A 229657-nucleotide genomic window follows, 5' to 3' on the forward strand; every position below is an offset into this window, starting at 1 on the left:
CCAGGAGCGCACGGGCCTGGACATCCCGGTGCATGTGGACGGCGCCTCGGGCGCGATGGTCGCGCCGTTCCTCGACCCGGACCTGCTGTGGGACTTCCGGCTGCCGCGGGTCGCCTCCATCAACACCTCGGGCCACAAGTACGGCCTGGTCTACCCCGGAGTGGGGTGGGCGCTGTGGCGTACGGCGGACGCGCTGCCCGAGGAGCTGGTCTTCCGCGTCGACTACCTCGGCGGCGACATGCCCACGTTCTCGCTCAACTTCTCCCGCCCGGGCTCCCAGGTGGCCGCCCAGTACTACACCTTCGTACGGCTGGGCCGGGAGGGCTACCGCGCCGTCCAGCAGCAGACCCGCGATGTGGCGCGCTCGCTCGCCGAGCGGATCGAGGCGTTCGGGGACTTCACCATGCTCAGCCGCGGCGATCAGCTCCCGGTGTTCACGTTCACCACGGCGGAGGGGATCCGCAACTTCGACGTCTACGACATCTCCCGGCGGCTGCGCGAACGCGGCTGGCTGGTGCCCGCGTACACCTTCCCGCCCAACCGGGAGGACCTGTCCGTACTGCGGGTGGTCTGCCGCAACGGCTTCTCGGAGGACCTCGCCGATCTCTTCCTGGGCGACCTGGAGTCGCTGCTGCCGGACCTGCGGTCACAGCCCGCGCCCATGGGGAAGGTCGTCAAGGCGTTCCACCACTGAGCCCGGTGTCTCCGGTCCCGGGGGCGAGGGCGAGGGCGGTCAGCGCGTACGGGGCGGAGCGAGGGCGGTCAGCGCGTACGGGCCGGGACGGCGGCAGTCAGCGCGTACGGGCCGGAGCGACGGCAGTCAGCGCGTACGGGCCGGGGCACGGAGCAGCTCGGCCCGGCGCCGGACCGCTTCCAGCGCCCCTGGTCTGCGGCCGGGCACCCGGCCCCGCAGCTCGATCAGCAGCGGGGCGAGGGCGCCCGCCCTGGCCCGGTCCGCCACGAACTGCCACTGGTGGTGCGCCCGGTCCACGGCCCCCTCGACCTCGGGGTGCTCGGCCGGTTCCCCGTTGCCCAGCCGCGCGTCGGCCACCGCGAGCCACAGCTCGCAGGCGCGGGCCGGGTCCCCGGCGATACGGGAGAGATCAGCGCGGACCTCCAGCCAGTGGATCGCCTCGTCGGACTGGGGACCGGCCGTCCGGAGCGCCTCCTGCTCCCAGGCGGCCGCCATCGAGGCCGCCTCGCTGTGCCGCCCCGAGTTGGCCGCCTCGAATATCGCCGCGTGCGTCGAGGCGAGCGGATCGGCCACGGGCGCCCATCCGGGCGGCGGAGGCGCGGGGGCGTGTGTCGGCTGCGGCGGGCGCAGTGACGGGGGCGTCGGCACGGGGTCTTTGGCGGGGCGGAACGATTCGGGAGGGCCGGGCGGCATGGGCGGCGGGGACGCCGAGACCGGCCCGGCCGACCGGATGGCCCCGGTGACCCCGGTCTGCCCGGTCGCCCCGGTCTGCCCAGCCGTCCCGGTCTGCCCGGTCGCCCCGTTCTGCCCGGTCCTCCCGGTCTGACCAGCCGCCCCGGTCTGGCCGGTGGCCCCGGTCTGGCCGGTGGCCCCGGTCTGGCCGGTCGGCCGGAGCTCTCCGGCCTGCCCAGCCGATATCGCGTGCCCGCTCGGTCCGGCTGCCCCGGCCGGTCCGGCTTGCCCAGCCGATACGGTCCGCCCCGTAGCCCCGGCCTGCCCGGCCTGCTCGGTCGGCCCGCTCGGTCCGGCTGCCCCGGCCGGCCCGATTGCCCCGGCCCGCCCGATTGCCCCGGTCGGTCCAGTTGCCCCGGTCGGCCCCGTCTGCCCGGTCGCCCCGAGCGGCGCGCTCTGCCCCGTCTGCCCGGTCGCCTCGAGCGGCGCGCTCTGCCCCGTCTGCCCGGTCGCCTCGAGCGGTGCGCTCTGCCCCGTCTGCCCGGTCGCCTCGAGCGGTGCGCTCTGCCCCGTCTGCCCGGTCGCCCCGAGCGGTGCGCTCTGCCCCGTCTGCCCGGTCGCCCCGAGCGGCGCGCTCTGCCCCGTCTGCCCGGTCGCCCCGAGCGGTGCGCTCTGCCCCGTCTGCCCGGTCGCCCCGAGCGGTGCGCTCTGTCCCGTCTGCCCGGCCCATGGGGCCGCGTCCGGGGGTGGGTACGCCTCGCCCGGCCCAGGGCCGTCCAGGAGCAGTTCGGGGCCGGGGCCCAGCCCGGCCTCCAGGGCGGCGCGCTGGTGGAGTAGCGCGAGTGGTGGGCGTTCGGCGGCGGCCCGCAGCAGCCCGGCGAACGCCCGGCTGTAGTCCGGCGTGGCCAGCTGCCGCTTGGGCGGGGCGGGTGCCACCGTGCCGTAGAGGGCCAGCCCGGCCGCGAGGGCGGACGGACCGGCGGTGCTCAGCGGTGGCCAGGCCGTCTCGTCGGCCACCAGGTCGGCGACCACGACGGTGCTGCCCGGCGGCCGCCGGGCGAGCTCGGCGGCCAGCCAGTGCCAGGGCAGCGCCGTGTAGCGGGCGGTCCTCGGCGTCGTACGGGCCAACGCCAGGTGCGGCAGCCGCTGTTTGGCGTCGAGGGTGAGCTGGCCCGCGAGATGGACCAGCACCGGGCCCGGGTGCGCGGCGGCGGTCCGCAGATGCGTCAGTACGGTCTGCGGGTCGACCGGGTCCACGAGTTGGACGACGCTGGCGCCGCCGGGCGTGCCCAGCAGCGCCGCCGGTGGCACGGCGGCGAGCTGGGGCAGCGCGGCGGCCGCGTCCATCAGTCGCTGTTTGCCGGCCGGGCCGGCGGCGAGCAACAGGGCGTATCCGGGCCCGCTCACCGTCTCCGCCCCCGTGCCCGACCTGTCGTTCCCCATACCTGCACCGTATCCGCAACCGGCGACGACCGGTGGAGGTGTGACCGGCACGGCATCCGGATCCAGGGGACCGCCGTCAGCGGCTGAGCCGCCCGTAACGCCGCACCGCGACCGGGAGGAAGACCGCGATCAGCGCCAGCGGCCAGCAGACGGCCAGGAGTTGGGCGTGGTCCGCGGCCCAGGAGCCGCCACCGCCCCCGGGGCTGCCGAACAGCTCGCGGATCGCGGTGGCCGTGGCCGACATCGGGTTCCAGACGGCGAGGGCGCCGAGCCAGTCGGGCATGGTCTCGGGCGAGGCGAAGACGTTGGAGAGGAAGCCCACCGGCCAGACCAGGATCTGTACGGCCTGCACCATCTCCGGGCGCCCGGCGGCCATGCCCAGGAAGATGCCGAGCCACAGCATCGCGAAGCGCAGCCACAGCAGCAGCCCGAGGGCGAGCAGCGCGTCGCCGAGCCCGCCGTGCCAGCGCCAGCCCATCGCGAGCCCCACCCCGAGGAGGACGAGCAGCCCGAGCGCCGACTGGAGCATGTCCAGCACGCTGCGCCCGACCAGGACCGCCGAGCGGGCCATCGGCATCGAGCGGAAGCGGTCGATGACGCCCTTGTTGAGGTCCTGGGTGATGGCGAGCATCGTCCCCTCGAGGCCGAACACCATGGTGAGCGCGAACGTGCCCGGCACCAGGTACTCCTTGTAGTCGCCGCCGCCCGGGACGGTCATCCCGCCGCCGAGGAAGTAGGCGAACATCACCAGCATCATCACCGGGAAGACCAGCTGGACGGCCACCTGGACGGGCTGCCGGGCCCAGTGGGCGAGTCCGCGGCGGGTCATGGTCCAGGAGTCGATGAGGGTCGCGGTCGTCATACGAGGGTCTCCTCCTCGGCAGTTTCCGTCGTGGCCGGCTCCCCGGTGAGGTGCAGAAAGACCTCGTCGAGCGTGGGACGGCGCAGCACGATGTCCTCCGCCTCGATCCCGGCCGCCGCCAGCGCCCTTACGGTCTCCGTCAGCGCGGCCACCCGGTCGGTGACCCGCGCGCCGAGCCGCCGCCGGTCGGGGTCGCTCTCGACCTCGGCGCCGCCGGTCGCCGCGGTCACCACCGAGGCGGCGGCGGGCAGTTGACCCGCGTCGCGCAGCACCACCTCGATCCGGTCGCCGCCGAGCCGGGCCTTGAGCTCGTCGGCGGTCCCGTCGGCGATGGCCCGTCCGCCGTCGATCACGCAGACGCGGTCGGCGAGTTGGTCCGCCTCCTCCAGGTACTGCGTGGTGAGCAGCACGGTCGTACCGCCGTCCACCAGCGAGCGGACCGCGTTCCACACCTCCGTACGGCCCCGGGGGTCGAGCCCGGTGGTCGGCTCGTCCAGGAAGAGGATCCGCGGCCGCATGATGAGGCTCGCCGCGAGGTCCAGCCTGCGGCGCATCCCGCCGCTGTACCGGCCGACCGCCTTGGTGCCGGTGCCGGCGAGGCCGAACCGCTCCAGCAGTTCGTCCGCGCGGGCCGCCGCCCGGCGGCCGCCCAGGTGGTAGAGGCGGCCGAACATCTCCAGGTTCTGCCGTCCGCTCAGCTCCTCGTCCACCGCGGCGTGCTGGCCGACGAGTCCGATGCGGTAGCGGACCTCGTCGGGGTCGCGCAGCACGTCGTACCCGGCGACTTCGGCCCGGCCGCCGTCGTGCCGCAACAGGGTGGCCAGGATCCGTACGCACGTGGTCTTGCCCGCGCCGTTGGGGCCGAGCACGGCGTGCACGGTGCCCTGCGGGACGGTCAGGTCGAGTCCGGCGAGGGCCTGTTTGTCCCGGTAGGTCTTCCGCAGCCCCTCGACGACGATCGCGGGATCGCTGTCGGCCAAGGTCTTCCCCTCTCCCTCATGACTCTTCTCCGCGCCACGTAGTCAAGTTTGACTACACATGCCGGAAGGTACTGCCCGAGCCCTAGCTAGTCAAACTTGATTAACGCTGGGGGCGACCGTCAGTCCGCGCCGGGCGCTTCGGCGTACGGGTTGGTGACGCCCTCCGGCAGCACCTCCACCGAGCGCTCCCCCTCGCCCGCCATCACATACGCCCCGCCCTCGAGCCGCTCGATCAGCCCGCGGGTCCACTCCGCCCCGCTGTCCGCGGAGTGCACCCAGAACTTCATGATCTCGCCGATATGGCCCCACTGCTCGGGGGTGCCGTCCGGTGGCGTCCAGTGCCGGGTCACCTCGGCCCGCCACTCCTCCAGCGCCGCCACCCGCCGCTTGAGCAGGGCGATCGCCTCGTCCCGGGGCAGGTCCACGATGAAACCCACCCCGGCCGTCAGCTCGTCGATCTTCTGGTCATGGCGCAGCAGGGCCTCCCGCAGCAGCCGGAAGTACTCCTCCTCGCCCGCCTCGGTCAGCTCGTACTCGGTCCGCGGCGGCCCGCCGACCGTGCTCGGCGCGACGTCGTGCGCGCGCATCAGCCCCTGCTTCGCCATCTGCTTGAGCGCGTGGTAGATGGACCCGGGTTTGGCGTTGGACCACTCGTGCGCGCCCCAGAACTCCAGGTCGTTACGGACCTGATAGCCGTGCGCCCGCCCGTGCTGGCGCACGGCCCCCAGCACCAGCAACCGGATCGCTGACATCGCCCGCTCGTCTCCATCCTGGTCCCGACCCCCGCGATGACCAGGCTAGGGGGTCGGCGGGCCGGGCGGATCACCGCTCCAGGACCGACCAGTCGGGCTCAGGCATCGCCCCCGTCTCGAAGACGAGGTCGAAGGCGCCCTTGCCGTCGATCGTCTCGCGGATGAGGTCGGCGTGACCTGCGTGCCGGGCCACCTCCTCGATCAGGTGGAGGACCGCCCAGCGCCAGGTGCGGGTGCCGCCCTCGGGACGCTGCGGGCCTGCTCCTCGGTCAGGCCGTGCACCGAGCGCCGGATGCCGCCGCGCTGTGCGTCCAGGTACGCCAGCAGCGCGCCGCACTCGCTCTGACAGGCCTCGGGGTTCACGATCACGGGCATGGCCGCCGCCTCTCATCTGGAGGGCGCCCGGGTCCGGCGCCCGTCGATGAACCCCACGTTATGGAGGCTTGCGGTCAGCTTCTGTCCGCGAACCCGTGAACCGACTCCGACTCCCACCGCCTCAGAACGGGAACTGGCTCCGGCCGTGCTGGATGGAGATCCACTTGGTGGTGGTGAAGTCCTCGATCATCGAATCCCCGTTGAGCCGCCCGAGGCCGGAGTGCTTCTCCCCGCCGAACGGCACGATCGGCTCGTCGTGCACCGTGCTGTCGTTCACATGGATCATGCCGGTGTGGATCCGCTGGGCGAACCGCACCCCGCGCTCGACATCGGCGGTGTGCACGGCCCCGCTGAGCCCGTAGTCGGTGTCATTGGCGATCTGTACGGCCTCGTCGTCGCCGTCGAACGGGATCAGCGTCACCACCGGGCCGAAGATCTCCTGGCCGAGGATCGCCGAGCCCTCCGGGACCCCGCTGAGCACGGTCGGCCCCATCAGGGTGCCCTCGGTCCGCCCGCGCACCAGCGCGGTGGCGCCCTCGGCGATCGTCTGGTCGACGAGCTGGGTGATCGCCTCGACCTGGCCCTCGTTGATCAGCGGGCCGATATGGGTGGTGGGGTCGACCGGATCGCCCACCTTCAGGGTCTCCACCTTGGCCACGAACTTCTCGGTGAACTCCCGCTCGACCGCCCGGTCCACCAGCACCCGGTTGGCCGCCATGCAGACCTGCCCCTGGTGGACGAAGCGGCTGAAGACGGCCGCGTCCACCGCGTAGTCCAGGTCGGCGTCGGCCAGCACGACCAGCGCGCTGTTGCCGCCCAGCTCCAGGACCGTGCGCTTGAAGTGGGAGGCGGCCACGGTCGCGACGTGCCGGCCGACCTTGTCGGAGCCGGTGAAGGAGATCACCTTCGGTATGGGGTGCTCGATCAGGGCGTCGCCGATCTCCGCGATGTCGGTGACCACGACATTGAGCAGCCCGGCGGGCAGCCCCGCCTCCTCGAAGATCTTGGCGACCAGACCGCCGCCGCAGACCGGGGTGTTCTGGTGCGGTTTGAGGACGACGGCGTTGCCGAGGGCCAGCGCGGGGGCCACCGACTTCAGCGACAGCAGGAAGGGGAAGTTGAACGGGCTGATGACACCGACCACGCCCACCGGCAGCCGGTAGAGGCGGTTCTCCTTGCCGTCCACCGGCGACGGCAGGATGCGGCCCTCGGGCCGCAGCGCCAGATGGATCGCCTCGCGCAGGAACTCCTTGGCGAGGTGCAGCTCGAAGCCCGCCTTCACATGGGTGCCGCCGCACTCCGCGATGATCGTCTCGGTGAGCTCCTTCTCCCGGTCCTCGATGATCCGCAGCGCGCGCTCGAACACCGCCCGCCGGGTGTAGGGGTTGGTGGCGCCCCACTCCGGCTGCGCCCGCTCGGCCGCCCGGTAGGCCAGGTCCACCTCCTCGACGGTCGCCACGGTGATGGAGGCCAGCTTCTCCCCGTTGTAGGGGTTGAAGTCGACGATGTCCCAGGAACCGCTTCCGCCGCGCCACTCGCCATCGATGAACTGAAGGGCCAACTCGGAGAAGTAGGACATGCCATCCCTATCTTCAGGACGCGGTGCCGGTCCCCGACAGCCGCGCACGTGTGGGGGGTATTCCTGACCGGACGTCATCCTACTGACGGGTCAGGCTTCGCGAAGGAGTCCCCGGAGCAGATCCCGGCTCTCCTCAGGGGAGAGGCTGTCCGCGCTGAGCCGCTCCAACACCCGCTCGTACTGGGCGACTTCGTCGCGCTTGTCCAGGTAGAGCGCGCTGGTGAGCTGCTCCAGATAGACGATGTCGGGGAGGTCGGACTCGGGGAAGCGCAGCCGGGTGAACGCCCCGCTCTCCCCCGCGTGCCCGCCGAAGGCGAACGGCATCACCTGGAGCGTCACGTTCTGCTGCTCGGAGACCGTGACCAGATGGCGCAGCTGGGCGGACATCACGTCGCGCCCGCCGTACGGGCGGTGCAGCGCGGCCTCGTCCAGGACCACATGGAACGCCGGGGCGCGCTCGGAGACCAGCAGCTTCTGCCGCTCCAGCCGCAGCGCCACCCGCCGGTCCACCTCGTCGGAGCACGCCTGCGGCTGACCGCGGGTGACCACGGCGTGGGCGTAGCCCTCGGTCTGGAGCAGGCCGTGGATGAACTGGACCTCGTAGCAGGCGATGTCGGAGGCGGCGCCCTCCAGGCCGACATAGGTCTGGAACCAGCCGGGGAGCACATCGCCGTAGCTGTGCCACCATCCGGCGACATTGGCCTCGCGGGCGAGCCCGAGCAGTGCCCCGCGCTCCGCGTCGTCGGTGACTCCGTACAGCGTCAGCAGATCCTCGATGTCCCGCGCCTTGAAGCTCACCCGGCCCAACTCCATCCGGCTGATCTTGGATTCGGAAGCCCGGATCGAATAGCCCGCCGCCTCGCGGGTGATGCCGCGGTCCTCGCGCAACCGCCTGAGTTGAGAGCCCAGGAGGATGCGGCGCACCACCGATCCACTCGACTCGCCTGCGGCCATTTCCGCGATCCTCCCTGTACGGAAAGCATCCTTGCGAACGGCGCCCCCCGCAGCCCCTGAGGGCGAAGTCTGCCACTGATCGGGCTTCACGCCGTAGGCGCGTCGTTACTCAACCCGATGACGCACGCCAGTGTACGGAGTCAGAAATCCGAGCAAAACCCGGCGGATCGGACCAACCGGCCCGTGTGCACGTGCATTTGCCCTTGCATCTGACGTGCGCATTCGGAACCATAGGGTGTGCGCACGTGCTAGCTGGTACGAAATCTGGCCAGAGTTCGTCACGGCCACGGATGCAGGAGTGCTCGCATGGGGAGCGAAGGTTCGACCCTGCTGGAACCCTTGTGGCAAGGGCTTGCCGCGATCGATCCCGCCGCCGTCTCCGGAGCCGTCTCCTGCGCCCTGCCCGCCCGCTATGAAGCGGTCAAGGGGGCCCGGCAGTTCACCGGCTCCACCCTGCGGCAGTGGAACATCCCCGAACTCCTCGACGAAGTGGCGCTCGTCGTCTCCGAACTGGTCACCAACGCCCTCCGGCACGCCCTGTCCGGCACCGCGGCGATCGGCGAGCCGGAGCGGCCGGTGCGGCTCCATCTGATGCGCGGCCCCTCACGGCTGGTGTGCGCCGTACGCGACCCCAGCGAGGTGGGACCGGTGGCCGGTGAGGCGGGCTGCGGCGAGGAGTCCGGGCGCGGGCTCCATCTGGTGGAGTCGTTCACGGACGGCTGGGGCTGGCAGCCGCTGACGGGCACCCCGCGCGGCAAGATCGTCTGGGCCGTCTTCCGGCTCCCCGACGCGTAGCGCGGAGGAGACGCACGCCGCCCCCGTCTCTCACGCCGCCCCCGTCTCTCACGCCGCCCGTCTCGAACGCCACCCCCGTCTCTCACGCCGCGCCCATCCCGAACACCACCACCCCTCACGGGCGGGTGGACTCCGGCGGGGCCGTGGTGATGCCCAGGCCGTGCAGCTGGAAGAGCCGGTTCACATCGTGCATCGTGACGATGCCCTCGAGCTGTCCGTGGTCCACCACCAGCACCGGCAGCGCGCCGCCACCCGGACGCGCCCGCTCCAGCACCTCGCTCAGCAGCTCACCGGGCTCGGCCACGGTGCACCGCGCCAGCGGTGTCGCCACATCGCGCACCCGCCGCTCCTCCCGGGCCTCGACCGGCACCGCCGCGAGCGCGCGCAGCTGGACGAGCCCGCTGGGCCGTCCCTCGAAGTCCAGCAGCGGCATCGCCGAATGCCGGGCGTGGGCCGCCACCTCGTCGATGAACCGCCCCACGGTCAGCCAGTCGGCCCCGGCGGCCACCGGCGCCGACATCGCGTCCGCCACCCGCACCCCGCGCAGCGCCGTGTTGACCCCGGCCCGCTGCCGCTCCGCGTTGGCGATGATCACCATGAAGAGGCCGATGAGCGAGAGCCACAGCCCGCCGTTGTTCCCGCGCAGGAAGGAGATCCAGCCGGCGGCGATGAGCAGCACGCCGAGGATCTGGCCGCTGCGCCCCGCCGCCCGCTCGGCGCGCTCCCGGTCCCCGGTGCGCCACCAGATCACGGCCTGCACCACCCGTCCGCCGTCCAGCGGCGCGGCGGGCAGCAGATTGAAGACGCCCAGCAGCAGATTGGCCCAGCCCAGCCAGATCAGCACGGCCGTGGGCACACCCCATCCGGTGAGCGCGTGCACCCCGATCCCCGCGCCGACCGCGACACCGCCGATGACCAGGCTGGTGAGCGGCCCGATGACGGCCACCCAGAACGCGACCCCGGCGGTGCGGGGCCGTCCCATCTTGGTCATGCCGCCAAGCGCCCAGAGCGTCACGTCCTCCACCGAGACGCCCCTTCTGCGGGCGGCGACCGCGTGCGCGGTCTCGTGCACCAGCAGGCTGCCCATCAGCAGTACGGCGCCGATGACGCTGGCGACGGCGTAGACGGCGCCGGTCCGGCCGGGGATCCAGGCCGGCAGCGTCTCGTGGCCGAGCCCGTAGGCGAGCAGCACGATCAGCACCGGGACGCTCCAGTGCATCCGCAGTGGTACCCCGAGTACACGTCCGACGCGGACCGAGCCGTTCATCGCCGTCTCACATGGGTCGGGTCCCCCCGATCGCCACTACCAGTGTCGCGCGTCCGCGGCGATCAGCCCAGACCTGCCGGATCGTGCGCCAGATGGTCGAACTCGCCGTCCTTGACCCCGAGCAGCATCGCCTCGACCTCGGCCGGGGTGTAGATCAGCGCCGGTCCGTCCGGAAACCGGGAGTTGCGGACGGCCACGTCCCCACCGGGCAGCTTGGCGAACTCGACACACGACCCCTGGGAGTTGCTGTGTCTGCTCTTCTGCCAGACGACTCCCCGGAGGTCCGCGGCCGCCATGCCGTTGTAGGGGTGGTCGCGCACAGGGCTTCTCCACGTTCGTGCATGCGTGCAGCTGTCAACTGTCCGGGATCATAGCTCCGTTCCTTTGCGAATGCATGGGCAAATGCATCTGCGTATGCGCAGGTAGATGCACAAGCAAATGCACGTGCACCATGTGCAACGGCATGATCACCCGACACCCGGGATCTTCTGCCCGGAGTGAAGAAGAGCAGTCGTCATGAATGACGTCCGGGTCCCCCTCCGGGTTGAGCCGGCCTCGTCCTCGGAGCGTTGTCACACCCCCCTGCCAGAATCCCGGGCATGAGATGGGCGGCGGCGGAGACGGACCACGGGGGTGTTCGTCTCTGCCCGCTCGACCCCCAGGGCAAGGCCGCCGGACCGGTCGTCGAGGTCACGGCGGAGCAGGGCGGGATCGCCGAGGCCGTGCGGTCCCGCCCCGAGGCCGACCGGTGGGTGTGGCGGTCCACCGCCGAGGTCTATCCACGGCTGCTGGCCGCCGGGGTCCGGGTCGAGCGGGCCTATGACATCGAGGCGGCCGAGGCGCTGCTCCTCGGCCATGAGGGGCGCTCGGGCGCACCGCGTTCGCTCGCCGCCGCCCGGGCTCGGCTGCGCGGGCTGCCCGTCCCCGAGGATCCGCCGCCCCGGGCGGCCGGGGGCCAGCCGTCGCTGTTCGAGCCCGGTCCGCCGCCGCTGCCGCCGGGCACCGATCCGCTGGACGCGCTGCTCGAGGTGTACGCGGACCAGCTGGTCCGTACGGACGCGGCCGAGCACCCGGACCGGATGCGGCTGCTGACCACCGCCGAGTCGGCCGGGATGCTGATCGCCGCCGAGATGCGGCGCGCCGGGGTGCCCTGGCGCGCCGACCGCCACCGGGAGCTGCTGGACGAGCTGCTCGGCGAGCGCTATCCGGGCGGCCTTGAGCCGCGGCGCCTGGCCGAGCTGGCCGACGAGGTCTCGCGCGCCTTCGGCACCCGGGTGCGGCCCGATCTGCCCGCCGAGGTCGTCAAGGCGTTCGCCCGCGCGGGCATCGCCCTCGGCTCGACCCGCGCCTGGGAGCTGGAGCGGATCGACCACCCCGCCGTGGAGCCGCTGCTGCGCTACAAGAAGCTCTACCGGCTGCACACCGCCCATGGCTGGGCCTGGCTCCAATCCTGGGTGCGCGAGGGCCGCTTCCGCCCCGAGTACCTGCCCGGCGGCACCGTCTCCGGCCGCTGGACCACCAACGGCGGCGGGGCGCTCCAGATCCCCAAGGTGGTGCGGCGCGCGGTGGTGGCCGACCCGGGATGGCGGCTGGTGGTGGCCGACGCCGACCAGATGGAGCCCCGGGTGCTCGCCGCGATCTCCCGAGACCCCGGGCTGATGGAGGTCGCGGGCAGCGGCCGGGACCTGTACGCGACGCTGTCCGACCGCGCCTTCTCGGGTCAGCGCGACCAGGCCAAGCTGGCACTGCTGGGCGCGGTCTACGGCCAGACCTCGGGCGACGGCCTGAAGCATCTCGCGGCTCTGCGGCGGCGCTTCCCGGCGGCGGTGGCGTATGTGGACGAGGCGGCCCGCGCGGGCGAGGAGGGCCGGCTGGTGCGCACCTGGCTGGGCCGCACCTGCCCGCCCGCGGGCGGCGCCGCCGAGGAGACGGCCGACGAGGCGGGGCTGCCGCGGGACCAGGAGGAGCCGTCGTACGGCAGCACGGCGAGCGCCCGCGCCCGGGGCCGCTTCACCCGGAACTTCGTGGTGCAGGGCAGCGCCGCCGACTGGGCCCTGCTGATGCTCGCCGCGCTGCGGCGGTCGCTGACCGGGGCGGGGCTGCGCGCGGAGATCGTCTTCTTCCAGCACGACGAGGTGATCGTGCACTGCCCGGAGGACGAGGCCGACGCGGTCCGGGAGGCGATCGCCGAGGCGGGCGGGACGGCCGGCCGGATCGCCTTCGGACCGACCCCGGTGCGGTTCCCCTTCACCATGGCGGCGGTGGAGTGCTACGCGGACGCGAAGTAGGCGGCCCGGAAGTGGTGGCCGCCTCCCCCGACCGGCGCAGCCCCACGGGCAGCGGGCCTGATCGTCCCCACACGATGAGAGCGGAGGGCCGCCGGGCGGCGGCCCGCCACACCGCCCACAGGGGAGAGCTGCCATGACCATCAGCCTCGAGGCACTGCGCCGCTGCTCCATCGCCGTCGACCTCGGCGCGGCCAGGACGCGCGTCTACCTCAGGCGCACCGGGCTCGTCGTCGACGAGCCGACCGTGGCCGCCGTGAACACCCACACCGGCGGGCTGATCGCGGTCGGCACGCTGGCGCAGCGGATGACCGGGCGGACGCCCGCGCACATCCGGGTGGTCCGGCCGGTCTCCAACGGCACCGTCGTGGACATCGAGATGGCCCAGCGGATGCTGCGGCTGCTGCTGGGCAACAAGCTGCGGCGCGCCTGGCGGCGCCGCCCGCTGGTGAGCGCCGCCGTCTGCGTGCAGCACGACGCCGACCCGCTCGCCCAGCGCGCCGCCGTGGAGACGCTCACCGGGATCGGCGCCAAGCGGGTCGAGCTGGTGGACACCCTGATCGCCGCCGCCGTGGGCTGCGGTCTTCCGGTGGAACGGCCCGAGGCGACGATGATCGTGGTGTGCGGCGCGGCCACCACCCAGGTCGCGGTCCTGTCGCTGGGCTCGATCGTGGCCGCCGAGCGGGTGCCGGTGGGCGGCGAGACCGTGGACCACGCCGTCGTCCAGCATCTGCGCAACGAGCACGCGCTGATGCTGCCCAGCCAGGCCGTCCGCCCGCTGCATCTGATCGTCAAGGACAGCGCGGGCGGCGCGGACGGCGCCCCGGCCGTGGAGAGCACCGAGGTGCACGGCCGGGACGTGGCCACCGGGCTCGCCCGGACCGTACGGATCGATGTCGAGGGCGTGCGGACCGCCATCCTCACCCCGCTCACCGGGGTGCTGGACGCCATCGGCACGGTGCTGCGCCGCTGTCCGCCCGATCTGGTGGCCGACCTCGCCGACCGCGGCATCATGCTGGCGGGCGGCAGCGCGGTGCTGCCCGGGTTCGACACGATGCTGCGCGAGGCCACCGGCATGCCGCTGAACATCGCCGACCACCCCGACGTCTGCGCGGTCGAGGGGCTCGGCGCGATGCTCGACGGCAAGGTGCAGCCCCTGCTGCTGGACGCGATGGTCTCCTGACCGCCCCTGGCCGCCGGCCCCTGACCCCTGACACCCGCCCCTGACCCCTGCCCCCTGACCCCTGATCGGAAATTCTTCGTGACGCGTTGAGCGGCTGCCTCCCCCCATGCGTAGTGAAGGGGGAAGAGGCCGACATGGCCGCCGATCCCCCCCGGGGCTCAGACCGGGAGTCGTCCGTTGATGTTGTCCAACTCAGGTCAGGTCCTGGAGGTTCAGGTGCACGACGACGCCGCCGTGGCCGATGAGCGTCCGTCAAGATCCAGGCGTGGTACGCCGGACGAGCAACTCATGCGCGCGCTCTACCAGGAGCACGCCGGGCCGTTGCTCGCGTTCGTACTGCGACTGGTCGCGGGCGACCGGCACCGCGCGGAGGACGTCGTCCAGGAGACCCTGGTGCGCGCCTGGCGGAACGCCGACCAGCTGTCCCGGGCCACCGGCTCCATCCGGCCCTGGCTGGTCACCGTCGCCCGGCGGATCGTGATCGACGGACACCGCAGCCGGCAGGCCCGGCCGCAGGAGGTCGACCCCTCCCCGTTGGAACTCATGCCCGCGGAGGACGAGATCGACCGTGCACTGCGGCTCATGACCCTGACCGACGCCATGCAGGACCTCAGCGACGCCCACCGCGAGGTGCTGGTCGAGACCTACTTCAAGGGGCGGACCGTCAACGAGGCGGCCCAGACCCTCGGCATACCCAGCGGGACGGTACGGTCCCGGGTTTTCTACGCGCTGCGCTCGATGAAGCTCGCGCTCGAGGAGAGAGGAGTAACGGCATGACAGCGCAGACGCACCATCCGGGACATGACGCCGTTGGCGCGTATGTGCTCGGCGTGCTCGACGAGGCGGACGCCACCTATTTCGAGGAGCATCTGGCCGGCTGCGACCAGTGCGGACGGCAACTGGACGAGCTGACCGGACTGGAACCCCTGCTGGCCGATCTGGCCACCGACGTCCCCGGGATCCACGGCAGCCCCGGGCGGACCCAGCTCACGGGCCACACTCCGCATGCCTTCAGCGCCACTCCCAACGCCATCGAGACCCTCACCGCGCGCCCCGGTCCGGCCCTGTTCAACCGGATGGTCGGCGAGGTCGCCGCGTCCCGCGCCAAGCGGCGGCGGCGCGGTCTGTACCTGGTCGCGGCGGCGGCCGTACTGATCGTCGGCGGCCCGGTGGGCACCATCGCGGTCACCTCCGGCGGCTCGGACAGCTCCGTCACGGCCGCCCCCAGCGAGAGCGACCTCTTCGCCGGAATGCCCGACAAGGTGCAGGGCACCGACCCGGACAGCAAGGTGAACGCGGCGGTCGCGCTGGAGGACAAGATGTGGGGCACCGACGCCGTCCTCCGGCTGAAGAACCTCAAGGGCCCCCTGGACTGTAGCCTCATCGCGGTCTCCAAGGACGGCCATGAGCAGACGATGATGACCTGGTCCGTGCCCGCGTGGGGCTACGGGATCGAGGACAGCCCCAGGGCGGAGGCGAGAGGTCCGCTGTGGGCGCACGGCGGCGCGGGCATGAAGCGCTCCGACATCGAACGCTTCGAGGTCCGTACGACCGACGGCAAGCGCCTGGTCTCCCTGAACGTCTGACCTGCCACCGAGACGTCCGGCCTGCCACTCGGATCGCCGATCAACCCATGCGGCGTGGTGAGCGAGATGTTACACAGAGTGTGATATGTCGTGCTTCGCGTCCCCGGGGGGTCCGGATCCGAGGAGGCACCCCGTGGCTGACCCGGACGCCCATCAGCAGCGCATGTTTGCTCAGTATGTGCTGCCCGAGGTCGAGGTGTTGCTGCGCGTGGCCATGTCACTGACCACCCAGCGAGCCGACGCCGAGGATCTCGTGCAGGACACGTTACTACGGGCGTACCGGGCAGTCGGCCGTTTTGACGGGAGACATCCACGGGCCTGGCTGCTGACGATCATGCGGCATGCGGAGGTCAGCCGGCGCCGCCAGCGCCGGCCCCGACTGCTCGACGATCCGGACACGGAGCTGGAGCGGCTGGTCCCGGCCCGGGACGCGACGCCGGAGGAGCTGGTGGTGGACACGACGTTCGACGAGGCCGTGGACGCCGCGTTCACGGCGCTTCCGCTGCGGGACCAGCAGGTGGTGCGGCTGGTGCATGTGGACGGACTGTCGTACGCGGAGGCCGCACAGGTGCTGGACGTCCCCAAGGGGACGGTGATGAGCAGGCTGCACCGGGCGCGCAAGCGGATCCGGAACCAGCTGCTGGCCGCGGGAGTGGAATCGGAGCGAGGTGGCGCATGAGCAGATGGACATGGTGGCGGACGCGCACCACGGGGACCACGCAGACCACCGGACGGCTCCGGACCACACGATGTCCCCTGGGCGCGCCGATGCTCCAGTCGTATCTGGACGGGGAGCTGGACGCCCCGGCCGCGGCCCGGGTGCGCGCCCATGTGGCCGAGTGCCACCGCTGCGCCCGGGAGCTCGCCGTCTACCAGCGGATCAGCGAGGCGCTGGCCGCCCGCGCGACGATCGACGAGGCGGTGCTGGACCGGCTCAGGGACTTCGCGGAGTCCCTCGCGGAGCGGGAGAGCCGGGAGCCGGGGACGGAGGAGGCGCCGCAGGAGCCGATCCCGGGGACGGAGACGGTGCCGCCGGAGGCGATGCCGAACGAGACGCGCCCGAACGAGGCGAGGCCGGCCGAGGCGATGGAGACGGAGACGGTTCCCGGAACGGCGCCGGGGGCGGATCTGGACGCCGATCAGGGCGCGGTGCACAAGGCGGGAGGCTGACGGCCAGCGGATCAAGCCCCGCGCCCGGGCCGCTCGTGCCCGGGCGGGCGGTCCGTTCGCGCTCGCGCGAGGGTCTGCGCAGCAGCAGGGCCGCGGTGAGCAGGGTTCCGCTGATCAGTGCCACATCGGCGAGGTTGAAGACCGGCCCGCGGGCGTCCAGCGTGATCCAGTCGATGACGGCGCCGCGCAGCGGGCCCGGCGACCGGATCATCCGGTCGGCGCCGTTGCCCAGCGCTCCCCCGGCGATCAGCCCCAGGCCCAGTGCCGCGCCCCGGCCGCGGACCCGCAGCCCGGCACCGGCCGCGCCCAGCGTGGCCACCGCGCCCGTGAGCGTGATCACCACGATCAGCGCGGGCCGGCTCTGGCCCAGGCCGAAGGCCACCCCGGTGTTGCGCACCAGCAGCGCGCAGAACGGCCCGAACCGGGCCTGCGGCCCCGCGGTGCCGCTCCAGGCGGCCAGCGCCATCGCCTTGCTCAGCTGATCGGCCAGGATCACGGCGAGCGCGACCAGGGGGAAGAGCAGCCGGCCGGTCGCCGGGTGGGGCTTCATCATCGGCCTCCCTGGGGGTGGGGGGCCGGTCCGCGGGCGCGGTCCGCGGCCCGGGAAGGAAACCCGCCGGGCGGCCGCCCCGCTTCCCTTCCGGCGGAACGAATCCGGAGCAAACGAGCACCAGGGGAGAAAAGACGAGGGCCCGCAGGCTGCACTGCCTGCGGGCCCTCGCTGCTTGCCAACGCCGTGATCAGCTATGTGGTCATCGGCGGTGTACCGAAGGGGTTACTCCGACTTACTTCCCCTTCTTCGCCTCCAGGAGCGGCGTCTGGTACTTGGCCAGCATCTTCATCTTGTTCTTGTCGATCGTCTTCCAGTCGTTCTTCAGCACACCGCCGGTGTCACCCGAGTCCGGGTTCCAGGTCCAGTAGGTGTAGCTGATCTGGTGCTTCTTGAGGTAGTCCATCAGGGCGTTCTGCCAGACGGCCTCGGAGCTCTTACCGGCGGTCTTCTTACCACCGAACTCACCGAGCAGCAGCGGGGCGATGTTCTGCTTCTTGATGTACGCCCAGTGCTTCTCCCAGATGGCCGGCATGTTCTTCGGGAAGTCCTTCGCCATGAACCAGTTCTGGTTGTAGACGCCCGGACCGTAGTCGTGGGCCGAGTAGACGACCTTGTTCGGCTCATTGAGCTTCACCGGGTGCTTCTTCACACCCTGGAGGTCACCGCCCCACCAGAACTGCTCGTTCTTGTGGCGGTCCGTACCCTCGACGAAGATCAGCCAGTTCTTGTTGACCTTGTGGATCGCGTTACCGGCCTTGGTGGCCGCCAGCTGCCAGTCGGTCTTCGGGTTGCCGTCGCCCCACGTGGCCTGGCCACGCGGCTCATTGTGCAGGTCGGCGCCGATCACCCGGTCGTTGTTCTTGTAGCGCTTGGCCAGCTTGACCCAGTCGTCCATCCACTGCTTCTCGGAGAGGCTCTGGGAGTGCCACAGCTCGCTCTGGCCGTACTGGTCCGGACGGTGCTGGTCCAGGATCACCCGGATACCACGGTCGGTGGCACCCTTGACGATCTTGTCCATGATCTGCTGGGGGGTGAGGCCCTTCAGATCGGGGTTCTTGTGGTAGTCGATGCCGTCGGGCTTGGCGGACGACTTGAACATGTCGTTCGCGTACGGCAGACGCATCGTATTGAAGCCCTGCTTGGCCATCTGGTCCAGCATGGACTCCCAGCTACGGGTCCACAGGCCGTGCGGCGCGTAGGTGCCGGTCTCGAAGCCGAACCAGTTCACACCGGTCAGGACGACCTTCTTACCGTCGGAGTCGACGATGTCGCCCTTCTTGGTGGACAGGGGACCCTCAGCACCCGCACCGGAAGCCTTGGCGGCGGAGGTGGTAGTGGTGGTGGTGGCCGACTGGCCATCGGAGTTGTTGTTCACCGCGAAAGCGGTGACTGTGCCACCCACGGCAGCAGCAGCGACGACGGCCGCGGCGATACCGAAGCGGAGACGCTGCGAGCGCGGCGCACGCTTGGTCTCGGTGGTCGGGGCGTTGTTCTGGTCCATGGGGGAATTCATTCGGAGATGCTCCTGAGCAAATCGGGTACTGCGGTTTTCAGGACGCTGGGGTTGTTCGTCGGAGATTCCAGACATTCCATCTGCGGGTCGGAGACTGCGGTCAGCCGGACAATCCGCGCGGACGGTAGGAGTTCGCCGATCAGGCGGACCAACCGCTGCGCTTGCCAGCTGGGCTCATCCACGTCGATCAGCACCACATCCGGCTGCATGTGGTTGGCCAGAGAAATTGCCTCCCGAGCCGAACCTGCAATTCCGGATAGCTCCAGTCCGGGCTCCTCGACAACGAGATCGGCGAGAGCACTCAACACCAATGGGTGGTGCTCCACGACGAGAACTCTGTGCATCGATTGGAGCTCCTTCGGGCTTGTCCTTTCGCTTCTCGACATTAGGGAGTGACCGCGGTCGGAATCGCCGTACGCCTGGCTGAAATCTGCGTACCTCAATTGCGGGAATTCCGGGCACGCCAAACGGCCGAATTCCGCCTACCTCAGTTGAGGTAGAGGAATTCGGCCGATTTATGTGGGTTATGTCCGCTTTGGTGGGTGGTTCGGGGTGCTCAGAGGCTGATCTGGAGGGCTCAGGCAGCGCTCCGGGACCGCCCCGGGACCGCGCAGGAAGCCCTCAGGGCATGCAAAAGGCGCCGGTCACGGAGTGACCGGCGCCTACGGGGTGTCCGGCGGATCTGTCCCCTTCCCGTTACCAGGGGCTCCGCCCCTGGACCCCGGAGTCCAGGGCCGAACCCCCGGTCGGGGGCCTGAGGGCGCAGCCCCAGCGTCCGAGGCCAGGGGCACAGCCCCAGCTTCGGGGCCAAGGGCGCAGCCCCCGTCCGGGGCCAGGGGCGCACCCCCAGCTTCGGGGCCAAGGGCGCAGCCCCAGCCTCCGGGACCAGGGGCACTGCCCCAGCTTCGGGACCAGGAGTGCAGCCCCCCGGTCGGGGCCAGGGGCGGAGCCCCCGGTCGGGGCCAGGGGCGGAGCCCCAGTTCGGGGGCTGGGGCGGAGCCCCAATTTTGGGGAGGGGCGGGGAGGGGAACAGCCCGCCGCAGGCGTCAAGAGCCTCAGCGCGTCAACCGGTATGCGTAGCCGGGGACGAACATCCCCGCACCGGCGGCGCAGCCGTCCGCCTGACCCGGCTGCTTGACCCACAGGAAGGCATCGACCCCGGGGATGCCCGTTGCCGCGGTGGGGGGCCTGCCCAGCTTGCGGCCCGGCGGATCGCAGAAGCTGTGCTTACGCGTGGGCCCCGCCCCGTTACGGCTGGTGTCCACCACAACCCCCAGCCGGGGCCGGCGCAGCTCCCGGATCACCGACAGCCCGTAGCGCACCTCGTCCGCGGTGGCGTTGAAGTTGGAGACGTTGACCGCTATCCCGTCCCCGTACCGCTCTATACCGGCGCGCCGCAGCCGCTCGGCCATGGTCCGCGCGGGCTGCCATCCGGAGTTCCCGGCGTCGTAGTACACCCGGGCGCGGGGCGCGCCCCGCTGGAGCGCCCGCGCCGCGTACGCCAGCGCCGCGAACCGATCCGCCTGCTGCCTCCGCTTGAGACAGCTCATATGGGCCAGCGCGTCCGGTTCGAGGATGACGATCGCGCGCCCGTCCCCTATCCCCCGGGTGAGGGCGTCGCTCCAGCGCCGGTAGGCGGCCGTGTCCCCGGCGCCGCCGGAGCTCAGCTGCTGGCAGTCGCGCTGGGGGATGGTGTAGGGGACCAGCACCGGCAGCCGTCGCTGGGCGGCGGCGGTGCGGACCAGGTCGCGGGCCCGCTCCTCGATCAGGGACTCATTGGTCTCGGTGAGCCAGGCGGCCTGGGGCTCGGCGGCGATCCGCCGGGCGATGGTCGTCGCCCGCCGGTCGTGCGGATGGCCCCGCACCCAGGTCGCGGCCGGGTTGTGGGGGTCGACGTAGAAGCGGGTCGTGGCCGGGAAGAACGGCTTGGCCACGGGGAGCGACGGCTTGGTGGCGGGCGGTCGCACCGGGCCCACGAACAGGGCCTGCACAGTGGTCGCCGCCATCACCACCTCGACCACCAGCACCATCACGATCAGCTGGGCGACGACGCCCCGCCCCGCCCACCGGGAGGTGCGGGCACGCGCCGGAGGGCGGGGGCGGCGGTCGCGGCAGCACAGTTTCGTGATCATGGCGAGTCCTGCCCGGCCTCAGCCGTGGTGGGAGTTGTCGGGCGGCCTGCGGCGGCTGATGAGCACCACCGCCAGGATCGCGAGCACCACCAGGACTCCGGCCACCACACCTATCGTGACCAGGGCGGATTCATCCCCCTCGGTTTTGGGGCCGGCGGAGTCCGGGGTGGCCGACGGATGGCGGCGGGGCGCGGAGAGCTCGGCGGAGGCGGGGGGCGCGGCCCGGTCCGCCAGCGCCTTGGCCGGGGCGATCACCCCGTACCCATAGCGCGGGTCGTGGCCCGAGGAGCCCTTGCGGTCGGCGGTGTCGATCAGCTTCTGGACCACCTGGTTGGCGTTCCAGCGGGGGTGCTCCGAGCGCAGCAGCGCGGCGCCCGCCGCGACCCAGGGCGCCGCGAAGCCGGTGCCGTCGCCGGTCCAGTAGTCGTTGTTGCCGGAGGTGGTGAGGATGGCGACGCCGGGGGCGGCCAGGAGGGTCTTCCCGCCGTGGTGGGAGGAGGTCCAGACGGCGCCCTTCTTGTCGGTGGCCACCACGGCGATCACTCCGGGGAGGGCGGCCGGGTAGGTGGGCCGGTTGCCGATCTTGCCGTTGTCGCCCGCGCCGGCCACGATCACGGCGTCCTTGTCGACGGCGTACTTCACCGCGGACCGCAGTGCGGGGGTCGGCCGCTTGAAGCTGACGGCCAGGTCGATGACGCGCACGCCATGGTCCACCGCGTGCCGGATGGCCTTCGCGGTGGGGTCGGCGAGGGGTTTTCCGTCGCGGTAGACGCCGAGCGGCATCACCTTGGCCTTGGGCGCGAGCCCGTACACCCCGTCGCCGCGGTAATTGCGGCCGGTCCCGGCGATGATTCCGGCGGCATGGGTGGACTGCTCGGCCGTCTTGCCGCCGTCCCGGGTGCCGTAGCCGCCGCTGCCGCCCGCGAAATCCTTTCCGCGGACCACGCGGCCGCGCAGATCCGGATGGGAGGCGTCGACCCCGGTGCCGATGACCGCCACGGTCACTCCGGCGCCTTTGCTGAATTTCCAGGCGCGCTCCGCCTTGAGCGCGGCCAGCGCCCATTCGGAATCATGTAGCCCACCGGAATCGTGCAGTCTGCGGGAATCGTGCAGTCTGCGGGAATCGGAATGACTTGCCGCAGCCGGCGTGGCCAGTGCGAGTGTCATCACGGCGATGACCGCTCCGGCCCGGCCGGCGAATGGATGGCGTGACATCACGTGACCTGACATTACGTCACCTACTCTCCTCGCACGGGGCGCAAGGCCGTCCGGCCCATTTCATCTTTGGGCATCCCCCGCAGGTACTGGCACCCGCGAGAGGGTGAGCGTGCCGTCCCTTCTTTGGGGGACCGGTCCGGATACCCCGGACCCGGCTCTCCCCAATACGGGGGAGAGGAGTGGTCCACCGAAGGTGTACCACCCGCTCCCCCGGGCGCGGGTACTACCTCTTTTTCGGGTGACGCACTCTTGGGTCAACGGCGATAAGAGCCTCCTGTCGAGGGAGTCGCGATGCAGCGTTTCCGAACGTTCAGCGAGCGCACCGGAGAGCCGGGCGATGAGGCGGACAGCACCGACCGTCATGCCCGCAGGCGGGCCGGAATACTGTTCCGAGTCCGCCAGGTCCGGAACCCGATGGCGGGCATGCCCGGTCTGGCCCTGCGTTTCGCGGTGGTCGGCGGGGGCGGTGTGGTCGTGAACTCGGTGGTCCTCTTCGTCCTCTACCACTGGGCCGGACTGCCGCTGCTGGTGGCGTCGTCGATAGCGGTGGAAATCGCCGTCGTTCACAACTACCTGCTGAACGACCGGTGGACCTTCGCGGTGGCCACTCCGTCCCTCGGCCGATTCATCAAGTTCAATGTCTCGGTCCTGGGCGGACTCGGGGTCAATGTGCTCATCGTCTGGTCACTGGTGCGCACCGGAATGCATCTGCTGTTGGCGAATTGCCTCGGCATCGCGGCGGCATTCGCGGTCAACTTCGCGTCGAGTACCGGCTGGGTCTGGGGGAGGCGGAGCCGATGATTGTCGCCATCATCTACCTGCTGCTGATCGTGGTCTCGATCCTGCTCACCGTGCAGTCGGCCCATGTCCTCTATCTCATGCTCTACACCTGGGACCGGGCGGATGCCGAACGGAAGGCCCGGGCGCCGGATGAATTCCTGCCGCCCCAGATCTCCTTCAGTGTCCTGCTGCCCGCCCGGCATGAGGAAGACGTCATCCAGAGCACCATCGAGCGCGTGGTGCGGGCCAACTATCCGGCCGAACTGCTGGAGGTCTTCGTGATCTGCTCACAGGACGACGACGGCACGATCAAAAAGGCCGAGGAGAAGATCGACGACCTGAAGCGGAAAGGGCTGCACAATGTGCGGGTCGTGGTGTTCGACGACAAGCCGATCAACAAGCCGCACGGCCTCAACACCGCCCTTCCGCACACCGCCAACCAAGTGGTGACGATCTTCGACGCGGAGGACGACATCCACCCCGAGATCTTCTCCCTGGTGAACACCGTGATGGTGCAGGAGAAGGTCAAGGTGGTCCAGGCCGGTGTGCAGCTGATGAACTACGAGTCCAACTGGTACTCGACGCTCAACGTCCTGGAGTACTTCTTCTGGTTCAAGAGCCGGCTGCACTACCACGCCCACTACGGCTCGATCCCGCTCGGCGGCAACACCGTCTTCTTCGCCCGTGAGCTGCTGCTGCGGCTCGGTGGCTGGGACGACCGCAACCTCACCGAGGACGCCGACATGGGGCTGCGGATATCCGCCATGGGCGAGCGGGTGCGCGTCGTCTACGACGACCGGTATGTGACCAAGGAGGAGACCCCGCCGACCCTCGGCCACTTCATCCGCCAGCGCACCCGCTGGAGCCAGGGCTTCATGCAGACCCTGAAGAAGGGCACCTGGAAGAAGATGCCGACGCGCAAACAGCGCTGGCTCGCCTTCTACGTCCTGGTGTTCCCGCGCGGGCAGGCGCTGTTGGGCATCTATCTGCCGATCTCGCTCGGCATGATCCTGATCCTCAAGGTGCCGGTGCTGATCGCGCTCTGCTCCTATCTGCCCGTTCTGCTGCTGGCCGCGCACTTTCTGGTCCAGGCGGTCGGCCTGTACGAGTTCACCGGCGCCCACGGCCTCGAGGCCTCGCCGAAGGCCCTCGTGCGCATGGCCATCGCCTGGTTCCCGTTCCAGATGGTGCTGGCGTACGCCGCGCTGCGGGCGATGCGGCGGGAGATGCTCGGCCGCCACGACTGGGAGAAGACACAGCACGTAGGCGCCCACCGGACCACCACCGAGGAGGCGGAGTCGCGTGTCGGATAACCCCACGCCCTCGCGGCCGGCGGCCGTCGACGCGAAAGGCCGGAACACCGCGACGGACAAGAACACCGCCGCGGACAAGAACACCGAGGCCCCCGCGCGGCGTCCGCGCCGCCGCCCGCGGTTCTCCGTGGAGCGCGGCTGGTTCCCGCCGCTGGGCCCCAAGGGCAGGATCGCCCTGGTCGCCTCCCTGCTGACCGGGCTGCTCACCCACGGCTACCACCTGTTCCGCTACCCCCTCTACCTCACCGACGAGGGCATCTACATGCAGCGGGCCTGGTCGCTGGTGCGGGAGACCAGTCTGTCCCCGTACACCTACGACTACGACCACGCCCCGCTGGGCTGGATCACCCTGGCCGGGTGGGTCTTCCCGCTGCCGAAGCAGTTCGAGACCTTCGGGAACGCGATCAACACCGGACGGTTCCTGATGCTGCTGGTGCATGTCGCGGCCGTCTATCTGCTGTTCGAGATCGCCCGGCGGCTGTCCGGCAGTGTGCTGGCCGCCACCGTCACCTCGTTCCTCTTCAACGTCTCGCCGATCGCGGTCTACTTCCAGCGGCAGGTCCTGCTGGACAACCTGATGATGCTCTGGCTGCTGCTGAGCCTCTTCATGCTGCTCAGGCGGGAAGTCACGATCAGATCGGTGTTCGGCGGCGGACTGGCCCTGGGGATCGCGCTGATCACCAAGGAGAACGCGATCTTCTTCGTGCCCAGCTTCATGTACCTGCTCTACCGAAGGGTCAAGGGGTCCGCCAGCAGCCGGTTCACCAGCACCCTCTGGCCGTTCGCCGCGGCCACCCCGATCGGCGCCTATGTGACCTACGCGCTGCTCAAGAACGAGCTGCTGCCGAGCGGTTTCGACTTCGACCTGAACAATCCGCCCGCGGACCATGTCTCGCTGCTCTACACCCTGTGGTGGCAGCTCAACCGCAGCCAGGGCACCCTCTTCAGCCACACCGGTCTGCTGCAGACCAGCTGGCTGGTCCGGGACAAGTACCTGCTGATCGCCGGGGTGTGCGCGATGGTGATGTGCCTGTGGATCGGCACCCGGGACCGCAGGCGCAACCTGGGCTTTCTGATCGCCGGGACGCTGGCCTTCGGATACGCCTTCTACCTGGTGCGCGGCAGCGTGGTGCTGGACTTCTACGTCACCCCGCTGATCCCGATGTTCGCGCTCAACATCGGCATGATCACCGACCGGCTGCTCAAGGGCTCGTTCGCCAATCGATTCATGCGCGGCGCGCATTCCCTGACCCGGGTCGCCGTACCGTCGTTCGTCGCCGTTCTGCTGCTGGTCTCACCGGCCTCCGGATATCTCGTGCACACCAATACCGAGGGCCGTACGCAGATCGCCGACCAATACCAGTCCAAGATCAACCTGACCGGAATGCAGCATGCCCAGATCGCCTGGGTGCGCAAGCACGTACCGCCGAATTCACGCATCATCATGGACGACGACCTATGGGGTGAGCTGCACGATGTGCGCCCGTTCTACCCGTACGCACATTCCCACTGGAACGCCTCGTCCGACCCGGATGTGCGCGACAAGCTCTTCAGGAAGAAATGGCAGAACGTCGACTACATCATCATGTCGAACAAGATGCGCAAATCGATGATGACCAACAATGCCGACGGTCGGGAGAACTGGATTCTCCAGGCGCTGCGTAATTCCACCCGCGTCTGGTCGGAAACCGAGGGCAATATCAAGCTGGAAATCTACCGTGTGCAGTAGCCATGGGAAGAGGAGGTGAAGGCCATGCCTGAGTACGACGACGACTGGGATGTTCCGGAGGACAGGGATGATCCCGAGAACGAGGAGCACACCCCCGACGGTGAGAAGAAGAAAAAGCTCACCTGGAAGACCGTCCTGCTCGCACTCGTGGTCTTCGCGATCGTCGGATCGCTCGTCCAGGTGGTCGCGCGCGGCGGCTTCGGAGGCGCCCTGAACACCACCGGCAGCGGAGGCGGCGGCGCCCCGAAGAAGGAGCAGCACTCCCGGCACGAGCAGGAGATACGCCCGCCCAAGCAGCCCAAGACCATCAAGCTGGGCAATCAGCGGGTCCCCCAGGCGTCCGGCCCGATCATCGTGATCAACCCGGGCCTGGTCACCCCCGGCGGCAGCGCCGCGGTCGAGGGCGGCGGCTTCGACAAGAAGGCCACCGTGGACATCCTGCTCAAGGCCCGGAAGTCGGACACCAAGGGCCGCGCCATCGGCAGCGTCCGCTCGGACCGGTTCGGGTCGATCTACGCCCGGTTCACCATGCCCGACACCGCGGGCAACCGGCCCGCGACCCTGGTCGCCCAGCAGCGCGGCAGCACCAAGACGGCGGAGGCCAAGGTGATCACCGGCGGCGCCGTCGGGACCGCCAAGATCAACAAGCTGGTGGGCCGCCCCGGCGACGTGGTGACGGTCTCGGCCCGCGGCTTCCGCCCGGGTGAGCCGATCGACGTCTTCTGGGGACGGACCACCGGCATCCCCGTCACCACGCTGCACACCGACGGCAGCGGCGGCGTCGCGCACGCGGCGATCAAGGTGGGCGTGGCCCCGACCGGCTCCAGCACCCTGGTCCTGGTGGGCAAGCGCAGCAAGACCACGGCCACCGCGCCCTTCCAGATGCTGGCCATGTACCCGTCGATGAAGTCCAAGCCGTACGCGCTCAAGGCCGGTCAGCGGATCACGCTGTCCGCCAACAAGTTCGCGCCCGGCGAGCGGGTGCTGGTCTACATCAACTCCACCGGCGGTCTGCCGGCCTTCACCGCCCAGGCGAACGGCATGGGCCAGATCCGCGACGTGGCGTTCAACGTGCCGTTCGGCCTCAAGGGGCGGCAGACGCTGATGGCGATCGGCGACCAGAGCCGGGCCGTGGTCCGCTCGGGCTTCACCGTGCTGCCGTACACCCCGTCCGCCGAGCCCAGCGCCTTCGGCGGCAGGGCGGGCACCACGCTCAGCTTCTATGTCGCGGGGTTCGCCCCGGGCGAGACGGTGACCGCCTACGCCGGTTCGGGCTCGAAGGCCCAGCGCAAGATCGGGACCTTCCAGGTGGACAGCCGGGGCAAGGCAGCGGCCGTGGGCTCGTACAAGATCACTCCGGCGGATGAGAGCGGTGTGTCCTTCCAGCTCATCGGCCAGAAGAGCGGTGGCGTCGCCAGGGCGAGCATCAACATGTCCCAGGGCCGCGGGGATTAGGGACCGCGAGTGGCGCCGAGGGAGAACGTGGGCCGGGCCGTGCCGTCCGCCGGAGAGCGGCGGAAAGCGGCGGGAAGCTGCCGGACACGGCCGGACACGGCCGGGAAACAGGCCCACGTTCCAGGGAGCGACCGGCCGCCGACGGCCGTGGGGCGGCTCACCCGGGCGGCTCACCAGTTCCGTAGATGTACCATGCGTCCTGGAGTGTCCTATGAGTGTAATTTTCGGCCCTAACTCACGAAGAGTCCTACAATTCCTGACCCACATCGAGGACCTCTCCCCGGAGGAGATCGATCGGGTGGCCGATCTGTGGAAGCAGACGTCCAGCCAGACCCGCGCCGAGGGCTGGGCGGTGGTCCACCGCACCACCACCCCCGAGGAGCGGTACCGGATCCTGGTCGCCGCCTCGGTGGCGCGCCGGGCCGCCCTGGACGCCGCGCGGAACCACAAGAAACACGACTGGGCCTTCTGGGCCGCGGTCTGGGACGCCGCGACCGCGGTCGCCGTCTGCGACCGCATCGGAAGCCACTACAACGTGCTGGTCGCGCCGCTGGCCGCGGTCATGCCCTCGCTGGCGCACTGCCGGCGCGATGAATTCGAGCCCCGCGAGTTGCAGGGCGCCGTCCTCAAGGGAGGTGGGTAGCGATGGGCGACAACCGGATCGCCGTTGTGGTGGCCGATGACGACCCGGCCGTCCGCGAGGCGCTCGCCGACCTCATCGACTCCCACCCGGACCTGGAGCTGGTGGGCCTGGCCATCAACCATGAGCAGGCCGTGCGCGCGGCGGTGGACCACCGCCCACAGGTCGTGATCATGGATGTGCACATGCCCAGGGGCGACGCTCCCGACAGCGTCCGGGCCATCCGCGACCAGGTCCCCGAGGCCCGGGTGGTGGCCCTGTCCGCCCACGGCGAACGCGAGACCGTGCTGAACATGCTCGCCGTCGGGGCCAGCGGCTATCTGGTCAAGGGCACCCCCGCCGAGGAGATCCTCGAGGCGATCGTCCGGGCCGCCCGCGATCAGTTCAGCATGTCCGTCGAGCTGCTCGCCGACTGCGCCGAACCGCTGCGCCGCGCCGAGCGCGCCTCCTGGCGGTTCGAGGACCTGGTCGGCAACCGCCTGGAGGACTCGTACCTGGAGCTGCTCGGCCACGCGCCCTGCGGAGTGCTCGTGGTCGGCCCCCGTGGCCGGATCGAGTACGCCAACGCCCACATCCGGCACATGTTCGGCTACGGCTCGGCCGAGCTGCGCGACAAGCGGCTGCGGGACCTCGTCCCCGAGCGCTACCGCACCGCCTCCGAGCAGCTGATCGGCCGGGTCTTCACCGCACCGTCCGCGATGAGCGGCCGCCGCCGCGACGGCAGCGAGTTCCCCGCCCAGTTCAGCGGCGGCCATCTACAGGGCCGGCAGCCCCGCGGAGTGGTCTTCGTCGCCGACCTCAGCCAGCTGCGGGCGGCCGAGAGCCGGTTCCGCCAGCTCATCGAGTCCTCCCCGGACGCGATGCTGATCGTGGACACCAGCGGCCGGATCCAGGCGGCCAACCACCGCACCGAGGCGCTCTTCGGCTACGACCGCGACCATCTGATCGGCCGGGCCGTGGAGGCGCTGCTGCCCGACCAGCCGCTCACCGTCTCGCTGCGCGAATGGGACGACAGCCTGGAGGAGCCGGTCGGCCACAGCATGGAGCTGGTCGGGCGGCGCAGCGACACCAAGCAGTTCCCCGCCGACGTCAGCATCAGCCCGCTGCGTACGGAGGAGGGCCTGCTCACCGTCCTGACCGTCCGCGACATCACCGAGGTGCAGCGCGCCCAGTTCGTCCTGGAGCGCAGCCTGGAGCTGCTGGAGGTCACCGACCGCGACCGCCAGGCGCTGCTCAGCCATCTGGTCCACGCCCAGGAGGCCGAGCGCGGCCGGATCGCCGCCGACATCCACGACGACACCATCCAGGTGATCACCGCCGCCAGTCTCCGCCTCCAGCAGCTGCGCCGGCGGCTGCGGGACCCGGACGAGCAGCGGGTGATGGACAAGCTGGACGAGACCCTGAAGCTCTCGCTCAGCCGGCTGCGCCAGCTGATCTTCGACCTGCGGCCGTCCAGCCTGGAGCACGGCTGTCTGGCCGGGGCGCTGCGCGGCCTGCTGGAGCAGATACGCACCGAGACCGGCATCACCTACCGGCTGGAGGACCGGCTCACCGCCCATCCCCCGGCCGAGACGATGGCGCTGATCTACCGGACCGCCCAGGAGGCGCTGGTGAACGTGCGCAAGCACGCCCACGCCAAGACGGTCCATGTGCAGCTGCTCGGGCTCGACGACGGCTGCCTGGTGCGGATCGTCGACGACGGCGAGGGCTACAACCCGCTCGAGGTGGAGTCCCGCCCCGGCCACCTCGGGCTCTCCCTGATCCAGGAACGGGCCCAGATCGCGGGCGGCTGGTGCCGGATCGAGAGCGAGCCCGGCTCCGGCACCACCGTGGAGTTCTGGGTGCCGCTCGGCACTCCCGCGGACGCGCCGCTCGCCGCTCCCGACTCGCCCGAGTCCCCCGACTCCCCCGAAGGGGACCCGCAACCGTGACCGCACCTCCCGAGTTGACGAAGGTGCTGATCGTCGAGGACCACCGGGTGGTGGCCGAGGGGCTGTGGGCCCTGCTGGCCGAGTACTCGGATCTGACGGTGGTCGGCTGGGCCGACTCGGTCGCCGAGACCGTGCCCATGGCCAAGGAGCTGAAGCCCGATGTGGCACTGGTCGACTTCCGGCTGCCCGACGGCACCGGGGCCGACGCGGCCGGCGGCATCCGGGCCCATGACCCGTCCGTCGCCATCGTGATCCTGAGCGCCGACGCCAGCGACTCGGCGCTGCTGGCCGCCGTGGAGGCGGGCGCCTGCGGCTATCTGCTGAAGTCGGCGAGCGGCGACGAGATCGCGTCCGCCATCCGCTCGGCCGCCGAGGGCGAGACCCTCATCCCGGCCAGCACGCTGGTGGAGGTGCTGGCACGGCACCGCGAGAACGCGCGGTCCACCGCCGAGCAGACCGAGCGCCTGGAGAGCCTGACCCCGCGCGAGCAGGAGATCCTCACGCTGATGAGCCACGGCCTGGACAACCGCGCCGTCGCGGAGCGGCTGAGCATCAGCTACGCCACCGTGCGCACCCATGTGCGCAGGATCCTGGAGAAGCTGGAGGCACGATCGCAGCTGGAGGCGGTCGCGAAGGCCGCCGAATTCGGCTTCAAGCCCGCACAGCCGGAGGGGCCGGAGGAGTGAGGAGGAGTGAGTGACGGGCTGATCTGACCCGTGTCCGCCTTCGGTACGGCGGTGGCCCCCTCTGGTAGGGGGCCGTTTGCGTTTCGCCGTACGGGTTCCCCTGGACGGGCCCGTACGGATGGGGGCGGGGGCAGCCGGGGCCTGGGGCGGGGCGGCCGGAGGGTGGGGAGCCGGGGCGGGGGCAGCCGGGGGACGGGCCAGCCGGGGCAGGACAGCCGGGGCCAAATGGGACGACAAATCCCCCTTCGGATGGAATCGCGGAGCTACCGAGACGGGTTCCCTCCTCATGCGAGTCCCTGGACGGATCCGATGCCCGCTCAGCCGCGGGCACACGATCGCCTTCCTGGTGACCGCCGCCTGTTACGCGGCGGTCCTCACGGCCGTCCTCACCGGCTCGCAGCTCGTCCGGTTCGACTGGCAGGTGGCCCTGTTCAAGCCGTACGCACAGTGGCCGCGGGTCCGGCCGGTGCTGGACGCCTTCGTCATCACGGGCCAGCGCGGCCCCACCGCCCTGGCCGCCCTGGCCTGGGCCGTCTGGCGCGGCGGCCGGACCCGGAGCCTCCGTCCGCCGCTGGTCCTGGGCGTGGCGCTGCTGCTGCTCAACGTGAGCGTCGGCGCCGTCAAGATCCTCACCGGGCGGCTGGGCCCGTACGACGCCCGGACCCCCGGGTCCGCCGAGCTCTTCCACGGCGGCATGGTCTTCCCCTCCGGCCACGCCGCGAGCGCCGTCGTCGTCTGGGGCACGCTCGCCTATCTCGCCGGTCACCACCGGCGGACGGGCGCGCTGGTCGCCTGCGTGATGGCCGTCGGCGTCGGTCTGACCACCATCTATCTGGGCACCCACTGGGTCAGTGACGTCCTGGGCGGATGGGCGGCGGGCGTCCTCGTCCTGCTGGCCCTCCCCCTCTTCGAACCGCTGATCGCGACCGTTTCCGCGTATGTCTCCGCCCGTGCGGCGGGGTACTCCATGGGCAGGTGAACCAAGTGGCGCTTCGCGTGCTGATCGCAGACGACCATGCGGTGGTCCGGCAGGGCCTGCGCATGATCCTTGGCCTCGACAACGACATCAAGGTGGTCGGCGAGACGACCAACGGCCGGGAAGCCGTGCGGCTGGCCCGGGAGCTGTGCCCCGACGTCGTCCTGATGGATCTGCTGATGCCGGTGATGGACGGCGTGTCCGCCACGGCGGAGATCCGCCAGGACCTCCCCGAGGTCGAGGTGGTGGCGCTGACCAGCTCCCTCGACGACGCCATGGTCATGGGCGCGGTCCGGGCGGGCGCCATCGGCTTCCTGCTGAAGAACGCCGAGGCCGACGACCTCCGCAACGCGGTGAAGGCCGCGGCCGCGGGCCAGATCCATGTCTCCCCCGCCGCGATCTCCCGGCTGATGGGCCAGGTCAGGGAGCCCAGCGGCCCGGAGCAGCTCACCGAGCGGGAGACCGAGGTGCTGACCATGCTCGCGCGCGGCAAGGCCAACAAGGAGATCGCCCACGATCTGCGGATCGGCCAGCAGACGGTGAAGACGTATGTGAGCCACATCCTGACCAAGCTCGGGGTGCACAGCCGGACCCAGGCGGCGGTCTACGCGGTGCAGTCCGGCCTGGTGCCCGCGGGTGAGCTCACCCCTCCGGAAGCAGTGAAGTCGACGACGAGGGAGCAGTGGTGGTCGGCGTGATCAGTACACGATGGACCCCGACCCGGCGGAGACGGAGCGCCACCGCGCTCGCCGAGGTCACCCAACACATCCTGGCGGGCGAGACCGCCGACGCCACGCTCCGGCTGATCGCCCGCCGGGTGCGGGAGCTCCTGGGCGCCGATATGGCCCGGGTGATGGTGCTGGAGCCGGGCGACGTCCTGACGATACGGGCCACCGACGGCGCCCCGTGGACCGCGCCGAGCGGACCGCTGACGCCCGGCGGCTCCTCCCCCGCCCGCCAGGCGATCCGGGCCGGACGGCCCACGGTCTCCGGCGCCGAACGGCGGCCGCGCCGCCGCGGCCGGGACCCCCGGCACGCGGTCCCGGCCGCGGTGCTGGACGTGCCGCTGCTGGTACGCGGCCACCCCGTGGGGGTGATCGAGGTGGCGAACCGCGGCGGGGGGCGCCGGCTCAGCCATGCCGATGTGAGCACCGTGGGACTCTTCGCGGCGGCCGCGGGCCATGCGGTCGCCCAGATCCGGCACCGGGAGCATCTGCGGCGGCTGGCGTCGGCGGCGGCCGGACCGGGCACCAACGGTTCCGGGGGCTCTTCCCTGGGGTCTTCGGAGCTCCCGGATCCTTCGGGGCCGTCGGTGGCGCCGGGGGCCGTGGGGCCTTCGGGGTTCGCCGGGGCCGCCGGGGCTTCGGGGTCCGCCGGGACTTCGGGGTCCGCCGGGACTTCGGGGTCCGCCGGGCCCTCCGGTTCTCCGTGGGGCTCGTCCGGTTCTCCGTGGGGCTCGTCCGGCCCCTCGGTGTTCCCCCGTCCCTCCGGCCCCTGCGTACGGCGGACCCTGGACTCCCTGGCCGCGGGCGCGGTGGCCCGTACCGGCGCCGCGAGCTGCACGGTCTATCTGCTGGAGCCCGGCCCGTCGGCGAATCTGCGCCTGGTCGGCGGCGGCCACGGCCACACCCCGCCGTCGCGGAAACCGGCGCTGGAGGCGATCGGCGGGGCCGCGCCCGTCATCCACGGCGGCGGCCGTACCGGCGCGGACGGCGAGGGCCCCGCGCGCGGCGCGGTGGCCGCGTGGCCGCTGCTGCGCGAATCCACCGCGATCGGCGCGATGTGCTGCCACTTCCCGCCCGGCCGCGACCCCGGCGAGGCGGACATCACCCTCCTGGAAGTGATCGCGGGGCATGCGTCCTGCGCGGTGGAGAACGACCGGCTGCGGGCGGCCACCCAGGACAAGGCCGTCCACGAGGAGCGGCATCGCATCTCGCGCGAGCTCCACGACTCGGTCTCACAGGCGCTCTACGGCATCGCGCTGGGCGCCCGTACCGCCCGCGAGATGCTGGAGCGCGACATCGACAGCGCGGAGCCGGTGGAAGGCCGGACCGGGACGTCGAGTCCTGCGCGGGCGCCGGGCCGGGTCGATCCGGTGGCGGGCCACGAGACCGCCGGAGAGGTCGTGGACCTCGCCGAGCTGACCGAACTCGCCGAGCCCATCGAGTACATACGGCGGCTCGCGGACGCCGCGATCGCCGAGACCCGGACCCTGCTGTGCCGGCTGCGGCCCGAATCGCTGGAGGCCGAGGGCCTGGTGGCCGCGCTCACCCAGCATGTCGAGGCGCTCCGGGCCCGGTACGGGATCGCCACCGAGGCGAAGCTGGACGCCGAACCGGAGACCACACCGGAGGCCAAGCATGCCCTGTACCGGATCGCCCAGGAGTCGCTGCACAACGTCGCCAAGCATGCGCAGGCCCGGAACGTACGGCTCCATCTGCTGAACGAACCGGGCGCCATCACCTTGACGGTCGCCGACGACGGCGTGGGCTTCGACTGCAAGGGCTCCTTCCCCGGCCATCTCGGACTGCTCTCCATGCGGGAGCGGGCCCGTGAGGTGGGCGGCACGCTGAACGTGGACAGCCGCCCCGGACAGGGAAGTCGCATCCGGGCCAGGATCCCGGCCGCGCCGGACTCCTGATCCGGCGCCCTGGGACCACTTGTTGACGACGTCCTGAAACCAGCCGCCGATGACACGCCCTCAAGCCCACTACTGACGACATATGAGACATTTCTGTCCATGCAGCCGACCGTGCGGGACCACGCGCTGGCGGACGGCCTCCGGGTCGGCCAAGCGGCGGTGGAAGAGGGCCTGTTGCGGGCCACCAAGAGCGATGTGCCGTTCATCACCGAGGCCGCGCGGGAGCTCACGCGCACGGCCGGGCGGCGGCTCCGGCCGCTGCTGGTGCTGCTGGCGGCGCGGTTCGGCGACCCCGGCGCACCGGGCGTGGTGCCCGCCGCCGTGGTCGTCGAGCTGACCCATCTGGCCACCCACTACCACGACGACGTCCGGGACGAGGCGGCCGTACGACGCGACGCCCCGCGCCCGGACGCCAACTGGGACAACACGGTGGCGGTGCTCACCGGCGACTTCCTCTTCGCCCGCGCCTCGCACATCCTGGCCGACCTGGGGCCGGAGGCCGTACGGATCCAGGCCCAGGCGTTCCGGCGGCAGGTCACCGGCCAGATCCTGGAGACGGCCGGACCGTGCGAGGGCCGCGACCCCGTCGAGCACCATCTGGACGTGCTGGCGAGCCGGACCGGCTCACTGACCGCCGTCTCCGGACGGCTGGGCGCGCTGGCCTCGGGTGCGGATCCGAGCGTCGCGGACGCGCTCGCGCGGTACGGCGAACGGCTGGGCGTGGCGAGCCATCTCGCCGACGAGGTGGCGGCCCCCACCGCCCGCCGCCCCACCCTGCCCGTCCTGCTGCTGGCGGGGGCCGCCGACCCCGCGGACCGGGAGCTGCACGAGCTGCTCACCGGGCCCGCCGAGCGGGCGGGGCACGCGGAGGCGGTGGGGCACGCGGAGGCGGTGGGGCACGCCGAGTGGGCGGGGCACGCGGAGGCGGTGGCGCGGCTGCGCACCCATCCGGTCCTGGACCGGGCCCGCGAGGAGACCGCCCGCCAAGCCGACGCGGCCCGCGCGGCCCTGTCGACGCTGCCCGGCTGCCCGGCGCGGGACGTCCTGGAGTCGCTGTGCGAGACGGTCGTCGCCCCTACGGCACCCAGTAGTTGTGGCTGACCACCAGCATCGACTGGAGCTGCACCCCCGCCGCGTAGGCGCGGGCCGGATCGGGCGGGGCGGCGCACATCCGCGCCCACAGCGCGTCCAGCCAGCCCTGCGCCGCCCCGGCCTCTTCGTGGTCCGCGCCCTCGTCCGCGCCCTCGCCCTCGTCCCCGCCCTCGTCCGCGCCCTCCGTCAGCGCGGCGACCGCGAAGGGCGCGAAGAAGGCGGGCGAGCCCGGGTCCCCATAGGCCGTGCCGTCGAGCCGGTATCCACTCCGGATCCGCCCGGGATCACCGCCCGTCGCCGCCCTCGCCCAGCGGCTGAGTCCCCGCGCGGCCGCCCGGGTGCGTGCGTCGCCGCTGGTCACCGCGTCGGCGCCGAGCCGCCAGGGGGCGCGGCAGGCGTTCCAGTGGTAGTCGCCGTCATGCGGGCTCTCCAGGACCTGACCGGGCGCGGGCCTCGGCTCGCCGGACGTGGTGTCCACGACGAAGTCGGGGAGCAGCCCGGTGGCCGGGGCATGGCGGGCGTGCAGCTCCCCGGTCAGCGACAGATGGGCGTCCAGCACCTCGTCCCACCGCGGATCGCCGGTGGCCGCCCGGAACGCCCGGAAGTGGTCCGGCATCCAGTCCGACGTACGGGAGACCTCGTCATAGCGGCCCGAGGACCAGTCGCCGAGCCTGGTCAGCCGGGTGGTGGGGTGCACCTCGCACTCCATGACGGCGTCGATCCGCCGTACCGCGAGCGCCTCGTAGTCGTAGCCGTAGTCGTGGTCGTGGTCGTAGTCGTCGTGGTCATACCCGCCGTAGTCGTCGTGGCCGCCGCACCCGCCATGGCCGCTCCCCCACTGCCGGTCCGCGAGCAGCAGCCCGTACGCGATGTCGAGGTCGCCGTCGGTCGCCGAGTCCCGTCCCCCGACGTCCCGGCCCCCGGCGTCCTGCTGGGCGGCGTGCAGATCGGGGTGGTGCACGGAGGGGTGGGCCAGGACATACCGGAGGATGCCGTCGAAGAGGGCGTGGGCGTCGGGGTCGGCGCCCGCCATCAGCGCGGTGATCACCAGTCCGTAGCCCTGGGCCTCGGACACGAAGGGGTACGCCGCGTCGGGGGTGAACACCGCGCGCCGGCCCCGGCCGCCCACCTCGTCGCCCGACCGCAGGAAGTACGCCTTCCACAGCTCGTAGTGGCCCAGGACCCGCCGGTCGGCCGCCGCCGGGTCGCCGTCGCGGGAGGGCCGGAGCGTGCCGGGGGCGTACGGGATGGCATGCGCCCCGAAGGGGACGCGGGCCTCGGCGCGTCCCGTCATCGGAGCCGACGCCGCCGGCCCCGCCGTGCCAGCCGCACCAGCCCGAAGACGATGTCGACCACCAGCACCACCACACCGATGACCAGCAGATAGCCCAGACCGTGCACCACCCAGCCGATGAGGCCGAGCACGATGGCCACGATCACCAGGAACAGGAAGAGCGCCACCGCCGACCCCTCTCCTCGATCGTCACGAGTCCTCGGCCATCAGCGGCGCGCGAGCTGCCGCCCGCCGCCCGGACCCGACTGGTACGTCTTCCCGTAGTGCTGGAAGATCGCGCCCTCCTGCTCCGCGGGCAGCACATCGTCCATGCCGAGCGAGGGTGCCTTCTTCACCAGCGACCGCGTGTAGGAGACCTTCACATAGCCCGGCCCGACCACCGCGTCGTCCACGGGGACGAACACCAGACGGTGGCGGGTGGGCAGTCCGGTGCGGACGGTGGCCATGGCGGGCTCGTCGGTGGACGTGGCCACGTAGATCGCCTCGAGCACCCCGATCTTGCGGCCCTGCTCATCGACGACATCCTGGTCGCGCCACTCACGGATATCGGCTGGCTGGATCATGACGTATCACCCTCTGACCTCTGCCCTTCCAGCCTGCCTCCGCTCACCGCGGGACGCCACGCCATCCGGCCACCAGGAGTAACCGAGTGTTCGAAAGAGCATGAATTGATCAGGTGTGCCGGATTCCCGAAGGGGTACTCGGCGCGGCGAGGAGGTTGGTAATCATGGTCCCCCTAATTGTCGTTCTACTTCTCGCCCTGCTGCTCTTCGGCGCCGGATTCGCTCTGAAGGCTCTGTGGTGGATCGCGGTCATCGTGCTCGCCGTCTGGCTGATCGGCTTCATCGTCCGTCCAACGGTCGGCGGCCGGCGAGGGCGGTGGTATCGCTGGTAGCCCGAAGCCGGCACAGATAAACCACAACGCGATACCGAAGGGGCCCGGCCGGAGAAATCTCCGGCCGGGCCCCTTCGGTCGTGTTCTGTTGTAATCAGCGGCGTCGTGATCAGCAGCGCGGCGGCAGTGCCCCTTCGTACGGCCCTTTCGTACCCGGGCCTACTCCTCCGTACGCGGACCTACTCCTCGGTGAGCATGCCGCGCCGCAGTCGGCCGAGCGCACGGCTGAGCAGCCGGGAGACATGCATCTGGGAGACGCCGAGCTCGGTGCCGATCTCGGACTGCGTCATCTCCTCGCCGAACCGCATCTGAAGAATGCGGCGGTCCCGCTCACCGAGCTGCTCCACCAGCGGCTTGAGCGCGTGCAGGTTCTCCACGGCCTCCATGGCCGGGTCGACGTCGCCGAACCGGTCCGCGTACGTGGTCACGCGGGTGGCGCCGCCCTCCTGGTCCGCGGGCGCGTCCAGCGAGGTGGTGAGATAGCCGTTGCTGGCCACCAGTCCGTCGACGACCTCGTCCTCGCTCAGCCGCAGATGCTCCGCGAGCTCGGCCGTGGTGGGAGACCGGTCCAGCCGCTGGAACAGCTCCTCGTTCGCCTTGGCGAGGTCGATCCGCAACTCCTGGAGCCGGCGGGGGACATGCACCGCCCAGCTGGTGTCGCGGAAGAACCGCTTGATCTCGCCGACGATGTACGGAACGGCGAAGGTGGTGAACTCCACCTCACGGCTCAGGTCGAACCGGTCGATCGCCTTGATCAGCCCTATGGTGCCGACCTGGACGATGTCCTCCATCTCCACCGAGCGGTTGTGGAACCGCCGGGCGGCGTACCGGACCAGCGACAGATTGAGCTCGATGAGGGTGTTCCGCACGTACTGGTACTCGTGCGTCCCCTCCTCCAGCTCCGTCAGCCGATCCAGGAACGTCTTGGTCAGCGCCCGTGCGTCCTTGGGCGCCACCTTTGCCGGATCGTCCACCGTGGGCAGATCGACGGGACCGGCGGTCTTGACTCCATCCACTGCAATGTCACTTACGCGAACGTCATGTGCCTGCTCAGCTTCCGCTGCTGTCAGCATCGACATCGTCGCGGGTGCCGTGTCGTTCACCGTCGCACTCCCTATATCGGCTGCATGCATAGGCTGATTGGGGTCCCGTCTACCCACCCTCCATGCCCTCATGCCTCCTTCTTCTGGACGGACGGCGGGCCGGTGAACACCACCAGGCCGCCGACGAGGGCCAACGCCATGAGCACGGCCCCGAAGACGGTCGCCCCCGCCGTCAGCCCCACCGCGTCACTGAGATAACCCGCCGTTACCGGCAGTACGCCCGCGGGCACATAGCCGCCGACGTTGAGCGCCGCGTTGGCCTCCGCCAGACGGCCCGGCGGAACACTGGAGTTGAGCAGCGACAACCCACCGAGCTGCCCCATCCCCTGCCCCGCGCCGGCCAGCAGCGCGGCGGCGACGAGCAGCGGCACGGAGGAGGCGCGGACGGCGGCGATGAGCGCACCCATGCCGATCGTCGTACTGACCGCACCGGCGAGGAGGATCGTCCGCCGATCCAGCCGCTGGACCGCGAACTGCGCACCGGTCGCGGTGAGGAACATCACGAAGGCCATGGCCCCCGCGACCACGGGGCTGGTGGTGTGCAGCAACCCGGAGAGCAGCGACGGCCCGAGGGACAGCACGAAGGAGGTGGCGGTGATGCCGGGGGCGAAGACGGCGATCCCCATGAGGAGTTCCCCACCACTCCCCCGAGGCACCCCGGGAATCCGCACCCAGGCCCTGCTCGCGGGCACGGACCGTGCGGACGCGGACCGTTCGAGCACGGACCGTGCGGACGCGGACGGTGCGGACGCGGACGGTGCGGACGCGGACGGTGCGGACGCGGACCGCGCTGGCACACCGGAGGAACCACGCAACGGCATCCGCACCACGACCAGGACCGCCGCCACCAGCAGCACCGCCTCCAGGGCGAACACCCCCTCGCCCAACACGCCCGCGAGCAACGGCCCAAGACCGGCCCCGAACACCATCGCGCACGAGGCCAGCAGCGCCGCCAACCGCCGTCGCCCCGGCCCGGCCACATCGGTCACCGCCGCCATTCCGGCGGAGACCACGGCGCCGACCGCGATCCCACTGAACAGCCGCGCCACGAGCAGCGCGGCCACGCTCGACGCACTCGCGAAGATCGCGCACGCTGCCAGCGCGAGCCCGAGCGCGGGCAGCAGCACGGGCTTACGCCCCACCCGGTCCGAGACCACACCCGAGACCAGCAGCGAACCGAGCAACCCGACGATGTAGCAGGCGAAGATCACCGTCAGGGTGCCCTTGGAGAACCCGATGTCGCGCTGCCACCGCACATACAGCGGCGTGGCCGCGTTCGAGAGGACGAACACCGCGGTCACCGGCCACGCGGCGGTCCACACCCACCGGGTGGCGACGCCGTCTTCCCCTCCGTCGGCCTCCCGCACACCCGAGACCACCCCCACCCGACTCCCGAACACCACAGCTCCTCCCGACGAACACTCAGTACGACTTGAGTCGAACTTAGCATGCAGTACGATTGGACTCGTACAAAGAGCCGCGCACCGAGGACCCACAGGACCCGCCCATGACCCCCCGGACCACCGAAAACGAACGCCCCGCCATCAAGGTGCTCTCCGAACCCCCGGACCTCCCGCCCCCGCTCCCGGAGCCGGCCGCGGAGGACATCCGTCTGGAGACGGTCCTGGCGGCGCTGAGCGATCCCCTCCGCCTCCGCATCGTGCGCAAACTCCTTCTCGAATCGGAGAAGTTCGACCACACCTGCGGCTGGTTCGGCCTCGACCGCCCCAAGTCCTCCCTCACCCACCACTTCAAGGCCCTCCGCGAGGCAGGCATCACCCGTCAGCGCCAATACGGCCTGGAGCGCCGCAGCCATGTCCGGGTCGCCGACCTCAACGCCCGCTTCCCCGGCCTCCTGGACCTCGTGGCCGACTGGACCCCGCCGGAGCGGTGACGGCAGGCGTTAGTCAGGCGTTAGCGGATCGGCAGCGACCGTTAAGGGAACGCCAGCGGCGGCCGACACCATGGATGGTGCGTGAGCAGGAACCGCACAAACCGGAAGCCCATGGGGGTCGTCATGTCGCACCACATTCTCAACCGCCGTATCCGTAAGGCCGGTGCGGCCGCGCTGATCGCCGCCGCCTCGGCCGTCGCCCTCACCGCCTGCGGGAGCAATGACTCCTCGTCCGACGCCAAGGGGAGCTCCTCCTCCCACGCGTCGTCCTCCGCGAAGTCCTCGCAGTCGGACGCCTCGATCCACAGCCAGGCGGGCAACAAGACCGGCAAGCAGGCAACGGTCCTGGGCTCCAGCGCCAACAAGGCCCAGGCGGCCTCCGAATGCCAGCCGGGCACGCTGCGGGGGACCCTGGACTCCGCCGGCACCTCCCAGGCGGAGATGAACCACCGGGGCACCTTCCTGAAGGTGACGAACACCGGCGACGAGACCTGCGTGATCAGCGGCTACGCCGGGGTCGCCCTGGAGGGCGCCGGCCACACCGCCATCAAGACCACCGCCCGCCACGGCAGCACCTACTTCGCCACCGACCCGGGCACCCACCCGATCACCCTCGCCCCCGGCAAGAGCGCCTGGGCCGACCTGGTGTGGACCACCACCGGCGCCGGGACCGCCCACGCGAAGTACCTTCAGATCTCCCCGACGGGCAGCAACTCCCACAGCACGGTCGCCTTCAACCACGACCTCGACAACGGCACCCTCTCCCTGACCGCCTGGTCCTCCAAGCCGCCCATCAACGGCTGAACCCCCGAAAACCCGAAGGACCCCGGCCCGGACACTGTCCGGGCCGGGGTCCTTCGGGATCAGGGGAACAGGGGATCCGGGGATCAGCAACCGGGGCCGGTATCGGGGTTGGCACAGACGTTGACTCCCGCGCCGCCGTCGTTGGTGTGGTCACCGACGCCGCCCAGGAGCGCATCGTTCCCGGCCTCACCGAAGAGGGCGTCATCACCGTCGCCGCCCAAGAGGACGTCGTTCCCGTTCCCGCCTTCGATACGGTCATCGCCCGTATCACCCCGTAGCAGGTCGTGGCCCGTACCTCCGCACACCAGGTCGTTCCCGCCGGCGCCGCCAACGCCGATGGTGTCGATCACCGTATGGGTACCGGTGTCGATCACCGACACGCTGTCGCTGCCGGCGTTGGTGACGTAGGCATGAGCACCGTCCGGACTCACCGCCACCCCGGCCGGCCCCCTGCCGACACCGACCGTGGTCACCGCCCTGGTGGAGGTGTTGATCATCGACACGGTGTCGCTGCCGAGGTTGGCGACGAAGGCATAGCTGCCCGGCGGAACCGCCGCCACCGGTCCCGCCGGCACCGCGATCACCGTGACAGCCGCCATGGTCAGGGGCGCCAGCACCCCCGCTGACAAGAAGCATCACGCCACGTCACCCGACCGGATCAGCACGCCAGGTGGGGTGTTGACGTCCACGCGAGGCATCCGCTGAAACAAAGAACCCCAGCCCGGACAGTGTCCGGGCTGGGGTTCCAGTGGAGCCGCCTAAGGGAATCGAACCCTTGACCTACGCATTACGAGTGCGTCGCTCTGGCCGACTGAGCTAAGGCGGCATGCTGCGGAGCCAGATTGGCAGCAGCAGCGTCGCCAAGTCTACACAGTTTCGAGGGGTGCTCCGTACGGGGCCGGGTGGGGCCTGGGCTGGGGCGGGGCCGGTCAGTGGCAGCGGGTGTGGGGGGCGGGTGGGCGGCCGGTGAGGAGGTAGGTGTTGATCGCGTTGTCGATGCAGCCGCTGCCGCGGCCGTAGGCCGTATGGCCGTCGCCGTCGTAGGTGAGGAGGGTGGCGGAGGAGAGCTGGGTGGCGAGGGCGCGGGCCCAGGGGTAGGGGGTGGCGGGGTCGCGGGTGGTGCCGACGACGACGATGGGGGCGGCGCCCCTGGCGTGCAGGGGGTGGGCTGTGCCGGTCGGGCGGACGGGCCAGTAGGCGCAGTTCAGGGCCGCCCAGGCGAGGGCCTTGCCGAAGACGGGGGATGCCTTCCGGAAGTCGGGGATGGCCTTCCTGACCTCGGCGGGGGTGCGGAAGGCGGGTGGGAGGTCGAGGCAGTTGACGGCGGGGTTGGCGTACATGAGGTTGGCGTACGAGCCGTCGGCGTCGCGCTCGTAGTAGAGGTCGGCCAGGTTGAGCAGACCGCCGCCGTGGCCGCCCATCGCGGAGCGGAGGGCGGTGCGCAACTGGGGCCAGGCGGTCTCGTCGTACATGGCGGAGATCACGCCGATCGTGGCGAGCGGCTCGCCCAGGGCGCGGGACTCGCCGGTGCGGACCGGATGGGAGTCGAGGCGGGCGAAGAAGGCGCCGAGCCGGTCACGGGCGGTGGCCACGGAGCCGGTGCCGAGGGGGCAGCCGGTGCGGCGCACGCAGTCCTTGGCGAAGGCGGTGAAGGCGGTTTCGAAACCGGCGGTCTGGTCGCGGTTGATGCGCCGGGAGGACAGCGTCGGGTCGAGCGCGCCGTCGAGGACGAGACGGCCCACGCGGTGGGGGTAGAGGTCGGCGTAGGTCGCGCCGAGGAAGGTCCCGTAGGAGGCGCCGACGTACGTCAGCTTCCGGTCGCCCAGCGCGGCGCGCAGCACATCCATGTCGCGGGCCGCCTCGACCGTCGAGACATGGCCGAGGATCCGGCCGGAGCGGGTCGCGCAGCCGCGGGCGAACTTCTTGTAGGCCGCGACGAGGCGGTCGGTCTCACCGCGGCCGTCGGGCGTCTGGTCGGTCTGGGTGAAGCTGTCCATCTGCTTGTCGCTCAGACAGGTGATGGGCTCGCTCTCGGCCACACCGCGCGGGTCCATGGCCACCATGTCGTAACGGGTACGCACCCGGGCCGGATAGCCGACGGCCGCGAAGCTCTGTAGATAGCCGACCGCGGAGCCGCCGGGGCCGCCGGGGTTCACCAGGAGTGAGCCGAGGCGGCGGCCGGTGCCGGTGGCCTTCTTACGGGAGACCGCGAGCCTCAGGTCCCGGCCGGTGCCGGGTCTCGCGTAGTCGAGCGGGGCCTTGAGCGTGGCGCATTCGAAGTCCGCGCCGCCGCCGCACGGACGCCAGCTCAGCGTCTGCTCGTAGTACGGCTTGAGGGCGGCGGGGACGGCCTTCTTCGACAGCGACGCGGCGCGCGGCGCGGAGGCGTCGGCCGAGCAGCCGGAGGACAGCAGGGCGGCGGCCGTAAGGGCGGCACCGAGGGTCCGGAGCGGGCGGCTGCTGTGGCGGGTGTGCATGGGCTGATCCCTCGGTTCGCGGTCGAGTCGCGGGATCGCGCCGGCCGGATCGCATGGATCACCCTGTACTGGTTCCTACGGGATGGCACCGGTTCGCCCCCTTACGGAGAGTATCCACCCGGACACGCTCCATGCGTCCAGCGACAAACCCGTACGAGTGACTCAGCCCGCCCGCAGCGCCATGGTCATCGCCTCGACCGCCAGCAGCGGCGCCACATTGCTGTCCAGCGCCCGACGGCACGCCGTGATCGCCTCTATCCGGCGCAGCGTCCGCTCGGGCTTCGAACCCGACGCGATCCGCTCCACCGCGTCCCGTACGTCGGTGTTGGCGAGCGCCACCTGGGAGCCGAGCTGGAGGGCCAGCACATCGCGGTAGAAGGCGGTCAGATCGGTGAGCGCGAGGTCGAGGCTGTCGCGCTGGGTGCGGGTGGCGCGGCGCTTCTGGCGGTCCTGGAGGTCCTTCATGGCCCCCGCCGTGCCGCGCGGCAGCCGCCCGCCCGTACCGGCGGCGGCGCCCAGGGCGGCGCGCAGCTCCTCGGTCTCCTTGACGTCGACCTCCTCCGCCACCTGCTTGGCGTCCTCGGCCGCCGCGTCGATCAGCTCCTGGGCCGCCGTGAGGCAGCCACCCACGTCGTCGACGCGCAGCGGGAGCTTCAGGACGGCGGCGCGGCGGGCGCGGGCCCGCTCGTCGGTCGCCAGACGGCGGGCGCGGCCGATATGACCCTGGGTGGCGCGGGCGGCGGAGGCGGCGAGCTCGGGGGCGATGCCGTCGCGCCGGACGAGGATGTCCGCCACCGCGTCCACCGGGGGCGTACGGAGGGTGAGGAGACGGCAGCGGGAGCGGATCGTGGGCAGCACGTCCTCCAGCGAGGGCGCGCACAGCAGCCATACGGTGCGCGGCGCGGGCTCCTCGACGGCCTTGAGGAGCACATTGCCCGCGCCCTCGGTAAGGCGGTCGGCGTCCTCCATGACGATCACCTGCCACCGGCCTCCGGCGGGCGAGAGCTGAGCCCGGCGGACGAGCTCACGGGTCTCCTTGACGCCGATGGTGAGCATGTCCGTACGGACCACCTCCACATCGGCGTGGGTGCCGATCAGGGCGGTGTGACAGCCGTCGCAGAAGCCGCAGCCGGGGGCGCCGCCAAGGGCCCGGTCCGGGCTGACGCACTGGAGCGCGGCGGCGAAGGCGCGGGCAGCGGTGGCCCGGCCGGAGCCGGGCGGGCCGGTGAACAGCCAGGCGTGGGTCATCTTGGACGACGCCATGGGCTCCCCCACGGGGCCGTCGGCCGCCTTCCCGGCCGCCGTGACCAGGGCGTCCGCATCCCGCGCGGCAGCCGACAGCTGGGCCGCCACGCGGTCCTGCCCGACCAGGTCGTCCCACACCGCCATGGCTGCCTCCGCCGCTCGTCCCTACGGCACCCCATTGTGGTCCACCCCACCGACACCCGAACGCGTCACCCACCGCTGACGCCATCCGGTCGGCGGGCCTGCGACGGTCACCCGCCGTGGGCGCCCTGACTCCGCCGTCCCGGCCCCCGCGGGAGCTCCGCCCCAGACCCCGTTCCGGGGGCTCCGCCCCCGAATCCCCGCCGGAGCTCCGCCCCTGGACCCCGCTCCTCAAACGCCGGAGGGGCTGGAGGGTGCCGCTCCGCACCGTCAGCGGCGGCGGCCGTCCTCGTCGTCGCGGGGGCCGAGCAGTTCGTCGGCCAGGGACGGGAGGTCGTCCAGGGGGGTCTCCTCGGCCCACTCGGGGCGGCGGCGCCGGCGCGGCGGTTCCGCCTCGCCCTGCGCCTGACCCTGGTCATAGCCCTGGCCCTGCCCGTACTGCGGCATCTCACGCGTGCGCTCATTGCCCTGTCCGGACTCCTGGCCCTGCCCCTGACCCTCGTCCGGGCGGAACAGCCACGGCGGGACCCGGTCCGCCGGGTCGGCGGACCGCTCGTCCCGTACGGGCGGCAGGACGGCCGTCTCGTCGGCCGCGTTCGTGGGCGGCTCGGCGGGCGGCTGGGGCAGGACGGTCGTCTCCTCGGCGTCCGGGCCGCCCCGGCGCTCCGGGCCGTCCTGGGGCCGTACGGGCGGGAGCACAGCGGTCTCGTCGGCGTCCGGGCCGCTCTGGGGCGGTACGGGCGGCGCGGGAGGCACGGCTGGCAGCACCGCGGTCTCATCGGCCGCCGCAGACCCGGTGCCGGGACGCCGGCCGGAGTCGCCAGACTCGCCGCCGTGCCCCGCCCGGGGGTCGAACCTCGGCGTCTGGACCGTCTCCGTCGTATCCGGGTGCGGGTGCGGGTCGTCCGCGCCGGAGCCCGCCGCGCCCCGGGCGCCGCCGGTGCCGCGCGGGCCGTCCTCGTCCTCGGGCGGCGGGGCCGGGGCCTCGGTCTCCACGGTCGGCGCGTCCGCCCCGGAGGACGCCGCGTCCGCCGCCAGGCGTGCCTGCTCCGCCCGCAGCAGCGCCTCCTCGGCCTTGCGCTGCTCCTCCTGGCGGCGCGCCTCGGCCTCGGCCCGGCGCAGCGCGTCCGCCTCCGCCTGGAGACGGCGCCGCTCCTCCTCGGCGGCGCGGGCACGGTCCTCGGCCTCGATGCGCTTGCGGTCCTCCTCGGCCCTGCGGCGCGCGTCCTCGGCCCGCTGCCGGGCCGCCTCCGCCTGCCGCTCGGCCTCGCGCTGGCGGGCCTCCTCCAGCTCGCGCCGCTTGCGCTCCTCCTCCTCGGCGCGGGCCTTGGCGAGCGCCTCCTGGCGCTCGCGCTCCAGCCGCTCCTCCTCGGCCTTACGGGCGGCCTCTTCCTCGGCGCGCCGGCGGGCCTCCTCCTCGGCGGCCTTACGGGCCTCCTCCTGGGCCTTCACCTCCGCCTCGGACAGCGGCAGCATCTGGTCCAGGCGGTGGCGCACCACGGAGGTGACCGCCTCCGGCAGCTGCCCGGCGTCGACGACGATGTAGCGGGCCGGGTCGGCGGCGGCGAGGGCCAGGAATCCGGCCCGTACGCGCTGGTGGAACTCGGCGGGCTCGGACTCCAGCCGGTCCGGGGCCTCGGTGAAGCGTTCGCGCGCGGTCTCCGGCGAGACGTCCAGCAGCACCGTCAGGTGCGGCACCAGGCCGTTCGTCGCCCAGCGCGAGATGCGGGCGATCTCGGTCGCGGCCAGGTCGCGCCCCGCGCCCTGGTAGGCGACGGAGGAGTCGATGTATCGGTCGGAGATGACGACCGCGCCGCGCTCCAGAGCGGGGCGGACGACGGTGTCGACGTGCTCGGCGCGGTCCGCCGCGTACAGCAGCGCCTCGGCGCGGTGCGAGATCCCGGCGGACGAGACGTCGAGCAGGATCGAGCGCAGCCGCTTGCCGATCGCGGTGGCGCCCGGCTCACGGGTCACCACGACCTCGTGCCCCTTGGCCCTGATCCACTCGGCCAGCGCCTCCACCTGCGTGGACTTGCCCGAGCCATCGCCACCCTCGACGACGATGAAGAAGCCGGTGGCGGCCGGGCCCTCGTCCGCGCCGCCCCCACCGAGCAGCGCCTCGCGCAGATCGCGACGCAGCGGCACGCCCTGCCGGTCGTCGGTCCGGCCGAGGACCAGCGCGGCGACGGGCAGCAGCAGCGCGCCCACCAGCATCAGGGTGAAGGCCGCGCCGCCGTGGGCGAAGACGAAGTCGCCGCTGCCGAGCCGGTGCGGTCCGATGACGGCGGCGAGCAGCGGCGCGGCGACCGCGCCGAGCCCGACGCCGACGCGGACGACGGCCTGTACATGCTCGGTCATCCGGGGCCGACGGGTCTCCTCGGACTCCTGGTCCAGCAGGGAGTGGCCGGTGTGGGCGGCGACGCCCGCCGACACGCCCGCGATCAGGGCGATCAGCACGACGGTGGTGGTGTCGTGCACCAGGCCCGCCGTGAGCAGCGCGAGCCCGGTCAGCGCGACCGTCAGCGCCAGCAGCCGGCGCCGCGACAGACCCGGGAGGACCTTGGGGGCCCAGCGGATGCCCATCGCCGGGCCGCCGGTCAGGACGAGGACGAGCAGGGCGAAGCCGACCGGTCCGCCGCCGAGGTCCATGGCCTGTAGCGGGGCGACGCCCACGGCCGCGGCGATCGCGCCCGCCACTCCGGCGCAGGCGAGCACCAGCAGCGGAACGGCTCCGGTGCGGCCCTTGTCGGCGCCGCTCCCGGAGGCGGCGCGGGGGCGGCGCAGCCCCTCCAGGGGAGAGCGGGTGCGGCTGGTCTGCGCGCCGGGCAGTTCGATGAAGGCGAGGATCGAGATCGACGCGGCGAAGAGCCCGGCGCCGACATACGAGCCGAGGGCGGCCTGGTGGGTGTGGAACCACTCCACGCCGGTGCCCAGCAGCCTGCCGATGAGGGTGACGACGAGCAGCACGGCGGCCGCGATCGGCAGCGTCAGGAAGTTCGTACGGAGCGAGAGCCGGCGCAGCGCGTCCAGGTGGTCGGGCAGCGGCCGCACCGCGGCGCCCTCGGCGGGCGGCGCCGGGAGCAGCGAGGGGGCCGCGCCGTCCTTGGCGACGGTCCAGAAGCGCTCCGCGACGCCGACGACGAAGGTGGTGATGAGCAGCCAGGCGACGGCGTCGGCCGGGGTCCAGTCGATCCACAGCGGTGCGATGAGGAGCAGCACCAGCCGCAGACCGTCCGCGCCGACCATGGTCCAGCGGCGGTCCAGCGGCCCGGAGGGGCCGATCAGCGCGGCGAGCGGCCCGAGGAGCACCGCGCCGAACAGCACGGTCGCGAAGAGCCGTACGCCCAGCACCACCGCCACCGCGAAGGCCGCGCCGCGATACCCGCCGCCGAAGGAGTCGGCGGCGACCGACGCCTGGAGCGTCAGCAGCACCAGCACCAGCACGGCGAGCACGTCCCCGGCACCGCCGACGAGTTGAGCGCTCCACAGCCGTCTCAGCGGCTGATAGCGCAGCAGGGCTCGTACGGCCCGCTCGCGGGAGTCCGCGGCAAGGGCACCGGAAGTGGCGGTCACGTCCGTTGGCTGCTCTCGCGTCATCCCGCCAGCCTATCCGGATCACATGAATCCACGGCCCCCCGGCCGAACAAACGGGCGGTGAGCCGTGGACGGCGTGCGGATTGCTCCGCCTTCCTCCGCTTTCCCGCCCGCCGCTCGGCCGGCTACTCGGCGTTGGCCGACGACCTCTCGGCCGCCGTCTTCTTGGCGGCGGTCTTCGCGGTCGTCTTCTTGGCGGCCGTCTTCTTCGCGGTCGTCTTCGTCGCCGCGGTCTTCTTTGCGGCCGTCTTCTTCGCCGCCGTCTTCTTGGCCGCGGTCTTCTTGGCCGCGGTCTTCTTCGCCGCCGCCTTCTTGGCGGTCTTCTTCGCCGGGCCCTTGGCGCGCTTCTCGGCGAGCAGCTCGAAGCCGCGCTCGGGCGTGATGGTCTCCACGTCGTCGTCGCGGCGCAGCGTCGCGTTGGTCTCGCCGTCCGTGACGTACGGACCGAAGCGCCCGTCCTTGACCACCACGGGCCGCTCGCTGACCGGGTCGGTGCCCAGCTCCTTCAGCGGTGGCTTGGCCGCGGCCCGGCCACGCTGCTTGGGCTGGGCGTAGATCGCCAGCGCCTGCTCGAGCGTGATGGTGAAGAGCTGCTCCTCGGTCTCGAGCGACCGCGAGTCCGTGCCCTTCTTCAGGTACGGGCCGTAGCGGCCGTTCTGCGCGGTGATCTCCACGCCCTCGGGGTCGGCGCCGACCACACGCGGCAGCGACATCAGCTTGAGCGCGTCCTCCAGGGTCACCGTGTCCAGGGACATCGACTTCAGCAGGGAGGCCGTGCGCGGCTTGATGGCGTTCTTACCGCTCTTGGGGGTGTCCTCGGGGAGCACCTCGGTGACGTACGGGCCGTAGCGGCCGTCCTTGGCGACGATCATGCGACCGGTCTCGGGGTCGGGACCCAGCTCGAACTCACCGCTCGGCTTGGCGAGCAGCTCCTCCGCGAGCTCCACGGTCAGCTCGTCCGGCGGCAGGTCGTCGGGGACGTCGGCGCGCTGGCCGGTGCCACCCTCGACCTCCGTCGGCCGCTCGACGTACGGCCCGTAGCGGCCGACGCGCAGCACGATGCCGTCGCCCACGGGGAAGGACGAGATCTCCCGGGCGTCGATCGCGCCCAGGTCGGTGACCAGCTCCTTGAGGCCGCCGAGGTGGTCGCCGTCGCCGTTCCCGGCCTCGGCGGCGCCGGCCTGCGCGCCCTCGCCGAAGTAGAAGCGCTTCAGCCACGGCACGGCCTCGGCCTCGCCGCGCGCGATGCGGTCGAGGTCGTCCTCCATCTTGGCGGTGAAGTCGTAGTCGACCAGCCGGCCGAAGTGCTTCTCCAGCAGGTTGACCACGGCGAAGCTCAGGAAGGAGGGCACGAGCGCGGTGCCCTTCTTGAAGACATAGCCGCGGTCGAGGATGGTGCCCAGGATCGTGGCGTAGGTCGACGGGCGGCCGATCTCGCGCTCTTCCAGCTCCTTGACCAGCGACGCCTCGGTGTAGCGGGCCGGGGGCTTGGTCGCGTGGCCGTCGGCGGTGATCTCCTCGGCGGTGAGCCGGTCGCCCTCGGCGACCTGCGGCAGCCGGCGCTCGCGGTCGTCGAGCTCGGCGTTCGGGTCGTCGGCGCCCTCCACATAGGCCTTCATGAAGCCGTGGAAGGTGATCGTCTTACCGGAGGCGGAGAACTCGGCGTCCCGGCCGTCGCTCGCCCGCCCGCCGATCTTGACGGTGACCGAGTTGCCGATCGCGTCCTTCATCTGGGAGGCGACGGTCCGCTTCCAGATCAGCTCATAGAGCCGGAACTGGTCGCCGGTGAGGCCGGTCTCCGCCGGGGTGCGGAAACGGTCTCCCGAGGGGCGGATGGCCTCGTGCGCCTCCTGGGCGTTCTTGACCTTGCCCGCGTAGGTGCGCGGCTTGTCGGGCAGGTAGTCGGCCCCGTACAGCTGGGTGACCTGCGCCCGGGCCGCCGCCACCGCCGTGTCCGACAGGACGGTGGAGTCCGTACGCATATAGGTGATGTAGCCGTTTTCGTACAGCTTCTGCGCGACCTGCATGGTGGCCTTGGCGCCGAAGCCCAGCTTGCGGCTGGCCTCCTGCTGGAGGGTCGTCGTGCGGAACGGCGCGTACGGCGAGCGGCGGTACGGCTTGGACTCGACCGAGCGCACCGTGAAGGCGGTGTCGGCAAGGGCCGTGGCCAGCGAGCGGGCGCCCGCCTCGTCCAGGTGGAGGACGTTGAGGCCGTCCTTGAGCTGCCCGAGCGAGGTGAAATCGCGCCCCTGGGCGACCCGGAGGCCGTCGACGCCCGTAAGGCGGGCACCGAAGGTGCCGGGGTCGCTGACGTCACCGGCCCGGCCGGTGGCGAAGGTGCCGGTGAGGTCCCAGTACTCGGCGGAGCGGAAGGCGATGCGATCGCGTTCGCGCTCGACGACGAGACGGGTGGCTACCGACTGGACCCGGCCCGCCGACAGGCCGCGCATGACCTTCTTCCACAGGACCGGCGAGACCTCGTAGCCGTAGAGGCGGTCGAGGATGCGGCGGGTCTCCTGGGCGTCGACGAGGCGCTGGTTCAGCTCGCGCGGGTTGGCCACGGCGGCCCGGATGGCGTCCTTGGTGATCTCGTGGAAGACCATCCGGCGCACCGGGACCTTGGGCTTGAGGACCTCCTGGAGGTGCCAGGCGATCGCCTCGCCCTCACGGTCCTCATCGGTGGCCAGGAAGAGCTCGTCGGAGTCGGCGAGCAGTTCCTTGAGCTTCTTGACCTGGCTCTTCTTGTCAGCGTTGACCACATAGACGGGCTGGAAGTCGTGCTCGACGTCCACGCCGAGCCGCCGGACCTCGCCGGTGTACTTGTCCGGGACCTCGGCCGCACCGTTCGGCAGGTCCCGGATGTGCCCGACGCTGGCCTCGACCACGTAGCCCGGGCCGAGGTAGCCCTTGATCGTCTTCGCCTTGGCAGGCGACTCGACGATGACGAGTCGGCGGCCGCCTTGTGCGGTCTCGCTGGTGGTCGGGGACAACTTGGCTCTTCTCTCCGGTCGACTCTCGGTGAACGGGCAGTGCCGTGCAGGTAACGCTCACGGCCTCCCTCTGCGGTGACGCTGCGGAGTGTGACGGTACATCCCGCCCCCGTGTCAAACGGAAAAAGCCCGCAACGCCACTCGAACGGTAACCCGACAACCGTCCTGTCTGCCGCCCGGACCGGCACGAGGCAGCGTGGAAGGCCCTGTCAGGCGTAACCCAGGCACCAGATTCCGCCGCCGAGCGCGGCGATGCCGAAGAAGAGGGAGAGCACCGCGGAAGCGACAGGACTCACACCGTGCGCGACGGGCACACGCTGCCTCAGGCGCGCCGCCGCCCACAGCAGCAGCGCGGCGCCGAACAACACGAATGCCGTTCCGGCGAAGATCGCAGGTCCGCTCTCCATGGCGGGAGCGTGGCACGGGCGCGAGGCGTGCGCGCGAACCCCGGGTGAACAGCGCGCGTCGCCCCGCCGGGCTCCGTCCGAGCCCGCCCCGGGGTGGCCCCTTCGGCACCCCCGGCGGCAGCTTCCTGCCATACGGGGGCGCGAAGCAGAGGGCTGTACCACCGGCGCACGCCCCCAGCGCACGTAGCGACGCGTTGCTCGTCGTGCCTTGTCGTGCCTTGTCGTGGCGTCTCTTGTCGTGTCTTGGCGTGGCCGTCCCTATGCCGTCATGGCATCCCTATGCCGTCGTCGCCGACCGGCCACAGAAAGCCCTGCTCGACCAGGAGCCGGATGGACTCGGGAGTGCGGTCGCGCAGCACCACCGGGTCCTCCCCGAGCAGCTGGGCGATGGCGTCCAGGATCCGGCCGGCGCTGAGTGTGCCGTCGCACACACCCGCGAAGCCCGCCCCGACCGTGTCCACCTTCGTCGCGCGCCGCATCCCCCGGTGCTGCCTGAGCACCACATGCTCGGGGTCCTCGGCCCCGGGCGGGCCCACCTGCTCCTGGACGACCTCGTCGGCGAGCCGGAAGTGGGCGGTCAGCAGCGCCGCGTCGTCATGCGTGCGCAGGAAGTCCTGCCGGTCGAAGTGGGCCATGACCTCGGCCCCCAGCGGCTGCTCGACCGGATGGGACCACTCCTCCACGGCCACCGAGGGCCGGTCGGCGCCGGACTTGCGCAGGGTGATCCAGCCGAAGCCGACGGCCGTGGTCTTCCGCGCCTCGAACTCGTCCAGCCACGCGTCGTAGCGCGCCGCGTACGCCTCGGGACCGGCCAGGTGCTCACCGGCGTCGCGCAGCCACAGCTCGGCGTACTGGGTGACGTCCTGCACCTCGCGCTGCACGATCCACGCGTCACAGCCGGGCGGGACCCAGGAGGCCAGCCGCTCGCGCCAGTCCTCCCCCTCGACGTGCTGCCAGTTCGCCAGCAGCTGACACCAGCCGCCGTCGGCGAGGTGCCCGGCGGACCGCTGGACGAGGGTGCGGCACAGATCGTCCCCGGCCATCCCGCCCTCCCGGTAGACCAGCTCGCTGCCCTCCGGGGAGCGCGGGGAGATCACAAAGGGCGGGTTGGAGACGATCAGGTCGTACGTCTCGTCCCGGACCGGCTCGAACAGCGACCCCTCCCGCAGATCCGGCTCCGGCGCCCCGGACAGGGCGAGGGTCAGCCGGGCGATGGCCAGGGCGCGCGGATTGCGGTCCGTGGCGGTCACGCGGGTGGCGTGGCGGCCCGCGTGCAGCGCCTGGATGCCGGAACCGGTGCCGAGGTCGAGGACGCGGTCCACGGGCGCGGGCACGGTCAGACCGGCGAGCGTGGTGGACGCGCCGCCGACACCCAGGACGAGCCGGGAGCGGTCCTCACGGTCGCGCGCGCCGCCCGGGCCACCGATCCCCGCCGCGCCGCCGACCGCGCAGCCCAGGTCGGAGACGATCCACCAGTCCTGGCCCTCGGGCCCGCCGTAAGGCCGCACGTCCACGCTCGCGCGCACCTCGTCGCCGTCGCGCACCAGCCAGCCGTCGGCGAGGCAGTCCTCGGCGGGGAGGGCCGCGGCCGCCCGCCCGTACGCCACCGGGCGCTGGAGCAGGAAGAGCCGCACCAGGGTTTCCAGCGGGCCGCTCCCGGCCCGGGTGGCGCGCAGTGCCGGGACGGTCTCCCCGCGCGCCAGGGCCGTGTAGGCGGACGGGCCGAACAGGTCCAGCAGACCGTCGGCGGTGAAGGAGGCGGCCGACAGCGCCTCGCGCAGGCGGGCGGTGCGCTCGGGGTCGGCGGTGGGGAGGCGGAACGAGGGCTGGTGCGTACTCACGCCCCCATTGTCGGGGCAATCACCGACAGCGGGCGACGGCAGTCGGCATCGGGACGACATCGCCCGCGCCGACCGCGGTGACGGGCCGACAAAGGGCGCGCCAGGGGGCGGCGTTGGCCCCCTGGCGGCGGAACTCCGGGACGGTCCACGTAAGGACTACGGGGACCGCCCGGAAGGACCACGAGGGCTACGGGGCTACGCGGGCCGACGGGGACCGCCCAGGACCGGCTAGGACTGCGTCGTGGCGCCGCCGGCCGTCTTCGGCTTCTGGCAGCCGGGCTGCTTGGCCATCGCCGAGCCGACCTTGCCCTCCTGGAGCTTCTGTAGGGCCTGGTCACCCGACTTGCTGAGCTTGTCGAGCTCATCGGCGACGCCCGCGAGTCCCTGGGCGAACTTGGACTTGTCCGAGGTGTCCAGCTTGTCGATGGCCGACTTCAGCTTCGTGTACGACCCCGAGGTGGCGTTGAGCTCCTTGACCGCCTGCTTCTGGGTCTTGTCGCCGCTGTCCACGGGCGGCGGGCCCGCCTTGTTCACGGCCTTGGCGAGTGCCCCGTAGGACTCGGAGATCTCCTGGAACGCCTTGGAGTCGGTCTGCTGGAGCTTCTTGGAGTCCTGCTCGTCGGCCGCGCCCTGGATCGCGGTGTTGGCGCCCTGGATCTTCTTCAGCTGAGGCTGCACCTCGTCACAGACCGACTTGGCCCAGTCGTTGACCTTCTTGTCGTCGTCGCCGCCCCCGCAGCCGGTCAGCGCCAGTACGAGTGCCGCACCGCCGGACAGTGCAGCCACAAGCTTCTTGTTCACCGGATTGGTCCCTTCCATGGCTCTCGGCCCCGGAACATACACGTCCATCCGGCGAAGCCCACCGGGAGAGCGTCCCGTATGAATACCCTTAGGAGCATTTGCACCACGCTCATTGTGGACATGGCCTCATCGAGCGGATGGCGCATCGCGGGCAGGGGAGCGGGCGGACGATGTGCCGTCGCACACCGCCCGCCCGCATGTCGCGGGGGCCTTCCCGGCCCCCTGGCCCCCTCGTGGGCTAGGACACCACCGCCGCGTCGGCTGACTTCGCCACGTGCTCGGAGTTGTCTTCGTCACCTACGGCGATTCCGCGCCGCTTGGAGATGTAGACGGCGGTCACGATGATCACGACGGCGGTCACCGCGACGACCGCGCGCAGCCCCGGGCTGGCGTTGTCCCCGTAGGAGAACTTGACCACCGCGGGGGCGATCAGCAGCGCCACCAGGTTCATCACCTTCAGCAGCGGGTTGATCGCGGGACCGGCGGTGTCCTTGAAGGGATCGCCGACCGTGTCGCCGATCACCGTCGCGGCATGGGCCTCGCTCCCCTTGCCGCCGTGGTGACCGTCCTCGACCAGCTTCTTGGCGTTGTCCCAGGCGCCGCCGGAGTTGGCGAGGAAGACGGCCATCAGCGTGCCGGTGCCGATCGCGCCCGCCAGGAACGAGCCGAGCGCGCCGACCCCGAAGGTGAAGCCGACGGCGATCGGCGCCATGACGGCGAGCAGACCCGGTGTGGCCAGCTCGCGCAGCGCGTCCTTGGTGCAGATGTCGACGACCCGGCCGTACTCGGGCTTCTCGGTGTAGTTCATGATCCCGGGCTTCTCGCGGAACTGCCGCCGCACCTCGAAGACCACCGCACCGGCCGAACGCGACACCGCGTTGATCGCCAACCCGGAGAAGAGGAAGACGACGGCGGCGCCGAGGACGAGGCCCACGAGGTTGTTGGGCTGCGAGATGTCCAGGTTCAGATTCATCTCTCCGGCCACGGAGGTGTGCACGTCGCTCACCGCCTCGGCGATGGCGTCGCGGTACGAGCCGAAGAGCGCGGCCGCCGCGAGCACCGCCGTGGCGATGGCGATGCCCTTGGTGATCGCCTTGGTGGTGTTGCCGACCGCGTCCAGGTCGGTGAGCACCTGCGCGCCCGCGCCCTCGACATCGCCGGACATCTCGGCGATGCCCTGGGCGTTGTCGGAGACCGGGCCGAAGGTGTCCATGGCGACGATCACACCGACCGTGGTGAGCAGACCGGTACCGGCGAGCGCCACGGCGAACAGCGCCAGCATGATCGAACTGCCGCCGAGCAGGAAGGCGCCGTAGACGCTCAGCCCGATCAGCACCGCCGAGTAGACGGCGGACTCCAGACCCAGCGAGATACCGGAGAGCACCACGGTGGCCGGGCCGGTCAGCGAGGTCTTGCCGACGTCCCGCACCGGGCGCCGGGTGGTCTCGGTGAAGTAGCCCGTGAGCTGCTGGATGAGCGCGGCCAGCACGATGCCGACGGCGACCGCGACGAGCGCGAGCACCCGCGGATCACCGCTGTGGCCGAGGATCTCGCGGTTGGTGACACCGTCGAGGTCCGCGTAGCTGGACGGCAGATAGGCGAAGACCGCGATCGCCACCAGCGCCATCGAGATCACGGCGGAGATGAAGAAGCCCCGGTTGATGGCGCTCATCCCGCTGCGGTCGGCGCGGCGCGGAGCCACGGCGAAGATCCCGATCATGGCGGTGACCACGCCGATGGCCGGGACGAGCAGTGGGAAGGCCAGCCCGGAGTCGCCGAAGGCCGCCTTGCCGAGGATCAGCGCGGCCACCAGGGTGACGGCGTACGACTCGAAGAGGTCGGCGGCCATACCGGCGCAGTCCCCGACGTTGTCGCCAACGTTGTCCGCGATGGTCGCGGCGTTGCGCGGATCGTCCTCGGGGATGCCCTTCTCGACCTTGCCGACGAGGTCGGCGCCGACGTCGGCGGCCTTGGTGAAGATGCCGCCGCCGACCCTCATGAACATCGCGATCAGCGCGGCGCCGAGCCCGAAGCCCTCCAGCACCTTGGGCGCGTCGGCCGCGTAGACCAGCACCACGCAGGAGGCGCCCAGCAGTCCGAGGCCCACGGTGAACATTCCCACCACACCGCCGGTACGGAATGCGATCTTCATTGCCTTGTGCGAGACGGCCGTGAGATCCACGCTCGGCTTACCGGGCGCGGAAGCGGCCGAATCGCCATTGACGGGTGTGGTGGGGGGCTCGGGGGTGGCTTCACGGGCGGCGGCGGCGACGCGCACATTGCTGCGCACCGCGAGCCACATCCCGATATAGCCGGTCGCCGCCGAGAATGCCGCACCGATCAGAAAGAACACCGAACGCCCGATGCGCTGCGCCCAGTCGTCCGCCGGCAACAGCATGAGCAGGAAGAACACCACCACGGCGAATCCACCGAGGGTGCGCAGCTGCCGGGCCAGATAGGCATTGGCGCCTTCCTGAACGGCTTCGGCGATCTTCTTCATACTGTCCGTGCCCTCGCCGGCCGCGAGGACTTGTCGTACCAGCACCACCGCGACCGCGAGCGCCGCGATCGCGACGGCGGCGATCACCAGCACGATCACACGGTTGTCGTCGGTCAGCTCTGCGGCGGCCAGGGTTGGGGTGAGGTCCAGCTGATGAGGGGTGAGAGGCCCCGCCATTCGTCCTCCTTGACGTTTGGCACATGGGCGCGCAGCAGTTCTGCGACCGCAGAAGAGCCGCCGCGCTCAGGCGTCCTGAGCTCGAGATGTGGACGGATTGTAGGGAGCGTCACACGATCAAAACAGGGCGCCGGAAAGGGAATTCCCCCGCACCAGCGAAGATCAATAGGTTTGGCGGTACGAATTCCTTCGGAAGAAGGAAGGTCGACAATTCGATGACGGATGTAAAGTGATCGCCATAAATGATCTATATGGACGATCTCAATGGCGATCTTGCGACGATCGCGTGGCACTGAGAAAAGCGCTGTTCAGAGCGTACGCCCGAGATCGAAAAAGCGCGCGCCGAGAGATGCGCCGTGGGGCGCGCCGGGGCGCGCCGGGACGGCGCCGCCGAGCGGGCGCGGGCACGCCGACAGCCGGACCGGCGATCTTGAAACGGCCGGTCCGGTGGTCCGGAAGATCGGGCGAGGGATGACGGGCGAATGACCCCGCGAGGGGCCCGATTCAGCGGTCAGGACGAGTCCAGGCCGACACCGGGGCCCCGGGGCGAGGCGAGAGGCCCGGCCCGCCGGGGCAGGGCCCGAACCGGCGAGAACAGGCCCCGGTCCGACGACACGGCCCGATCCGACGACACGGCCCGATCCGACGACACGGGACGGTCCGGCGACATGGCCCGAAACCGGTACGGGCGGAACCCGGATCGGTGGGCCAGGCCCGCCGAAGGTCTTGGCTCGGGCTAGGACACCAGAGGCTGGGGCGCGGTCGGCCAGCTCATCCGGATCACTCCACCGGTCTCGCTGGTCGTCACCTCGACATCGTCGACGAGCCCGCTGATGACGGCGAGACCCATCTCGTCCTCGCCCTCGGCCTCGTCGTCCGCCTCCGGGTGGGAGCCGGGCGCCAGGGCGGCCGAGGTCGGGGATTCGTCACCGACCTCGATGGAGAACTTCTTCTCCTCCTCGGTCAGGATCACCCGCACCGGTGCCTCCACCCCATTGCTCAGGTGGAGCCCGACCGCGCGTGTGCAGGCCTCACCGACCGCGAGCCGCACCTCGTCGAGCACGGCCTCATCCACCCCCGCCCGGCGCGCCACGGCCGCCGCGACAAGACGAGCGGTCCTGACGTGCTCGGGCAGCGCGCTGAAGCGGAGTTCGACGGTGGCCATGCCATCCCCCTCGGGCGTATGGGCGTGCGTATGGGGAGGGCCGGGCGAGCGCCGCCCGGAACCCCCTTCTGTGTCTTCCTTCGGCGATCTTGTCAGTCGGTCGCCGCGACAGCGTCCTCGACCGAGGTGTGAATCGGGAACACCTTGGTCAGGCCGGTGATGCGGAAGATCTTCAGAATGCGCTCCTGGTTGCAGACCAGGCGCAGCGAGCCCTCGTGGGCCCGCACTCGCTTGAGCCCGCCGACGAGCACGCCGAGTCCGGTGGAGTCGAGAAAGTCGACGCCCTCCATGTCGACGACCAGGTGGTAGTTGCCGTCGTTGACAAGCTCGACCAGCTGCTCGCGCAGCTTGGGCGCGGTGTATACATCAATCTCGCCACCGACCTCGACGACCGTGCGGTCATCGACGGTCCGAGTCGACAGGGACAGGTCCACGGATCCTCCAGCACCTTGCATCGAGCGGTCGCCCCCCATGGATCGGCAGCCGCGATGGCATTCAATCACTTACCAGCAGGCGTGCACGACGCCTTGAGACCATTGTCCGTCAGACCAGTGACACACTCGGTGTCGATGGCCGACAACCAAATCCCGCGGCAGGCGGGCATACGCCCCTCACCCCGGGCCGTCCTCGGCCGGTTGAGCACGGGGGCGAGCCGGAGCACGCGCATCACTCATACGGAGCACTTGCCCCCGCGCCCGGGAACCCATGCCGACTGGCCCTCGGCGATCCGGCCGGAGGTGATCAACGCCATTCGCGCGGTCGGCATCGATCGCCCCTGGGTCCACCAGGCGCGCACGGCCGAACACGCGCTGCGCGGCGAATCGGTGGTCGTGGCCACCGGAACTGCCTCCGGCAAGTCCCTCGCCTATCTGGCCCCTGTCCTCAGCACCCTGCTGGACGGCTCGGAGGAGCCCAGCGGCCGGGGGACGACCGCCCTGTACCTCTCCCCCACCAAGGCGCTGGCCGCCGATCAGCGGCGCGCGGTGGCCGACCTCACCGCCCCGCTGGGCACCGGCATCCGGGCAGCGGTCTACGACGGCGACACGCCCGTCGAGGAGCGCGAGTGGGTGCGGCAGTACGCGAACTACGTACTCACCAACCCCGACATGCTCCACCGGGGCATCCTGCCCGGCCACCCCAGATGGTCCTCCTTCCTGCGCGCGCTGCGCTATGTGGTGATCGACGAGTGCCACACCTACCGGGGTGTCTTCGGCTCCCATGTGGCCCAGGTGCTGCGCAGGCTGCGCCGCGTCTGCGCCCGCTACGGCTCCTCGCCCGTGTTCCTGCTCGCCTCGGCCACCGCCTCCGATCCGGCGGTCGCCGCGGGCCGGCTGACCGGCGTGCCCGTGGTGGAGATCACCGAGGACGGCTCGCCCTGCGGCGAGGTCGTCTTCGCCCTCTGGGAGCCGCCACTGACCGAGCTCCACGGCGAGCAGGGCGCCCCGGTGCGGCGCACGGCCACGGCCGAGTCCGCGGACCTGCTCACCGACCTGGCCGTCCAGGGCGTCCGTACGGTCACCTTCGTACGCTCCCGGCGGGGCGCGGAGCTCATCGCGCTCATCGCCCAGGAGCGGCTCGCGGAGGTGGACCGCTCGCTGCCGAACCGGATCGCCGCCTATCGGGGCGGCTATCTCCCCGAGGAGCGCCGCGCCCTGGAGAAGGCCCTGCACTCCGGTGAGCTGCTGGGGCTCGCCGCGACCACCGCCCTGGAGCTGGGGATGGACATCGCCGGGCTGGACGCCGTGGTCGTGGCGGGCTATCCCGGCACCCGCGCCTCCCTGTGGCAGCAGGCGGGGCGGGCCGGGCGCACCGGCGAAGGGGCCCTCGCGATCCTGGTCGCCCGGGACGACCCGCTGGACACCTATCTCGTCCATCACCCGGACGCCCTCTTCCGGCAGCCGGTGGAGTCCACCGTCCTGGACCCGGACAACCCTTATGTCCTCGCACCGCATCTGTGCGCCGCCGCGGCCGAGCTTCCGCTCACCGAGCCCGACCTGGAGCTCTTCGGGCCCGCCACGGAGGAGCTGATGCCGCAGCTGGAGCAGCGCAAGCTGCTGCGCCGCCGGGCGAAGGCCTGGCACTGGACCCGCCGTGAGCGCGCCGCCGACCTCACCGACATCCGCGGGGCGGGTGGCAGCCCGGTCCAGGTCGTGGAGGCGGCCACCGGGCGGCTGCTGGGCACCGTGGACGCCGCGGCGGCCCACACCACCGTCCACGAGGGCGCCGTCCACCTCCACCAGGGCCGGAGCTATCTCGTCAAACAGCTCGACCTCGACGACTCGGTCGCCCTGGTGGAGGAGGCCACTCCGCCCTACTCGACCACGGCCCGCGACACCACGGCGATCTCCATCCTGGAGACCACCACCGAGATCCCCTGGGGGGACGCGCGGCTGTGCTTCGGCTCCGTCGAGGTCACCAACCAGGTGGTCTCCTTCCTGCGCCGCAAGCTGATCACCGGCGAGGTCCTCGGCGAGTCCAAGCTGGACCTTCCGCCGCGCACCCTGCGCACCCGGGCGGTGTGGTGGACGGTGACCGACGACCAGCTCGAGGAGGCCCGGGTGCACCCCCAGGCCCTCGGCGGCGCCCTGCACGCCGCCGAGCACGCCTCGATCGGCATCCTGCCGCTCTTCGCCACCTGTGACCGCTGGGACATCGGTGGGGTGTCCATCCCGCTGCACCCCGACACGCTGCTGCCCACCGTCTTCGTCTACGACGGGCATCCGGGTGGCGCGGGCTTCGCCGAGCGCGCCTTCCACACGGCCGCCCGCTGGCTGGCGGCCACCCGTGAGGCGATCGCCGTGTGCGAGTGCGAGGCGGGATGCCCGTCCTGCATCCAGTCGCCCAAGTGCGGGAACGGCAACGACCCGCTGGACAAGAAGGCCGCCATCCGCCTGCTGACCACCCTGCTCGCCGGCGCCCCGGAGCAACCGCCGACCACCGAGTGAGCGTTCCCCGCCGCCCGGTGGGGACGGCGATCCGGTGACCGGAGCGCCCGCGGGCCCCGCCCGCGCCCGGACGCGGAGGGCGAAGGGGCCGGTGCGCACCTCGGCCGTGAGATCCGCGATCTCACCGCTCAGGGCACACCGCACCACGTGCGCCCCCTGCGCGGAGGCCACCCGCCGGGCGAGACCGCACGCCGTACGAGCCCCCTCCAGGCCGTGGTCCGCCGCCGCGAGCGCCGCCAGATCGGCGGCTCCGCCAGCCCGATGGCGCGCCACCATGGCCTGCCCGGCCGCCAGCACGGCCGCGAACACCACGCACAGCGCCGTCGCGGCCAGCGCGGTCCAGACCGTGGCCGACCCCCGGTCGTCCGCCCACCTCACCGGGCCGCCTCCCGGGCTCACGGAACTGTCTACCAGGCTCACGGGAACGCCTCCCGAGCTCACGGAACAGCCTCCCGGCCTCACCGGACCGCCTCCCGAGCTCACGGAACAGCCTCCCGGGCCGTACCGACCGCGCCGGGCTCGCCGCCCCCGCTCATCGCGTCATCCGCGCCCACCGAGTCCTCGGCGAGCGCGGCGGCCTCGCCGCGCAGATTCACCGCCAGCGGGCCGGGACCGACGGCGTGGGTACGGACCCGCACCCGCACCAGGTCCCCCTCCCGCCATAGCTCGACTCGAGCCCCATCGGGCGCGGCCGAGCGGGCGGCGGCCATCGCGTCCGCCTCCGGCTCCGAACGCGCCGCCGCCCTCGCCCCGGCTCTGGCCGCGTCCACGCACTGAAGCTGCGCGGACGCGGCCATCAGCCCCCAGATCAGCGTCAGGGCGAACAGCGCCAGCACCGGCAGCGCGACGGCCGCCTCCGCCGTTACGTAGCCGCTGTCCCGCGCAGGGCCCCGGGCCCCCAGGACGCCCGTCCTGGGCACGCTCCGGGCCCTCGGGACGCCGCTACGGGCTCTCCGGACGCCACCGGCCCTCGGGACGCCACCGGCCCTCGGGACGCCCCGCGCGCCGCTCCTGGCGCGCGAGCCCGTCCGCTCCCCCGCCCCCGGCGACTCAGAACTGCGCATCGAGCGCCCGTCCGATGACCGACTGAAGTGCACTGCTGACGGCCCCGCTGGTCACCACCTTGTAGAGCACCGCGGCGAAACCGCATGCCGCGATCGTTCCCATCGCGTACTCGGCGGTGGTCATGCCCGCCTCGGCCTTCGCCCGCGCCGCCGCGTACCGCCGTACCCACCACTGCTTCACCATGTCGGCCCCCCTTGACCTGTCCGCGGCGTCACCGACCGCGGTGTCGTCGTTCGTCGTGCTGTTGTCGTTCGTCGTGCTGTTGTCGTGCAGCTGCCGCTCGAGCGGCTGTCGGGGTCCCCGCCCGTGCTCAGGGGCCGTCGCCCATCAGGCCGCGGGCCAGCCCGATCATCACCGGGGCCAGACCGACCAGCAGGAACGCGGGGAGGAAGCAGCCCGCGAGCGGCGCGTTGACCAGCACACCGGTGCGGTCGGCCCTGCGCATCGCCTCCCGCCCCTGCTCGGCCCGGCATTCGGCCGCCAGCCGGGATACCTGCTCCACCGCCGGAGCGCCCGTTGTCCCGGCGCGCTCCAGAGCGCGCGCCAGCCCCTGTGCTCCGGGCAGGGCGCTGACACGCCCCCACGCGTGGGCCGGTTCGCCGCCCAGCCGCAGCTCCGCCGCGGTCTGGGCGAGCCGCTCACCGACCGGGCCGCCGAGCGAGCCTCCCACCGCCTCCGCCGCCCTCCGCGGGCCCGCTCCGGCCGCCAGGCAGGCCGTCAGCAGATCGGCGGCCAGCGGGATCTGACGCGCGGCGAGGGCCTCGAGGTGCCGGTCAGAGCCGGACCGCCCGGCCGTGGCCCGGCGGTGCCGCTGCCACCGCCAGAGGCCGCAGGCCGCGGCGAGACCCAGCACCCACCCCGGCGGCCCTCCGACGAGGACGACGGCGATCGTCAGCGCGCCGCCCGGCGCGGCCCAGGCGGGCAGAGCGCCCGCGCCGGCCCCGGCGCGCCACCGCCGCCACGGCCGGGCCTTCTGCGGCCGCCCGTGCTCCGCACCCGGAAGCAGCGCCATCAGCCGTCGTCGGGCGCATCGCTCCCGACGGGCCTCGACCATCGCCATCACCGTGCACAGGGCCGCCGCCAGGAAGGACAGCGAAATCCCCAGGCTGTGGACAACCTCGGCGCTCATCGGCCACCCCGGCGATCCACTGGACCTCGGCGCAGGTGCGGATCCCCTCGCCGCCGCCCCGGCTCACGCGCCGCCCGCACCATCCGACCGGTCCAGACCAGGCCCGCCCACTCCAGCAGGCCGCCCAGCAGCAGACAGCTCAGCCCGGCCGGGGTGTGCAGCAGCACATGCAGCGGATCGGAGCCCATCAGGCCGCCCAGCACCAGCCCGACCATGGGCAGCACGGCCAGCCCGAGGGCGGTGGCCTTGGCTCCCGCCAGCTTGGCGTCCAGGCTCTCCCGCTGGTCCCGCTCGGCACGCAGCGCCGCCGCCACCCGATCGAGACCCGCCGCCAGCCCCGCGCCCTCGTCGACCGCCACCTGCCAGCAGGCGGCGACCCCGATCAGCCCCTCGGCGCCCGGCAACCGGGCGACTCTCCGCAGGGCGTCCGGCACATCCCCGCCGAACCGCGCCGCGGCCGTCACCAGCCCCCAACGCTCCCTCAGATGACCAGGGTCCACCGCCAGCAGCGCCTCACCGGGATGCCGCCCGGCCCGCAACTCGCCCGCCACGGTGGCACAGAGCTGGATCACCCCGGCGGCGCGGCGCACACGGTCCCGCTCGCACCGCCGGGACCGCAGCCAGCGGCCGACGACCGGAGTGGCCAGCACCGCCCCGAGCAGCGGCAGGAGGGACGCGCCCAGCAGCGCGATCACACATCCGACCGGCAGGCACAGCAGCTCACGCCCCATCCGCCCGCCGTACTTGACCCGCCAGCGCTCCCGCAGCCAGACGGCGGTCTCGGACAGCGGCCGCACCGGGTCGGCTCCCGCGGGCTCGACGGGTCCGCCGCCGGCCAACAGCAGCCTGGCCCGGCGCAGCTCCCGGTCCCGCCCGGTGAGCAGCCATAAGGCCGCCCCCACGCACAGCGTCACGGCGCAGAGCGTCAGCGCCCCCGGGTCCGCTCCCGCGCCCGTCATGCCGCGCCTCCGCCCCGTGCGCACAGCCGCTGGAGCCGCTGCCAGCCCGCCGCCCGCTCGAAGCCCTCGGGGCCCCAGACGGCCGCGGGGACGGTCGTGACGAGGCCCGCCCGGTCCCGGTCCAGCACATGCAGTTCGGCGATCCTGCGCCGCCCGGCGCGGTCGCGCACCAGATGGACCACGACCGACAGCGCCGCCGCCAACTGGCTGTGCAGCGCGGCCCGGTCCAGGCCGGCGGTCGAACCGAGCGCCTCCAGCCGCGCGGGCACGTCGGCCGCCGTATTGGCGTGGACAGTGCCACAGCCGCCCTCATGGCCGGTGTTCAGGGCCCCCAGGAGGTCGGTGACCTCGGCGCCTCTCACCTCGCCGACCACCAGCCGGTCGGGACGCATGCGCAGGGCTTGCCGCACCAGGTCCCGCAGGGTGACCTGACCCCGGCCCTCCTGGTTGGCGGGGCGGGTCTCCAGCCGGACCACATGCGGATGGTCGGGCCGCAGCTCGGCCGAATCCTCGGCGAGGACGATCCGCTCCCGCGGCCCGACCAGCCCGAGCAGGGTGCTCAGCAGCGTTGTCTTGCCCGAGCCCGTGCCGCCGCTGATCAGGTAGGACAGCCGGGCGTCCAGCATGGCCCGCAGCAGCCGCACGCCGTCCGGCGGCACCGTCCCGGCCGCTTCCAGCTCCGCGAGGGAGAACGCCCGGGGGCGCACCACCCGCAGCGAGAGGCAGGTCGAGCCGACTGCGACCGGAGGGAGCACCGCATGCAGCCGGGTCCCGTCCGGCAGCCGGGCGTCCACCCATGGCCGGGCGTCGTCCAGCCGCCGCCCGGCCACCGCGGCGAGCCGCTGCGCGAGTCTGCGCACGGCGGCCGCGTCCACGAAGGTGACGGCCGTGCGCTCCAGCCCCGAGCCGCGGTCCACCCACACCTCGTCGGGGGCTGTGACCAGGACGTCCGTGACATCGCGGGCGGCCAGCAGCGGCTCCAGGGGGCCGGAGCCGACCAGCTCCGAGCGCAGCGCCTCCACAACCCCGAGCACCTCGGTGTCGCCGAGCAGCCGACCCTCCTCGCGCAGGGCAGACGCCACCCGCGCGGGCGTGGGCTCCGCTCCGCTCCCGGCCAGCCGCAGCCGCACCGCGTCCAGCAGATCCGGCGATACGGTGCTCATGCGGTGGCACCTCCCTCGTCGGCGAGGGCACGCGCCCAGAACTCGGCGCAGAACCGGCCGAGCGGGCCGCGGGGGCTGCCGCCCGGGGGCTCCCCGCCCTCGAACGCATCCGCCAGACCCGGCTCCGGTGGCAGCTGACCGGCCAGCGGCAGCCCGAGCAGCTCCGCGATCTCCTCGTCGCCGAGCTCCGGCCCGCACGGGCCCCGTACCACCGCGCGCAGATCCCTCAGCACCATGCCCACCGTGGACGCCACCCGGTGGGCGGCCGCGACCGCTCGCAGCTCCGCCGGGACGACCAGCAGCCCGAGGTCGATCTGGGACAGCGCTTCGGCCGCCGCGTCGTCGACGCGGCGCGGCAGATCCACCACCACGACCCCGCCGCGCCGTCGGGCCGCGGCCAGCACCGCCCGCATCGCGGACGGCGGGATGACGACCGAATCGCCGCGGTCCCAGCTGAGCACTCGCAGCGCGTGCAGCTCCGGCAGCGACTCCTCCAGGGCGCTTCCGGCGACCCGCCCCCGCGATTCGGCGAAGGCGGGCCATCTCAGCCCCTGCGCGCCCTCGCCGCCGAGCAGCACATCGAGCCCGCCGCCCAGCGGATCGGCATCGATCAGCATGGTGCGCCGACCGGAGCGGGCCGCGGTGACCGCCAGGGCGCAGGCGAGGGTGGAGGCGCCCGCGCCGCCGCGGCCGCCGATCACCCCGACGGTCAGGGCCTGCCGCCCCACGCCTTCGGCAACATCGGCGATCCGGTCCACCAGCCAGGTCTCGGCGTCGGGCAGGAACGCCACATTGTCGGCGCCGAGCGCCACCGCCCGCCGCCAGATGCCGTGGTCGTCCAGATCGCGCCCGATGAGCAGCACCCCTTGTCTGCGGGCTCGGTCGGACAGCCGGGCGGCCGAGTCGTCACCGACCAGAATCAGCGGTGCGGCCTCCCAGCTGCCCCGGCGAGTGAGCGCGCCATGCGCCACTTCCGGTTCCGCTCCGGCCGCCGCGCACAACCGCAGCAGATCGTCGAGAAGCGCCTCGTCCTCGGTGACGATGAGCGGTCTGCTTCGCTGTCCTTCGGTCGCCGAAGGGCGTTCCGGTGTGATGGATGCAGTCACGATCCCCTCCCATATCCGTTACGCGCTCTCACTCCCGCGAACGGCGAGTGCGAGCAGCGCGGAGAATCACCGTGCTGCGATCCAGAAAATCTTGGGGATCTTGGTCCAAAACCGTGGACAACTCATCAGTTGTGAATATCCCAGTCACCTAAACCAGTGACTTCCGGAGAGCAGCCTAGCGATTACGTACGGTTACCGCTCAAGCTGTGGAGAGGCGGGGCCGCAGGGACCCGAGGGAGGGGAGCAAGATCTCATGAGAACGCCGAAAATGCGTCCGGACATGCGACGACCCCCGCCGGGGGGGAGAGCGGGGGTCGTCCCCACGGCCGACTCGGGGGGGGAGGAGTCGGGCCGGGTTAGCACGGTCGCGAACGATCCGTGACTTCCATGGTGTACCCGAGAGCCTTCTCAGGCAAACCCACGCGCCTCAGCTTACGCCGAATGGTGGGCCCTATGCTCGGCGTCGTGGAAAACCACTCCTTGCCTCGGACAGCTGCCTTCTTTGACCTGGACAAGACGGTCATTGCGAAGTCAAGCACTCTCACCTTCAGCAAGTCCTTCTACCGGGGTGGGCTGATCAACCGCCGGGCCGCACTACGTACTGCCTATACACAGTTTGTCTTCCTCGCCGGCCGCGCCGATCACGAGCAGATGGAGCGGATGCGCAAGTACCTCTCCGCGCTCTGCCGAGGATGGAATGTCCAGCAGGTCAAGGAGATCGTCGCGGAGACCCTGCACGACCTCATCGACCCCATCATCTACGACGAGGCCGCCTCGCTCATCGACGAGCATCACACCGCCGGCCGCGATGTGGTGATCGTCAGCACCTCCGGGGCGGAGGTGGTCGAGCCGATCGGCGAGCTTCTGGGCGCGGACCGCGTGGTGGCCACCCGCATGGTGGTCGAGGGCGGCGTGTTCACCGGAGAGGTCGAGTACTACGCCTATGGCCCGACCAAGGCGGAGGCGATCGCCGAGTTGGCGGAGTCGGAGGGCTACGACTTGTCGCGCTGTTACGCCTACAGCGATTCGGTGACCGATCTCCCGATGCTGGAGGCGGTCGGCCACCCCCATACGGTCAACCCGGACCGGGCGCTGCGGCGCGAGGCGGCGGCGCGCGGCTGGCCGGTGCTCTCCTTCAACCGCCCGGTGCGGCTGAAGGAGAGCAGTTCCTCACTCTCCATGCCACCGCGCCCGGTTCTCGCCGTGGCGGCGGCCGTCGGCGCGGCCGCCGCCACCGCCGGACTGCTGTGGTACACCAATCGGCGCCGCGCCCTTTATGCCCGCATTTAGGGGTAACGGCAAAGATCTGCGGTGAGGGGTTCCGATTGGCCTCTCGCAGGAGTACAAAGGAATCGACGGCCCGCGAGACCAGGGGTATCCGGGAGGAAACCCCCAGACGCCAAGGCCCCACGGACCGAGCACAGATGTTGAGCACCCACGCGACGTCGACCCGTCGATTACGGGCCAGCCGCACCAGGTGACGGGCAGAAGTTCCCGACCTGATGGGCGAATGAGATTGCACGCATGGTAACCCGGCAGCTGTGCCAGCGGCGGTGCCCACGTGGTGCCGCCGCAACTCTTGTCCGGGCCCACCCACCTTGTCCGACGTCAGCCCGCACCCGCCCCGCCTCAGTCCACGCCTCTCCGACGTCAGGCCACACCTGTCCGCGTCAGGCCGCCCCGCGCTGGAGCGCCTCGCAGACCGCTGTGGACTCCCGCACCCCGAGCTCAACCGCCCGTCCGCAGTGCGCGATCCACACCGCCATCCCCTCCGGCGTCCCGGACGCATAGCCCTCCAACGCCGCCATGTACGGCGCGGCGCCCAGCTCCGCGTACCCCACCTCGGCCGGGCAGATGGACTTCGGATCGAGACCGCTGCCGACCAGCACGACCCGCTCGGCCGCCCGCGCCACCAGACCATTGCGGGAGACGAAGGGCCGCAGGGCGAGCAGTTCGCCGTGCACCACCGCCGCCGTCACCAGCGCCGGAGCCTCGCTGCCCGCGAGCAGCAGCCCGGCCAGCCCGTCGAGCCGCCCCGCCACCTCGTCCGCGTCCGGCAGCGGCAGATCCGACCCGATCAGCGGCTCGTCCACCGGCTCACCCGACTGCCGGGGGCGCCCGATCCTCTCGTCGCCCTCCGCCCCGCCCGCCGCGACCAGATGCAGCCGGGCCAGCACCCGCAGCGGCGACTGCCGCCAGATGCTCAGCAGCTGCCCCGCCTCGGCGGTCAGCCGCAGCGCCGCCCCCACCGTGCGCGGCTCGCCCTCGGCCCCGAAGTCGGTGCGGCGGCGCACCTCTTCCAGCGCCCAGTCCGCACCGGCCAGCGCGGCGGAACCCCGCGCCCCGCGCAACGCCGCCTCGGAGGTGACCTCATTGCTGCGGCGGCGCATCACCCGGTGCCCATAGACCCGGTCCACGGCGGTCCGTACGGCGTTCACGGACTCGGCCACACCGGGCAGCGCGGCCAGGGTGGCGAGCGGATCAGCTGACGTACTCATGAGTACGACACTACGCACCTCGCAGCGGGTGCCCCTCGTTGGAGTGGTGTTCTTCACGTAAATCCCTCATGGTCCGGGATCACTCACCTACGCTAGGTGAACATGAAGATCGCTTTCGTAGGCAAGGGTGGAAGCGGCAAGACCACGCTGTCGTCGCTGTTCATCCGCCATCTCGCCGCCACCCACGCCCCCGTCGTCGCCGTCGACGCCGATATCAATCAGCATCTGGGTGTGGCACTCGGACTCGACGAGGCGGAGGCCGCCGCCCTGCCCGCGATGGGTGCCCATCTCCCGCTGATCAAGGACTACTTGCGCGGTACGAACCCCCGGATCGCCTCCGCCGAGACCATGATCAAGACCACCCCGCCGGGCGAGGGCTCGAGGCTGCTGCGGATCGGTGAGGACAACCCCGTCTACCAGGCATGCGCCCGCACCCTGCCGCTCGACGACGGTTCGGTGCGGCTGATGGCGACCGGCCCCTTCACCGAATCCGACCTCGGTGTCGCCTGCTACCACTCCAAGGTCGGCGCGATCGAGCTGTGTCTGAACCATCTGGTCGACGGGCGCGGCGAGTTCATCGTCGTCGACATGACGGCGGGCAGCGACTCCTTCGCCTCCGGCCTCTTCACCCGCTTCGACATGACGTTCCTGGTGGCCGAGCCCACGCGTAAGGGCGTCTCCGTCTACCGCCAGTACAAGGAGTACGCCCGCGACTTCGATGTGGCGCTCCGGGTGGTCGGCAACAAGGTGCAGGGCCCGGACGACCTGGACTTCCTCCGTGCGGAGGTGGGCGATGACCTGCTGGTCGCGTTCGGCCACTCCGAGTGGGTCCGGGCGATGGAGAAGGGCCGTGCGCCCCGGTTCGCGGAGCTGGAGGAACCGAACCGCGAGGCGCTGCGGACACTCCAGGGCGCGGTGGACGCCTCGTACGAGCGGCGCGACTGGCAGCGGTACACCCGCCAGATGGTGCACTTCCATCTCAAGAACGCACAGAGCTGGGGGAACGAGAAGACGGGCGCCGACCTTGCCGCCCAGGTCGACCCCGCCTTCGGGCTGCGGGAGTTCGCGCCGGAGGAGAGCTCGACGGCTACTCCCGCTCCCGCTTAGCCGTCCGCGTGTGGTGCCCGGACGTCCGCTCGTGCGCCGTTTCGCGATCGGACGTCCGCCCCGGCTCGGCGGCCAGGTAGCCCTTCCAGCCACCCGGCGGCCGCACCCCGACGTCCAGCACCCGCAGCTTCTCCAGGACGCGGGGGTTCTGCGCGTCCAGCCAGTCGCCCAGCTGCCTGAAGGAGACGCAGCGCACCCCCTTGCGCGGGCAGACCTTCTTGATGACGTCCTCCACAGCGCGCATATACGTTCCGCCGTTCCAGGACTCGAAGTGATTGCCGATGAACAGCGGCGCCCGGTTGCCCTTGTACGCCCGGTCGAAGGCGGCCAGCATGCCGTCGCGCATCGGCCGGCCCCAGGTGGAGCGCTTGGGTCGCTTGCCCTTCTTCTTGCGCGGCTTGTTGGCGAGGAAGTTGTAGTCCACGGAGAGCGTCTCGAACGCGCGGCCCGGTACCGGGATCTGCTGTAGCGGGAAGTCCCAGATGCCGTGGATCTTGCGGGGCCAGATCTGAAGACCGCCGGGTGAGCTCGCGTCATAGCGCCAGCCCAGCTTCGCGGCCGCCCGGATCAGGTTCTTCTGCCCCTGGAGACAGGGTGCGCGACCGCCGACGAGCTCCTTGTCGTAGTCGAAGGGGAGCGGCTTCTCGTGCTTCAGACCCGCGTTGGTCCTCCAGTTCTTGACGAACGACTCGGCCTGCTCGATCTCGCTGGTCCACTGGCGCGCCGACCAGGTGCCGGCTCCGTGGCGGCGTCCGCAAAAGTGGCCGTTGAAGTGGGTGCCGATCTCATTGCCGTCCAGCCAGGCGCCGCGGAGCTGCTCCACCGTGGCCCTGATGCCTTCGACGTCGTTGAAGCCGATCGACGAGGCGCCGCGCCGATGCTCAGGCGGATCGTAGAGGTACCGCTTCTCCGCGGGCAGCAGGTACACCCCGCTGAGGAAGTACGTCATCGTCGCGCCGTACTTCTTGCCGACCGCACGGAAGTGGGAAAACAGCTTCTGCTTGTCCTGGCCGGCGCCGTCCCAGGAGAAGACGACGAACTGCGGTGGCTTCTCGCCCGGTTCGAGCGGCTCGGCCTTCGGCTGATGGGGCTGGGGGCCGGTGTCGGAGGTCGATCCGTCGCCGATGAGCCGGATCACCTTCGGAGCCTTGTCCGGATGGATGGGCGCCCCCGGCCCCTTCTGCGGGCTGTCCCTGTCGTGGTCCGAGCCCGCGGTGCCGCCCGGTCCATGAGTCTGAGGGGAGTCTTCCGAGCAGCCGACCGGCACGGAGAGCGCCACCGCCGCGGCCAGAAGTGCGGTGACGTGTCTTCTGACCCTTCCGCCTCCTCTGCCTCTCATACCGCCACCTCGTTCCTCGTGTCTCGCCCTGACCCGGGAGATCCGGCCGGATAGGAGCAAAACTCGCATGAACGGAGAAAAAGACAGTGGATGACAAGGCGTTTTGAATGACTATTCACCCCGTAGGGGGAATACCAGCCCACTCTCTCCCAAAAGACTTCCCAGCGACTTTACTCGGCATTACGATCCATTTACCAACGCTTGGAAGTCAGTACCGCAGTACGCCGTGACCCACGGCCGCGCGCCCATCCGCGACCGAAGCCCCGGAGGAGACGGGAATGTTGAAGCTCTTGGACCGAATCCACCGGGTCTCCCGCCTCAGACACGGAGATCTCTCCGCCTCGGCCGCCCTCTTCCGATTCGCCGCTCCTCTCTCGCTGGGTATCGTCTCCGTCTCGCTGGGCATCGCGTCGGCCCGCGGTGCCTCGCTCCGGGCCGGACTCATGGCCGCCGCCGCGGCCCTCGCGGTCGTCCTCCTTGCGGTGCTCCTCCGACCCTCGGGCTCCCGGCGGCCTTCGGGCTCCCGGCGGGTGGCGCGCTCCGGACGGGCGGCGGCCGATGGACGGGCGGCGCGACGGGTCGCGGAGGCGGACGGCGCCCGGGCCTGCCGGCCGTGGACGCCTTGGCGTGATCACCACTGCACCCGCCCGGCCACGGCTGCCGCGGGCGTCGGGGCGAGCGTCGCCGCCGGCGGGGACGCGGGCGGACAGTTGCTCGGCGGGGTGAGCGCGTTCCAGCGCCATACGGCACCGCTGGTCCGCGATGAGCTGGCCCGGCTGGCGCGGGAGGGGCAGCGGCCCAGCCAGCTGTTCCTCACCTGCGCCGACTCCCGCCTGGTGACCAGCATGATCACCTCAAGCGGCCCCGGCGATCTGTTCACCGTGCGCAATGTCGGGAATCTGGTGCCACCACCGGGCGCCGATGACTCCTGCGCCTCGGTGGGGGCGGCGATCGAGTACGCGGTGGAGGTGCTGAAGATCAGCAGCATCACGGTGTGCGGCCACTCCGGATGCGGTGCGATGCAGGCGCTGCTCGACTCATCGGCGCAGCTCCGCACACCGCCCCAGACCGGGACCTCCCCCGGCGCAGCCGAGCCATCCGGCGGGCCCGAGTCATCCTCCGGCGGGCCTGGGGCACCCTCCAACGGGCCCGAGGCATCCTCCAACGGGGGCCGGACGCCGCTGGAGCGCTGGCTGCGCCACGGCAGACCAGCACTGGCGCGGATGGAGCGGATCGGTCGACTGGGGCGCGGCGAGGTCGCCCTGTCGAGCCGGGCGATCGCCGACGACACGGAGCGGCTGGCGCTGGTCAATGTGAGACAGCAGCTCGGCCATCTGATGGAGCACGGCTGTGTGGCACGGCGAGTGGCGGAGGGCGGGCTGGCGCTGCACGGCATGTATTTCCAGGTGGCGGAGGCCCAGGCGTATGTCCTGGACACGGGTACGGGGAGGTTTCTGCCCGTCCGCCCGGACCATGGCGCGCCGATGCCCGTCTGCCTCGCCACCACGGCGGCACCCACCCGGCTTGGAAGCGGCCATTCCGGCGTGGCGGAGCGGGGCGGCGACCCCACCCAGAGTGCCCTGGAGCTGGGACGGTGACATACGCGACGACAGGTCTAAACCAATTTTCGGCGACAGCCCTTGTCAGGGTGTGCCGTTGGCTGATGAGCTATGGCCTGGGACACAACGGACACCCTGGGAATGGGAGATGTCGTGAGTAACGAGAGCCTGGCCAACCTTCTTCGGGAGGAGCGTCGCTTCGCGCCGCCCGCCGAGCTGACCGCGAACGCCAATGTCACAGCCGAGGCGTATGAGCGGGCGAAGGTGGACCGCCTGGGCTTCTGGGCCGATCAGGCCCGTCGGCTGTCCTGGGCGACCCCGCCGACCGAGACACTCGACTGGTCGAACCCGCCCTTCGCGAAGTGGTTCGCCGACGGCAAGCTCAATGTGGCGTACAACTGCGTCGACCGGCATGTCGAGAACGGCCTGGGCGACCGGGTGGCGCTCCACTTCGAGGGCGAGCCCGGTGACACCCGCTCCCTCACCTACGCCGAACTGCTGCGGGAGGTCTCCCAAGCGGCCCACGCACTCACCGAGTTGGGGGTCCAGTCGGGCGACCGGGTCGCCATCTACATGCCGATGATCCCGGAGACCGTGGTCGCGATGCTGGCGTGCGCCCGCATCGGTGCCCCGCATTCGGTGGTCTTCGGCGGCTTCTCGGCCGACGCTCTCGCCACCCGTATCCAGGACGCCGACGCCCGGGTCATCATCACCGCCGACGGCGGCTACCGCCGCGGCAAGCCGTCCGCGCTCAAGCCCGCCGTCGACGAGGCGCTCACCCGGCCCGGCACCGAGAACGTGCGCAATGTGCTGGTCGTCCGCCGCACCGGCCAGGAGGTGGACTGGAGCGAGGGCCGCGACGTCTGGTGGCACGAGATCGTGGAGCGCCAGCCGGAGCAGCACACCCCCGAGGCGTTCGACGCCGAGCACCCGCTGTTCATCCTCTACACCTCGGGCACGACCGGTAAGCCGAAGGGCATCCTGCACACCTCCGGCGGCTACCTCACCCAGGTCTCCTACACCCACCACGCCGTCTTCGACCTCAAGCCGGAGACCGATGTCTTCTGGTGCACGGCGGACGTCGGCTGGGTCACCGGCCACTCGTACATCGTCTACGGCCCGCTCTCCAACGGCGCCACCGAGGTGCTCTACGAAGGCACCCCGGACACCCCGCACCAGGGCCGCTGGTGGGAGATCGTCCAGAAGTACGGGGTCACCATCCTCTACACCGCCCCGACCGCGATCCGCGCCTGCATGAAGTGGGGCGACGACATCCCGGCCAAGTTCGACCTCTCCTCGCTGCGGATCCTCGGCTCGGTCGGCGAGCCCATCAACCCCGAGGCATGGGTCTGGTACCGCAAGCACATCGGCGCGGACACCACTCCCGTCGTCGACACCTGGTGGCAGACCGAGACCGGCGGCATCATGATCAGCCCGCTGCCGGGCGTCACCGCCACCAAGCCCGGTTCGGCCCAGGTCGCGCTGCCGGGCATCGCCGCCACCGTCGTGGACGACGAGGCCAATGAGGTGCCGAACGGCCATGGCGGCTATCTGGTGCTCACCGAGCCGTGGCCGTCCATGCTCCGCACCATCTGGGGCGATGACCAGCGCTACCTGGACACCTACTGGTCCCGCTTCGACAAGCGCTACTTCGCGGGCGACGGCGCCAAGAAGGACGACGACGGCGACATCTGGCTGCTCGGCCGGGTCGACGATGTGATGCTGGTCTCCGGCCACAACATCTCCACGACCGAGGTCGAGTCGGCGCTCGTCTCGCACCCCAAGGTCGCCGAGGCGGCGGTCGTCGGCGCCACCGACCCGCAGACCACCCAGGCCATCTGCGCGTTTGTCATCCTGCGCGGCGGCGCGGCCGAGGACGAGGGCCTGGTCGAGGAGTTGCGGGCGCATGTGGCCAAGCAGCTCGGCCCGATCGCCAAGCCCAAGAAGATCCTGCCGGTGGCCGAGCTGCCCAAGACCCGTTCCGGCAAGATCATGCGCCGTCTGCTGCGCGATGTCGCCGAGAACCGGGCACTGGGCGATGTCACCACGCTCACCGACTCCTCCGTCATGGAGCTGATCCAGAGCAAGCTGCCCTCCGCCCCCAGCGAGGACTGACCGCGCCACCCGGGGTCAGCACTGCACGACGTACGAGGGGCGCTCCCGCCTGGCGGGGGCGCCCCTCGCGTCGGCTGCCGCCGTAGCGGTCGCGGGCGCCGGGCGGCTGCCGCAGGTGGCTGCCGCAGGTGGCTGCCGCGTAAAAATTGCGACAAGATGATGGACAGGAGCGCCGGGAAGTCTGGTCGGCATACGCCACACGTGTATCCGCACCTCGACCCACCCAGGAGGCCCGCCCGTGGCCGCGCCCACCAGCCGCAAGTTCCTCGGACGCCTGTCGCTGCCCGAGCGGACGTTCGTCATCGACGCGCTGCGCACCGAGACCGTCGGCGGTGTGATCCTCCTGGTGGCCGCCATCGTGGCGCTGATCCTCGCCAACACCCCGCTCAGCGGCGTCTACGGCGACATCAGGGACTTCTCCTTCGGCCCCGAGGCGCTGCATCTGCGTCTCTCGGTCGCCTCCTGGGCCACCGACGGCCTGCTGACGATCTTCTTCTTCGTCGCCGGTATCGAGCTCAAGCGCGAGCTGGTCGCGGGCGAGCTGCGCGACCCCAAGGCCGCCGCGCTGCCCGTGATCGCCGCCGTCTGCGGCATGGCCGTGCCCGCGCTCGTCTATGTCATCGTCAGCGCGAGCGGCGGTGGCAGCCTCAAGGGCTGGGCCGTGCCGACAGCCACCGACATCGCCTTCGCGCTCGCCGTCCTCGCCGTGATCGGCACCGCGCTGCCCGCCGCGCTGCGCGCCTTCCTGCTCACCCTCGCGGTCGTCGACGACCTCGGCGCGATCCTCATCATCGCGATCTTCTTCACCCAGCACATCAACGTCATCGCCCTGATCCTGTCGGTCGCCGCGCTCGCCCTCTTCTGGCTGCTGCACCGCAAGGGCGTCCGGACAGCCTGGATATATGTCCCGCTCGCCGTGGTGATCTGGGCGCTGATGCACGCCAGCGGTGTGCATGCCACCATCGCCGGCGTCGCGATGGGCCTGATGCTGCGCTGCACCGTACGGGAGGGTGAGGAGCGTTCCCCCGCCGAGCGCGTCGAGCACCGGGTGCGACCGGTGTCGGCGGGGGTGGCGGTGCCGCTGTTCGCGCTGTTCGCGGCCGGGGTGCCGCTCTCCGGCGGCGCCGTGGCGGATGTCTTCACCCGCCCGGAGACCCTCGGCGTCGTCCTCGGCCTCGTCGTGGGCAAGGCCGTCGGCGTCTTCGGCGGCTCCTGGTGCGCCGCCCGCTTCACCAGGGCCGAGCTGAACGAAGACCTGGCCTGGGCCGATGTCTTCGCCGTGGCCGCCCTCGCCGGAATCGGCTTCACCGTCTCCCTCCTCATCGACGAGCTCGCCTTCTCCGGTGATCCCACGCTCGCCGAGGAGGTCAAGGCGGCGGTCCTCATCGGCTCGCTGACCGCCGCCCTGTTCGCCGGGATCCTTCTCAAACTGCGCAACACCACGTACCAGCGGCTGTGTCAGGAGGAGGAGCGGGACGAGGACATGGACGGCATCCCGGATGTCTATGAGCTCGACAGCCCCGCGTACCACCTGCGGATGGCCGCCATTCACGAGGCAAAGGCCGCCGAGCACCGACGGCTTGCCGAAGTGGCTGCCGCGAACGACTCCGGCGACGATGGTCCGGCATGATCTGAGAGGCTTGACACCCGCAGAAATGCGCAGAAGACGTAGCAAGCACTTCAGAAGACACAGCAAGCACTGACGACATAACAAGCGCGCACGGCATACCGAGCACTGACGGCGCAGCACGAGCGCAAGACGCACAAGACACGAGCGGTAAGACGCACAAGAGCAGAGGGAGATGGCGATGAGCGCAGCCGACGACGGCGGCAACCGCAGCCTCGGCCAGCTGGTGGCGACGGCGACCACCGAGCTGTCGGCGCTGGTGCACGACGAGATCGCGCTGGCCAAGGCCGAGCTCCGGGTGGGGGCCAAGAAGGCGGCGGTCGGCAGCGGCGCGGGGATGGTGGCCGGGGTGCTGCTGCTGTTCTCGCTGCCGGTGCTGAGTTTCGCCCTCGCCTACGGGATGCGCTCGTGGACCGGCCTCGGCCTCGCCTGGTGCTTCCTGATCGTGGGCGGGATCTACTGGCTGTTCGCCGGAATCCTGGGTCTGGTGGCGCTGCTGAAGTTCAAGAAGGTCAAGGCGCCGAAGCGGTCGATCTCCTCGTCCAAGGAGACGGCTGCCGTACTGGGGAGCGTCAAGCCGCATCCGCGTGCCGGGAGCAATGGCGGACGCCCCGCGCGGGATGTGACACGCTCGTCGGCATGACCGCCCCTGATACCTCCGCGTCGGTCGTACGGCTCGACGGCCCCTGGACCCACCGGGATGTCGCGGCCAACGGCGCGCGCTTCCACATCGCCGAGCTGGGTGACGGCCCGCTGGTGCTGTTGCTGCACGGCTTTCCGCAGTTCTGGTGGACCTGGCGGCACCAGCTGCCCGCGCTCGCCGACGCCGGCTACCGCGCGGTCGCGATGGATCTGCGCGGGGTGGGCGGCAGCGACCGTACGCCGCGGGGCTACGACCCGGCCAACCTCGCCCTCGACATCACCGGTGTGATCCGCTCGCTGGGCGAGCCGGACGCCGCGCTCGTCGGCCATGACCTGGGCGGATACCTGGCGTGGACGGCCGCTGTGATGCGGCCGAAGCTGGTGCGGCGACTCGCGGTGGCCTCGATGCCGCATCCCCGCCGCTGGCGTTCGGCGATGGTCGCGGACGTCAAGCAGACCGCCGCCGGCTCCCATATCTGGGGTTTCCAGCGGCCCTGGCTGCCCGAGCGCCAGCTGGTCGCGGACGACGCGGCGGCCGTGGGGCGGCTGCTCCGGGACTGGTCCGGACCGCGGCTGCCCGAGGACGAGGCGGTGGACGTCTACCGGCGGGCGATGTGCATCCCCTCGACCGCGCACTGCTCGATCGAGCCGTACCGCTGGATGGTGCGGTCGCTGGCGCGGCCGGACGGCTTCCAGTTCAACCGGCGGATGAAGCGGCCGGTGCGGGTGCCGACCCTGCATCTGCACGGTTCACTCGACCCGGTGATGCGCACCCGCAGCGCGGCGGGCTCCGGGGAGTACGTCGAGGCCCCCTACCGCTGGCGGCTCTTCGACGGGCTCGGCCACTTCCCCCACGAGGAGGACCCCCGGGCCTTCACCACCGAGCTGATCAACTGGCTGAAGGACCCCGAACCCGACCGCTGAGCGTCATCGGACGTACGCATTCCGACCGTGTCCTCACGCGCGAGCGAACATCTGTTTTTCGAACAGCCAATTGCCTGGAGCATACGCCAATTGCCGCAGCCAGCGGCGATTACGGACCTTGGGTCAGGGGCACACACCGAGGTATGGGCTGGACGCACGACTACCGTGACGCACCAAACGGCCGCGGCCCCGAGGCCGCCGCTACTGCCAATGCCGCGCTGAGTGTTTCCGAGCGGGGCGGCTCCGGGCCTACCCAAGGCCATGACCCGAACATCGGGATTCCCCGCATCATCCGCCGCCGGGCCCGGTGGGTCTCGGCGCGACTGCGCCATCCACGCAGCCGCTAGCACCATCCCTGGCGCGGCCCGGGGCCACAGCGACACGGAAACTAGAGGGCACACCCCTGGCTGTCCACCGGCTGGTCGGCCGTGCGCCCCTTCTGGATGTCCTTGCTCACCTCGTCCGCCGTCAGCGCGTATCCGGTGTTGGCGTCGTCGAGGGATTTGGCGAAGACCACGCCGTACACCCGCCCCTGCGGGGTGAGCAGCGGACCGCCGGAGTTGCCCTGCCGCACCGTCGCGTACAGCGAGTACACATCGCGGTGCACGGTGGAGCGGCGGTAGATGTCGGGGCCATTGGCCTCGATACGTCCGCGGACGCGGGCCGCGCGCACATCGAAGGCGCCGTTCTCCGGGAAGCCGGCGACGATCGCGCCATCACCGGTGCGCGCGTCGTCCTGCGCGAATTGCAGCGGCGGGGCCTGTAGCGAGGGCACATCGAGGACCGCGATATCGCGCTTCCAGTCGTAGAGCACGACCTTGGCGTCATAGAGCCGGCCCTCGCCGCCTATCTGCACGGTCGGGTCGCTGACGCCGCCGACGACGTGGGCGTTGGTCATGACCCGGTTCGGGGCGAACACAAAGCCGCTGCCCTCGAGGACCTTGCCGCAGCTGGGAGCGGTGCCGACGACCTTGACGATGCTCTCCTGCGCCCGCGTGGCCACCGGGGACTGGGCGAGCGCGGGGTCGGGCTGCGGCACCGAGGTGATCGGCTCGTTGGCGAAGGGCGAGAAGACCTGCGGGAAGCCGTTCTGCGCGAGCACGGACGAGAAGTCGGTGAACCAGGTGTTCGCCTCGTCGGGAACGACGCGGGAGACCCCGAGCAGCACCTTGGAGTCACGGACCTCCCTGCCCAGCGTGGGGAGCGAGGTCTGGGCCACCAGGGAGCCGATCAGCCAGGCCACCAGCAGCATCGCCAGCACGTTCACCAGCGCGCCGCCGGTCGCGTCCAGGGCGCGCGCCGGTGACCAGGTGATGTACCGCCGCAGCTTGTTCCCCAGGTGGGTGGTGGCCGCCTGGCCGACCGAGGCGCACACGATCACCAGAACGATCGCCACCACGGCACCGACGGTGCCGGGGGACGCCTTGTCGTCGGTGGTGCCGTCCCATATGAGGGGCAGCAGATAGATCGCGATCAGCCCACCTCCGATGAACCCCGTCACCGACAGCACGCCGACGACGAAACCCTGGCGGTAGCCGACGATCGCGAACCACACGGCGGCGAGCAGCAGCAGGATGTCCAGCACATTCACCGGAACACCGTCTCACGCGCGCCAGTCGAGTGGGACGCGCTTGGCCCGGTCCCACGGTCGCTCCCACCCCGCGTAATGCAGGATGCGATCGATCACTCCGGCGGTGAAACCCCAGACCAGAGCGGATCCCACCAGGAAGGCGGGCCCCCGGTGGCCGCTGGGGTGGACGGTGGTGGCCCGGTTCGCCGGGTCCGTGAGATCCGCCACGGGAACCGTGAAGACCCGGGCCGTCTCGGCGAGGTCCACCGGCCCGACCGGGGTGGGCCGGCGCCACCAGCCCAGCACCGGGGTGACGACGAAGCCGCTCACCGGGATGTAGAGCCGCGGCAGCACCGCGAAGACCTGGACCCCCGAGGGGTCGAGCCCGGTCTCCTCCTCGGCCTCGCGCAGCGCCGCGCGCAGCGGACCCTCCTCCTCCGGATCGCCGTCCTCCGGGTCGAGGGCACCGCCGGGGAAGGAGGGCTGGCCGGCGTGCGAGCGCAGCGAACCGGAGCGCTCCATGAGCAGCAGCTCCGGGCCGGCGGGGCCCTCACCGAAGAGCACCAGCACGGCGGAGGGGCGGCCTCCGCCCTGCTCGGGCGGCAGAAACCGGCTCAGCTGGCGCGGCTCGATCGTCTCGGCCAGCCGGGCCACCGGGAGCAGCCACTCCGGCAGCCCCTGGGCGCTGACCTCCACCTCCCCGTAGGTGCTCGTCACTCGGCGGCTCCCAGGGGGGCGGCGGGACGGCCGGGGTAGTCGGACGGCGGGCGCAGGCGCTGGCCCGGCTGGCCGCCCATCTCGTACTTCAGCAGCTTCTTCGCCTTGTCCGGGTCGGTCTCGCCCTCCCCGTACGCCGGGCAGAGCGGGGCGATCGGGCAGGCGCCGCACGCGGGCTTGCGGGCGTGGCAGACACGGCGGCCGTGGAAGATGATGCGGTGCGAGAGCATCGTCCACTCGCTCTTGGGGAAGAGCGCGGCGATCTCGGCCTCGACCTTCTCGGGGTCCTCCTGGGCGGTCCACTTCCAGCGCCGCACCAGCCGCCCGAAGTGGGTGTCCACGGTCAGGCCCGGCACCCCGAAGGCATTGCCGAGCACCACATTGGCCGTCTTACGGCCGACACCGGGCAGGGTGACCAGGTCCTCGAGCCGGCCCGGGACCTCGCCGCCGAAGCGGTCGCGGAGGGCGGCGGACAGGCCGAGCAGCGATTTGGCCTTGGCGCGGAAGAAGCCGGTGGGCCGGATCAGCTGCTCCAGGGCCTCCGGGTCGGCGGCGGCCATGTCCTCGGGCGTCGGATAGGCGGCGAAGAGCGCGGGGGTGGTCTGGTTGACCCGCAGATCGGTGGTCTGGGCCGAGAGGACCGTGGCCACCAGCAGCTGGAACGAGTTCTCGAAGTCCAGCTCGGGATGGGCGTACGGATACACCTCGGCGAGCTCGCGGTTGATGCGCCGGGCGCGGCGGACGAGGGCGAGCCGGGACTCGGGACGGGCGCCCTTCGAGCTCTTGACCGATTTATGCGGTTTCGAGGCTTCTGTCGAGTCGGCGGACTCCTGTTCGCCCACAGCAGAATTACGAGGTGCGGTCACCCGTCCGGCCCCCTTGCCCTGTGCTCTCACCGGCGTATTGGACACCCGGCCAGCCTAAGCCCACCCACTGACATCCGGCCCGGCCACCGCGAAGAGGCCCCCAATCGGACCCCTGCCGCACAGCTCGGCAGGCCAGTGCGTCAAACTTGTGATTGATCGCACTGTTTTACCGTCCGGCATCATGGGGACGTCGGTCCCCTGTGCATGTCGACAAGGAGAGACTCGTGGACGACGTTCTGCGGCGCGCCCCGCTCTTCGCGGCGCTCGATGACGAGCAGGCCGCTGAGCTGCGCGCCTCCATGGGAGAGGTGACCCTCGCGCGGGGTGACGCACTCTTCCACGAAGGGGACCCCGGCGATCGCCTGTACGTGGTCACCGAGGGCAAGGTGAAGCTCCACCGCACCTCTCCCGACGGCCGCGAGAACATGCTGGCCGTGCTCGGCCCCGGCGAGCTGATCGGCGAGCTGTCGCTCTTCGACCCGGGCCCGCGCACCGCCACCGCCACCGCCCTCACCGAGGTCAAGCTGCTCGGCCTCGGCCACGGCGATCTCCAGCCGTGGCTGAACGCCCGGCCCGAGGTCGCCTCCGCGCTGCTGCGCGCGGTCGCCCGGCGCCTGCGCAAGACCAACGACCAGATGTCCGACCTGGTCTTCTCCGATGTTCCGGGCCGGGTCGCCAGGGCCCTGCTGGACCTGTCGCGCCGCTTCGGCGTGCAGTCGGAGGAAGGCATCCACGTCGTCCACGACCTGACCCAGGAGGAGCTGGCCCAGCTGGTCGGCGCCTCCCGCGAGACCGTCAACAAGGCGCTCGCCGACTTCGCGGGCCGCGGCTGGCTGCGGCTGGAGGCGCGCGCGGTGATCCTGCTGGACGTCGAGCGGCTGGCCAAGCGCTCCCGCTGACGCCGGACGGAACGCGAAGACCGACCGTAAGGGGCCCGCCGGAATCCGGCGGGCCCCTTACGGCGCTCATGAACGGTTACGGCGATCGTGAACGGCACGGGGCTCAAGGACGGCACGGCGCTCATGAACGGCCGGCCCCACAGGCCGCGGGCCCAGAGGACTCCGGGAAGCGCCGGGCCTCGGACCAGCCCGTGCCGGCGCGGTCAGATCAACCCGTGCTCACGCAGATAGTCCAGCTGGGCCCGGACCGACAGCTCCGCCGCCGGCCACAGGGACCGGTCCACGTCCGCGTACACATGCGCCACGACCTCCGATGGCGTCCGGTAGCCGTTCTCGACCGCCGTTTCCACCTGCGCGAGCCGGTTGGCGCGATGCGCGAGGTAGTACTCCACGGCGCCCCGGGCGTCGTTCAGCACCGGCCCGTGGCCCGGCAGGACGGTGTCCACCCCGTCGTCCACCGCCAGCGAGCGCAGCCGCCGCAGCGAGTCCAGATAGTCGCCGAGCCGCCCGTCCGGATGCGCGACGACGGTCGTGCCCCGCCCGAGCACCGTGTCGCCCGTAAGGACCGCGCCATCGGCCGGAAGGTGGAAGGACAGCGAGTCGGCGGTGTGGCCGGGCGTGGGCACCACCCGCAGCTCCAGACCTCCGGTGGTTATGACGTCCCCCAGCTCCAGCCCCTCGTCCCCCAGCCGCAGCGCCGGATCCAGCGCCCTTACGGACGTCCGCGTCAGCTCCGCGAAGCGCGCCGCGCCCTCCGCGTGGTCCGGGTGGCCATGGGTGAGCAGCGTCTGCGCCACCCGCCTGCCCGCCCGCTCGGCGGTCGCGATGACCTCCTCGAGGTGGGCGTCGTCCAGCGGCCCCGGGTCGATGACGACGGCGAGGTCGGAGTCGGGCTCGGCGACGATCCAGGTGTTGGTGCCGTCCAGGGTCATGGGCGAGGCGTTCGGCGCCAGGACGCAGACGGCCCGGTCGGTGGCCGGGCCGCCGATGGTGCCCCCGCGCGGCTGGCCGGGCAGAGCGGATGCGTACGTCATGCGGAAGGCCCCCCTGTGGCTCCCGGGATGTGCTTGGTGAACTCATCATGGCCCGGCCAGCTCAGCACCAGCTCCCCGTTCTCCACCCGCGCCCGGGCCAGGACCGGCGTCAGATCCCGGTCCGTCGCGGCGGCCAGCGCGTCGGCGACCGAGCCGTAACCCGCGAGCTGGCGCAGCGTCGCGATCGTGGGCGGCATCATCAGCAGCTCGCCCCGGTCGTAGCCGTCGGCCGCGTCACCCGGACGGATCCAGACGGTCCGGTCCGCCTCCGTGGAGGCGTTACGGGTGCGCTGCCCCCGCGGCAGCGCAGCCACGAAGAACCAGGTGTCGTAGCGGCGCGGTTCGAACTCCGGGGTGATCCAGCGCGCCCAGCAGCTCAGCAGGTCCGAGCGGAGGACGAGCCCCCGGCGGTCCAGGAACTCCGCGAAGGACAGATCCCGGGCGACCAGCGCCGCGCGGTCCGCCTCCCAGTCGTCCCCCGTCGTGTCCGCGACCACGGTGTGCGGCGTCGGGCCCGCGAGCAGCACCCCCGCCTCCTCGAAGGTCTCGCGGACCGCCGCGCACACGATGGCCTGCGCCTGCGTGCCCTCGCTCGGGTCCAGGCCCAGCCGCCGCGCCCACTGCGCCCGCGAGGGGCCGGCCCAGGTGACCATCCGCTCGTCGCGCGGGTCCACGGAACCGCCCGGATAGGCGTACGCGCCTCCGGCGAAGGCCATGGAGGCGCGTCTGCGCAGCATGTAGACGGCGGGGCCGACGGCCCCTCCCGCCGCGTCCGGCAGGTCCTCTGGGGGCGTTTCAGGGGCTTCCGCGGTCGCCGCGGGCTCCGGCGGCCCCGCGGACTCGCGCGCCGCGCCGGGCCGCGCCGTCGCGTCGAACTCGTCCGGTGTGTGCTCCCCGTCCCCGCCCTGAGCGTCCTGTGCGTCCTGTGGTGCGTCCTGCCCGGCCGTTCCGTACGGGCCGTCCCGCAGCAGCAGGACGGTGGCGGCCCGGCGCGGTGTCACCGGTGTGAGCTCACCGGCCGACAGGAGCCGGATCCGCTCTGGCCACTCGGGTGGATACCACTGGCCATTCGTAGTGGACATGGCCGGATGCTATGCGCTTACGGGCTGATGTTCGAGTGGCCCTCGCGGCGCCACGCCGGGGCGGGTCCGCGTACCGGCCGTCACAACCGGTCCGCGTCCACGTACGTCCGCCAGTGCGCCCACCGGCCCGCCGACCGGCCCGCCGACGGGACCACCCATGGGACCGCTCGCCGGTTCGCGATCCCGGCGTCCGCGATCCCGGCGTCCGCTAGTCCGCGACTAGTCCGCGACCTCGACCTGGATCTCGACCTCGACCGGCGCGTCCAGGGGCAGCACCGCCACGCCCACCGCGCTGCGCGCGTGCACGCCCGCGTCGCCCAGGGCCTCGCCCAGCAGCTCGCTCGCGCCGTTGATGACACCCGGCTGGCCGGTGAAGTCCGGCGCCGAGGCGACGAAGCCGACGACCTTGACGACCCGCACGATCCGGTCGAGGTCGCCGACGACCGACTTCACGGCGGCCAGCGCGTTCAGCGCACAGATGCGCGCCAGCTCCTTGGCCTCCTCGGGGGTGACCTCCGCGCCGACCTTGCCGGTCACGCCCAGCTTCCCCTCGACCAGCGGCAGCTGACCCGAGGTGTAGACGTACGGGCCGGTGCGGAGCGCGGGCACATAGGAGGCCAGGGGCGCCGCGACCGCGGGCAGCGTCAGGCCGAGCCCGGCGAGCCTGCCCTCGACCGTGCCGCCCGCCATCAGCCCTTCTCCCGCTTCAGATAGGCCACCAGCTGCTCCGGGTTCGGGCCGGGGACCACCTGGACCAGCTCCCAGCCGTCCTCGCCCCAGGTGTCCAGAATCTGCTTCGTGGCGTGCACGAGCAGCGGTACGGTCGCGTATTCCCACTTGGTCATGGGGCCGACTGTAATGCCTCTCCGCCGGGCCCTGGTGCGTAGGGCGAGGGGGGACTGGTTAGGCTCCCCACTGTGAGCAGGCTCCATGTCGTCAGTGGCAAGGGCGGAACCGGCAAGACCACGGTCGCCGCCGCACTCGCGCTGGCCCTAGCGGCCGACGGCAGGCGCACCCTGCTGGTGGAGGTCGAGGGCCGCCAGGGCATCGCGCAGCTCTTCGAGACGGAGCCGCTGCCCTACGAGGAGCGGAAGATCGCCACCGCGCCGGGCGGCGGGGAGGTGCACGCCCTGGCGATCGATCCGGAGTTCGCACTCCTGGACTACCTCCATATGTTCTACAAGCTGGGCTCGGCCGGACGCGCCCTCAAGAAGCTCGGCGCGATCGACTTCGCGACCACCATCGCCCCGGGGCTGCGGGACGTCCTGCTGACCGGCAAGGCGTGCGAGGCGGTGCGCCGTAAGGGCAAGGACGGCGGTTTCGTCTACGACTCCGTGGTCATGGACGCGCCGCCCACCGGCCGCATCACCCGCTTCCTGAACGTCAACCACGAGGTGGCCGGGCTGGCCAGGACCGGCCCGATACACAATCAGGCCCAGGCCGTGATGCGCGTCCTGAAGTCCCCCCAGACCGCGGTCCACATGGTGACCCTGCTGGAGGAGATGCCGGTCCAGGAGACCGCGGACGGCATCGCCGAGCTGCGCGCCGACGGCCTTCCGACGGGCGGGGTCATCATCAACATGGTCCGGCCCGCGATCCTCGACCACGAGGCCGTCGAGGTGGCCGCCAACGGGCAGCGCGCGGCCGTCGCCAAGGCGCTCTCCCAGGCGGGCCTGGGCGGTGCGCGCCGCGGCGGCATGGCCGAGCGGCTGGTCGACCCGCTGCTGGAGCAGGCGCGCGAGCACGCCGAGCGGGTGGCGCTGGAGCGGGCGCAGCGCGCCGAGCTGACCGGGCTGGGGCTGCCGCTGCACGAGTTGGAGCTGCTCACGGACGGCATCGACCTGGCCGGGCTGTACCGGCTCGCGGCGGATCTGCGCAAGCAGTGGCCGGCGTGAGCGGCGCCCGCCGTAAGGGCGCCACGGACGACGAGTCGTACGCAGGAGGCGGCATGAGCATGGACGTGGCACCCCGGCTGGACACCGACGTCCTGCTGGACGATCCCCAGACCCGCATCGTGGTGTGCTGCGGCTCCGGTGGCGTCGGTAAGACCACCACCGCCGCCGCCCTGGGCGTACGGGCCGCCGAGCGCGGCCGTAAGGTCGTCGTCCTCACCATCGACCCGGCCCGCCGGCTCGCGCAGTCCATGGGCATCGACGCGCTGGACAACATCCCGCGCCGGGTGGAGGGCATCGGCGGCGGGAACGGCGGCGAACTGCACGCCATGATGCTCGACATGAAGCGGACGTTCGACGAGTTCGTCGAGGCGCACGCCGACCCCGAGCGCGCCCGGGCGATCCTCGCGAACCCCTTCTACCAGTCGCTCTCGGCCGGTTTCGCGGGCACGCAGGAGTACATGGCCATGGAGAAGCTCGGCCAGCTCCGGGCCCGCGACGAATGGGACCTGATCGTCGTCGACACCCCGCCCAGCCGGTCGGCGCTGGACTTCCTGGACGCGCCGAAACGTCTCGGCTCCTTCCTGGACGGGAAGTTCATCAAGGTCCTGATGGCACCGGCCAAGGTGGGCGGCAAGGCCGGGATGAAGTTCCTGAACGTGGGCGTCTCGATGATGACGGGCACGGTCAGCAAGGTGCTCGGCGGGCAGCTGATGCGCGACGTTCAGACGTTTGCTGCCGCGATGGACACCATGTTCGGCGGATTCCGTACTCGCGCCGAGGCCACCTACCGGCTCCTACAGGCTCCGGGCACGGCCTTCCTCGTGGTGGCCGCGCCCGAGCGGGACGCCCTTCGGGAGGCCGCGTACTTCGTGGAACGGCTGGCCGCGGACCAGATGCCGCTGGCCGGACTGGTACTGAACCGGGTGCACGGCAGCGGTGCCGAACAGTTGTCGGCGGAACGTGCGTTGGCCGCCGCGGAGATCCTGACCCTGACGGGCGATCCCGCGGATCCGGACGATGCGCTCGCGAACGGCGCGGAGGGAAGCGATCCGGCCAAGAACGGCGCCGGGGCAGAAAATCTTGCCGACGGCGGATTTGTCGATCCCCCCTCAGGGAATGCTCAAGCGCGGAACCCCTCGGCAGCGGACCCCGACGTCTCCCCCACGTCGGCGGACTCGTCGGCGGAGCGGCTCGCCGCGGGACTGCTTCGGCTGCACGCGGAGCGTATGCAGGTGCTCGGACGCGAGCAGCGCACACACGACCGCTTCACGGCGCTCCACCCCGAGGTTCCGGTGGCCCAAGTGGCCGCACTCCCTGGCGACGTACACGACTTGGCAGGACTGCGGGCGATCGGCGAACGCCTCGCGGTCCCGCCGGAGCGGACCAATCGCGTGGCGGGCTGAGTCGGTGCCCGCCGGGCGGTCGGCCGCCCGCGCATGGACGGAGACGCACGACAGCACGACCACGACAGCACGACGGCCCCTCTTCCCTCTTGCCTCAGGTTCCGGCGGACGCGTCCGCCCGGCTGGCGGCCTACGGCACGCACAGGCGGACCCACGCCCCACACGCAGGCAAGCAGGCAAGCCACGGTCACCGGTGGCCGAGGGCGTAACCGGTAGCCGAAGGCCGAGGGCGGCACGAGTGGCCCAGGCGGCGGACCAACCCCCGGCCCGCGAGGACCTGTTAGCCATGTCATACCGAGCCATGAGCTGCACCAGGCATGCCACAGGAGGCCAGGTCGCCCGAGGCCGTGTCACACGCGCCCCCACGGCCGACCGCGGCTCTGGCCGCGGTCGTGCTCGGAGGCGTGCGCGTAACCCGTACCCGCCCCTGACGAGGCGCGCCCGTACTCGCACCCCCCACTCGTGCCGAGACATGCCGAGACGAGAGGTGGGTGAGGTGATGATGAGTCGAAACGCTCACACCGGCAGGCGTCAACCCAGGTCAAACCAGGTCAACCCAGCGAGCCGTCAACCCAGCGGGCCGTCAGCCCGGCAGGCTGTCAGCCGACCACCGGCGGACCGCCGTCCGGCCTATCCGACCGCGGCGAAGCGCTCATAGTCCTCGTCGTCGAAGGGCAGAATCCCCGCGCTGCGCTCGTACTCGATGCGCGCGGTCTCCAGGAGCCTGCGCCAGGAGGTCACAGTCGGCCGGCGGCGCAGCAGTGCTCGCCGCTCGCGCTCGGTCATCCCTCCCCACACACCGAACTCCACGCGGTTGTCCAAGGCATCCGCAAGGCACTCGGTGCGCACCGGGCATCCGGTGCAGACCGCTTTGGCCCTGTTCTGTGCCGCGCCCTGGACGAACAGTTCATCTGGATCAGTAGTGCGGCAGGCGGCCTGCGCACTCCAGTCGGTTACCCAGCCCATGCTGGCGCCGTCCTCTCCCGAATCGGAGCTCCCCCACGGCGACAAACGGCATATTCACCGTCGCCAGTTGAGGACGTTACGGAAGCGAGACACAGCGCAACACCCCCTGCGGGCCCAATCTTGGATGGTCCGAACGGACTATGGGTACGCGGCAGATCACCCAACGGAGTGAGCTGGCGACATTTGCGATTACTAGTGCAAATCAGGGCAGTTCACGCACCGAACAGCGGGCAGTTCAGGACAGGGGCCGCAATCCGGGCAGGCCTCATCGCTCACTTGAGTGAGGGTGGGGGTGTGGCTCAGCCACACAGCTGTGACTGGCGTGAAACAGCTTATGCGAACGCCCGGTCCCCTGTCCGGCGATTCGAGACGTAGGCTGCGTCCTATGGGAAACACGCGCTCGAGCGGGGGACTGTCCACCGCTCACCAGGCCGCCAAGTTCCTCGGCGTCAGCGCGCTGGCCGGTGCCGTGATGGCCGGGCTCGCGCTTCCCGCCGTCGGAGCGCTCGGCCTGGCGGCCAAGGGAACGGTCGAGGAGTTCGACGGAATTCCGGCCAATCTCAAGACACCGCCGCTCAGCCAGCGGACCACGATCCTGGACGCCAAGGGCGGGGAGATCGCGAAGGTCTACTCCCGCGACCGGACGATCGTGAAGCTGAACGACATCTCCTCGTACATGCGGCAGGCGATCGTCGCGATCGAGGACGCCCGCTTCTACGAGCACGGGGCGGTCGACCTCAAGGGCGTGCTCCGCGCGGTCAACAGCAACGCGCAGGACGGCGGGGTCTCCCAGGGCGCGTCCACCCTGACCCAGCAGTATGTGAAGAACGTGTTCGTCGAGGAGGCGGGCGACGACAAGGAGAAGGTCGCCCAGGCCACCCGGCAGTCCATAGGCCGCAAGATCAAGGAACTGAAGTACGCGATCAAGGTCGAGAAGGAACTGGGCAAGAAGCGGATCCTCGAGAACTACCTGAACATCACCTTCTTCGGGCAGCAGGCGTACGGCATCGAGGCGGCCTCCCAGCGCTACTTCAGCAAGTCCGCCAAGGATCTGAAGCTGGAGCAGGCGGCGCTGCTGGCCGGTCTCGTCCAGTCGCCCAGCCGCTACGACCCGATCAACGCCCCGGAGTCCGCCAAGGCGCGCCGCGACACCGTTCTGCGGCGCATGGCCGAGGTGAAGGACATCACTCCGGCGCAGGCCGCCGCGGCCCAGAAGAAGCCGCTCGGCCTCAAGGTCAGCATGCCCAGGAGCGGCTGCATCACGGCCGTCAAGGGCGCCGGGTTCTTCTGTGACTACGTCCGCGAGACCCTGCTGAACGACCCGACCTTCGGCAAGACCGCGGAGGCGCGCGCCAAGCGCTGGACCCAGGGCGGTCTGACGATCCGCACGACGCTCGACCCGCAGGCCCAGGAGTCGGTCCAGAAGTCGATCAAGAAGCATGTCTACCAGTCCGACCCGGTGGCCACCGCGGTGACGCTGGTCGAGCCGGGCACCGGCAAGGTGCTGGGGATGGGCCAGTCCAGGCCGTACGGCTTCGGCGAGAACGAGACCCAGATCAACCTGTCCGCGGACAAGTCCATGGGCGGTTCGAACTACGGCTTCCAGGTCGGCTCCACGTTCAAGCCGATCACCGCGGCGGCCGCCATCGAGCAGGGCAAGAAGCCGTACCAGCGCTACTCCTCGCCGTACAAGATGAAGTACCCGAGCCCGGTCACCACCTGCAAGGGCACCTGGAGCAACGACGAGGGCGCGACGGTCGAGAACGAGAACGAGGAGGAGGTCGGCCCGTACGGGATGAAGGAGGCGACCGCCAAGTCGGTCAACACCTACTTCGTCCAGCTGATCAGCGACATCGGGGTCTGCCCGGTGACGCAGATGGCCGACAAGATCGGGGCGAAGCGCGCCGACGGCCAGGAGCACAACCAGGTGCCCTCGGTCACCCTCGGCTCCGAGGGCTTCTCGCCGCTGACGATGGCCAACGCCTACGCGACCTTCGCCAACCGCGGTGTCTACTGCTCCCCGGTCTTCATCGAGTCGATCACCGGCCCCGGCGGCAAGAAGCTGAAGGTGCCGCAGTCGAAGTGCTCCCGCGCGATGTCGGAGAAGACCGCGGACACCATCAACAAGCTGCTGCGCGGAGTGGTCGAGGACGGCACCGGCAAGCAGGCCGGGCTCCAGAGCCGCCCGAGCGCCGGTAAGACGGGTACGACGGACGAGCGCAGGGCCGCGTGGTTCGTCGGCTACACCCCGAACATGGCCGGTGCGGTGTGGGTCGGCGGCCCGGGCCCCAAGGGCGTCAAGATGGAGAACATCACCATCGGCGGCGTCCCCCACGACAAGGTCTACGGCGCGGACACCCCCGGTCCGATCTGGAAGGACGCGATGAGCGGCGCGCTGGACGGCAAGGAGGCGCCGAACTTCGTGAACGTCCAGATAAACGACCCGAACCAGCGCAAGCCCCACGACCGCAAGAAGCCGGGCGACCGCAAGCCGAGCCGCGACAGGGGCAACGACAACGGCGACAACGGCGGCCAGGACAACCCGTGGCCGAACATCTCCCTGCCCCCGGACCTGATCGGCGGCGGCAGTGGGAATGGGAATGGCGGTAACGGCAACGGCAACGGCGGCTGGAACTTTCCGCGGTAGCGGTGGCTCGTGATGGAGCGCTGAAGGGGGCCGGACGAAGATGTCCGGCCCCCTTCTTATGGGTGGGCCCGCTTCTTATGTGGGCACCCGATGCCGGAACGCACGGTGCACGCACTGCACACGCCGCACAGCGTGCACACGGCCCATAACACAACGCAACAACGCGCGCCCTCCGAGCGGGCCTACCCGCCCGCGAGCTGCCGCTTCACCGCGGCGGCGACCCGGCCACCCTCCGCCCGTCCGGCGATCTTCGGGTTCACGATCTTCATCACGGCGCCCATGGCCCGCGGCCCCTCGGCGCCGCCCGCCGCGGCCTCCCGGACCGCATCGGCCACCAGGGCGTTCAGCTCGTCGTCCGTAAGGGGCTTCGGCAGATACTCGGCGAGCACCTCGCCCTCCGCCTTCTCCCGCTCGGCCTGCGCGGCGCGTCCACCCTTCTCGAACGCCTCGGCGGCCTCGCGGCGCTTCTTGGCCTCCCGCGCGATGATCTTCTCCACCTCGGCGTCGGACAGCTCACGTGCGCTCTCGCCCGCGACCTCTTCCTTGGTGATCGCGGTGATGGTGAGCCGGAGAGTCGAGGAGCGCAGCTCGTCGCGCGCCTTGATCGCCGCGGTGAGATCGTCCTGAAGCCTGGACTTGAGCGTGGTGGTCATGGCGTCGAGTGTGCCAGCACTGGCCGGGAATCACCCGAAGATTTCTCCCCCCGCGGCGTTCTGCGACCATGGACGGCATGCGCGCGCGATACGGAGTACCCCTGGGAATCACGGCGGTCGGGGCGGCCGGCCTCGCCTACGCCGCCTGCTTCGAAGTCCGGTCCTTCAGGCTCCGGCGGATCACCGTTCCGGTGCTCCCGCGGGGGATGCGCCCCCTGCGCGTCCTGCAAGTCTCCGACATCCACATGGTGAGCGGACAGCGCAAGAAGCAGCGCTGGCTCCAGTCCCTGGCCGGGCTGCGCCCCGACTTCGTGGTGAACACGGGGGACAACCTCTCGGACCCGGAGGGCGTGCCGGAGGTCCTGGACGCGCTGGGCCCGCTGATGGAGTTCCCCGGTGCGTATGTCTTCGGCTCGAACGACTACTACGGCCCGAAGCCGCGCAACCCCGCCCGCTACCTGCTGGAGAAGGCCAGCGGTAAGCACGGCCTGAACGGCAACCCCCCGGTCGTCGGCGCCATCCACAACCCGTGGACGGAGCTCCGCGACGCCTTCGACGCGGCCGGCTGGGTCGGTCTCTCGAACACCCGCGGCCGGCTGAAGCTGGAGGACATCGAGATCGCCCTCACCGGCCTCGACGACCCTCACATCAAGCGCGACCGCTACGCCGAGGTGGCCGGCGGCCCCGAGTCCGGCGCCGACCTTTCCCTGGCCGTGGTCCACGCCCCGTATCTGCGCGTCCTCGACGCCTTCACCGCGGACCGCTACCCCCTGATCCTCGCGGGCCACACCCACGGGGGCCAGCTGTGCATCCCCTTCTACGGCGCTCTGGTCACCAACTGCGACCTGGACGCCCGCCGGGTGAAGGGCCTCTCCGAGCACCAGGCCGGCGGCCACACCTCCTACCTCCACGTCTCCGCCGGCTGCGGCACCAACCGCTACACCCCGGTCCGCTTCGCCTGCCCCCCGGAAGCCACCCTGCTCACCCTCACCCCCCAGACCCCCTGACCCCACCCCACCCACCGGGACCACCCCGACCGCCCCGACCTGCGGGACCTCCAAAACCGGATTTCGTCTCTGGCCACAGGTCCGCTAAAGTAGAGCTCGTTGCTTCGGGGTGTAGCGCAGCTTGGCAGCGCGCTTCGTTCGGGACGAAGAGGTCGTGGGTTCAAATCCCGCCACCCCGACTGAAGGAACACAGGTCAGGGGCCTGATCCGCGAAAGCGGGTCGGGCCCCTGACTCGTTTCCGGGGCCATCTTGGAAGCCGACTCCAGTGGTGGGGCGGCCACCTCGCGCCGTGGCGCACCTCACTCGCGCGTGCGCTCGGCGGCTTCCTGGGCACCGGGCAAGCAGGGAGGACAGGACGGGGCTCGTGCTCTTCCCCGGAGACGGCGACGTGACCAGCCCGGACGTGTCCTGGTCCGCCACCGGCTTCAACAGGTTCAGGGAGTGGCTGGCCCAGGCCGAGGGATTCGCCCTCGCTGAGATGTACGGCTTCGGCGGAGACCGCCCGTGGAGCAGCGTTTCCACCACACTGGCACCGCTACTCGACCATCCGGACGACGACGGCCCCGACCTCACGCCCACTCAATGCGCGGCCATGCTGCCCCCGTTGGAAGCAATCATCGACCAGCGGCAACACGAAGGCAGCGATCCCGTTCTCCAACGGCACTTGGATGACGCCCGCCAGCTGGTCGCCGTCATGAGGTTCTGCCTGAACAAAGACGTCGAGCTCATCTTCGGGTGACCACCGGGCCGCAGCGCGTTCCCCGTCGGAGATGACCAGCCGTTACGAGACAGCCCGCCGACTATTCGGTCGCGTCCGTCCAGCCCTGGCGGCGGAGGACGGTCGGGACGTCGGGGGCCTGGTAGTGGGTGCCCTTGAGGACCTTGCCGTCGGCTCGGAGGGTGGGGCGGCCGTCGGGGCCGAGTTTGGTCATATTGGCCCGGTGGATCTCGGCGATCACCTCGTCGAGGTCGATGCCGTGGACCAGGGCGGTGCCGTAGGCGACGTAGACGACGTCGGCCAGTTCGTGGGCGAGGTGGTCGAGGGTGCCGTGGGCGCTCGCCTCGGCCACTTCGGCGCACTCCTCGGCCAGGAGGTCCTGGCGGTGGGCGGCGAGTTCCGGTGAGACCTCGGTGGGGGTCTTGCGGGCGTCGAGGCCGAAGGCCAGGTGGAATTCGCGGACGAGGTCGGCGGGAGAGCGGCGCATTCGTCCGATCGTACGTGGAGGGGTGGGGTGGCTGGGTGCGAGTCAGGGGGTGGTGCGGGGGCGCCGCTCAGCCCTGCGGCGTATGGGGCCGTTGTGCGTCGGCGCGCGGATCCTTGGATGGGTGCCTAGGGTGAGGCGTATCAGGCCCTTGACCTCCGCCTCCGGGGTGGTGCATCCATGAGTCTCAGCATCCGCAATCAGCTTCCCGCCACCGTCGTCTCCGTGACGCCCGGCGAGGCCATGGCAACGATCCAGGGGCGGCTGTCCGGGGGGCAGATGGTGACGGCCGCCGTGACCATGAGTGCCGTGAAGGAGCTCGGCATCGGGGAGGGCTCCGAGGTGACGGCGCTGGCCAAGGCCACCGAGGTGGCGCTGGCCACCGGGGAGGTCTCGGGGCTGAGCATCCGCAACCGCTTCCCGGGCACCGTCAGCCGCCTCACCCTCGGGGCCGCCATGGCCACCGTCGTCATCGACATCGGCGGCGGCCAGGAGCTCATGGCCGCCATCACCCAGGACGCGGCGGCGGAGCTGGGGCTCGCCGAGGGCAGCCGGGTCACCACTCTGATCAAGTCGACCGAGGTGTCGCTCGCCACCGCGTAGGCCGATGGGCGGTGGGTGGGTCCTGCCTCGCCTTCGCCCTGCCTCACCTTCGTCCTTCCCGCCCCACCTTCGTCGTGCCCCGCCTCCCCCTCGTTCCGCCTCGCCTCGTTCCGCCTCACCTCCCCCTCGTTCCGCCCAGATCTCGCCAACCCCTCCGTCCCCATCCCACTAACTTCTACAGTGCTGTAGATTTTGACTCCGGTCCACTGAGCACGAGGAGAAGATCGTGGGAGTTTCCCTGTCCAAAGGCGGCAATGTCTCGCTGAGCAAGGAGGCGCCGGGCCTGAGCGCCGTCCTCGTCGGCCTGGGCTGGGACGTGCGGACGACGACGGGCGCCGACTACGACCTCGACGCGAGCGCGCTGCTCTGCGACGAAACCGGGAAGGTCGCGTCCGACCGGCACTTCGTCTTCTACAACAACCTCACCAGCCCCGACGGCTCCGTGGAGCACACCGGCGACAACCTCACCGGTGAGGGCGAGGGCGACGACGAGGCCATCAAGGTCAATCTGGCCACCGTGCCCGCCGAGGTCGCCAGGATCGTCTTCCCCGTCTCCATCCACGACGCGGAGAGCCGCAGCCAGAACTTCGGCCAGGTCCGGAACGCCTTCATCCGGGTGGTCAACCAGGCCGACAACGTCGAACTCGCCCGCTACGACCTGAGCGAGGACGCCGCGACCGAGACGGCGATGGTCTTCGGCGAGCTCTACCGCAACGGCGCGGAGTGGAAGTTCCGCGCGGTCGGCCAGGGGTACGCCTCGGGGCTCGCGGGCATCGCCTCCGACTTCGGCGTCAACCTCTGACCGACGCCCTCCTGCGGCCGCCGGGCCCGGCCTTCCCTCTGAGGCGGTGAGACGGGCCCGGCGGCCGGTTCACTCCTACTCATCGAGCTTCGAGGAAGCGCGGACATGACCGCCCCACCCGGCTTACAGGCCGAGGACAGACCCGACTTCGAGCGGGCGCTGTACCAGGCGCTGCGTACGGCGGAGATCCGTGCGGCCCTGCGGCGCAACGGGGCCACCGGGGACGCGGGCATCCAACGGCTGCGCTCCCAAGCGCTCGTGGCGAGCGAGCTGATCGCGACGGCCGCCGCGCCCGAATACGCCGCGTACCTCCGGCAACGCGCCGCCGCGGCGACGACCGCGTCCACCGCGCCCGCTGCATCTGTCCGATCCGGCTCGCCCACCCCCTCGGCAGGCGTCCGTGGACTGCTGCCGGTGCTCGCCGTCCTCACACCCGCTCTGGCCGGCGCCTCGACCGCGGCCTTTCTGCTCCTCGGCGGGCTGCTGGGGCTCCTCGACTCCCAACGCGAGCTGGCCGACGCACTGTTGACCGCCGGGCTGACCAGCGCGACGATCGCGGCGTTCACTCTGGTGGTGGGGGTGGCCTGCCTGCTCGTCACCGCCGTACGCCACCGAACCCCGGCCCCCGACCCGCGCCCGCGCCCCCGTCCACGTCTACGTCCTCATGGGCGTCCACGTCTTCACCGGCATCCACCCACGCACCCGCCCCACCTCGGGCACCGGGTTGACGCGGCCGTCGCCACGGCCCGCGACGCCTGGCTGAGGGCCCTGCTTCACCGCGGCATCCTGCCGTTTTTGCGCGACCGGCTGGAGAGGTCGCACAGCCCGTCCCGGACGAGTCGGGTCCAGTCGAGTCAGAAGAGTCGAGTCAGAAGAGCGAGAGAGGAACCACATGACGGTAAACCTGGCCAAGGGCCAGCGGATCAGCCTGAGCAAGTCCGACGGGGGTGAGCTCACCGCGGTGCGCATGGGCCTGGGCTGGCAGGCCGCGCCGCGCAAGGGGTTCCTCGCCCGGCTGACCGCCAAGGAGATCGACCTGGACGCCTCGGCCGTGCTCTTCGCCGGACGCGAAGCCGTCGACGTCGTGTTCTTCCAGCATCTGACGAGCGACGACGGATCCGTACGGCACACCGGCGACAACCTCGTCGGCGGCGCGGGCCAGGGCGGCGACGACGAATCGATCCTGATCGATCTACAGCGCGTTCCGGTCCATGTCGATCAGATCCTGTTCACGGTGAACTCCTTCTCCGGACAGACCTTCGCCGAGGTACAGAACGCCTTCTGCCGCCTGGTCGACGAGACCAATGGCCAGGAGCTGGCCCGCTACACCCTGAGCGGCGGCGGCCCGTACACGGCTCAGATCATGGCCAAGGTCCACCGCGAGGGCGGGGGCGGGGCGGGCGGCGGCTGGCAGATGTCGGCGATCGGCGCGCCCGCCACCGGGCGGACGTTCCAGGATCTGCTGCCGGTCCTCGCCTCCCACCTCTGACCTCCCGTTCCCATACGGCCTGTGGCGCGTTTCGCGCCGCCCGAGGGAGAATCTGAGGGTGACCGAGCGAAAGCCACCGGGTATCAGTTTCGAAACGTGGGCCGACCGACAGATCCGTGAGGCGGAGGAACGCGGCGCGTTCGCCAATCTCCAGGGAAAGGGAAAGCCCCTCCCCCATCTCGACCGGCCCTACGACGATCTGTGGTGGGTCAAGGAGAAGATGGCCCGCGAGAATCTGTCGTTTCTGCCGCCGACACTCGTACTGCGAAAAGAGGCGGAGGACGCGCTCGCCGCCGTGGAAAAGGCGCCGTCGGAGCGAATGGTGCGGGAGATCCTCTCGGAGGTCAATGACAAGATCCGTGAGGCGATCCGGCGGCCCCCGCCCGGCCCGCCGCTCAATCTCGCGCCCTTCGACATCGACGAGGCCGTACGGGCGTGGCGGGAGCGCCGGGACCGCGAGCGAGAAGAGCAGGCAGAGGGCGACTGAGCCGGTGCTGAGCCGGTGCTGAGCCGGTGGACCGGGGCGTACGGCGCCCCGGTCCACCCGCGGTGCCGGACTACTCCTCGTTGCCGTACGGGCGAGTGATGATCTCCATGCCATGACCGGCCGGGTCCATGAAGTACAGCCCGCGCCCGCCGTGATGGTGGTTGATCTCGCCCGGCTGCTTCAGATGGGGATCGGCGTAGTACGTGACGCCCTGCTCCCGGATCCGCCCGAAGGCCGCGTCGAACTCCTCGTCCGAGATGAGGAACGCATAATGCTGCATGACGATCGACTCGCCGGGAATGGTGGCGAAGTCCAGGGTGACACCGTTACTGGTTTCCACCGGAACGAACGGGCCCCATTCTTCTCCCACCTCGAGGCCAAGGATATTCGCCAGGAATTCCGCGGATTCGTGGTTGTCCAGAGAATGGACGATCGTGTGATTCAACTCGACAGACACTGTGGAATGCCTCCGTAAGGCAATCTCACGGGCACCTCCATGCCTCACCCAGCCGGTGACCGACACGCGATGCCGTACTTCCGATCGTAGGCGCCGACGCCTGCGGCCGTCGAGGGCCCCCAGCCCCCTCAACTACAGCCGTAGAGGGCCCCGGCCCCCTCCCTCCTCCTCAGCTACGACCGTCAGGATCCCCGTCCGCGGGCCCCTTCCTCACGGCCGCCACGCTGAAGATCCCGCCCTCCGGGTCGCGCAGCGTCGCGATGCGCCCATAGGGGGTGTCGGTCGGCAGGGAGATGACGCCGCCGCCGAGCTCCGCGGCGCGTTCGGCGACCTCGTCGACGTCCTTCACGCAGAAGTAGACCCGCCAGCGGGGCCGGACATTCGGGTCCGGGGCGGCCTCGATGGCGCCGCCGCGCAGCCCCGCGACCGCCTTACCGTCGATATGGAGGACCACCCGGTCGTGCTCGAAGCGGACGTCACAGCGCTCCCGCCCCTGGGTGTCCCAGCCGAAGGCCTGACCGTAGAAGAGCGCCGCCTCGAAGGCGTCACGGGTGCGCAGCTCCAGCCATACCGGAGCGCCCGGTCTGCGCTCGCCCCACCAGGCGGAGGTCAGATCGCCCTCCCAGATGCCGAAGTTGGCCCCGTCCGGGTCGGCCGCCCAGGCCACCCGGCCGCTGCCGAACTCCAGCGGCCCGACCGCGACCGTGCCGCCGCGCTCCTGGACGCGCGAGGCCACCTCGTCCGCGCTGTCCGCCGCGAAGTACGTGGTCCAGGTGACCGGCAGGTTCACCCCCGCCGACGGCGACGAGGCGCCGATGCCGACGGTCGGTACGCCGCCCTCGGTGTACGCGATGGTGTAACGGCCGTGACCCTGCCGGGTGGGGCGGAAGCCCCAGCCGAAGAGCTCTCCGTAGAAGTGGTGCGCGCGGTCCAGATCCGCTGCCATCAGACTCACCCAGCAGGGCGCGCCCTGGACAGCACGGAACCTCTCCCGCAAGGCCGCTCACCTCACTCATATCCCTGGGGGCGCCACAGACGTCCCGCAGGCAGCCGTCATCGCTCGGGCTTCACGCCCGATATCTACACTTTCCTCCGATTTCGCGGTCGGCGCCACCTTGGTGCCCACCGGCGCGTTGATGCCCGCTCGCGCGCCCTCCGGAGTGCCCGCCCGCGCACCCACGGGCGTGCCCACCGAAGTGCCCGCGCGGGGAGGGCGCACACGCTGTTGTGGCGCATCACACCGGGGCGCGTCCGGCATCGGAGCATGGCCGTCCGGACATGGCAGGGCAGTATTGCGCCATGTCGAATCTCCGCTCAAACATCGTCGCCTGGCTGGGTCGCAAGTACTTTTCGAGAATCCAGAAGAACGGCTTCGACTTGTCCAAGATGTCGTTCCTCCCGGACGCCACACTGGCACCGCTGAGGCGCGACGGCCTCGACCCCATCGCCGATCTGTCCCGAACCAGGGCAAAGGAACCCATCAGCAAGATATGGCTGCCTTTCGGGATCAATGCTTGGCTTGTCACCGGATATGACGAGACCAAGGCGGTGCTCGGAAAGGCGAAGGGCTTCAGCTCCGATTTCACCAACCTCGCGGAACGGAACATCGGCGTCGCCGCGCAGCAGAATCCGGGAGGTCTCGGTTTCAGCGATCCACCGACGCATACGAGACTGCGACGCCTGCTGACGCCCGAATTCACCATGCGGCGGCTCAGCAGGCTCACCCCGCGCATCCACTCCATCGTGGAGGAGCGCCTCGACGAGATGGCCGCGGCCGAGGGCCCGGTGGATCTCGTACAGGCGTTCGCGCTTCCCATTCCCGCGCTGGTCATCTGCGAACTGCTGGGTGTGCCGTACGAGGACCGCGATGACTTCCAGCGCCACAGCACGGCGCGGTTCGACCTCTTCGACGGGGCGAACGCGTCCTTCGGCGCGATGTCGGACTCGCTCTCCTATCTGCACGGGATCGTGCGGAAGCAGCGTGAGACGCCCGGCGACGGGCTGCTCGGCATGCTGGTGAAGGAGCACGGCGACGAGCTCGACGACCATGAGCTGGCCGGGCTCGCCGACGGGGTGCTGACCGGCGGTCTGGAGACGACAGCGAGCATGCTGGCGCTCGGCACGCTGGTGCTGCTCCAGGCCCCCGAGCAGTTCGCCGCGATACGCGACCAGGACGATGTCGTGGATCCGTTCGTGGAGGAACTGCTGCGCTATCTCACCGTGGTGCAGGTGGCCTTCCCGCGGTTCGCCCGCGAGGACATGGAGATCGCGGGCACCCGAATATCCGCCGGTGATCTGGTGCTGTGCTCACTGAGCGGGGCCAACCGGGACGAGAAGCTGGGCCCGGACATGGAGCGGGTCGATCCGCACCGGCAGGCCCCCTCTCACCTGGCCTTCGGGTACGGCATCCACCGCTGCATCGGCGCCGAACTGGCCAAGATGGAACTCCGGGCCGCCTACCCCGCGCTCATACGGCGGTTCCCGGAGATGCGGCTCGCGGTACCGGCGGAGAAGCTCTCGTTCCGGAAGCTCTCCATCGTCTACGGCGTGGAGGAGCTGCCGGTGCTGCTGAGGTAGCCGAGCCCGGGGAGGGGACGGGGTGAAAGAGAGGGGGCGGAGGGGCAGGGGGCGGGAGGGTATCGGGCATCGGACATCCGAGACCGGGAGGGTGTTCAGATACCGGGAGATACCGGGAGGGTGTTCAGAAGCGCTCGACCAAGTGCTCGCGCTCACGCGGGGGCTCGTACGACGCCGGCCAGAAGTCGGTGATGGTCTGGATCCGGCCGTCCGCGGCGGCGGTGAAGAAGCTGATCGCCTGCGTCTCCTCCTCGTCCACGCTGAAACTCACCCAGGAGACCGCCTGATCGCCGTCGGTGATGACGCGCTCGACCTCCAGGCTCCACTCGCCCACGTGCTCCGCGTTGAAGCGGACCACGCCGTCCCGGCCGAGCACCCGCTCGCGGGTCTGCGGCAGCTCGTAGCGGACGTCGTCGGCGAGGGTGGCGCCGAACGCCCGCCAGTCCCTGGCCTGGGCCGTTGCCCAGTACGTGTCCACCGTCGCGCCTATGTCGGCCATCAGCTCCCCCTCGGTGTGCGGCCTGGCGTCCATCCCGCCGGGAACGTTATCCACAGGCGCGGGACGACGCCAGCGCGCATGTCGGGGTGCGGCGCAGAATGGTGGGCATGACTGAGAGCACGGAGTCCATGCCGGACTGGGAAAAGCGCTTCCGGGCGCCGCGAGTGGGGCTGCCCGACTGGGCGGAAGACGCCCCGGACCACTCGCTGTTCGTCTCGAACGCCACGGGTACGTACGAGCTGTACGCATGGGACCGGGCCACCGGTGCCCAGCGGCAGGTCACGGACCGGCCGAACGGGACGACCGACGGGGTGCTGTCGCCGGACGGCCGGTGGATCTGGTGGTTCTCGGACACCGACGGCGATGAGTTCGGGGTGTGGCTGCGCCAGCCGTTCAGCCGCGGCGAGGGTGACGAGGGCGCCGAGCGCCCGGCCGACGAGCCCGCGACCCCGGGCCTGGCGCCCTCCTACCCCGCGGGGCTCGCGCTGGGCCGCGACGGCACGGCGGTCGTCGGGCGGTCCACCGACGAGGACGGCTCGACCATCCATGTGGTGCGGCCGGGCGGCGAGCCCGAGGAGATCTACCGGCACCGCGAGTCCGCCGGAGTGGGCGATCTCTCCCATGACGGGACGCTGATCGCGATCGAGCACACCGAGCACGGCGACGCGATGCACTCGGCGATCCGGGTCCTGCGGCCGGACGGGACGGCCGTCGCGGAGCTGGACGACACCAAGGGCGGCACGGAGGAGCTGGGCCTGTCCGTGATGGGCTTCGCGCCCGTCGAGGGCGACACCCGGCTGCTGGTCGGGCATCAGCGGCGCGGCCGGTGGGAGCCCATGGTGTGGGATCCGACGACAGGTGTGGAGACGGCGCTGGCGATCGACCTGCCCGGCGACGTGGGGGCGGACTGGTTCCCGGACGGATCGGCGCTGCTGGTCGAGCACAGCCATCAGGCGCGCAGCGAGCTGTGGCGGTACGACCTCGCCTCGGGCGAGCTGACCCGCCTGGAGACCCCGGCGGGCACGATCTCGGGCGCCACGGCGCGCCCGGACGGCACGGTGGAGTTCCTGTGGTCGTCGGCCGAGAAGCCGCCCCAGGTGCGGTCCACGAGCGGGCGTACGGTGCTGGACCCGCCCGGTTTCACCGCCCCGGAGTCGGTGCCGGTCACCGACGTCTGGGTGGACGGCCCCGGCGGGCGGGTGCACGCGCTGGTGCAGAAGCCCGCCGGCGAGGGCCCCTTCCCGACGGTCTTCGACATCCACGGCGGGCCCACCTGGCACGACAGCGACGCCTTCGCGGCGGGTCCCGCGGCCTGGGTGGACCACGGCTTCGCCGTCGTGCGGGTCAACTACCGCGGCTCCACCGGCTATGGGCGGGCGTGGACGGACGCGCTCAAGCACCGGGTCGGGCTGATCGAGCTGGAGGACATCGCGGCCGTGCGGGAGTGGGCGGTGGCCTCCGGGCTCGCCGACCCCGAGCGGCTGGTGCTGGCCGGCGGCTCCTGGGGCGGCTATCTCACGCTGCTGGGTCTCGGAACGCAGCCGGCGTCCTGGGCGCTGGGTCTGGCCGCGGTTCCGGTCGCGGACTATGTGACGGCCTACCACGACGAGATGGAGGCCCTGAAGGCGATGGACCGCACCCTGCTGGGCGGCACCCCGGAGGAGGTGCCGGAGCGGTTCGAGGCGTCGTCCCCGCTGACCTATGTGGAGGAGGTGCGGGTGCCGGTCTACATCTCGGCGGGGGTGAACGACCCGCGCTGCCCCATACGGCAGATCGACAACTATGTGGAGCGGCTCGAGCGGCGCGGCACCCCGCATGAGGTCTACCGCTATGACGCGGGGCACGGCTCGCTGGTCGTCGAGGAGCGGATCAAGCAGTTGCGCTTGGAGATCGAGTTCGCTCGGCGTCATCTGGGGTCGGGTCCGCACCCGGCGCCGTCGGAGCCGTCGGCTCGGGCGGCGTGATGCCGAGGGCCAGATCGCGGGCCGTCTCTGCCTCGCGGCGGAACAGCCGGAACCACATGAAGACCACGAAGCCCGCGAAGACGAACCACTCACCGGTGTAGCCCAGGTTCTGGAACGCCTTGATGTCGAGCCCGGTGCCCTCCGCCGCCGTGGGGGGCACCGGCTTCAGGGCCCCGGGAGCCTCGGCGGAGGTGACCCAGGCGTCGTACACCTGGTACGGCACCAGGTTGACCAGGGAGGCGGCGCTGATCATGCCCAGCTGACCGCGGGGGAGGCCGCCGCTCGCGCTCACCCCGTCGCCGCCCTGGTGCTCGGACGCCTGGAGCGCACCGGTGACGGTCACCTCGCCGGAGGGGGGTGCGGGCACCTTGGCGGTGGCCGCCGGATCGTCGGCGTCGCCGGGGAGCCAGCCACGGACGACGGGCAGCGCCTTGGCGCCGTCCGCGGCCCCGGCCTTGCCCTCACTCCTGCCTCCGTCCTTGCCCCCGTCCTTGTCCTCATCCACGCGCAGCAGAGTCAGTACATAGAAGCCGTCGCGGTCGTCCAGCCGCCGGTCGGGCACGAGGAGTTGATGTGCGGTGTCGTATCGGCCGGTGGCGGTGGCCCGCTCCCCGGAGGTCTTCGCGGTGACCGGCAGCAGATCGCCCAGCGGACGGGCCGCGGCCTTCCGCTCGGCGGACGCCTCGTCCTGCTGCTGGTTGTGCGTATTGACACGCGTCTCGAAGCGGCTGAGCTGCCAGCTGCCCATGAAGAGACAGACCGGGATCGCCAGCAGGGTGAACACGTTGATCACCCACCAACGGGGTGTCAGCAGAAACCGATACACACCCCCACGGTACGGGCTTCGCGTCGCGGCCCCGGTGGCGGGGCCGCCCCACGGAGCCCCGTGCCGCGGCCCGAGGATCCCGCCGGAGCGCGCCCGGACGGCCGCGGGCCCTCCCGGGCTCGAGGCCGCGCACAAGGCCGTGCTCGAGGCCGCGCACAAGGCCGTGCTCGAGGCCCCGGGAGGCCAATGCTCCGCGGCTCCGGAGAGACACCGCCGGGCTCTGGAGAGACACCGGCGGGCTCCGGAGGGAGGGCAGCGGGCCCTAGGACGCCAGCAGACCGGTGCGGTAGATCGTTCCGGCGCAGGCGCCGCCGATCGACACGCTCGCCGAGGCCGGGTCGCCCGCCTCCGGTGTGTGGCTGACCAGGACGCTCGCGTCCTGCGGCTCACCGCCACCGCCGCCGCCACCCGGGGTGCCGCCCGGATCGCCCGTGCTGGGGTCGTCCTGCGGTCCGTCCTGGGCCGCGTCCGTGGACGGGTCGGGGGTCGGGGTGCCGGTGGTGGAGCAGCCGCTGCTGCCGCCGCCCGACGCCGGGATCCAGGCGAACTTCACCTCGTACGCCTGGCCGGGCTTGAGGATGAGCGTGCCCGGCTGGGTGGAGGGGTCGGGCAGCCCCGCCGCCGCGTCCCCCGCCGTATGGTCCACGACCAGGATCCGCGAGGCGTCCGCACCGCCCTGGGCGCTCGCGCCCACCGAGCCGCTGCCCTCGACCGTGCAGGCCCGGTCCGAGACGTTCACGACGCGGAACGAGCCGTAGACCCGCCCCTCGGCGTCGGCCGCTCCGATCGATCCGGCGCCACCGCTGGTGAGCTGGGCGCGGCTGCACGTGGGGGAGACGGCGTTCAGCGTGTTGGTGGGGTCGGGGACCGTACCGCCGGAGCCGGCCTGCTCGCCCTTCGACGGCTTGTCCTTCTCCTTGTCCTTGCCCTTGTCGCCCTTGTGCTCCTCGACCGTGTCGGAGGGCCCGTCGGCGTCCTTGCCGCCGCTGCCCTCGCCGTGCGGGCCGCCGCTGGCCTCGGGGGTGCGGTGGCTGCTGGCGGCGTTGGCCGGGCGGTCGTTCGAGCTGTCGCTGGTGGTCGCGACGTGCACCAGCGCCGGTACGGCCGCACAGCCCAGCACCAGCGCCGCCGCGGCCCCGACCAGGGCCTGGCGCCGCCGCGCACGGCGGGCGGGCACGGCGCGCCGCAGATGGTCGAGGGACTCGGGGGACGGCTCGAGCTCGTCGACGGCGCGGTGCAGCAGCCGCCGCAGCGCCTCCCCGCCCTCACCGCCGGGCTCGTCGTCGTCCAGCTGAATACGGAGGGGCGTCACCCGTCCAGGCTCGGACCCGGCGGACTTCCTGCCCTCCGTGGCCTCGGCCGACCCGGTGCGCTCCTCGACGGACCCGGTGTGCTCCTCGACGGACCCCGTGCGCTCCTCGGCGCCCGCGGGCTCCGCAAGCTCACGGGTCTCCGTGGGCCCGGCGGACTCACGGGCCGCCAGGGACGTCGCGGACCAGGTGGAATCCGCGGACCCGTCGGGCTCCCCGTCCGCCATGGACTCTGCGGCCTCCGCGGTCTCAGTCGCCTCCGCGGCCTCCGTCGCCTCTACCGGCTCCATGGGCTCCGTGGTCTCCCTGGACTCCCCTGGCTCCCTGGATTCCGGCTCATGGCCGTGCCGCTGGCCGGAATCCCCCGGGTCCGGCGTAGATGTGTTGTGGTTCATGCCGGAGCCTCCATGGCGACGCGGAGCGCCGCGATGCCGCGCGAGCCGTACGCCTTGACCGAGCCGAGCGATATGCCCAGCGTCTCGGCCACCTGGGCCTCGGTCATATCGGCGAAGTAGCGCAGCACGAGAACCTCGCGCTGACGGCGCTGAAGTCCCCTCATCGCCTTGATCAGTTGATCGCGTTCCAGCTGTTCGTACGCCCCCTCCTCGGCACTGGCCATATCGGGCATCGGCTTGGAGAGCAGCTTCAGCCCGAGGATGCGCCGGCGCAGCGCGGAGCGGGAGAGATTGACGACCGTCTGCCGCAGATAGGCGAGGGTCTTCTCGGGATCCCGGACTCTCTTGCGCGCCGAGTGCACACGGATGAACGCTTCTTGCACGACGTCCTCGCAGGACGCGGTGTCGTCGAGAAGGAGCGCGGCGAGACCGAGCAGCGACCGGTAATGGGCGCGGTAGGTCTCGGTGAGGTGATCGACTGTGGTGCCCGCTGCCATCGCGTCGTCAGTGTCCTCGCGCCCCGTTGTGATGTGCGCGGGGCGGGCCGACGGCCATGGCGCGATCACCGGCATGCCACCTGGGGCACGCGGGGGGCGTACTGCCGCGCCGCCATGCCCTGGAACCGTTGCGATGCCGAATACCTCTGCCACGCCTGTTGGACACGCCGCCCCCTGTCAGGGTTGTACGCGTGAGGCACCGCTTTTGACGATGCGTTGAATGCCCCCATGCGCACCAACTCTTCCCCAATGCCCCAGTTATCCCAGTGCCCACTGCGGGGCGGCTGGAAAGACGCTCCCCGCCTACTGCCGGTTGCAGCGGGCGGGGAGCGAATACGTCGATCACATCAATGGCCCAGCTCAGCTGGTCCAGGCCAGTGACACGCACACAGGATATTCACATTCATCGGACGACGCACTGGTGAAACGTCACTCTAAGACGGCCGCTCACGTTACGGCGCCCCGGCCCCCTCCTACGACGGCCCGGCCCCCTTATGACCCGGTGGCGGGTTGGCCCGGTGGCGGGTTGGCCCGGTGGCGGGTTACCCCATCAGCGAGCCCAAGGTCACCGCGCGGCGACCCCGCCCGCCAGCTCGGCCGCGACGACCTCCGCGATCTGCGCGGTGTTCAGCGCCGCGCCCTTGCGCAGGTTGTCGCCGCAGACGAACAGCTCCAGCGCCCTCGGGTCGTCCAGCGACCGCCGCACCCGGCCGACCCAGGTGGGGTCGGTGCCCACGGCGTCGGCGGGCGTCGGGAACTCGCCCTCCGCCGGGTTGTCGCACAGCACCACACCAGGGGCGCCCGCCAGGATCTCGTGCGCCGTCTCGACCGTCACCTCGTTCTCGAACCGCGCGTGCACGGCCAGCGAATGCGTGGTGATCACGGGCACCCGTACACAGGTCGCGGTGACCCTCAGCTCCGGCAGCCCCAGGATCTTGCGGGACTCGTTCCGCACCTTGAGCTCCTCGGAGGACCAGCCGTCCTCCTTGAGCGAACCGGCGAACGGCACCACATTGAGCGCCATCGGCGCCGGGAACGGCCCGGTGTCGCCCACCGCTCGCCGTACGTCCCCCGGGTGGGTGCCCAGCTCCGTACCGGCGACCAGCGCGATCTGCTCGCGCAGGGCGTCGATGCCTTCCTTGCCCGCGCCGGAGACCGCCTGGTACGAGGAGACGATCAGCTCGCTCAGCCCGAACTCGGCGTGCAGCGCGCCCATCGCGACGATCATCGACAGGGTGGTGCAGTTGGGGTTGGCGATGATGCCGCGCGGGCGGACCCGGGCCGCGTGCGCGTTCACCTCCGGCACCACCAGGGGGACATCGGGGTCCATCCGGAAGGCGCCGGAGTTGTCGACGGCCACCGCGCCCTTGCTCGCCGCGATGGGCGCCCACTGCGCCGAGACCTCGTCGGGGACGTCGAACATCGCGACGTCGACGCCCTCGAACGCCTCCTCGCTCAGCGCGACGACCTCGACCTGCTCACCCCGGACGGTCAGCTTCCGGCCGGCCGAGCGGGGCGAGGCGATCAGCCGGATCTCGCCCCAGATGTCGGCGCGCTCCGAGAGGATCGAGAGCATGACGGTGCCGACCGCGCCGGTGGCCCCGACGACCGCGAGGGTGGGCTTGTCGCCACCGCCGACACCGCCATGGCCGGTCATCGTCCGGTCCCTCCGTAGACCACCGCTTCGGCGGTGTCGCTGTCCAGGCCGAAGGCGCTGTGCACGGCCACGACCGCGTCCTTCACATCGTCGGCGCGGGTGACGACCGAGATGCGGATCTCGGAGGTCGAGATCAGCTCGATGTTGACCCCGGAGTTCGACAGCGCCTCGAAGAAGGTCGCGGTGACCCCCGGGTTGGTGCGCATACCGGCACCGATCAGGGAGATCTTGGCGATCTGGTCGTCGTAGCGCAGCGAGTCGAAGCCGATCAGCGACTTCGCCTTGGTCAGCGCCTCCATCGCCCGGTGGCCGTCCGTCTTCGGCAGGGTGAAGGAGATGTCGGTCAGCCCGGTCGACGCGGCGGAGACGTTCTGCACCACCATGTCGATGTTGATCTCGGCGTCGGAGATGGTGCGGAAGATGGCCGCGGCCTCACCCGGCTTGTCCGGCACCCCGACGACCGTGACCTTGGCCTCGGACGTGTCGTGCGCGACTCCGGAGATGATCGCCTGTTCCATGCCTTCTTCTCCTTCTCCCGCTTCCGGCCGGTTGCGCACCCAGGTGCCCTGGTGGCCGGAGAAAGACGACCGTACGTGAATGGGGATGTTGTACCGGCGCGCGTACTCCACACAGCGCAGGTGCAGCACCTTGGAGCCGCTCGCGGCGAGCTCCAGCATGTCCTCGTACGGAATCTCGTTGATCTTGCGAGCCTTCTTCACCACGCGCGGATCGGCGGTGAACACGCCGTCCACGTCGGTGTAGATCTCGCACACCTCGGCGTCCAGGGCCGCGGCCAGCGCGACCGCGGTGGTGTCGGAACCGCCCCGGCCGAGGGTGGTGATGTCCTTGCTCTCCTGGGACACGCCCTGGAAGCCCGCGACGATCGCGACCGCGCCGAGTTCCAGCGCGTCACGGATGCGGCCCGGCGTGACGTCGATGATCCGTGCTTTGTTGTGGACCGCGTCGGTGATGACTCCCGCCTGACTGCCGGTGAACGACAGCGCCTCGTGACCGAGGTTTTTGATCGCCATCGCCAGCAAGGCCATGGAGATCCGCTCTCCCGCGGTCAGCAGCATGTCGAACTCGCGCCCAGTAGGAATCGGGGATACCTGCTCGGCGAGATCGATCAGCTCGTCCGTCGTGTCGCCCATCGCGGAGACCACGACGACCACCTGGTGGCCGTTCTTCTTGGCTTCCACAATTCGCTTGGCGACCCGCTTGATGCCTTCGGCATCGGCAACGGAGGAGCCTCCGTACTTCTGCACGACAAGGCCCACGTGCGCTCCTCGCAGCTCTCAATAATGCGGTCGGCTCAGTTTAACGAGCGGCCGGAATATGCCCTCCCAATATCACATAGCGAGACGAATGCCTCGCAAAGTGATCAGGGGAGGACGAGGGGCATCACACGGCGCAACGTCCATGCGCTCGCGAGATCCCCGCATCCCTCCCACCCGCTCAGCGACGAACCCTGCCCGCTTACCGCGGAAGCACACGGGAACGTAACCCAGCTCACAGGATCGGACGGCCTTGCGGGCCGTCCGGCGGGCCGCGTCGCGGGGCGTCTCGTGCGCCCGCCCCGCGGCCGTCTCGAACGCTCCTCAGCGCCGTCCCGAGCGCCCCTCAGCGCGGTCCGGAGCACTCCTCAACGCCGTCCCGAGCGCCCCTCAGCGCGGTCCGGAGCGCCCCTCAACGCGGTCCTGAGTGCAGCCCGAGCGGTCCCGCGATCTCCGCCGCCATGACCCGGCCGGCCTCCTCCGCGAGCTCCTCGTCACCGCTCGCGTTGCTGTCCGTGTCCAGGCCGTCCAGCTCGTCCAGCGGGCTGTCCAGCCGTACGTGCGCGACCAGCGACTGCAACGCGCGCAGAGCCGCCGAGGCGGTCGTCCCCCAGTTGGAGAGGTACGAGAACTGCCACCACCACAGCGCCTCGCTGATCCGGCCCTCGCGGTAGTGCGCCATTCCGTGCCGCAGATCGGTGATGATCCCGGCCAGGTCGTCGGAGATCCGGCAGGCCACGGGCTGGCTGCGCGGCACGTACGGGTCGAAGACCTCCGAGTAGATGTCCACCGGCTCCAGCAGCTGGGCGAAGCGCTCACGCAGCTCGTCGACGTCCGGCTCCGGGCCGACGTCCGGTTCGTACCGCTCGTCCGGGACGAAGTCCTCGTGCGCGCCGAGCCGACCGCCCGCGAGGAGCAGCTGCGACAGCTCGAGCAGCAGGAACGGCACAGCGCTGTCCGGCTCGTCCCCCTTGGCGACTTCGGTGACCGCGACGATGAAGCTCTCGATCTGGTCGGAGATCTGGACCGCGAAGTCGTCCGGGTCCGGGTGGGCGTCGTGCAGCGTTGCGTCAGACATCGAGAAGTCTTCTCCCTTCGAAGGCACGACCCAGCGTGACCTCGTCGGCGTACTCCAGGTCTCCACCGACAGGGAGGCCGCTGGCCAGGCGGGTGACCTTCAAACCCATGGGCTTGATCATGCGCGCGAGGTACGTGGCAGTGGCTTCGCCCTCCAGATTCGGATCGGTGGCCAGGATGAGCTCAGTGACCGTACCGTCCGCGAGCCGCGCCAGCAGCTCCCTGATCCGCAGATCGTCCGGGCCCACGCCCTCGATGGGGCTGATCGCCCCGCCGAGCACGTGATAGCGGCCCCGGAACTCACGCGTCCGCTCGATCGCGACAACGTCCTTCGGCTCCTCGACCACGCAGATGATCGCGGGGTCGCGACGGGGGTCCTGGCAGACGCGGCACTGCTCGGCCTCGGCGACGTTCCCGCAGACCGCACAGAACCGCACCTTCTCCTTGACCTGCGTCAACGCTTGCGCGAGACGGCGGACGTCGGTGGGCTCGGCCTGCAGGATGTGGAAGGCGATCCGCTGCGCGCTCTTGGGACCGACGCCGGGCAGCCTGCCCAACTCGTCGATGAGGTCCTGGACCACGCCCTCGTACACGCCATCATCCAATCTCGCGCCGACGCGCGGTGGCCGTACTTCACATGAATATTCGGTTGCGCCGTGCCCTCACGGCCAGGGGGCGTCACGCTCCTGCGGCCGGCCGCCGCGACTCTTACGGCCGCCGCGACTCCTGCGGTCGGGCCCGGGGAGCCCGAGACCTCGGGGGACCCGAGACCCGGGGGAACCCGGAGGCCCCGGAGAACCCGAGACCCGGGGGAACCCAGATGCCCCGGAGAACCCGAAGACTCCGAAGAACCCGAAGGTCAGAACGGGAGCCCTGGCATACCGCCCAGCCCCTGGGCGAGCGGGCCGAGCTTCTGCTGCTGGAGCTCCTGCGCGGCGTGGTTGGCGTCCCGGACGGCCGCGACGACCAGATCCGCGAGGGTCTCCGTGTCCTCAGGATCCACGGCCTTGGGATCGATGACCAGGCCCTGCAACTCACCGGAACCGGTTACGGTCGCCTTCACCAGGCCACCGCCCGATGAACCCTCCACGTGGGTGCGGGCCAGCTCCTCCTGGGCCGCGGCGAGGTCCTGCTGCATCTTCTGAGCCTGTTGCAGCAACTGCTGCATGTTCGGCTGGCCACCACCGGGGATCACGGCTTCGCTCCTGGCGCTCGACAGTCGTTCTCTTCGATAGCCCGAGCCTACGTGCTCCCAGAGCGCCTTGCTCTACGCCGTACGGAGGAGACCCGGCGACGTGGAACGCGGGTGCGGGGCCCACGCCTCCTACTCGTTGACGATCTCCTCGATCACCGTGGCACCGAGCTCGCGGACGATCAGGTCGTGGCCGCTCAGCGCGGTGTCGTCCAGGTCCGGGTCGTCCTCGGCCGGCATGTCGTCCTCGATCGAGACCCGCGGCGGCGCGGGCTCCCGGTACGCCGCCGCGGGGGGCGGGCCCGCGTTCGCGGAGCCGGACGGTGCGGCGGACGCGGAGGGCGCGGCCGGGGGCGGGGAGGCGGGAGCAGCGGGCGGGGGCGCGGACTGGCGGGGCGGGGCGGACTGGCCACCGCCGGAACTGCCGCCGAAGCCGCCGGAACCGCCGCCGGAGCTGGGGCCGCTCCCGCCGCCGAAGCCGCCACCGGCGCCACCGGCGCCGACTCCGCCGTAGCCGCCGGAACCGCCCTGGCCACCGGGTCCACCGTGCCCACCGGCGCCACCGAAACCGCCCGGACCACCTGGGCCGCCGCCCTGCTGTCCGGCGCCGCCCGAGGGGTCGACGATCGCCTCGATCCGCCACTGCACCCCTATGGCGTCCTGGAGCGCCTGCCGCAGGACGTCCTCGCTGCCGCCGCCCACAAAGCTGTCGCGCGCGCCCGCGTTGGAGAAGCCGAGCTGGAGGGTGGTGCCGTCGAAGCCGGACACCGTCGCGTTCTGGCTCAGCAGAATCCAGGTGAAGCGGCGGCGGTTCTTGACCGCCTCCAGGATGTCCGGCCACATCTGCCGCACCTGGACGGCGCCCTGCGCCATGCTCGGCGCGCCCGGCGCAGGTGCGGAGGGCCCCGGTCCGGCGGCGGGGGCAGAAGGCGCGCTCGGGGTGGTCGGCGCGGAGGGCGCCGCGGGTGTCTGCGCGGAGGGACCGCCGCCCTGCCCCGGCGCGGTGCCGCCGCCCTGCCCCGGCGCGGTGGCCGTGGGCCAGCCGCCGGGCTGCCGGGCGGGCGCCCCGGCACCCTGGCCACCGCCATCAGCAGTACTGCCCGTACTGCCCGTACCGGAAGCCCCGGAGCCGGGTGCGGAGGCGGCAGGCCAGGCGCCGGGCCGCGATCCGCCGCCCTCGGCAGCCGGGGTCTGGGCACCGGTCTGGGCACCCGACGGCCATGCTCCGGGCCGCTGCCCGCCACCGTCCTCCGGGGGCGCGGCCGCAGCCGGGGCACCGCCCTGCTGTCCACTGTCCACGGCACCCCCTGGACCGCTGTCCGCGGCAGGGCGCGCCCCGGCAGGCCACCCACCAGGCGCCTCGCCACTCCCCGCGCTCTCCGGACCGTCCGGAGCCTGCCCCTGACCGGGCCCGCCCCCGGCCATGGCCGCACGCGCGGCGGCCGGACCGGACGGCCCACCGGCGGGGGGACCGACGGGAGCGTGGGCGTCGGGCCCAGGCACGTACCCCATGGCGGGCCCGGGCCCCCCAACGCCACCACCGCCGACACCACCAACGCCACCGGCACCGGCTCCACCGCCCAGGCCGCCCGCGAGGGCCCCGCGCTCCAGCCGCTCCAGCCGCGACTGGACGGACCGCTCATCGTCGAAGGCGGCGGGCAGCAACACCCGGGCGCAGATCAGCTCCAGCTGGAGCCGCGGCGAGGTGGCGCCGCGCATCTCCGTAAGACCCTCATTGACCAGGTCCGCCGCGCGGCTCAGCTCGGCGCCGCCGAAGACCGACGCCTGCGCCTGCATCCGCTCCACCACATCGGCCGGGGCGTCGATGAGCCCCTTCTCCGCCGCGTCCGGCACGGCGGCGAGGATCACCAGATCGCGCAGCCGCTCCAGCAGATCGGCGACGAAGCGCCGGGGGTCGTTGCCCCCCTCGATCACGCGGTTGACGACCTCGAAGGCCGCCGCCCCGTCGCTCGCCGCGAAGGCGTCCACGATCGAGTCCAGCAGCGAGCCGTCCGTATAACCGAGCAGCGAGGTCGCCATGGCGTACGTCACGCCGTCGTCGGCCGCGCCCGCGAGCAGCTGGTCCATCACCGACATCGAATCCCGCACGGACCCGGCCCCGGCCCGGACCACCAGCGGCAGCACCCCGTCCTCGACCGGAATCGCCTCGCGCCCGCAGACCTCCCCCAGATAGTCGCGGAGCGTCCCGGGCGGCACGAGCCGGAACGGATAGTGGTGCGTACGCGACCGGATCGTGCCGATGACCTTCTCCGGCTCGGTGGTCGCGAAGATGAACTTGAGGTGCTCCGGGGGCTCCTCGACCACCTTCAGCAGGGCGTTGAACCCCGCCGAGGTGACCATATGGGCCTCATCGATGATGTAGATCTTGTAGCGACTGGACGCGGGCCCGAAGAACGCCTTCTCCCTCAGCTCACGGGCGTCGTCCACACCACCGTGCGACGCGGCGTCGATCTCGATCACATCGATCGACCCCGGCCCGTTCCGCGCGAGGTCCTGGCACGACTGGCACTCGCCGCACGGCGCCGGGGTGGGACCCTTCTCACAGTTCAGACAGCGGGCCAGGATGCGCGCACTGGTCGTCTTGCCACACCCTCGGGGGCCGCTGAAGAGATACGCGTGGTTGACCCGGTTGTTGCGCAGCGCCTGCTGCAACGGGCCGGTGACATGCTCCTGCCCGATGACCTCCGCGAAGGTCTCGGGGCGGTAGCGGCGGTACAGCGCGAGGGACGACACGCTTACGACGATATCGGGGACCACGGACAACGGGCCCACACCCACATCCCCACACCCCCCGCGGCCCCCCGCACCCCCCCAAAGACGCAAGGGGCCCCTCACGCACCCGCCAGAGCTCACTTACCCTTGCTGCCTTCCGGCCCTGGGGGAGTTCGGTGAGATAGCGCCACGTGAGGGGCTGGCCCCCACCCTAGCGGATAGACCCGGGTGGGAACGAGTTCGCAAGCACTCCCGATCGTCTTGTAGAGTCTCCAGCGGAGGATTCGCCTAGAGGCCTAGGGCGCACGCTTGGAAAGCGTGTTGGGGGCAACCCCTCACGAGTTCGAATCTCGTATCCTCCGCAGCCGCCTGAACAGGCGAAACGAGGAGCTGGACCGCAACGAGCGGTCCAGCTCTTCGGCGTGCCTTGGTTGCAGTTTCGGTTGCATCTATATACGACATTTAAGATATTCCCTCAAGCAGGAAAGGCGCACGCTCACGTCCTATGGGGCGACCGGCGCAGACTGCGGGGAGCCACACCAGCTGACGGGATACGTCACGACGGTTACCGGCCGCCAGGACCCACACGATGAGTCGGCCGTCCTCAACGGCGTGGACGAAGAGGCAGTCGCCGCCCCGAGCCGCCAGCAGGCATTGCACCCCGCGGAGTTTCTGCACCGAACGCAGTCATGCTCCCGCATCCGTCGATGCCTGGTTCCCCCATCACGAGTGGGCCTGCGGCGACTCTGGCCTCGGCGGATCCACACGGATCTGTCCATGGTCCCGGGACGATGTCGCGGTCACAGCCCGATCATCCGGGCCTTGCTGCCGCACAGCCGGGTCATGTCATCGACATCCGACGTGAGGATGGCGACCGGGCCGGGCTGGCGCAAGGCCGCTTCCGCGACGGTGGCGTCGATCGCGTACTTGTATCCGTGCAGACCGGCGTCCTTGAGCAGTTGGGCCGCCGCCTTGGCCGCCGCCTCCGTGACCGGCTCCACCTTGACCCGGGAGAGCGCCCATTGCAGTCGGGCCAGGTTCACCCGGGCGTGGCTCACCTCCACGATGGTGTTGGCGCTGACGACAAGGTCCGCTCCCATGTCGTGGAACACCTGGAACATCGCCAGAACCTTCCGGTTCTGCGCCACCCAGGCCGACAGCCCCTCGCTGTCCAGGACGACGGTCTCGATGTGCCCGCTCACGCGGCGCTCGCGCCGCCGGCGGCCGACGTCGTGCCGAAGATCCGCGCCCGCGCTTCGGCCAGCTCTTCCTCGCTGAAGGCCCCGTGCTCGTCTGTGTGGCTGCGCAGGTCGGCTCCCAGGAGCTGGTGCCGGATCTGTCTGGCGACCGCCTCGGCCACGTAGCCGGAGATGTTGTCCATGATCTTCTTCAGCTCCGCCACCTGCTCGGTGGGGAGTGTCACCGTGATGCGTGTGGTGTCAGCCATAGCCGCAAGCATACTGCGGTATGCGCGCTACGTGCTGTCCGTTCCCCGCAGTCCCTCCGGTCAGCGGCAGTCGAACTGTCCGTTCGAGCAGGGGCTCAGCCGGGCAGTTGTACGACGCGCCAGTTCAGCGGGCCCAGTAGCGGTATGCCTCGATCCATTGCGAGCCCTCGGGGGCGGGTTCCGGCAACGGCAGGTCCAGAATTCCGATGTCCTGTCGGACCGACCCCCGGGCGCAGCGTGCGACCAGGCGCCCGTCCTCGGCCAGGTCGACACCGACCACGCTCACCTCGACGCCGAGAACAGTCGTGGTGAACGGCACGGCAAGACTCTCCTCGATCACCGTGAAGAAGCCGGTGAGCTGCTCGTCCTCGCCGTAGGCATCGACGGTGGCCTCTTCGATCAACGCCTCCAGCGCGGCTGGGTCCCAGGTGCTCATAGCCTCACCGTAGCGCTGCGCCCGTACGGTTGAGGACCGGTGTGTTCAGCAGCGGCGTATCCGTCGTGGCACCGTCACCGGCAGTCAAGCCAAGGCCCCCGGTTGCCAGGGTGTGACATCGCCTGGTGGGGTTCGGTAGTGAGCGGCCCGGGGAGGGTCCGGCAAGCGACAGGGCGGAAGAGAGTGGCACGAGTCGTCGTACGAGAGCCGAGTACGGGCGCGAGGGGCGCACCGCCGCTGGCCCGGCAGGAAACGTCCGCCTTCGTGAGGGAGCTGCTCGGCGCCGGCTGGGCGGCGGTGTTCCTGCCCGGTGAGCCCGCCCGCCTTGGGCGGCTGCTGCTGTGGAAGCCGACCGGGGCAGCAGCCGGAGACAGTATGGCGCCCACCGGCTTCGAGACCGAGGCGGTGAAGCTGGTCCTGCCGCACGGCCGCTCGGTCAGGCGGCGCCGGGTCGAGGGTTACGCGCTGCCTGTCGCCGTCGCTGTCTCCGTCCTGGCCGATGCGGAGCCGACGCATCCCTCCGGCGCCGCCTGGCAGGCCGCCACTCGCTTCGCGCTGCGGCTGCTCGCCGACGGCCGCCTCCACCCGGCCCTCACCCCCGCCGGTTACGACACCTGGCAGGTGGGTCCTTTCACCGCCGCCCAGCGCCAGACGCTGGACGCCCTGGCCGCCGCCTTCCCGCCCCACGCCCACTGCCTGCCCGAGCCAGGCCCTGCGCCGGTACGGATCGCCGAACCGGCTGCGCTGGTACGCCAGTTCTGCGACGCGGTCGCCGATGATCTGGTCCGTACCCCGGCCGCGCCGCTCGCCATGGGAGCGCTGCCGTACGCCTGGCGCGAGGCCCGTGCCGTGCCCACCTTGCGTGAATGGGCCGAGGAAACCCAGGCGGCGCTCACCGCCGAGGTCAGTGTCTCCCTGCGCGTCGACGTACCCGAAGGACGCCGACGGCAGTTCCGGGCGGTCCTGCAACTGCACACCGCGGCGGACCCGGCGCTCGTCATCGAGGCCGCACGGCTGTGGAGCGAGCCGACCGAAGTGGAGCGGCTGCTCGGCCCGCGCGCCGAGACCGAGACCCTGCTCGCCCTGCGCCGCGGCGCCCGCGCCTGGCCCCCGCTGCGGAGGCTGCTCGACGATGCCGCTCCCGATCAGCTCCGGTTGACCGACGACGAAGCCTTCGATCTCCTCGGGGACGCCACAGACGCGCTGCGCACGGCCGGTGTCGACGTGCACTGGCCGCGCGACCTGGTCAAGGCACTCACCGCGACCGCGGAGATCGGGCAGCGCACCGCCCCCGGTTCCACCGCGGGCGGCCTGCTGGACACCGAGGCCCTCCTCGACTTCCGCTGGCAGGTCTCCCTCGGCGGCGAGCCGCTCACCGAGGCCGAGATGGATGCTCTCGCGGAGTCACGCCGTCCCCTCGTCCGGCTTCGCGACCAGTGGATGGTCGCCGACCCGAAGCTGGTGGCCCGCGCCAAGCGCCGCCGGATGGAACCGCTCACCCCCATGGAGGCGTTGAGCGCCGCGCTGACCGGCGAGGTCGAGCGGGACGGCGACCGGGTCCCCTGCGCGGCGGTCGGTGCGCTCGGCGACCTGGTCGCTCGTATCCGCGCCCCCGAGTCCCGCACCCCCGTGCCCCAACCCGCCGCCCTCAAGGCCACGTTGCGCGAGTACCAGAAACGGGGCCTGGCCTGGCTGGCCGAGATGTGCGCACTCGGCCTCGGCGGCTGTCTCGCCGACGACATGGGTCTGGGCAAGACCGTCACCTTGCTCGCTCTGCATCTGCACCGCCAGAGCGATCCCACCACCGCGGGCCCCACCCTTGTCGTCTGCCCGGCCTCCCTGCTCGGCAACTGGCAGCGCGAGGCCGCCAGATTCGCACCGCTCACCCCCGTACGCCGATACCACGGCGGCGACCGCCACCTGGGGGACCTGGCCGGCGACGAGATCGTCCTGGTCACCTACGGGGTGCTGCGCCGCGACCGCGAAGTGCTCGCCGAGACAGCCTGGTCGCTGGTGGCCGCCGACGAGGCCCAGCACGTCAAGAACCCCTACGCCGTCACCGCCCGCGAACTGCGTGCCCTGCCCGCCCGCGCCCGTGTCGCTCTCACCGGCACCCCCGTGGAGAACAACCTCTCCGAGCTGTGGGCACTGCTCGACTGGACCACTCCCGGGCTGCTCGGCACACTCACCGCCTTCCGTGACCGGCATGCCCGTGCCATCGAGGCGGGCGAGGATCCCGAGGCAGCCGAGCGCCTGTCCCGTCTCGTACGTCCCTTCTTGTTGCGCCGCAAGAAGTCCGACCCCGGCATCGCGCCCGAACTGCCGCCCAAGACCGAGACCGACCACGTCGTTCCGCTGACGGCCGAGCAGACCAGCCTGTACGAGGCACAGGTCCGCGAGACCATGGCGAAGATCGCGGAGTCGGAGGGCATCGCCCGACGCGGTCTGGTACTCAAGCTGCTCACCGCGCTGAAGCAGATCTGCAACCATCCCGCCCAGTATTTGAAAGAGCACGGCCTGCGCCAGTCCACTCCCCTGCGGGGCCGCTCCGGCAAGCTCGACCTGCTCGACGAACTTCTCGACACCATCACAGCCGAAGGTGAATCCGTGCTGGTCTTCACGCAGTACAAACAGATGGCGGCCCTGCTGGAGAAGCATCTCGCCGAGCGCGGCGTCCCCGCGCTCTTCCTGCACGGTGCTACCCCTGTCGCGCGGCGCGAGGAGATGGTGGACCGCTTCCAGCGCGGTGGAGTGCCGGTGTTCCTGCTGTCGTTGAAGGCGGCGGGCACCGGACTCAACCTCACCCGCGCCAGCCACGTCGTGCACTACGACCGCTGGTGGAACCCGGCCGTCGAGGAGCAGGCCACCGACCGCGCCTACCGCATCGGCCAGGACAAACCCGTCCAGGTGCACAAGCTCCTCGCGGAGGGAACCGTGGAGGACAAGGTAGCGAAGCTGCTCGAGGCCAAGCGCGCCCTCGCCGACGCCGTCGTCGGCTCCGGCGAGGCAGCCCTGACCGAACTGTCCGACGCCGACCTCGCCGAACTCGTCGCCCTGGGAAGGCAGTCATGAGCCCCGCTGTCCCCGGACCGCGCCATGCGCCCGCCCGCGGCAAGCGAGCCTTCGCAGCGACCTGGTGGGGCCAGGCATGGGTGGCCGCCCTGGAGGACTCCACCCTGGACGCCGGACGGCTCTCGCGCGGACGCACCTACGCCCGCAAAGGCATGGTCGGCCCGGTCACCGTCGCTCCGGGCAAGGTCAATGCCGCTGTCCAGGGCAGCCGCCCGCGCCCGTACCGCTCCTCAGTCCACCTGCCCGTCCTCACCAACCCGCAGTGGGACACCCTGCTCGACACGATCGCGGCCCGCGCCGGACATCTCGCAGCACTTCTCGACGACGAGATGCCCGCCGAACTCGTGGACGACGCCCGGCACGCAGGCGTCCCACTGCTCCCACTGCCCACCGAGCTCGATCCGGAGTGCTCCTGCCCCGACTGGGGATACCCCTGCAAGCACGCCGCCGCCCTCTGCTACGCCATCGCCGCCACCATCGACACCGACCCATTCGTGCTCTTCGCGCTGCGCGGCCGCGGTCGCGAGGAGGTCTTCGCCCAGCTGCGCGCACTCCGTACGGCAGCACAGGACACCTCCGCCCCACCGGCACCGGCCGGCATCCCGGCCGCCGCCGCGTACGCCCACTGGGCCGAAGAGCCCCCCGAACTGCCCGAACTCCCGGAACCCGCCGCCCACACCACAGCACTGCCCGTCGCCCCGCCGCCCGGCAGCGGCCTGGCCGCCGCGGACCTGGAACGCCTCATGGCCGACGCCACCGCGCGCGCCGCCCGGCTCCTCACGGGCGACACCGCCGACCTGCACCTGACCCAGCACCAGGACGCCGTCCGCATCGCCGCAAGCAACCCCGGACCCGAGTGGTTCCACCACCTGATCCAGAACACCGGCACCAACCCCACTGCCTTCGCACGCCTCACCCGCGCCTGGCGCCACGGCGGCCCCACGGGCATCACCGTCGCCGAACAGCCCTACACCCCCGACCCGACGGTGATGAAGGCCGCCCGCACCGCCCTGGGCACGGCCCTCTCCGAGATGACCGACTCCGCCACACACCTCAGAGCCTGGCGCAACCGCCTCACCCTCACCGACCACGGCATCCAGCTGCGTCTGGGCCCCGACGCCCGCTGGTACCCCTACCTCCAGGACGACGACGGCGAATGGTGGCCCGCGGCACCAGCCGACAGTGACCCAGTCACCGCGCTCACCGCGGCCTGGTCGCAGAACGGGGAGTAACGAGGCGATTCCCCGCTGCCCAGGAATCACGAGCAGAGGCTGGACACACTCACGCTGCTCCACTTCCGTGGTTGCAGTTCTGGTTGCATTCACCGGCGTACAGCACCGTTCAGAACCCCTGCCCGGACCAGCTGCACCGCAGGTCAGGACATTGCCGTACGCCCCAGAACCCCCGGACGAACATTTGGAAAGCGTGTTGGGGGCAACCCCTCACGAGTTCGAATCTCGTATCCTCCGCACCCGCCCGCGAGGGCAGCCGAAGGGCCCGGACCGATCACGGTCCGGGCCCTTCGTGATCTTCCGACTCGGCCCACGTCTCAGTCCCTAACTCAGCAGTTCCAGCGCTTGCTCCCACCGGAAGGTGTCGCGACCGCCGCCGGCCTTCGGCTGGTGCGGCTCGTAGTCGGCGATCAGCACGCCCATGCCCCGTAGCCGCTCCAGACTCTGCTGGTAGGCGGGGTGGGCGGCCTGGGCGGCGTTCAGATAGGGCAGGGCAACAGTTGGGACCCCCAGCCCGTACGCCTCACACAGGATGCCCACCGCCAGAGTGTCCGAGATCCCGGCGGCCCACTTGTTGATCGTGTTGAAGGTCGCCGGGGCGACAGCGATGGCATCGGGAGGCGGGAGGGGGCGCGGGGCGCCGGGCGAGCGCCAGGCGGAGCGTATGGGGTAGCCGGTCTGGGCCTCGACGGCCTGGGCGTCGATGAAGCCAAGGCCCTGCGGGGTGGCGATGACGCCGACGTCCCAGTCCCGCTCCTGCGCCGCGGTGATCAGCTTCCCGACGTCATCGGCGATCCCGGCCGCACAGACGACGACGTACAGGAACGGCTTGCTGCGCTCGCTCATGCGGGCACTCCCAGTTGTCGGCGGAAGTGATGCAGCTCAGGCACAGCCCTGCGGCGCTCACGGGCAGCCATGTCCGCCACCAGCTCACGTACGGCCGGCCTCCGGATGTCCTGGGCCGCGCAGCCCTCGGCGACACGCAGGGCCCGGTAGCCGTCGGCGAGCCTGCCTTGCTGACTGTACGCACGGGCGGCATCGACCCACAGGGCCGCACGCCGCTCGGGGACGGGGATCGGCCGACGCATCAGCGGAACGTCCTTTGGCGCGATTTGGCCCGATGACTTTATCGAGCAGTAGTGTGGGTTCTGGCACAGATCTTGGGGAGCGGTCGCGCAGGGTTACTGAAGCAGGATCATCTTGCGGAGTAGTTCGAATCCGGCTCGTCCGTAGAGCTGCCTTTTGATCTTTTTGATGCGGTTCACGGCGCCTTCGGTGCCGCCGGAGCTCCAGTGCAGAGTGAGGCCAGCGGTCACGGCGTCGAGGTCGCGGAGCATATGAAGTGCGAAGTTGGTGAGGCCGGGCAGCTGGCTGGCGTCGACGGCGTTGATCCAGGCGGGGAGCGTGGGGCCGAGGCGGTTGGTGAGGATCTCGCCGAAGTCGCGGACGTGTCCGGCCGCGGTGTCCAGTTCGGGGCAGCGGGCAAGGACGTCCTTCAGCGCGGCGCGCTCTTCTTCGCTCAAGGCCGTGGGGTGGCGGGTGAGCCAGCCAGTGACCTGCCGCACCGTCGGCGGCGGAGGCGGCGCCTGTGGCGGGGCGGCGCGAAGGGTGGCGATGTAAGCACGGACCATCTGGTAGGTGACGGGGGCGTTCTCGGTGAGGAGTTCGCGGTGCAGACGGGTGACGCTCGTGCATCCCGCGGCGAACCGCCGTTCCAGGTAGGGCTTGTAGGGGTCCAACCGGCTGGGCCGGGGCCGGTTTTCGCGGAGGGTGTCCTGCCAGTGTGCGGCCCGCGCGTATCGAAGCACGGTGTTGAGGCCCCAGCCCAGGTGGCGGGCGATTGCCCGGCGCGAGTGGCCCTGGGCGAGCAGTTCATGGACCAAGGCGTGCGCGGCCTTCTTGCGCTGGGCCCGTCGACCTTCAAAGGACGGGACAACGGGCTCCGAGTCGTCCAGTGGCATGTCAGCGTTCGTCGGGCTGATCGGTGCCGGAGTGCGCAGGCACTCGCGGTGGGCGGCGACGCAGGTCTCCACGGCCCGGCCGATGCCTTGCCACAGGTGGAACCGGTCGGCGACCTGGAGCGCGTTGGGGGCGCCCAGCCGGGCTCCTTCGGCGTAGGCGCCCGCACGGTCCCGGCAGATGATCTCCACGCCCGGATGGGCGGTCAGCCAACCAGCCAGTGGACCCGCCTCGCGGGTCGGGAGCACGTCGATCATGCGATGGGTTTCTCCGCAGGTCAGGACGGTGGAGTAGGTCTGGCCCCGGCGGATGGCGAAGTCGTCCACGCCCAGCACGCGCGGAGTGCCGGCCTGCGGGTCGGGCAGCGCGATGATCCTGCGTAACAAGGTCATCCTGCCTGCGCAAAGGCCGAGTTGACCAGCCAGCCGGGCGCCGGCCCGACCGGCGAGTGCGAGCCCGACGCGCTCCAGGACGCGGTTGAGCCGTGTGGTGAAACGCGAGTACGGAGTCGTCAACTGCGCGAACTGCTCGGCGAACGTACGACGCGGGCAGTTGTCCGCGCCGCAGATGAATCGCCGGACCGTCAGATGGATCACGACGCTCTGCCCACCGAGCGGCAGATCCTTCAGTTTGCGCAGGTAGGAGTCATGCACCCGGTCCGAGGAGCGGCCGCAGTCGGGACATGCGGCATTGGCCGCCCGGCCTCTGGCCCTCATGTCGATCGTGCCGAAGGCGGCTGTCGCCGCCTCGAGGTCCACGTCGTCGATCCCGTCGAACACGAGAGAGTCCCAGAACGATGCGTCGGCCTGCATGACCAGCACCGTCACCGGTTATGGCCGACCGTGACCGAGTTGGCCGCATGCCTGACGGCGCGTCACCCTCGCCTGGTAGGCGGCATGGCGTACGCGGTCTCACGCCAACCCGAACCCTCGCAATCGAACACCGCGGTGACGCTCCGCGACCGCTCCCCAAGATCTGTGCCAGAACCTCTCGGAGATCAACGAAGCCAGCCCGACGATGCTTGCCCCGCCACGTGTGGTCGAGTTGGGCGTCGAGACGTTCCGTACCGTCCGAACACTGCGCGACCTACTGGCGGACGGTGCGCACATCACAGACGGGGCGTTCCAGACCGCACAGCACACGTACTACAGAGGCGTCCGGCTTCAGCGGCCGCCATGCATGAAGAACTCGGCATCCCCGAGCTTCCGTTCGTCCCCCTCTGCCGCACGGCCTCGTAAAACCGCTTGGTCGGCCGCCCTTCGTGGGCGGTACGTTGGCCGGCATGACCAGCTGTCGAAAGGGGCATGCCGCGTAGGCGCCCATCAGCCCTGCGGGGCGACATTCCGGTCCGTCTCCTGAGGCGGCGGCGGTATCCGCCGATCGACCGTCTCTCGGGGGCCTGCGCCGCCGATCTGCGTCGGCTCGAGCGCACCCGCTTCTGGCCCGAGGCGGTCGAGGAAGCCTTCTGGCACTGGAGGGCCCTGGCCCACGGTCCGCTCAGAGGTGTGACCGACGCTTTCTGGGGGCCTCGGTGCGGAATTTATGAGTGTGGCTGCGATCCCGGATCTTTTCGCGACATCCTCGAGACCGCGCTCCACGCCCTGCCCAAGAAGAGCGCGCGCGAGCTGCGGGCTCTCATCTGGGCCCTCGACGCCAAGATCACGGCGAGGGCCAGGACCGTTCGCGTGGACGCTCCGGACAGTCGGTGGTGGCGGGGGATGTCCGAGGTGAGGTAGGTGCCGGGGCACCCGGTCAGGCGGTGCGGCGGGCGCGGGTCAGGTAGAGGGCCGTGGCGGAGGCGATGGCGGTGAGGCCGGTGACGCTGCTGATCAGGATCTGCTCGATGCCGTCGAAGGCGAAGCTGGAGGCGACGTTCACGATGGCGGCGAGGGCCAGGACCAGCCAGAGCAGGGACTTCATGAGGGGGTCCTTTCGGAGGGGCCCTTGGCGGGCCGGTGGGTGGTCGGGGGTTCGGGGGTTCGGTCGTTCGTTTGCTGAGGTCTACGATTCCGGGTTCGCCTCGCCCGCTCGATGGGCCGCGCCCCCGGATCCGTGGTGGAGCGGGCTACACCCCCACCGATTCACCTGTCGGTCGGCCCACTCCGCTCCCGCGGGCCCGGCCGGTCGCTTAGCCTGACGGCCATGCGGGAGACGGTGCGGCGGGCGGGGTGGGCCTCGGTCGAGTTGCTGCGAGCGGCCGGGCTGGCGCTGGCCTCGTACTTGTCCATCGGGGTGGTGATCTTCGCCGCCGTGGCCATGGCCACCGTCGTGGGGGCCGGGGTGCTGCCCGAGTCGGTGTTGCTCCTGCGCAGGACGGCCGGGTACAAGCGGCGGCTGGTGGGTGCCTGGACGGGCGAGCCGGTGCCCGAGGCGTACCGGCCGCTGACCGGGGAGGCGTTCGCGCGGGCGCGGGCGGCGGTCGGGGATCCGGCCACGTACCGCGATCTGCGCTGGCTGGTGGCCCACGCGGCTTACGGCTGGCTGCTGGTCTGCTGTGCGATGCCGGTGTGGGTGTACGGGCTGCTCGTGGACGGGGTGTGGTGCGGGCTGCTGAAGCAACGGGCCGTGGTGCTGCCGCTGATCGAGCGGCTGGTGGACCTCGACGCGGCGTGGTCGCGGGCGCTGCTCCTGCCGTCGCCGGAGGCGCTGCGCAGCGCCCGGCTCGCCGAGCGGGTGGAGGAGCTGTCCGAGACCCGGGCGGGCGCCGTCGCCGCGCACGGGGCGGAACTGCGGCGCATCGAGCGCGATCTGCACGACGGTGCGCAGGCGCGCCTGGTGGCGCTCTCGATGCGGGTGGGGCTGGCCCGGCGCGCGTACGAGAAGGACCCCGACGCGGCGCACAAGCTGCTGGCGGACGCCCAGGACCAGGCGGAGGAGGCGCTCACCGAGCTGCGCCATGTCGTGCGCGGCATCCATCCGCCGATCCTCACCGACCGAGGGCTCGTCGGCGCCGTACGGGCGCTCGCGGCGGGCAGCGGGCTCGAGGTGTCCGTACGGGACGACGGGGTGGAGGACGGGCCCCGGGCCCCGGCGGCGGTCGAGGCGGCCGCGTACTTCGTGATCGCGGAGGCGCTGACCAACGCGGCCAAGCACAGCGGGGCGCGACAGGCGTCGGTCGGCCTCGTCCGGATGCCCGATAGGTTGAGGGTCGCGGTACGGGACGAGGGGCGGGGCGGGGCCGATCCCTCGGGCGGCAGCGGGCTGCTCGGCATGCGGCGCCGGGTCGCGGCGCTCGACGGGACCGTGGAGATGACCAGCCCCGTCGGGGGGCCGACGCTGATCGAAGTGGAGCTGCCGTGCGTGTGGTGATCGCCGAGGACAACGCTCTGCTGCGGGAGGGCATGGTCCTGCTGCTGAACTCCGCCGGGCACGAGGTGGCGGCCGTCGCCTCCAGCGGCCCCGAGGTACTGCCCGCCCTCCTCGAACACCGCCCGGACGCGGCCGTGCTCGACGTCCGCATGCCGCCGGGATTCCGCGACGAGGGGCTGCGCGCGGCGCTCGCGGCGCGGCGGGAGATGCCCGGTCTGCCGGTGCTGGTGCTCTCGCAGTACGTCGAGGAGACCTACGCGGCCGAGCTGCTGGCCGACGGGGCGAGCGGGCTCGGCTATCTGCTGAAGGACCGGGTGGGGCGGGTCGAGGAGTTCCTGGACGCGCTGGAACGGGTGGTCGCGGGCGGTACGGCGCTGGACCCGGAGGTCGTCAAGGAGCTGATGACCCGGCGCCGGAACGATCCGGTGGACTCCTTGACGCCGCGCGAACGCGAGGTGCTGCACCTGATGGCGGAGGGCCGGGACAACGCGACGATCGCCGGCACGCTGGTGGTCTCGGAACGCGCGGTCAGCAAGCACATCGGCAATGTCTTCGCCAAGCTCGGCCTGCCGCCGAGCGACAGCGGGCACCGGCGGGTGCTGGCCGTCCTCGCGTATCTCAACAAGGGGGCGACGAGCGCGGGGGAGTCGGCGGACAGGCGGTGAGGCCGAGGCCGGTGCGGGTCTTGGCCCCGGCGAGGATCGCGGCCCCGGCCCCAGCGGGAGTCTCGGCCCCAGCGGAGGTCTCGGCCCCAGCGGAGGTCTCGGCGCCAGCGGCGTTCGCGGCGCCAGCGGCGTTCGCGGCCCCGGCCGGGATCGCGGCCGGGGCGGCGATCCCGGCCGTGTGAGCCGTGGCTTTCCCCGCCCCGCCCCTTCCCGAAAGAGGGGGCTCCGCCCCCTCACCCCCGCCGGGGCTCTGCCCCGGACCCCGCTCCTCAATCGCCGGAGGGGCTGGAAACGTGCCCTCAATCGCCGGAGGGGCTGAAGACCTTCCGCGGATACCGTCCCCGCAGCGTTCCCCACACCGGTGGCAGTGAGCCCGCCGCCGCCGTGGTCACCACCACCGTGACGATCGCCGCGGCCTGGAGCGGCGGCAGGTACGGCAGTGTGCCCGCCGTGGCCACGCTGAAGGCCAGGAGTGGTACGGACGCCACGGCCGCGCCCACCACCAGGCCGGTCACCACCGTGGCCGCCGCCTCCAGCCGTAGCATGCGGCGCAGTTGGCGGCGGCCCGCGCCCGCGAGCCGGAGCAGGCGCAGTTCGGGGCGGCGTCCGGTGGCGATGAGGGCGAGGGTGCTCAGGACGGCGATCACCGTGAAGGCCCCGATCGCCGCGACCACCGCCACCGACACCACCCCGGCCAGCGCCTCGCCCGCCGCCTCGCCCCTTACGGGCACCGGGTCCCGCTCCACCCGGGCCCCGGGAACCGCCCGCGCCAGGGCCTTCGTGAGCGCCTTACGGTCGGCATCGGGCGCGGCCGCGACCAGGATCCGACCCGCGCCGGGCAGCGATGTGTGGCGCAGCAGCTCATCGCGGGCGAGGAGGAAGTCCCCGAGCGCGATGGAGCGTTCGTACGTCGCCACGACCCGCAGCCGCGCCTCCTGGCCGTCACCGAACCGCAGGGTCACCGTGGAGCCGGGCCGGGCGCCGAGGGAGTCCGCGCGGTCGGCGCCGATGGCGACCGTGCCGGGGCGCAACCGGGCGAGGTCCCCGTTCCGGACGCCCGGGTCGAGGGTGCGCGTCAGCCGTTCCGGGGTGACGCCGAAGACGGGCAGCCGCTCGAGTTCCGGCGAGCCGAGCTCGCTGCGCGCCAGCAGCACCGTGCCGGGGACGACCTCCGTCGCCGCCCGCACCCCGGGGAGCTCGCGGATCCGCTCCACCGCACCGGCCGTAAGGCCGCCGTCCGCGCGCACCGCCATGTCGGCGCGCAGCATCCGGTGGGCCTGGGCGTCCGCCGCGTGGGTCATCGTCGCGCCGCCGGAGAGCTGGACCCCGGCGAACGCGGTGACCAGCACGACCGGGGTGATCGCCGCGCCCAGCCGGTGGGCGGACGCGGCGCAGTTGGCGGCGGCGAGGCGGCCGCCGGGGCCGAACAGCCGCAGCGGGGCGCCGAGCAGCCGCATCGCCCCCTCGGCGATCCACGGCCCGAGCACCGCGCAGGCGATCACCATCGTCACCGCCGCCGCACCGGCCGCGGCCGCCGCGGTCGCGCCCTGCTGGAGGGCGGCCGTTCCGGCCGAACTCGCGCCCACGCCCAGCAGCACAAGACCGGTGATGCCCCGGGCCCTGCCGGGTGCCCGTTCGCGCAGCGCCTCCGCCGGGCGCGCCGTGGCGGTCCTGGAGCAGCCGATGAGCGCCGCGATCCGGGCCACCAGGACGGTGACGGCGGCGGTGACCAGGGGCGCGGGCCACAGCAGCGGGGACAGCGTCAGCTCGAGCCCGGTGGGCAGCGCGCCCCGCGCGTCCAGCAGCGCGCGCAGCCCCAGGTACGCGGGGACCGCCCCGGCCGCGCCCACCAGCGCCGCCCAGGCCGCGACCCGCCCGACCTCCCGGCCCACCGCGCCGCGCAGCTGCCCGGGTGTGGCGCCGACCGCCCGCAACAGGCCCAGTTCATGGGAGCGTTGACGCAGCGCCTGGACGATGGTCGAGGACACGACGAGCAACGCCACGAGGACGACGGCTCCGGCCACGGAGCCGAGCGCCGCCAGCAGCTCGCCACGGGCGGGCCCGGCCGCCAGGAACTCGGCCTCGCCACGCTCGCCTCCGGCCAGGACGCGCACGGCGGCCGGGTCGCCGTCCGCACGGTGCCCGATGCCGGTGACACCGGCCGTGTCCAGGGCCTTCCCCACCCGTCCGGCCAGCTCCGCCTGGTCCGTGCCGGGTTCGGCGACGACCCCGATGGCGTCCAGGGCTTCCGGGTGGCCGGACAGGCGCCGGGCCTCGGCGCCGGTGAACCACACGACCGTACGGGGGCCGTCGGCGACGCCCACGACGGTGTACGCCGCGTCCCGGCCGCCCACGCGCAGCGTCAGCCGCGCGCCGATGTGGCCCACGCCGCCACGGTCCGCCTCGGCACTGTCCGCGCCGCCGCGGCCCGCTCCACCGCCCACCACCACCTCGTCCGCCCGCTCCGGGGCGCGGCCCGTCCGTAGTGCGTAGGGCGCCAGGCGGGCGGTCTCCCAGGGGTGGCCGGTGGCGGCCCGGCCCGCGAGGCCCACCCGGAATTCCGTGTCGGCGACGGCCGTCCGCACCCCGGGCACCCCTCGCACCGCGCTCAGCGCCGTCCGGGGGATACGGACCCGCTCGGTGAGCCCGGCGCTCGCGGTCTCGCGCTCGCCCAGGGACGTCGCGCTGAAGCGGGTGGTCTGGTCGCCGGCCACCACGAGATCGGCCCCGGCGTACCGCTCCACCCGTGGCTGCGCGCTCCAGGCCGAGACGAGGGTCAGCCCGAAGGCGCCGAGCAGCAGGGAGGTGAGGGCGAGCGCGGCGAAGACCGCGGTCCACGCCTTACGGTGGGCACGAGTGGCGCGCGCGGCCAGGAGGGCGGACACCTTCATGCGGTCCGCCCTCCCAGGTCCTTGAGGACGCGGCGGATGTCGGCCGCTTCCGGCCGCTCCTGCCGCCAGACCAGCTTCCCCCGCATCAGGAACAGCGCCTCGTCGGCCCAGGCGGCGGCGAACGGGTCGTGGGTGACCATGACGACCGTATGGCCGTCACGGTCGACGGCCTGCCGCAGCAGCGTCAGCACCTCCTCCGCGGCGGCGGGGTCGAGCGCCCCGGTCGGCTCGTCGGCGAAGACGATGTCGGGCGAGGTCACCAGCGCGCGGGCGATGGCCACCCGCTGGCTCTGCCCACCGGACAGTTCGTACGGCATGGCACCGCCCCGGTCCCCCAGCCCGACCGCCGCGAGGGCCCGCAGATCCCGGCCGTCGACGCTGTGGCCGCCGAGCATCAGCGGCAGGGAGACGTTCTCCGCGACGCTCAGCGACGGCACCAGGTGGTGCGCCTGGAAGACGAAGCCGATCCGCTCCCGCCGCAGCCGGGTCAGCGCCGCCTCGTTCAGCGAGGACAGCTCCGTGCCGCCGATGCGCACCGTGCCCGCCGTCGGCCGGTCCAGCCCGGCGGCGCACTGGAGCAAGGTCGACTTCCCGCATCCCGAGGGACCCATCACGGCGAGGAACCGTCCGCGCGGCACCGTCAGATGGATGGGGTGCAGCGCCACGGCCCCCGGCTGGTACTCCCGGGTGACCCCGTCCAGGGTCAGCGCATGGTGCCAGGTCCCCGTCCGCTCCGCGGTGGCCGTCGTACGGCCGCGCCACTGCCGGTTCATCTCTCCGCCCCTCCGTCGCGCCGACGGATCAAACGGGTCCGCCGGTCACGAAGAACGCTAGAAACGGGCGCGGGCGGGCGGGAGAGAGCGCGGTCCCGTAAGGGGAGGGGTACGGGGCTCCGGCCCGGGGGTGGAGCTGGCTCCACCCCCTCTCGATCACCGCAGGTCTCCCCCGGTCCTCCACCGACCTGAAACCCCGGTCTCCCCCGGTCCTCCACCGGCCTGAAGCCCCGGTCTCCCCCGGTCTTCCCCGGTCTTCCCGGTTCGCGGGCGACTCCCCGGGCGCGCCGCCATGGTGAACCCCGCCGGGGACAAGATCCTGGACCCTCGCAGGACCGGCATATGAGACAGAAGCCCACAGAGAGGCACCACGCACCCATGGACGTCAGCGCCCGTATCGAGGCCGTCTACGCGCAGATCGTGCACCGCAACCCCGGGGAGTCCGAGTTCCACCAGGCGGCGCGCGAGGTGCTGCCGGCCCTCGCCCCCGTGCTCGGCGCGCATCCCGAGTATCTGGAGGCCCGGATCGTGGAGCGGCTGTGCGAGCCGGAGCGGCAGCTCGTGTTCCGGGTGCCATGGGTGGACGACGACGGCGAGGTCCAGGTCAACCGGGGCTTCCGGGTGGAGTTCAACAGCGCGCTGGGCCCCTACAAGGGCGGCCTGCGCTTCCACCCCAGCGTCGATCTGGGCATCGTGAAGTTCCTCGGCTTCGAGCAGATCTTCAAGAACGCGCTGACGGGCCTCGCCATCGGCGGCGGCAAGGGCGGTGCGGACTTCGACCCCAAGGGGCGCTCGGACGGCGAGGTGATGCGGTTCTGCCAGTCCTTCATGACCGAACTCCACCGCCATCTGGGCGAGCACACCGACGTACCGGCCGGGGACATCGGGGTGGGCGCCCGCGAGATCGGCTATCTCTTCGGCCAGTACAAGCGGCTGACCAATCGCTTCGAGGCCGGTGTGCTGACCGGTAAGCCGGTCGCCTGGGGCGGCTCACCCGCGCGTACCGAGGCCACGGGGTACGGCACCGTCCACTTCGCCCAGGAGATGCTGCGCACCCGCAAGAGGGATTTCGACGGCCTTACGGTCGTCGTCTCCGGCTCCGGCAATGTGGCCCTCTACGCCATCGAGAAGGTCCACTCCCTCGGTGGCCGGGTGGTGGCCTGCTCCGACTCCTCCGGCCATGTGGTCGACCCGGACGGTGTCGACCTCGCGCTGCTCAAGGAGATCAAGGAGGTCCGGCGGCAGCGGATCTCCGCCTATGCCGACGCCAAGCCGAGCGCCGTCTTCTCCGGCCGCGGTTCGGTCTTCGAGCTGCCCTGCGAGGTCGCCCTGCCCTGCGCGACCCAGAACGAGCTGACCGAGCAGAGCGCGATCGCCCTGGTCAAGAACGGTGTGATGGCCGTGGCCGAGGGCGCCAACATGCCCTGCACCCCGGCGGCGATCGAGATCTTCCGGGAGGCCGATGTGCTCTTCGGCCCCGGTAAGGCCGCCAACGCGGGCGGGGTGGCCACCTCCGCGCTGGAGATGCAGCAGAACGCCTCCCGCGAGCGCTGGACCTTCGCCCAGACCGAGGCCCGTCTCGCCGCCGTCATGACCGAGGTCCACACCCTGTGCCGGGCCACCGCCGACCGCTACGGCTGCTCCCCCGACGACTACGCCCTGGGCGCGAACGCCGCCGGATTCGTGCGGGTGGCGGAGGCGATGGCCGCCCAGGGCGTCGTCTGAGCCGATCCGTCCAAGATCCGTCTGAACCGATCCGTCGGAGGCGCTGAGCGGGCCATACGGGTCGCGGGGGCACGGGCCACGCCGACCGCGCATCCGCTCACGCCGACGGCACATCCGCCACCCCGCGCACCGCGCCCAGCACCGGCTTGCGGAGCAGCAGCAGCGCCGCGTCGTCGTGCAACCGGCCGCCCACATGGGACAGCAGTTCGTCGTGGAGCGCGGCGAGGGTGCGGGACGGCTCGTCGCAGAGGTGCCGCGGCACCCGTTCCAGCAGCGGGAAGTACTCCCGGCCGCGGTCCCGCGCCTCGATGACCCCGTCGGTGTAGAGCAGCAGCTGGTCGCCCTCGGCGAACGGCACCACCTGGAGGCTGGGCAGTTCACCGCCCAGGGAGGCCAGACCGAGCGGCGGGGCCGGGCGGGTGGGCTCGACGGCGACGATGCCGGTCTCGCCGACCAGCAGCGGCGGGGCATGTCCGCAGTTGACGAGCTCCATACGGCCCTCGCTGGCGTATCCCGCGACCACGGCGGTGACGAAGTCGTCGGGCGCCAGGTTGCGGGACAGGCTGCGCTCGATCCTGGCGACGACGTCGAGCAGGTTCGGCTCGTCGTAGGCGGCCTCGCGGAAGACGCCGAGCACCAGGGCGGCGGTGCTCACCGCGGGCAGCCCCTTGCCGCGTACGTCGCCGACGATCAGCCGCACCCCGTGCGGGGTCGGCAGCAGGGCATAGAGATCGCCCCCCACCCGTGCCTCCGCGGCGGCGGCGCTGTAGCGGACCGCCACCTGGAACTGGCCGACCCGGGCGGGCACCGGTGTGAGCAGGGCGTTCTGGGCGGCCTCGGCGACCGAGCGGACGGCGGCGAGTACCCGCTCACGGCGTCTGCGCAGGGCGCTTGCCCCGCAGCTCGCCAGGGCCACGGCGGCGGGCGTGGCCAGGATGATCGCCTGGGTGCGCATCGATTCATCGCCCTGGGTGCCCAGCAGCGCGCCCACCACCACGGCGAGCAGGCCGATCCGCATCACCCCGTACGGTCCGGAGTGGGCAGCGGCGAGCGCCGGGCCGACGGCGAGCAGTGGCAGCCAGGCCAGCCCCTCCGAGGTGACGAGGGCGAGCAGAGCCACGCCAATGATGATGATGACGGGGACCGCGGGGGCTATGCGCCCAGCGCCGTCCGGCTGGTCCGGGTCGTACGGGCGGAGTCGGGCCGGGAACATGACCTGCTTCGCTGCTCTCTCTCCACGGGGGCAAGTGATACCGAGTTTGTCCGTTTCATCCAGAGAAACAGCGATTCGATAGGTTCGGCAAGACCCGCGTTTTCAGATAGTGAGCGAGAGGTTCCTGCTCACCCGGCTCGCCGTCGGCACCAGGCGGGTCCGGAACAGCTCACGGTGCGGATCCATCTCCGCCAGCCGGGCCAGCCGGTCCGCCCGCAGCGAGATCCCGAGCGAGCCGAGCCGATCCCCGTAGTAAATCGGCACCGCGAAGCAGACCGTGCCCAGGGCGTACTCCTCCAAGTCCGCGACCAGGGGACTTCCGGTCGGGGAGTCGAGGCGGCGGAGCAGATCGTCGGAGCGGGTGACGGTGCGCGGGGTGAGATCGACGAGCGGATGGCGGGAGAGATAGTCGTGGCGGGCCTCGTCGTTCAGCTCGCGCAGTACGCATTTGCCCAGCGCGGTGGCGTGCCCGGCGTCCTCGCACCCCACCCACAGATCGACCCGGGGCGCCTGTGGGCCATCGACGATCTCCGCGACCCGGATCTCGCCCTCGTTGTAGAAGGTGAGATACGCGGCGGCCGAGAGCTCGTCGCGCAGCGCGGCCAGCGTGGGCCGGACCCGGGCGAGCATCGCCTGCTCACGGCTGCCGGACTCGAGGGCGCGCAGCTTGTCGCCGATCACGAAGCCGCCGTCGTCCAGCCGGGACACATAGCCCTCATGGGTCATCGTCCGCAGCAGGTGGTACGTGGTCGCGAGCGGCAGCCCGGTCTCCCGGGCGAGACGCTTGGCCGGCGCACCGCCCTCGTGCGCGCCCACTGCCTCCATCAACCGGAAAGCCCGCTGAACGGATGAGATCAGCGTAGGCGCCGTTTGAGCACCCATATATTCAGCTTGCTCCTGATGTGACCGGATGAGCAAGAGTGTGATCTCGCTGGATCCGATCTCCACCGGAGACGCGCGCGAGGGCGCCGACCGCTGCGGTCGGCGCCCTCGCGGGCTTGCGGACTCATCCTCGCGGACGTGCCCTTGCGGGTTATGGATCGGTTCGGTCCGGTGCGGTGCGCCGCGCTCAGCCGGGGGAGATCCGGCCGCGCCAGGCGCCTTCCGCCTCACCGCGGTGCTCGATGAAGTCCTTGAACCTCCGCAGGTCCCCCTTCACCCGCCGGTCGAGCGTCCCGGTCATGTCCGCGGCCTTCTCCGCCATTCCGCTCGGCTCGAAGACCAGGGCCAGATTGACCCGGGTGTGGCGCTCGTCCAGGGACTCGAAGGTGACCAGGCCCTGCTGCTGGACGTCACCGGAGGTGGTGCGCCAGGCGATGCGCTCGTCGGGCAGCTGATCCACGATCTCGGTGTCGAACTCCCGGTGCACACCGGCAATGGAGGTCGCCCAGTGGTTATGGCGATCGTCCACCTGGGTGACCTGGTCCACACCTTCCATGAACCTCGGGAACTCGGTGAACTGGGTCCACTGGTTGTACGCGGTGTGGAGCGGAACCCCAACCTCGACGGACTCCCGCACGGTGCTCATCGGTGACTCCTTTCGACGTTGTCGCGTCGCGCACCACGGCGGGTTTCCGGGACCGCCGAGCCGAAACATGAACGGTCGGGGAGAGCGGTTCCGCTCAGCGCAGGGGGTGCAGCGGGGCCAGTTCGGCCGGGGAGGCGCCGGTCGCGATGGCGTCCGCCAACAGCCGTCCGCTGAGCGGGCCGAGGGCCACGCCCCACATGCCGTGCCCGCCGTTGACGTAGACGCGCGGCGAACCGGTCGGGCCGATCAGCGGCAGTCCGTCCGGGGTGCAGGGGCGGGCGCCGACCCAGGTGTCCGTACGGGCCTCCCAGTCGATACCCCGCAGCAGCGGACGGGCCGCCGCGATGATCGCCTGTATGCGGCGCGGGTCCACCGGCCGGTCCGCGGGGGCCAGCTCCATCATTCCGGCGACCCGCACCCGGCCCTCGCCCAGCGGGGTGCAGACGACCTTCTGGGCGGCCAGATACGTGGGGCGGGTGGGGGCGCCCTCGGCCGGGACGCTGAAGCTGTAGCCGCGTCCGGCCTGGACCGGCACCCGGACCCCGAACGGGCGGACCAGCGGGCCCAGCCAGGCGCCGGTGGCCACGACGGCGACGTCCGCGCGGAGTTGGCCCCCGGGGGTGGCGACGGCCACGCCCGCCCGCCCCAAGTCCCGGATACCGGACACCTCCGTCCGCTCCAGGATCTCGCCGCCGCGCTTGCGCACCGCGTCGGCGAGGGCGCGGACGAAGTTCCCGGGGTTGAGATAGCGCTGGCCGTGGAGTTCCACGGCCGCGCCGATGCCGTCGCCCAGCGCGGGCTCCAGCGCCCGGGCGCGATCCCCGTCGATCCGCTCGTACGCGATTCGGAAACCGGCCGCGCGAGCGTGCTCCAGCTCCTCGACCATCGCGGCGCGCTCGGCCGCGGTGCGGAACGCGATCAGACAGGGTTCGGCGGGCCGGGTCGGCTCGGCGACGCCGTCCGCGGCGAGCGCGTCGTACGCGTCCAGCGCATGGCGGTTCAGCGTGGCGAACGTGGCGGCCAGGACCCGCCAGCGGCGCGGGGTGCAGTTCCGGGTGAAGGTGAGCAGGAAACGGGCGAGCCGGGGGTCGGGCCGGGGCGGGATGTAGACGGGCGACTCGGGGGAGACCAGGCCGCGCAGCCCATAGCGGAGCGCCGCCGGTTCGGGCAGCGGCAGCGTCAGGGCCGGGGACAGCCAGCCGGCGTTCCCCCAGGACGCCCCGGCCGCGGGGTGGCGCCGTTCCACGACGGTGACCTCGACGCCGTGGTTCCGCAGCGACCAGGCGGTGGCGAGACCGACCATGCCCGCACCGATGACGACGGCGCTGCGCGGTGGGCGGGACGGACCGATGGCAGTGGGCACGGATGCGCTCCTTCCCATGGGTGAAACGCCATCATCGGGGGAGCGGGCCGGACACCGCACTGGCCCGGAGGCCGAGAGCGCACGGTCTGCCGGGCGCTGGGGGCTGACGGTACACCGGGACTCCGGCAGCTGACAGTCTGCCGGGCTCCGGCAGCTGGTGGTCTGCCGCGGACCGGCGGCTCACGGTCTGCCGCGGACCGGCCGGGCCCGGCCGGTCATGGCCTGGGCCCTGGCCGGTGGATCCTCGCGCGTGTGACACCAGCGGATGGCGCCGCGGGGCCCGTGATGTCTGGTGCGGGGGACATCTCCCTGTGGTAGCCGGGGCACCGTGTCAGTCGTCGCGGGCCCGCTACGGGGTATCCGGCGGACCACGCGGCGGAGCTTCACCCCGGGACCCCCGGGACCCCGGGGTCGGGGGCGGAGCCCCAGTTGTGGGAAGGGGCGGGGAGGGGAACAGCCCGCCGCAGGCGTCAAGATCCGCCCGAGGCGTCGTCCTACGGGGAGTCGTCGTACATGGCTCCTCCGCTCATCAGCGCCAGTGGTCGCCGGGGCACTACCCGGGCCCGTTCACTCTGATGCGCGGAGGCACGGATGATCCAGGGGCGTGCGCTACTCGATCCCCGCCGGGCGCCGCCGCCAGTGCCCGGTGGCCCGCTCGAAGGCGTGGCCGACCTGGAGGACCGCGAAGTCCGCCCGGTGCGGCCCGACGATCTGCACCCCGACGGGGAGCCCGCCGGGCGTGAACCCGGCCGGTACGGACAGCGCCGGACTGCCGGTCGAGCTGATCAGATACGCCGAGCGCATCCAGTCCAGATAGTCGTCCATGGCCACCCCGGCGACCTCGGTCGGGTATTCGATGCCGACGTCGAACGGCACCACCTGGCTCACCGGCAGCAGCAGCACGTCATAGTGGCCGAAGAACTCCCGGACGCGGTGGAAGAGCAGGGTGTGCAGCACCTCCGCGCGGCCGATGTCCGGCCCGGTGAGCTTGCGCCCCTCCTCGGCGTTCTCCCGGATCGCCCGCTTCAGCCCGTCCGGGTGGCGGTCCATGAGCGGGCCGAAGGTGACCTCGAAGACCGAGGCGCGCAGCGTGCGGAAGACCTCCTCGGCCTCGGTCAGGTCCGGGCAGGCCCGCTCCACGGCACAGCCGAGACCGGTGAAGACCTCCGCCGCCGACTCGACCACCGCGGCCACCTCGGGCTCGACCGGCACCAGCCCCCCGAGATCCGGGGACCAGGCCACCCTCAGCCCCGTCAGATCGCGGTCCAGGGGGCGGGCGAAGCGGGCGCCGGGCTCCTCCAGGGCGATCGGCGACCGCGCGTCGGGCCCGGCGATGGCGGACAGCAGCAGGGCGGTGTCGGCCACGGTACGGGCCATCGGCCCCTTGACGCCGAGGGTGCCCCAGGCGGTCAGGGAGGGCCAGTTGGGGACGCGCCCTGGCGATGGGCGCAGACCGACGACATTGCAGAACGAGGCCGGGTTGCGCAGCGAGCCGCCGGTGTCGCTGCCGTCCGCGATCGGGACCATGCCGGAGGCCAGCGCGGCCGCCGCGCCCCCGCTGCTGCCGCCCGCGCTGCGGCCCAGGTCGTGCGGGTTGTGGGTGGCGCCGAATATGGGGTTGAAGGTGTGCGAACCGGCCCCGAACTCGGGCACGTTGGTCTTGCCGAGGGTGATCGCCCCGGCGGCCCGTATCCGCTCGATCAGCAGATCGTCCTGGTCTGGCACGCCGTCGGCGAGCGGCGAGCCATGGCTGGTGCGGATGCCCGCGGTGTTGTGGAGGTCCTTGTGGGCGATGGGCAGCCCGTGCAGCGGCCCGAGCTCCTCCCCCGCCGCGATCCGCTCATCGGCCCGCCGCGCGGCCTCGCGGGCGCGGTCCGCGACGAGGGTGACGATCGCGTTGACGGCCGGGTTGACCCGTTCGATACGGGCCAGATGGGCCTCGAGCAGCTCGCGCGCGGACAGCTCGCGGGAGCGCAGCAGCGCGCTGAGGTCCAGTGCGGTCCTGAAGCAGAGATCGTCGTCCGTCGTCGTCACGGTCACTCGCCTTCCTCGGTGGTCATCGCTGCGCGGGTCTTCGGACCGCAGGTCCCGTAAGACTCGCCGTCCTTACGGAGCTCACGGTCCCCACGGAACCCAGGGGCGGAATCCATGGTTGGGGAAGCGGCCGGGCGGCGGAAGAGCGCCGTCACGGCGGCCGCCACCAGCACATTGACCGCCAGCGCGACCAGGCCCGCGTTCACATGGTGGGTCTCCGCCTCGGCCTGGGTCAGCCAGGTCACCACCGCCTCACCGGTCACCAGGCCCGCCAGCGCCCCCGGGGCGGTCAGCAGCCCCGGCCGCAGGATGCCGAGGGTGAGCGCGAGCCCGATGGCCAGGACGACCACGCTGTGGTTGACCGCCATCCGGGCCGCCTTCCGGCGGGCGGGCAGCAGATTCCGTGCCACCAGGGTCGAGATGCCGACGCACATCGCCCCGGCCGGGCCATCGCGGACGCCGCCGCGGCCACCACGACCAGCCCGGTGGCCCAGCCCGGTGGCCCAGCCCGGCAGGGCGCCCTGGGCGAGCATCAGCAGAATCCCGTCCGCGTCCCCGGCCCCGCCCCCGCCCGGCCGGGCCACCAGCATCCCGGTGAACGGAGGCGGGGGCGGGGGTGACGCCGGGGTCCGGACCGGGGCTCGGGCTGCCGGGGTCTTCGGCTGCGGCCGACACGCTACCTCCAGGGCGCGAGGGGACTGCGCGGCATTCAACAGGCCACCCCGCGCGCCGGGCATCGTGCCGGACGGCCAACAAGCGGCCGCCCCGCCTTGTCCCGGCCGACAAAGGCGGGGCGGTCCGTTCCCGAGGACCTTACGGTCCCTACGGGGCCTTACGTACGTGCTCCGGCGGGCACCGGAACCCGCGCGGCCGAGGTGCCGAGCCCGGTGGGCCCATGCCACGGGGCCACCGGCCGCGCCCCGGAACCGGCCCCGGCGCCCGTCACGGTCCCGGTGTCCGCCGGGGCCGGGACCGCCCCGGCGTCCACCGGCCGCCGGTGGGCGCGGAGCAGTTCCTCCTCCCGGTAGCGCGAGATCTCCCGGTGCCAGTTCAGGATCCCGGACATCCAGTCGCGCAGCTCCTCCACATAGCCGTCCATCGCCGTCCGGGCCTCCGGCTCCAGGCCGAAGTCGTCGTACAGCACCGGGAACTCATGCGCCGCGACATGCTGGAACTGCCGCATCCGGGACGTCATCAGATCGTTCACGACGGCGACCCCGGTCGGATAGTCGCAGTCGAAGAAGTTCTGGACGACGAGGACGCCGTTGTGGATCTCGCCCTCGAACTCGATCTCCTTCTGGTACGAGAAGACGTCGTTCAGCAGCGTCGCGTAGTCCATGGCGGCGTTCTCCAGCGACCGGACGGGGCCGCTGCGGTAGATCTCGGGCGGCACCCGCCGTTCGCGTGCCAGTCGGCACAGGCTCATGGTGAGGTCGGAGCCGAAGGTGTGCCGGCGCATCTCGATGTAGTCGACCGGGTCGGGGATCCGGTTCTTCGTGTGGTTGGCCAGCTCCCACAGCCAGCTGGCGGTCATGTTCTCGACGGCCTTACGGAGTTCACGGCGCGACAGGTCCTCCATCGGGCCCGCCGTACGGCTCCACAGGTCGGCCAGCGACCGCTCCAGCGCGTTCGCCGGGGCCGGGGTGGGGCCCGCGTCGAGCGGCATGAACGCACTGAGCCGGGCGTTGCAGACGCGGGCCCCGGCCAGGTCGTGGGTGCGGCCGAAGACCGCCGGGTAGTAGTCGTCCGCGTAGGTGCCCCAGGCCAGCCAGCCGGACGCCAGATCGAGCTCGTCCGGGGAGCCGTCCGGGTGGATGCCGGCCGCGCACAGCGGCAGGTCGGCGGCGAGCATCCGCCGCTCGTCCCAGACGTGCGACCCGGGGATCCCTGGCTGCGGTCCGAGGATGCCCATCCGATGTGCCCAGTCGGCCAGGTGGTCGCGGGCGGCGGGCAGATGCCGATTGAGCCGGAGGGTGAACGGCATGAAGAAGTCCGGCAGCAGGGAGGGCCCGGTGCTCCGGAACGGGACATGGCTGAACCTGCGGGTCCGGGCCGCCTCCGCCCGGCCCGTGGTCAGCGGCAGGCTCGCCGCGGAGGTGCCGAGGCCGCTGAGCGCGAAGGGCGACCACGCCGGGGCCTTGTCCAGGCCGTCCGGGCCGTCCGGGCCGTCCGGGCCGTCCGGGCCGTCCGCGTCATTCGCACGGTCCGTACCCTCCGCACCGTGCGCGCCGTTCATGTACCGGCTGGAGCGCATATGCCACTCATGGCCGCCGGACTGCCAGTCCTGGAGCCCCTTGACGTAGGCGAGGACCCCCGCACAGGCCGCCGGGTCCAGACCGTGCTCGGCGAAGAGCGGCCCGAGCTCGGTGAGGGCGGTGTCCTCGAACTGCTGCAACCGTGAGGTGAGCAGCTCATTGACGGAGTCGGCCGCCTCCTGGGTGGTGCAGCACAGGAACGTCTCCAGGACCAGGACGCCATTGCTGAGCTCGCCCTCGTCCTCGATCTCCCGCTGGTACGAGAACAGGTCGTTGCGCAGGTGCACCGCGTCCGCGAAGGCGTCCCGCAGCACCCGCATCGGCCGCGACCCGGCGATCACCGCCGGCACCTCGGCCCCCACGGCGTGCTCCACCAGCCCGGCCGACCAGGGCGCGCCGCCGACCTTACGGCGCATCTCGATGTACTCGACCGGATTGGGGATCCGGTGGATGTTGATGTTCGAGAGCTCCCAGAGCGATTCGTTGAGCAGGTTCTCGGTGCTCTCCCGGAACCGTGCCCGCCAGTCCGCCGACATCGAGGGCACCGTCCGCGCCCACAGATCCGCGAGCCCCGCCTCGACCGGGTTGGTGGGCTCCGGGGTCCCGGCCGCCGGGTCCATCGGCATGAAGGCGGGCAGCCGGTCGAGATACGCCTTGCCGGCCTCACGGTCCTGGGAGCGCTTGAACGTCTCCAGGAAGTGGTCGTCGAAGAAGAACACCCACACATACCAGTCCGTGACCAGCGAGAGCTCCGCGTCGGAGCAGTCGGGGTGGGTGTACGCGCACAACAGGGCGTAGTCGTGGGCGTGGAGATCCTCCTGTTCCCAGATCCCCGAGCCCTCGAGCATTCCCATCTCGCGGGCCCACCGGGTGGAGTGCTCCCGTGCCGCCTGGACATGGGGGTTCAGCCGGGCCGGATACGGCATGTAGAAGTCGGGGAGTCGAAAGGGCTGTGTCACTGCTGGGCCGGCACCTCTCCGTGCGACGGTGGCCCGTAGTCGTCGTCCGGCTACGGACCGGGGTCGGCTACGGGCTACCCATCCCACAACGGGCCTATCCGAAAGCCCAATTAGTCACACGAGTGCGCTCCCGTGACCGAGTGCGCGGATCATCCGTCGCGTCTCCGGAAGGCCCACTCCATCCGCGGCTCCATCGCGAACCGGAACGCCCGCTGGACGGGTGGCGCGCACAGGGCCGTCACCACGGCCACCGCCACCGCCGTCACCACGATCTCCCCCAGCGGCCGGTGCAGCCACGGGTGGTCGTACCAGTCCCAGAAGCGGGAGCCCTTGGCGAGGAAGCCGTGCAGCAGATAGCCGTACAGCGTCCCGGCGCCGAGCACCGTGAACCACATCCGGCGCCGGGGCACCCAGGCGAGGAAGCACACGGTGAGCACCATGGAGCAGCCGAAGAGGGCGAACGTCATGACCGTCCCGACCCACCACGGCGCACCGAGCTCCTGCGCGCTGTCCCGGCGGTAGAACCACGCCGGGTTCATCCGCGGCACGGCCCAGTAGGCGAAGACCACCGCGGCCGCGACCACCGGCACCGACAGCCATCTGACCGCGCGCCGCCGCATCAGCCGGAAGTGCTCCGGCCGCATGTGCAGCCCCAGCACGAAGAAGGGCAGGAACTGAAGCACCCGCTGTAGATCGAGGTCGTCACCGATATTCGGTGAACAGGCGGCGAGCGCGGCGATGATGAGGGCCAGCGCCACCGGCCACCGCGCGATCCGCCACAGCGGCGTGGTCAGCCGCCAGACGAAGAGCGCGATCAGAAACCAGGTCAGATACCAGGGGTCGAGCAGACTGATCGGATAGGACGGATCGTCGTCCGCCCACCGTTTGAAGAAGGTGTACGCGACCTCGAAGAGGACGTAGGGAACGGCGACACCCGTGATCAGACGCTTGAGCCGGTCCGGCCGGAGATCGAAATTCCGCGAGAAGTACCCGGAGATGAGAATGAACGCCGGCATATGGAACGTGTAGACGGTCATATAGAGCGCGGATGCCGCTCTGCTGCCGCCTCGCAGTGGCTCCCACGCATGCCCCATGGCGACCAGCACGATCGCCAGGTATTTGGCGTTGTCGAAGAACGCGTCGCGTTGTTTCGGCGCGGGGGACGGAGCCGGTGCCGCCTTGGCGGGCGAGGACGCCGGTGTGCGCCGCGCGGGCAGTGTCGGCAGTAAGTGCGAGACGTTCATCACATATGCCCTCCCGGGAAACCTGCGGGGAAAATCTGGGCTCTTTCCGAGTTTCGGCGGAGGGTTGCGGAGTGGAACATTCCACGCACCATAGTGGCGCTCGCGAGCCCGCGCCCCGAAAGGCTCAGCTCTCGCGTACGAGGGTTTAGGTCCAGTCCAGCGCATCCGTCACCTCCTCAACTTGGGAACTTCTTTACCTCTCCGGTCAGTTCACAGAGTGCTGAAGAGGGGCCGATCCGCCCGGCCTTGACCGACCCCGCCTGCTAGCTTCTACACAACTGTAGATCCTAACGACCCTATGGAGTGTGAGTGGCCATGGCCCTGTGGGACCGCATCAGGGAGTCCGCCCAGACGATGCAGACTCAGCTCGTCTCGAAGAAGAACGACTTGAAGAGCGGCGCCTTCCGCGACGCGAGCATGGCGATGTGTGCCCTGGTGGCGGCGGCGGACGGCTCGGTCGACCCGTCCGAGCGGCAGCGCGTCGCCCAGCTGATCGCCACCAACGAGGTGTTGCAGAACTTCCCGGCCGACGATCTGCAACGCCGCTTCAACGACTACGTCAACAAGCTCACCACGGACTTCGACTTCGGCAAGGTGAGCGTGATGCAGGAGGTCGCCAAGGCCAAGAAGAAGCCCGCCGAGGCGCGCGCCGTGATCCAGATCGGCATCGTCATCGGTGGCGCGGACGGCAACTTCGACAAGACCGAGCAGGCCATGGTCCGCGAGGCGTGCTTCACGCTGGAGCTCCCGCCGGCCGAGTTCGACCTGTAAGACGGGGCAAGGCGGAAAAGCCGTAAGGCGACCCCGCAAGCCATAAGCCGGTACGGCCGCCCCGCCGGCCGTACGGGCGCGCCCCGGAGCTACAGCGGGGTCGCGGCGTGCAGGACGAGGACCAGGGCGACCGCCGCGTTCGCCGAGGACAGCGCGGACGCGGCGGTGCCCACCGCCGCGATCCACAGGGCCAGCCCCGCCGCCGTCCACGTGGGCGGCCAGTGCCGGGACGGCGGAACGGGCTCCAGCAGCGCCGCGACCCGGCGCGGCACCGGCCCCGGCGCGGCGAATCCGGCGAGCGCCGGCCCCGGTGTGCCCCGGGAGACCAGGGCGGCCTTGCCGACCGCCCGCGCCGTGACCCTGCGGTCGCCGACCTCCCGGGCCGCCTCCTCGTCCGCCCAGCGCTCGGCGCAGTAGTCCACCGCGGCCCGCAGCGGCCGCAGCAGCGGGTTGGCCCGCGCGGCGAGCCGTGCGGCCAGCAGATAGCGGTGGTGGTGTGCGGTCAGATGGGCGCGCTCATGCGCGATCAGGGCCCGCCGCTCACGGGGCTCAAGGCTGTCCAGCATCCCGGTGGAGACGACGATCCGGCCCGGCTTCCCGGTCCGCCCCGAGGTCCCGGGCAGGGCGTACGCGTACGCCCTGTCGTCCGGCAGCACCGCGACCGGCGACTCCGGCAGCCCGGCGAGCGCGAGCCGGGCCTCCCGCCGCACCCGGCCATGCCGCAGACAGGTGGCCGTGCAGGAGACGGCCACCGCCGCCAGCGCGCCGATCGCCGCCTTCCCGGCCACCACGTCAAAGGGCACCGCCGCCCGTACCTCGGGGTCCGACCAGCTGTCCGGCAGTGGGTTGCCCGGCAGCTGCGCGGTGCCGACGACCATCAGCAGCCCCAGGCACAGCGTCGAGCACACCGCGAGGACGGTGCCGACGAGCGTCAGCAGCCGGGTGGCGGTGCGCGGATGGAGATGTTGCTCGGCGAGCCGGGCGATCGGCAGCGCCGTCAGGGGCAGAACCAGCGGGAGGAAGACGAAGACGCCCATCGGTCAGTCCTCCGGCTCCTCCGCCACGTCGCTCAGCAGGTCGCGCAGCAGCCGCTCGTCGTCCTGGGTCAGCCCGGTCACGAAGCTGGCCAGGACCGCCTCGCGGTCGTCCTGGCCGTCCAGCACCCGGCGCATCCGCAGCGCCGCGAGCCCCGCCTCGTCCGACGCCGCCCGCCAGACGAAGGAGCGGCCCGCGCGCTCACGGGTCACGGCCTGTTTGGCGTGCAGCCGGGACAGGATGGTCATGACCGTGGTGTAGGCGAGCTCGCCCTCGATCCGCTCCTGCACCCATGCGGCGGTCACCGGCCCCGGCGCCCGGCTCAGCGCCACGAGCACCTGCGCCTCCAGTTCGCCCTGGCCACGCCGACGGGGGCGGCGGGGCCAGCCGGGCCCGCCGGTCCGGTCGTGGTCCATCGCACCGTCTCCTTCCCCACCGCACGCGCCCGGCGCGCGGCGCTCCATCGTAGCGAGCGGGCCACGGTCGCGCGTTCGCCCCTTTGGCCTGGCTGTACGCGCGGGCCCGGACCGCCTCACCGATGCTGAGCAAGGGGACGACCCCGACGAAGGAACGCACTCCGCCATGACGCAGACGCAAGGCTCGCTCGTACGGCAGATCACCGACTACGCCCATCGAGCCGACCCCTACCCGATCTACGCCGAGCTGCGCAAGACGCCCGTGGCGCACGACGAGAAGGGGCCGTACATCGTCTCCACCTACTGGGAGATCCACGGTCTGCTGCACGACCCCCGACTCAGCTCCGACGCGCGCAACCTGGACCCCCGGGCCGCCTCGGAGCTGGCCGAGGAGGACGACGACCCGGGGCTGCCGCCCAGCTTCCTGAGGCTGGACCCGCCCGAGCACGACCGGCTGCGCCAGCTCGCGACGGCGCCCTTCGGCCCGCCGCACACCCCACGCCGGCTCCACGAGATGCGCGGTGAACTCACCCGTATCGTCGGCGAGCTGATCGACGGCTTCGAGGGACGGGACCGGATCGATCTCGTCGACCACTTCTCCTACCCCTTCCCGGTGACCGTGATCTGCCGGCTGCTCGGGGTGCCACGGGAGGACGAGCCGCGCTTCCACGCCTGGGCCGACACCCTCGCCGCCAGTCTGGACCCCGGCCCGGACGCGGACGCCGCCGAGCGGCGGCGGATCACCCGGCAGGCCCGGACGGAACTGGCGACGTATCTGTCCGAGCTGATCGAGGAGCGCCGCCGCGCACCCGGCGACGACATGCTCTCGGCCCTGGTCGGCGGGGAGGGTCCGGGCGGGGAGGGTCCGGAGGGGCGGATGAGCCGGGTGGAGCTGCTGAGCACCGCGGTGCTGCTGCTGGTGGCGGGGCACGAGACCACCGTCAACCTGATCACCAACGGGATGCTGACCCTGCTGCGCAACCCCGATGTGCTCACCCGGCTGCGCAAGGATCCCCATCTGGTCGTCCCGCTGGTGGAGGAGTTGCTGCGGTTCGATCCGCCGGTGCAGATGCTCCCCCGGCGCACCCCGCTCTCGGAGATCGACATCGCGGGTGTGACCATCCCCCAGGGGGCGTCCGTCTGGCTGCTGCTGGCCTCGGGCAACCGCGATCCGCAGCGGTTCCCCGACCCCGACCGGTTCGATCCGCAGCGCAGGGACAACCAGCACCTCGGCTTCGGCAGCGGCGTCCACAGCTGTTTCGGCGCCCCGCTGGCCCGGCTGGAGGCGCAGATCGCGCTGACCGAGCTGGTCCGCCGGCTGGAGGAGCCCCGGCTGCTGGAGGACCCGCCGACCTACCGGCGCAACGCGGTGCTGCGCGGGCCGCGGCATCTGCCGCTCGCCTTCGAGGGGCTGCGGCCGGGCGGGTCTCCGAACGGATCCCGGAACCGCTCCCCGAACGGGTCCCGGTGACGGCAGGGTTCAGCGGCCCCGGACCAGCGGGGTTCAGCGGCCCCGGACCGGCCGGGCCGACCGCGTGGTTCAGGCGCCCCGGACCAGCGGGGTTCACCGGACGCGGGACAGTGGGGCTCACCGTACGCGGGGCAGTGGGGCTCACCGTACGCGGAACGCGGACGCTCTCGTCCCGGCCGCGTCCTTCCCGCCCCTGCCCGTCCCGGCCTCGCCCCTCTCGGCCCGGGCGGCGATGTTCCGGGCCATACCGCCGAAGACGAGCGCGTGCCACGGGGCCACCGACCACCAGTACAGATGCCCGGCGAGGCCGCGCGGATGGAACAGCGCCCGCTGCCGGTACACCGTCCCGCCCCGCGCGTCCCGGTCGACCACCATCTCCAGCCATGCCAGGCCCGGCAGCCGCATCTCGGCCCGCAGCCGCAGCAGCCGGGGCGGCAGGACCTCCTCCACCCGCCAGAAGTCGAGGCTGTCCCCCACTCTGAGCCGCGCCGCGTCCCGGCGGCCCCGGCGCAGCCCGACGCCGCCCACCAGGGTGTCGATCCAGCCGCGCAGCGCCCACGCGAGCGGCAGCGAGTACCACCCGTTCGCACCGCCGATCCCCTCCACCACCCGCCAGACGTCCCCCGGTGAGGCGTCCACCGCGCGCTCGCGGCGGTCCTGGTAGAGGCTGCCGCCCGACCAGTCGGGGTCGGTGGGCAGTGGATCGCTGGGCGCGCCGGGGGTGGCGGCGGAGGACCAGCGGGTGGCCACCTCCGCGTCGCGGATCCGCCGCAGGGCCAGCTCCAGCGCCCGGTCCACGCCGAGCGGCCCGCCCGGCGGGTCCGGCACATAGCGGGTGATGTCCCGTTCGGCGCACACCACTTCATGGCGCAGCGACTCCACCAGCGGGCGGGCGATGGCGCCGGGTACGGGGGTGACCAGGCCGACCCACAGACTGGAAAGACCGGGGGTGAGCACCGGCACCGGCACGATCAGCCGCCGCCGCAACCCGGTCACCCGCGCGTACCGCCGCATCATGGCGCGGTAGGTGAGGACGTCGGGGCCGCCGATGTCGAAGGTCCGGTGCACCTCGTCCGGCAGCGCGGCGCAGCCCACCAGCAGCCGCAGCACATCGCGGACGGCGATGGGCTGGGTGCGGGTGCGCACCCAGCGGGGCGTCACCATCGCCGGCAGCCGCTCGGTGAGGTAGCGCAGCATCTCGAACGAGGCCGAGCCCGAGCCGATGATCACCCCGGCCCGCAGCACGGCCGTCGGCACCCCGGAGTCCAGCAGCACCCGGCCCACCTCGGCCCGGGACCGCAGATGGGGCGAGAGCGCGCGCTCGGGGACGCCCTCGGGGGTCAGCCCGCCGAGGTAGACGATCCGGCGCACCCCGGCGGCCCGGGCCCGCTCGCCGAAGATCCGGGCGGCGCGGCGGTCGGTCTCCTCGAAGCCGGATCCGGTGCCCAGCGCGTGGACCAGGTAGTACGCGACGTCCACGCCCTCCATGGCGGCGCGCACGGACTCCTCGTCGGTCACATCGCCGCGTACGGTCTCCACCCGCCCCGCCCAGGGCTGGTCGCGCAGTTTCCCGGGCGAGCGGGCGACACACCGCACCTGATGCCCCGCGGCCAGCAGCTCGGGGACCAGTCTGCCGCCGATGTAGCCGGTGGCGCCGGTGACCAGACAGCGGCGCGGCTCCGGCGCGCCGTGAGGGCCCGGCGGGCGCTGGGGAACGGCCATGAGGCCATGGTGCGCGGGCGGCACGGAACTCGCGAGGCGGGATTCCCGCGCAGGACAAAACCTGCGAGGTGGGCTCCCTTCGGCGGCATTGTCCGTATCAGGTGTTGGAGGTCGCTCTCAGGTCTCCCCGACCTTCGAGCCTCTCAGCCCGGCCATCTAGAAGACGTTCTCTTCGGAGGACTGACGTCCTCTGTCCTGAGCGCCTCTCCGGTCGAGCTCCCTCGCTCGCCCCGCAGGCTGTTATTTACGTTACTCCGGGCCTCCATGAGCGCCTAGCCCCTTTCGGGAATTTTTTCCTATTTTCCGAGTTCGGCGGGGCCCGGCTCCGGCCCGGCACTCGGGCGCCTTGGCTGCGCCGGGAGGGGCTTGCCCGGTAGGCTTTCCGTGTGATCTTCAAGCGCATCGGAAACGGTCGGCCCTATCCCGACCACGGCCGGGAAAGCACCCGCCAGTGGGCGGATGTCGCCCCACGCCCGGTACGTCTTGACCAGTTGGTCACGACGAAGCAGCAACTCGACCTGGAGACGCTGCTCGCCGAGGACTCCACGTTCTACGGGGACCTCTTCGCCCATGTCGTGAAATGGCAGGGCGACCTCTATCTGGAGGACGGGCTGCACCGGGCGGTGCGCGCCGCCCTCCAGCAGCGTCAGGTGCTGCACGCGCGCGTTCTGGAGCTCGAGGGCTGACCGCGCCCCGCCCCGGTGACCGATCGCCGTTGATCGACTTCCGATCCGTGTTGACCCTTTCGGGTTGGTCTGAGCACCAACCATTGATCATTTAGTAGGCATCGCCACCTGGCCGCACTACGCTGCGCACATGAGCATGCTGACCCCTCCCGGCATGGGCGGAAAGTACCGCATTACGGGCGATCGCTACCCGCGGATGAGCCGGCCCCGGAGCCGCCGGCGGCTGATGTTCACCGCCTTCGGCTCGGTTCTGGCGCTCGGCCTGGTCGGGTGGGGAACACTTCAGCTCATCGACGTCTTCTCCGGCGACGGCGGCGGCCAGAAGGTCCGCGCGGCGCACGGCACCGGGGACTGCGAGCGCGGCGACAAGCACCCCGACGGGAACGCCAAGTCCGGCCGGTCCGACAGCGGCCAGAGCGGCCAGGGCGGCCGTACGGGCGGGAAGCTGCCGAAGCCCTCCCAGATCACGGTCAACGTCTACAACGCGACCACGCGCTCCGGCCTCGCCAAGGACACCGCCAAGGAGCTGGAGAAGCGCGGTTTCAAGATCGGGAAGGTGGGCAACGCCCCGACCCAGTACGACAAGAAGGTCAAGGCCACCGGGATACTGCTCGGCGCGCCCGGCGCCGGCGACGGAGCCTTCAATGTGCTCGGCACGCAGCTCGCCGGCGCCAAGACCAAGAACGACGCGCGCGACGGCAAGGACATCGACCTGATCATCGGCAACGGTTTCAAGGACCTGGTCGAGCAGAAGGACGCGGACAAGGCGCTGGCCGCCCTGGCCAAGCCCTCGCCCGCGTCCTCCGGATCGCCCTGCCGTTCCTGAGTCGGGTGGGGCTCAGCCCGCGGTCCCGTACATCCGGTCGCCCGCGTCGCCGAGCCCCGGCACGATGTACCCCTGCTCGTTGAGCCGCTCGTCGACGGACGAGGTGACCACCGTCACCGGCGCCCCGGCGAGCTCGCGCTCCATGAGCTCGACGCCCTGGGGCGCCGCCAGCAGACACAGCGCGGTCACATCGTCGGCGCCCCGCGATATCAGCTCCCTGATCGCCGCGACCAGCGTCCCGCCGGTGGCGAGCATCGGGTCCAGGACGTAGACCTGACGGCCGGAGAGGTCCTCGGGCATCCGGGTGGCGTAGGTGGACGCCTGGAGCGTCTCCTCGTCACGGATCATGCCCAGGAAGCCGACCTCGGCGGTGGGCAGCAGCCGCACCATGCCGTCGAGCATCCCGAGACCGGCCCGCAGGATCGGCACGACCATGGGGCGCGGATGGGACAGCCGTACCCCGGTCGTGGCCGTCACCGGGGTCTCGATGTCGACCTGCTCGGTGCGCACATCGCGCGTGGCCTCGTACGCGAGCAGGGTCACCAGCTCGTCGGCGAGCCGCCGGAAGGTGGGGGAGTCGGTGCGCTTGTCGCGCAGCGTGGTGAGTTTGTGCGCCACCAGCGGGTGGTCGACGACGTGGATCCGCATGGCAACGACACTAACCGAGCACCCGGAGCCCGGCTCCCGCCGGTGACGCCCTCCGTGCGCCGCCCCGCGCTCGACCGTCTGCCGCCGTAGTGGCATCAAACCGCTGATTCGGGGGAAAGTGGGCAACAGCGCCCGGGCTCCCACCGGGCGACACCTCGGCACCGAGGAGTGAGTGACCATGGCCGACGCGACCGCGAGGGAAACCGCCGCGGACCGCCGCCGCCGTCGCGACCGCTTCCTGCGCGCGCTGAACGAGGCCCGGGCGGTGCGGGACCAGGTGCGTCCCCGGCAGGCCCGCGCGGCCCGGATGCGCCGGGCGATACACATGCGGACGTTCTCCTGGTGAGCCCTGGTGAGCTTCCGCCGAACCGCCGGAGACGGTTTCCGCGTGTTTCGATTCCGTCCGCGTGAGCCACATCTCTTTGGACTGGTGCACGACGCAGCGTGGAAGACCTCTCGCGAAGCGACGGTTTCTGCCACGATTCCGATTGGGGCGGGACACTGTCCCGCCCGCCCCCGGCACGCCTATGACCAGTGGGAGAGTCACGGTGTACTTCGCCGCATTGCTCGCGCGCACCGCAGAAGGGTGGGAAGCGAGCGACACAGAGCTCGATGACGTGGAAACCCTGACGGACTTGATCGAACTGGCCCGTCTGGCCTCCAAGGACGACGACACGGTACTGGCCTTCATCGAGCACGAAGACGCGTGGTTCGGCGTCGTCCGCGTGGACGGCGAGGACGACCCGCACATCTATGTATCGGACGCGGCAGCCGCCGCCCGCACCTCGTACGGCTCGATGCTCACCGACGAGCTGCTCGGCCGGGACCCCGACGACGATCTGGACAGCCTGGTCGACCTGGACGGCACCGAGGACGGCGAGCCGGACCGGGACGACGAGGACGCGGACGACGCGCCGGTCCCGATCGGCCCGCTCGGCGACGCCGACATCCTGGCCGACCTCGGCATGGACGAGAAGGAGCTGAAGGCCCTCGACGGGGACGCCCTCGAATCGATCGCCGAGATGCTCGGGTGCAGCATGGAGGGGCTGGAGGCGGTGCGCTGACCGCCGCACACTGATGTCATGACCGATCCGCTGACCGGCCTCCTGCCCGGCCCCGACCCCGACCCCCTGCGCGACCCCTGGCGCGAACCGATGCGCCTGGCGCTGGAGGAGGCGGTGCGGGCACCCGAGACGGGAGATGTGCCGGTCGGCGCCGTCGTGCTGGGCCCGGACGGCTCCGTACTCGGCCGCGGCCGCAACGAGCGCGAGGCCCACGGCGACCCCACGGCCCACGCCGAGGTCCTCGCCCTCCGAGCCGCCGCCCACCACCTCGGCGGCTGGCGGCTGACCGGCTGCACCCTGGTGGTCACCCTGGAGCCGTGCACGATGTGCGCCGGCGCGATCGTCCTGTCCCGCCTGAACCGGCTGGTCTACGGCGCCGTGGACGAGAAGGCCGGCGCGGTCGGCTCCCTCTGGGACGTCGTCCGTGACCGCCGCCTCAACCACCGTCCCGAGGTCATCGGGGGCGTCCTGGCGGAGGCCTGCGCGGCCCCCCTGACCGCCTTCTTCCGCAAACCCTGAGCCTCGCCCTGAGCCTCGCCCTGAGCCCCGTCGCGCGGGCCGGTCCCGGAACCGATTTCGGTTCCCGGCCACCCGTCCGCTAGGCTCTCCCTCGGTAGCGTGTCCGAGCGGCCGAAGGAGCGCGCCTCGAAAGCGCGTGAGGGGGCAACTCCTCCGTGGGTTCAAATCCCACCGCTACCGCTCACACACCCTCCTGATCTGTGGAAACGCGGGTCAGGGGGGTGTTTTGCATAGGGACACGTCCACCAGTCGGGTGGAACCGTCCAGCTACGTGAGCCCGCACGCCCCCAACTGGCCTCATTCCTCCGCGTCACGGACCAGGAGTGCGATCTGCACCCGGTTGTCGACCGCCAGCTTGGCGAACAGGCTGCCTATGTGTGCCTTGACGGTCGCGACGCTGATGTACAGCCGCTCGGCGATCTCCGGGTTGCCCAGCCCGTCCGCGATGGCCCGAGCGGTGTCGAGTTCTCGTGTCGTCAGGGTGGACAGCTGTTTCCGCGCTGCTTCGCGGGATGAGTCGCGAGCGTGAGCGGACCGCGGGCTGGTGGCCGCGGCGATCACCCGTGCCGTGGCGGCCGGACCCAGCACGGGGTTGCCGTCCGCGACGGTCCGCACCGCGTCGAGAAGCCGCGGCGGTTGGGTGTCCTTGAGGACGAACCCGAGTGCTCCGGCGTGCAGTGCGCCGAGCACCAGATCGTCGGAGTCGAATGTGGTCAGCATGAGCACCCGCGGCGGCGCCGGTCGGGTGAGGAGTTCCCGGGTCGCGCTGAGACCGTCGCGGCCGGGCATCCGCACGTCCATCAGGACGACGTCCGGCCGCTGCTCGTCCACCACGGTGAGCGCGGCGTCCCCGTCGGCCGCCTCCGCGACGACGGTCAGGTCCGGTTCGCCCTCGATGACGAGTCGCAGCGCCATCCGCACCAGTTGGTCGTCGTCGACGATGACGACGCGCACCGGCTCCCGCTCGGTATCCACTCATGCTCTCTTTCCGTGGGTGGGGTTCGGCCAGGGTAGCCGCGCGGTGAGGAGGTATCCGCTGTCGGGCGTGGGGTGGTGGTCGAGTTGTCCGCCGGCGAGGGTGATGCGTTCGGTGAGGCCGAGCAGGCCGAATCCCGATGCCGGGGGTGGTGCGGTCGCCGTGGTGGCCGGGGAGTTGCGGACGCTGACGTTGAGACTGTCGCCGACGGTCCCCTCGAGGGTGATGTGTACGTGTGCGCCCGGGGCGTGTTTGGCGGCGTTGGTCAGTCCTTCCTGGACGATCCGGTAGCAGGTGCGTCCGACGACGTCGGAGGGTGTCCCCGTCACCGTGGTGGTGAGCGTGACGTCCAGTCCGGACGTGCGGGCGTCGGCCACCAGGTCGGGGATGCGGTCGAAGGAGGGCTGGGGTGGTTCCGGGCGGCCCGGGTCGGCCCGGAGCACCCCGAGGACATCCCGTAGTTCTTCCAGGGCCTGGTGGGAGCCTTCGGCGATGCCGCGGACCAGCACGCGGTTCTCCTCGGCGGTGAGGTCGCCGCGGTGGTCCAGCACTCCGGCCTGCATGGCGACCAGGGAGATCCGGTGCGCGAGCACGTCGTGCATCTCGCGGGCGATCCGGTTCCGTTCCAGGGCCCGTGCCTGCGCCGCCCGTGCGGTCTGTTCCCGTTCCGCGCTCTCCGCCCGGTCCCGCAAGGACCGCACTTCGACGCGCCGCGCCCCGATGGCCATGCCCACGGCCACGGCGATGCCCGCGATCAGCGCCGGGAACGCGAGTGCGAGCCACAGTGGGCCGGGCGGGGTCGGGTAGAACCCGCCGGCGAACTGTGACGCGGTCACGAGGGCCAGCCCGACGACCGCGCTCTCCACCGGACGACGACGCGTGGAGAGCGAGACCAGCGCCAGAAACGCGGCGCCGGAGGCGAGTGCCGACGCGGTCGAGGCGATCGCGACTGTCATGGCGACGCCGAGCGGGAACCGCCGCCGCCACAGAAGCGCCGTCAGACAGCCGAGAGCCACCAGCGGATCACCGATGAAGAACCACGAGCCGGTTCCTGTCGACTGTCCCCGCATCACCACACCGATGGAGAGCCAGAGCGGTATGCCCACCGCCGCGGCCGCCATCAGCCGCCAGGTCTGCTGCCACCACCCGAGCCGTGGCGCGACGTCCGTGTTCACCTGGTCAGTATCGCGACACGGTGCGGCCGGTGATTCGGCCCGCGGGATGACGCACCCTCGACCGGAGTCGAATCACCACCCCGCCTTGGGCCGGAGGCGAGGCGAGCCGCCGGGCCGATGTGCCTGCCGGGCCGCACGGACAGACTCGTTCACGTGCCGAGACGACCGAACACCAGGCGGAGAAGCGCGATGCGCAAGGGTGGCTTTGTGGCCCTTGAGGCGGTCGGGATGGTGATCACGGCCCTGGCCGTCCAAGCGATGATCCGCGCCCTGCTCGACCAGGACTTCGAGCCGCTGTGGGGCAATCTCACCTGGGTCCCCGGCGGACTCCCCGGCCAGATGATCCTCCTCGGACTCATCGCGCTCGTCGCCATGGTGTCCGGTGGCTGGGCACATACCCGCAAGGAACCGGCCACCGAGCGGGCCGGACATCCCGGGGGAATCCGCGACCGGGAACGACCTGACGCCCATCCGGACGACAGACCCGCGTCTACGGCCGTACGTGCCCCACAGGAGGACATCGGATGCGCAGATCTCTGCCCCTCGCCCTCGCCGCCACCGCGGTGGCGGCGACCGCGGTCACGGGAGTGTCGGCGGTGGCGACGCCGGACAGGGCGGCCGCGAGGCCGGACACCGTGGAGTGGGGTCCGTGCCCGGAGAAGACCGCCTCACCCCTTAAGGCCGACTCACCCCGTCTCCAGTGCTCCACGCTCGAAGTCCCGCTGGACTACCGCGATCCCGACGGCCGGCAGATCGAGATCGCGATATCCCGGCTGGCGAGCAAGAACCCCTCGAAGCGCCGCGGCGTACTGCTGACCAATCCGGGCGGCCCCGGCATCACGGGACTCGGCTACCCGGCCGTTCTCGCCGCCTCCGGGCTGCCGCAGAAGGTGCTGGACTCCTACGACGTGATCGGCCTCGACCCGCGCGGCTCCGGCCGCAGCACGCCGGTGACCTGCGATCTGACGCCGGAACAGCGGAACCGCGGCAACACCCCGCCGTACGCGCACACCGCGGCCGATGTCGCGCGGGAGGCGGGGAACGCGCGGACCATCGCCAAGCAGTGCGCCACCTCGCGCACGGCGTGGATGCTGCCGCACACCACCACCGCGAACACCGCGCGCGACATGGACCGGATCCGGGCGGCGCTGGGCGAGCCGAAACTCTCGTACCTCGGTGGGTCCTACGGCTCCTACCTCGGCGCGGTGTACACGACGCTGTTCCCGGGGCGCAGCGACCGGATCGTACTCGACAGCAACCTGGGCCCCGGCGGCTCCGACGTCACGGCCATGCGGTCGCTCGCCCGTGGACTGGAGGACCGGTTCCCGGACTTCGCCGCGTTCGCCGCCGCACACCCCGAGTACGGTCTGGGCACCACACCGCAGCGGGTGACCGCGAAGTTCTTCGAGCTCGCGAGGCGGTTGGAGGCGAGGCCGGTCCGGGGCATCGACGGGACGTTGTTCCGCGGGATCACCTTCGACCGCCTCTACAGCGATGCGTCCATGCCCTCGGTGGCCGAGATGTGGCAGGCGCTCGACAAGGATCGGCCGCTGCCGCCCGGCACTCCGCCGTCAATGGAGAACATGGAGAACTTCATGGCCGCCCGTTTCTATGTGATCTGCGGTGATTCACGCTGGCCGGGGACGGTCCGGGAGTATCAGCGGAATGTCGCGGTCGACCGGCTGAGGTACCCGATGCTGGGCGGGTCCACGGCCGGCATCGGACCGTGCGCGTTCTGGCCGGACAAGCGGGTCGAGCCGCCGGTGCGCATCGGTGACCGGGGCCCGTCGAACGTGCTCATGGTGCAGAACGAGCGCGACCCGGGGACCCCGCTCGCCGGAGCCCGGGAGCTGCGGCGGGCGTTCGGGAAGCGGGCCACGATGGTGACGGCCGACCAGGGCGGACACGGCGTCTATCCGTTCGGCCGCAACACCTGCGCGAACGACGCGGTGACGGCATTCCTGACCGCCGGACAGCGCCCGTCGCGGGACCTCGCCTGCGCGGCGGAGCCGAGCGAGTAGCGGGAGGGAGGCATGTTCAAGGAGTGGCGGCACCGTCGGGCCGTACAGCGGGTCAAGCCCGGGGACGGGCGACCCCTGAAGCGCTTCCGCTGGTGGCAGATGCTTACCCGCGCACTGTTCCACCTCCGGCTGATGAACGACGACGGCCGGCAGACGGTCTACGCCGTCGACGTCAAGCATCAGAACGCGTCGGACGGCTACGTCAAGGCCCATCTGTACCTCGATGGCAGGCATCACGCCGAGTCCAGAGTCCCCGCCGTCTTCCCCGTCCAGGGCGGCACCGTCGAGGTGAAGGCGAGCGGCTTCGGGCTCAAGCGCTGCCACTACGTCACCGCCGAGGGGTCGGAGTTCCAGCTCATCCCGGACCCCGCCTCCGCCGAGGGGCGCCGCGCGCGCTTCGAAGGGTCGCACCCCGCGCTGAGCCGCTGGATCGGTTTCCTCTCGGTGCTCGTGCTCGTCATCGGCCTGGTTCTCCTGATCCTCCAGCTTGCCGAACAGGTCACCCGGGATCCGGAGGGCTTCGCCCAGTACGTCGGGACCTTCACCTCGCCCATCGATCTGTCGGCGTGGGGCAACACCGTGGTCGGGCTCGTCACCGTGGCGGCCAGCACCGAGCGGGCGCTGCGGCTGCGCTGCCACTGGCTGCTCGACGGCGGGGTGGGATGACCCCGCCCCGCCCCCGGGCCGGCCCCGTCAGGGACCGGACGGGGGCGGCTGCTGCGGGGGCTGTTGCTGGTTGGGGTCGGGCTGGGGCTGCTGGGGCGGGGGCTGGTTCGGGGGCGGTTGGTTCGGGGGCGGTTGGTTGGGCGGCGGCTGGTTCGGCGGGGGCTGGGGCGGCGGAGGCGGGTTCGGCGGGGGCTGGTTCGGCGGGGGCTGCGGTTGCTGCTGCTGGCCAGGGTCCGAGGGCTGATCCTGCGGCTGCTGCTGAGCCGGGTCCGACGGCTGATCCTGGGGCTGCTGCTGGCCCGGGTCCGACGGCTGATCCTGGGGCTGGTCCTGCGGCTGCTGACCGGGGTCCGAGGGCTGGTCCTGGGGCTGCTGCTGGCCCGGGTCCGACGGCTCGTCGGAGGGCTGCGACTGCTGCGAGGGGGTTCCGGACGGGCGCTCGGTCTCCAGCGGGGTGAACCGGTCCGACGGCTTCATGGTGACCTTCGGCGCCTCCCGCAGCCGCGGGGCGTGCTGCTCGCCCGGCATCGCCAGGTACTTGGGGTAGTCGGCGCGGGCCAGCACCGTGTCCCGCGGGTCACCGCTGCCGTCGCCGTCACCGAGCGGGCGCTTCAGGAGCTCGGCCTTGCCGATCCCCACCAGGACGAGGTGCTTGGCGTTCTTCGTGGCCGGACGGATGACGGTCACCGTGCTACGGGAGAAACCGTTCCACTCGGGCCCGGTGAAGGTCGGCTTGGCGTTGCGCGGCGGGGCCGAGACCCTTACCGGGTTTCCGGAGTCGCACTTCACGACGGGCAGACCGCGCGCATCGACGAAAACCGCCGTTCCGGCCTGGAGAACGGCGGACACCGGCTTCACCCCACCGCGGTAGCCGTAGGTCTTCGCGTAGGTGTCGGAGCGCAGAGTGACGCTCGTGAGCCGGTTGACGAAATCGGGGATGCCGTCGGGCGAGATGTGCTGGACCTTGCTCCAGGCGGCGCCCTTCTGCTTGTCGGCGTCGAGGTCATGGAGCAATCCCTGCCGGTCACAGGGCTGCCGGTTCCGGACACCGGCGTAGAGACCGGGGGTGTTGCCGCGGAAGGCGCGGCCCCCGTTGGACGGCGAGACCACATGTGTGCGGTCCCGGCCCACGGAGGAGGTGAACGCGGGGACCGAGGTCTTTCCGACGGGTTCCCGCCGGTATTCGACCGTCGAGGCATATCCGGGGGCTTCGCCGGGCGCTTCCTTGGAGGCTTCCCCGGATGCCTTATCGGAGGAGGAGACCATCCCAAGGACCACCACGACGGCGACCACGACGACGAAACCGACGACGAATGCTGAACGACGCGAGGTGAGGTGCCATGAGATCGAGCGCATTTCCCTCTCCTTCCCTTACCTCGCCCCCATCCTGCGCTCGCTCCACACACCCCCGCTTCCCCCGAAACCTTGACATCTCACCCCACCTTTGGGGGACTTGGGCCGCGTTTGCCCGTCGCCGCTCGCAGAGCCGCCCCCGGTCCGGGTGCAAACCCGGACCGGGGGCGGTCACTACCCCTCGCGGTCCATGCGCGGCGAATCCTCCGACCATGTCGGATCTTCGTCGCGTATCTAGACTAAACGGACGTGCTCCAGTTGGCATCAGAACGGACAGAAGATACGGACCGGAGTTCCGGACCAGGCAGCCGAGGAGGACCGGATGAGCGGCCCTGTCGTGGTGGGGGTCGACGGCTCCCGGCGCAGCCTTACGGCGGCCGAGTGGGCCGCACGGGAGGCGGCGCGGCGCGGGGTCGCGCTGCGCCTCGTGCACGCCTGTCCGCCGCTGCCGCGCAGGGTCTCGCCGGTGCCCGGGGTGGACGCCTGGCAGAACGTGGGCGAGCAGATGCTCGGGCAGACGGTGGCCGACTTCCGGGCACGCCTTCCGGAGCTCGCGATCGACGGGGAGCACACCGCCACCGAACCGGCCGAGGTCCTGCTCACGGCCGCCGCGAGCGCCGGGCTGCTGGTGGTCGGGGCCCGGGGCTGGGGTGGCTTCGAGGGGCTTGCGGTGGGCTCCGTGGCGCTGCGGGTGGCGGCGATGGCGGACTGCCCCGTCGTCACGGTGCCGGATGAGCGCCATACGGGCGCCGGGTGGGACGGTACGGATACGGACGAGGTGCAGCTCGGCTTCGACGCGCACGCCCCGGCGGAGGCGCCGACCGCCTTCGCGTTCCGCGCCGCCCAGGAGCGGGGCGTCCCGCTGCGGGTGGTGCACGCGTGGGCGCTGCCCCCGGCCTCCCCGTCGGCCTGGATGCTCACGGTGCTGGAGGAGGACCGCGCGATGTGGGAGGACCAGGAGAGCCAGGTGGTCTCCGACGCCCTGCGGCCGTGGCGGGAGGGCTGCCCCGAGGTCACCGTGGTGCCGGATGTCGTTCTGCTCAATCCGGCGGAGGCGCTGGTCAGGGCCTCGGAGCGGGCCGGCCTGCTGGTGATCGGGCGCCGTACGGCCACCCGGCCCACCCAGCTGCGGCTGGGGCCGGTGGCCCATGCGGTGCTGCATCACGCCCGCTGCCCGGTGGCGGTCGTACCGCACCCCGGGCCCTGAGCCCACCCCCGCGCCCTGAGCCCGCACCCCGCGGCGCTCAGCCGAAGAACACCCCGAATTCCGAGTACAGCGCGGGATCGACGCCCTTGGTGCCCACCGTGGCGTCCGCGAGCGGTATCCGCACGATGTCCGTGCCGCGCAGCGCCACCATCGTGCCGAAGTCCCGATCCTTGACCGCGTCGATCGCGCGCAGCCCGAAGCGGGTGGCCAGCCAGCGGTCGAAGGCGCTGGGCGTCCCACCGCGCTGGATATGGCCCAGGACCGTGGTGCGGGCCTCCTTACCGGTGTGGTCGGCGATCTCATGGGACAGCCACTCGCCGATACCGGACAGCCGGACATGGCCGAACTCGTCCAGGCTGGAATCCTTGACCACCATCTGGCCCTCCTTCGGCACGGCCCCCTCCGCCACCACCACGATCGGTGCGTATCTGATCGTGAAGCGGTTCTCCACCCAGGCGCAGACCTGGCCGATGTCGAAGGGCTGCTCGGGGATCAGGATGACGTTGGCACCGCCCGCGATGCCCGAGTGCAGGGCGATCCAGCCGGAGTGCCGCCCCATGACCTCGACCACCAGGGTGCGGGTGTGGGATTCGGCGGTGGTGTGCAGCCGGTCGATCGCCTCGGTGGCGATATTGACGGCGGTGTCGAAGCCGAAGGTGTAGTCGGTGCCCGCCACATCGTTGTCGATCGTCTTGGGCACCCCGACCACCTGGATGCCCTCACCCACCAGCGCCGCGGCGACCCCGAGCGTGTCCTCGCCGCCGATCGCGATGAGCGCGTCCACCTCGTACTCGGCGAGCGTCTCCCGCACCCGGTCGACCCCGCCCTCGCCGGCCAGGGGGTTGGTCCTGGAGGAGCCGAGGATGGTGCCGCCACGCGGCAGGATGCCGCGCACGGCCGGGACGTCCAGCGGCACGATGGCTCCTTCGAGCGCGCCGCGCCAGCCGTCCCGCACCCCGACGAACTCGAAGCCATGGACCTCCACGCCCTTCCGGACGATGCCGCGGATCGCGGCGTTGAGCCCGGGGCAGTCACCGCCGCCGGTCAGCACACCGACACGCATCTCCGCTCCCTCCGCGACGGCGCTCGCCGCTGCCGTCGCCGCTCCTTCCGGCGCCATCCTTGCTCCCCCTCTTTCTCCAGAATCCACCCATATGCAGCGCGGCGCCCACAGCGGCGTAGGGGTGTCCCCACAACACCGATCTGTTCATCCGACTGGTACGACTGATGCGCCAGAGGTGTGGATAGACTCTCGCAACTGCACAAGGGCACAGCGGGGAGAGGCAGCACAGATGGCCCAGGCGAAGAAAATCGCGCTCTATATGCTGATCGTCTTCGTGCTGTACACGATCATCAAGACGCCGGCCCGGGCAGCCGACCTCGTCCAGGTGGGTTTCGAGGGCATATCGGACGCCGCCAAAAGTGTCGGCGAGTTCATGACGGAACTGACCAACTAGCCTCGCGCCCCTCCCGCCCCCACCCTCGAACCCCCGCCCTCTTCCGTCCTTTATCGGGCGATTTCTCTACCAACACGTGGTAAAGCGGTGCTTGCACACAGTGCACATGTCTTGTGATGCTATGACCGCTTTTGCCGGGTGAGTGCATCGTGAAGGGGTGGCGTGACCGTGTCGGCCCGTACCGCGCCCAGAACCCCGCCCCAGGGCGATGGCGGCAGCGAAAGCGGCAGAAGCCGCGGGGCTGACGCCAGAGCGCTCACCCAGGTGCTCTTCGCCGAGCTCTCGGGCCTCACCCCAGGAACCCCCGAGCACGCCCGCGTGCGCGCCGCGCTGATCGAGGCCAATCTGCCGCTGGTCCGCTACGCCGCGGCCCGCTTCCGCAGCCGCAATGAGCCCATGGAGGACGTGATCCAGGTCGGCACCATCGGCCTGATCAACGCGATCGACCGGTTCGACCCGGACCGCGGGGTGCAGTTCCCGACCTTCGCCATGCCGACCGTCGTCGGCGAGATCAAGCGCTACTTCCGCGACAACGTCCGCACCGTCCACGTCCCGCGCCGGTTGCACGAGCTATGGGTGCAGGTCAACGGCGCGACCGAGGACTTGACCGTGCTGCACGGCCGCTCCCCGACGACGGCCGAGATCGCCGAACGGCTCAAGCTCAGCGAGGAGGAGGTGCTGGCCTGCATCGAGGCGGGCCGCTCGTATCACGCCACCTCCCTGGAGGCCGCCCAGGAGGGCGACGGGCTGCCCGGTCTCGTCGACCGGCTCGGCTACGAGGATCCCGCACTCGCCGGAGTCGAACACCGCGATCTGGTGCGCCATCTGCTCGTACAACTGCCCGAGCGCGAGCAGCGTATCCTTTTGCTCCGTTACTACAGCAACTTGACGCAATCTCAGATCAGCGCCGAGCTCGGTGTCTCCCAGATGCATGTGTCCCGGCTGCTGTCCCGGAGCTTCGCCAGGCTGAGATCCGCAAACCGGATCGAGTCCTGATCCTTGCGAGGGACCTCCGTCCCGGGGCCTCAAGGCTGTAATGTCGACATGGCGCTACAGCGTGTTGCCGACATGTGACATTCTGCGTGAACCGCGTTTGCCGCGGCCCGACCTCCGGTATTCAGGGGGAGGCTGCGTCGGACGCGAACCGCGCAGCTGGGATCCGTCCGCGACCTCTAGGGGGTGGCATGTCCGTAGAACTGGGCAGCTCGAAGGTGCTCAACAACGACGCACCGCTCATGCCTGACGACTGCGACGCCATCGACACCCGCACCCTCTCCCGCTCCCTCTTCCTGCGGCTCGCCACACTCGACAAGGACAGTGCGGAGGCCGGCTACGTCCGTGACACCCTCATCGAGCTGAACCTCCCGCTCGTCCGCTACGCGGCGGCCCGGTTCCGCAGCCGTAATGAGCCGATGGAGGACATCGTCCAGGTCGGCACCATCGGCCTGATCAAGGCGATCGACCGCTTCGACTGCGAACGGGGTGTGGAGTTCCCGACGTTCGCCATGCCGACCGTCGTGGGCGAGATCAAGCGGTTCTTCCGCGACACCAGCTGGTCGGTGCGGGTCCCGCGGCGGCTCCAGGAGCTGCGGCTGGCCCTCACCAAGGCCAGTGACGAGCTGTCTCAGAAGCTCGACCGCTCCCCGACCGTCACGGAGCTCGCCACGGCGCTGGGCGTCTCCGAGGAGGACGTGGTCGACGGGCTCGCGGTGGGCAATGCCTACACGGCCAGCTCGCTGGACTCCCCGTCCCCCGAGGACGACGGCGGCGAGGGGTCGCTCGCCGACCGGCTGGGGTACGAGGACAGCGCACTGGAGGGCGTGGAGTACCGCGAGTCGCTCAAGCCCCTGCTGGCCAAACTGCCGCCGCGCGAGCGCCAGATCATCATGCTGCGCTTCTTCGCCAATATGACGCAGTCGCAAATCGGCGAAGAGGTCGGGATCTCCCAGATGCATGTCTCCCGGCTGCTCACCCGGACCCTGGCCCAGCTGCGCGAGGGCCTGATCTCGGACTGAGCCGTCACCGGCCGGTCCCCTGCCGGATCCCTGTACACCTGACGGGTCGTCAGCCACACTGGCCCGATGCGATACGCATGGAGCCGGACAACGGGCCGCCGAGGCACGGCAATCGCCTCCTCGGCGGCCGCGCTGTGCCTGGGGGCACTCCTCAGTGGCTGCGGCGGTGGCGGCGACGGCTATGTGGCCGCCGGAGCGGCCGGACCCGATGGCCAGCGGACCGCGAACGCCGTGCCGCCCAAGGGCGACGTCGACCTGGTGCCCCTGGACGAGGACGGTACGGACGACGATCGCGGCGGTAAGGGCGGTAAGGGCGGCACGGACGGGAAGCGCGATCGGGGCGCGGCCGGACCCACCGCCACCACGGACGGCGGAACGGACGGACCGGCCTCGCGGGCGCCCTCGGCGTCCGCGAAGGCCCCCGGCCGCACGGACGGATCGGGCGACCCGGGCGGCGGGAAGGGCGGATCCGGGGCCCCGGGGCGTACGGACGACGGCCCCAAGGGCGACGACGGGCCCAAGGGCGGCGAACCCGGCGAGCCCTCGCCCTCCGGCCCGGGCTCGGGTTCCTCGGACCCCTCCGGCACCCCCACGCCCACCGGACCGGCCGCTCTCAAGGTCGGCAAGCCGGAGCGCACGGCGACCGATGAGCGCTGGTGCGAGAAGGTGAAGGTCGAGTTCCGCAACACCGGAGGAGCGCCGATCGCCTCGGGCACCGTCACCTTCGGAACGCATGTGATCGACGCGCTCGGCATCGACTGGGCCACGCTGGAGTCCAAGGAAGAGCTGCCCGCGCCGATCGGCGCGGGCCAGAAGAAGGAGAAGACCTGGACGGTGTGCGTGGACGACTGGCGGGTGCCGCTGGGCATGCATATCGAGACACAGGACGTCTCGGTCAGCTGGAAGCCGTAAGGCCGACCCGGCAGCCGTAAGCTCAGCCCAGCGCCAGCCAGGCCACCGCCGCGACGATCACGACCGCCGCGACCACACCGACGATCAGGCCGACGCGCGAACCGCCGCCCGATGCGGTGGACGTCTGAGGCTGCCGAGTGCCCTCGTCGACGAAGGCGCGGAACATCTGTGTGGAGCCGGCCGGGTCCTGGTTCCCGTTGGGACTCTGGGGGTTGTTCGCCATGAGCCCCGACCCTAGCGAACGAGCGGATTCTGGGACACCCCCGGGTCTCAGCAGTCTCTTGCACCTCAGCCGCCCCGCTTGACCGACTCCAGGGGGACTCTTTAACGGCAATTTACCGCCCAGATCATCCTTTCATTTGCCTGTAGCAACTAACTTCTTCTATGGTTGCCTTAAGCAACCGACCTTCTGATCAATCCCACTGGGGGTGCCGTGGCCACGCAGCGCCACTATGAGGAGCTGGCCCGGCAGCTCAGCGCCATCGGCACCGTCAAGCGCGGGCTCGGGCGCGCTCTGCCGGCCGACTGCCCGTCGGGCTCCGCCGTCGTCCTGATGCTCCTCGACCGCTACGGCGAGATGCGCATGGGCAGGCTCGCCGAGCTGCTCGACATCGACATGTCGGTGACCAGTCGGCATGTTGCGCACGTCGCGGACCGCGGCTGGGTGGACCGCAAGCCCGACCCGCTCGACCGGCGGTCGCGGCTGCTGAGCATCAACCCCAGCGGTCGAGCACTGCTCGGTCAGGTCTCCGAGCGCTACACGAACGCGCTCGCCAGCTGTCTGAGCGACTGGTCGGACGAGGACGTCGACCGCCTCAACGAACTTCTCGCCCGGTTGCGGTCGAGTTTCGGGGACACCCGTTCCCGGGCTCTGCCGCATCAGGCGGAGACCAGCATCACCCGTACACCTTCGCAACGTTAAGGAACTTCATGGCAACGACCACACCGGACGGCGGTGTGCGGGGACCCGCGGGGCACCCCGCCCACGCCAAGCACGGCGGAGGAGGCCACAGAGGCCAGCACGGCCACGACGCGGGCTCCTCGGCCCCGATGACCCACCGGCAGATCATGGAGGCGCTCTCCGGGCTGCTGCTGGGGATGTTCGTCGCGATCCTGTCGTCGACGATCGTCTCCAACGCGCTGCCCGAGATCATCTCCGATCTCCACGGCGGCCAGTCCGCCTACACCTGGGTCGTCACCGCCACCCTGCTGGCCATGACCGCCGCCACCCCGCTGTGGGGCAAGCTCTCCGATCTCTTCAGCAAGAAGCTGCTGGTCCAGATCGCCCTGCTGATCTACGTCGCCGGCTCCGTGGTGGCCGGTCTGTCGCAGAACCCCGGCATGCTGATCGCCTGCCGTGTGGTGCAGGGCATCGGCGTCGGCGGTCTGTCCGCCCTCGCCCAGGTCGTCATGGCGGCGATGATCTCCCCGCGTGAGCGCGGCCGTTACAGCGGCTACCTCGGCGCGACTTTCGCCGTCGCGACCGTCGGCGGTCCGCTGCTGGGCGGCGTGATCACCGACACCTCCTGGCTGGGCTGGCGCTGGTGCTTCTACGTCGGCGTCCCGTTCGCCGTCATCGCGCTGATCGTCCTTCAGAAGACCCTGAAGCTCCCCGTGGTGAAGCGGGACGTCAAGGTCGACTGGTCCGGCGCCTTCTTCATCAGCGCCGCGGTCTCGCTGCTGCTGCTCTGGGTCACCTTCGCCGGTGACAAGTACGACTGGATCTCCTGGCAGACCTACGCCATGGTCGGCGGATCGATCGTCCTCGGTCTGATCTTCGTCCTGATCGAGTCCAAGGCGAGCGAGCCGATCATCCCGCTGCGGCTGTTCCGCAACAAGACGATCACTCTCGCCTCGCTGGCGTCGCTCTTCGTCGGTATCGCGATGTTCTCCGGCACCGTGTTCTTCAGCCAGTACTTCCAGCTGGCGCGCGGTGAGACGCCCACGATGTCCGGCGTCATGACCATCCCGATGATCGGTGGCCTGTTTATCTCCTCGACCGTCTCCGGTCAGGTCATCACCAAGACCGGTCGCTGGAAGGCATGGCTGGTCATCGGTGGTGTGCTGGTGACCGCGGGCCTCGGGCTGCTGGGCACCATCCGGTACGACACCCCGTACTGGCACATGGCGATCTACATGGCGCTCATGGGCCTCGGCGTCGGCATGATGATGCAGAACCTGGTGCTGGCCACCCAGAACCAGGTGGCCCCGCAGGACCTCGGCGCGGCCAGTGCCGTCGTCACCTTCTTCCGCTCCCTGGGCGGTGCGGTGGGCGTCTCGGCGCTCGGCGCGGTGCTCGCCAACCGCGTCACCCACTACGTCAAGGACGGCGTGGCCGACCTCGGCCCCAAGGGCGCCGCGCTGGGCCACGGCGGCACCGGCGGCGGTGGCATCCCCAACGTCGAGGCGCTGCCCGAGCCGATGCGCACGATCATGGAGAGCGCCTACGGCCACGGTGTCGGGGACGTCTTCCTCTTCGCCGCCCCGGCCGCGTTCCTCGGTCTGCTGCTGACCCTGTTCATCAAGGAGGTCGCCCTGAAGACCAACTCCGGCTCCCAGCAGGCCGCCGCGGCCACCTCGGACGCCCCGGCCGCCGACGCGGCCCCGGCCGGCTCGGTGGCGGCCACGGCGGCCACCGGGCAGGTCGCCGACCTCGAGCCCGCGCTCGTGGGCGCCCCGGCCGCCGAGGTGCACGAGCCGGACGCCGACGGTGCCCTCGCGGCCACCGCCTCGCAGACGGCCATCGCCCCGCAGCGCCTTGCGGCCTTCGCCTCCGCCGGGGGCGACGGCGCGGACCGTCAGCCCCGGCAGGGTGTGCACGGCTTCGTGCGGAACGCGGAGGGCGGCCCCGTCACCCGCGCCGCGGTGACGCTGATCTCGCTCGCCGGGCGGCAGCTGGGCCGTTCGGTGGCGCACCCCGACGGCTCGTACGCCCTGGACGCGCCGGGCTCCGGCTCGTACGTCCTGATCGCGGCGGCCGACGGCCACCAGCCGCAGGCCTCCACGGTCGTGGTCGGGGACGAGCCGCTCGGCTTCGACATCGTCCTGGCGGCCACCAGCGGTCTGGTGGGCACCGTGCGCGGTGCCGCCGACGGCCGGCCGGTGGACGCGGCGATGGTCGTGGTCACCGATGTCCGCGGTGAGGTGCTGGCCACCGGGAAGACCGGTGAGCAGGGCGACTTCGGCTTCGAGGAGCTGGTCTCCGGGACCTTCACGGTCGCGGTGAACGCGCCGGGCTACCGGCCCGCCGCCCTGCCCGTCGAGGTGGGCGCCCAGGGGCTGACCCGGGTGGAGATAGCGCTCCAGGCCGGCGCCCGGGTGCAGGGCATAGTCCGGGCCGGTGCCGACCGGCGGCCGCTGCCCGACGCGCGGGTCACCCTCGTGGACTCGGCCGGGAACGTGGTCGCCACCGCCACCACCGGTGAGGACGGCGCGTACGCCTTCACCGACCTGGACGCGGGCGACTACACGGTCATCGCGAGCGGCTACCCGCCGGTCGCGGGGGCGCTGACGGTCTCCGGGCCCGGCGTCGACGGCCACGATGTGGAGCTCGCCCACCCGGGCGAGTGACGGAACCCCGGGCCCGGGGCGCGCAAGAGCGGAGACGCGCCCCGGGCCCGGCCGGGCGGCGGATTTCTCGGCCGGACCCGGAACCCGGATCCCGGCGGCGGTGTAGTGAAGGCAGGGGACGGCCTGACGCCGCCGCCCGGATCCGGCGCACAGACACGACGAGTACCACCAGCCCGACGAGTACCACCAGCACGACAGCACAACAGCACGGCGCGCACGACCAGCGCGCCGGGCGACACGAGCAACGCGCCGAGCAGGACGAGCAACACGGCGACACCCGAGCGGGAGCGAAACGCGGCATGACGACCACAGGAGCAGGAGCAGGCGGGGGAGCGGGGCTGCGGGCCCGGATCCACACCCGCGACGGCTGGGCGATCCAGCACGCGGTGCTGACCGTCACCGATATGACGGGCGCCCAGGTGCTGCGCGCGCAGGCCGACACGGACGGCGCCGTGCGGACCGACGAGCCGCTGCCGCCGGGGCCGTACACGATCATCGCCACCGCGGTCGGCTACGCCCCGGTCGCGTCCACGGCGATCGTCACGGCCTCCGGGCGGGCCGACGTGGGCACGGTGGTGCTGGCGCGCCAGGGCGGGGTGGAGCTTCCGCCGCCCGGGGCATGGACGATCGACCCGGCGCATTCGACGGTGGCCGCGGTCGCCCAGCACCTCGGGATCTCCAGCGTCCACGGCCGGTTCACGGAGTTCAGCGGGCGGATCGAGGTCGCCGAGGACATCGAGAAGTCGCGCGTCGAGGCGGTCATGCGGGCCGCCAGCATCGACACCGGAAACGCCATGCGGGACGGCCATCTGAAGTCGCCCGACTTCCTCAATGTGGAGGAGTTCCCGGAGCTGACGTACCGGAGCACGCATCTGAGCACGGCCGGGGCCGACCGCTGGACGGTCCATGGCGAGCTGTCGATGCACGGCGTGGTCCGGGACGTGGATCTGGACCTGACGTACCTGGGCACGGGCCCCGACCCCTGGGGCGGGGTGCGGGCGGCCTTCCGGGCCGTCGCCGAGCTGCGCCGCGAGGACTTCGCGATGAACTACAACCAGGTGGTCGCGGCGGGCATCGCGGCGATCGGCACGACCCTGCGGGTGGAGCTGGACATACAGGCGGTGCAGGGCGAGGAGCTCCCCACGGCCTGACGCCCGGCCCGCCCGCCACCGCGCGCTATCGCTCTCTCAGGGCTTCGATACCGGCGATCGCGAGGTCCAGGGCGAAGGTGAAGTCGCGGTCCTGCATCTCCTGGACCGTGCCGCCGCCCCGAGCCTCCATGATCTTCCGCGCCTCGTCGAACTCCATACGGTCCTCGACGGTGCCCATCATCTCGTGGAACAGCTCCTCCTGGGTGACTCCCGACGCCCGGCAGCGGGCGGCGAAGCGGCCCTCGATCGTGCCGAAGCCGTAGACGAACTGATAGACGAGGGACAGCCCGCTGGTGATCCTGTCGTCCGGCAGTCCACTGTTGCGCATCACGGCCAGCGCGGCGTTCTGGAAGACCACCGCGTTGGGCCCGATGTTGAGATACTCCCCCAGCAGCGCCGACAGCCAGGGATGGCGCACCAGCACCCGCCGGTACTCGGAGGCGACCTGGCGGAGCTGCTCACGCCAGTCCCGCGGCTCGGCCGGGGTGTGCTCGAGGCCCTCGGCGGGGCCGACGGCCTCGATGGGCAGCGCCATCTCGCCCATGGCCGCGTCGAGGGCGAGTTCGAGCAGATGGTCCTTGGTCTCCACGTACCAGTAGACCGACATGGCGGTCACCCCGAGCTCCGCCGCGAGCCGTCGCATCGAGAAGCCCGAAAGCCCCTCGGCGTCCAGCAGCCGCATCGTCGCCGCGACGATCTTCAGATGGTCGAGCCCGACGGGCTGCTGGTCGCCCTTGCGCTTGGGGGTTTTGCGCTCGGAGAGCCAGACACTGGACCGCGGGCGGACGGTGCGGCTGCCGGTTGCCATGGCGGCGCCTCTCTTTCTCCGGTGCGCTGGCGCCACATACGTCCCGGGCCCGGGCACGCGGCACCTCACTACTTGAAGATGCTATGCCGCCGGGGCCTCCTGTGAAGATCGTTCGGCCCTGCTGAGCAGCAGCGCGGCCAGCACTCCACCCGCCAGCACGGCCGCCGCGCCGACCAGCTGGCTGGTCTCCACACCGGAGGCGAAGGCGTCCGCGACGGCCTCGCGGTCCTCGGGGGTACGGGCCGCGGCGAGGGCGGCCGGAAGCGAGCCCGCTCCGGTGGCGACGGCGGGCAGCAGTGAGCCGAAGCGGGAGTTGAGCACGGCGCCCAGGACGGCGACACCGAGCCCGTTGCCGCATTCGGTGAGCGTGCCGTTGACCCCCGCGCCCACCCCCGCCTTCTCCGGCGGGATGGCCGACATGATGGCGTTCGCCATCGCGGGCATGGCCAGCGCGATACCGGCCCCCATCACCACCAGCCCGAAGAGCATCCCGCCATAGCCATGCGCGCCGAGCGTCGCGATGGCGGCGAGACCGGCCGCGAGCAGCCCCATCCCGCCGACGATGGTCACCGGGGTCCCGAGCTTGGGCAGCAGCCGCGCCCCGACACCGGTGAGATTGAGCGCGACGATCACCAGCGCGAGCGGCGCGGTGCGCAGCCCCGCGTCCAGCGCGTCATAGCCGAGCACGAACTGTAGATGCTGGGTGAGCAGGAAGAGCGAACCGCCCATCCCGAAGGCCACCAGGATGCCGCCCGCCACCGCGCCCACGAACCGGCGGTTGCGGAAGAAGTGCATGTCCAGCATCGGATACGGGATATGACGCTCCCACAGCGCGAAGCCGGTCATCACGGTGACGCCGATGAAGGCCGACAGCAGCACCCGGCTGGAGGTCCAGCCGTGCTCCGGCCCGGAGATGATCGCGAAGACGACGCCGGTCATGCCGACCGTGGACAGCAGCGCGCCGAGCAGATCGGGGCGGTCGCTGGTCGGCGCCTTCGACTCCGGCACCAGCCAGACCACGGCCACCAGCCCGAGCAGCGCCACCGGGATATTGATCAGGAAGATCGAGCCCCACCAGAAGTGCTCCAGCAGCGAGCCGCCGATCAGCGGCCCCGCGGCGAAGCCGAGCGAACTGACCGCACCCCACAGCCCGATGGCCTTGGCCCGTTCGCCCTCGTCGAAGACCTGCACCACGACCGCGAGCGTCGTGGTCATCAGCAGCGCCCCGCCGATGCCCATGCCCGCGCGGGCGGCGATCAGCTGGCCGGGGTCCTGCGCCATCGACGCCGCGAACGAGCCGATGCCGAACAGGGCGAGCCCGGCGACCAGCAGCTTCTTCCGGCCATAGCGGTCGGCGGCGCTGCCCGCGGTGAGCAGCAGCCCCGACTGGACCAGCGAATAGGCGTTGATCATCCACTGGATGTCGGCCGTGCGGGCATCCATCTCCCTGGCCAGGGAGGGGACCGCCACATTGAGGATCGTGTTGTCCAGCAACACGGTGAGCTGGGCGAGGCAGATCACGGCGAGGATCAGCCAGCGCTGGGGATGGCCACCCGGGGACTGATCGGGTGGCGCGGAGGCGGCGTCGGCGGTCGAGACCGTCATGGGGACTCCAGGCGAGGCAGGGGCTTCTACGGTGTATGGCGACGTACTGGGTCTTACACCGTACAAGTGCCGCTGTACGGCGTACAGCGAATTATGTGCGCGCGTCGCATACGCGTACGGGCCGGTGATCGCGGGGGTGAACCCGCGACCACCGGCCCGTGCCCTCCAGGGCTCCGGCGTCAGTCGGAGGACTTCGCGGTCTTGGTCGCCTTCTGGGTCAGGTCATAGAGCGTGGAGTTGCCCACGGTGACCTTCTTGTAGGTGGACTCGATCCAGGAGGTGATCTGGGACGAGGTCCCCTGGCCGCCACCCGGCCCGCCGCCCATGCCGGTGCCCGAGGAGATGAAGTAGTGGATCCTGCCCTGCTTCACATACTCCTTGAACTGGGCGAGCGTCGGGGACGGGTCGCTGCCGTTGAAGCCGCCGATGGCCATCACGGGCTTCTCGGTGGCGAGTTGGTAGCTCGCGGCGTTCTGGGAGCCGATCGCCGCGGCCGCCCAGGTGTAGTCGTCGGCGTTCTTCGCCAGCTTGGCCTCCACCTCGGCGTCGACCTGCTGGCCGTCGAGCAGTCCGCCCATGCCGCCGCCACGGCGACCGCCCTCGCCCGTGCCGCCGCCGGGCGGCATGCCCGGCCGGCCGTTCTGCCCCTGGCCGCCCTGCGCGTTGCCCGTGCCGTTCCGCGGGGCCTGGCCGCCGCCCGGGAAGCCACCGCCGGGGAGGCCGTTCTGGCCACCACCCGGCTGACCGGCGCCGGTGCCTCCGCCGGTGCCGCCACCCGGCATGCCCTGCGGACCGCCCTGGCCCTGCCCCTGCTGACCCTGACCACCCTGGTTGCCCTGCCCCTGCCGGCCCGCGCCCTGGCGTCCGTTCTGCGTCCCCGGCGGACCGCCCCGGCCGCCGCCCGGGAAGCGGCCACCGGGGCCGCCCATACCGCCCGCCACCGACGGTCCGGCCGTCACGATGGAGCCGTGCTTCGGGGTTTCCACCGTGTTGAGCGTGTACGCGACCGGTCCCGCCAGCCCCGCCGCGAGGCCGAGGCCCGCCGCGGCCAGCGCCGCCCTCCGGCCCAGGCGCGCCGTCAGCAGCAGCCCGGCCGCCGCCGCGAGCCCGCCGATCAGCACCGCCCAGCGCAGCCAGGGGTGCCAGTCCGGCGACCGCCCCAGCAGGACGTACGACATGTACGCGGTGACCGCGACCGTGAGGGCCAGCACCGCCGAGGCCACCGCCCCCGCCCGGCCGCCCTCGCTCCGCCGCTCCCACAGCAGGGCCGCGCCCATGCCCACGAGCGCCGCGATGTAGGGCGCCAGGGCGATGTTGTAGTACTGGTGGAAGATCCCGGACATGAAGCTGAAGGTGGCGAACGTCATCAGCAGCGACCCGCCCCACACCAGGAAGGCCGCGCGCCGGGTGTCCGTGCGCTTCGCCCGCCAGGTCAGCCAGATCCCCGCCGCCAGCAGGATGAACGCCGCGGGCAGCAGCCAGGCGATCTGACCGCCCATGTCGGAGCCGAAGAGCCGGTCGATCCCGGTCTCGCCCCACCGGCCGCCACCGCCACCACCCGGGCCGCCCCCGCCGACGCTCCCGGTCTCATTGCCGTTGATCCGGCCCAGTCCGTTGTAGCCGAAGGTCAGCTCCAGGAAGCTGTTGTGCTGCGAACCGCCGATGTACGGGCGCGAGGACGTCGGCCACAGCTCGACGATCGCGACCCACCAGCCGCCGGAGACCACCATCGCGAGCCCCGCGAGCAGCAGCTGCCCGATCCGCCGGCCGAACTTCGCCGGGGCGCACACCGCGTACACCACCGCGAGCGGCGGCAGGATCAGCCACGCCTGAAGCGTCTTGGTGAGGAAGCCGAGGCCGAAGCAGACCCCTGCCAGCAGCAGCCACTTGGTGCGCGCGTACTCCAGGGCGCGCAGCACGCAGGAGACGGCCGAGACCATCAGCAGACACAGCAGCGCGTCGGGGTTGTTGAAGCGGAACATCAGCGCCGCGACCGGGGTCACCGCGAGCGCCGCGCCCGCGATAAGCCCGGCGGCCGCGCCGAACCTGCGCCGTACGGCCGCGTACAGCACCCCGACCGTCGCGACGCCCATCAGCGCCTCGGGCGCGAGGACCGCCCAGGAGGAGAGGCCGAAGAGCCGCACCGACAGGGCCATCGGCCACAGCGCGGCCGGGGGCTTGTCGACGGTGATGGAGTTCGCGGCGTCGGAGGAGCCGAAGAAGAACGCCTTCCAGCTCTCGCCGCCCGCCTGCACGGCGGCCGAGTAGAACTGGTTGGCGTAGCCGGACGCGCCCAGGCTCCACAGATAGAGCACGGTGGTGGCGGCCAGCAGGGCCCACAGGGCGGGCCGCGCCCAGCGCGGGTCCTCCGGCCGTCCTCTCCAGGCCCGCGCCAGGCGCGAGCCGCCCGGCGCCCGCTGCCCCGGCCGGGGAGCGGCGGCGGGGGTCGGCGGCGGCCCGGCTTCGCGGGTGCCGTAGTCGTAGGTGGTCATCGATCGGTCCTCGGGTCGTGGTCGGTCGTGGCCCCGCTGTCCGACGGGAAGACCCAGGCCCGGAAGAGCAGGAAGCGCAGAACGGTGGCGGCGAGGTTCGCCGCGATCAGCACGGCCAGTTCGGTGCCGTGCGAGGCGGTGCCGGGGACGGCGTCCAGGGCGGCGAGGGAGCCGCTGGTCAGCGCCAGACCGATGCCGAAGACGACCAGCCCCTGAGCCTGGTGGCGCATCGCGCGGTCCCGGCCGCGTACGCCGAAGGTGAGCCTCCGGTTGGCCGCGGTGTTGCCGAGCGCCGACAGCAGCAGCGCCAGCGCGTTGGCCACCTGCGGTCCCGTGCCCATCCGGAAGAGGGAGTACAGCAGCAGATAGACCAGTGTGCTCAGCGCGCCGACCACACAGAACCCGACCAGCTGGCGGGCCAGTCCCCTCGGCACCCCGCTCAGTTCCCGGTCGCGCGGATCGTCGCCGAACGGACGGCGCACCCGGTCCAGCGGCAGCGCACCGGTGGCCAGCGCGCGCCCCACCCGCCACACACCCTTGAGATCCTCGGTGGCCGTCCTCACGATGTGGACCGTGCTGTTGGGGTCGTCCACCCAGTCCACCGGCACCTCGTGGATGCGCAGCCCGGCCCGCTCGGCCAGCACCAGCATCTCGGTGTCGAAGAACCACCCGGTGTCCTCGACCAGCGGCAGCAGCCGCTCCGCGACGTCCTTACGGATCGCTTTGAATCCGCACTGGGCGTCGGAGAAGCGGGCGGCCAGGCTGCCGCGCAGGATCAGGTTGTACGCCCGCGAGATGAACTCCCGCTTGGGCCCGCGCACCACCCGTGAGCTGCGGGAGAGCCGCGATCCGATCGCCAGGTCGGAGTGCCCGGAGATCAGCGGGGCCACCAGCGGCAGCAGCGCCTTGAGGTCCGTGGACAGATCGACGTCCATATAGGCGAGCACGGGCGCCTCGGACAGCGACCACACGGTGCGCAGCGCCCGCCCGCGCCCCTTCTGCTCCAGCCGGACCGCCGTCACCTCCTCGATGCTCTCGTCCAGGTAGGCCGCGAGGTCGGGCGTGCGGTCCGTGCTGGCGTTGTCGGCGATGGTGATCCGGAAGCCGTACGGGAAGGTGCGGGACAGATGGTCGTGCAGCCGTCGTACGCACCGCTCGAGGTCCGCTTCCTCGTTGTAGACGGGGATGACGACGTCCAGCACCGGACGGCCGCGCACGACCGTCACCGGCCCGCGCACGGGCAAGGTTTGGAGAGGTGTCTCGGGCGGAGCCCCGAGAGGGGTGTCGGTTCGCATGGGGTCGACAGTCGCGAGCCGCGCTGTCACGGCTGTGTGGTCAGCCTGTGGCCTGCCTGTGAGTCCGTCACGCCCTGGTGAACGACCCGGTGCACGGGCAGGTGGACGCCGAACACGGTGCGCCCGGGCACGCTGTCCACCGTCACCTGCCCCTCGTGCGCGGCCACGACCGCGTGCACGATGGCCAGGCCGAGCCCCGTGCTGCCCGCGGCGCGGGAGCGCGAGGCGTCGCCGCGCGCGAACCGCTCGAAGACATGCGGCAGCAGTTCGGGCGGGATGCCCGGACCGTCGTCCTCGATCTCCAGCGAGACGTACGAGGGCGGCCGCGGCGGGCCGAATGCCCCGGCGGCGCGGGCGGCCGCGTACGGGGAGCCGTGGGGCGGGGAGCCGTGGGGCGGGGGGTACGGCTGGGGCTGCGGCTGGGTGCGCGGCGGGGCGTATGTCTGAGCGTGAGGCTGGGCGTACGGCTGGGCGTACGGCGAACCGCGCTCCTTACGGTGGCTATGGGAGGACACCCCGTAAGGCATCCCATAGGAGAGCCCGTACGGCGCCAGATACGGCGAGGGGTACGGCGACGCCTGCGGCCCGCCCCACAGCACCCGCGCCGTGACCGTGGTGCCGGCCGGGGTGTGCGTCCGCGCGTTGGCGAGGAGGTTCACCAGCACCTGGCGCAGCCGGGCGTCGTCGCCGTGGACGACCGCCGGTTCATCGGGCAGCTCCAGCCGCCACTCGTGGTCGGAGCCGACCGCCCGCGCGTCGCTGACCGCGTCCACGACCAGCGGGGACAGATCGACCTCCGCGCATTCCAGCGGCCGTCCCGCGTCCAGCCGGGCCAGCAGCAGCAGGTCCTCGACCAGCCCGGTCATCCGCCCGGCCTCGGACTCGACCCGGCCGAGGGCATGCCGGGTGTCGGGCCCGATCTCCTCCCGGCCGCGCCGGGTCAGCTCGGCGTAGCCGCGGATCGAGGCGAGCGGCGTACGGAGCTCATGGCTGGCGTCGGCGACGAACTGCCGCACCCGCGTCTCGCTCTCCTGGCGGGCCGCGAGCGCCGACTCCACATGGCCGAGCATGCGGTTGAGCGCCGCGCCCACCTGGCCGACCTCGGTGCGCGGATCCGCCTCCGAGGCCGGCACGCGCTCGCGCAGCGCCACCTCGCCGCTGTGCAGGGGGAGTTCGGAGACCCGGGTCGCGGTCGCGGCCACCCGGCGCAGCGGGCGCAGCGAGATGCCGACCATCGCGGCCCCGGCGATCCCGGCCGCGACCAGCCCGGCCGCGGCCACACAGACCTCCACGAGGATGAGGGTGTTGACCGTCTCCTGCGTCTGGTCGAGCGGGAAGGCGAGGATGATGCCGCCGTCCCGGTGGTCCGACTGGGCCACCGCCCGATAGCCGCCGAGGCCGGGCAGCTCGATGGTGTGCACGTCCCCGTCCAGGGGGACGGCGGCGATCGCCTTCTGCTGACCGCTGGTCAGGGGGTCCACCCGGCTCTCGGCGTCGACCTCGTTCGTCATGGGCGAGTCATTGCTCTTGCCCGACATGGAGATCTCGCCGTTCTGGCCGAACCGCGCCCCGACCGTGCCGATGGGCTGACCGGGCGAGGCGACGAAGAGCACATCGTCCCGGGGGAGTTCGCGCTCCGGTCCCGGCTTGTTCAGGAACCGCCCGATGGACGCGCGCAGATCGTCGTCCACCTGGCCCTGGAGGTACGAGTGCAGAGCGAGGGTGGTGACCGTGCCGATCACCGCGCAGACCACCGCGATCAGCGCGACGGCCGAGACGACCAGGCGGGTGCGCAGGGACCAGGGACGGCGCCCGGCCCGCTGAGTGCGCCCGGCTCGTTGAGCGGTCCCGGCTCGCTGGGCGCTCCCCGCCCACTGAGCGGTCCCGGCCCGCTGAGCGCGTCCCGCCCGCTGAGCGCGCCGGGCGTGCGCGCGCCCCCGCGCCGCTCCCGCGCCCGGGGGCGGCTGGGGAGCGCCGGACACCGTGGCGGCACCAGGCGCCGCGGCGGCATCGGGCGTCTCGGCGGCATCGGGCGTCTCGGGGACGCCAGGCACCCCGTGGGCGCCGGCCGGCTCGGGGCCCCGGGGCGGCCGGGGCGGAGGGTGCGCCACGGCCCCCTACTCCCCGGGCTTGATCAGATACCCGGCGCCCCGCCGGGTGTGGATCATCGGGCTGCGCCCCGCGTCGATCTTGCGCCGCAGATACGAGATGTAGAGCTCGACCACGTTGGCCTGGCCGCCGAAGTCATAGCTCCAGACCCGGTCGAGGATCTGCGTCTTGCTGAGCACCCGGCGCGGATTGCGCATGAGATAGCGCAGCAGCTCGAACTCGGTCGCGGTGAGATGGATCTCCTGTCCCCCGCGCGACACCTCATGGCTGTCCTCGTCCAGGATCAGATCGCCGACGGCCAGCACCGACTCGCTGCGCGCGGCCGCCGCCCCCGACCTGCGCAGCAGCCCGCGCAGCCGGGCGACGACCTCCTCCAGGCTGAACGGCTTGGTGACGTAGTCGTCGCCGCCCGCCGTCAGCCCCGCGATCCGGTCCTCCACCGCGTCCCGCGCGGTCAGGAACAGCACCGGGACATCGGGCAGTTCGCGGCGCAGCCGCCCCAGCACCGCGAGCCCGTCCATATCGGGCAGCATGATGTCCAGGACCACCGCGTCCGGGCGCAGCTCACGGGTGATCCGGATCGCCTCCGCGCCGTCGCCCGCGGTGCGCACCTCCCACCCCTCGTAGCGCAGGGCCATCGACAGCAGGTCGGCGAGCGCCGACTCGTCGTCCACAACCAGCACCCGGACGGGGCTCCCGTCGGGGCGCAGCAGCTCGGTACGCCCATGAGGCGAGGTCGGCATCATGACCTCCACCCTCGGAGCGGGCCCTGAGAGGTCCCTTTCGGCTGCCTGTGAATTACCTGAGAATCCTGTGGAGGCGGGGACGGGACCGGCCGGGAGGCGCAACAGCGGATCCGGCGCGCGGAACAGCTGTGCGGACCACGGAATAACCGAAAGGGCTCTCCGGCTTCCCCCTGTATGACTTCTCGTCCCGCACTTGGCAAGATCGGTATCTGGACCGCGGCCCTGAAGACGGACTACGCCCCGTCGGAGCAGATCGGCGAGGCGGTGGCCGAGCTGGACGAGCTGGGGTACGGCGCCGTCTGGCTCGGTGGCAGCCCCAGCCCGGATCAGGCCGGAGTCCTGCTGGACGCCACCTCCCGGATCACCGTCGCGACCGGGATCCTGAGCATCTGGGACCACGAGGCGGCCTACGTCGCCGAGCGGCACACCGCGCTCAACGCGGCCCATGACGGCCGCTTCCTCCTCGGCCTCGGCGTGAGCCACAGCGCGCTCGCCGGTGAGCGCTACCAGCGCCCGTACACGGCGATGAAGGAGTACCTGAACGCGCTGGACTCCGCCCCGACCCCGGTCCCCGCGACCCAGCGGGTCCTGGCCGCCCTCGGCCCCAAGATGCTCAAGCTGTCCCGTGACCGCGCGGCCGGCGCGCATCCGTACCTCGTCACCCCGGAGCACACCGCCGAGGCCCGTGACGTCCTCGGCGAGGAGGCCGTGCTCGCGCCGGAGCTGAAGGTCGTCCTCGACACGGACCTGGACCGCGCCCGCGCCACCGCCCGCGACTACCTCGGCCGGTACCTGGCGCTGCCCAACTACATCAACAACTTCAAGCGGCTGGGCTTCGAGGACGCGGACTTCGCGGACGGCGGCAGCGACCGTCTTCTCTCCGCCATGTACGCCCTCGGCGACGCGGAGACGATCCGGGCGCGCGTGGACGAGTTCCTGGCCGCGGGCGCGGACCACCTCGCGATCCAGGTGGTGAGCGACGACCAGGCGCTCCCCCGCGAGCAGTGGCGCACGCTGGCCGAGGCGCTGCCGCTGGACAAGAGCTGACCGGTCCGCTCAGCCCCCTCGCCCGGCGCCGACGCAGGCGCGCGCCGGGCGAGCCTCACATCCAGAGCGGCCGCGCTCTATCCGAAGCGGGCGCGTCCGGAGCAGGCGCGCGCCGGGCGAGCCCCACGTCCAGACAGCCGGGCTCCATCCACAGCGGCCGCGTCCGGAGCAGGCGCACCCCGTCATATCCCGAACAGCCGCGCCGCGTTCCCGTAACACACCCCGCGCAGCCACTCCTCGTCCTGCCCGACCCGCGTCAGCGCGTCCAGCGCATGCCGGTATCCGTACGGGATGTTGGGGAAGTCGCTCCCGAACAGCACCCTGTCCCCGAGGGCGGCCAGCCTCCCCTGCTCCGACCGCGGAAACGGCCACTGGCGCTCGGTGAAGTCGGTGAAGGCCATCGTGGTGTCCAGGTGGACCTCCTCGTACCGCTCCGCCAGCCCCAGAAAGTCCGTGTACTCCGGCAGCCCCATATGCGCGACGATCAGGCGCAGCCGAGGATGACGGGCCAGCACCCGCCCCACCGGCTCCGGTCCGGTGTACTTGCCGGGGTGGGGGCCCGAGCCGCAGTGGATGACGACCGGCGTCCCGCTCTCGGCGAGCATGCCCCACACCGGGTCGAGCAGCGCGTCGCCCGGGTCGTACGCCCCCACCTGCACATGGGCCTTGAACACCCGCGCCCCGCCCTCGAGCGCCGCGCGCACGTACCCCTCCACACCGGGTTCGGGGAAGAAGGTCGCGGTGTGCAGACAGTCGGGCGTACGGGCGGCGAAATCGGCCGCCCAGCCGTTCAGCCAGCGCGCCATGTCGGGCTTGTGCGGGTAGAGCATCGAGGTGAAGGCCCGCACCCCGAAGGCCCTTAGCGTCGCGAGGCGTTCGTCCTCCTCCTCGCGGTAGGTGATGTGCCAGCGGGGCTCGACGGCGTCGAAGAAGGCCCAGACCTTGTCCAGTACGCGCTGGGGCATGAAGTGGGTGTGCACATCGATGAGTCCGGGCAGCCCGAGGTCCTGCCAGAACCGCCGCACCGACACCACTGCTGGATCGTCCATGCGGATCACGGTAGTTGCCCCGGGCGTATTGCTACAGCCTCGTCTCAAGCTCTCGCCTCGAGTTGATCACAACCTCGACCAGTGGTTTTGTCACGCCCATGATGATCTGCGGCAGCAAGATCACCACAACGGGAGCCGAGAGGGTGAACTGACGCTCCGTGACCGGCGTATCCCACTACGGCAGTCACCGCTCGCTCGACGTCGTCACCGCTCGACCATCACCGACCACCGGGGGACCGTCCATGCCCAACCGCTCGCCGCGCGCCGCCGCCCGATCCGGGACCGCCCTCGTCTGCGCCCTCGGCGTCACCCTCCTCGTCCTCGCCACCGCCGGCTGCGAGGACGACACCGCCGCGTCCGGCCGACGGCAGCCCGCGACCCGTGCCGACATGGCGGCCGACAGCGACGGCGGCAAGACCCTCCGGCTCGGCGAGCCCACGTCGGTCACCTACAAGCGCGGCTCGGACCATATGCGCGGCGCCCTGCGGGTCACGGCGGTGAGCGTGCGCAAGGGCACCCACGCCGAGTTGCGGACGGCGGGCGCGGAGCCGTCCGACGTACGGACCACCCAGCCGTACTACGTCACCATGACCTTCGAGAACATCGGCGAGAACTCCCTCCACTACCCCTTCCTCAACACCCCCACCGGCCTCGAGGACACAAGCGGCGTGGACGACCAGCCGCTGATCACCGGCGACACCGAGGTGGCGGCCTGCCCGGGCAAGGACCCGGACGACTTCGCGGTGGGGGCGAAGATCTCCCTGTGCAAGGTGTTCCTGGTGCCCAACGGCATACGGCCGTCGGTGGTGACGTACAGCACAGGGGATGACACCAAGCGCCCGGTGGGCTGGAAGGTCAAGCGCTGACGGCGGCGGGGCCCTCGGCGCGACCGAACGACCGAGGGCCCGGCACTGAAGAAACGACCGAGGGCCCGGCACTGAAAGTGCCGGGCCCTCGATACCTGAGTAGCGGGGACAGGATTTGAACCTGCGACCTCTGGGTTATGAGCCCAGCGAGCTACCGAGCTGCTCCACCCCGCGTCGATGAACGTAACTGTACGGCGTTCTCGCCGCTAAGGGAAATCCATACCGCCGCCTCCGGCCGACCACTCAGAAAACCGCCTCTCAGAACACCGCCTCGACCAGGGCCGAGACAGAACCGACGACCGCCCCGTACCCGAGGACCGTCAACAGCGGCCACGGAACGGGCCGGGGAACGAGCACCCGCCAGTGGAAGCCGTAGTCCCGGTACTCGGCCATCCCCTCCGTCCCGGGCAGCACCATGAACCGGGGCTGGACCGTGCAGAACAGCCACCAGTCCAGAACCACCAGATCGAAGAGGACGAGCGCGAGCCAGACGAGGGCCCCGAAGACGAACGCGCGCCAGAAGCCGAGCCCGCCATCGGCCCGGCCACGCAGATCCATCAGACCGACGACCGGCACGGCGATGAACACCACCGCGTTCAACGCCCCCATGACCCCGGCCGCCCGCTTCCCCCGCGCGCTTTGCGCGCCATAGCGCTCCCGGATCGTCGGCGAATAGTCGTCGACCAGCGCGTCCCTGGCCACCAGCAGCCCACCGACGATCACCGCGGCGAACAGCACCACCAGCACAAGAGCACAGACAAGGCTCACCCCGACCAGCTGCCACCAGCTCATGGCACCGCAGCATAGAGCAGGAACTTAGGTTTGCCTAACCTTATCGTGCTCGGTAGCCACTCCACTCCGACGGCCCGCCCCCGGGCATTAGCGGAGCGTTAGCCGTACGGCGATGGATCAACAGCGGTGACCGGCAGCCTTGTTCTCACGAGCCCGAACCACCACGCCGCGAGACATCACGTCGCGGGACACCACGTCACGAGAACGGGGAAGACCATGTCGCACCGCACCGCCCTCCGCCACAACCGCCACGCCCGCAAGGCCGCCGCCGCCATGATCATCGCTGTGGCCGCGCTCGGGCTCACCGCATGCCAGGACGGTGAGACCGACTCCTCGTCCTCACCCTCCGCCTCCGCGAGCGCCCCGCAATCCACCGCGCCCACGGCGAAGGACCAGGGCCAGGACCAGGGCCAGGACCAGGCCAAGGACACCGCCAAGGGCACCCCCAGGAAGCCCGGGATGAAGTGCACGAACCAGATCGACTACGCCGGGGACCCCAGGGACAACGCCACGATCAACTCCATCGGCAACGACACCGGCTACTGCCCGCCCATCCAGAAGGACGAAACCTCCAAGGGCACCCTCAGGAAGGGTGACATGAAGTGCACCGACCAGATCAACTACGCCGGCGACCCCAGGGACAACGCCACGATCAACTCCATCGGCAACGACACCGGCTACTGCCCGCCCATCCAGAAGGACGAAACCTCCAAGGGCACCCTCAGGAAGGGTGACATGAAGTGCACCGACCAGATCAACTACGCCGGCGACCCCAGGGACAACGCCACAATCAACTCCATCGGCAACGACACCGGCTACTGCCCGCCCATCCAGAAGTGAGCTCCTGCCGTGACGCCGGTCGGCGGCCACGGTCGCGGTCACAGTGCGGGCGGAGTCGCCCGTACCAGGCCCGTCTGGTAGGCGATGACCACCAGTTGGGCGCGGTCGCGGGCGCCCAGCTTCGTCATCGCGCGGTGGATATGGGTGCGCACGGTCAGCGGGCTGAGCGTGAGGACCTCGGCGATCTCGGTGTTGGACTTGCCCTCGGCGGCCAGGCCCATCACCTCGCGCTCGCGGCCAGTGAGCTCCGACAGGCGTTGTGGGGGCGCGAGGTGGGCGTCGGGGGCGGGGGACATGAGGAAGTTCGTGATGAGGGTGCGGGTCGCGGCGGGTGACAGCAGCGCCTCGCCGGAAGCCACCGTGCGCAGACCGGCCAGCAGGGTGTCGGCGGTGACGTCCTTGCCCAGGAAGCCGCTGGCACCGGCGCGCAGCGCCTGGGCGACGTAGTCCTCGGTCTCGAACGTCGTCAGGATGAGGACGCGGGTGGCGGCCAGCTCCGGGGCGGCGCAGATCGCGGAGGTGGCGGCGAGACCGTCCGTGCCCGGCATCCGGATGTCCATGAGGACGATGTCGGGGTGGTGGGCGCGGGTCAGCTCCAGCGCCTCCGCGCCGTCCGACGCCTCGCCGACCACCGTCATGTCCTCGCAGGAGTCGATCAGGATCCGGAAGGTGGCCCGCAGCAAGGTCTGGTCGTCGGCGAGCAGCACCCTGATGGTCATGACTCTTCTCCTCGCGCTGGAGCGTCTGTGGCGCCTACGGCCGCTTCGGATGCCGAGGGGTCCGTGGGTGCCGAGGACTGAAGCGGCAGCGCGGTGGTGACCTCGAAGCCGCCCTCCGGGCGCGGTCCCGCGCAGAGTTCGCCGCCGATGGTGCGGGCGCGTTCACGCATGCCCATGACGCCGAAGCCCCGGCCCGGCACGGCCTTGGCGGCATCGGTGGTGCCGTTGGTGCCGCTAGTGCCGGTGGTGCCGTTGGTATCCGGGCCGTCGTTGCTGACCGTGATCAGCAGGCGAGATCCGGAGTAGGCCAGACGTACCTGCGCGGAGTCCACGGCGGCGTGCTTGGAGACATTGGTGAGCGACTCCTGCACGATCCGGAACGCGGTCAGGTCCACCCCGGGGGAGAGCGGCCGGACCTCCCCTGTCGTGCTGACCGTGACGGCGAGCCCCGCGGACGCGCACGCCGAGACCAGTTCGGGCAGTCGGGCCAGGCCGGGGGACGGCTCCAGCGACGCCGAGGCCGGGTCGTCGTTGTGGCGCAGCAGCCCCAGCGTGGCCTTCAGCTCGCGCAGCGCGGAGGACGTGGTTCCGGTCAGATCGGTGAGGATCTTCTTCGTCTGCTGCGGACTGGTGAGCACGAGGTGGGCGGCCGTACCGGCCTGCGCATTGGCCAGGGCCATGTGGTGGGCCACGACGTCGTGCAGCTCGCGGGCGATCCGCATGCGCTCCTCGGTGACGCGCAGCCGTGCCTCCTCCTCCCGGGTGCGCTCGGCGTGTTCGGCGCGGGCCTGCACCGATGCCAGGTAGGCGCGCCGCAGCCGGGTCATGTTGCCGGCGGCGAGCGGCAGCAGCAGCCAGAAGAAGGGGCCGATCGTCCGGAGCACCAGGGACATACTGTCCATGGAGTCGGAGACCGCTGACGCGACCATCAGCGCTGCCATGGCGGCGACGCCGAAGACGCGTGTGGTCTTGCGGTCGGTGAGCGTGGCCAGCCAGTAGAGCGCCGCCATCACGGGTCCCAGCAGCAGGGGGGTCAGCAGATACCCCAGCGAGATCGCGATCACGGTGCAGACCGCGGTCACGACGACCGCGGTGCGCGGATGGCTGCGGTACTTCAGCAGGGCGAGGCAGGACACACCCATGAGGGCGGTGGCGGCCCTGTCCTGGTCGGGTGGCTCGACGCCGGGCAGGGTGAGGTTGCTGCCGAGGGCCGCACAGCCCATCAGTGACAGGACCAGCACCACGTCGATGACGTGGGGGTAGCGGTCGGAGTACTGCTCGAAACGGTCCGTGTAACGCTCAAGGCTGGTGCTCATCGGCTGGGCTCTCCGCTCGGTGCTGTGGGCCATCGTGACCGATTCGGTGCTCTGTGAGCCACTGTGACGGGTTCGGGGCTCTGTGGGCCGCCGGGACCGATTCGGTGCTCCGGAGCCACCACGCCCGTTCCCCGCGCGGACCGCCGCCGGGGCCGCCCGTGTCGTTCACCACGGGCGGCCCCGGTGGGGGCGGGTCGGGCGGTCGATCAGGTGCGGGCCACTTCCCGGCCGGTCGCCCCGGCCGGTTCCGGATCCGATCCCGGTCCCGATCCCGCATCCGACTCCGACCCCGGCCCCGATCCCGCATCCGGTCCCGAACCCGGTCCTGATTGCGGCCGGCGGTCGAGCGCCTCGCCCTCCACGTCGACCTTGGGCAACAGCCGGTCCAGCCACTTCGGCAGCCACCAGGCCCGGTCGCCGAGCAGGGCGAGCACGGCGGGCACGATCGCCATCCGTACGACGAAGGCGTCGAACAGGACGGCGGAGGCGAGCCCGAACCCGATCATCTTGACCATGGAGTCGCTCTCGCCGACGAACCCGGCGAACACCGCGATCATGATCAGCGCGGCGGCCACCACCACGCGCGCGCTGTGCCGGAAGCCGGACGTGATCGCCTGGCCGGGTCGCTCGCCGTGGACGTACGCCTCCCGCATCCGCGAGACGAGGAACACCTCGTAGTCCATGGCCAGGCCGAAGATGATGCCCACCAGGAAGATCGGCATCAGGCTCATGATCGGGCCGGTCTGCTCCACGCCCAGGAGTCCGGCGCCGTGGCCCTGCTGGAAGACGAGGACGACCACGCCGAGGGAGGCCAGCACCGACAGCAGGAAGCCGAGGGCCGCCTTCAGCGGGACGAACAGGGACCGGAAGACCACCAGCAGGAGCACGATCGCGAGGCCCACCACGACGACCAGGTAGGGGATCAGCGCGGACTGCACCTTGTCGGAGACGTCGATGTTCAGCGCGGTGGTACCGGTGACCTCGAAGGTCGCCCCGGTCTCGGACTCGACCCCGGGCCGCTCGCCCCGAATGGTCGTGACCAGGTCCTTGGTCCTTTCGTCGGTCGGCGCCGTGGACGGCACGACCTGGAAGACGGCCGTGTCACCGGCCTCGTTGAAGCGGGCCGGGGAGACGGAGACGACGCCCTCGGTGCCGCCGATCTCCTTCGCGACCCTGTCGGCGGCGCCCTTCGGGCCGGTGTCCCCCTTCGCGCCCGTCGCGCCCTCCGCACCCTTCGCGCCCTTCGCGCCCTTCGCGCCCTTCGCATCCTTCGCGTCCACGACGACGGTCAGCGGCCCGTTGAAGCCCGGCCCGAAGCCCTCGGCGAGCGCGTCGTAGGCCCGGCGCTCGGTGGTGGAGGTCGACTTGGCCTCGTCCCCGGGCATGCCGAGTTGGAGGTCCGTCACCGGCACCGCGAGGGCCCCGAGGCCCACCACGCCGAGCAACAGCACGGGCAGCGGACGCCGCAGCACGAACCGCGCCCAGCGGCTGCCCCCGTTGTCCCGGGTCCCCTCGTCCTCGATCCGTCCGCTCCTGCGGGCCCGCCGCCGGAGCACGGCGTTCGGCCAGAAGCCGAGGAACGCCGGGACCAGCGTCAGCGCGACCAGTACGCCGACGACGACCGCGCCCGCCGCGGCCAGGCCCATCTTGGTGAGCATCGGGATGCCGACCACCGCGAGTCCGGCCAGCGCGATCACGACGGTGAGCCCGGCGAACACCACCGCGGAACCGGCCGTGCCGACCGCCAGACCGGCCGCCTCCCGCGGCACCCGGCCCCTGGCGCGCTCCTCGCGGTAGCGGGAGACGACGAACAGGGCGTAGTCAATACCGACCGCGAGCCCCAGCATCATCGCCAGGGTGCCAGTCGTCGTGGACAGGCCCAGCGCCTGGGACAGGGTCAGGATGGTGGCCATGCTCACGCCGACGCCGATGACGGCGGTCAGCAGCGGCAGTCCGGCGGCGGCCAGCGAGCCGAAGGTGATCAGCAGCACGACGGCGGCTATCGCGACACCGATCACCTCGGCCGCGCCGCCGGGCCCGGCACCGTCGTCCATCGCGCTTCCACCGGCCTCGACGGTCAGCCCGGAGTCCTGGGCCGTGTGGATGGCCCGGTCCAACTGGTTCTTGCTGACGTCGGTGAGGTCGTTGGCGGCGACCTTGTAGGTGACCGTCGCGTACGCCGTCGTGCCGTCCTCACTGACGGCCTTCGCCCGGAACGGGTCGACGGCGCTTGCGACCTGTGCCCCGTCGCCCAGATCGGCCACGGCCTTCTCGACGGCCTCCCTGTTCTCGGTGGCGGTGACCTTCTCACCGCTCGGCGCGACGAAGACGACCCGGGCGGTCGCGCCGTCGGCGGAGGCCCCGGGGAAGCGCTGTTCCATCAGGTCGAACGCCTTCTGGGACTCGATGCCCGGCATCGAGAACTCCTCGTCGGAAGCCCCCGAGGCCTTGAGCGCACCCAGCCCGACGGCGGCCAGGACGGCCGCCCAGACCAGGGCGACGTACCAGCGTCGCCGGAAGGCCAGACGGCCCACTTGGTAAAGGAATGTAGCCACGACAGGAGGTCTCCACATCTGGTGCCGACTGTCCGCATCTGGTGCCGACCGTCCGCCCAGACTCTCCGGATGCGGGCCGCCCTGTCGTCGTGCGCCTGCCGACATTTCGCACTACTGAGAACGCAGTACACACCGGCCGATCGGATCCGCCGCTGGTACGACACATCCGCCCGAGCCCTCGCTGAATTCCGTCTCCCGCGGCCCTTCCAGGGGAATGATCTTTATACTGCGGGACTATTTCCGTGAGATGGCAGGCACCGCTGCCCGAGCGCGGCCGCGGGGGTTTCAGCGATGAGCAACCCGACCGTGTGAAGTCGAAGCTGGCCAAGATCGAGAGGGGGGAGACCATCCCCACTCCTGGAAGCAGGGCGGGCAGCGAAGACCGCGACATCCATGACGAGGAGTGGCGGGCACACGATCGCCGCGGCCCCTACGGACAAAGGCGTCGCCGCAGGAATTGACGCGACGCAGCCGCGCCGCCAAGTACCGATGAAGTATTTCAGGCGTGCGCGATCGCGCAGGCACGCGCGCCCGCGCCCCCGGTGGGCGAAGGGCCCACCGGGCGCGCGGAGTGCGGAGTTCCGTGGCCGCGACATTCCGTGGCCGCGGCATTCCGTGGCTTACGGGTGGTACTTCTCCTCGACCGTCTCGGCAGCGCCGGACTTGGGGTTCATGGTGACCCGGACGGTCACGCTGTTGGTCTTCGCGGCCTTCTCCAGCTGCTCCACGGTGCACTTGGAGGTGCCGTAGCCGTCGTCGCCGATGGACACGGTGCCGCCGTCGTCGGAGCAGATCGCGGCCGCGCCGAGGATCCGCGTGGCGTTGGAGACCAGGAAGGCCTGCTCCATATCACCGCTCTCGGGCTTGATGGTCATCTTGCCGGGCGCGAGGTACTTCAGCGTGCCGACGTACATACGGTGGTTCCCCGCGTTGGCGGCGCCGCCCCCGTTGCCGCCACCCTTGCCGCCGTTCTGGCCCTGCTTGCCGCCGTTCTGGCCCTGCGAACCGGAGTTGTCCGAGGAGGAGCCGCTGGTGGGCTGGGCCGACGCGGACGCCGACGCCGAGGAGCCGGAGGAGTCGGCCCCGGAGTCTTCCGGCCCGCAGGCCGTGGCCCCCAGGCTGAGCGCCGCGGCAGCGACAAGGGCGGCGGCGATACGGCGGCCGGCACGGCCGCGGAAGCGGTTGGTGGTGGTGGTGTTGTTGTTCATCGTGACCTCGCGTTGCTGTGTTCTGCCGTCTCGCTCCCGGACGACAATCAGCTTCGGAGATCGCGTTGGCGTTCTCCTAAGATCGCGTTGGCGTTCCGCTAACGGACAACTAATACGTTGCAGCGGCGGCGCATGCGGTGGCCCCCAGGCCAGGTCTCCCGCCGAACCGGGTCCCGGCGCAGCGAGTCGCTGACCGCCCAAGTGGCGCAGCAGCACGGGCGGCAGCGCCTTCCCGTTGATCGACAGGCAGACCCGAAGCGAGTAGCGGTACACGAGAGCCGCCGGCCGACCGAGGACGGCCAGACGACCGACCGAGGACGGCCAGACGGTCGGGCGAGGACGGCCAGACGGTCGGGCGAATTATCTGTGGCCGGAACGGAAATCAATGAGCATTGAGCCCTCCACCCCATTGTGCGAAACAGCATTTTATGGCCCGCTCCGCAGGCCGATACGGTCGGATTCATGGAGTGGAATTTTCTGACGGCCGAAGAACTCGCGGCTGCTTTGCGTGCCGGTGAAGTGACTTCGGCGGAACTGACCGACGAGGCGATCGCCCGTATTGAGCGGGACGACAAGGCGATCAACGCGATCTGTGTGCCGGACTTCGACCGTGCGCGGGCCGCCGCGCGCGATGCCGACCAGGCGCGCGCCCGCGGTGAGGACCGGCCGCTGCTCGGCATTCCGGTGACGGTCAAGGAGTCCTACAACGTCGCCGGGCTGCCCACGACCTGGGGCATGCCACCACACCGGAACTACCTACCGGCCGAGGACGCGGTGCAGGTGTCGCGGCTCAGGGCCGCGGGCGCGGTGGTACTCGGTAAGACCAACGTGCCGATGGGGCTGCAAGATATACAGAGCTTCAACGAGATCTACGGCACCACCAATAACCCGTGGGACCACGGTCGTACGTCGGGCGGCTCCTCCGGCGGATCGGCGGCGGCCCTGGCGTCCGGGTTCGGCGCGCTGTCCATCGGCTCCGACATCGCCGGTTCATTGCGCACCCCCGCGCACTTCTGCGGTGTCTACGCACACAAGCCGACACTCGGGCTGGTGGCGAACCGCGGTATGGTCCCGCCGACCGCACCGGCCTTGCCGGCCGCACTCGACCTCGCCGTCGTCGGCCCGATGGCGCGCACCGCCCGCGACCTGACGCTCCTGCTCGACGTCATGGCCGGACCGGACCCGCTGACGCTCGGTGTGGCACACGAGGTGACCCTGCCGCCCGCCCGCCACGAGCGACTCCGCGACTTCCGGGTCCTGGTCCTCGACGACCATCCGCTCATCCCGACCGGGTCCGCCGTGCGGGCGGGCGTGCACCGCGTGGCCGACGCGCTCGTCGACGGCGGCGCCCGCGTCGAACGGCACAGCCCGCTGCTGCCCGACCTGACCGAAGCCGCGGTCCTCTACACGCATTTGCTGTTCTCGGGCTTCAGCGGAAGTTTCCCCCTCGAAGCCTACGAGCGGCTGCGGGCCCAAGCCGCCGGACTGGACGCGGACGACCAGAGCCTCGACGCGGCACGGCTGCGCGGCATGGCGTTCAGCCACCGCGACTGGATCGAGGCCGACAGCCGCCGCGAACTCCACCGCCACGGCTGGCGGCAACTCTTCGCCGAGTTCGACGCCGTGGTGTGCCCCATCACCCCCACCCCCGCGTTCCCCCACGACCACAACCCCGATCTGATGGAACGCCGAATCGACATCGACGGCACCGACTGCCCGTACCTCGACCAACTCGTCTGGGCCGGTGTGGCCACCATGCCCGGCCTACCCGCCACCGCCATACCGGCGACCCGCTCCCCCGAGGGCCTACCGGTGGGAGTCCAGCTCATCGGCCCGGCGCTCGAGGACCGCACCCCGCTACGGCTGGCCGAACTGCTCGAGCAGAAGATCGGCGGCTTCCAGGCACCGCAGTAGGGCCGACCACGCCCCACCATGGGCGGTCGGCGACCGGTGGAGCGGTTGTCCGGTCCGACCGGGTGACGCCGCGCGCGAACGGGTGATTCAGGTGCTTTTCCTGTTGCCAGGCGGAAAGGAAAAAGTGGCATTCATGCGCGAATAACACGCATGAGCACCAGGGAGGAAACATGCCGATACAAGCGAACGCGCTCGTGCGCGGCAGCTCGGTGCTGGTAACCGCCGCGGCGACCGTCGCCATGCTGGCCACCCCTGCCGAAACCACCGAAGCCGTAGCCCACGGCGGGCGGCCAAGTGACGGGCGGGCGGCCGAGACCAGGCAGATCGCGTCCTCGGTCCTGGACGCGGACCAGAACGTCACGTTCACCCTGACCGCGATCCGGTCCGCCGTCGACCCGCTGAGGGCCACCGTCCGCCTGAAGGCATTCGTCCGGCAGCACGGCCGGCTCGTGCTGTCGGATGAGGTACGGGTCGGTGCGGTGGACAGCTTCTTCTGGTTCCCGGTCACCGGAAAGGGCGCGATCTGCGAGTTCTCGACGGCGAGCACCAACCCCGCACCCGTCACCACAAGCCTGCTGATCACCCCGGCGATCGGCTGCTCACCACCCCAAAGCTTCGAGCTGCGGGACGGGAAGTTCAAGGCTGACGGCCACAGCGCGCGGACCCCGCACGGTGGAGTGAGCACTGGCGGCGGCGGCACGGCCGGACGGACCGCCACCCGGGGAACGCCGACCGGCATGTAGGGCGCCACCCCCGCACGGCCTGCCGGTCGCCTTCGTGGCGACCGGAGCCAAGCCCGTTGAACCGGGGCATCCAATCGCACACGCAAGAGGCCCCTTTCGATCACCGGAAGGGGCCTCTGAGCTGATGCGCGCTCGGCAGGATTCGAACCTGCAACCTCTTGATCCGTAGGTTCGGGCAGGGTGCTGATGTAGACCTCGGCCGTGGTCCGGCCTGGTGCTCATGGCGGGCCGATGACGGGCGTCATGTGCCGTCGTTGCCGTCAACGTTGCCGTCATCAGGCGGTATGTCTCTTCAGCTGGAGCGCGCCGGGGCCTGCGGTTTACCCCGATTGCCGACGATAGATTCTGTCCGGTTCGAATACATCCATGAAGCTGGCTTTTGCCTCGCTCGATCGAGCGATATGCCCGGTTGGGAACCTCGCGCATGAGTGGTCCCATGACCTCTTCGCAGCAGCGTGAGCCGTACCCGAGCGACCTCTCCGATGCCCGCTGGGCGTTGATGGAACCGACCTTGACGGCCTGGCGGGCCGAGCGACAGAAGACCTCGCTCAACCTTGGCGGAAAGATCACTGACCTGCGAGAAGTCATGAACGCGATCCTCTTCCTCAACCGGACCGGCGTCCCCTGGCGCTACCTGCCCCACGACTTCCCGCCGCACACCACCGTGTTCGGCTACTTCAGCGCCTGGACCGCCGACGGCACCATCGAGAAACTCGGCCTCCACCTGCACCAGATGGTCCGTGAGCAGGTGGGACGCGCCGCCGAACCCACCGCCTGCGTCATTGATGCCCAGAGCGTCAAGACCGCTCGGTCTCCCGCTTCGTCTACTTCGTCACCTTGATCCCCTCGTACGCGGTGGACTTCGGCGCCAGGCAGACGAACCAGTCGTAGGGCGAGTGCTTGGGGCTGTGGATGACCGGAACGGCGACGTTCGTCTCGGTGGCCGCGGACGCACGGCCGACCTTGGTGGACGTGCCGTCCTTCCAGGTGCAGGTGACCTCCCGGGCTGTCTTGGCGACCTGGCCAATCACCAGGCGCTGCGAGGCCGTGCCGTTCCCGGGGAGCAACGGCATCGAGACGGTCCCGAACTCGCCGCCGGACAGGACGTCGTCCTCAGGTACCAGGTCGTCCGCGATCTGGGTGGTCCTCGCCTCTTCACCGGTGACCCGGTGGACGAAGTGCGCGACCTTGCCCACCAGTTCGGAGGCCGTGGAGACGTCCTCCGGGTGCTCGCCGAACTCCGCCATCGCCGCCAGGGTGGCCTTGGCCTCCGCCGTGTCCGCCGGAGCCTTCCACACGTCGATGTACACCCTCCACGGCACTCCCGCGTCGGTGCCGCTCGCCAGGGTCGTCCGCATGTGCGGCTCGGGGGTCGTCCGCATGTGCGGCTCGGACGCCTCCGCGCTGGCGACCGGCCGGCTCGCCGACGACACCCCCCGGTCCCCGTCACCGGACAGCCCCGTCAGCGCCAGAGTCCCCGTGGAGCCGGCCACGACCAGGGTGGTGGTCGCCACGACCGCCCAGCGACGGGCCTTGCGGCGGCGGCCGCCGCGAATCAGCGCCTGAGCGGGGGCTATGCCGATCTTCACCTCGTCGGCCGCGTCGGCCAGCAGGAGTGCGATGTCGTGCTGTGTCATGTCGTGGCTCGTCTCCCAGTCCGCGCTTTTCACTTTCGTCCTCCCTGCGTCACTGTCTCCACCAGTCCCGATATGGCGCGCAGCTTCGCGATCCCCTTGGCTGCGTTGCTCTTCACCGCGCCGACCGAACAGCCCATCGCCTCGGCCGTCTGTATCTCGGTGAGGTCCTCCCAGTAGCGCAGGACCACTGCTTCCCGCTGCCGTGTCGGCAGTTCGGCCAGCGCCTTCAGCAGCGTGTGGCGGTCGTCGGCCTGGGCGATCCGGTCACCGGTGTCGGCCACCTCGTGTGTCAGGCCCGCGTCCTCGCTCCTGGGCACCAGGAACTCCCGCAGTTTCCTGCGGTACCTGCGGGCATGCGCGTTGATCATCACTCGTCGTACATACGCCTCCGGGTCGTCGGCCGAGGCGACCCTGTGCCAGGCCACATAGGCCTGTTCCAGCGTCGACTGGACCAGATCCTCCGCGGCGTGCTGCTCCCCCGTGAGCAGGAATGCCGTGCGCATCAGCCGCGGCCAGCGGCCGACGACGAAGGCCTGGAACTCTATGTCCCCGGCCTGTTTTCGAACCCCCATGAGCACCTCCTAGATGTTCACAAGAGGCCATGAGAGGCCGAGACCGTTGCCTCACCGCGGAATCTTTTTCCGCGTTCTCGTCGGGGCGGGGCTGCCTGTTGACGAACGATGGACAGCTGCACCTCTACCGGAAGCAGATCGCCCGGTCATCCAGACCGGTGCAACCGGCATGCACAAGATCTTCGACGCGTCCCAGAACCCGTAGTCACGCAGTTAGTCACGCAACGAAAACAGGGGCCCCGAACTGGGGCCCCTGAGCTGCGCGCTCGGCAGGATTCGAACCTGCAACCTCTTGATCCGTAGGTTCGGGCAGGGTGCTGGTACGGGTCTCGGCGACCTTGCGGCCCGTTGTTCGTGGTGGGCCGCTGACAGCTGTCATGTGCTGTCGTTGATGTCAGCACTGATGTCATCCAATGCTGCCGAGCATCGAGCACAAGACACAAAGCCCGTGCGGCAATGTCGTCCTCGCCAACCCACCCTACGATGTGTTCTGGACCACACTCGAAAATGGGCATTCACTCTGCGTGACGCATTTTTGGGTCGATTTGCAAGGGTATCCGCAGGGCAATTCGTCCGGCCAGATCGGTTCCACCACTATCCACAGGAAGGCGGTTGTCCACAGACTCGGCCCTCTTGCACCGTATGTGTCACCGCCATACGTCAACCTGCTGGCGTCCAAGAAAACGAGGGCGCCCGAGCATCTTTGGCGAGAGACGGGCGCCCCAAGAGCCAAGGAGACAAGCGTGTCCAACCTGGCCCTCTGCGCCCTCCCTCTCTACAGGGAACGGCGCGCACTCAGGACTGTCGCACAGGGCACTGACAGCGGCAATTGGATGATCATCGTGGGTGTGGTCGTGGCCTGTGTGATCAATGGAGAAACGATCTCTGCTGTCCTCGACCAAGGCACTCGGGCTATAACAGCAGTTGTGATCTTGATCCTGGTGCGCGCAACGCTCCGGAACGATGAAGGAGTGCTGCTCTCCCATCACGTTCGTCAAGGAGTAGTGGGGAGCATCGGGAGGTAATACGCCGATGTAACGGGCGGCCCTTGACCAACACTTCTTGATCAGGGGCCGCTGCCCTGCGTGCAACAGCGTTTTCTCCACGGGCCTGCCATCACTGGCCGCAGACAGACCGCGTCCCGGTAAGACGCACAGACGGGCCGAGGTGTGATACTCCGACCAGCGTGAACCCACTGGGGAGAGCACCCGCATCCGGCCAGCTCGTTGCGATTGGCCTGAGCGACGTCGGGGTGACGGACACGTCGATAATCACGCGGTCCAGCACGTCAGCAAACAACGGCACCGCTTGGTTAGAGGTGCCTTCGATCAGCACCATACGTGCTCCCGCCTCAGTCAAGGCATGCAGGGCCTTCTCGGGCTCGTCGCCGAGCGGGGGAAGCGGTACGTAGAAGGCATCTTCACCGTGACCGCCTGGCACGCCTTCCTCAATCGTCCCATTACGCCGAATTACCAGATCGTGCGTGCGGCGAAGCTCGATCACGGCCTGGTCGTCCTCCTCGACGGCTCCAGCGGTGTACGCCCAGGTGATGTGCGGCCTACCCGTACGCAATGAGTGCAGCCACGGGCCGAGAACGAGCAGCGCTTCTTGCTCCAGGACGCCGCGCTCTACCTCTATGCCGGCCTGCTCCAGCACCGCCGCGCCACCCTCTCCGCGTGAGGTGGGGTCCATGACGGCCATCAGGACGCGGGAGACCTTCGCATCGATGAGCGCTTGTCGGCATGGCGGGGTTCGGCCCTGGTGGTTGCAGGGCTCCAGGGTCACGACCGCTGTGCCGCCCTCGGCCCGCTCCCCCGCCGCGGTGAGCGCGTTCACCTCGGCGTGGTGGTCTCCCTTGCGGAGGTGGTATCCCTCACCGACCGGTACGCCGTCGCGGTCGAGGATCACGCACCCGACGGGTGGGTTGGGGCTCGTGGTCCCGAGGCCCTGGGCAGAGATGGCGATTGCTCGCCGCATGGCCGTCAGTTCGTTCGGCGTGGCCATCAGAACCCCGCGTTCTCCTTGACTGCGTCGAGTAGATCCCGCACAGCGGGAACATTACTCGCCGCCGCGAGAGCGTTGACCGCCGTCACTGCCTAGTGCGGTCTGGAAGGTGGAGACCGCCCGGTCCGGCCGGGACAGGTTGAGCCAGCAATTCGCGCGCTGGATTTCGATATAGCTGGACGTGCAGAAATCCCCGTGGCCGGATCGGGCGTCACCGGAGGATTCAGCGATAGCGGCGAACTCGTGGGCCTCGTCCAGCTTCCGATGACAGGCGATCTCGTCCCCGTCGAGCGCAAGTCCCTGCGCCTCCTGCTGAATGGCGGCAGCCTTCATCGGCCGGGAGAGCGCTCGTTCGTGGCGCTGCACGGCCTGGGCGAGTCCGATGGCCTGGCCTGCGTTCTTCTTCCCCGCCGCAAGCTGGCTGCGACGGAACAAGGTCCACGAGAGCATGGCTTCGTCTCCGGCCTCCATGGCCCATTCCATGGCCCGACTCGTCCACGTCTCCGCGCTGGAGACGTCCATGGAGTCTTCGTGGAGCCATGCGGCGTACTCGGCGTACTGGGCCGAGAGCTTCAGCAGCTCCTGCCGGTGCTCGCCCCGACTGTCCTCCAGAAGACCTTGCAACATGTCGAGCTGCTGATGGACTCCCGCGAGGGCGTGACGCGGGCCGAAGAGGCGTTGGGCCCGCCACCCCCGTTGTGTCGCCCTGGCCCGAGCCGACTTGCGAAAGGCTCTGGCTGGTTGGGGGTTGATCGCGGTCGAAGAGGTCGCGCTGTTGGTGCTGTCCGAATTGATAACGAACGCCGTGCGTCATGCACGGGTGCCGGGGCGCCACATCGAGACGCGCTATCTGCACCAGGGCGACAAGGTGCGGATCGAGGTTCACGACGCGGCCGACCAGCTGCCAAAGCTCAGGACGCCGACCCCCGAATCGGTACACGGCCGAGGGCTGGTCCTGGTGGAGACGCTCACAGACCAGTGGGGCGTGACCCCACGGGCAACCGTGGGCAAGGCGGTCTGGGCCGTCTTCGCACTTCCTGCCGGCGAACGGGCCTCACTGTCCGATGGAGAGCGTAGAGAGGGGCAGTCGTGACGACCGCCGGAGACTCCGTGATACGGCAGGGCGATTGGACCCTGTGGACCTGAGCGCAGACGTCACCGGGAGTCCGCCGATCTTGGAGGCCACATGCACGACGTGTGACGACTCATCCGGGGCGGCTGAGGAGACGAAGCAGCCGGAGGGGTGTGGTGTCTGAGTCACGCGCATCAGACGGGCCACACGGGATTCCGGATGATCATCACGAGCTTTCTTCAGCGCGTCCATGGCAAACGTGGGCTCTTCCGCGACGGCTGCACGGGACCGAAGGGCGACGCCTGACGCGTAGCCCTTCAAAGGTTGGCCGGGGGCCGCAGTCGTGGAGGGACCGGCGGCTCCCGCCCTCAACGACTTCAGACCGAAGCCGGCCCCTCTCAAACCCTGGCAGGCGCGGGATGCAGGGTCGAGGCTCGCAGGCAGGCGGCAGAGATCAGGCAGTGGCCAGCAGTGGTGATCGCCGGGCCCCCTTCTGGCGCCTTCTGGTCCGCTTTGAGTACGGGTACTCAGGCATGCGAGGACCGTGCTGTGCAGTGTGAAGCCATGTTGAGCAGCAGATTAGGCCGCTGGGCAAAGGGCATCGTCGTCTCGGCGGCCGCGGCCCATGCGACGTACTGGGTCTGGGAATCCGCCAAACGGTGGGAGTCGGAAGCGCAACAGGCCAATCCGGACGCGGGGATCGGCGCAGGGTTCATCGAAGGGGCGCTGGCCACACTCGCCTGGTTGACACTGGTGCCCCTGCTGCTGTGGGCAGGGATGCGCTTGCTGCGGGAGCGAGACAATCAGCTGCTGGTGAGCATGGGATCAGCGGCGTGGATCATTCTCGGGCTCCAGCTGACCAGGGGCAGCATCAGCAGGACGGAAACGGAGCTGTTCCTTCTCGCGTTCGCTCTGCTCGGCGGCCTCCTGGCACGGTTCCGTCCCACCGCACCAGCAGACTGATCGCTCCGGAAGCTGATGTCACCGCATACGCAAGAGGCCCCTTCCGATGATCGGAAGGGGCCTCTGGGCTGGTGCGCGCTCGGCAGGATTCGAACCTGCAACCTCTTGATCCGTAGGTTCGGGCAGGGTGCTGGTACGGGTCTCGAAGGCCGTCAGATCTGTTGCTCGTAGCGAGTCATTGGCAGGCATGGTGCGTCGTCGTTGCCGTCAACATTGCCGTCACCCCCATCCTGAGACATCCGCGCGAGGCTAGGACGCGGATAGACTCTCATCCTCCGCAACTCGAAACGAGCGCCAAGACCGGATGGCTCACCTCCACGTGCTTCCGTAGCCGACTAAGTCCAAAATAGAGACATGTCACGGCAAAAAGCAGCGGAGATAGATACAATTTGTCGCCGCGCGCGAATTCTTGGCATGGGCTGCCGCCGACGATCACGGGAGCATGAGCTTTCATATTCGAGATGGTCGACACTTTCCTTAACTTTCGGCATTTCCATCGCAGTTTTCAGCGGAGCCGCAGGAACAACCCTTCTGGCTTCAGCGAAGCCTGGCAGCCCACTCTCCATCGTGGCTGGCATTCTCGGCGCGCTGGCTGTTGTACTGACAGCCGTCGACGCGAAATTCTCATCCACCGCCAAAGCCGAGGCTCACCGACGCGCGTTTGCCGGGTTTTCTTCCCTAAGGACTGACTACGACGATCTAGCCACAATGGGCGCACGGAGCACCGAAGAAGCACGAGGCAAATTGGAGCATCTAAACACGCGGAAGTCACAACTAGAAAAGGATTCGCCTCCCACAGAGCAATACGCTCGAAAGAAGCGCAGAAAGGACGAAGCTTCCCTCGACGAACGGGACTTCTCCGTACTCGAACCGTCAGCTCAACTGCCTTCGAGGTGACCTTGCTGCCAATAAAGTTCGCCAGCACCCCGGGCCATAGGCACACGCCCGTGCCGAGAGCCCTCTTCCTGCAAGCAGCGAACTACTGTGCGGGAAGTCCGCCGTGCTCCAGATAGACCGGTCGCCCCTGGGCTCGTGCAGCCATAGCCTGTTTCACACGGCGAGCGAGGCGCGGGATCAAGAGCTGATCCAGGTCTTCCACGGCGTGGAACTCGGCGGCCAGCAACTCGTCAGACGCGAGCTTGATCGACGCTGCCGTATCCGGGCTCAGCTCTCCGCCGTCGAAGAGATACAGGACCTTGTCGCCCTCGGCGTCGTTCGGGGCCCAGTCGACCACCAGGAGCGGCCCGATCGGGGGCCGGATCCCTAGTTCCTCCTCGACCTCGCGACGGCACGCGCTCAAGGGGGACTCCCCCGTCTCGATGTATCCGCCGGGGATCTCCCACATCGGCTTGTACGACGGACGGACCAGCAGGACGCGGCCCTGGGCGTCGCAGAACAAGGCGCCTGCCGCCATGCGCGGCCGTGCCATGCGCTCTACCTGCTCGCTCTCGGACATACCGCGACCCTACTGGTCGTGGTTCCGACCACCCGGAGGTGGGACGGCCACTACCAGGGTGCGGCCCAGCGTGTGACACTCGGCTGAGCAGAATGAGGTGATCAAGGTGCGTGGCATGACTGACCGCCGTCCGTTCGGCGCACGCGTGAAGTTCTACCGGGAACGGCGCGGCCTCCATCAATGGCAACTCGGCGAACTCCTCAACCGCTCCGAAGACTGGGTGTACCGCGTCGAGGCGGGCAAGATCCCAGTGAACAACATCAAGATGCTGGCGGACCTGGCGAACACCCTCCGGGTCCACGTGGAAGACCTGCAAGGGGCTCCGTCCCTGCTGGACGACCGCGAAGATCACGCGGGCAGCGTGCCCGCTATCCGGGCCGCTCTCATGCGTTCCCGACGGCTGGCCGGGTCTCTGTACGACGCCCGGGAACCGCTGCGCTTGGAACGTCTCGCCGTGGAAGTCGACGCCGCTTGGAGCCTCTACCAACATGGCCAGTACGCACAGTTGGCGGGGCGCCTCCCGTCGCTGCTGGCGGATGCCCGGATGGCCACGCAGGAGCATTCCGCGGGGAGGGACAAGTCCGAAGCTCTCAGGCTGTTCGCCCTGACCTGCCATGTCACAGCGGCGTTCCTCCGCAAGCTGGGCGAGACCAATCTCGCCTGGATCGCTGCGGACCAGGGCGATATCGCGGCCAGCGCCTCCGGCGACGTGGGAACCGTGGTCGCACTGCGCCGCTGTGTCGCCCATGTCCAACTCGGTGCCGGACTGGCGGAGGACGCGGTGAACGTCACGCAGGATGCCGCCGCCGATCTGCCGGACGGCTGGTGGGAGACCTCACCTGCTTCGCTCTCGCTGTACGGCACGCTCCTGCTGAACGGTGCTGTGGCGGCTGCGCGGCTGCGTGACCGTCCTCTGGCCGACGGCATGATCGCGCAGGCTCAGCAGGCAGCTGACCGGCTCGGGGGCGACAAAAACGAGATGTGGACGTCCTTCGGCCCGACCAACGTTGACATCCACCGCTTGGCGCTGGCGCTTGAGTTCGAGGACGTACAGCTGGCCGTGGATATAGCTCCCAAGGTGAAGCCCACCGGACTCCCCTTGGAGCGGCGCGCGAGGGCGCGTCTCGATGTCGCTCGGGCCTATGGGGAGGCCGGAAGGACAGACGAAGCGATCGATCACCTCAAGCGGGCGTATAGGAACGCCCCTGAGCAGATGCGGGCCCATGGTCTTGCCCGCGACCTGGCGCGTCGGCTGTACAAGCGCAGTCCTCGACGCGACGTCCGCGACCTCGCGTTGGGGCTCGGCGCGTTTGATTAATCACTGAGCATTTTCCAACCTCAGGTTGAGGCATGACGAAGGGCGGGGATGGTCTTCACGATGGCTGTGACCCGGTTGGTGCTACAGCGGAGTTTCCGCGGGAGGCGCCAGCCCCTTCAGGTCGGCCACTTGCTCGCCGAGGCAACGGATCCTGGCGTGGGTGCTGTTGTGCCGACGTTGCCGCAGCTTGATACGCAGGCCACGGAAGGGCGCCCGGGTGGTGCCGCCGGCGCCTCGATACGCCTTGTCCGCCCAGCACTTCACCTCCGCGTCGCGGGGGCGTAGTCACCGGCAGCACCCATGTCGTGGCGAGCGCCCGGAACGGTGGGTGAGGCCGCCAGCAGCCGACCTGCCGCATCGGCGATGACCTACCACGCCGAGCCGGGCTCGTCGGACATGGCGGCGCCGACCCGGCTGAGAGCTACCGCAAATCTGCGCACCGACCGGTGACCGGTCGGTGCGGGCTCGGTCTACCGGTTCGCGGCTTCGCGAGAGGCGATCCGGTTCGTGCGACCGACCGCGCGGCCCATCGCGTTGCGCACCGAGAGGCCCGGCCGGGTGCGGGGCACCATGAGCCTGGAGAGCAGACCGACGCGTCGCTGCCGCGGGCCTACCTCACGGCGGAGCCGCGACTCGTAGGCGGCGAAGGCGCGGGCGTGATCACCGGGATGGGCGGCGAGCTCTTCTGCGAGGGCGTACGCGCCCGCCATCGCCATGCTGGACCCGTCGCCCAGCAGGGCTGTCGCCGCCGCCGCGTCCCCGAGCAGTACGACCCGTCCGCGGGACCACGAGGGCACCCGGACGGTGGTCAGGGGGTCGAAGAACGGAGCCGGGTGGTCGAGGAACGCCGCCACGAGTTCCGGTGCCCGCCACCGCACGTCGGCGTAGGCGTCGGCCACGGTCTGCTTGTGAAGGGCGATGTTCTTGCGGTCGTGGGGCGCTAGCTGTGCAGCCCGGAAGGTGAAGATCGCGAGCGGAGTGGTCCGTGAGGGGTGGAGGACCAGCATCCGGTTCGGCACGGTCAGCATCGTCATCTCGGTCGGGTCCTCGATGGCGTCGGGTTCCAGCGGGACGGTCGCGCCGTACAGGCCCAGGTCGCTCGCGAACTGCCGCTCGGGGCCGAAGACCAGGCGCCGTACGGTGGAGTGCATCCCGTCGGCACCGACTACCAAGTCGAAGCGCCGTGGCGCGGACCGCCGGAAGGTGACGTCGACCCCTCCTCCGTCCTGGTCGAGAGCGGTGACCGTGTCGTCGAACAAGAACTCGGCCTCGGTCTGCGCCGACCGGTGGAGCACCTCGGACAGGTCGGCTCGGGTCACTTCGACCGTCGGAGTCTTGTCCGAGGTGAGCGGGAGTTGCAGGATTCGCCTGCCGCCGGGGTCGAGCAGGGTCAGCGACCGATTGCGGGTGGCGAGCTCGCGGAGCTGCGGGAGGATGCCCATGCGGTCGGCGACCGGGATCGCGGGCCCCTTCACGACGATCGCGCTACCACCGGAGCGCAGCTGCCGGGCGTGTTCGACGACCGTTGGCCGGTATCCATTCCGGGAGAGCCAGTAGGCGAGTGCGGGCCCTGCGATTCCGGCACCGACTATCAGCACCTCGGGTTTCTTCATGACGATGACCTCTCGGAGTGTCGATGACCAGGTCCCCGGTGAGTGCCGGGCCGGGCCTGAGGGAGCGGCGGCACGGGGCGGCGCACCGGACCAAGGTACGATCATTTTCGTACCTCAGGGAAGCACGCCCTTCAGGTACGATGCAAGTCATACCTGAAGGAGGTGCGGCGTGGCCGGGAGGAACCTGGTCGGCCCGGAGGTCGATGCGCTCGATCTGGGTGCGGTGTTTCGCGCCCTCGCCGACGAGCACCGTCGTTCGGTGATGACGGAGTTGGCCGCCGACCGCAGCGACAGCGAGCGGGGCTGCAACTCGTTCGATCTTCCGATCTCGAAGCAGACCCAGACCCACCACTTCCGGGTCCTGCGCGAGGCAGGTCTCATTGACGAGATCGACTACGGCAACCGCAAGGGCATCCGACTACGACGCGCGGACATCGAGAAGAGATTCCCCGGGCTGCTCACGCTCCTGGGCTCAGAGTCCCCGGGCGGTACTGCTCCTCGCTGAGCACAGCTGAGCACACCGGAGGGGAGTCCGAGTCGGCCCTGAGCCGCGAGCTCGGCCGAATCCAGCCCGCGCCCGGCTCGCAGGTAGCCGAGCACGACGCGGGCACGAAGGGGATCGGTGTCGCTTCGACCAACGTCCCGCGCTCGTGATCGGCGCCGAACTCTTCCGCACACTCCCTCACGCCCACACCCACTGAGGCTTCCTCAATGTGCATGCGGAGCAGGGCCACTGGGGGTGAGGGCGGGGTCCGGGCGTAGAGAAGCTCCTGGTAGACGGGTGCGTGTCGGGTCCAAGCCATCCTGCCAGGAGCTTTCCGCATGCTTGTGTACCCAGCCGGGGTCGATCTGTCCACCTCCGCTCTGCGCTTCCTAGCCCGTGAGTTGACCGCACGTCGTCTTGCGCAAGGGACACGATGGCGCCGGCTGGCCGCCGGACGGCAGGCACTGCTCGTGCTGGCTCATCTACGATGCGGCCATACCTACGCCCAGCTCGCCGCCGGATTCGGTGTGGGCACCACCACCGCCTACCGGTACATCGCCGAGGCCGTCGACATCCTGGCCGCTCTGGCTCCAACCCTCGCCGAGGCGGTGAGGACAGCCTCCGGCAAGGCGTTCGTGATCCTGGACGGCACGTTGCTGCCCATCGACCGGATCGCCGCCGACCGCCCCTTCTACTCCGGGCAACATAAGAAGCACGGCATGAACGTGCAGGTGATCGCCGACCCGGCGGGACGGTTGCTGTGGGCCTCGCCCCGCGCTGCCGGGATCTGTCCACGACATCAAGGCCGCGCGAACCCACGGCATCATCGATGCCCTGGCGGGGGCCGGGGTGGATTGCTGGGCCGACAAGGGCTACCGGGGCGCCGGCGGCACCGTGCGAGCTCCCTACTGGGGGCGCTGGGAGACTCTCTCCCCTGGTCAGCGGGCCGTCAACTGCTCACACGCGAAGATCCGTGCACTCGTCGAACAGGCCATGGCCACCCTCAAAACCTGGCGGCTCATGCGCAAACTGCGATGCTCTACCAGCCGCATCACCAGCCTCGTCCAGGCCGTCCTCACCCTGCACCTGACATGCACAAACTGAGGTTGGAAAAGGCTCACTGACGTCGCCGCATTGCGGGGTGGACCCGGAATTTTCTTCCGGGTCCACCCCTCGTTTTGTTTCTACGGTCTCTTCATCCAAGCCCGCCTGAGATGGGGAGGTCGCCCACCCGTGGATGTTGACCAGGTAGACGTAGACAAGATCGCCGAGACGATCGCCCGTGCCTTGGTCACGCGAACGGTGCTGCCGCCATACGAAGAGCTGTGTGGGCTGTACAAGGCACTGCTGGAGCATATTCAGACGCTGATGCCTCTGGCGGAGAAGCGGATCGACCGTCTGAACCGGGGCACCGTGGCCTGGTACTCGAAGCGCAGCAGGTTGAACACCATCCCGCATGAGGTGGCCCAAGGGCTCGGTTCCGGTCTGCGTTCAGCTGACTGGCACGTTCGGAGCCTGGGCTACACGTGTCAGTTCCTGCTCAACAACTCCGGCCTTGTTCAGGAGCACGACCGGTGATTTAGAGACCGGGCGGGGGCTGCTGCCCATGGGGAAGGAGCCGCAGCTCCCGCCCTCACACCTCCTGGGCGTGGTGACTGCGGGGCGGACATCGCCCCGTTCGCCTCGCAGATGTCACCCACCATGCCCAGGAGCGGCGGACCTGCACCGTCCGCCGTCAGCGGTCCGGCTCCCCACTCGCGCCCAACCCATCGATCCGCGAGAGGGAGCCGGACCACCCAGCAGAACAACCGCATACGCAAAACCGGACCACCCCTGCGCCTGGAAGCTACCGGGGTGGTCCGGCGGAGAGTCCATGATCAGGACCCCGGTGCCGATGGTACCGGGGTGGTTGTCGTGCTCGCTTCGACACCCGCCCGTTCCCAGATATGAGTTCAAGGAAAGGGATGGTGACGAGTGCGAGGCAGTTGCGGGGTGGTGGGTCCGGTGGTGGCGACCACCAGAGCCACAGCGCTTACGACACGCTGGTCGGCCACCGCGATACGGAAACCGACGCGGAGCGACCACGACGGCCTGAGCCACCGCGCGGCAGCAGCTGCTCCCCACCGGCCACGACCGAGCCGTTCGGTCTGCTCACGCACCCGCATCCGTGACGGCGACAGTACGGCGGCCGGCCACATCGAGCCGGGGCTGACGACCGACATGCCCCCGGCCGGGCACCCCTCCCCTCCCCGCTGGCCGTTGCTACGCGCACAACGACGATGGCCGCAGTCGGCAGATGGCCAGTCATGTAAACCGCTCTGCGTAGCCGTCCCTCGACGGCTGGCAGGTCGGGCCCGTGGTCCTGGGCGTGCCGCTGCGTCGGCGGGTTCGCAGCGATCGTCAGGCGCTCCGTGGGTGCTGTTCCGAGTGCTGACTGCGGTCCGTGGGCTGCTGGTGTGGGGTGGCGCGCTGAGTGGCACGGGGGCGCCGCTGAGCGGGGCGGCAGACAGGAGCGGGCGGCGGCCACGGGCCGCCAGCGCGCGCGGCCCGCGCAAGCGGGCCGCCTTGATCCAGTAAAGAAACTCTGAACAGCTCACACCAGAAGATCGCCGGAGGATCGCAATGCGGGGTGCACGCGACCAACGCGCAGACAACAAGGGGGCACTGGTGCTGACCGAGCAGGAGCGGGCGCTGCTGGCCGAGATCGCGGCTATGGCTGAGCGTCTGCGCGGTGAGCTGGAGGAGATTCGTGCGGAGGTGGCGGAGGTGGCGGAGATCAAGGAGGAGCAGACTACGGGTGCTGCCGCGCCTTCAGTTCGGCGACTTCCCGCTTGAGGGTCTGGACCTCCGCATTCAAGGTGCGGAGCTGGTCCCGGACCTCTAGAAGTGCCTCGGTGAGGGTCCCGGTGGGTTCTGTGCTCTCCGGGGCTTCGCCCGCTCGGATTGCCGACTCGGGCGACGTGTATTGCTTGATCTCGATCAGCTCGCCGCGTGGACCGATCGCATCGACTACGTAGCTGCCGCGCCCCTGCACGGTGTAGATCAAGCCCTCTTCGCGGAGCACACGAAGAGCGCTACGAGCGGTCATGTTGGCGATGCCGAACCGCTCTTGCAGCTCGCGGTGCGAGGGGAGCTGTTCCCCCGGCTTGAGCTTGCCCGCCTTGATCTCGGCCCGGATGGCCTCGGCTGCCTGCTGATACGGCGGGCGGGCGTCGTGCGTCGACGGCGTCATGGTCCCAGGGTAGCTGTGTTAGCCCACCTAACACACCCAGACCCTTGACGCGCTGAGGACTCCGGCACAGTGGACCGCTCGCTGCGCTGCTCCCACTGCACCGGACGCGGTTACCAGCGCGGCCCCGACGGCTTCCGGGACCTGTGCGGCGAGTGCGAGGGCACCGGCCAGTCCGAACCCATCGCGGACCTGCCCGTGCACAGCCACGTCCGCCAGATGATCCGCACCGCCTGGAACCTCGGCCACCTGCCCGAGTTCGCCGAACTCAAGCTCTGGAAGTGGGCCCACATGCTCGGCTTCCGAGGCCACTTCTCCAGCAAATCCCGCCGCTACTCCACCACCCTCGGCGCACTCCGCGACATCCGCCGCACCTGGCGCACCGAACAAGCACGCACCACAGACGACCGGCCCGAGCTGCCCGAGGACACCACCCTCGTCGTCTCGCACTGGCAATACCTGGCCTCCGGCTACAGCCCCGGCGAAGAACTCCTCGCCGCCCAGGTACGCCACGACATCGCCCAAGCACGCGACCACGCCGACCGCCGCAAGACAGAAGGGGACCCGTGGCTGTGATTCCGGGGCTGCTCAACGTGGACCAGGTCGCCACGCGCCTCCAGGTGAGCCGCTGGACGGTCTACAACCTCATCCGTTCCCGCGAGCTGGCCTCTCTGACCATCGGCCGCTGCCGACGCATCACCGAAACCGCACTGCACGACTACATCGCACGCCAGACCGAACGAGAGGCCGCCTGATGGGCAAGAAGAACGCGAACGGCGGGGGAAGCATCTACCAGCGCAAGGATGGGCGTTGGGAGGGCATCGCGTACGTCCTGACGGCCGACGGCACGCACAAGCGGCGCAGTGTCTACGGGAAGACCTGGGATGACGCCCACGACAAGCTGACCAGGCTCAAGGCCGACTCCAACAACGGACTTCCCGTCGCCACGAGCAAACAGAGCCTGGGCGACTTCCTGACGTACTGGCTGGCCAACGTCGCACGCATCAAGGTCCGTCCGGCCACGTACGCCGCTTATGACTCCCTCGTGCGGAACTACCTCGCTCCGGGCCTCGTGAAGAAGAAGCTGACGCGGCTCACTGCACGGGACATCCGGGCTTTCCTCGCCGCGACGGCGCGTACGTGCCAGTGCTGCGCTCAGGGGAAGGACAAGGCACGCCCGGAACGGAAACGCCGCTGTTGTGCGCTGGCCAAGTGCTGTAAGTCGTACCCGTCCGATCGGACCGTGCGGTTCCTCCTCGTGCTGCTGCGGGCCGCGCTGGAGCACGCGGTGCGCGAGGACGAGCTACCGCGCAACGTGGCCAAGAACGTCGAGGTGGGCATGGGCACGAAGCGCGAGATAGAGCCGCTGACCGTGAAGGAAGGGCGTCAGCTCCTGACGGCGGCGCGAGGTAACCGGCTCTGGGCGGTGTACGAGTTGGCCGTACGGATCGGTCTGCGGCGCGGTGAGGTCCTGGGTCTCCGGTGGAAGGACGTGGATCTGGCCGACGGGACGGTCACCATCCGGCAGACGCTCCAACGCGTTGGCGGTGAACTGCTGATCGCCGCCCCGAAGACTCAGAGGTCGGCCCGGCGGGTGGCGCTGCCCGCCGAGTGCGTGACGGCGCTCCGGGCGCGCCGTGCCCAGCAGCGCGGGGACCGGCTCGCAGCAGGAGACACCTGGAAGGGCAACGGCAGCGATCTTGTCTTCACCACGAAGAACGGGACACCGATCGAGCCGCGCAACCTGAACCGCGCCTTCACCCTCCTGTGTGACAAGGCAGGCGTCCGACACGTCCGCTTCCATGACCTGCGGCATACCTGCGCGTCCCTGCTCCACGAGCAGGGAGCCGATGCCCGAATGATCATGGAAGTCCTCGGGCACAGCTCGATCCGCGTGACGATGGACATCTACACCTTCGTCCGGCTGGACTCGCAGCGCTCCGCCTTCGACCGCGTCGGTGATGCCCTGCGTGACGGCGACGGCCCGGACGATGACGACGGCGCGGGTGGTGCACTGGTCGCCGTCTGATCGAGGCGCGCGGCGGTTGCCGTCAACGACCACCGTCAACGGCCAACGCAAGAGGCCCCTTCCATCACTGGAAGGGGCCTCTGGGCTGGTGCGCGCTCGGCAGGATTCGAACCTGCAACCTCTTGATCCGTAGTCAAGTGCTCTATCCGTTAAGCTACGAGCGCTTGGCTTCCCGGCGGTTTTTCTTGCCGGTCGGCTTTGCGGGGACAACATTACATGACCTGCGCCGTCAGGCGAAATCCGTTTCCCTCACCCCCACTGACCTGCGAAAACTCCATTTTCGGGGGCTTGCGGGGTTGCTCTCGCGAGGCCTCCTGGAGTCCGCCTTCGCGTCGCGAGGCGCTTGAGGAGCGAGGGTGATTGCCACGGAAAGTCGCGAGAAAGTCACCTTGCGTGACGCTCGCTCACGATGGGGTTGCGTGATCATTCACGGCGGGCCCGGGAACGACACAGGGGGCCCGCGCTCAAGGCGCGGGCCCCCTGTCGGAGAGCGGAGGCTGAGGGATTTGAACCCTCGATGGGCTTTAAGGCCCAAACCGCATTAGCAGTGCGGCGCCATAGACCAGACTAGGCGAAGCCTCCAACACGCCGGGTCGCTCGCGCGAGCGCGAGGTGGCGTGTGCAGATGATGTCACAGCCCAGTGGGATGTCACCAATCGCGGACTACGGTACTCGGCGGGCGGGGCCCATCGCAAAGCCCTCATAGGGGGTGAGGGGAAGCGCGGCCCGTACGGCGGAGCGCACTCCTTATGGCCGAGGGGAGCCCTTACGGCGAGCACAGCCCCTTACGGCGGAGCAACGCGCGCGGCGGCGGCGCGTTAGACGGGGCGGGGGCAGCGCGCCCCCGACTGATCACACCGGGAGTGCCCCATGGCCCTGCTGCACCGCCTCGCCGTCACCGCCGCGCTGACGACCGCCGCCGCCGCGGGCGCGCTGGCCCCCGCCGCGGCCACGCCGCTGCCGCTGCCCCTGCCGTTCGACGGGGAGAGCGCCGACCGACTTGTGATCACCGTGAGTGAGACGGGTGAGGCCGACGACGCCGCGACGTTTGTACTGAACTGCCACCCGACCGGCGGTACGCACCCCCGGGCGCGGGCCGCGTGCAGGCAGCTGGACGCGCAGACCGTATGGGGCCGGGATCCGTTCGCGCCGGTGTCGCCGGACGCGATGTGCACCGGGCAGTACGGCGGGCCGGCCACGGCTCGGGTGACGGGGCACTGGGCGGGGCGTCCCGTCAACGCCTGGTTCAACCGCACCAACGGGTGTGAAATCGCCCGATGGAATCGGTTCTCCGTCGTTTTGCGCACGCCTGGGAGCTGACCTGGGGATTAGGCCGGGAGTGAGAGGAGAAGAGCCCGGTGAAGTTTGTCCGGGCGTGCGTCGAGACGCGTACGTCGCACTGCGACCTCCCTCTCATCCGCCGTCGCGTCCGGCGCTGGTGCCCGTAGACTCCTCTAGAGACACTCCGCAGATGGGACGGCAGAATGACCGCGGGTGTCAGCAAGGTGCGGTAGTCAGGGAGGAAGCGTCGTCGTGAGCAGCAGGCCATCCCGAGGCGCTGCTCGCCTCGCGGCGATACTCGACGCCCTCCCGGACGCGCTGTTGCTGGTCAACTGCAACGGCACGATCGTCAACGCCAACCACCACGCGCTGGAGTCCTTCGAGGCTCCGGGCACCGCCCTGGTCGGCCGTGGTCTGCTCGATCTGCTTCCCTCCTTCGATCCCAATCGCATTCCCGGTTCGATGCGGCGCCCCGACGTGTCGCAGGGGGACGGCAGCAAGCCGACCCGGATGATGGCCCGGCGCACCGACGGGGCGCAGTTCCCCGTCGAGGTGACCAGCGCGAATCTGGAGGACGGGCGGACTCCGTACGCCGATCAGTACAGCTACACCGGCGATGAGCTGCTGATGCTCATCGTGCGCGACCTGACCGGGACGCTCGACACCGAGGCCGAACTCGCCCGTCAGCAGCGCCAGACCGAGATGATCCTGCGCGCGGCGGCGGAGGGCGTGGTCGGCGTGGACACCGAGGGCAAGGTGGTCCTCGTCAACCCGTCCGCCGCGCAGATCCTCGGCTACCGGGCCAGCGACATGGGCGGTCAGGAGCTTCACTCTCTTGTACACCACTCGCGCCCGGACGGTTCCCCCTTCCCGTACGAGGAATCGCCCCTCGCCGACACCCTGCGCTCCGGCCGCAAGCACCGGGTGCGCGGCCAGGTGCTGTGGGCGAAGGACGGCAGCCAGGTCCCGGTCGATCTGACCACCGCGCCCGTCCGCGACGGCGAGCAACTGGTCGGCGCCGTGCTGACCTTCACCGACCGGCGGGCCGAGAAGGCCATGGCGGCCAAGCACGCCGAGGAGGTCGAGAGCCTCACCACCCGGCATACGGAGAAGGTCGAGAGCCTCACCACCCAGCACGCCGAGGAGCTGGAGGGGCTCACCACCCAGCACACCAAGGCCCTGGAGGAGCTGCGGGCGCAGCTCGCCGAGGAGCGCGCGCGGTACGCGGCACAGCTGGAGTCCGTCACGGCCCGGAACGGCCAGCTGCTCGCCGTGCTGGACCAGTCCCTGCGCGGCCCGCTGCTGCAACTGCGCAGTGAGCTCGGCGTGCTCGCCGACGACCCGGCCGGGCAGCTGTGGCCCGAGGCCAACCAGATCCTGCACCACCTCGCCGCCGGCTACACCCGGATGACCACGCTCGTCGACAACGTCCTGAGCTATCAGCGGCTCGACTCGAGCGGCGACGAGCTGGTCCGCCGTACGGTCTCGATGGACGAGGTCGTATCGGCCGCTGTCGAGGGCGCGGTCGAGCTGATCGGCCCGGGGCGCGCGCAGTTCGCCGTGCACGCCCCGCCGATCGACGCCGAGGTGGACGCGGAGCGGCTCGCCCAGGCACTCGCCCATCTGATCGCGGACGTGGCCGGGGTCGACTCCACCGGCAACGCCGCCTCGGGCGTCACGGCGAGCGACTCGACGATCGTGGTCGCGGCGGCTCAGCGCGGCGATGTCGTACGGATCGAGGTCCGCGGGCCGTACGCGGGCGGCGACCCGGTGCACGAGCCGATCGTGCGCGGGATCGTGCGCCTGCACGGGGGCGTGCTCCAGACCCATGAGATGCCGGGCATGGGCGGGCACGCGTACGTCCTGGAGGTGCCGATCTCGGCGGCGGCCGCCGCCGAGCAGGAGGGCATGGACGCCGACGCCGCCGGACCGGGCGACGGTACGCAGGGACAGGGCACCTCGGGCACGGGTGCCGGTACGGGAACCGGCGCGGGTACGGGTACCGGCGCGGGTACGGGTACCGGCGCGGGTACGGGTACCGGCGCGGGTACGGGTACCGGCGCGGGTACGGGTGCCGGTACGGGAACGGCGGGCGGCAACGCCTCCGGCCAGACCCCGACCGGACGCCGCGCCCGGCACGGAGCGGCCCCCGGCGACACGCCCGGCGACACCGTCGGCGGCGGTACGCAGGGGAACGGCACGCACGGCAACGGCACTCAGGGCGGTACGCCTCCGCCCAACCTCCGTAAGGCCGACCCGCGTACGGCCGATCCCCATACGGCCGGCCCGCGCGCCGTCGCTCCGCAGGGTGCGCCGGGTGCGCCCGCGCCCGCCGCACTGCCCGCGGTCGTCGGCGAGAGTGCCGCGGCCCAGCAGCAGAACGCGGCCGAGTCCGCGAACCCGCCACGGCCCACCGGGCGGCGCAGGGCGCGCCCCCACCCCGACGAGGACCCGGCGGCGGCCGCGGCCGCGAACCCCGGCCAGAACGCCGAGGGAGCCGCGGCCGGCAGCCATCGCCACGCGCGCGGCGGCGCACCGGAAGCGGCCGGTCCGCAGCCGACGGGCCCCGCCGCCATGGGCGTTGTGCCGCCTCAGGGCATCCCCGCCCAGCAGCAGCCCCAGGGCCGCCGGGCCCGGCGCGGCGCCCCGGCGCAGGAGGCGGGCGGCCCTCAGACCGCCGGTGCCCCCGCCCCCGCGCAGGGTGCGGGGGGCCGACCTGCCCTCGCCCTGCCCGCGGCCTCTTCCGACACCCCCCAGCAGCCAGCCCAGCCCGCCGCGTCGGGCATGCCCGCGCTGCCCGCCGCACGCGCCCCCGAGGACCAGCAGCCCAACTGGGGCCAGGACACCAGCGGCGGCCAACCGCAAGAGGTCCCGCCCACCGGACGGCGCCGCGCCCGGCGGCCGCTCGCCGAGGAACAGCCGGAGGGGCCCCAGGCCCCGGCACAAGCCCCTGGCCGGCCGCAGCCCGCGGGGGATCCCGGACTCGTCCGCTCCCCCTTCGCGCTGCCTCCGGCCGCCGCCGACCGGGCACAGCCCGGCGCGCTGCCGCCCGAGCTCGGCCCGGCCGGGCTCGTCCCCGCGCAGCACGGCCCCCGCGAGGCGCGGGGCGGCGCGCCCCAGCCGCAGCAGGGCGGGGGCCTGGCCGTACGAGGCGAGCCCGTACCGCCCAACGGCGCGGCGCGCCCCGGTGGCTGGCCGTCCGACCCCGCTCAGGGCCAGGGCCAGGACCCGCGCCGGTCTCAGCCCCAGCCGCAGGGCCAAGGCCCCCAGCCCGCAGCGCCGGGCATGCCCGCGCTGCCCGCCGCCCGCACCCCCGAGGACCAGCAGCCCAACTGGGGCCAGGACACCAGCGGCGGCCAACCGCAGGAGGTCCCGCCCACCGGACGGCGCCGCGCCCGACGGCCGCTCGCCGAGGAACAGCCGGAAGGGCCCCAGGCCCAGGCACAAGCCCCAGGCCGGCCGCAGCCCGCGGAGACCAGCGGGCGCCCACCCGCCCCGCAGCCGGCGCAGCCCCCCGCGCAGTGGCCCGACGCGCCCGCGCAGCCCCGTCCGCAGCCGCTGCCCGCCGAGGCCCCGCCGAACGCCGACACCACCCAGGGGCGCGCGTTCAGCGTGCGCACCCTGGGCCAAGGGGTGCCGTTCGCCCAGCAGGTGGGGGAGCAGCCCCAGGGTCGGCCCGCACAAGGCCAGCCGCAGGGCCGCCCGCCGCAGGGTCAGCCGCAGACTCCCTCCGGAGGCACCAGCACGGGGGGCGGCAGGCGGCGCAAGCTGGCCGCCCGGCCCGAGATGACGGACCAGGGCGGCTCGGCCGAACTTCAGCCGGCCGGCAACCGGGCGCATCCGCACACCGGACCGCAGCCCCGCACCGGCCAGCCCGCGCACGGCGGCCAGCAGCCCCACACCGGACCGCAGCCGCACCCCGGACCGCAGACCGGCGCCCAGCCCCGCCCCCAGCCCGGGCCGGGGGCGCAGCCGCAGCGTGCGGTGGGCGCGTCGCAGGGCTCCGGCCGCACGTTCGCCATCGGCGCGCCGGACGAGGGCGCCGAGGGGCCGGAGCCGCTGGACGGGCCCAACGGCGCCGTCGAGATCGTCGACGACCGCACCCCGCCGCCCGACGACGAGCTGCCGCCGGAGCCGCTGGACAACCCGCGCCGCCTCCTGGTGTGGCCCGCGCCGGACATGTCCACCCAGCAGGCGCTGAGCGACCGCGGCTACCGTCCGGTGATCGTGAACTCCCGTGAGGAGGTGGACGCGCAGATCGCCGCGTACCCGGCGGCGCTGTTCGTCGACCCGCTGACCGGGCCGATCACCCGGACCGCGCTCCAGTCGCTGCGTACGGCGGCGGTCGCCGCCGAAGTGCCGGTGCTGGTGACCGCCGGGCTCGGCCAGGCGACGCGCGAGGCGGCGTACGGCGCCGACCCGGCCGTCCTGCTCAAGGCGCTCGCGCCGCGCGACAGCGAGCAGCATCCGTCGCGCGTGCTGCTGATCGAGGAGCACGAGCCGATCGCGATGGCGCTGACGGCGACGCTCGAGCGGCGCGGGATGCAGGTCGCCCGCGCGGCGACGGACGCGGACGCGGTCTCGCTCGCGGCCCAGATGCGGCCGAACCTGGTGGTGATGGACCTGATGCAGGTACGCCGCCGGCGGGCCGGGATCGTCGACTGGCTGCGCGGCAACGGGCTGCTCAACCGCACCCCGCTGGTCGTCTACACCTCCGCGGACATCGACCCGGCGAATCTGTCCCGGCTGGCCGCGGGCGAGACGGTGCTGTTCCTCGCGGAGCGCTCGACGAGCGCGGAGGTGCAGTCTCGGATCGTGGACCTGCTGGCCAAGATCGGCACCAACTGACGCCCGCGGCCCCCGCCGGTCACGTCTGACGCCCGGGGCCCGCACCGGTTACGTCTGACGCCCGCGCACCGGTCACGTCTGACGCCCGCGGCGGCGCACCGGTTGCGTACGGCCGCCGTAAGGAGACATCCGCCTCCTTACGGTGGCCGCGGTGCCCACAGGGCTCCCTTACGGTGGCCATGTTTCCGAGCGGTGGCCACGTTTCCGACGCGCCCCCGGAACCAGGCGTTCCTCAGCCCAGGGTGGTCACATCCAGGTCCCCGTCCGCGTACTGCTTTCGGATGACCTTCTTGTCGAACTTCCCCACGCTCGTCTTCGGCACCGCCGGGATCACCGCCCAGTGCTCCGGCAGCTGCCAGCGCGCGACCCGTTCGGCGAGGAAGGCCCGCAGACCCTCGTAGCCGACCGTGGCGCCCTCCGTCAGGACCACCGTGGCCAGCGGCCGCTCGCCCCACTTCTCGTCCGGCACGGCCACCACCGCCGCCTCGGCGACCTCCGGGTGGCCCATCAGCTGGTTCTCCAGCTCGACCGAGGAGATCCACTCACCGCCGGACTTGATGACGTCCTTGGCCCGGTCCGTCAGCGTCAGATAGCAGTCGGGGCTGATGGTGCCGACGTCACCGGTCTTCAGCCAGCCGTCCTCGGTGAACTTGTCCTCGGGGCGGAACGGCTCGCCGTCCGCCCCTCCGTAGTACGCGCCCGCGATCCACGGACCGCGTACCTCCAGCTCACCCGGCGTCTTCCCGTCCCACGGCACGAGTTCGCCGTCCGCCGAGATCAAGCGGCACTCGACGGAGGACGGGAAGCGGCCCTGCGTCAGCCGGTACGGCCAGGCTTCGTCCGCCGGGAGGCCGCCCGGCGGATGGGCCACGGAGCCGAGCGGAGAGGTCTCCGTCATGCCCCAGGCGTGGACGACGTGGATGCCGTGGCGCTCCCCGTACGCCTTCATCAGGGAGGGCGGACAGGCCGCGCCGCCGATGAAGACGTTCCGCAGACAACTCACCTCCCGAGGCCTCGCGTCGAGCTCGGCGAGCAGCCCCTGCCAGACGGTGGGGACGGCGGCGGCGATGGTGGGACGCTCGCGTTCGATCATCTCGGCGAGCGGCTCGGGCTGGAGGAAGCGGTCGGGCATGAGCATCGAGGCACCCGCCATGAAGGCGGCGTGCGGGGTGCCCCACGCGTTGGCGTGGAACATGGGCACCACCGGCAGCAGGATGTCGCCCCCGGACATCCCGAACGACTCGGCGGTGTTGACCTGCATCGAGTGCAGATAGATGGAGCGGTGGCTGTAGGCCACGCCCTTGGGGTGCCCGGTCGTACCCGAGGTGTAGCAGAGGGCCGCTGCCTGGCGCTCGTCGATCTCCGGCCAGGCGTAACGCTGCGGCCGCCCCTCGATCAGCTCCTCGTACTCATGCACCCGGGCGGCGCAGCCGTCCAGGACGGAACGGTCACCGGGGCCCGCGACCACGATGTGCTTCACGGTGGTGAGGGTGGGGAGGAGCGGGGCGAGCAGCGGCAGTACGGAGCCGTTGACGATGATCACGCGGTCGGCGGCGTGGTTCACGATCCAGCCGAGCTGATCGGCGGGCAGCCGGAGGTTGAGGGTGTGCAGCACGGCGCCCATGGAGGGGACCGCGAGATACGCCTCCAGGTGCTCGCAGTTGTTCCACATCAAGGTGGCCACGGCCTGCCCCGGCTCGACCCCGAGCTCATCGCGCAGCGCGTTCGCCAACTGGGTCGACCGCACCCCCACCTCGTGGAAGCTGCGTCGCTGGGGCTCGCCCTCCCCGGTCCAGGTGGTCACATGGGCCGTGCGGCCGTGCACGAGGGTCCCGTGTACGAGGATGCGGGTCACGGTCAGCGGTACGTCCTGCATCGTGCTGAGCACCGGGGCCTCCAGGGGTTCCGGTTACGCGCGGGTAAGAGGTTCCGCCGATTCTGCAACCGACCATCTGGTATGTCACTACCCCCGGACCCGTCGGTCCCCCTGCCGTCTCCCCTGCTGTTTCGCCTGCCGTTTCCCCTGCTGTTTCCGCGGTCGTTTCCCCGCCGTTTCGCCGGTCAGCCCCCGTCGGCCGCCATCGCGTCGATCAGGCGATCAGGCCGCGTGACCGAGTTCCGGGTCTTCCCGGAGCTTGCCGAGGGCGCGCGAGACCGCGCTCTTGACGGTGCCGACGGACACCCCGAGCACCTCCGCCGTCTGCGCCTCGCTCAGGTCCTCGTAGTACCTGAGGACGACCATCGCCCGCTGACGGTCCGGCAGCCGCAGTACGGCCCGCCACAGCGCGTCCCGGAGCACCTGCCGTTCGGCGGGGTCCGGCGCGGGCACCGCCTCGGGCTCGGGCAGCTCCTCGCAGACGAATTCGTCGATCTTGCGCTTGCGCCACTGCGAGGTCCGGGTGTTGACCAGGGCGCGCCGCACATAGCCGTCCAGCGCGTTGTGGTCCTCGATGCGCTCCCACGCCAGGTACGTCTTGGTGAGCGCGGTCTGTAGCAGATCCTCCGCGTCGCACGCGTTGGAGGTCAGCGAGCGGGCGGTGCGCAGCAGCACGGGCCCCCGCGCCCGTACGTACGAGGTGAACGACGGGAACGCGGCGGCGGAGACGCCTGTGCACACGGTCGTGGTCATGGCTCAACGCTAGGAGCGAGCAGGTCGGAGCGGATCGGCCATAAGTGCCGAAGGGCAGTCAGCCTCAGGTTGTACGGGTGGTGCCAGCACCACCTCCTGCGGGGGGAGGGGGCGGTCGGAGGGTCAGGGTTCTTCCCGAGGGCGACCCCGAGTTCTTCCCCAGGCGGCCCCGCGCTCTTCGTGAGGGCGACCCCACGTTCTTCCCGAGGGCCCGCCGAAGTTCTTCCCGAGGACGGCTCCACGGGTGCTCACTTGATGATCGCGACCGGTGCGTCCACCTTGTTGCGGTCGATGCGCAGCTTCCGGCCGCCGTGCGTCACATCGACGTTGCCCCGGTACTGGTGGATGCGGCGGTGCGGATTCCACGCGCTCTTGGCCAGCGTCGACTCCCCGTACAGCGACGGCTTCCCGTTCCAGCGCGCGAACCACATCACGGAGGGCAGGTCGTGGACCCCGGCCCGGCGGGCCTGCTCCACATGGCGCACCCCGGACTCGGCGCTGCTGTAGAAGCCGGGGAAGAAGCCGCGCGAGCGGACCTCGCGGTTCCAGCCGCGGATGAAGGAGAGGGTCTTGGCCGCGCAGCTCGTCCGCTTCAGGTCGTACGCCTCCATGTCGAGGTAGAGCGCGCTGCGCTTCTTCAGGGAGAGCGCCTTGGCGCGCGCCACCGCGTCCTTGCCCTCCGCCTGCCCCTGGGAGAACGGCTTGCTGCCGATGGGCACGTGCTTCTTGTTGGTGTTGCGGACACAAGGCGACTGGGATCCGACGAAGATGGGCAGCACCTGCCACTTCATGCTCTTGACGCCGCGCATCCAGGAGACGGTGAGGTTGGGCTGGCTGGCGCAGGCCCGGCCGCGGCCCGCGTAGTAGACGCCGACGGCGCGGTAGCGGGAGCTGTTCCACGCGCGCAGGGTGGCGAGGGACGGCGCGTGGCAGGTGTCGAAGGCCCAGCCCTTGAAGACCTTGGCGCCCAGGGGGCGGGGGTCGGGCAGGACCTCCGCCGAGGCGGCGGGGGTGGCACCGGCGATCGCGGTGGCCAGGGCCGCGGCCAGACCGGTGGCCCAGCCCGTGAGCTGCCATCTGTTCTGCTTACTTCGGGTCATATGACGAGTGAAAGTGGACCTCGGCGGCCCGATACCGTCGACACGCGCGCGAGTCAGCCGTCTGCGCCGAGGAGAAGCCCGGATGTCGGTACCCCGGTGCCCGCGGTGACCAGGGTGCGGGCGGCGCCCGGCACCTGGTTGACGGAGCTGCCGCGGATCTGGCGGACGGCCTCGGCGATCCCGTTCATCCCGTGCAGATACGCCTCACCGAGCTGACCGCCGTGGGTATTGAGCGGCAGCGCGTCCTCGGCGACGAATCCGGCCGCCTCGCCGCGCCCGCAGAAGCCGAACTCCTCCAACTGCATCAGCACGAACGGCGTGAAGTGGTCGTAGAGGATGGCCACGTCGATGTCGGCCGGGGTCAGCCCGCTGCCGCGCCACAGCTGACCGGCGACCACCCCCATCTCGGGGAGGCCGGTCAGATCGTCGCGGTAGAAGCTCGTCATCTGCTCCTGGCCGCGGCCCGCGCCCTGCGCCGCGGCCGTGATCACGGCGGGCGGTCGCGGCAGGTCACGCGCCCGCTCCACGCCGGTCACCACGATCGCCTGGCCGCCGTCCGTCTCCTGACAGCAGTCGAGCAGCCGCAGCGGCTCGACGATCCAGCGGGAGGCGGCGTGCTCGGCGAGGCTGATCGGCTTGCCGTGGAAGTACGCGGCCGGATTGGTGGCCGCGTGGCGGCGGTCGGTGACGGCCACATGGCCGAAAACCTCCGGCGTCAGCCCATAGGCGTACAGATAGCGCTGGGCGGCCATGGCGACCCACGATGCCGGGGTCAGCAGCCCGAACGGCAGCGACCAGCCGAGCGCGGCTCCCTCGGCGGACGGCTCGCGGTGCTGTACGCCGGAGCCGAAGCGGCGCCCGGAGCGCTCGTTGAACGCGCGGTAGCAGACGACGACCTCGGCGACGCCGGTCGCGACGGCGAGCGCGGCCTGCTGCACGGTGGCGCAGGCAGCGCCGCCGCCGTAGTGGACGCGCGAGAAGAAGGTGAGATCGCCGATGCCGCACGCCTGCGCCACGGTGATCTCGGGGCTGGTGTCCATGGTGAAGGTGACCAGCCCGTCCACGTCGGCCGGGGCGAGGCCGGCGTCGTCCAAGGCCGCCTGGACGGCCTCGACGGCCAGCTTCAGCTCGCTGCGGCCCGAGTCCTTGGAGAACTCGGTGGCGCCGATGCCGACGATGGCGGCCCGGCCGCCCAGGGTGTCCGGCTTGCGGGCGCTCATCGGGGGGTGTCCGGGGTGGTGGGGGTGCTGGGGGTGAGGGCGGTGGTGGTCTTTGGGGCGGTGGCGGTCTTTGGGGCGTCGCTGGGGAGCCGCACCGTGACCGTGCCGGTCACATGGTGGCCGATGCCGTTCTTACCGATGACGGCGACCTCCGCCATACCCTCCGCGACCGAGGTGACCTGGCCGGTCAGCACCATCTCATCACCCGGGTAGTTGGGCGCCCCGAGCCGGATCGCGACCTTACGGAGCCGGGCCCGCGGCCCGAAGTGATCGGTGATGTACCGGCCGACCAGCCCATTGGTGGTGAGGATGTTCATGAAGATGTCCGGGGAGCCCTTCTCCTTGGCCGCCTCGGCGTCGTGGTGCACATCCTGGTAGTCCCGGGACGCGAGGGCACCGGCGACGATCAGGGTCCGGGTGATCGGGATGCGCAGTGGGGGCAGCTCATCGCCCGTACGCACCGTCATACGACCGCCTCCTCGCATCATCGGTTACGCCTCCGCGCCCCGGAACACCGGTAGCTCCAGCTCCTCGTCCACGCGCAGGAACTCCAGCTCGACGGGCATGCCGATGCGCACCTTGTCGTACGGCACCCCGGTGATGTCGCTGACCATCCGCACGCCCTCCGCGAGCTCGACCAGGGCCACCGCGTAGGGCGGGTCGAAGGCGGGGAAGGGCGGATGGTGCATGACCACATAGCTGAACACCGTGCCGGCGCCGGACGCCTCGAACGCCTCCCACCGCTGGGAGCCGCACGCCCCGCACCCCGGCAGCCAGGGGAAGCGCGGGGTGGCGCAGTCCAGGCAGCGCTGGATGAGCAGCTGATGCCGGGCGACGCCCTCCCAGAAACCGGCGTTGTCGCGGTTGATGACGGGGCGAGGGCGGCGGGGACGGTCGGCGGCCGGTTCCGGCTTTCGCGTCGGTTCCGGCTCCGGCTCCGCCGCTTTCTTGGGCCGCGCCGGTGCGTACTTGAGGATGCGGAAGCGGTGGGTGCCGACCAGTTCCCCAGCCCCGGCCCTGTCCCCGTCCCCGTCCCCGCCCCTGTCACCGGCGCGGACGTTCATGCGGGTGGTGACGAAGTACCCGGTGCCCAGCTTGGTGGTCTTGCGCGGTGACACCGACTCGATGACCGCGTCGAAGGTGACCAGGTCGCCGGGGCGCAGCGGCCGCAGGTACTCCTGCTCGCAGTCGGTGGCCACCACCGAGGTGCAACCCGCGTCGTCGAGCAACGCCAGCAGCTCGTCGTACGCCTCGGAGCGGGCCGAACCGCCGGGGTGCCCGGCCAGCCCGCCCATCGTCCACGCTTGGAGCATCGTGGGCGGTGCGACAGCCGGATACGCGGGGTTGGTGTCACCCATCGCCTCGCACCAGTGCCTGATCATGGGCTCGTTGACGGGGTCCCTGCCCACGCCGCCGCTCGCGGCCGTCCGCCCCTCGTACGCCTTCAGCCGTCCGTACAGCTCGTCCGGGTCAACGTCCAGGTCATCACGCGTCATCGCTTCCCCTGCCGCATGTCTGCCGTAGAAAGCAATCTGACTATCCGTCAGATAAATCGACGCTGTCAAGAACAACGCTGAAGCACGGCATGACGCACGGTCGCGCGATGGCGTTGCTACGCCATCGCGCGACCGTACGACCTCACCCGTCCCGTTTCGCTCAATGAATCACCACAGCTCGCTCAGATCGATCGGACATCGCACCGCTTCCGCGTTCCCGCATTCCCCGCGCCCCGCGTTCCCCGTGTTTCCCCTACGGGCGCTCGCGGGGGCGGGGGCTCGCGATGGCGGTGACCTGCCCCCGTGCGAGCGGGTCAGATCCCAGCAGCCGCGCCCCACGCTGGACACGGAGAACGGCCCGGACGCGGAGAACGGTGACGCGGCGAAGGTGCGACCAGGGCCCGTCCGGATGTCCGCCATCTCAATTCCTCCGATCCTCCGACTCTCCGACTCCCGCGGCCTCCCCGATGCTCGGAAGGGGCCGCGAAAGCAGAGTTGCCCACCGATTCCCGGACGATGCGCGCGGGCCACTGGAATTACCACGCAAGCATGATGAACCTGTTTTAAACACCCCATGCACCCCCACTCCGCGCGTCGCACCGGTGCGCCCCGCGCACCGCCCCACCCGGCCATAGGGCGAGCCTTACGAGAGATTCCGTTCCGCACAATTTCGGCCATCCTCGGCGACTTGCCGGGCCCTCTTCCCATTACCGAACACTTGTCCGAAAATGAGTGACATGGCGAACCCCTCACTCGCCCATGCTCTTGCCCACGCCCTGACCGCCGCGGCCCACGGTTTCCGCGTGATCCCGCTGACCCGCGCGAAGCTGCCCGCCGTGCGCTCCCCGCACCACCACGACCCCGCGCCGCTGCCGTGCCATGGCGAATGCGGGCGGCTGGGCCACGGGGTCCATGACGCCTCGGCGGACCCGGACGCGATCCGCGCCCTGTTCGCCGCCGCCCCCTGGGCCACCGGCTACGGCATCGCCTGCGGATGCGCCCCGTACCACCTCATCGGCATCGACCTCGACCTCAGGGGCGTGCGGCCCGGTGAGCCGGGAGCCCCCGGCAGGCCCCAGGGGCCCGGGGGAGCGGGCGACACGGACGGTCGGGCCGAGAGGCCGAAGAGGACCGGGACGGCCAAGAGAGCCGAGAGGCCCGAGAGGCCCGGAACCGCCGGGGCGACCGAGGCGGCCGGGGCGACCGAGGCGGCCGGGAGTCCCGATGGAAACCGTAAGGACGGCACGAACGGTCTGGCCGCCCTCGCCCGGCTGGCCCGCGAGCACGCCTTCGCCATCCCCCGTACGGTCACCGTGCTCACCCCGAGCGGCGGCCGCCATCTGTGGCTGTGCGGCCCGCCCGGACTCGCCGTCCCCAACTCCGCCGGCCGTCTGGCCCCCGGCATCGACATCCGTGGACTGGGCGGCTATCTGGTCGGCCCCGGCTCCTACGCCTCGCACGGCAGCTATCGCCTCGCACCCGGCTCCCCCGCCTGGGCCCCGGCCCCCGTACCGTCCGCCCTGTTGCGCCTGCTCACGCCCCCGCGCCCGGCCCCGCCCCGCTCGTACCGCCCCGGCCCGCCGTTCGCCGATCCGCATCCGGCGGCCCTGGAGGGGCTCGTACGGTTCGTCCGCGCCTCACGGGAGGGCCAGCGCAACGGCCGGCTGTTCTGGGCCGCCTGCCGCGCCTACGAGGCGGGCGCGGGGCCGGAGTTGGCCCCCGCCCTGATCGAGGCCGCGCTCGACACCGACCTGCCCCCGCGCGAGGCCCGCGCCACCGTCGCCTCCGCGGCCCGCAGCGCCGCCCGCCACCTCCAGCCCCCGGACGAGGAGCCCCCGGACGCGTGTGCCTGACGCCTGGCCTGATGCCCGGTATGACCCCTGGGCGGGATGAACGGAGCAGAGGCGCCAGACGTATCGCAGGACGCCAGAGGCGGCGCGATCCAGCGGTACACGGACGGTGACCCGTGCGCTACGGGAACGAGGAGCACTATCGTGACCACGCGACGAGGCGCTCCGCACAGGAGCCGGAAGGCGCAGCAACCGGAAGGCGCAGGGACCGAAACGCGTAGGAACCAGGCGGCGCGGCGACCGAACGGCGCAGGAGCCACACGCCCACTCGCCGGTGCTTCCGCCCCCGAGGCGGACAGTAAGGGATTCCCGCTCTCCCCGCGATCGGTGCCCGGTGACCGGCGCTTCGGCACCGGTGCTCCGTGACCGGCGCCCGGTGACCGGCCGACCGCCTCCGGCGCACCGGCACCGAGGCGCGATCAGGGGGGAGCATTGCACGAGCTCTACGCACAGGGGTGGTTCGCGGACGCCGCGTTACCCATAGGTGTCTGCGCGCTGGTCACGTGGATCTCACTGGTCCACCGTTTCGCCGACAAGGGCCGTTTGCTGGGGACCGTAAGGTCCGCGTCGCTGTGCTGCGGAATCATCGCCTGCACCTGCGCGGCGGCGCTGCTCACCATCGCCCTGCTGTTGCCGCACGCCGCCGATGTGCCACCCGCCGTGGCCGCTGCCGCCGCGGGCGGGGCCCTGGCGCCTCGCGTCCGTCAGCAGCAGAACCAGCAGTCCACACCGCCCTTCGTGGCCGTGATCACGCTGGGCATCGCGGTGCTGCTGAGCGAGCTGGAGCGGCGGCTGGTCCACGACATGTACCTCCACTGCCACCGCCTGGTCAGGGACTTCGAGAACGTGGCCCAGCTGCGCATGTTCGCCTTCGAGGCCCGCCTCCACCTGCGCGGCTGCACCCCCGCCACCAAGGACAGGACGACGATCAACACCCTGTACGAGGAGGTGGAACAGCTCCTGGACGACGCGGCCAAGGTCGAGGCCGACATCGAGGCGAAATGCCGGCAGCGCGAGGTCCAGGAGTTCCCGCCGGAGCTGCACGCCCCGACCCGGGAGGAGTCGGAGGACCGCCGTCAGACCCTGGCGATGGCCATGGACGCCTGCGTACGCATGCTGGAGTTCGGCTACCGCACCGGGAAGCGGAGCGGCGACCGCGAACTCGCGCGGCTACGGGACGAGGCACTGGCGGTACGCCCCCTCGCCACGACGGGCACCTCGCACCCCTGACGTGACGCCGCACACCGCACGCCACGACGACGCCCGTCAGGGACGCACCGCCCGCACCCCGCGCGCCCCACGCACCTCGATGCCTTCAAGGAGCGTAGACAAAGGCATCGGAACCATCGCCAAGCCCATGCAGCCCATGCGGCCGCCGAGCCGCGTCCTCCTTGGGCTCCACAAAACTGATCTTGATGTCCAGCTCCAGCGCGTCGGCCACGGCAGCGAGGCTGCGCAGCGTCAGATTCTCGTCCCCGGACAGGATTTGGCTCACTCTCCCCGGGCTGACGTCCATGAGCCGGGCGAGGTCAGTGCGGCTCATGCCACGTTTGCCCAGCAACCCGGCCACCTCCACCGTCGCCTGACGCGCCAACCGCGCCCCCGAGTGGTCGGCGGCCTCCGCCTTCGCACCTTTGCTCTTCCACGGCACGCTCAATCAACCTCCCTGCGCATGGTGCCGACCTCGGGCTTCGAACGCCCTCACTCAGAGCTTCCCACCTTTAGCTACAACTAAAAGCCCACTTCCCGCCTTCCCACCCATCACCGACCCCCCAAACAGCCGATCCCATGGCCCTGACCTGCCCCAACACCCCACCCGCAGCTTTTCGGCCAGATCTGCCCACTCACCAGTCCCACCGAACGGACGACGGCCCCCGTCCCCCGCCTCTACCATCCGCACCGTGCAGATCGACGAAGCAAGGGAACTCGTTGACGAAGCCCCCTACGTACGCTTCCAGAGCCCGGTCCGGAACGAGCGCGGCCACTTCTCCGGGGTGTTCGGCCTGGTCAACGGCCTGGCACGAAACGGAAAGCTGAGCGCTGAGCAGGAACGCTTCCGACGGGCCAACAATGACTGGTACAACGCGGCCTATCCAGATCCCTCGACCGTGGATCCGACGGTCTACGACCACGAGCTCCACCCCGGCGCGGCGGCCTGGTTCAAGCCCACGTCCCAGGACCTGATCAAGCGGGTGGACGGCTACCTGGAGATCCTTGCCGCTCATGGCATCGAGTGCCGGATGATCCGGTCGTCGAATCCGGGGAGGGTCGTCTACGAGGACGCATACCAGATCGTCGTGGTGCCGCACGAGTTCTCCCTCGCCCTGTCGCCGGTGGGAGCGGCCGCGGCCGCCGAGGGCACCCTGACCGTCGGCCTGGCCACCCACACCAACCCCAGCGGCTGCTACACGACGAACGTCTGGCCCATGATCGTGACCAACAACACCGACCAGGTCGCCACGGTCTATAACCTCCCGAACTGCCAGGGGCTCGCGATCGGTCAGGTCCGGCCGAACGAGTCCAGCGTCTTCGAGTTCGGCACCAGCGTCTCCATCTCCTGACGCCCGGGGTACGGGAGCGGACTGCTCCGTGGAGGGGTGCCCCTTGAACCATGGGCACCCCTTCTGACAGCTACGCGCACGCGAGCCGGGGAGCAGGTGCTCATATGCTCCGGCTTCGGATGTCGCGGGCCATCGCCTCGATCGTCGCTGTCATGTTGCGCCGGAGTTGGTCCAGCCGTCCTTGCAGGAGCGCCGCGGCGTTCTCAGGGTCGGCCCGCACCGCCGCGCGGGCTCCGCTGTCACCCGGTCCATGGATGAACGACTGACGGACCACTGTCTGAACCTGCCGTGCACCGGGCCGTAGATCGTAAGTCCAGGTGGCGAAATGCTCCTCGGTTCCCGGGGAGCCCCCGAACACCCTCCAGCCGAACGAGTACGGCCGGTCCGCCGCGACGACCACGCATACGACCTGGGTGACAAGCCCGTTGGGGAACCGGTTGCGGGCCTCGAAGCGCGCTCCGACCGCTGGTTCGCGCCAGCCGTCCAGCCAGCCCGCGTAGGTGCACTCCGGGCTCCAGTCACCGATCCGCGAGAGGTCTGTGATCGCCTCCCAGAGCTGGTCCACCGTCGCGTCGACGGATAGTTCGACCTCCGCACGGGCGCCAGTCACGCCGAAATCATGATCCATACGAGGGCAGACCGACCAGACGCCGAAAACTCATCGCAGCCCCTCCGGCCCAGAAAGCCCCCACAGCAGCCCCGGCCAAGGACACCCCGCCGTGCGGACCTTCCCGGCCCGACTGGAGAGTGCCCCAGCGGTTCGCCGCGGCCATCGCCGCGGGGGACCACTTCTTCGCCACCTCGCCAGCGACACCCGACTAGCTGAACCGAGCCCTCGATCACGGTTACGACCGCGGGTGCCTGCCGGCCGGGTCGGTGGAGCGGGCGTATTCGGTGGGGGTCTGGCCGTAGTGCGCTTTGAAGGCCCGCGTGAGATGGCTGCTGTCCGCGAACTGCCAGTGGGCGGCGAGTTCGGTGATGCTCACGCCGTTGGACGGCGAGGTCAGGGCGAGCCGCGCCTCTTCCAACCGCCGGTGCCGGATATACGCGGCCACGGACTCTCCCCCCGCGGCGAACGCCCTGTGCAGGGTGCGCACCGAGACGTGGAGCTCACGGGCCAGCATCGCCGGCGACAGCTCGGGATCGGCGAGCCGGCGCTGGGCGAGATCCTTCGCGGCCTGGGCCAGCGCGGGCGCCAGCAGTGGCTCCGCGTCGTCGAACCGGCCCCCGGCCACCGCTTTGGTCAACTCGATCAAGGTGCTGTGGGCGGCCCGCACGCCGGCCGGGCCGAGATCGTTCACCGTGGTGTTGACCATTTTGGCGTGGGCCACCAGCAGCCGTACCTCGGCCGCGTCCGCCGCCCCGATCACCATCCGGTTCCCGAGCAGCGGCACCAGCGGGGGCGCGGGCAGCACCGTGACCATCGCCGCCGTGTGCGGCACCGTCTCGAACGGCGTCGACCGTCCGACATGCCGGAGCAGGAACTGCCCGGCCGACACGGTCTGTTCGCCATGGTCCCGCGAGCCACCCAACGTCCACGAGCCGCGCCGCACGACGTACATCCGTACCCGGTCCTCAACGCCGTGCGGCACATCCGCGGTCCGCATCGCCGACTCACTGTGGGCGTGGACGATCGCCACGTCGCGCACCCGGGCGGCACGGGTCCTGACCCGGTAGTCACCGGCCATGGCCGGGCTGAAGGCAGGCAGCGGGAAATCATCGCCGATCTGCGTCTCCCACGCGTCCAGGAAGGCGTCGAATCCCTGCCGTGCGGCACGCCGGGCCGTGGTGTCCAAGAAGAACGCGCCACGTGACTCGTCCGCCTGCTGCCCCGCGCTGGTCATCGGCGGGCCACACTCCTCACCCTCGCGTCACACGCGTTTCGTGCTCGCTGCTACGGCGCCACCGGGTGGCACAGATCTTCCGATCCTATGACGCTGTCGTCCAAGTGGGCCGTCGGCCGGGCATCCTACGTTCGGAAAAGGGGCGATGCCGAACCGTCCGGCACCACCGGGAAAGAACCAGAAAGAGCCGGTAAGAACCGGAGAAGAAAAGGGAAACATGGACCTGCACTCTTCCGATCACGCGAGCACCGGCGACGGCATCGTGTCCAGGACGATCGAGATCGCCGGGAAGACCGTCCACCGGCTCGGCTTCGGAGCCATGCGCCTGACCGGCCCCGGCGTCTGGGGCGAGCCCGCCGACCGCGGCCCGTTCATCCAGCTCATGAGGCGCGTGATCGAGCTGGGCGTCGACTTCATCGACACCGCCAGCGTCTACGGGCCCCACGTCAGCGAGGAGATCATCCGCGCGGCGTTGCACCCCTATCCGGCGCATGTGCTGATCACCACCAAGGGCGGCCAGACGCAATCCGGCCCCGGCTCCTACGCCACGCTAGGCCGCCCGGAATACCTGCGGCAGGAATGCGCACTGAGCCTGCGCCGCCTGGGCGTCGACCACATCGACCTGTACCAGCTGCACCAGGTCGACCCCGCCGTCCCGTTCGAGGATCAGATCGGCGTGATGAGGGAACTCAAGGACGAGGGCAAGATCGCCGCGATCGGCCTCAACGAGGTCACGGTCGACCAGATCGTCGCCGCCCGCCAGATCGTCGACATCGCCTCCGTCCAGAACCAGTACAGCGTCACGACCCGCAAACACGAGAACGTGCTCGACTACTGCACGCGTGAAGGCATCCCCTTCATCTCCTGGTTCCCCCTCGACATCGGCGCGCTCGCCCAACCCGGCGGTCCCCTCGACGCCATCGCCGCACAGACCGGCGCCACACCGGCCCAGATCGCGCTCGCCTGGCAACTGGCCCACTCCGAAAACCTGGTACCCATCCCCGGCACCGCCTCAATGGCTCACCTCGAAGAGAACGTCGCCGCGGCAACCGTCCGGCTGAGCCCGCAACAGATCGCGGAACTCGACGCCCTGGCCGGCTGATCACCGCACAGGAACTGAGCGACGGCTGCCGGCCGGACGCCGACCCCCATATGGCCCATACGCACTGGTCAAACCTGGGATACAGGCGAGACAAGGCGAGACAGCGGCCATACAGAAGGGGCGCCCCGAACCGGGGGCACCCCTTCTGACCAGCTAGTTCGCTGACCTCGGCGGAGGCTGAGGGATTTGAACCCTCGGTGACATCGCTGCCACGACGGTTTTCAAGACCGTTCCCTTAGGCCGCTCGGGCAAGCCTCCCCGCGCCGTTCGTGATGGCGCGGGGATCAGCCTAGCGCGTCAGCTGTCGCCCTTGCGCTTCCCCAGGGTGACGTCCACCTTGGACACCTTGCCGCCGCGCTTGTAGGTGAGGGTGACCTTGTCGCCGGGCTGGTGGGTCCAGATCTCGCTGATGAGGGTGGGGCCGCTGTCGATGACCGTGTCGTCGAGCTTGGTGATCACGTCGCCGGACTTGAGGCCGGCCTTGTCTGCCGGGCCGCCGGGGACGATGGCGGGGCTGCCGCCGGAGCCGTTGGAGGCGATGGTGGCGCCGCTGGTGGAGTCCTTCATGTTGACCGTGGCCTCGATGACCGGGTAGACGGGCTGGCCCGTCTTGATCAGTTGCTCGGCGACGTTCCTGGCCTGGTTGATCGGGATCGCGAAGCCGAGGCCGATGCTGCCGGACTGCTGGGACTCGCCGAGGCCGCTGCCGTTGCCGGCGGACTGGATGGCGGAGTTGATGCCGATGACGCCGCCGTCCGCGTTGAGCAGGGGGCCGCCGGAGTTGCCCGGGTTGATGGAGGCGTCGGTCTGGAGGGCGCTCATGTACGAGGCGTTGCCGCCGCCTCCGTCGCTGGAGGCGACGGGGCGGTTCTTGGCGCTCACGATGCCGGTGGTGACGGTGCCGGAGAGGCCGAAGGGGGCGCCGATGGCGACGGTGGCGTCGCCCACGGCGACCCGGTCGGAGTTGCCGAGCGGGAGCGGGTCCAGCTTGGCGTCCGCGGCGTTCTTGAGCTTGACCACGGCGACGTCGTAGCCCTGGGCGCGGCCGACGACCTGGGCGGTGTACCGCTTGCCGTTGGAGAAGGTGGCGGTCAGCTTGCCGTTGTCGGCGGCCGAGGCGACGACGTGGTTGTTGGTGAGGATGTGGCCCTGCTTGTCGTAGACGAAGCCGGTGCCGGTGCCGCTCTCACCGTTGTTGCCCTGCGCCTCGATGGTGACGACGCTGGGCAGCGTCTTGTTGGCGATGCTGGAGACCGAGCCGGGCGCGCGGCTCTCCGTCTTGGGGTTGCCGTAGGCGGAGACGGTGGTGGTGTCGCCGCTGTCGCTCTCCCGGTCGGCGGCCCAGAAGCCGATGCCTCCGCCGATGCCGCCCGCGACCAGGACGGCGGCGAGCACAGCGGCGACCAGCCCGCGGGGCTTGCGCTCGAAGGGGCCGGAGGACGGCGGCACGGGAGCGGTCCCCCACGGTCCGCCCGGGCCGCCCGGGCCCCCGGGGCCTCCCTGCCCGCCCTGTCCGTCGCCCTGGCCGCCGTGCGGCGCTCCGCCCTCGGCCGACCACCACGCGCCGGACTGCCCGGCGTCCGGGCCGGGGCCCGAACCGGGGCCCGGGGCGCCGGGCGCACCGCCGCCGGACCCGTCGCCCGCGCCGGCCGACGCCGAGACGGCCGCGGGAGCGGCCGGTGGCGCGGGCGGGGGCGTCGACGGGGGCTGGGCGGACGGCATGGCCGACGGCGCGGGCCCGGGGGCTCCCGGTGACCCCGCGGCGTCGGGCGCGCCTATGGGCCCGTCCGGTGCGGCGCCCGCGGTGGGCTCGTAGTCCGGCGCTGGCGGCACCGCCGGGTTCGGGTGCGGCGCCGGAGGGGCCGGATGCGGCCCGGGCGCGGGCGGAACGGCAGAGCCCTCGTTCTCGGTGCTCACAGCTCTCTCCTCAGGTGCACGACAGATTTCCTCGACGGCCTGCGTGTACGTCTTAACCGTTACGTCTTACCGTCGTCAGCTTTTCCCACAGCGCGTCAGACCGCCGTAAGGAGCGACAGCCCCGCTGGCTACCACCCTTTATCCCGGACAATTCGCCCTACCGCCATTCCGTGCGAACGAACGGAGGGGCCGAGTCCAACGGCTCACACCGGGCGGTGGCACCATAACGCGGTGACCTATGCGCGCCCTGCCCGGGACGGCCACCCCGGACCGCACATCGTCTCCGTCGTCGCTCACCGCGGGGCCTCCGAGGATGCCCCGGAGCACACCCTGGCCGCCTACCGTAAGGCAATCGAGGATGGTGCCGACGCCCTGGAGTGCGATGTCCGGCTGACCGCCGACGGCCATCTCGTCTGTGTGCACGACCGCCGCATCGACCGCACCTCCAACGGCCGGGGCGCGGTCTCGGCGCTGGAGCTGTCCGATCTGGCGACTCTGGACTTCGGCTCCTGGAAGGGCCGGGCCACCGACAGGGAGGAGCCGGACCGCGACAGCCGGGACAGCACCTCCGTCCTCACCCTGGAACGGCTCCTGGGGTTCGTCGCGGACGCGGGACGCCGAATCGAACTGGCGATCGAAACCAAGCATCCCACCCGGTGGGCGGGCCAGGTGGAGGACCGGCTGCTCGGGCTGCTGCGACGCTTCGGCCTGGACGCGCCACCACCCGGCGAACGTTCACCCATCCGTGTGATGAGCTTCTCAGCGCGCTCCCTGCACCGGATCCGCAGCGGAGCCCCCGCCATCCCCACCGTCTACCTGATGCAGTTCATACTGCCGCGCCACCGGGACGGGCAGCTGCCGCCCGGGGTGCGGATCGCGGGGCCGAGCATCCGGATCGTACGGAACCACCCCGGCTATGTGGCGCGGCTACAGCGCGAGGGGCACCGAGTGCACGTCTGGACCGTCGACGAACCGGAGGACGTCGAATTGTGCGTCCGTCTGGGCGTTGACGCGCTGAT

The 229657-nt window shown here is 71.0% G+C and carries 197 protein-coding genes, 8 tRNA genes, 1 other RNA gene and 11 pseudogenes (2 of these 217 only partly in view); 94 read left to right on the plus strand and 123 right to left on the minus strand.

All coding sequences use genetic code 11. From position 1 onward, the window contains the following. Positions 1–694 carry the 3' portion of a glutamate decarboxylase gene (gene gad, locus KHP12_RS25395; protein ID WP_086881155.1) on the plus strand. It extends 719 nt beyond the left edge of the window, so only the last 694 of its 1413 coding nucleotides appear in the window; its start codon lies beyond the left edge, outside the window; its stop codon occupies positions 692–694. Between the two features lie 126 nt (positions 695–820). Here the strand turns inward: gad and KHP12_RS52925 are convergent, their stop codons facing one another. The 8 genes and pseudogenes from KHP12_RS52925 to KHP12_RS25430 form a co-directional block, all read right to left on the minus strand. Continuing rightward, a complete protein-coding gene (locus KHP12_RS52925; protein ID WP_308289507.1) occupies positions 821–2809 on the minus strand; it encodes a collagen-like domain-containing protein in 1989 nt (662 codons plus the stop codon). A gap of 76 nt (positions 2810–2885) precedes the next feature. Further along, positions 2886–3671 (minus strand): ABC transporter permease, encoded by a 786-nt coding sequence (locus KHP12_RS25405; RefSeq protein WP_086881156.1) that lies wholly within the window; start codon positions 3669–3671, stop codon positions 2886–2888. Continuing rightward, positions 3668–4651, minus strand: coding sequence for an ATP-binding cassette domain-containing protein (locus tag KHP12_RS25410; RefSeq protein ID WP_086881157.1), 984 nt, complete (start codon positions 4649–4651; stop codon positions 3668–3670). The genes KHP12_RS25405 and KHP12_RS25410 overlap by 4 nt, the downstream gene beginning before the upstream one ends. Before the next feature lie 119 nt (positions 4652–4770). After that, on the minus strand, positions 4771–5403 hold the full coding sequence (locus KHP12_RS25415; protein ID WP_086881158.1) for a PadR family transcriptional regulator: 633 nt from the start codon (positions 5401–5403) through the stop codon (positions 4771–4773). 70 nt (positions 5404–5473) lie between these two features. Then, positions 5474–5596 carry a DUF664 domain-containing protein gene (locus KHP12_RS52930; protein WP_244202697.1) on the minus strand — a complete coding sequence of 41 codons (123 nt, stop codon included), beginning with the start codon at positions 5594–5596 and terminating at the stop codon, positions 5474–5476. A gap of 9 nt (positions 5597–5605) precedes the next feature. After that, positions 5606–5794, minus strand: a pseudogene (locus KHP12_RS52935) (hypothetical protein); the annotation flags it as partial. Between the two features lie 105 nt (positions 5795–5899). Beyond that, positions 5900–7357 (minus strand): aldehyde dehydrogenase family protein, encoded by a 1458-nt coding sequence (locus KHP12_RS25425; RefSeq protein WP_211833824.1) that lies wholly within the window; start codon positions 7355–7357, stop codon positions 5900–5902. A gap of 90 nt (positions 7358–7447) precedes the next feature. Continuing rightward, positions 7448–8311, minus strand: a complete 864-nt coding sequence (locus KHP12_RS25430; RefSeq protein WP_086881161.1) for a Sco1979 family transcriptional regulator — start codon at positions 8309–8311, stop codon at positions 7448–7450. Between the two features lie 306 nt (positions 8312–8617). Between KHP12_RS25430 and KHP12_RS25435 the strand changes: the two genes are divergently transcribed. After that, positions 8618–9106, plus strand: a complete 489-nt coding sequence (locus KHP12_RS25435) for an ATP-binding protein (protein WP_208652947.1) — start codon at positions 8618–8620, stop codon at positions 9104–9106. A 115-nt stretch (positions 9107–9221) separates the two neighbouring features. Here KHP12_RS25435 and KHP12_RS25440 read toward each other — a convergent pair whose 3' ends face one another. Beyond that, the gene (locus KHP12_RS25440; protein WP_086881162.1) at positions 9222–10373 is read right to left on the minus strand and encodes a site-2 protease family protein; all 1152 of its coding nucleotides are present in this window, start codon (positions 10371–10373) and stop codon (positions 9222–9224) included. A 62-nt stretch (positions 10374–10435) separates the two neighbouring features. Then, the gene (locus KHP12_RS25445; protein ID WP_037955516.1) at positions 10436–10669 is read right to left on the minus strand and encodes a DUF397 domain-containing protein; all 234 of its coding nucleotides are present in this window, start codon (positions 10667–10669) and stop codon (positions 10436–10438) included. A 303-nt stretch (positions 10670–10972) separates the two neighbouring features. On the opposite strand from KHP12_RS25445, the gene KHP12_RS25450 reads away from it, so the two are divergent. The 6 genes from KHP12_RS25450 (at position 10973) to KHP12_RS51295 (ending at position 16597) form a co-directional block, all read left to right on the plus strand. Next, the gene (locus tag KHP12_RS25450) at positions 10973–12661 is read left to right on the plus strand and encodes a bifunctional 3'-5' exonuclease/DNA polymerase (RefSeq protein ID WP_086881163.1); all 1689 of its coding nucleotides are present in this window, start codon (positions 10973–10975) and stop codon (positions 12659–12661) included. A 133-nt stretch (positions 12662–12794) separates the two neighbouring features. After that, complete coding sequence (locus tag KHP12_RS25455) at positions 12795–13841, plus strand: rod shape-determining protein (protein ID WP_210609471.1); 1047 nt, start codon at positions 12795–12797, stop codon at positions 13839–13841. Positions 13842–14021: 180 nt separating this feature from the next. Further along, complete coding sequence (locus KHP12_RS25460; RefSeq protein WP_075200395.1) at positions 14022–14618, plus strand: sigma-70 family RNA polymerase sigma factor; 597 nt, start codon at positions 14022–14024, stop codon at positions 14616–14618. Then, positions 14615–15427, plus strand: a complete 813-nt coding sequence (locus KHP12_RS25465; RefSeq protein WP_086883819.1) for a zf-HC2 domain-containing protein — start codon at positions 14615–14617, stop codon at positions 15425–15427. Before KHP12_RS25460 ends, KHP12_RS25465 begins: the two co-directional genes overlap by 4 nt. 133 nt (positions 15428–15560) lie before the next feature. Continuing rightward, on the plus strand, positions 15561–16106 hold the full coding sequence (locus KHP12_RS25470) for an RNA polymerase sigma factor (protein ID WP_037955421.1): 546 nt from the start codon (positions 15561–15563) through the stop codon (positions 16104–16106). Next, the gene (locus KHP12_RS51295; protein WP_244203089.1) at positions 16103–16597 is read left to right on the plus strand and encodes a zf-HC2 domain-containing protein; all 495 of its coding nucleotides are present in this window, start codon (positions 16103–16105) and stop codon (positions 16595–16597) included. Before KHP12_RS25470 ends, KHP12_RS51295 begins: the two co-directional genes overlap by 4 nt. A 145-nt stretch (positions 16598–16742) precedes the next feature. Here KHP12_RS51295 and KHP12_RS53445 read toward each other — a convergent pair. From KHP12_RS53445 to KHP12_RS25500, 5 genes and pseudogenes are all read right to left on the minus strand, one after another. Further along, positions 16743–17150 (minus strand): annotated as a pseudogene (locus KHP12_RS53445) (signal peptidase II); the annotation flags it as partial. Between the two features lie 232 nt (positions 17151–17382). Then, the gene (locus KHP12_RS25485) at positions 17383–18663 is read right to left on the minus strand and encodes a glycoside hydrolase family 5 protein (protein ID WP_086883818.1); all 1281 of its coding nucleotides are present in this window, start codon (positions 18661–18663) and stop codon (positions 17383–17385) included. Beyond that, positions 18660–19007: a response regulator gene (locus KHP12_RS25490; RefSeq protein WP_020870319.1), complete on the minus strand. Its 348-nt coding sequence runs from the start codon at positions 19005–19007 to the stop codon at positions 18660–18662. Before KHP12_RS25490 ends, KHP12_RS25485 begins: the two co-directional genes overlap by 4 nt. A 711-nt stretch (positions 19008–19718) precedes the next feature. Further along, entirely contained in the window at positions 19719–20795 is a 1077-nt protein-coding gene (locus KHP12_RS25495) for a glycoside hydrolase family 6 protein (RefSeq protein ID WP_210609473.1), read from the minus strand. 18 nt (positions 20796–20813) lie between these two features. Further along, positions 20814–21800, minus strand: a complete 987-nt coding sequence (locus KHP12_RS25500) for a S8 family serine peptidase (protein ID WP_308016936.1) — start codon at positions 21798–21800, stop codon at positions 20814–20816. A gap of 504 nt (positions 21801–22304) precedes the next feature. Here KHP12_RS25500 and KHP12_RS25505 point away from each other — a divergent pair. The 11 genes from KHP12_RS25505 (at position 22305) to KHP12_RS25555 (ending at position 35265) form a co-directional block, all read left to right on the plus strand. Continuing rightward, complete coding sequence (locus KHP12_RS25505; RefSeq protein WP_086881473.1) at positions 22305–22814, plus strand: GtrA family protein; 510 nt, start codon at positions 22305–22307, stop codon at positions 22812–22814. Continuing rightward, positions 22811–24106 (plus strand): glycosyltransferase, encoded by a 1296-nt coding sequence (locus tag KHP12_RS25510; RefSeq protein ID WP_086881474.1) that lies wholly within the window; start codon positions 22811–22813, stop codon positions 24104–24106. The genes KHP12_RS25505 and KHP12_RS25510 overlap by 4 nt, the downstream gene beginning before the upstream one ends. Beyond that, the gene (locus KHP12_RS25515) at positions 24096–25835 is read left to right on the plus strand and encodes a glycosyltransferase family 39 protein (RefSeq protein ID WP_244202746.1); all 1740 of its coding nucleotides are present in this window, start codon (positions 24096–24098) and stop codon (positions 25833–25835) included. The genes KHP12_RS25510 and KHP12_RS25515 overlap by 11 nt, the downstream gene beginning before the upstream one ends. 24 nt (positions 25836–25859) lie before the next feature. After that, positions 25860–27290 (plus strand): hypothetical protein, encoded by a 1431-nt coding sequence (locus KHP12_RS25520; protein ID WP_086881475.1) that lies wholly within the window; start codon positions 25860–25862, stop codon positions 27288–27290. Between the two features lie 211 nt (positions 27291–27501). Beyond that, a complete protein-coding gene (locus KHP12_RS25525; protein WP_046087158.1) occupies positions 27502–27933 on the plus strand; it encodes a hypothetical protein in 432 nt (143 codons plus the stop codon). Positions 27934–27935: 2 nt separating this feature from the next. Beyond that, positions 27936–29861 (plus strand): PAS domain S-box protein, encoded by a 1926-nt coding sequence (locus KHP12_RS25530; protein ID WP_086881476.1) that lies wholly within the window; start codon positions 27936–27938, stop codon positions 29859–29861. Then, complete coding sequence (locus KHP12_RS25535) at positions 29858–30547, plus strand: response regulator (RefSeq protein ID WP_210609475.1); 690 nt, start codon at positions 29858–29860, stop codon at positions 30545–30547. Before KHP12_RS25530 ends, KHP12_RS25535 begins: the two co-directional genes overlap by 4 nt. Positions 30548–30893: 346 nt before the next feature. Then, a complete protein-coding gene (locus KHP12_RS25540) occupies positions 30894–31526 on the plus strand; it encodes a phosphatase PAP2 family protein (RefSeq protein WP_244202493.1) in 633 nt (210 codons plus the stop codon). 5 nt (positions 31527–31531) lie between these two features. After that, complete coding sequence (locus KHP12_RS25545; protein WP_086879565.1) at positions 31532–32221, plus strand: response regulator; 690 nt, start codon at positions 31532–31534, stop codon at positions 32219–32221. Next, positions 32218–34164: a sensor histidine kinase gene (locus KHP12_RS25550; RefSeq protein ID WP_210609476.1), complete on the plus strand. Its 1947-nt coding sequence runs from the start codon at positions 32218–32220 to the stop codon at positions 34162–34164. Before KHP12_RS25545 ends, KHP12_RS25550 begins: the two co-directional genes overlap by 4 nt. 99 nt (positions 34165–34263) lie before the next feature. Then, the gene (locus tag KHP12_RS25555) at positions 34264–35265 is read left to right on the plus strand and encodes a polyprenyl synthetase family protein (RefSeq protein WP_210609479.1); all 1002 of its coding nucleotides are present in this window, start codon (positions 34264–34266) and stop codon (positions 35263–35265) included. Here the strand turns inward: KHP12_RS25555 and KHP12_RS25560 are convergent. Genes KHP12_RS25560 through KHP12_RS25570 form a run of 3 tightly spaced genes read right to left on the minus strand, consistent with a single transcriptional unit; the run spans position 35240 to position 37113 of the window. Beyond that, positions 35240–36550, minus strand: a complete 1311-nt coding sequence (locus KHP12_RS25560) for a glycosyl hydrolase family 8 (protein WP_086885891.1) — start codon at positions 36548–36550, stop codon at positions 35240–35242. The two genes, KHP12_RS25555 and KHP12_RS25560, sit on opposite strands and share 26 nt — an antisense overlap. Next, positions 36547–36717, minus strand: a complete 171-nt coding sequence (locus KHP12_RS25565) for a hypothetical protein (protein ID WP_166484241.1) — start codon at positions 36715–36717, stop codon at positions 36547–36549. The genes KHP12_RS25560 and KHP12_RS25565 overlap by 4 nt, the downstream gene beginning before the upstream one ends. Before the next feature lie 39 nt (positions 36718–36756). Continuing rightward, positions 36757–37113 (minus strand): PRC-barrel domain-containing protein, encoded by a 357-nt coding sequence (locus KHP12_RS25570; protein WP_037955377.1) that lies wholly within the window; start codon positions 37111–37113, stop codon positions 36757–36759. Between the two features lie 164 nt (positions 37114–37277). Between KHP12_RS25570 and KHP12_RS25575 the strand changes: the two genes are divergently transcribed. Next, positions 37278–37445 (plus strand): hydrophobic protein, encoded by a 168-nt coding sequence (locus KHP12_RS25575; RefSeq protein ID WP_086885890.1) that lies wholly within the window; start codon positions 37278–37280, stop codon positions 37443–37445. 179 nt (positions 37446–37624) lie between these two features. Here the strand turns inward: KHP12_RS25575 and KHP12_RS25580 are convergent, their stop codons facing one another. Beyond that, entirely contained in the window at positions 37625–38524 is a 900-nt protein-coding gene (locus KHP12_RS25580) for an RNA polymerase sigma factor SigF (protein ID WP_166484243.1), read from the minus strand. A gap of 92 nt (positions 38525–38616) precedes the next feature. Beyond that, positions 38617–39915, minus strand: a complete 1299-nt coding sequence (locus KHP12_RS25585) for an MFS transporter (RefSeq protein WP_425573848.1) — start codon at positions 39913–39915, stop codon at positions 38617–38619. A 140-nt stretch (positions 39916–40055) separates the two neighbouring features. Here KHP12_RS25585 and KHP12_RS25590 point away from each other — a divergent pair, with 140 nt between their 5' ends. Both KHP12_RS25590 and KHP12_RS25595 read left to right on the plus strand, forming a co-directional pair. Beyond that, the gene (locus tag KHP12_RS25590; protein ID WP_210609481.1) at positions 40056–40442 is read left to right on the plus strand and encodes an ArsR/SmtB family transcription factor; all 387 of its coding nucleotides are present in this window, start codon (positions 40056–40058) and stop codon (positions 40440–40442) included. 123 nt (positions 40443–40565) lie between these two features. Next, on the plus strand, positions 40566–41246 hold the full coding sequence (locus tag KHP12_RS25595) for a DUF4232 domain-containing protein (RefSeq protein WP_086886160.1): 681 nt from the start codon (positions 40566–40568) through the stop codon (positions 41244–41246). A gap of 83 nt (positions 41247–41329) precedes the next feature. Here KHP12_RS25595 and KHP12_RS52480 read toward each other — a convergent pair whose 3' ends face one another. The 12 genes from KHP12_RS52480 to bldG form a co-directional block, all read right to left on the minus strand. Beyond that, the gene (locus KHP12_RS52480) at positions 41330–41845 is read right to left on the minus strand and encodes a YncE family protein (protein ID WP_086886161.1); all 516 of its coding nucleotides are present in this window, start codon (positions 41843–41845) and stop codon (positions 41330–41332) included. Between the two features lie 150 nt (positions 41846–41995). Then, positions 41996–42072: transfer RNA gene (locus tag KHP12_RS25605), tRNA-Thr, on the minus strand. 103 nt (positions 42073–42175) lie between these two features. Continuing rightward, entirely contained in the window at positions 42176–43723 is a 1548-nt protein-coding gene (locus tag KHP12_RS25610; RefSeq protein WP_210609482.1) for an alpha/beta hydrolase, read from the minus strand. 162 nt (positions 43724–43885) lie between these two features. Next, positions 43886–45112 (minus strand): DNA polymerase III subunit delta', encoded by a 1227-nt coding sequence (locus KHP12_RS25615; protein ID WP_211833826.1) that lies wholly within the window; start codon positions 45110–45112, stop codon positions 43886–43888. Positions 45113–45379: 267 nt separating this feature from the next. Continuing rightward, on the minus strand, positions 45380–48706 hold the full coding sequence (gene tmk / locus KHP12_RS25620; RefSeq protein WP_086882140.1) for a dTMP kinase: 3327 nt from the start codon (positions 48704–48706) through the stop codon (positions 45380–45382). A 122-nt stretch (positions 48707–48828) separates the two neighbouring features. Further along, a complete protein-coding gene (gene topA / locus KHP12_RS25625) occupies positions 48829–51693 on the minus strand; it encodes a type I DNA topoisomerase (RefSeq protein ID WP_086882141.1) in 2865 nt (954 codons plus the stop codon). A 209-nt stretch (positions 51694–51902) separates the two neighbouring features. Continuing rightward, positions 51903–52100, minus strand: coding sequence for a hypothetical protein (locus KHP12_RS25630; protein WP_086882142.1), 198 nt, complete (start codon positions 52098–52100; stop codon positions 51903–51905). Positions 52101–52366: 266 nt separating this feature from the next. Next, entirely contained in the window at positions 52367–53941 is a 1575-nt protein-coding gene (locus KHP12_RS25635) for a N5-glutamine methyltransferase family protein (RefSeq protein ID WP_086882143.1), read from the minus strand. Positions 53942–54169: 228 nt separating this feature from the next. Next, positions 54170–54742 (minus strand): small secreted protein, encoded by a 573-nt coding sequence (locus KHP12_RS25640; protein ID WP_244202836.1) that lies wholly within the window; start codon positions 54740–54742, stop codon positions 54170–54172. 238 nt (positions 54743–54980) lie between these two features. Then, positions 54981–57419, minus strand: coding sequence for a sodium-translocating pyrophosphatase (locus tag KHP12_RS25645; protein ID WP_086882145.1), 2439 nt, complete (start codon positions 57417–57419; stop codon positions 54981–54983). Positions 57420–58155: 736 nt separating this feature from the next. Then, entirely contained in the window at positions 58156–58584 is a 429-nt protein-coding gene (locus tag KHP12_RS25650; protein ID WP_037955352.1) for an ATP-binding protein, read from the minus strand. 92 nt (positions 58585–58676) lie between these two features. Next, positions 58677–59018: an anti-sigma factor antagonist BldG gene (gene bldG, locus KHP12_RS25655; RefSeq protein ID WP_014061729.1), complete on the minus strand. Its 342-nt coding sequence runs from the start codon at positions 59016–59018 to the stop codon at positions 58677–58679. A 54-nt stretch (positions 59019–59072) separates the two neighbouring features. Here bldG and KHP12_RS25660 point away from each other — a divergent pair, with 54 nt between their 5' ends. After that, positions 59073–61529: a DEAD/DEAH box helicase gene (locus KHP12_RS25660; RefSeq protein WP_211833827.1), complete on the plus strand. Its 2457-nt coding sequence runs from the start codon at positions 59073–59075 to the stop codon at positions 61527–61529. 111 nt (positions 61530–61640) lie between these two features. Here the strand turns inward: KHP12_RS25660 and KHP12_RS52940 are convergent. From KHP12_RS52940 to ssd, 7 genes and pseudogenes are all read right to left on the minus strand, one after another. After that, a pseudogene (locus KHP12_RS52940) lies at positions 61641–62012 on the minus strand (Rv3654c family TadE-like protein); the annotation flags it as partial. Further along, positions 62009–62449 carry a TadE family type IV pilus minor pilin gene (locus KHP12_RS25670; protein WP_211833828.1) on the minus strand — a complete coding sequence of 147 codons (441 nt, stop codon included), beginning with the start codon at positions 62447–62449 and terminating at the stop codon, positions 62009–62011. The pseudogene KHP12_RS52940 and the gene KHP12_RS25670, both read right to left, overlap by 4 nt. A gap of 130 nt (positions 62450–62579) precedes the next feature. Then, on the minus strand, positions 62580–62777 hold the full coding sequence (locus KHP12_RS25675; protein ID WP_051573355.1) for a DUF4244 domain-containing protein: 198 nt from the start codon (positions 62775–62777) through the stop codon (positions 62580–62582). Positions 62778–62904: 127 nt separating this feature from the next. Then, positions 62905–63723 (minus strand): type II secretion system F family protein, encoded by an 819-nt coding sequence (locus KHP12_RS25680; RefSeq protein WP_086882146.1) that lies wholly within the window; start codon positions 63721–63723, stop codon positions 62905–62907. Next, positions 63720–64682, minus strand: coding sequence for a type II secretion system F family protein (locus KHP12_RS25685; protein WP_086882147.1), 963 nt, complete (start codon positions 64680–64682; stop codon positions 63720–63722). Before KHP12_RS25685 ends, KHP12_RS25680 begins: the two co-directional genes overlap by 4 nt. After that, complete coding sequence (locus KHP12_RS25690; protein WP_086882148.1) at positions 64679–65845, minus strand: TadA family conjugal transfer-associated ATPase; 1167 nt, start codon at positions 65843–65845, stop codon at positions 64679–64681. The genes KHP12_RS25685 and KHP12_RS25690 overlap by 4 nt, the downstream gene beginning before the upstream one ends. Continuing rightward, positions 65842–66951 (minus strand): septum site-determining protein Ssd, encoded by a 1110-nt coding sequence (gene ssd, locus KHP12_RS25695; protein WP_086882149.1) that lies wholly within the window; start codon positions 66949–66951, stop codon positions 65842–65844. Before ssd ends, KHP12_RS25690 begins: the two co-directional genes overlap by 4 nt. Positions 66952–67404: 453 nt before the next feature. On the opposite strand from ssd, the gene KHP12_RS25700 reads away from it, so the two are divergent. Then, the gene (locus tag KHP12_RS25700) at positions 67405–68241 is read left to right on the plus strand and encodes an HAD family hydrolase (protein ID WP_211833829.1); all 837 of its coding nucleotides are present in this window, start codon (positions 67405–67407) and stop codon (positions 68239–68241) included. 380 nt (positions 68242–68621) lie between these two features. Here KHP12_RS25700 and KHP12_RS25705 read toward each other — a convergent pair whose 3' ends face one another. Next, on the minus strand, positions 68622–69449 hold the full coding sequence (locus KHP12_RS25705; RefSeq protein ID WP_210609486.1) for a Fic family protein: 828 nt from the start codon (positions 69447–69449) through the stop codon (positions 68622–68624). Positions 69450–69551: 102 nt separating this feature from the next. On the opposite strand from KHP12_RS25705, the gene KHP12_RS25710 reads away from it, so the two are divergent. After that, on the plus strand, positions 69552–70556 hold the full coding sequence (locus KHP12_RS25710) for an ATP-binding protein (protein ID WP_210609488.1): 1005 nt from the start codon (positions 69552–69554) through the stop codon (positions 70554–70556). Here KHP12_RS25710 and KHP12_RS25715 read toward each other — a convergent pair. Further along, positions 70537–71895: a polysaccharide deacetylase family protein gene (locus KHP12_RS25715; protein ID WP_211833830.1), complete on the minus strand. Its 1359-nt coding sequence runs from the start codon at positions 71893–71895 to the stop codon at positions 70537–70539. The two genes, KHP12_RS25710 and KHP12_RS25715, sit on opposite strands and share 20 nt — an antisense overlap. A gap of 533 nt (positions 71896–72428) precedes the next feature. On the opposite strand from KHP12_RS25715, the pseudogene KHP12_RS25720 reads away from it, so the two are divergent. From KHP12_RS25720 to KHP12_RS51320, 6 genes and pseudogenes are all read left to right on the plus strand, one after another. Then, positions 72429–73493 (plus strand): annotated as a pseudogene (locus tag KHP12_RS25720) (carbonic anhydrase); the annotation flags it as partial. Positions 73494–73607: 114 nt separating this feature from the next. After that, positions 73608–75569, plus strand: coding sequence for an acetate--CoA ligase (gene acs / locus KHP12_RS25725; RefSeq protein WP_211833832.1), 1962 nt, complete (start codon positions 73608–73610; stop codon positions 75567–75569). A 238-nt stretch (positions 75570–75807) separates the two neighbouring features. Beyond that, positions 75808–77199: a Na+/H+ antiporter NhaA gene (nhaA, locus tag KHP12_RS25730; protein ID WP_086885002.1), complete on the plus strand. Its 1392-nt coding sequence runs from the start codon at positions 75808–75810 to the stop codon at positions 77197–77199. 178 nt (positions 77200–77377) lie between these two features. Further along, positions 77378–77839: a phage holin family protein gene (locus KHP12_RS25735; protein ID WP_037955327.1), complete on the plus strand. Its 462-nt coding sequence runs from the start codon at positions 77378–77380 to the stop codon at positions 77837–77839. Beyond that, positions 77836–78762: an alpha/beta fold hydrolase gene (locus KHP12_RS25740; RefSeq protein WP_037955325.1), complete on the plus strand. Its 927-nt coding sequence runs from the start codon at positions 77836–77838 to the stop codon at positions 78760–78762. Before KHP12_RS25735 ends, KHP12_RS25740 begins: the two co-directional genes overlap by 4 nt. A gap of 143 nt (positions 78763–78905) precedes the next feature. Continuing rightward, complete coding sequence (locus KHP12_RS51320; RefSeq protein ID WP_086885001.1) at positions 78906–79109, plus strand: hypothetical protein; 204 nt, start codon at positions 78906–78908, stop codon at positions 79107–79109. A gap of 41 nt (positions 79110–79150) precedes the next feature. Here the strand turns inward: KHP12_RS51320 and KHP12_RS25745 are convergent, their stop codons facing one another. The 3 genes from KHP12_RS25745 to nth are packed head-to-tail and all read right to left on the minus strand — an operon-like array spanning position 79151 to position 81891. Then, positions 79151–80353 carry a MarP family serine protease gene (locus tag KHP12_RS25745; protein ID WP_086885000.1) on the minus strand — a complete coding sequence of 401 codons (1203 nt, stop codon included), beginning with the start codon at positions 80351–80353 and terminating at the stop codon, positions 79151–79153. 12 nt (positions 80354–80365) lie between these two features. Further along, positions 80366–81049 carry an NUDIX hydrolase gene (locus KHP12_RS25750; protein WP_208653203.1) on the minus strand — a complete coding sequence of 228 codons (684 nt, stop codon included), beginning with the start codon at positions 81047–81049 and terminating at the stop codon, positions 80366–80368. Next, the gene (gene nth, locus KHP12_RS25755; RefSeq protein WP_244203282.1) at positions 81046–81891 is read right to left on the minus strand and encodes an endonuclease III; all 846 of its coding nucleotides are present in this window, start codon (positions 81889–81891) and stop codon (positions 81046–81048) included. Before nth ends, KHP12_RS25750 begins: the two co-directional genes overlap by 4 nt. A gap of 248 nt (positions 81892–82139) precedes the next feature. Between nth and KHP12_RS25760 the strand changes: the two genes are divergently transcribed. Next, complete coding sequence (locus tag KHP12_RS25760; protein WP_014061749.1) at positions 82140–82814, plus strand: Crp/Fnr family transcriptional regulator; 675 nt, start codon at positions 82140–82142, stop codon at positions 82812–82814. A 203-nt stretch (positions 82815–83017) separates the two neighbouring features. Here KHP12_RS25760 and KHP12_RS25765 read toward each other — a convergent pair whose 3' ends face one another. From KHP12_RS25765 to sp36, 4 genes are all read right to left on the minus strand, one after another. Continuing rightward, on the minus strand, positions 83018–83848 hold the full coding sequence (locus KHP12_RS25765) for an MBL fold metallo-hydrolase (protein ID WP_086884998.1): 831 nt from the start codon (positions 83846–83848) through the stop codon (positions 83018–83020). Beyond that, positions 83845–84930: an NUDIX hydrolase gene (locus KHP12_RS25770; RefSeq protein WP_086884997.1), complete on the minus strand. Its 1086-nt coding sequence runs from the start codon at positions 84928–84930 to the stop codon at positions 83845–83847. The genes KHP12_RS25765 and KHP12_RS25770 overlap by 4 nt, the downstream gene beginning before the upstream one ends. A 219-nt stretch (positions 84931–85149) precedes the next feature. Beyond that, positions 85150–85620 (minus strand): RidA family protein, encoded by a 471-nt coding sequence (locus KHP12_RS25775; protein ID WP_086884996.1) that lies wholly within the window; start codon positions 85618–85620, stop codon positions 85150–85152. After that, a complete protein-coding gene (gene sp36 / locus KHP12_RS25780; protein WP_020870215.1) occupies positions 85620–85775 on the minus strand; it encodes a Sp36 family protein in 156 nt (51 codons plus the stop codon). Before sp36 ends, KHP12_RS25775 begins: the two co-directional genes overlap by 1 nt. 72 nt (positions 85776–85847) lie before the next feature. On the opposite strand from sp36, the gene bagA reads away from it, so the two are divergent. Then, positions 85848–86825, plus strand: coding sequence for an ATPase BagA (gene bagA, locus KHP12_RS25785; RefSeq protein ID WP_086884995.1), 978 nt, complete (start codon positions 85848–85850; stop codon positions 86823–86825). A 53-nt stretch (positions 86826–86878) separates the two neighbouring features. Beyond that, positions 86879–88228, plus strand: coding sequence for an ATPase BagB (gene bagB, locus KHP12_RS25790; protein ID WP_086885005.1), 1350 nt, complete (start codon positions 86879–86881; stop codon positions 88226–88228). Between the two features lie 630 nt (positions 88229–88858). Here the strand turns inward: bagB and KHP12_RS25795 are convergent. Beyond that, positions 88859–89194, minus strand: coding sequence for a WhiB family transcriptional regulator (locus KHP12_RS25795; protein ID WP_020870211.1), 336 nt, complete (start codon positions 89192–89194; stop codon positions 88859–88861). A 385-nt stretch (positions 89195–89579) separates the two neighbouring features. On the opposite strand from KHP12_RS25795, the gene KHP12_RS25800 reads away from it, so the two are divergent. Further along, entirely contained in the window at positions 89580–91841 is a 2262-nt protein-coding gene (locus tag KHP12_RS25800) for a transglycosylase domain-containing protein (RefSeq protein WP_086884994.1), read from the plus strand. A 182-nt stretch (positions 91842–92023) separates the two neighbouring features. Here the strand turns inward: KHP12_RS25800 and KHP12_RS25805 are convergent, their stop codons facing one another. Further along, on the minus strand, positions 92024–92494 hold the full coding sequence (locus tag KHP12_RS25805) for a GatB/YqeY domain-containing protein (RefSeq protein WP_037956886.1): 471 nt from the start codon (positions 92492–92494) through the stop codon (positions 92024–92026). A gap of 77 nt (positions 92495–92571) precedes the next feature. Here KHP12_RS25805 and KHP12_RS25810 point away from each other — a divergent pair, with 77 nt between their 5' ends. From KHP12_RS25810 to KHP12_RS25820, 3 genes are all read left to right on the plus strand, one after another. Then, positions 92572–93501, plus strand: coding sequence for a metallophosphoesterase (locus tag KHP12_RS25810; RefSeq protein WP_210609490.1), 930 nt, complete (start codon positions 92572–92574; stop codon positions 93499–93501). A 105-nt stretch (positions 93502–93606) separates the two neighbouring features. After that, a tRNA-Pro gene (locus KHP12_RS25815) sits at positions 93607–93680 on the plus strand. 210 nt (positions 93681–93890) lie between these two features. Next, positions 93891–94241 (plus strand): hypothetical protein, encoded by a 351-nt coding sequence (locus KHP12_RS25820; protein WP_244203156.1) that lies wholly within the window; start codon positions 93891–93893, stop codon positions 94239–94241. Positions 94242–94302: 61 nt separating this feature from the next. Here KHP12_RS25820 and KHP12_RS25825 read toward each other — a convergent pair whose 3' ends face one another. Next, the gene (locus KHP12_RS25825) at positions 94303–94707 is read right to left on the minus strand and encodes a pyrophosphohydrolase domain-containing protein (protein WP_086884170.1); all 405 of its coding nucleotides are present in this window, start codon (positions 94705–94707) and stop codon (positions 94303–94305) included. A gap of 177 nt (positions 94708–94884) precedes the next feature. Between KHP12_RS25825 and KHP12_RS25830 the strand changes: the two genes are divergently transcribed. The 5 genes from KHP12_RS25830 to KHP12_RS25850 all read left to right on the plus strand — a co-directional run bounded on the left by KHP12_RS25830 (position 94885) and on the right by KHP12_RS25850 (position 98085). Then, positions 94885–95307, plus strand: a complete 423-nt coding sequence (locus KHP12_RS25830) for a TOBE domain-containing protein (RefSeq protein ID WP_086886622.1) — start codon at positions 94885–94887, stop codon at positions 95305–95307. Between the two features lie 226 nt (positions 95308–95533). After that, entirely contained in the window at positions 95534–96109 is a 576-nt protein-coding gene (locus tag KHP12_RS25835; protein WP_086884836.1) for a TerD family protein, read from the plus strand. Between the two features lie 105 nt (positions 96110–96214). Beyond that, positions 96215–97060, plus strand: coding sequence for a hypothetical protein (locus KHP12_RS25840; RefSeq protein ID WP_086884835.1), 846 nt, complete (start codon positions 96215–96217; stop codon positions 97058–97060). Continuing rightward, the gene (locus tag KHP12_RS25845; protein WP_086884834.1) at positions 97002–97598 is read left to right on the plus strand and encodes a TerD family protein; all 597 of its coding nucleotides are present in this window, start codon (positions 97002–97004) and stop codon (positions 97596–97598) included. The genes KHP12_RS25840 and KHP12_RS25845 overlap by 59 nt, the downstream gene beginning before the upstream one ends. Positions 97599–97656: 58 nt before the next feature. Beyond that, entirely contained in the window at positions 97657–98085 is a 429-nt protein-coding gene (locus KHP12_RS25850) for a DnaJ family domain-containing protein (RefSeq protein ID WP_086884833.1), read from the plus strand. 70 nt (positions 98086–98155) lie between these two features. Here the strand turns inward: KHP12_RS25850 and KHP12_RS25855 are convergent, their stop codons facing one another. After that, positions 98156–98542, minus strand: a complete 387-nt coding sequence (locus KHP12_RS25855; RefSeq protein ID WP_044573040.1) for a VOC family protein — start codon at positions 98540–98542, stop codon at positions 98156–98158. A 169-nt stretch (positions 98543–98711) separates the two neighbouring features. After that, positions 98712–99488 (minus strand): VOC family protein, encoded by a 777-nt coding sequence (locus tag KHP12_RS25860; RefSeq protein ID WP_086884832.1) that lies wholly within the window; start codon positions 99486–99488, stop codon positions 98712–98714. 353 nt (positions 99489–99841) lie between these two features. Here KHP12_RS25860 and KHP12_RS25865 point away from each other — a divergent pair, with 353 nt between their 5' ends. Beyond that, the gene (locus KHP12_RS25865; protein ID WP_086884831.1) at positions 99842–101119 is read left to right on the plus strand and encodes a cytochrome P450; all 1278 of its coding nucleotides are present in this window, start codon (positions 99842–99844) and stop codon (positions 101117–101119) included. A 124-nt stretch (positions 101120–101243) separates the two neighbouring features. Here the strand turns inward: KHP12_RS25865 and KHP12_RS25870 are convergent, their stop codons facing one another. Further along, positions 101244–101618: a nuclear transport factor 2 family protein gene (locus tag KHP12_RS25870; RefSeq protein ID WP_086885953.1), complete on the minus strand. Its 375-nt coding sequence runs from the start codon at positions 101616–101618 to the stop codon at positions 101244–101246. Positions 101619–101725: 107 nt separating this feature from the next. On the opposite strand from KHP12_RS25870, the gene KHP12_RS25875 reads away from it, so the two are divergent. Next, positions 101726–103582, plus strand: coding sequence for a S9 family peptidase (locus KHP12_RS25875; RefSeq protein WP_372455228.1), 1857 nt, complete (start codon positions 101726–101728; stop codon positions 103580–103582). On the opposite strand, the gene KHP12_RS25880 is transcribed toward KHP12_RS25875, so the two are convergent. The 10 genes from KHP12_RS25880 to ffs form a co-directional block, all read right to left on the minus strand. Then, positions 103488–104408 (minus strand): SURF1 family protein, encoded by a 921-nt coding sequence (locus KHP12_RS25880; protein ID WP_086885951.1) that lies wholly within the window; start codon positions 104406–104408, stop codon positions 103488–103490. The two genes, KHP12_RS25875 and KHP12_RS25880, sit on opposite strands and share 95 nt — an antisense overlap. Before the next feature lie 262 nt (positions 104409–104670). After that, on the minus strand, positions 104671–106008 hold the full coding sequence (locus KHP12_RS25885) for a hypothetical protein (protein WP_244203417.1): 1338 nt from the start codon (positions 106006–106008) through the stop codon (positions 104671–104673). Positions 106009–106109: 101 nt separating this feature from the next. Next, positions 106110–106685, minus strand: coding sequence for a SigE family RNA polymerase sigma factor (locus tag KHP12_RS25890; protein WP_037956857.1), 576 nt, complete (start codon positions 106683–106685; stop codon positions 106110–106112). Between the two features lie 490 nt (positions 106686–107175). Beyond that, positions 107176–108267 (minus strand): aspartate-semialdehyde dehydrogenase, encoded by a 1092-nt coding sequence (locus KHP12_RS25895; protein ID WP_086885949.1) that lies wholly within the window; start codon positions 108265–108267, stop codon positions 107176–107178. After that, positions 108264–109544 (minus strand): aspartate kinase, encoded by a 1281-nt coding sequence (locus tag KHP12_RS25900; protein WP_086885948.1) that lies wholly within the window; start codon positions 109542–109544, stop codon positions 108264–108266. The genes KHP12_RS25895 and KHP12_RS25900 overlap by 4 nt, the downstream gene beginning before the upstream one ends. Positions 109545–109953: 409 nt before the next feature. Beyond that, a complete protein-coding gene (locus KHP12_RS25905) occupies positions 109954–110619 on the minus strand; it encodes a DUF5063 domain-containing protein (RefSeq protein ID WP_086885947.1) in 666 nt (221 codons plus the stop codon). Beyond that, positions 110612–111211, minus strand: coding sequence for a recombination mediator RecR (recR, locus tag KHP12_RS25910; protein ID WP_020870189.1), 600 nt, complete (start codon positions 111209–111211; stop codon positions 110612–110614). Before recR ends, KHP12_RS25905 begins: the two co-directional genes overlap by 8 nt. A gap of 266 nt (positions 111212–111477) precedes the next feature. Beyond that, on the minus strand, positions 111478–111813 hold the full coding sequence (locus KHP12_RS25915) for a YbaB/EbfC family nucleoid-associated protein (protein ID WP_020870188.1): 336 nt from the start codon (positions 111811–111813) through the stop codon (positions 111478–111480). A gap of 129 nt (positions 111814–111942) precedes the next feature. Next, complete coding sequence (locus tag KHP12_RS25920) at positions 111943–114564, minus strand: DNA polymerase III subunit gamma and tau (protein WP_210609492.1); 2622 nt, start codon at positions 114562–114564, stop codon at positions 111943–111945. An 86-nt stretch (positions 114565–114650) separates the two neighbouring features. Beyond that, positions 114651–114747: signal recognition particle sRNA small type (ffs, locus tag KHP12_RS25925), an RNA gene on the minus strand. 73 nt (positions 114748–114820) lie between these two features. Between ffs and KHP12_RS25930 the strand changes: the two genes are divergently transcribed. Beyond that, a tRNA-Ser gene (locus KHP12_RS25930) sits at positions 114821–114905 on the plus strand. A 438-nt stretch (positions 114906–115343) separates the two neighbouring features. Here the strand turns inward: KHP12_RS25930 and KHP12_RS25935 are convergent. The 3 genes from KHP12_RS25935 to KHP12_RS25945 all read right to left on the minus strand — a co-directional run bounded on the left by KHP12_RS25935 (position 115344) and on the right by KHP12_RS25945 (position 116426). Continuing rightward, on the minus strand, positions 115344–115745 hold the full coding sequence (locus tag KHP12_RS25935; protein WP_086881832.1) for a DNA-binding protein: 402 nt from the start codon (positions 115743–115745) through the stop codon (positions 115344–115346). Further along, positions 115742–115990: a hypothetical protein gene (locus KHP12_RS25940; protein ID WP_086881833.1), complete on the minus strand. Its 249-nt coding sequence runs from the start codon at positions 115988–115990 to the stop codon at positions 115742–115744. The genes KHP12_RS25935 and KHP12_RS25940 overlap by 4 nt, the downstream gene beginning before the upstream one ends. A gap of 124 nt (positions 115991–116114) precedes the next feature. Then, on the minus strand, positions 116115–116426 hold the full coding sequence (locus KHP12_RS25945) for a calcium-binding protein (protein WP_086881834.1): 312 nt from the start codon (positions 116424–116426) through the stop codon (positions 116115–116117). 264 nt (positions 116427–116690) lie between these two features. Between KHP12_RS25945 and KHP12_RS25950 the strand changes: the two genes are divergently transcribed. Continuing rightward, the gene (locus KHP12_RS25950; RefSeq protein ID WP_211833833.1) at positions 116691–119498 is read left to right on the plus strand and encodes an SCO1167/SCO6262 family helicase; all 2808 of its coding nucleotides are present in this window, start codon (positions 116691–116693) and stop codon (positions 119496–119498) included. Then, complete coding sequence (locus tag KHP12_RS25955) at positions 119495–120730, plus strand: SWIM zinc finger family protein (RefSeq protein WP_244202791.1); 1236 nt, start codon at positions 119495–119497, stop codon at positions 120728–120730. Before KHP12_RS25950 ends, KHP12_RS25955 begins: the two co-directional genes overlap by 4 nt. Before the next feature lie 324 nt (positions 120731–121054). Here the strand turns inward: KHP12_RS25955 and KHP12_RS25960 are convergent, their stop codons facing one another. The 4 genes and pseudogenes from KHP12_RS25960 to KHP12_RS25975 all read right to left on the minus strand — a co-directional run bounded on the left by KHP12_RS25960 (position 121055) and on the right by KHP12_RS25975 (position 124609). After that, positions 121055–121576, minus strand: coding sequence for a flavoprotein (locus KHP12_RS25960; protein ID WP_086881837.1), 522 nt, complete (start codon positions 121574–121576; stop codon positions 121055–121057). Further along, positions 121573–121824 (minus strand): annotated as a pseudogene (locus KHP12_RS25965) (helix-turn-helix domain-containing protein); the annotation flags it as partial. The pseudogene KHP12_RS25965 and the gene KHP12_RS25960, both read right to left, overlap by 4 nt. 87 nt (positions 121825–121911) lie before the next feature. Then, positions 121912–123501: an ISL3 family transposase gene (locus tag KHP12_RS25970; RefSeq protein ID WP_244202792.1), complete on the minus strand. Its 1590-nt coding sequence runs from the start codon at positions 123499–123501 to the stop codon at positions 121912–121914. 940 nt (positions 123502–124441) lie between these two features. Then, on the minus strand, positions 124442–124609 hold the full coding sequence (locus KHP12_RS25975) for a hypothetical protein (protein ID WP_167442834.1): 168 nt from the start codon (positions 124607–124609) through the stop codon (positions 124442–124444). A gap of 222 nt (positions 124610–124831) precedes the next feature. Between KHP12_RS25975 and KHP12_RS25980 the strand changes: the two genes are divergently transcribed. Then, positions 124832–125998, plus strand: a complete 1167-nt coding sequence (locus KHP12_RS25980; RefSeq protein ID WP_210609495.1) for a sensor histidine kinase — start codon at positions 124832–124834, stop codon at positions 125996–125998. Continuing rightward, positions 125986–126663 carry a response regulator transcription factor gene (locus KHP12_RS25985; protein ID WP_086886320.1) on the plus strand — a complete coding sequence of 226 codons (678 nt, stop codon included), beginning with the start codon at positions 125986–125988 and terminating at the stop codon, positions 126661–126663. Before KHP12_RS25980 ends, KHP12_RS25985 begins: the two co-directional genes overlap by 13 nt. A gap of 299 nt (positions 126664–126962) precedes the next feature. Here KHP12_RS25985 and KHP12_RS25990 read toward each other — a convergent pair whose 3' ends face one another. Further along, positions 126963–129554: an FtsX-like permease family protein gene (locus KHP12_RS25990; RefSeq protein WP_086884970.1), complete on the minus strand. Its 2592-nt coding sequence runs from the start codon at positions 129552–129554 to the stop codon at positions 126963–126965. Next, positions 129551–130327, minus strand: a complete 777-nt coding sequence (locus KHP12_RS25995) for an ABC transporter ATP-binding protein (protein WP_210609496.1) — start codon at positions 130325–130327, stop codon at positions 129551–129553. Before KHP12_RS25995 ends, KHP12_RS25990 begins: the two co-directional genes overlap by 4 nt. Before the next feature lie 378 nt (positions 130328–130705). Between KHP12_RS25995 and gdhA the strand changes: the two genes are divergently transcribed. Beyond that, a complete protein-coding gene (gdhA, locus tag KHP12_RS26000; protein ID WP_210609498.1) occupies positions 130706–132052 on the plus strand; it encodes an NADP-specific glutamate dehydrogenase in 1347 nt (448 codons plus the stop codon). 97 nt (positions 132053–132149) lie between these two features. On the opposite strand, the gene KHP12_RS26005 is transcribed toward gdhA, so the two are convergent. The 8 genes from KHP12_RS26005 to KHP12_RS26040 form a co-directional block, all read right to left on the minus strand. Continuing rightward, positions 132150–133265: a PP2C family protein-serine/threonine phosphatase gene (locus KHP12_RS26005; RefSeq protein ID WP_210609500.1), complete on the minus strand. Its 1116-nt coding sequence runs from the start codon at positions 133263–133265 to the stop codon at positions 132150–132152. Between the two features lie 102 nt (positions 133266–133367). Next, a complete protein-coding gene (locus tag KHP12_RS26010; RefSeq protein WP_210609502.1) occupies positions 133368–134147 on the minus strand; it encodes an IclR family transcriptional regulator in 780 nt (259 codons plus the stop codon). A gap of 187 nt (positions 134148–134334) precedes the next feature. Beyond that, on the minus strand, positions 134335–134793 hold the full coding sequence (locus KHP12_RS26015; protein WP_037956816.1) for an SRPBCC family protein: 459 nt from the start codon (positions 134791–134793) through the stop codon (positions 134335–134337). Positions 134794–134887: 94 nt separating this feature from the next. Continuing rightward, positions 134888–136156 (minus strand): NAD(P)/FAD-dependent oxidoreductase, encoded by a 1269-nt coding sequence (locus tag KHP12_RS26020; RefSeq protein ID WP_167442818.1) that lies wholly within the window; start codon positions 136154–136156, stop codon positions 134888–134890. Between the two features lie 609 nt (positions 136157–136765). Next, complete coding sequence (locus KHP12_RS26025) at positions 136766–138190, minus strand: amidase (protein WP_211834909.1); 1425 nt, start codon at positions 138188–138190, stop codon at positions 136766–136768. 2 nt (positions 138191–138192) lie between these two features. After that, positions 138193–138780, minus strand: a complete 588-nt coding sequence (locus KHP12_RS26030) for a hypothetical protein (protein ID WP_210609504.1) — start codon at positions 138778–138780, stop codon at positions 138193–138195. A gap of 242 nt (positions 138781–139022) precedes the next feature. Beyond that, a complete protein-coding gene (locus KHP12_RS26035; protein WP_344395524.1) occupies positions 139023–141404 on the minus strand; it encodes a terpene synthase family protein in 2382 nt (793 codons plus the stop codon). Between the two features lie 149 nt (positions 141405–141553). Then, positions 141554–142648: an acyltransferase family protein gene (locus KHP12_RS26040; RefSeq protein ID WP_086884992.1), complete on the minus strand. Its 1095-nt coding sequence runs from the start codon at positions 142646–142648 to the stop codon at positions 141554–141556. 315 nt (positions 142649–142963) lie between these two features. Here KHP12_RS26040 and KHP12_RS26045 point away from each other — a divergent pair, with 315 nt between their 5' ends. Continuing rightward, positions 142964–143419 carry a tellurite resistance TerB family protein gene (locus KHP12_RS26045; RefSeq protein ID WP_037956900.1) on the plus strand — a complete coding sequence of 152 codons (456 nt, stop codon included), beginning with the start codon at positions 142964–142966 and terminating at the stop codon, positions 143417–143419. Between the two features lie 89 nt (positions 143420–143508). Here the strand turns inward: KHP12_RS26045 and KHP12_RS26050 are convergent, their stop codons facing one another. Both KHP12_RS26050 and KHP12_RS26055 read right to left on the minus strand, forming a co-directional pair. Continuing rightward, positions 143509–144456: a M56 family metallopeptidase gene (locus KHP12_RS26050; RefSeq protein ID WP_037956806.1), complete on the minus strand. Its 948-nt coding sequence runs from the start codon at positions 144454–144456 to the stop codon at positions 143509–143511. 3 nt (positions 144457–144459) lie between these two features. Then, on the minus strand, positions 144460–144870 hold the full coding sequence (locus KHP12_RS26055) for a BlaI/MecI/CopY family transcriptional regulator (RefSeq protein WP_037956803.1): 411 nt from the start codon (positions 144868–144870) through the stop codon (positions 144460–144462). Between the two features lie 166 nt (positions 144871–145036). On the opposite strand from KHP12_RS26055, the gene KHP12_RS26060 reads away from it, so the two are divergent. After that, entirely contained in the window at positions 145037–146341 is a 1305-nt protein-coding gene (locus tag KHP12_RS26060; protein ID WP_210609508.1) for a cytochrome P450, read from the plus strand. Positions 146342–146482: 141 nt separating this feature from the next. On the opposite strand, the gene KHP12_RS26065 is transcribed toward KHP12_RS26060, so the two are convergent. Continuing rightward, positions 146483–148063, minus strand: coding sequence for an SDR family oxidoreductase (locus tag KHP12_RS26065; RefSeq protein ID WP_086884934.1), 1581 nt, complete (start codon positions 148061–148063; stop codon positions 146483–146485). A gap of 386 nt (positions 148064–148449) precedes the next feature. Between KHP12_RS26065 and KHP12_RS26070 the strand changes: the two genes are divergently transcribed. Together KHP12_RS26070 and KHP12_RS26075 are read left to right on the plus strand one after the other, a co-directional pair. After that, entirely contained in the window at positions 148450–148749 is a 300-nt protein-coding gene (locus KHP12_RS26070) for a type II toxin-antitoxin system VapB family antitoxin (RefSeq protein ID WP_014061825.1), read from the plus strand. A gap of 130 nt (positions 148750–148879) precedes the next feature. Further along, on the plus strand, positions 148880–149575 hold the full coding sequence (locus tag KHP12_RS26075) for a LytR C-terminal domain-containing protein (protein ID WP_086884935.1): 696 nt from the start codon (positions 148880–148882) through the stop codon (positions 149573–149575). 12 nt (positions 149576–149587) lie between these two features. Here KHP12_RS26075 and upp read toward each other — a convergent pair whose 3' ends face one another. Next, complete coding sequence (gene upp / locus KHP12_RS26080) at positions 149588–150223, minus strand: uracil phosphoribosyltransferase (RefSeq protein WP_037956795.1); 636 nt, start codon at positions 150221–150223, stop codon at positions 149588–149590. A 178-nt stretch (positions 150224–150401) separates the two neighbouring features. Between upp and KHP12_RS26085 the strand changes: the two genes are divergently transcribed. From KHP12_RS26085 to KHP12_RS26100, 4 genes are all read left to right on the plus strand, one after another. Next, positions 150402–150569, plus strand: coding sequence for a hypothetical protein (locus KHP12_RS26085; RefSeq protein WP_020870137.1), 168 nt, complete (start codon positions 150402–150404; stop codon positions 150567–150569). Positions 150570–150750: 181 nt separating this feature from the next. Further along, positions 150751–151287, plus strand: a complete 537-nt coding sequence (locus KHP12_RS26090) for a tRNA adenosine deaminase-associated protein (protein ID WP_165556255.1) — start codon at positions 150751–150753, stop codon at positions 151285–151287. Positions 151288–151305: 18 nt separating this feature from the next. Next, positions 151306–151806: a tRNA adenosine(34) deaminase TadA gene (gene tadA / locus KHP12_RS26095; protein ID WP_037956789.1), complete on the plus strand. Its 501-nt coding sequence runs from the start codon at positions 151306–151308 to the stop codon at positions 151804–151806. 93 nt (positions 151807–151899) lie between these two features. After that, positions 151900–151986 (plus strand) — tRNA-Ser (locus KHP12_RS26100). Positions 151987–152103: 117 nt separating this feature from the next. Here KHP12_RS26100 and KHP12_RS26105 read toward each other — a convergent pair. Both KHP12_RS26105 and KHP12_RS26110 read right to left on the minus strand, forming a co-directional pair. Then, positions 152104–152781, minus strand: coding sequence for a response regulator transcription factor (locus KHP12_RS26105; RefSeq protein ID WP_210609510.1), 678 nt, complete (start codon positions 152779–152781; stop codon positions 152104–152106). After that, positions 152782–153957, minus strand: a complete 1176-nt coding sequence (locus KHP12_RS26110) for a sensor histidine kinase (protein ID WP_086885855.1) — start codon at positions 153955–153957, stop codon at positions 152782–152784. It lies immediately after the preceding gene. A 524-nt stretch (positions 153958–154481) separates the two neighbouring features. On the opposite strand from KHP12_RS26110, the gene KHP12_RS26115 reads away from it, so the two are divergent. Further along, entirely contained in the window at positions 154482–155978 is a 1497-nt protein-coding gene (locus KHP12_RS26115) for an alpha/beta hydrolase (RefSeq protein ID WP_086885857.1), read from the plus strand. 12 nt (positions 155979–155990) lie between these two features. After that, positions 155991–156644 carry a hypothetical protein gene (locus KHP12_RS26120; RefSeq protein ID WP_086885858.1) on the plus strand — a complete coding sequence of 218 codons (654 nt, stop codon included), beginning with the start codon at positions 155991–155993 and terminating at the stop codon, positions 156642–156644. Positions 156645–156671: 27 nt separating this feature from the next. On the opposite strand, the gene KHP12_RS26125 is transcribed toward KHP12_RS26120, so the two are convergent. Further along, positions 156672–158000, minus strand: coding sequence for a DUF6777 domain-containing protein (locus KHP12_RS26125; protein ID WP_210609512.1), 1329 nt, complete (start codon positions 157998–158000; stop codon positions 156672–156674). A 319-nt stretch (positions 158001–158319) separates the two neighbouring features. Here KHP12_RS26125 and KHP12_RS26130 point away from each other — a divergent pair, with 319 nt between their 5' ends. Then, complete coding sequence (locus KHP12_RS26130; protein WP_210609514.1) at positions 158320–159204, plus strand: universal stress protein; 885 nt, start codon at positions 158320–158322, stop codon at positions 159202–159204. Positions 159205–159241: 37 nt separating this feature from the next. Here KHP12_RS26130 and KHP12_RS26135 read toward each other — a convergent pair whose 3' ends face one another. Next, on the minus strand, positions 159242–160267 hold the full coding sequence (locus KHP12_RS26135; RefSeq protein WP_210610444.1) for a 6-phosphofructokinase: 1026 nt from the start codon (positions 160265–160267) through the stop codon (positions 159242–159244). A gap of 229 nt (positions 160268–160496) precedes the next feature. Here KHP12_RS26135 and KHP12_RS26140 point away from each other — a divergent pair, with 229 nt between their 5' ends. From KHP12_RS26140 to KHP12_RS26155, 4 genes are all read left to right on the plus strand, one after another. Beyond that, the gene (locus tag KHP12_RS26140) at positions 160497–160661 is read left to right on the plus strand and encodes a hypothetical protein (RefSeq protein ID WP_165556256.1); all 165 of its coding nucleotides are present in this window, start codon (positions 160497–160499) and stop codon (positions 160659–160661) included. A gap of 162 nt (positions 160662–160823) precedes the next feature. Further along, a complete protein-coding gene (locus KHP12_RS26145) occupies positions 160824–161657 on the plus strand; it encodes an RNA polymerase sigma factor SigF (protein ID WP_037956765.1) in 834 nt (277 codons plus the stop codon). A gap of 188 nt (positions 161658–161845) precedes the next feature. Next, positions 161846–162676 (plus strand): RNA polymerase sigma factor SigF, encoded by an 831-nt coding sequence (locus tag KHP12_RS26150; RefSeq protein WP_020870119.1) that lies wholly within the window; start codon positions 161846–161848, stop codon positions 162674–162676. A gap of 66 nt (positions 162677–162742) precedes the next feature. Continuing rightward, a complete protein-coding gene (locus KHP12_RS26155) occupies positions 162743–163588 on the plus strand; it encodes a hypothetical protein (RefSeq protein WP_086880306.1) in 846 nt (281 codons plus the stop codon). Positions 163589–163610: 22 nt separating this feature from the next. Here KHP12_RS26155 and KHP12_RS26160 read toward each other — a convergent pair whose 3' ends face one another. Next, positions 163611–163811 carry a hypothetical protein gene (locus KHP12_RS26160; protein ID WP_037956761.1) on the minus strand — a complete coding sequence of 67 codons (201 nt, stop codon included), beginning with the start codon at positions 163809–163811 and terminating at the stop codon, positions 163611–163613. Between the two features lie 210 nt (positions 163812–164021). Between KHP12_RS26160 and KHP12_RS26165 the strand changes: the two genes are divergently transcribed. The 3 genes from KHP12_RS26165 (at position 164022) to KHP12_RS26175 (ending at position 168309) form a co-directional block, all read left to right on the plus strand. Continuing rightward, on the plus strand, positions 164022–164510 hold the full coding sequence (locus KHP12_RS26165; protein WP_086880307.1) for a MarR family winged helix-turn-helix transcriptional regulator: 489 nt from the start codon (positions 164022–164024) through the stop codon (positions 164508–164510). Between the two features lie 128 nt (positions 164511–164638). Continuing rightward, on the plus strand, positions 164639–167158 hold the full coding sequence (locus KHP12_RS26170; protein WP_472911736.1) for an MFS transporter: 2520 nt from the start codon (positions 164639–164641) through the stop codon (positions 167156–167158). Between the two features lie 299 nt (positions 167159–167457). Next, complete coding sequence (locus KHP12_RS26175) at positions 167458–168309, plus strand: YceI family protein (protein WP_086880309.1); 852 nt, start codon at positions 167458–167460, stop codon at positions 168307–168309. Between the two features lie 25 nt (positions 168310–168334). Here KHP12_RS26175 and KHP12_RS26180 read toward each other — a convergent pair whose 3' ends face one another. The 6 genes from KHP12_RS26180 to KHP12_RS26205 all read right to left on the minus strand — a co-directional run bounded on the left by KHP12_RS26180 (position 168335) and on the right by KHP12_RS26205 (position 177364). Further along, positions 168335–169117, minus strand: a complete 783-nt coding sequence (locus tag KHP12_RS26180; protein ID WP_211833834.1) for a TetR/AcrR family transcriptional regulator — start codon at positions 169115–169117, stop codon at positions 168335–168337. 81 nt (positions 169118–169198) lie between these two features. Beyond that, on the minus strand, positions 169199–170722 hold the full coding sequence (locus KHP12_RS26185) for an MFS transporter (protein WP_086880311.1): 1524 nt from the start codon (positions 170720–170722) through the stop codon (positions 169199–169201). Positions 170723–170901: 179 nt separating this feature from the next. Beyond that, on the minus strand, positions 170902–173214 hold the full coding sequence (locus KHP12_RS26190) for a mannosyltransferase YkcB-related protein (RefSeq protein WP_086880312.1): 2313 nt from the start codon (positions 173212–173214) through the stop codon (positions 170902–170904). After that, positions 173211–174509, minus strand: coding sequence for a bifunctional glycosyltransferase family 2/GtrA family protein (locus tag KHP12_RS26195; RefSeq protein WP_167442380.1), 1299 nt, complete (start codon positions 174507–174509; stop codon positions 173211–173213). Before KHP12_RS26195 ends, KHP12_RS26190 begins: the two co-directional genes overlap by 4 nt. A 26-nt stretch (positions 174510–174535) precedes the next feature. Further along, on the minus strand, positions 174536–176305 hold the full coding sequence (locus KHP12_RS26200) for a sensor histidine kinase (protein WP_344311584.1): 1770 nt from the start codon (positions 176303–176305) through the stop codon (positions 174536–174538). 321 nt (positions 176306–176626) lie between these two features. Further along, positions 176627–177364, minus strand: coding sequence for a response regulator transcription factor (locus KHP12_RS26205; protein WP_037956739.1), 738 nt, complete (start codon positions 177362–177364; stop codon positions 176627–176629). A 174-nt stretch (positions 177365–177538) separates the two neighbouring features. On the opposite strand from KHP12_RS26205, the gene KHP12_RS26210 reads away from it, so the two are divergent. Further along, positions 177539–178411, plus strand: coding sequence for an LLM class F420-dependent oxidoreductase (locus KHP12_RS26210; RefSeq protein ID WP_086884886.1), 873 nt, complete (start codon positions 177539–177541; stop codon positions 178409–178411). A 182-nt stretch (positions 178412–178593) separates the two neighbouring features. Here KHP12_RS26210 and KHP12_RS26215 read toward each other — a convergent pair whose 3' ends face one another. Next, positions 178594–179460 (minus strand): amidohydrolase family protein, encoded by an 867-nt coding sequence (locus tag KHP12_RS26215; protein ID WP_086884887.1) that lies wholly within the window; start codon positions 179458–179460, stop codon positions 178594–178596. Positions 179461–179618: 158 nt separating this feature from the next. Between KHP12_RS26215 and KHP12_RS26220 the strand changes: the two genes are divergently transcribed. After that, positions 179619–180326, plus strand: coding sequence for a hypothetical protein (locus KHP12_RS26220; protein ID WP_308289508.1), 708 nt, complete (start codon positions 179619–179621; stop codon positions 180324–180326). A gap of 100 nt (positions 180327–180426) precedes the next feature. On the opposite strand, the gene KHP12_RS26225 is transcribed toward KHP12_RS26220, so the two are convergent. Both KHP12_RS26225 and KHP12_RS26230 read right to left on the minus strand, forming a co-directional pair. Next, positions 180427–180500, minus strand: a tRNA-Met gene (locus KHP12_RS26225). Positions 180501–180584: 84 nt separating this feature from the next. After that, positions 180585–181118: a hypothetical protein gene (locus KHP12_RS26230; RefSeq protein ID WP_211833835.1), complete on the minus strand. Its 534-nt coding sequence runs from the start codon at positions 181116–181118 to the stop codon at positions 180585–180587. A gap of 216 nt (positions 181119–181334) precedes the next feature. On the opposite strand from KHP12_RS26230, the gene KHP12_RS26235 reads away from it, so the two are divergent. After that, the gene (locus KHP12_RS26235) at positions 181335–181958 is read left to right on the plus strand and encodes a hypothetical protein (RefSeq protein ID WP_211833836.1); all 624 of its coding nucleotides are present in this window, start codon (positions 181335–181337) and stop codon (positions 181956–181958) included. 38 nt (positions 181959–181996) lie between these two features. Here KHP12_RS26235 and KHP12_RS26240 read toward each other — a convergent pair whose 3' ends face one another. From KHP12_RS26240 to KHP12_RS26255, 4 genes are all read right to left on the minus strand, one after another. Beyond that, complete coding sequence (locus tag KHP12_RS26240; RefSeq protein WP_037956727.1) at positions 181997–182677, minus strand: response regulator transcription factor; 681 nt, start codon at positions 182675–182677, stop codon at positions 181997–181999. Continuing rightward, complete coding sequence (locus tag KHP12_RS26245; RefSeq protein ID WP_211833837.1) at positions 182674–183993, minus strand: sensor histidine kinase; 1320 nt, start codon at positions 183991–183993, stop codon at positions 182674–182676. The genes KHP12_RS26240 and KHP12_RS26245 overlap by 4 nt, the downstream gene beginning before the upstream one ends. 206 nt (positions 183994–184199) lie before the next feature. Further along, positions 184200–186548 (minus strand): MMPL family transporter, encoded by a 2349-nt coding sequence (locus KHP12_RS26250; protein WP_211833838.1) that lies wholly within the window; start codon positions 186546–186548, stop codon positions 184200–184202. 620 nt (positions 186549–187168) lie between these two features. After that, positions 187169–187756 (minus strand): hypothetical protein, encoded by a 588-nt coding sequence (locus tag KHP12_RS26255; RefSeq protein WP_211833839.1) that lies wholly within the window; start codon positions 187754–187756, stop codon positions 187169–187171. 462 nt (positions 187757–188218) lie between these two features. Between KHP12_RS26255 and KHP12_RS26260 the strand changes: the two genes are divergently transcribed. The 3 genes and pseudogenes from KHP12_RS26260 to KHP12_RS26270 all read left to right on the plus strand — a co-directional run. Next, the gene (locus KHP12_RS26260) at positions 188219–189670 is read left to right on the plus strand and encodes an amidase (protein WP_210609516.1); all 1452 of its coding nucleotides are present in this window, start codon (positions 188219–188221) and stop codon (positions 189668–189670) included. Positions 189671–189840: 170 nt separating this feature from the next. Further along, positions 189841–190413 (plus strand): hypothetical protein, encoded by a 573-nt coding sequence (locus KHP12_RS26265; RefSeq protein WP_086883801.1) that lies wholly within the window; start codon positions 189841–189843, stop codon positions 190411–190413. A 436-nt stretch (positions 190414–190849) separates the two neighbouring features. After that, a pseudogene (locus KHP12_RS26270) lies at positions 190850–191242 on the plus strand (transposase); the annotation flags it as partial. Here the strand turns inward: KHP12_RS26270 and KHP12_RS26275 are convergent. From KHP12_RS26275 to KHP12_RS26290, 4 genes are all read right to left on the minus strand, one after another. Continuing rightward, positions 191238–192050 (minus strand): hypothetical protein, encoded by an 813-nt coding sequence (locus KHP12_RS26275; protein ID WP_208653133.1) that lies wholly within the window; start codon positions 192048–192050, stop codon positions 191238–191240. The pseudogene KHP12_RS26270 and the gene KHP12_RS26275 overlap by 5 nt on opposite strands. 29 nt (positions 192051–192079) lie before the next feature. Continuing rightward, a complete protein-coding gene (locus tag KHP12_RS26280; RefSeq protein ID WP_086883799.1) occupies positions 192080–192622 on the minus strand; it encodes a SigE family RNA polymerase sigma factor in 543 nt (180 codons plus the stop codon). Between the two features lie 1116 nt (positions 192623–193738). Next, the gene (ribD, locus tag KHP12_RS26285) at positions 193739–194626 is read right to left on the minus strand and encodes a bifunctional diaminohydroxyphosphoribosylaminopyrimidine deaminase/5-amino-6-(5-phosphoribosylamino)uracil reductase RibD (RefSeq protein WP_211833840.1); all 888 of its coding nucleotides are present in this window, start codon (positions 194624–194626) and stop codon (positions 193739–193741) included. Between the two features lie 54 nt (positions 194627–194680). Beyond that, positions 194681–195421 carry an NsdA family TPR-like regulatory protein gene (locus KHP12_RS26290; RefSeq protein ID WP_498073220.1) on the minus strand — a complete coding sequence of 247 codons (741 nt, stop codon included), beginning with the start codon at positions 195419–195421 and terminating at the stop codon, positions 194681–194683. Here KHP12_RS26290 and KHP12_RS26295 point away from each other — a divergent pair. The 4 genes and pseudogenes from KHP12_RS26295 to KHP12_RS53450 all read left to right on the plus strand — a co-directional run. Next, positions 195330–195719: pseudogene (locus tag KHP12_RS26295) on the plus strand (ATP-binding protein); the annotation flags it as partial. The gene KHP12_RS26290 and the pseudogene KHP12_RS26295 overlap by 92 nt on opposite strands. 144 nt (positions 195720–195863) lie before the next feature. Continuing rightward, positions 195864–196004: pseudogene (locus KHP12_RS53830) on the plus strand (DUF7848 domain-containing protein); the annotation flags it as partial. Positions 196005–196262: 258 nt separating this feature from the next. Beyond that, positions 196263–196661: a hypothetical protein gene (locus KHP12_RS26300; RefSeq protein ID WP_086883803.1), complete on the plus strand. Its 399-nt coding sequence runs from the start codon at positions 196263–196265 to the stop codon at positions 196659–196661. Positions 196662–197075: 414 nt separating this feature from the next. Continuing rightward, entirely contained in the window at positions 197076–197558 is a 483-nt protein-coding gene (locus KHP12_RS53450; RefSeq protein ID WP_372455314.1) for an SLATT domain-containing protein, read from the plus strand. 82 nt (positions 197559–197640) lie between these two features. On the opposite strand, the gene KHP12_RS26310 is transcribed toward KHP12_RS53450, so the two are convergent. Next, entirely contained in the window at positions 197641–198117 is a 477-nt protein-coding gene (locus tag KHP12_RS26310; RefSeq protein ID WP_086883795.1) for an NUDIX domain-containing protein, read from the minus strand. A gap of 115 nt (positions 198118–198232) precedes the next feature. On the opposite strand from KHP12_RS26310, the gene KHP12_RS26315 reads away from it, so the two are divergent. Further along, the gene (locus KHP12_RS26315; protein WP_208653132.1) at positions 198233–199435 is read left to right on the plus strand and encodes a helix-turn-helix domain-containing protein; all 1203 of its coding nucleotides are present in this window, start codon (positions 198233–198235) and stop codon (positions 199433–199435) included. Between the two features lie 470 nt (positions 199436–199905). Here KHP12_RS26315 and KHP12_RS26320 read toward each other — a convergent pair whose 3' ends face one another. Beyond that, entirely contained in the window at positions 199906–201048 is a 1143-nt protein-coding gene (locus KHP12_RS26320; RefSeq protein WP_086883793.1) for an FAD-dependent monooxygenase, read from the minus strand. A gap of 169 nt (positions 201049–201217) precedes the next feature. Between KHP12_RS26320 and KHP12_RS26325 the strand changes: the two genes are divergently transcribed. From KHP12_RS26325 to KHP12_RS26340, 4 genes and pseudogenes are all read left to right on the plus strand, one after another. Further along, the gene (locus KHP12_RS26325; RefSeq protein WP_030873914.1) at positions 201218–201553 is read left to right on the plus strand and encodes an ArsR/SmtB family transcription factor; all 336 of its coding nucleotides are present in this window, start codon (positions 201218–201220) and stop codon (positions 201551–201553) included. A gap of 317 nt (positions 201554–201870) precedes the next feature. After that, a pseudogene (locus KHP12_RS26330) lies at positions 201871–202636 on the plus strand (transposase family protein). A 129-nt stretch (positions 202637–202765) separates the two neighbouring features. Continuing rightward, the gene (locus tag KHP12_RS26335; RefSeq protein WP_086883792.1) at positions 202766–203110 is read left to right on the plus strand and encodes a DUF6415 family natural product biosynthesis protein; all 345 of its coding nucleotides are present in this window, start codon (positions 202766–202768) and stop codon (positions 203108–203110) included. 1089 nt (positions 203111–204199) lie between these two features. Then, positions 204200–204367, plus strand: a complete 168-nt coding sequence (locus tag KHP12_RS26340; RefSeq protein ID WP_167442637.1) for a hypothetical protein — start codon at positions 204200–204202, stop codon at positions 204365–204367. On the opposite strand, the gene KHP12_RS26345 is transcribed toward KHP12_RS26340, so the two are convergent. Next, positions 204324–204764, minus strand: a complete 441-nt coding sequence (locus KHP12_RS26345) for a GntR family transcriptional regulator (protein WP_086883791.1) — start codon at positions 204762–204764, stop codon at positions 204324–204326. The genes KHP12_RS26340 and KHP12_RS26345 overlap by 44 nt on opposite strands. A 51-nt stretch (positions 204765–204815) precedes the next feature. On the opposite strand from KHP12_RS26345, the pseudogene KHP12_RS26350 reads away from it, so the two are divergent. The 3 genes and pseudogenes from KHP12_RS26350 to KHP12_RS26360 all read left to right on the plus strand — a co-directional run. Beyond that, positions 204816–205337: pseudogene (locus KHP12_RS26350) on the plus strand (replication initiator); the annotation flags it as partial. Further along, a complete protein-coding gene (locus KHP12_RS26355; RefSeq protein WP_372455229.1) occupies positions 205328–205516 on the plus strand; it encodes a helix-turn-helix domain-containing protein in 189 nt (62 codons plus the stop codon). The pseudogene KHP12_RS26350 and the gene KHP12_RS26355, both read left to right, overlap by 10 nt. Further along, positions 205516–206790 carry a site-specific integrase gene (locus KHP12_RS26360; protein ID WP_086883789.1) on the plus strand — a complete coding sequence of 425 codons (1275 nt, stop codon included), beginning with the start codon at positions 205516–205518 and terminating at the stop codon, positions 206788–206790. The genes KHP12_RS26355 and KHP12_RS26360 overlap by 1 nt, the downstream gene beginning before the upstream one ends. A gap of 91 nt (positions 206791–206881) precedes the next feature. Here the strand turns inward: KHP12_RS26360 and KHP12_RS26365 are convergent. Both KHP12_RS26365 and KHP12_RS26370 read right to left on the minus strand, forming a co-directional pair. Continuing rightward, a tRNA-Arg gene (locus KHP12_RS26365) sits at positions 206882–206954 on the minus strand. A 327-nt stretch (positions 206955–207281) separates the two neighbouring features. Further along, positions 207282–207372: transfer RNA gene (locus KHP12_RS26370), tRNA-Ser, on the minus strand. A gap of 288 nt (positions 207373–207660) precedes the next feature. On the opposite strand from KHP12_RS26370, the gene KHP12_RS26375 reads away from it, so the two are divergent. Further along, the gene (locus tag KHP12_RS26375) at positions 207661–208110 is read left to right on the plus strand and encodes an SSI family serine proteinase inhibitor (RefSeq protein ID WP_086883788.1); all 450 of its coding nucleotides are present in this window, start codon (positions 207661–207663) and stop codon (positions 208108–208110) included. Positions 208111–208323: 213 nt separating this feature from the next. Next, positions 208324–212919, plus strand: a complete 4596-nt coding sequence (locus KHP12_RS26380; protein ID WP_211833841.1) for a hybrid sensor histidine kinase/response regulator — start codon at positions 208324–208326, stop codon at positions 212917–212919. Between the two features lie 232 nt (positions 212920–213151). On the opposite strand, the gene KHP12_RS26385 is transcribed toward KHP12_RS26380, so the two are convergent. The 6 genes from KHP12_RS26385 to KHP12_RS26410 form a co-directional block, all read right to left on the minus strand. Next, the gene (locus tag KHP12_RS26385) at positions 213152–214807 is read right to left on the minus strand and encodes a long-chain fatty acid--CoA ligase (RefSeq protein ID WP_086885861.1); all 1656 of its coding nucleotides are present in this window, start codon (positions 214805–214807) and stop codon (positions 213152–213154) included. A gap of 210 nt (positions 214808–215017) precedes the next feature. Further along, positions 215018–215548, minus strand: coding sequence for a SigE family RNA polymerase sigma factor (locus tag KHP12_RS26390; RefSeq protein ID WP_037957571.1), 531 nt, complete (start codon positions 215546–215548; stop codon positions 215018–215020). A gap of 248 nt (positions 215549–215796) precedes the next feature. Further along, positions 215797–216648: a DUF1906 domain-containing protein gene (locus KHP12_RS26395; RefSeq protein WP_210609520.1), complete on the minus strand. Its 852-nt coding sequence runs from the start codon at positions 216646–216648 to the stop codon at positions 215797–215799. A 53-nt stretch (positions 216649–216701) separates the two neighbouring features. Next, positions 216702–217868: a lipid-transfer protein gene (locus tag KHP12_RS26400; protein ID WP_086879596.1), complete on the minus strand. Its 1167-nt coding sequence runs from the start codon at positions 217866–217868 to the stop codon at positions 216702–216704. After that, a complete protein-coding gene (locus KHP12_RS26405) occupies positions 217865–218335 on the minus strand; it encodes a MaoC family dehydratase (protein WP_245010127.1) in 471 nt (156 codons plus the stop codon). The genes KHP12_RS26400 and KHP12_RS26405 overlap by 4 nt, the downstream gene beginning before the upstream one ends. A gap of 24 nt (positions 218336–218359) precedes the next feature. Next, complete coding sequence (locus KHP12_RS26410; RefSeq protein ID WP_210609522.1) at positions 218360–219364, minus strand: bifunctional MaoC family dehydratase N-terminal/OB-fold nucleic acid binding domain-containing protein; 1005 nt, start codon at positions 219362–219364, stop codon at positions 218360–218362. 737 nt (positions 219365–220101) lie between these two features. On the opposite strand from KHP12_RS26410, the gene KHP12_RS26415 reads away from it, so the two are divergent. Together KHP12_RS26415 and KHP12_RS26420 are read left to right on the plus strand one after the other, a co-directional pair. Continuing rightward, positions 220102–221217, plus strand: coding sequence for a bifunctional DNA primase/polymerase (locus KHP12_RS26415; RefSeq protein ID WP_210609524.1), 1116 nt, complete (start codon positions 220102–220104; stop codon positions 221215–221217). A 429-nt stretch (positions 221218–221646) separates the two neighbouring features. Continuing rightward, positions 221647–222444, plus strand: a complete 798-nt coding sequence (locus tag KHP12_RS26420; RefSeq protein WP_086884722.1) for a hypothetical protein — start codon at positions 221647–221649, stop codon at positions 222442–222444. Between the two features lie 85 nt (positions 222445–222529). On the opposite strand, the gene KHP12_RS26425 is transcribed toward KHP12_RS26420, so the two are convergent. After that, positions 222530–222865, minus strand: coding sequence for a helix-turn-helix domain-containing protein (locus KHP12_RS26425; protein WP_037957566.1), 336 nt, complete (start codon positions 222863–222865; stop codon positions 222530–222532). Between the two features lie 256 nt (positions 222866–223121). Between KHP12_RS26425 and KHP12_RS26430 the strand changes: the two are divergent. After that, positions 223122–223523: pseudogene (locus KHP12_RS26430) on the plus strand (hypothetical protein); the annotation flags it as partial. Positions 223524–223875: 352 nt separating this feature from the next. Here the strand turns inward: KHP12_RS26430 and KHP12_RS26435 are convergent. Beyond that, entirely contained in the window at positions 223876–224385 is a 510-nt protein-coding gene (locus KHP12_RS26435) for an SRPBCC family protein (protein ID WP_167442698.1), read from the minus strand. Positions 224386–224620: 235 nt separating this feature from the next. Then, on the minus strand, positions 224621–225619 hold the full coding sequence (locus KHP12_RS26440) for a helix-turn-helix domain-containing protein (RefSeq protein ID WP_086884724.1): 999 nt from the start codon (positions 225617–225619) through the stop codon (positions 224621–224623). Between the two features lie 217 nt (positions 225620–225836). On the opposite strand from KHP12_RS26440, the gene KHP12_RS26445 reads away from it, so the two are divergent. Then, the gene (locus KHP12_RS26445) at positions 225837–226721 is read left to right on the plus strand and encodes an aldo/keto reductase (RefSeq protein ID WP_086884725.1); all 885 of its coding nucleotides are present in this window, start codon (positions 225837–225839) and stop codon (positions 226719–226721) included. Positions 226722–226892: 171 nt separating this feature from the next. Here KHP12_RS26445 and KHP12_RS26450 read toward each other — a convergent pair. Next, positions 226893–226979 (minus strand) — tRNA-Ser (locus KHP12_RS26450). A gap of 39 nt (positions 226980–227018) precedes the next feature. Then, positions 227019–228638, minus strand: a complete 1620-nt coding sequence (locus KHP12_RS26455) for a S1C family serine protease (RefSeq protein ID WP_210609526.1) — start codon at positions 228636–228638, stop codon at positions 227019–227021. A 231-nt stretch (positions 228639–228869) separates the two neighbouring features. Here KHP12_RS26455 and KHP12_RS26460 point away from each other — a divergent pair, with 231 nt between their 5' ends. Next, positions 228870–229657 carry the 5' portion of a glycerophosphodiester phosphodiesterase gene (locus tag KHP12_RS26460; RefSeq protein WP_051573491.1) on the plus strand. It continues 46 nt past the right edge of the window, so 788 of the gene's 834 nt are visible here — the first part of the coding sequence; the start codon lies at positions 228870–228872; its stop codon lies beyond the right edge, outside the window.

Origin of the sequence: Streptomyces asiaticus (genome assembly GCF_018138715.1) — a bacterium.
Lineage (GTDB): Bacteria > Actinomycetota > Actinomycetes > Streptomycetales > Streptomycetaceae > Streptomyces > Streptomyces asiaticus.

Excerpts from the sequence above, each read along its gene's own strand:
- KHP12_RS26275 (WP_208653133.1), bottom strand. The coding sequence starts at position 192,050 with ATGACACAGCACGACATCGCACTCCTGCTGGCCGACGCGGCCGACGAG.
- KHP12_RS26310 (WP_086883795.1), bottom strand. The coding sequence starts at position 198,117 with ATGTCCGAGAGCGAGCAGGTAGAGCGCATGGCACGGCCGCGCATGGCG.
- KHP12_RS25530 (WP_086881476.1), top strand. The coding sequence starts at position 27,936 with ATGGGCGACAACCGGATCGCCGTTGTGGTGGCCGATGACGACCCGGCC.
- KHP12_RS26300 (WP_086883803.1), top strand. The coding sequence starts at position 196,263 with ATGTTGAGCAGCAGATTAGGCCGCTGGGCAAAGGGCATCGTCGTCTCG.
- KHP12_RS26445 (WP_086884725.1), top strand. The coding sequence starts at position 225,837 with ATGGACCTGCACTCTTCCGATCACGCGAGCACCGGCGACGGCATCGTG.
- KHP12_RS26215 (WP_086884887.1), bottom strand. The coding sequence starts at position 179,460 with ATGGACGATCCAGCAGTGGTGTCGGTGCGGCGGTTCTGGCAGGACCTC.
- KHP12_RS26240 (WP_037956727.1), bottom strand. The coding sequence starts at position 182,677 with ATGACCATCAGGGTGCTGCTCGCCGACGACCAGACCTTGCTGCGGGCC.
- KHP12_RS25765 (WP_086884998.1), bottom strand. The coding sequence starts at position 83,848 with ATGACGTACGCATCCGCTCTGCCCGGCCAGCCGCGCGGGGGCACCATC.
- KHP12_RS52925 (WP_308289507.1), bottom strand. The coding sequence starts at position 2,809 with ATGGGGAACGACAGGTCGGGCACGGGGGCGGAGACGGTGAGCGGGCCC.
- KHP12_RS25800 (WP_086884994.1), top strand. The coding sequence starts at position 89,580 with ATGGGAAACACGCGCTCGAGCGGGGGACTGTCCACCGCTCACCAGGCC.
- KHP12_RS25595 (WP_086886160.1), top strand. The coding sequence starts at position 40,566 with ATGTCGCACCACATTCTCAACCGCCGTATCCGTAAGGCCGGTGCGGCC.
- KHP12_RS25795 (WP_020870211.1), bottom strand. The coding sequence starts at position 89,194 with ATGGGCTGGGTAACCGACTGGAGTGCGCAGGCCGCCTGCCGCACTACT.
- KHP12_RS25615 (WP_211833826.1), bottom strand. The coding sequence starts at position 45,112 with ATGGCGGTGTGGGACGACCTGGTCGGGCAGGACCGCGTGGCGGCCCAG.
- KHP12_RS25905 (WP_086885947.1), bottom strand. The coding sequence starts at position 110,619 with ATGTCTGACGCAACGCTGCACGACGCCCACCCGGACCCGGACGACTTC.
- KHP12_RS26245 (WP_211833837.1), bottom strand. The coding sequence starts at position 183,993 with ATGAGCACCAGCCTTGAGCGTTACACGGACCGTTTCGAGCAGTACTCC.
- KHP12_RS26440 (WP_086884724.1), bottom strand. The coding sequence starts at position 225,619 with ATGACCAGCGCGGGGCAGCAGGCGGACGAGTCACGTGGCGCGTTCTTC.
- KHP12_RS25425 (WP_211833824.1), bottom strand. The coding sequence starts at position 7,357 with ATGTCCTACTTCTCCGAGTTGGCCCTTCAGTTCATCGATGGCGAGTGG.
- KHP12_RS25885 (WP_244203417.1), bottom strand. The coding sequence starts at position 106,008 with ATGGAGCCGGTAGAGGCGACGGAGGCCGCGGAGGCGACTGAGACCGCG.
- KHP12_RS26140 (WP_165556256.1), top strand. The coding sequence starts at position 160,497 with ATGGCCCAGGCGAAGAAAATCGCGCTCTATATGCTGATCGTCTTCGTG.
- KHP12_RS25455 (WP_210609471.1), top strand. The coding sequence starts at position 12,795 with ATGACCATCAGCCTCGAGGCACTGCGCCGCTGCTCCATCGCCGTCGAC.
- KHP12_RS25840 (WP_086884835.1), top strand. The coding sequence starts at position 96,215 with ATGACCGCCCCACCCGGCTTACAGGCCGAGGACAGACCCGACTTCGAG.
- KHP12_RS51295 (WP_244203089.1), top strand. The coding sequence starts at position 16,103 with ATGAGCAGATGGACATGGTGGCGGACGCGCACCACGGGGACCACGCAG.
- KHP12_RS25895 (WP_086885949.1), bottom strand. The coding sequence starts at position 108,267 with ATGACCGGCCATGGCGGTGTCGGCGGTGGCGACAAGCCCACCCTCGCG.
- KHP12_RS25415 (WP_086881158.1), bottom strand. The coding sequence starts at position 5,403 with ATGTCAGCGATCCGGTTGCTGGTGCTGGGGGCCGTGCGCCAGCACGGG.
- KHP12_RS25715 (WP_211833830.1), bottom strand. The coding sequence starts at position 71,895 with ATGAGAGGCAGAGGAGGCGGAAGGGTCAGAAGACACGTCACCGCACTT.
- KHP12_RS25825 (WP_086884170.1), bottom strand. The coding sequence starts at position 94,707 with ATGCGCCGCTCTCCCGCCGACCTCGTCCGCGAATTCCACCTGGCCTTC.
- KHP12_RS26260 (WP_210609516.1), top strand. The coding sequence starts at position 188,219 with ATGGAGTGGAATTTTCTGACGGCCGAAGAACTCGCGGCTGCTTTGCGT.
- KHP12_RS25690 (WP_086882148.1), bottom strand. The coding sequence starts at position 65,845 with ATGAGCACCGTATCGCCGGATCTGCTGGACGCGGTGCGGCTGCGGCTG.
- KHP12_RS26190 (WP_086880312.1), bottom strand. The coding sequence starts at position 173,214 with ATGACCACCTACGACTACGGCACCCGCGAAGCCGGGCCGCCGCCGACC.
- KHP12_RS26320 (WP_086883793.1), bottom strand. The coding sequence starts at position 201,048 with ATGAAGAAACCCGAGGTGCTGATAGTCGGTGCCGGAATCGCAGGGCCC.
- KHP12_RS25675 (WP_051573355.1), bottom strand. The coding sequence starts at position 62,777 with ATGGTGAAGCAGTGGTGGGTACGGCGGTACGCGGCGGCGCGGGCGAAG.
- KHP12_RS25590 (WP_210609481.1), top strand. The coding sequence starts at position 40,056 with ATGACCCCCCGGACCACCGAAAACGAACGCCCCGCCATCAAGGTGCTC.
- KHP12_RS25955 (WP_244202791.1), top strand. The coding sequence starts at position 119,495 with ATGAGCCCCGCTGTCCCCGGACCGCGCCATGCGCCCGCCCGCGGCAAG.
- KHP12_RS26125 (WP_210609512.1), bottom strand. The coding sequence starts at position 158,000 with ATGCGCTCGATCTCATGGCACCTCACCTCGCGTCGTTCAGCATTCGTC.
- KHP12_RS25490 (WP_020870319.1), bottom strand. The coding sequence starts at position 19,007 with ATGCACAGAGTTCTCGTCGTGGAGCACCACCCATTGGTGTTGAGTGCT.
- KHP12_RS25960 (WP_086881837.1), bottom strand. The coding sequence starts at position 121,576 with ATGAGCGAGCGCAGCAAGCCGTTCCTGTACGTCGTCGTCTGTGCGGCC.
- KHP12_RS26345 (WP_086883791.1), bottom strand. The coding sequence starts at position 204,764 with ATGACGCCGTCGACGCACGACGCCCGCCCGCCGTATCAGCAGGCAGCC.
- KHP12_RS25460 (WP_075200395.1), top strand. The coding sequence starts at position 14,022 with ATGTTGTCCAACTCAGGTCAGGTCCTGGAGGTTCAGGTGCACGACGAC.
- KHP12_RS25710 (WP_210609488.1), top strand. The coding sequence starts at position 69,552 with ATGAAGATCGCTTTCGTAGGCAAGGGTGGAAGCGGCAAGACCACGCTG.
- KHP12_RS25495 (WP_210609473.1), bottom strand. The coding sequence starts at position 20,795 with ATGATCACGAAACTGTGCTGCCGCGACCGCCGCCCCCGCCCTCCGGCG.
- bagB (WP_086885005.1), top strand. The coding sequence starts at position 86,879 with ATGAGCATGGACGTGGCACCCCGGCTGGACACCGACGTCCTGCTGGAC.
- KHP12_RS26415 (WP_210609524.1), top strand. The coding sequence starts at position 220,102 with ATGGCGAACCCCTCACTCGCCCATGCTCTTGCCCACGCCCTGACCGCC.
- KHP12_RS51320 (WP_086885001.1), top strand. The coding sequence starts at position 78,906 with ATGGGCTGGACGCACGACTACCGTGACGCACCAAACGGCCGCGGCCCC.
- KHP12_RS26160 (WP_037956761.1), bottom strand. The coding sequence starts at position 163,811 with ATGGCGAACAACCCCCAGAGTCCCAACGGGAACCAGGACCCGGCCGGC.
- KHP12_RS26185 (WP_086880311.1), bottom strand. The coding sequence starts at position 170,722 with ATGACGGTCTCGACCGCCGACGCCGCCTCCGCGCCACCCGATCAGTCC.
- KHP12_RS25485 (WP_086883818.1), bottom strand. The coding sequence starts at position 18,663 with ATGAATTCCCCCATGGACCAGAACAACGCCCCGACCACCGAGACCAAG.
- KHP12_RS25570 (WP_037955377.1), bottom strand. The coding sequence starts at position 37,113 with ATGATCCAGCCAGCCGATATCCGTGAGTGGCGCGACCAGGATGTCGTC.
- KHP12_RS26135 (WP_210610444.1), bottom strand. The coding sequence starts at position 160,267 with ATGCGTGTCGGTGTGCTGACCGGCGGCGGTGACTGCCCCGGGCTCAAC.
- KHP12_RS26195 (WP_167442380.1), bottom strand. The coding sequence starts at position 174,509 with ATGCGAACCGACACCCCTCTCGGGGCTCCGCCCGAGACACCTCTCCAA.
- KHP12_RS25430 (WP_086881161.1), bottom strand. The coding sequence starts at position 8,311 with ATGGCCGCAGGCGAGTCGAGTGGATCGGTGGTGCGCCGCATCCTCCTG.
- KHP12_RS26045 (WP_037956900.1), top strand. The coding sequence starts at position 142,964 with ATGGCCCTGTGGGACCGCATCAGGGAGTCCGCCCAGACGATGCAGACT.
- KHP12_RS25735 (WP_037955327.1), top strand. The coding sequence starts at position 77,378 with ATGAGCGCAGCCGACGACGGCGGCAACCGCAGCCTCGGCCAGCTGGTG.
- tadA (WP_037956789.1), top strand. The coding sequence starts at position 151,306 with ATGACCGATCCGCTGACCGGCCTCCTGCCCGGCCCCGACCCCGACCCC.
- KHP12_RS25945 (WP_086881834.1), bottom strand. The coding sequence starts at position 116,426 with ATGAGCACCTGGGACCCAGCCGCGCTGGAGGCGTTGATCGAAGAGGCC.
- KHP12_RS25520 (WP_086881475.1), top strand. The coding sequence starts at position 25,860 with ATGCCTGAGTACGACGACGACTGGGATGTTCCGGAGGACAGGGATGAT.
- KHP12_RS26175 (WP_086880309.1), top strand. The coding sequence starts at position 167,458 with ATGACGACCACAGGAGCAGGAGCAGGCGGGGGAGCGGGGCTGCGGGCC.
- KHP12_RS25435 (WP_208652947.1), top strand. The coding sequence starts at position 8,618 with ATGGGGAGCGAAGGTTCGACCCTGCTGGAACCCTTGTGGCAAGGGCTT.
- KHP12_RS25510 (WP_086881474.1), top strand. The coding sequence starts at position 22,811 with ATGATTGTCGCCATCATCTACCTGCTGCTGATCGTGGTCTCGATCCTG.
- KHP12_RS25995 (WP_210609496.1), bottom strand. The coding sequence starts at position 130,327 with ATGAACCGGCAGTGGCGCGGCCGTACGACGGCCACCGCGGAGCGGACG.
- KHP12_RS26010 (WP_210609502.1), bottom strand. The coding sequence starts at position 134,147 with ATGGGTGCTCAAACGGCGCCTACGCTGATCTCATCCGTTCAGCGGGCT.
- KHP12_RS26315 (WP_208653132.1), top strand. The coding sequence starts at position 198,233 with ATGACTGACCGCCGTCCGTTCGGCGCACGCGTGAAGTTCTACCGGGAA.
- KHP12_RS26180 (WP_211833834.1), bottom strand. The coding sequence starts at position 169,117 with ATGGCAACCGGCAGCCGCACCGTCCGCCCGCGGTCCAGTGTCTGGCTC.
- ribD (WP_211833840.1), bottom strand. The coding sequence starts at position 194,626 with ATGGCCACGCCGAACGAACTGACGGCCATGCGGCGAGCAATCGCCATC.
- KHP12_RS26395 (WP_210609520.1), bottom strand. The coding sequence starts at position 216,648 with ATGACCCGAAGTAAGCAGAACAGATGGCAGCTCACGGGCTGGGCCACC.
- KHP12_RS25660 (WP_211833827.1), top strand. The coding sequence starts at position 59,073 with ATGGCATTCAATCACTTACCAGCAGGCGTGCACGACGCCTTGAGACCA.
- KHP12_RS26375 (WP_086883788.1), top strand. The coding sequence starts at position 207,661 with ATGGCCCTGCTGCACCGCCTCGCCGTCACCGCCGCGCTGACGACCGCC.
- KHP12_RS26210 (WP_086884886.1), top strand. The coding sequence starts at position 177,539 with ATGACTTCTCGTCCCGCACTTGGCAAGATCGGTATCTGGACCGCGGCC.
- KHP12_RS26065 (WP_086884934.1), bottom strand. The coding sequence starts at position 148,063 with ATGGCCGTTCCCCAGCGCCCGCCGGGCCCTCACGGCGCGCCGGAGCCG.
- KHP12_RS25610 (WP_210609482.1), bottom strand. The coding sequence starts at position 43,723 with ATGCACACCCGCCACAGCAGCCGCCCGCTCCGGACCCTCGGTGCCGCC.
- KHP12_RS25860 (WP_086884832.1), bottom strand. The coding sequence starts at position 99,488 with ATGGCAGCGGATCTGGACCGCGCGCACCACTTCTACGGAGAGCTCTTC.
- KHP12_RS26120 (WP_086885858.1), top strand. The coding sequence starts at position 155,991 with ATGTTCAAGGAGTGGCGGCACCGTCGGGCCGTACAGCGGGTCAAGCCC.
- sp36 (WP_020870215.1), bottom strand. The coding sequence starts at position 85,775 with ATGACCAAGTGGGAATACGCGACCGTACCGCTGCTCGTGCACGCCACG.
- KHP12_RS25465 (WP_086883819.1), top strand. The coding sequence starts at position 14,615 with ATGACAGCGCAGACGCACCATCCGGGACATGACGCCGTTGGCGCGTAT.
- KHP12_RS25505 (WP_086881473.1), top strand. The coding sequence starts at position 22,305 with ATGCAGCGTTTCCGAACGTTCAGCGAGCGCACCGGAGAGCCGGGCGAT.
- KHP12_RS25830 (WP_086886622.1), top strand. The coding sequence starts at position 94,885 with ATGAGTCTCAGCATCCGCAATCAGCTTCCCGCCACCGTCGTCTCCGTG.
- KHP12_RS26015 (WP_037956816.1), bottom strand. The coding sequence starts at position 134,793 with ATGAGCACCGTGCGGGAGTCCGTCGAGGTTGGGGTTCCGCTCCACACC.
- KHP12_RS25645 (WP_086882145.1), bottom strand. The coding sequence starts at position 57,419 with ATGGCGGGGCCTCTCACCCCTCATCAGCTGGACCTCACCCCAACCCTG.
- KHP12_RS53450 (WP_372455314.1), top strand. The coding sequence starts at position 197,076 with ATGGGCTGCCGCCGACGATCACGGGAGCATGAGCTTTCATATTCGAGA.
- KHP12_RS26005 (WP_210609500.1), bottom strand. The coding sequence starts at position 133,265 with ATGTTCCCGGCCCGACTCCGCCCGTACGACCCGGACCAGCCGGACGGC.
- KHP12_RS25685 (WP_086882147.1), bottom strand. The coding sequence starts at position 64,682 with ATGACGGGCGCGGGAGCGGACCCGGGGGCGCTGACGCTCTGCGCCGTG.
- upp (WP_037956795.1), bottom strand. The coding sequence starts at position 150,223 with ATGCGGATCCACGTCGTCGACCACCCGCTGGTGGCGCACAAACTCACC.
- KHP12_RS25740 (WP_037955325.1), top strand. The coding sequence starts at position 77,836 with ATGACCGCCCCTGATACCTCCGCGTCGGTCGTACGGCTCGACGGCCCC.
- KHP12_RS25770 (WP_086884997.1), bottom strand. The coding sequence starts at position 84,930 with ATGTCCACTACGAATGGCCAGTGGTATCCACCCGAGTGGCCAGAGCGG.
- KHP12_RS25525 (WP_046087158.1), top strand. The coding sequence starts at position 27,502 with ATGAGTGTAATTTTCGGCCCTAACTCACGAAGAGTCCTACAATTCCTG.
- KHP12_RS26090 (WP_165556255.1), top strand. The coding sequence starts at position 150,751 with ATGACCAGTGGGAGAGTCACGGTGTACTTCGCCGCATTGCTCGCGCGC.
- KHP12_RS25440 (WP_086881162.1), bottom strand. The coding sequence starts at position 10,373 with ATGAACGGCTCGGTCCGCGTCGGACGTGTACTCGGGGTACCACTGCGG.
- KHP12_RS25980 (WP_210609495.1), top strand. The coding sequence starts at position 124,832 with ATGCGGGAGACGGTGCGGCGGGCGGGGTGGGCCTCGGTCGAGTTGCTG.
- KHP12_RS25970 (WP_244202792.1), bottom strand. The coding sequence starts at position 123,501 with ATGCAGGCCGACGCATCGTTCTGGGACTCTCTCGTGTTCGACGGGATC.
- KHP12_RS26410 (WP_210609522.1), bottom strand. The coding sequence starts at position 219,364 with ATGACGCGTGATGACCTGGACGTTGACCCGGACGAGCTGTACGGACGG.
- KHP12_RS26075 (WP_086884935.1), top strand. The coding sequence starts at position 148,880 with ATGAGCATGCTGACCCCTCCCGGCATGGGCGGAAAGTACCGCATTACG.
- KHP12_RS25845 (WP_086884834.1), top strand. The coding sequence starts at position 97,002 with ATGACGGTAAACCTGGCCAAGGGCCAGCGGATCAGCCTGAGCAAGTCC.
- KHP12_RS25580 (WP_166484243.1), bottom strand. The coding sequence starts at position 38,524 with ATGTCGATGCTGACAGCAGCGGAAGCTGAGCAGGCACATGACGTTCGC.
- KHP12_RS25990 (WP_086884970.1), bottom strand. The coding sequence starts at position 129,554 with ATGAAGGTGTCCGCCCTCCTGGCCGCGCGCGCCACTCGTGCCCACCGT.
- tmk (WP_086882140.1), bottom strand. The coding sequence starts at position 48,706 with ATGACGCGAGAGCAGCCAACGGACGTGACCGCCACTTCCGGTGCCCTT.
- KHP12_RS26150 (WP_020870119.1), top strand. The coding sequence starts at position 161,846 with ATGTCCGTAGAACTGGGCAGCTCGAAGGTGCTCAACAACGACGCACCG.
- KHP12_RS25775 (WP_086884996.1), bottom strand. The coding sequence starts at position 85,620 with ATGGCGGGCGGCACGGTCGAGGGCAGGCTCGCCGGGCTCGGCCTGACG.
- KHP12_RS25650 (WP_037955352.1), bottom strand. The coding sequence starts at position 58,584 with ATGGCCACCGTCGAACTCCGCTTCAGCGCGCTGCCCGAGCACGTCAGG.
- KHP12_RS52480 (WP_086886161.1), bottom strand. The coding sequence starts at position 41,845 with ATGGCGGCTGTCACGGTGATCGCGGTGCCGGCGGGACCGGTGGCGGCG.
- KHP12_RS25575 (WP_086885890.1), top strand. The coding sequence starts at position 37,278 with ATGGTCCCCCTAATTGTCGTTCTACTTCTCGCCCTGCTGCTCTTCGGC.
- KHP12_RS25805 (WP_037956886.1), bottom strand. The coding sequence starts at position 92,494 with ATGACCACCACGCTCAAGTCCAGGCTTCAGGACGATCTCACCGCGGCG.
- KHP12_RS26360 (WP_086883789.1), top strand. The coding sequence starts at position 205,516 with ATGGGCAAGAAGAACGCGAACGGCGGGGGAAGCATCTACCAGCGCAAG.
- KHP12_RS26055 (WP_037956803.1), bottom strand. The coding sequence starts at position 144,870 with ATGGACCACGACCGGACCGGCGGGCCCGGCTGGCCCCGCCGCCCCCGT.
- KHP12_RS26085 (WP_020870137.1), top strand. The coding sequence starts at position 150,402 with ATGGCCGACGCGACCGCGAGGGAAACCGCCGCGGACCGCCGCCGCCGT.
- KHP12_RS25975 (WP_167442834.1), bottom strand. The coding sequence starts at position 124,609 with ATGAAGTCCCTGCTCTGGCTGGTCCTGGCCCTCGCCGCCATCGTGAAC.
- KHP12_RS25940 (WP_086881833.1), bottom strand. The coding sequence starts at position 115,990 with ATGGCTGACACCACACGCATCACGGTGACACTCCCCACCGAGCAGGTG.
- KHP12_RS26255 (WP_211833839.1), bottom strand. The coding sequence starts at position 187,756 with ATGAACAACAACACCACCACCACCAACCGCTTCCGCGGCCGTGCCGGC.
- KHP12_RS25865 (WP_086884831.1), top strand. The coding sequence starts at position 99,842 with ATGTCGAATCTCCGCTCAAACATCGTCGCCTGGCTGGGTCGCAAGTAC.
- KHP12_RS26030 (WP_210609504.1), bottom strand. The coding sequence starts at position 138,780 with ATGCTGGTGGCCCGGCCGGGCGGGGGCGGGGCCGGGGACGCGGACGGG.
- KHP12_RS25450 (WP_086881163.1), top strand. The coding sequence starts at position 10,973 with ATGAGATGGGCGGCGGCGGAGACGGACCACGGGGGTGTTCGTCTCTGC.
- KHP12_RS25870 (WP_086885953.1), bottom strand. The coding sequence starts at position 101,618 with ATGGCCGACATAGGCGCGACGGTGGACACGTACTGGGCAACGGCCCAG.
- KHP12_RS25890 (WP_037956857.1), bottom strand. The coding sequence starts at position 106,685 with ATGCCGGTGATCGCGCCATGGCCGTCGGCCCGCCCCGCGCACATCACA.
- KHP12_RS26155 (WP_086880306.1), top strand. The coding sequence starts at position 162,743 with ATGCGATACGCATGGAGCCGGACAACGGGCCGCCGAGGCACGGCAATC.
- KHP12_RS25680 (WP_086882146.1), bottom strand. The coding sequence starts at position 63,723 with ATGAGCGCCGAGGTTGTCCACAGCCTGGGGATTTCGCTGTCCTTCCTG.
- KHP12_RS26390 (WP_037957571.1), bottom strand. The coding sequence starts at position 215,548 with ATGACCACGACCGTGTGCACAGGCGTCTCCGCCGCCGCGTTCCCGTCG.
- KHP12_RS26235 (WP_211833836.1), top strand. The coding sequence starts at position 181,335 with ATGTCGCACCGCACCGCCCTCCGCCACAACCGCCACGCCCGCAAGGCC.
- KHP12_RS25405 (WP_086881156.1), bottom strand. The coding sequence starts at position 3,671 with ATGACGACCGCGACCCTCATCGACTCCTGGACCATGACCCGCCGCGGA.
- KHP12_RS25810 (WP_210609490.1), top strand. The coding sequence starts at position 92,572 with ATGCGCGCGCGATACGGAGTACCCCTGGGAATCACGGCGGTCGGGGCG.
- KHP12_RS26280 (WP_086883799.1), bottom strand. The coding sequence starts at position 192,622 with ATGGGGGTTCGAAAACAGGCCGGGGACATAGAGTTCCAGGCCTTCGTC.
- KHP12_RS25555 (WP_210609479.1), top strand. The coding sequence starts at position 34,264 with ATGCAGCCGACCGTGCGGGACCACGCGCTGGCGGACGGCCTCCGGGTC.
- KHP12_RS26265 (WP_086883801.1), top strand. The coding sequence starts at position 189,841 with ATGCCGATACAAGCGAACGCGCTCGTGCGCGGCAGCTCGGTGCTGGTA.
- KHP12_RS26130 (WP_210609514.1), top strand. The coding sequence starts at position 158,320 with ATGAGCGGCCCTGTCGTGGTGGGGGTCGACGGCTCCCGGCGCAGCCTT.
- KHP12_RS26050 (WP_037956806.1), bottom strand. The coding sequence starts at position 144,456 with ATGGGCGTCTTCGTCTTCCTCCCGCTGGTTCTGCCCCTGACGGCGCTG.
- KHP12_RS26115 (WP_086885857.1), top strand. The coding sequence starts at position 154,482 with ATGCGCAGATCTCTGCCCCTCGCCCTCGCCGCCACCGCGGTGGCGGCG.
- KHP12_RS26170 (WP_472911736.1), top strand. The coding sequence starts at position 164,639 with ATGACCCACCGGCAGATCATGGAGGCGCTCTCCGGGCTGCTGCTGGGG.
- KHP12_RS25445 (WP_037955516.1), bottom strand. The coding sequence starts at position 10,669 with ATGGCGGCCGCGGACCTCCGGGGAGTCGTCTGGCAGAAGAGCAGACAC.
- KHP12_RS25560 (WP_086885891.1), bottom strand. The coding sequence starts at position 36,550 with ATGACGGGACGCGCCGAGGCCCGCGTCCCCTTCGGGGCGCATGCCATC.
- KHP12_RS25875 (WP_372455228.1), top strand. The coding sequence starts at position 101,726 with ATGACTGAGAGCACGGAGTCCATGCCGGACTGGGAAAAGCGCTTCCGG.
- KHP12_RS26205 (WP_037956739.1), bottom strand. The coding sequence starts at position 177,364 with ATGATGCCGACCTCGCCTCATGGGCGTACCGAGCTGCTGCGCCCCGAC.
- KHP12_RS26400 (WP_086879596.1), bottom strand. The coding sequence starts at position 217,868 with ATGAGCGCCCGCAAGCCGGACACCCTGGGCGGCCGGGCCGCCATCGTC.
- KHP12_RS26405 (WP_245010127.1), bottom strand. The coding sequence starts at position 218,335 with ATGACGGTGCGTACGGGCGATGAGCTGCCCCCACTGCGCATCCCGATC.
- KHP12_RS25705 (WP_210609486.1), bottom strand. The coding sequence starts at position 69,449 with ATGAGTACGTCAGCTGATCCGCTCGCCACCCTGGCCGCGCTGCCCGGT.
- KHP12_RS25700 (WP_211833829.1), top strand. The coding sequence starts at position 67,405 with ATGCTCGGCGTCGTGGAAAACCACTCCTTGCCTCGGACAGCTGCCTTC.
- KHP12_RS26060 (WP_210609508.1), top strand. The coding sequence starts at position 145,037 with ATGACGCAGACGCAAGGCTCGCTCGTACGGCAGATCACCGACTACGCC.
- KHP12_RS26040 (WP_086884992.1), bottom strand. The coding sequence starts at position 142,648 with ATGAACGTCTCGCACTTACTGCCGACACTGCCCGCGCGGCGCACACCG.
- gdhA (WP_210609498.1), top strand. The coding sequence starts at position 130,706 with ATGGACGTCAGCGCCCGTATCGAGGCCGTCTACGCGCAGATCGTGCAC.
- KHP12_RS26230 (WP_211833835.1), bottom strand. The coding sequence starts at position 181,118 with ATGAGCTGGTGGCAGCTGGTCGGGGTGAGCCTTGTCTGTGCTCTTGTG.
- KHP12_RS25630 (WP_086882142.1), bottom strand. The coding sequence starts at position 52,100 with ATGGAGAGCGGACCTGCGATCTTCGCCGGAACGGCATTCGTGTTGTTC.